The organism is Aeromicrobium sp. Root344 (genome assembly GCF_001425755.1).
Lineage (GTDB): Bacteria > Actinomycetota > Actinomycetes > Propionibacteriales > Nocardioidaceae > Aeromicrobium.
The window spans coordinates 1135377-1356693 of the sequence record NZ_LMDH01000001.1; the positions used below are offsets into that span (position 1 = coordinate 1135377).

Genomic DNA, 221317 nt, shown 5'->3' on the forward strand with positions numbered 1-221317 from the left:
CGTGGTTCCTCGACGAGCAGGCCGACCTGTCGCCCAAGGCACGGCCGCGCTACGTACGTCTTGTCGACGACCTCCCGCGCACGGCGACGCACAAGGTGCTGCACCGCGAGCTGACCGCGGCCGGCACCACCGACGTCACGTGGACGAGGGAAGAACGCGGCACGGCGTACGCCTAGCCCCACGATGTCGGCACTTGTGCACCGGAATCGGGTCGATTCACCTGCACAAGTGCCGACATCGCGGGGGTTCAGAGCGACGACAGGCGCTTGACGGTCTCTTCGTACTCGTTGATCAGGTCGGCCATGACCTCGGCGACGGGGCGGACCTCGTTCATCGAGCCGACGATCTGGCCCACCGGCATCGAGATGACGTCGGGGTTGCCGGCGGAGTTCATCCGGCTGTGCGCGTCGGCCACCAGCAGGTTCTGCAGCGGCATCGGCAGCGGTGACGGTGCCTCCTCCTCGTCCCACGCCTGCGTCCACTTGGTCTTGAGCAGGCGGGCGGGCTTGCCGGTGTAGATGCGCGTCCGCACGGTGTCGGCGCTCGACGCCCGCAGGAACGCCTCGGTCATGCCGGCGTTGGTGTTGAGGTTCTGGTACTCCTCGGTCGTCAGCCACACGGAGCCGGTCCACACACCCTGCGCGCCGAGCGCGAGCGACGCCGCGACCTGGCGGCCACGACCGATGCCGCCGGCGCCGAGGACCGCGACGTCGGGTCCCACCGCGTCGACGATCTCCGGGGTCAGCACCATGCTGGCGATCTCGCCGGTGTGCCCGCCGGCCTCGTAGCCCTGCGCGATGATGATGTCGACGCCGTTGGCGACGTGCGACAGCGCGTGCTTCGCCGCTCCGGCCAACGCGGCAACCTGCACGCCGGCCGCGTGCGCCTGGTCGATGACGTCCTTGGGCGGCGAGCCCAGCGCGTTGGCGATCAGCACGGGCCGGTGGTTGAGCGCCACGTCGACGTGTGAGCGGGCGACGGAGTGCAGCCAGCCGAGGACGCCGTCACGGCCCTCACCCTCGGGCAGCGGCGGCACGCCGAGCTGTTGCAAGGTGCGCTCGACGAAGCTGATGTGCTCGTCGGGGATCATCGCCTTGAGGTCGACGGCCTTGCCCTCGGTCGGCACCTTCATCGGCATCACGACGTCGACGCCGTACGGCTTGCCGTCCGTGTTGTCGTCGAGCCAGTCGAGGGTGCGGTCGAGCTCGTCAGCGTCGTTGAAGCGTACGGCGCCGAGCACGCCCAGACCACCGGCGCGTGAGACTGCCGCGGCGACGTGCTCGGAGGGGGTGAAGGCGAAGATCGGGTACTGGATCCCGAAGCGGTCGCAGAGCTCAGTGCGCATCGGCGACAGCTCCCTGTGCGGCCTCGGCGATGTCCTTGGCGGCCGGGTAGTTGGCCTTGCCCGTGGCGGTGCGCGGGATCTCCTCGACGTACGCGACGGACCGCGGCAGCTTGTAGCCGGACAGCAGCGTGCGGAGGTGGGTCTGCAGGTCCTCGAGCGTGGGCGGCTCGTCGGACCGGGACTGGATGACCGCCGAGACGTGGTGGCCCCACTTCTCGTCGGGCAGGCCGACCACGAGGGCGTCGTACACGTCGGGGTGGCTCTTGAGCGCCATCTCGACCTCTTCGGGGTAGACCTTCTCGCCGCCGGTGTTGATGCAGTTGGAGCCGCGGCCCAGCAGCGTCACCTTGTTGTCCTTCTCGATGCGGGCGTAGTCGCCGGGCACGGAGTAGCGCGTGCCGTCGACCTCGAGGAACGTACGCGCCGACTTCTCCTCGTCGCGGTAGTAGCCCAGCGGGACACTGCCGGAACGGGCGAGCCGGCCGATCGCGCCGATGTTGGCCGGGTCGATCGGCTGGTTGTGGTCGTTGAGCACGACGGTCTCGGCACCGAGGGCGACGACCGGGCCCTGGCCCTGGATGTTGTCGCTGTCCTGCAAGCCGGTGCCGGAGAACCCGGTCTCGGACGAGCCGATCGAGTCGGTGAAGAACGCGTTGGGGAACGCCTTCATCCAGACCTCCTTGACCGGGCGGCTGAAGATCGCGGCACTGCTGGCGATCGCGACGAGCGAGCTGCCGTCGTAGCTGCCGGCGCCGTACGCCTCGATCAGCGGACGTGCCATGGCGTCGCCGGTCATGAAGATCAGCTGCACCTTCTCGCGGTCGATGATTCGCCAGGTCTCGTCGGCTTTGAACGTCGGCTCGAGGATCGTGAGGTGCCCCGCGAACAGGTGCATCAGCATCGCGGCCTGGGCGCCGCCGTGCATCAGCGGACTGAGCGGGAACGTCACCATGGGATCGGTGGTCCTGGCGTTCTCGGACTGCGTGAACTCCTCGATCCGTTCGCCGGTCATGAAGTCGATGCCGCCACCGAGCACGCGCCAGAAGTCCTCGTGGCGCCACATGACGCCCTTGGGGAAGCCGGTCGTGCCGCCGGTGTAGACGATGTAGAGGTCGTCGCCGCTGCGCGCCTCGAAGTCACGATCGGCGCTCTGGCCGGCCAGCGCCTCGTCCCACGTGATGCCGCCGAACGGCGTCAGGTCGGCGTCGCTGTCAGGGTCCGTCGGGTCGGGCATCGCCACGATCGTCTTGACGGCCGGGTGGTTCGGGACCGTACGGGCGACCATGCCGGCGTACGGGCGCTCGTGCAGCAGCGCGACCATGTCGGAGTTGTCGATGAGGTAGCTGAGCTCATTCTCGACGTAGCGGTAGTTGACGTTGATCGCGACGGCGCGGATCTTGAAGATCGCCAGCAGCGACACCACGTGCTCGAGGCTGTTCTTGGCGTAGATCCCGACGTGGTCGCCCTTGCCGATGCCCTGGGACGCAAGGAAGTGCGCGAGCTGGTTGGCCTGCGACTCCAGCTCGGCGTAGGTCAGCTTGCGGGGCCCGACCTGGAGGATCGGACGGTCGGGTACGGCGTCGACGGCGTGCTCGAACAAGTCGGCAATGTTCAGTGGCATGAGCCCAAGACTAGAACACGTTCTCGTTTTTGACTACGCTCTCCTCCATGTCCACCAACGCTGCCCACTGCCTCGTCGAGCTCGAAGGCAACACCCTCGTCGTCACGATGAACCGCCCCGAGGCGCGCAACGCCCTCTCGGGCGAGATGCTCCAGATCATGGGCGAAGCCTGGGACCGGACCAACTCCGATCCCGACGTCAAGGTCGTGATCCTGACGGGTGCCGGTGGCTACTTCTGCGCCGGTGCGGACCTGAAGTCGATGTCGTCGTCCTCGCCGTCCGACAAGTTCGAGTCCGGCGAGTTCGACCCCACGATCATCAAGCCGCTCCTCAAGGGCTTCCGGCTGACCAAGCCGCTCATCGCCGCCGTCGAGGGGCCCGCGATCGCCGGCGGCACCGAGATCCTGCAGGCCACCGACATCCGCGTGGCGGGCGAGTCCGCCCGGTTCGGCGTGTCCGAGCCGAAGTGGGGCCTCTATCCCTTGGGCGGTTCGGCCGTACGCCTGCCGCGCCAGCTCCCCTACACGGTGGCCGCCGACCTGCTCCTGACCGGCCGGCACATCAAGGCACCGGAGGCCAAGGAGATCGGCCTGATCGGGCATGTCGTCCCCGACGGCGAGGCGCTCGCCAAGGCACACGAGATCGCCGACATGATCGCCGCGAACGGCCCCCTCGCGGTGCAGGCCGTGCTCAAGACGATCCGCGACTCCGAGGGCAAGCACGAGGACGACTGCTGGAAGGCCGACGCCGAGGTGGGTGCCGCGGTGTTCGCGTCCGAGGACGCCAAGGAGGGGCCCCGCGCGTTCGCCGAGCGCCGAGCCCCGCAGTTCCAGGGAAAGTAGAGACGGCACAGGTTTTCTCATGACACATTGAGGCCATCGGGGTCCACCGTCTCCCAGGAGCTCGGCATGAGCACTCCCGAAGTCACCACCGACGTGTCGGCCCTGCCGCTCGCGCCCGACGTACCGATGGGCCTGCGGGAACGGTTGAGAACCGTCCAGCAGTTCCACACCGGGCCGGCACGGTTTCGCGACGCCGGCGGACCCGTGACGATGGTCCGTCTCGGCCCGCGTCGGTTCGTCCCGGTGTTCGCCGTCGTGACGTCGCCGGAGGGCGCGCACGACGTGCTCGCCGCCTCCGACGGTGCGTTCGACAAGGAGATGATCGTCCACGTCCAGAACCGGACATTCGGCGACAACTTGTTCAACCTGCCCCACGAGCGCTGGAAGCCTCGACGACGCACGATCCAACCGGTGTTCACCAAGAAGCAGGTCGGCACGTACGCCGGGCACATGGCGGTGACCGCGGAGGCGACGGCGACGACGCTGGCCGCCCACGGCACGGTCGACCTCGACGCCGAGATGCGCCACATGACGCTGCAGGTCCTGGGTCGATCCGTGCTCGGCCTCGACCTCGGTGACCGCGCGGAGGAGCTCGGCCCGCCGGTCAACCGGATGCTGCGCTGGAACACGGGCCGAGCCCTGCGTCCGGTGCGTGCCCCGATCTGGCTCCCGACGCCGGCCCGCCGCCGGTTCCACCAGGCACTGAAGGCGGTGCACGCCGTGGTCGACGACGCGATCGATCACGCTGCGGAGTCCGAGGACAGCGGACTGATCCGTCTGCTGCAGGACGCGGTCGACCCGGTCACGGGCGAGCCGTTGACCAGGGCCCAGATCCGCGACGAGCTCATCGTCTTCATCATCGCCGGCCACGACACCACCGCGACGACCCTGAGCTACACGCTTTGGGCACTCGGCCGCGACCAGGTTCTCCAGGACCGGGTGGCGAGCGAGATCAGGGCGCTGGGCGACCGGCCGTTGACGATCGAGGACGTACCGGACCTGCCGCTGACCGTGCAGGTGCTGCACGAGTCCCTCCGGTTGTGCCCGCCCGCACCGGCGTTCGGCCGGCTCGCCATGCGCGAGGTCGTCGTCGGCGGCTTCCGGATCCCGGCCGGCACCAACGTCGTCGTCGGGGCATACGCCCTGCACCACGATCCGGCGCTGTGGGACGAGCCCGAGCGGTTCGACCCCGACCGGTTCAGCCCAGAGCGCAGCGAAGGCCGCAGCCGCTGGCAGTTCCTGCCGTTCGGCGCAGGTCCGCGGTCGTGCGTCGGCGACCACTTCGCGATGCTCGAGGCCACGCTGGGACTCGCCACGATCGTGCGCGCTGTCCGTGTCGAGGCGCTCGGCGACGACTTCCCGCTCGCGCTCCCGTTCACGATGACCGCAGGAGGCCCGATCCCCGCCAAGGTCGCCGCCCGCCAGCCGCGCTGATCCCCCGAGATTTGGATTCGGGTGCACCACGCCACGCGAGATCGTGGTGCACCGGCATCCAAATCTCGGTTGGTCTAGCCGACGGCTCTTTCGCCGGTCCAGAACTTCGCGCGCAGGGCCTTCTTGTCGGGCTTGCCGAGCGGGGTCAGCGGCAGCGAGTCCGCGACGATGACCTCCTTGGGCGCCTGGACGGCGCCCTTGCGCTCCTTGACCAGCGCCTGGATCTCGGCCTTGAGGTCGGCGAGCGACCGGCCATCACGCTTCGCATCCTCGCGCAGCACGACGATCGCCGTGACGGCCTCGCCGAACTTCTCGTGCGGGGTGCCGATCACGCCGACCTGGGCCACCGCAGGGTGCTCGGCGACGACGTCCTCGACCTCGCGCGGGAAGACGTTGAAGCCGCCACTGACGATCATGTCCTTGATGCGGTCGACGATGTACCAGAACCCGTCCTCGTCCTCACGCGCCACGTCACCCGTGTGCAGCCACCCGTCGTGGAACGCCTCGGCGGTCTCCTCGGGCTTGTTCCAGTAGCCGCCCGCGAGCACCGGACCGGCGACGCAGATCTCGCCAGGTTGACCCGGCTCGACGGGCTGGCCGTCCTCACCGAGCAGCGCGGTGCGCAGGAACGCGCTGGGACGTCCGCAGCTCGCGAGCCGCTCTGGCGTGTGGTCGGCCTTGGCGAGGTAGGAGATGACCATGGGGCACTCGGACTGCCCGAAGTACTGGGCGAAGATCTTGCCGAACCGGTCGATCGCCTCGGCCAGCCGCGTGGGGTTGATCGCCGCGGCACCGTAGTAGACCGTCTCGAGGCTCGACAGGTCGCGCGTGTGCGAGTCCGGGTGGTCCATCAGGGCGTACAGCATGCTCGGCACGAGCATCGTCGCGGTGATCCGCTCCTCCTCGATCGTGCGCAGCACCGTCGCGGGGTCGAAGCCGGGCAGCACCACGAGCCGGCCACCCTTGGCGACCGTCGGTGCGAAGAACGCAGCGCCGGCGTGGGACAGCGGCGTGCAGATGAGGAACGTCGGCGCCTCGGGCCACTCCCACTCGGCGAGCTGCACCTGGGTCATCGCGGCGATGCTCGACGCCGTGCCGATGACGCCCTTGGGCTTGCCGGTCGTGCCTCCGGTGTACGTGATCCCGACGACGTGATCGGGGGGCAGGTCCTTCGCGACGAGCGGCTGGACGTCATATGTCGCGGCCTTGGCGGCGAGGTCGTCGATCGTGATGACGGTGCTCAGCGACGGCACCTTCTCCTGCAGCGCCGCCGCCCGCTCGAGGAACGTCGGGATGTTGTCGACGATCAGGGCGGTCGCACCGGCGTCGTCGAGGACGTACGCGTGGTCGTCGAGCGAGCCGAGGGGATGCAGCGCCGTTCGGCGGTAGCCCTGCGTCTGGCCCGCGCCGATCAGGAACAGCACCTCGGGCCGGTTGGCGGCGAGCAGGCCGACAGCCGCACCCGTGCCGGCACCGAGGTCCTCGAGCGCACGCACGTACCGGCTCATCTCGTCGGCCATCTCCTGGCCGGTGATGTTGCGGTCGCCGAGCTGGAGGACCGAGGCCTCGCGGTGTCGCTTGAGCGAGTCGAGGAGCATCTGCCCCGAGTGCGGTCCGCGGTGGATGTCCGGATCGAGTGTCATCTAGCGTGCTCCCTTGCCCGGGCCCTTGACCCGTGGATCGTCCTTGAAGTTGATCGCGTCGCGCTCCGAGGCGCCGACGGTGTTGATCGTGATGCCGCCGTCGACGTCGAGGATCGTGCCGGTGACGTACGACGACGCGTCCGACGCGAGGAACAGCGCCGCGTCGGCGATGTCGGCGTGCGTGCCCCAACGGCGCAGCGGCGTCGAGGCGGTGATGGTCTCCTTGATGCCCGGCATCGTCGCGATGACGTTGTCCATGCCCCAGGTGTCCTCGATCGGGCCCGGGCTGATGCCGTTGACGCGTACGCCAGCAGGTCCCCACTCGAGCGCGAGGCACTTGGTCAGCATGTTGACCGCGGCCTTGGACGCGCACACGTGGCTCTGGAACGCGAGTGGCTTGACCGCCTCGGGCGCCGTGATCGCGATCAGCGAGGCGCCCGGGGCGCGAAGGTGCTCGAAGCTCGCGCGGTAGAGGTTGAACGTGCCCATGAGGTCGATGTCGACGACGGACTGGAACGCCTTGGACGACATGCCGAGAGCCGGCGCGTAGAAGTTGCCGGCCTGACCGGCGACCACGATGTCGATGCCGCCGAACGTGTCGGCGGTCTCCTGCATCGTCTCGGCGATCCGGTCGTAGTCGCGGGCGTCTGCCGGCAGACCCAAGGCCTCGCCGCCGGCCTCGCGGATCTCCTTGGCCGCCGAGGCGCAGCGCTCGACGTCGCGGCTCATCACCACGACCTTGGCGCCCTGCTCGGCGTAGCGCTTGGCGATCGCGAGGTTGAACCCGCGCGTGCCACCGGCGACGTACGCGACCTTGCCCTCGAGGACGTTCTCTCCGAACACCGTCATGACTGCTCCCCCTTCGTGAACGACGCCATCGCGCGCTCGGGCTCCCAGTAGGCCTTCATCGACGCCACCCGTCCGTCGTCGTGCACGACGTAGACCATGATCAGGTCGGTCGTGCTGTAGCTCCCGTCGGGAAACGTCGTCGTGATGCGGCCGACGTTGGCGCACGTGTTGCTGCCGGGGTTGGCGAACGAGTCGGTGATCTCGAACGCGAATCGGTCGATCGGGGCGATCGCGGCGTTCCAGAACGCGCGGATGCCGTCGTGCCCCCGGTGTCCCTTGCCGTCGGGGTCGAACATCGACGGCCCGACGGGGTCCTCGATGACAGCGTCCTCGGCGTACACCGTCAGCCACTCGTCGAGGTCGCCCTTGGCGACGGCGGAGTACGAGCGTTGTGAAGCAGAGCGGGCGGGGTGCGGATCGTTGGGCGCGTTCCACGTGATGGCGTCGGACGAGATCATGCTCGTCATACTAGAACACGTTCCAGTTTTGAGGAATGTCCACTTGCCGCCAAAACTAGAACATGTTTCACTTTGGTCCATGACGGAAGCCGGGACCCTGCACGCGCCCATGAAGGTCGAGTTCGACTACACCCGGTCCCTCGGACCCACGCTCTCTGAGTTCATGACCGGCCTCAAGCGCCGGCAGATCCTCGGGGGCGTGCTGTCCGACGGGACCATCGCCGTACCTCCCCCGGAGTTCGACGCCGAGACGTACGAGCCGATCACCGAGATGGTGCCGGTGCAGGACGAGGGCGTCGTGCAGACCTGGGCCTGGGTGCCCGAGCCCGTGCCTGGGCAGCCCCTCGACCGGCCGTTCGCGTTCGCCCACATCCTGCTCGACGGCGCCGACCGCCCGCTGCTCCACGCGGTCGCCGTCGACTCGGCGGACCAGATCGAGACCGGCCTGCGCGTGCGTGCCGTGTGGGCCGACGAGCCGGTCGGCGCGATCACCGATGTTCGCTGGTTCGAGCCCGCGGGCGATGCCGCAGCGACGACGCCCGGCCAGGAGGGTGGCGAGGCGGTCACCGGCATCATCTCGCCGGTGCACCTCGCGTACGACTTCGCCGCGTCGCCTGAGGAGTCGAAGTTCTTCCGCGGCCTCGCCGAGGGCAAGATCCTCGGTCAGCGGTGCCCGACGTGCGGCAAGGTGTACGTCCCGCCGCGCGGTGCGTGCCCCGTCGACGGGGTGCCGACGACGACCGAGGTCGAGGTGCCGGACACCGGCATCGTCACGACGTTCTGCATCGTCAACGTGCCGTTCCTCGGCCAGAAGATCACGCCGCCGTACGTCTCGGCCTACATGCTGCTCGACGGCGCGGACATCGCGTTCCTCCACCTCCTGCTCGGCGTCGATCCTGCGGACGTGCGCATGGGCATGCGGGTCAAGGCGGTCTGGAAGCCGCGCGACGAGTGGGGCACGACGATCGAGAACATCAGCCACTTCGAGCCGACCGGGGAACCGGACGCCGACTTCGAGACATACAAGGTGCACCTGTGAGAGAGCGTCAGCGAACGAACCATGAGGCAGGGTTCCTGCCGACACGTCCGTACCGTGCCCTTCCCACGGAGGTGTCGGCAGGATGAGGGACGTTGCAGTCGTAGGTTTTGCCCAGCGGCAGATGAAGGAGTTCGACGGGTCTCCCACCTGCGTCGAGCTGCTCGTGCCGATCTTCGCCGAGCTGTTCGAGCAGACCGGCTGGACCAAGTCCGACATCGGGTTCTGGTGCTCGGGGTCGAGCGACTACCTCGCCGGGCGGTCGTTCTCGTTCGTCTCGGCCGTCGACGCGATCGGCGCGCTGCCTCCGGTCATGGAGTCACACGTCGAGATGGACGCCGCGTGGGCGCTCTACGAGGCCTGGGTCAAGATCCAGACCGGCCTCGTCGACACTGCCCTGGTCTACGGCTTCGGCAAGTCCAGCGCCGGCCAGCTGCGGCGCATCATGTCGCTGCAGATGGACCCCTACACGGTCACGCCACTCTGGGCCGACGCCGTCTCGATCGCCGCGATGCAGGCGCGGTCAGGGCTCCAAGGTGGAGCTTGGGACGAGGAGCAGATGGCCGCGGTCGTCGCGCGATCGATGAGCGACGCCACTGACAATGAGCACGCCATACGAGCCAAGGCCACGTCGGTCGAGGACGTGCTGGCCCAGCCCGTGTACGCCGATCCGCTCCGCCGCTGGGACTGCGCGCCAGTCTCCGACGGTGCTGCGGCGATCGTCATCTCGGCTGCGGACGCTCCCGCATTCGACCGGCTCAAGAGCCCAGCCGCCTGGATCACCGGAATCGAGCACCGCATCGAGCCCGGCGCACTGAGCAACCGTGACCTCACGGTGTCGACGAGCACCGCATCGGCTGGAGCCGCCGTCGGTGTCGACGGCGTCGACCTCGCTGAGCTGCACGCTCCGTTCTCGCACCAGGAGCTGATCCTCGGCTCGGCCCTCGGCCTCGGCGACGACGTACGGATCAACCCGTCCGGCGGCGCCCTGACCGCCAACCCGATGTTCACCGCCGGGCTCAACCGGATCGGCGAGGCCGCTCGACAGATCTGGGCCGGCTCGTCGCAGCGTGCCCTCGCACACGCCACCTCAGGACCCGCCCTGCAACAGAATCTCGTGATGACGATGGAGGCACGATGAGCACGCTCGCCGCAGTGGTCGGTGTCGGCCAGACCCACCACCGGGCCAAGCGCGGTGACGTGTCGATGGCCGGCCTCCTGCGAGAGGCGGTCGACCGCGCCCTCGCCGACGCCGAGCTGACGTTCGCCGACATCGACGCGATCGTCATCGGCAAGGCGCCCGACCTGTTCGAGGGCGTCATGATGCCCGAGCTCTATCTCGCCGAGGCTCTCGGCGCGGCCGGCAAGCCTTTGCTCCGCGTGCACACCGCCGGCTCGGTCGGCGGGTCGACCGCGATCGTCGCGGCATCGCTCGTCGAGGCCGGCATCCACGAACGCGTGCTCACGGTCGCGTTCGAGAAGCAGTCGGAGTCCAACGCCATGTGGGCGCTGTCGATCGCGGTGCCGTTCATCATGCCGGTGCACGCCGGCGCCGGCGGCTACTTCGCGCCCCACGTGCGGTCGTACATCCGACGGTCCGGCGCACCCACGCACATCGGTGCGATCGTCGCGGCCAAGGATCGGCAGAACGCACTCAAGAACCCCTTCGCCCACCTGCAGAACCCCGACACCACCGTCGAGTCCGTCATGGCGTCGCAGATGCTGTGGGACCCGATCCGCTACGACGAGACGTGCCCGTCGTCCGACGGCGCGTGCGCGCTGGTGATCGCGTCTGAGTCGGCTGTGGAGCGTTCTGGCATCAAGAACCCGGCGTGGATCCACGGCACCCAGATGCGCAGCGAGCCCACGACCGCGGCCGAGCGCGACCAGGTCAACCCGCACGCCGGCCGCGAAGCTGCCGCTGCGTTGTGGAAGCAGGCCGGCATCACCTCACCGATCGACGAGATCGACTGCGCCGAGATCTATGTGCCGTTCTCGTGGTTCGAGCCGATGTGGCTGGAGAACCTCGGCTTCACCGAGCAGGGCGGCGGGTGGAAGCTCACCGAGGCGGGAGAGACCGCCATCGGCGGTCGCATCCCGGTCAACATGAGCGGCGGCGTGCTGTCGTCCAACCCGATCGGCGCCAGCGGCATGCTGCGCTTCGGCGAGGCAGCGCTGCAGGTCATGGGCGAGGCCGGCGAGCATCAGGTCGACGGCGCCCGCAAGGCCCTCGGCCACGCGTACGGCGGTGGCTCCCAGTTCTTCGCGATGTGGGTCGTCGGAGCCGACAAGCCGAGTCATTAGGGGCGCCACGCCGCGATTTGGCCCGGGATCCACCACCTGACACTGGTCTGGTGGTGGTTCTCGGGCCAAATCGTGGGGGTCAGACGTACTGGACCGGGAGCTCCTTGATGCCGTTGATCCAGCCGTGGCGGAGGCGCTTGGCCTCGCCGAGCTGCTTGATGTCGGGCAGCCGGTCGGCGAGCGTGTTGAACATGATCTCGACCTCGAGGCGGGCCAGGTTGGCGCCGATGCAGTAGTGCGCGCCGTGGCCGCCGAACGACAGGTGCGGGTTGGGGCTGCGGGTGATGTCGAACGTGTTGGGGTCGGTGAAGACCTCTTCGTCGTGGTTGGCGCTGGCGTAGTAGAGGCCGACACGCTCGCCCTTCTTGACCTCGACGTCGCCGACCATCACGTCGTTGATCGCGGTGCGCTGGAACGTCGTCACCGGGGTGGCCCAGCGGATGACCTCGTCGACCATGGTCGAGGGGCGCTCCGCCTTCCACAGCTCCCACTGGTCGGGGTGCTGGAAGAACGCGTTCATGCCGTGCGTGATCGCGTTGCGGGTGGTCTCGTTGCCGGCGACCGCCAGCATGATGACGAAGTAGCCGAACTCGTCCTCGCCGAGCTGGCCGTGGCCGTCGACGTCGGCGGTGATGAGCTTGGTGATGATGTCGTCCTGAGGGTTCTTGCGACGCTCCTCGGCGAGGCCCATGGCGTAGACCAGGATCTCGGCAGCGGCCTCGTCCGGGTTGCCCACGAAGTCCGGGTCGTCGAACGACATCATCGTGTTGGACCAGTCGAAGAGCTTGCCGCGATCCTCCTGCGGTACGCCCATCAGGTCGGCGATCGCCTGGAGCGGCAGCTCCGAGGCGACCTCGTTGACGAAGTCGCCGGAACCCTTGGCGATGGCCTCGTCGACGATGTTGTTGGCGCGCTGCACGAGGACGTCGTGCTGCGCGTTGATCGAGCGGGGCGTGAAGCCGCGGCTGATGATCTGGCGGATCTTGGTGTGGTCCGGCGGATCCTGGTTGATCAGCATGATGCCCTGCAGCTCGACCTGCTCGCGGGTCATGTCCGGCGCGAACCGGATGATCGCGCCGTTCTCCTGGCTCGAGAAGTCCTTGCTGTTCTTGGAGACGGCAGCGACGTCAGCGTGCTTGCTGATCGCCCAGAAGCCCTCGCCGTTGAACCCGGCGCGGGACTCCGGGGTCTGCTCGACCCACCACACCGGGGCCGTACGCCTCAGCTCCGCGAACTCGTCGAGCGGCACACCCGTCTGGCACAGGTCAGGGTCGGTGGGGTCGAAACCGGCGGGAATGGCGGGGGCAGCGGGCGACGCGGTCACATGGGCTCCTAGATTTCTATAACACGTTCTAGTTCATCCTGACATGACTTGCGGCGATTCGGAAGGCTTGTGCAAGACGAGAACGTGTTCTAGTTTTACCCCATGGGTACCCCCGTGATCGTCGATGCTGTCCGCACGCCCTTGGGCAAGAAGAACGGTGTGCTGGCCGGCGTCCACCCCGCCGTGCTGCTGGGCATGACGCAGTCCGAGGTCATCTCGCGCGCCGGCATCGACGCCGAGCTCGTCGAGCAGGTCATCGGTGGCTGCGTGACGCAGGCCGGGGAACAGTCCAACAACATGGTGCGCCGCGCATGGATGCACGCCGGCCTCCCCAACGCCACCGCCTCCACCGCGATCGACGCCCAGTGCTCGTCGGCGCAGCAGGCGACGCACCTCGTCCACGCCATGATCGGTGCCGGGCTGATCAAGGCCGGCATCGCGTGCGGCGTCGAGTCGATGTCGCGCGTACCCCTCGGTGCCAACGTCCCGGAAGGCACGGGCTCACCCCGCCCCGACGGCTGGTCGATCGACCTGCCCAACCAGTTCGAGGGCGCCGACCGCATCGTCCGCGATCGTGGGTTCTCCCGGGCCGAGGTAGACGCGTTCGGGCTCTGGTCGCAGGAGAAGGCCGCCGCGGCGCGCGACGAGGGCCGGTTCGCCCGCGAGATCTTCGCGATCAAGGCACCGGTGCTCGGCGAGGACGGCCAGGACACCGGCGACACCCAGCTCGTCGACACTGACCAGGGCATCCGCGAGACCTCGCTCGAACGCCTTGCCGGCCTGAGGCCCGTGCTGCCGGACGGCACGCACACGGCCGGCACCTCCTCGCAGATCTCCGACGGCGCCTCGGCGCTGCTCCTCATGGACTCCGACCTCGCCGCATCGCTCGGCCTCAAGCCCCGCGCCCGCATCGTGACCTCGTGCCTCGTCGGCGCCGACCCCTACTACCACCTCGACGGACCCGTGCAGGCGACCGAGAAGCTCCTCGCCGACACCGGTATGTCGATCGGTGACATCGACCTCTGCGAGGTCAACGAGGCGTTCGCCGGCGTCGTGATGTCGTGGGCCAAGGTGCACGCCGTGCCCGAGGACAAGATCAACGTCAACGGCGGCGCCATCGCGCTCGGCCACCCCGTCGGCTCGACCGGCACTCGCCTGCTGACCACCGCGCTGCACGAGCTCGAGCGCCGCGACGCCACCACCGCCCTGATCTCGATGTGCGCCGGCGGCGCACAGGCGTCAGGCACCATCATCGAACGCATCTGACCAGAAGGACTGCCATGACCGACAAGAACATCCTGCGCGACGAGGCCGACTACGTCGTCGTGGGCGCCGGCAGCGCAGGCTCCGCCGTCGCGTCCCGACTCGCCGCCTCAGGCGCCTCGGTCATCCTCCTCGAGGCGGGCAAGAAGGACTCGGCGTTCCTCGTCACGAAGCCCGGCATGATCGGACCGATGCACGCGGTCCCCCAGCTCAAGAAGACCGTCGACTGGGGCTACTACACGACGCCGCAGGAGCACCTCAACGGCCGCAAGCTGCCGCAGCCGCGCGGCAAGGTCGTCGGCGGTTCCAGCTCGATCAACGGCCTCCTCTGGGTGCGCGGGCACCGCGCCAACTACGACTCCTGGGCAGCCGAGGGCAACACCGGCTGGGACGCCGACTCGGTCAACGCGGCATACAAGCGCGTCGAGGACTTCGAGGACGGTGCCAACGACTACCGCGGCGCCGGCGGACCGATCAAGGTCTCGCGGCACACCCAGCCGACCGAGGCGTCGCTGCAGTTCCAGCAGGCGGCCGCGGACACGCTGGGCGTCAAGATCCTCAAGGACTACAACGCCGCCGAGCAGGAGGGCGTGAGCACGTTCCAGCAGAGCGCCGGGGGTGGCAAGCGCTACTCCTCTTCGCGCGGCTACATCACCGAGGCGGACCGTCCGACCCTCAGCGTGCAGCCTGAGATCACGGTGCAGCGCGTCGTGATCGAGAACGGGCGGGCCACGGGCGTCGAGGTCGTGGACAAGCGCGGCAGGACCCGCACGGTGCGCGCCGGCAAGGAGGTCATCCTCTCGGCCGGCGTGTTCGGCTCGGCACAGCTGCTGATGCTCTCGGGCGTCGGCCCGGCGGGCCACCTCGCCGAGCACGGCATCGAGGTCAAGGCCGACCTGCCCGTCGGCGACAACCTCCACGACCACATGTTCGTGCCGACGACCTGGGTCATGCCCAACGCGCTCCACCGCGGCAAGGCGTCCTACTTCGCACGCGGTCTCGCCAAGGAGCTCACCCGCGGCGGCTCGTTCCTCGAGAACTCCGTGTTCGAGACGGTGGCGTTCGTCCGTACGTCCTTGGCGACCGACGTGCCCGACCTGCAGATCCACGTGCTCCCGTGGGCGTACCCGTCGCCGAACCAGGACGCACCGATCCGTCACCAGGTCGACACCCGTGCCGCGCTGACCGTGATGTCGACGCTCATCTATCCGCGCAGTCGCGGCACGGTGCGGCTCGCGTCGAACGACCCGAGCGCAGCTCCGCTCATCGACATGAACTACCTTGCCGAGGCCGGCGACCGGCAGGTGCTCCTCGAGGGCGTCGAGATGATCCGCGAGATCATGAAGTCGGCGGCCTTCGGCGACAACGTGAAGTCCGAGCTGCACCCGGGCGTCAAGCTCGACGCCGCCGCGATGAAGACCGAGGTGCTCAACCGCGCCACCAGCGTCTATCACGGCGTGGGCACGTGCCGCATGGGCGTCGACGAGCGCGCTGTCGTCGGTCCGGACCTCAAGGTCCGCGGCATCGACGGCCTGCGCGTCGCCGACGCCTCGATCATGCCGTCGATCATCGGCGGCAACACCAACGCACCGTCGATCATGATCGGCGACCAGGCTGCGGAGCTGATCCTGCGATGACCACGCGACCTGCCAGCCTGACTCCGGAGTTCCTCGACGGCCTCGTCCAGCGCGTACCCGGCACGACCGGCAACACGTGGAAGCTGACCGAGGTCTACACCGGCGACCTGCTCGTCGAGCTGCCGCAGTCGTCGCCGGCCGACATCGAGCAGGCCTTCGACGCCGCCCGTGCGGCCCAGCAGGTCTGGGGCTCGTGGTCGCTGCGCAAGCGCCTCAAGGTGCTCAAGAAGTTCCACGCGCTCGTGCTCGACAACCAGTACCTCATCACCGACCTCATCCAGGCCGAGAGCGGCAAGAACCGGCGCATGGCGTTCGAGGAGTCCTGCGACGTGCCGATGGGCACGAGCCACTACATCAAGCGTGCGCCGTCGGTGCTCAAGGACCGCAAGCACGCCGGTCCGATCCCGGTGCTGTCGCACTCGACCGAGGTGCGGCGGCCCAAGGGCGTCGTCGCGATCATCGCGCCGTGGAACTTCCCGTTCGCCACCGGCATCTCCGACACGATCCCGGCCCTGATCGCCGGCAACGGTGTCGTGGTCAAGCCCGACAACAAGACCGCGCTGTCGCCCCTGCTCGGCGTACGACTCCTGGAGCAGGCCGGCATGCCCAAGGGCCTCGTCCAGGTCATCTGCGGCGAAGGCCCCGACGTCGGTGGGCCCATGCTGTCGAACGCCGACTACGTCATGTTCACCGGCTCGACCGCCACCGGCCGGATCATCGGTGAGCTCGCCGGCAAGCACCTCATCGGCGCGTGCCTCGAGCTCGGCGGCAAGAACCCCATGCTGGTCCTCGAGGACGCCAACGTCGACGAGGCCGTGCACGCAGCACTGTTCGGCGGGTTCGGCAACTCCGGCCAGATCTGCATGCACATCGAGCGGTTGTATGTGCACGACTCGATCTACGACGAGTTCCGCGACAAGTTCGTCGCCGCCACCGAGGCGATGCAGATCGGCGCCACGTACGACTTCGGCCCCGACATCGGCTCGCTCGTCTCGGTCGACCATCGCGACCGCGTCGCCTCCCACGTCGACGACGCCCGCGCCAAGGGCGCGACAGTGCTGACCGGCGGCAAGGCGCGACCCGACCTCGGCCCGGCGTTCTACGAGCCGACGATCCTCGAAGGCGTCACCAAGGCCATGCTGGCCGGCTCGACCGAGACGTTCGGCCCGGTCGTCGGGCTCTACCGCTTCTCGACCGAGGACGAGGCGATCGCCCTCGCCAACGACACCGACTACGGCCTCAACGCCAGCGTCTGGAGCAAGGACGTCAAGCGCGGCCTCGCGGTCGCCCGTCGCATCGACTCGGGCAACGTCAACGTCAACGACATCCTCGCCACGGCGTACGCCTCGAAGGGCTCACCGTCGGGTGGTCTCAAGCAGTCCGGCGTCGGCGCCCGTCATGGCGACCAGGGACTGCTCAAGTACACCGACGCGCAGAACATCGCGCTGCTCAAGAAGCAGGTCATGGAGCCGAAGGCCGGCCAGTCGTACGAGGCGTATGCGAAGCAGACCCAGTCCGGCCTGCGGTGGATGCGCAAGACGCGCCTCCGCTAGGTCGTACGGAGCAGCGCCTCGGCTCGGGCCTTCAGGGCGTACGCGACGGAGTCGAAGCCGGCGCGGACCCACTCGCCGTTGAGCTCCATGACCAGGCCCGCGTGCTCGCCGCTCAGGGTGTCGGTCGTCCAGTAGGAGCAGCGATCGTCGCCGAGGGCGTTGATCCACTGGTCGCGGATGGCGTGGATGCCCTCCATCTCGTCGCCAGTGTCATAGCGCAGGTGGTGCGGCGGGTCGACGATGCGGATGAACTCGCGGTTGACGAACGTCCCCTCGGACCCGTCGGGGTTGTTGAGCGTCAGGTCGATCCGGTCGTCGAGCTCGAGGCTCGTCTCGACCGCGATCGTGTACGGATTCCACTCCGGATAACGCGGATAGTCGACCAGCACGTCCCAGACGAACGCCGCCGGTGCCTCGATCTCGACGGTCACCGACGTGATCACGAACGGGGCTGTCATGCCGGCATGTACTCGCCGCCGTTGACGTCGAGCACCGCACCGGTGACCTCCGAGGCCAGGTCGGAGAGCAGGTAGAGGATCGCTCCGGCACACGCCTCGTCGGTCGGGATCCGGCCCAGGGGGTTGCGCGACGCGATGTCGTCGTAGACCTCCTGCTCCGTGATGCCCTTCTCCTCCGCGGTCATCGTCAGGTAGAACCGCACGCCGGGACCGTCGAGCCAGCCCATGATCGCCTGGTTGACCCGGATGCCCTTCTCACCGAGCTCCAGCGCCATGTACTGGGACGCGCAGCCCATCGCTGCCTTCGCCATCGCGTACCCGCCCTCGCCACGCATCGGGACACGTGTGGACATCGTGCCCACGTTGACGATCGAGCCTCCGCCCGTCATGTGCGGGACGACAGCGCGGCTCATGCCCAGCGATCCGTAGAGGATGATGTCCATCGCCCGGCGCAGCGCCTTGTCGGGGGTGTCCAGCAGGTCGGTGAAGCCGGGGTGCCCGTACGCGCTGTTGACCAGGCCGGTGACCTTGCCGTAGCGCTCGACAGCGGTCGCCACGACGCGTTCGACGTCCTCCTCCTTGCGCACGTCGCACTGCACGGCGACGGCGTCGCCGCCTGCGGCGATGATCTCCTTGACGACCTGGCCGGTGACCCCGTCGGACCGCGCGGCGAGCACGACCTTGGCACCCTCGGCCGCGGCACGGGCCGACAGCTTGGCCCCCAACCCGGCGCCGACACCGGACACGATGACGACCTCGTCCTTGAGGATCATGACGCCAGCTCCTTCTCATAGAACGCGAAGTCCTGCTCGAGCCCGGCCTCGGTGAGTCCGAAGTCCTCGGCGGTGTACGTGTGCGAGCCGTGCCGCTGCTCCTGGTTGCGCTCCATGTACGCCTCCAGCGCCTCGCGGTCCGCCGGCAGCCCGAGCTCGCCCATGACCTTGGTCGCGGTGCCCACCGGGTCCGAGACGGTGTCCTGGAACGTGACGTCGACGAACCGATCAGGCCGGGCGGCGCGCACCACGGCGTACTCCTGCAGCGCCGTGACGAATCGGTCGCGCCAGTAGGGTCCGACCGCCTTCGGGTCGACGTCGTTGCTGTACTGCGACGAGATCGCGCCGACCATCGAGGCGTACGAGGGCACGGCCTTGGTCGGCGAGCGGTGCGTCATGACTATCTTGCAGCCGGGGAACGTGTCGAGCACCGTGTCGACCGCGGTGAGGTGGTGCGGCGACTTGAGGATCCACGGCTTGCCATCGCGGTGGGGGCTCTGCCACTGGAGGACCTGCAGCCATTCCTTGAGGTCGCGATAGGCCGGCGCCTGGTCGAACTCGCGCAGCCAGAGGCCGTACGTCGGGACCCAGTAGAACGAGTCGTAGCTCATCGACGTGAACGTGCGGTCGAGCAGGATGACGTCCTCCTCTGGGCCGTCCCACTCGATCGTGTGGATGTCACCGAAGTCGGGTGCCATCTCCAGGAACATCTCGTAGCGGTCACGCGCCTTCTTCTTGCGCAGCTCCGCATCGGGGCTCTCGCCGGGAAACGGCAGCGGGTACGACGTCTCCCACGACAGCGTCGAGGTGACCTCCGGCGACGAGGCGAGCAGACGGTGTAGCAGCGTCGATCCCGTGCGCGGCAGGCCGCAGATCTCCGCAGCGACCACGACCTCCTCGTCGAGGATCTCGGGGTGCTCGGCCTGCAGCTGCTTGAGCCGCAGGCGGTCGGCCAACGACGCGACGAGGCGGCGGCGGGTCAGGTCGAGGCCGAGCTCCGACAGCTTGGCCTCGTCGGCGAGCGCGTGCGTCAGCACCGAGAGCGGCTCGACGAACCAGTCGTCGCCGTAGTCGCTGAGGCCGGTCTTGTCGCGGGCCGCGGCGAGCAGCCCGTCGATGTCGAGCGCGCGGGCGGTCTCGGCGGTCGTCATGGTGCCTCCAGGTCGATGACCTTGCATTCAGGCAAGGGGTGGTGGTCAGCGCCCAGCCAGCGCAGCAACGCCGTGCCACTCGTGTGGCCGCAGGTGTCGATCCAGTTGCCCCAGCCCGGGTCCTTGTCGGCGACGACGATCGTCAGGCGGCCGTCGTCGAGCACCGCGGTGTGCTTGTTGATCGTGATCTTGCGCTCGTGGTCGAGCGACTCCATCCACCAGTTGTCGAGCTGGAAGTTCCAGTAGGGGCAGTCCGGCACCTCGGTCTCGATGACCCAGGCCTGTCCAGGCTGGAGCGTCCAGTAGCCGTGCAGGTAGAAGATCTCGGGATCGCCGCCGGCCTTCTGGAACATCTCCTGGCCGAAGTCCGGCATCTCGTTGGGCCGGGTCATGAACATCTCGGTCCAGCTCGCGAACAGTGCGGCGGTGCCGTGCAGCGAGAACGCGGCCGTGGCGAGCGCCTTGGCCAGGTGCGCCGGGTCGAGCTCCTTGCGCTCGATCGGGTCACCGATCCGTTCGATGTGCCACTGGCCGGGGACCTCGGTCCTACGGTCGAGGTACGTCTGCCGCACCACGAGCCCCGTCGAGTCCGGTGCGAGCGGCAGCCAGTTCTTGTCGTGCGGTGTGGCGCTGGCGATGATCTCGACGGTGCCGTCGGACTCCACCACGAGGTCGCGGTCGGAGATCTCTCCGGTCGAGGCCATCGTGCCGTCGATCGCGTAGCGGTTGGCCTTGGAGCCGATGCTGAAGTAGGCGATCGAGCCGCGGGTGCCGGTGATCCGGTACGTCCGGTCGCCGCGGATGTTGGCCGACAGGTAGACGTTGTCGGGGTTGTCAGCGCCGAGCTTGACCCGGTCGAGCTCGTGCAGCCTCGGGAAGTCGGGGTCGGCGTTCTCGACGGTCGTGTAGAGCATCTCCCGCAGCAGGCGGGTCAGGTAGCGATAGCCCTCGGCCCGGTCGAGGGGTGTGTCAGGCGCGGTGTCGCGCAGGATGACCTCGCCCGCCTGCTCCAGCGCACGGCAGAAGTCGGTCCATGCCTGCCCAGAGGACACGTCTGCAGCCCCGTCCGTCATGCCACCTCCCGGTGAAATCTAGAACACGTTCTACCAGTTTCGCACACATCGGACAACCGGTCGGTAGAGTTCGGCACCTCATGAGTGACGACCTTTCGACCGACTTCGCCGGGCTGACCGGTGCCGCGCTCGTGGTCGGCGGCAGTGGCGGCCTGGGCGCCGAGATCGCACGGCTGCTGGCCGCTCGTGGCAGCGATGTCGCGGTGACCTACCGCGGCAATGCCGGGGCCGGCAGCGCGGTCGCCGACGCCGCGGCCGCCCTCGGCGTACGGTCGTCGGCACACGCGCTCGACGTCACGTCAGCCGAGGACTCAGCAGCACTGCTGGCCGAGATCGCTCGGACGTACGGCGGGCTGCACACGCTCGTGCACGCTGCGGGCCCGCACGTGCCGATGGTGCACCTGTCGCGGGTGTCGCCGGCGGACCTCGCCGAGCAGCTGCGGCAGGACACCGTCGGCTTCTTCAACCTCGCCCACCCGGCGCTGCCGCTCCTGCGGGAGACGAAGGGCTCGATCGTCGCCGTCACGACGGCGGCGACCGCACGGTTCCCCGTACGCGACGGGCTCTCGTCCGCTCCCAAGGGCGCCGTCGAGCAGCTCGTACGCGGACTCGCCGCCGAGGAGGGCCGCTTCGGGGTCCGGGTCAACGCCGTGGGCCCGGGCATGCTCACCGACGGCATGGCCGCCCGGCTCATCGAGTCCGGCGAGCTCGACGACGAGGCCCTCGAGATCACCCGCGGCAACATCCCGCTGCGACGCTTCGGCAACGCCGCCGACATCGCCGAGACGGTGTGCTTCCTGGCTTCGGCCCGGGCCGGGTTCATCACCGGGCAGAAGCTCGACGTCGACGGCGGCTACACCGTCTGAGGGCGTCAGCCGTTCACTGACGGCTTCTCAAAAACTGGAACACGTTCTAGATTGACCCCATGACCGTACCGATTCGCACCGCCGTGTGGGGCACCGGCAACGTCGGCCGCGCAGCGATCCGCGCCGTCGACGCCCACCCCGGTCTCGAGCTGGCCGCCGTGATCGTCCACGATCCCGCCAAGGTGGGCCGCGACGCGGGCGACCTGTCGGACCTCGACCGTACGCTCGGCGTCGCCGCGACCGACGACATCGAGGGCACGCTCGGCGCCATCGACGCCCTCGTCTATGCCGCCTCCGGCGAGATCCGGCCCGACGAGGCGCTCGCCGACATCACCCGCGCGATCGGACTCGGCATCGTCGTGGTGACGCCGTCGCTCTATGGCATGTACGACCCCGACTCGGCGCCTCCGGAGCTCCGCGACCCGGTGCACGCCGCGATCGCCGCCGGCGGTGGCTCGCTGTTCGTGTCCGGCATCGACCCGGGCTGGGGCAACGACATCCTCCCGGTGCTGATCAGCGGTCTCGCGTCGACGATCGACCAGATCCGCTGCCAGGAGATCTTCGACTACACGACGTACGACCAGCAGGACTCCGTGCGCTACCTCATCGGCATGGGCCAGCCGATGGAGGAAGAGCCGCCGATGGTGGCGCCGACGATCCCGACCATGGTGTGGGGCGGCCAGGTGCGGCTCATCGCCAGGGCGCTCGGGGTCGAGATCGACGAGATCACCGAGCACGTCGAGCGCCGTGAGCTCGACGAGACCGTCGAGAACGCCGCGATGGGGACGTTCGAGAAGGGCACCCAGGGCGCGCTGCGCTTCGAGGTGCAGGGCATCGTCGACGGCGAGGCACGCATCGTCGTCGAGCACGTCACCCGCATCCACCCCTCATGCGCGCCGGACTGGCCGTCGCCGCCCGACGGAGGCGACGGCGTGCACCGCGTCGTCATCGAGGGGCGCCCGCGTATCGAGGTCAACATCGAGGCGACCGACGAGGGCGGCAACCGCGCCGCCGGCGGCAACGCCACCGCGGTGGGTCGCCTCGTCAACGCGATCCCGTGGCTCGTCGCCGCCGAACCCGGACTCTACGACGCCCTCCAGGTCCCCCTGACGCCCGGCGTCGGCAAGCTCTCGAGATTGGCCATCGCATGATCATCGACGTGCCCGAGGGCAAGGACCCGATCAACTACGTCTGGGGCGAGATCGTCCCCGGGATCGGCGGTGCCGCGGCGACGCTGGCGCTCAAGGTCTACTCCGACTCGACGCTCGGGCTCCGCGAGTTCGAGGCCGCCCGGCTGCGCATCGCGCAGATCAACGGCTGCCTGTTCTGCCAGGACTGGCGCACCGAGCGCGACGGCGAGAAGGTCGAGGACTCCTTCGACGAGGCGGTGCAGAACTGGCGCACGACCGACGCGTTCGACGCACGTACGCGCTTGGCGGCGGAGTACGCCGAGCTCTACGCCTCCGACCACCACAGCATCGACGACGCGTTCTGGAAGCGGATGCTGACCGAGTACGACCAGCGCGAGATCGTCGAGCTCAGCATGTGCCTCGGCTCCTGGCTGTCGTTCGGCCGGCTCAACCGCGTGCTCGGGCTCGACACCGCCTGCGTCCTGCCGTCGCACGTCGTATGACGACCCGCGTCGCGGTCTGGTCGACCGGCACCCTCGGGCGGCACGCGATCGCCGGCATCGATCGCAACCCCGACCTCGAGCTGGTCGGCGTCTGGGTCAGCGACCCGGCCAAGGACGGTCGCGATGCCGGTGACCTCGCGGGTTTCGGCCGCGACCTCGGGGTCGTCGCCAGCACGGACCGCGACGTCGTCCTGGCGGCGAAGCCCGACTGCATCGTCCATTGCGCCATGACCGACGACCGGGTGGTCGAGGCGTACGAGGACCTGGTCGGCTTCCTCGAGGCGGGCGTCAACGTGGTCAGCAGCGGGCCGGTGATCCTGCTGTTCCCGAGCCCCGCGCTGCCCGAGTCGTTCTGGCAGCGGATCGAGGACGCCGGTCGTCGCGGCGGGGCCAGCCTGCACGTCAACGGCATCGACCCCGGCTGGGCCAACGACGTCTTGCCGCTGCAGTTCCTCTCGTTGAGCCAGCGCATCGACCAGGTGCGCGTCATGGAGATCGCGGACTACTCGACGTACGACCAGGCAGTGTCGATGGGCGACATCTTCGGCTTCGGTGCCCCGCTCGACGAGGTGGCGCCGCTGTGGCAGCCCGGCATCCTGTCGATGGCGTGGGGGCCGGTCGTGCGCCAGATGGCTGCCGCACTCGGTGTCACCCTCGACGAGCCGCTCGTCGAGACCGTGGACCGGCGGCCGGCCGAGAGCGACCTGTCGACGGTGTGCGTCGACATCAAGGCGGGGACCATGGCGGCGGTGCGGTTCGAGGTGATCGGCATGGTCGACGGCGAGCCGCGGATCGTGCTGGAGCACGTGACACGTACGCACCCCGACCAGCTGCCCGAGTGGCCCACGCCGTCGAGCGGCGACGGCTCCTACCGCCTCGAGATCACGGGAGAGCCGATGATGACCGTCGAGTTCACGCACCACGGAGAGCACGGGGACCACAACGTCAGCGGCATGATCATCACGGCGCAGCGCCTCGTGAACGCCGTGCCCGCTGTCGTGGCGGCGGCGCCCGGCCTCGTCACCGCGCTCGATCTGCCGCTCGTCACCGGCCGAGGGTTGGTCACCTCATGACCGGCGCGTTCGACGGGCGGAGCGTCCTCGTCACCGGGGCGTCCTCCGGGCTCGGCGCCGCAGCCGTACGGCGGTTCGCGGCCGGCGGCGGTCTCGTCCACGCCGCGTCGCGGGACCAGGCGAAGCTCGCCGAGGTCGCCGAGTCCTGCGCCCACCTGCCCGGCGAGGTCCGGTTCATTCACCTCGACGTCGCCTCCCCGAGCTCGTGCCGGGACGCCGTCACTGCGGCTGTCGACGCGTACGGACGGCTGGACGTGCTGGTCAACAACGCCGGCCGTCACGACTTCCGCCGAACCGCGGACGTCACCGAGGACGAGTGGGACCACGACATCGCGCTCAACCTGAGCGGCGCGTTCCACCTCAGCCAGGCCGCGATCCCGCACCTGCTGGAGACCGGCGGCAACATCGTCAACGTCGCCTCGGTGGCCGGCGTCATGGGCGAGGCGTACTCCGCCGCGTATACGGCAGCCAAGCACGGCATCGTCGGGCTCACGAAGGCACTCGCCGTCGAGTACCTCGACTCTCCGCTGCGGGTCAACTGCGTCTGTCCCGGGGGCATGGACACCCCGCAGGCACAGACCATCAGCGTCCCCGACGGCGCGGACTGGGACCTGATCATGCGCGTCGCCGCCAAGCGCGGGCTGATGAGCGCCGACAGCGTCGCGGCCGTCGTCGTGTTCCTGGCCTCAGACGACGCGGCGTCGGTGCACGGCAGCATCCAGATGGTCGACCACGGCCATCTCGCCGGCTGACCTCACCCTGAGCGGTGACCTGCTCGCCCATCAGCCCGCGGAGCGGTGACCTGCTCGCCCATCAGGCACCGTGAAAGGCGACCCATCCACCGCCCCAGGGGCTGTCAGGTGCAGAGCGAGCCGCTGGCGGTGCGGGTCGTCGCCTTGATCGCGTCGGGGGTGACCGGGTCGAAGCCGGCCGAGACCCGGTCGGCCCCCACGATCAGCCAGACGCCGGTCATGCCGCTCGGCTGCTCGACGATCTCGGCCTTGAAGCCGAACTTCTTGTCGAGCGCCTTGGCGGTCTTGAGCGCCTCGGGGGTGGTGTCGACGAAGATGCGCGTCGTGGCCGAGGTCTTCTGCGCCGTCTCGACGCCGGAGACCACATAGCCCTCCTTGACCAGAGCGGCCTGTGCCGACGAGGCAAGGCCCTGGGTGCCGGCGGCGTTGAGAACCTTGACCGGAGTCTTCGGCGTCGTGCTCTGGGCGTCCTCGCTCTCGACGGGGACCTCACGATCCTTGGCGATCGACGCGAAGATCACGTCGGCGTCAGCAGTCTTGACGACGCGATTGGGGTCGCTCGGCGCCGTGCCGTTGGGCATCGTGACGAACCGGATCTTGGAGTTCGGCACGGCCCTGGCGCGCTTGGCGAGCCCCGTGAGCTTGGAGATCGACGAGATGCCCTTGTCGACCGTGATCGACGAGGTGAGGGCGTTGAGGAACTTGAACAGCCGGTCGGGGCGGGTCAGCACCCCCGCGCTCCGGGCGCGGCTGATGATCGACGACATGACGACCTGCTGGTGACCGAGCCGGCCGATGTCGCTGCCGTCGCCGACGGCGTGGCGCGTACGGGCCAGGGCCAGGGAGTTCTTGCCGTTGATGTGCTGCTTGCCGGCCGGGAGGTTGAGCTTGGCATCGGGGTCGACCATGGGCTTGTCGAGACACACGTCGATGCCGCCGAGGGCATTGACCATCGAGGCGAAGCCGTCGAAGTCCAGCTGCACGAAGTGGTCGATGTGGACGTTGCTGAGGGCCTCGACCGCGCGCACGGAGCACGCCGGGCCGCCGGCCAGCGCTGAGTTGATCATCAGGTTGGCGCCGCCGGGGAAGGCTCCGCTGCCGGTGTCCTTGCAGGCGGGCAGCGTCGTGAGGGTGTCGCGCGGGATCTGGACCGCCTCGACTCGCTTGTTGTCCTTGGCGAAGTGCACCAGCATCAGCGCGTCGCTGCGCTGCCCGGCTTCATTGCCGTAGCCCTTCGACTTGAGCTGGCGGGAGTCCGAGCCGATGAACAGGATGTTGGTCGCACCCTTGGGGGTGTCGTCCTTGACCACGTGGTCGTTCTTGTCCAGCGCCGCCGACGCGATGTTGCCGTTGAGCTTCCAGAACGCCGCGGCCCCGCCGATGCCGATCACCAGCGCGAACACGCCGACGCCGATCACGAGCCGTCGCCAGATCCGCTTCGGGCGGCGTACGTCGCGCCGGGGCGTGGGTGGCGTGGCAGTGCTCGTCACGGACGGATCTCCTGCAGGTCGGGGGCCGATCGCGGATCGGCAGAACTACCTAGAATAGGAGGCAGACCTGAGAGAACCGTGTGAAACCGGCGTGACGCTCCCCACCTCGTACGTCAACGTCTGGGTGTGAGGCGGAACAGCTTGATCTGCCGGTCGGTCCGCTTCTCGTACATCAGGAAGTTGGGCCACGTCTCGACCATGAGCGACCAGGCCGCGGCACGCTCGTCACCCTCGAGCCGGCGTACGAGCATGGGCGTCTCTCGCCTGCGGAACAAGACCGTGACCTCGGGCGTCGCCTCGACGTTCTTGACCCAGATGGGCTCCTTGGCGCCGCCGAAGTTGGAGCCGGCGATCAGGATGTCCTGGCCGTCGGGCACGCACAGCAACGGCATGCTGCGTGGGATCCCGCTCTTGCGGCCGCGCACCGTCAGCACGAGGTTGGGCAGTCCGGCGAGGTCGAGCAGCGTCAGCCGTCCACGGGTCACCCGCCGGATCAGGTTGTCCACCCACATGATCTGCCGGAGGTAGCGCGGCAGCCACGGGATGGAGCCGATCTTGACCGCGAGCGGAGTGAGCAGTCCCATGCCCGAAGACTACGGCGCAACTCCGTAGACCGGCTCGGGAACGGCACCCTCCGCGATGAGCTCGCGCAGCGCGGAACCGACTTCTGCGGTCTCCCAGCGGCGGCCGGCATCGCGGCGGGGGCCATGCGTCCAGCCCTCCTCCAGGCAGATCTGGCCGCCCTCGATCTCGATGACCCGGCCCGTCACATCGCCGGCCTCGACCGACGCGAGCCAGGCCACGACCGGTGAGTTGTCCTCGGGCTCGGGCATCGCCGAGGTGTCGAACGCACCCTCGGTCATCCGGGTCCGGGCGACCGGAGCGATCGCGTTGACCGTCACGCCGTAGCGGCCCATCTCGGCGGCGGCGACCAGCGTCATGCCGGCGATGCCGGCCTTGGCCGCGGAGTACGTCGTCTGGCCGATCGAGCCCTGCAGGCCTGCGCCGGACGACGTGTTGATGACACGGGCTGCCCGCGTACGCCCTTCCTTGGACTCGCTCCGCCAGTACGCACCTGCGTGCCGGAGTGGCGCGAAGTGGCCCTTGAGGTGCACCCGGATGACGGCGTCCCACTCCTCCTCCGAGGTGTTGACGAGCATGCGGTCGCGGACGAAGCCGGCGTTGTTGACGAGGATGTCGAGGCCGCCGAACGTGTCGATCGCCTGCTGCACCATGGCCTCGGCCTGGCCGAAGTCGGCGACATCGGCACCGTTCGCCACGGCCTCCCCGCCGAGCGCCTTGATCTCGGACACGACGGCCTCGGCGGGCGACTCGGCGTCGGTCTCCCCTGCCAGCGAGACGCCGAAGTCGTTGACGACGACCTTGGCGCCCTGCCGCGCCAGCTCGAGCGCGTGCGCCCGGCCGATGCCGCGGCCGGCGCCGGTGACGATCGCAATGCGGCCTTCGAGAAGGGTCATGAGTGCTGCTCCTTGGTGACGACGTGCAGGAAGACGGGTGGCTCTCCGCCGCCGTGACAGGCGAGGGTGGCTCCGGAGACGTACGACGCGAGGTCGGAGGCGAGGAACGCGACGACGCGCCCCACCTCCTCCGGCTCGGCCATGCGCCCGAGCGGGATCGTCGCCTCGACCGCGGCAACCGTCGCGTCGTCGCCGTAGTGGTCGCTGGTCTGCTCGGTGCGGCACAGGCCGACGTCGATGCTGTTGACCCGCACGCGGGGACCCCACTCGACGGCGAGCGTCCTGGTCAGCGAGTCGACTCCGGCCTTGGCTGCGCCGTACGACGCCGTGCCGGGCGAGGGCCGCAGCGCCGAGACCGACGAGATGTTGACGATGGCGCCGCCGTCGGGCTGCTGCTGCATCACGGCGTTGGCCGCCTTGGACACCGTCAGGACCGCTGACAGGTTGAGGCCGAGGATCTTGTCGTCGAGCCGCGAGCTCGAGTCAGCCGCGAGGGCGTACGGCGCCCCGCCGGCGTTGTTGACGAGCACATCGAGGCGACCGTGACTCTCGACGATGCCGGCGACCATGGCCTCGACCGCCTCGGGATCGCGTACGTCGCAGGTCAGGTGCTCGGTGCCGGAGGCCGGATCGTCGACCGGTGACCGGCCGCAGGTGACCACCGTGGCGCCCGCCTCGACCAGCACGGCAGCGATGCCGCGACCGATCCCACGCGAGCCGCCGGTGACCAGCGCCACGCGTCCGGAGAGGTCCAGGGCCAGAGTCATGCTGACAGGCTACCAAGCAAATGTTAGGTTGGCAGCCATGACCATACGTTCTGAGCTCCGCGACGACGGGATCCGCGTCGTCACGATGGACCAACCTCCGGTCAACGCGCTCACGGTCCAAGGCTGGTTCGACCTGGCCAAGGCTCTCGACGAGGCCGGCACGGACCGCGCCACGAAGGTCGTCGTGCTCCGTGCCGACGGCAAGGGGTTCAACGCCGGCGTCGACATCAAGGAGATGCAGAACACCACAGGCTTCGATGCCCTGATCGGCGCCAACAAGGGCTGCTTCGCGGCGTTCAAGGCCGTGTACGAGTGCGCCGTGCCGGTCATCGCCGCGGTGCACGGGTTCTGCCTCGGCGGCGGCGTCGGCTTGGTCGGCAACTCCGACGTCGTGGTCGCCAGCGACGACGCGTACCTCGGCGTGCCCGAGGTCAACCAGGGCGCCCTCGGCGCGGCCACGCATCTCGCCCGGCTCGTGCCGCAGCACCTGATGCGCACCCTCTACTTCACCGCTCGCACGATCCCGGCGGCCGACCTGGTGCAGCACGGGTCGGTGTACGCCGTCGTGCCGCGCGGCGAGCTCGACGACCTGGCGCTCAGCCTCGCCGCCGAGATCGCCGCCAAGGACACCCGCGTCATCCGCGCCGCCAAGGAGGCGCTCAACGGCATCGACCCGGTCGACGTCAACACCAGCTATCGCTTCGAGCAAGGATTCACGATGGAGCTCAACCTGATGGGCGTGAGCGACGAGCTCCGCGACGACTTCGCCGGGACGGCGAAAAGTCAGCAGAGTGCCGGGACCGACAAGGCCCAGAAGTGAGAGCGCCCTCGAAGGAGCTGACGATCGACGAGGTCCTCGGCCGCATCGAGAGCGGCATGACCGTCGGGATCGGCGGCTGGGGCTCGCGCCGCAAGCCCATGGCGCTGGTCCGTGCGATCCTGCGCAGCGACCTCACCGACCTGCACATCGTGTCGTACGCCGGGCCGGACGTCGGGCTGCTGCTCGCGGGCGGCAAGGCCAGCAAGGTGACATACGCGTTCGCGACCCTCGACTCGATCCCGCTCGAGCCGCTGTTCAGCCAGGCTCGGGTCGAGCGTGCCGCCGAGTTCCGCGAGTGGGACGAGGGGATGTTCCAGACCGGCCTGCGCGCTGCCGCCCAGCGGGTGTCGTTCCTGCCGATGCGCGCCGGGCTCGGCTCCGCCGTGCTCGAGAACGACCCCGACCTGCACACGGTGCGCTCGCCGTACGACGACCAGGAGGAGCTCGTCGCCGTACCGGCGCTCAACCTCGACGTCGCGCTGGTGCACATGAACCGCGCCGACGAGCTCGGCAACGGGCAGTACCTCGGCCCGGACCCCTACTTCGACGACCTGTTCTGCATGGCCGCCCGCGAGGCGTACGTGTCGACGGAGCAGATCATCGACACCGCGGGCCTGACCGTCGACGCGTCCCTGCAGAGCCTGCTGCTCAACCGCACGATGGTGACCGGTGTCGTCGAGACACCGAACGGCGCACACTTCACCGACTGCACCCCGACGTACGGGCGCGACGAGAAGTTCCAGAAGGCGTACGCCACGGCGGCGAAGACGCCCGAGGACTGGGCCGCCTTCCACGAACGATTCCTGTCCGGCGACGAGGCGGCCTATCAAGCCGCCGTCACCGCGTTCCGAGAGGAGGCCCAGGCATGAGCGATGTGACCCGCTCGGAGTACTGCGCCGTCGCGATCGCCGACTGCTTCGCCGACGACGGCGAGATCATGGGCAGCCCGATGGGGCTGCTGCCGACCCTGGGCGCACGGCTCGCGAAGAACACGACGAACCCGGCGCTGATGCTGACCGACGGCGAGGCCCGGATCCTGCGGGGCACGCCGCCCCTCGGCCAGTCCGGCGACGTCACCGAGGGCTGGATGCCGTTCCGCCTCGTGCTCGAGTCCGTCGTCCCGTACGGCAAGCGGCACGTCATGATGGGCGCGACCCAGATCGACCGCCACGGCAACCAGAACATCTCGGCGATCGGTCCGTGGGAGCAGCCGACGCGGCAGCTGCTGGGCGTACGCGGCGCACCGGGCAACACCGTCAACAACCGCACGTCCTACTGGGTGCCCAAGCACTCCGCCCGCGTCGTCGTCGAGCAGGTCGACATCGTGTCGGGCATCGGCCGCGCACGGGCCGAGGCGGCAGGCCCTGCGGCGACGAAGTTCCACGACGTGCACCGCCTCGTCACCAACCTCGGCGTGTTCGACTTCGGCGGTCCGGGGCACACGATGCGGTTCGTCTCGGTGCACCCGGGCGTGACCGTCGACGAGGTACGCGAGGCCAGTGGCTGCGAGATCCACGCCGACGGTGACGTACCGGAGACGCGTACGCCGACCGACGGCGAGCTGGTGCTGATCCGCGAGCTGCTCGACCCCACGAAGCTCCGCGAGCGGGAAGTGCCGTCCTCGTGATCGACCAGCTCCTGTCGACGCCGCTCACCCAGCTGACGGGCGTACGCCATCCGGTCGTGCAGACCGGGATGGGCTGGGTCGCCGGTCCGAGCCTGGTCAGCGGCACCGCCAACGCCGGCGGGCTCGGCATCCTCGCGTCGGCCACGATGACGCTGCCCGAGCTCGAGCAGGCGATCATCGAGGTCAAGGAGCGCACCGACCAGCCGTTCGGCGTCAACCTGCGCGCCGACGCCGCCGATGCGCCGGCGCGGTGCGAGCTGCTCATCGCCCACGGCGTCAAGGTCGCGTCGTTCGCACTCGCGCCCAAGCCCGAGCTGATCGCCACGCTCAAGGAGCACGACATCGTCGTCATCCCCAGCGTCGGGCTGCCCAAACACGCGGTCAAGGTCGCCTCGTGGGGCGCCGACGCGGTGATGATCCAGGGCGGCGAGGGCGGCGGGCACACGGGCTCGGTGCCGACCACGCTGCTGCTGCCGACCGTGCTCGACGCCGTCGACATCCCCGTCATCGCCGCCGGTGGCTTCTTCGACGGCCGTGGGCTCGCGGCCGCCTTGTCGTACGGCGCCGCCGGCGTCGGCATGGGCACCAGGTTTCTCCTGACCGCCGACAGCCGGGTGCCGGATGCGGTCAAGCAGCGCTACCTCGCAGCGGGACTCGACGACACCGTCGTCACCAAGAAGGTCGACGGCATGCCGCACCGCATGCTCCGCACCGACCTCGTCGAGCAGGTCGAGGGCGGGGCCGGCATCCGCCGCCTCGTGCCGACCGCTCGACGCACGCTGGAGTTCAAGCGCATGGCGGGGATGACCTGGAAGCAGCTCGCGGTCGACGGTCGCGCGATGCGCAAGGAGCAGGGCCGTACGCTCGGCCAGCTCGCCCTCGCCGTGAACACCCCGATGATGCTCAAGGCCGGACTCGTCGAGGGCGATGCGACCGCCGGCGTCCTCGCCTCCGGTCAGGTCGTCGGCGTCATCGACGACCTGCCGACCTGTGAGGAGCTCGTCGACCGGATCGTCACCGAGGCCGCGGCCGCCCTGAAGCGGGCCGGCTCGTACCTCTGAGCCAGCAGATTCGTTGATCCCGTCACCACGCGCTCTCATTGGAGTTCACATGCGCCGCATCCTCGTCATGGCCGCCGTCCTCGTCGCCCTGCTGGCCGGAGGGTCCCCGGCGTCCGCTGAGACCAAGCCGCTCCCGGTGCCTTACAACTTCCTGCCGGCGGCGATCCTCGGCGGGTCGCCGGGCGCGAGCGCCCCGGGCACGAACGACTGGGCCTGCAAGCCTTCGGCCGCACATCCCCGGCCCGTCGTGCTCGTGCACGGCACGTTCGGCAACCAGGCCACGAACTGGCAGACGTACGGGCCGCTGCTCAAGAACAACGGCTACTGCGTGTTCGCGTTGACGTACGGCGCCCTGCCGGCGCCCTACCCGGTCAACGCGCTCGGCGGACTCGGCAGCATGCGGACGAGCGCCAAGGAGCTGCGTGCGTTCGTCGACCGGGTCCTCACGACGACCGGCGCCGGGCAGGTGGACCTCGTCGGCCACTCGCAGGGCACGCTGATGCCCGCGTACTACCTGAAGTTCCTCGGCGGGGCTCCGAAGGTGCACTCCTACATCTCGCTCGCCTCGCTGTGGCACGGCACCGAGGTCCTCCCGGCCCAGCTGACCAAGCCCCTCGGCATCGACGCCTCCGTCGTCCCCGTGTGCGTGGCGTGCGGCGAGTTCAACCCCGACTCGACGTTCATGAAGGAGCTGCGCGCCGGTGGCGTGGCCGTGCCCGGCGTCCACTACGTCAACATCGTGACGAAGTACGACGAGCTGGTGCGGCCCTACACGAGCGGCATCGAGCCGGGCATGACGAACATCGTGCTCCAGAACCGCTGCGCCCTGGACTACACGGAGCACTTCGAGATCGCGGCCGACCGCAACGCGACGCTGTACGTGCTCAACGCCCTCGACCCGGCGCATCCCCGCCCGATCACCTGCACGCTGACGCTGCCGTTCGTCGGAGGGCTCTAGGTCGCTGCGGCGATCGCCGTGAGGATCTTGTCGGCGAGGTCGGCGCGGCAGATCACCAGGTCCGGCAGGTAGGGGTGCGCCGCGTTGTAGGTCAAGGTCGAGCCGTCGACGCGCGACGCGTGCAGGCCCGCAGCGAGGGCGACGCCGACAGGCGCTGCCGAGTCCCACTCCCACTGACCGCCGGCGTGCAGGTAGGCGTCGGCATCGCCGCGCAGCACCGCCATCGCCTTGGCGCCGGCTGAGCCCATGGGCTGCAGGTCGGCATCGAGGTCCTGCGCGACGGCGGCCGCGAACTCCGGCGGGCGGCTGTCGCTGACGAGGAAGATCGGCCGCTCGTGGGGGCCGCGCACGACCGTCGACCGCGCCGACGAGTAGACCGTCGACAACGCCGGCTGGGCCACCGCTGCTGCGGTGATCGCCGAGCCGGGGGCACCCCGCTCCCACAGAGCGACGTGGACCGCCCAGTCAGGACGACCCGGCATGCCGTACTCGCGGGTGCCGTCGAGCGGGTCGATGATCCACACCCGGTCGGCCGAGAGGCGTGCGGGCGAGTCGGCCGACTCCTCCGAGAGCACCGCGTCGCCGGGCCGGCGTTCGGCGAGCAGGGCGAGCAGCAGCTCGTTGGCCTTGGCGTCGCCGGCCTTGCCGAGCTCCTTGCCGGTCAGCCCGGAGGTGCGCTGCAGGTCGAGCAGCAATGCCCCGGCCCGTTCGGCGATCTCGGCCGCAAAGGCCGCATCCCGCTCGATCATGTCTGCTCCACTCGGTCGATCACGATTCCGGCGAGCGTACCCGCGTCGCCGTCGCTGGGCCGCAACAGCAAGTCGGGACGCATCGGCGCCTCGTACGGGGCGTTGATGCCGGTGAAGTCCTTGATCTCGCCGGCGCGCGCCTTGGCGTACAGCCCCTTGGTGTCGCGGGCCTCGGCCACCTCGAGCGGCGTGTCCATGAAGATCTCGAGGAACGGCAGGTTGTCGTCCTCGTGGGCAGCACGGGCGGCGTCGCGGTCCGCGCGATAGGGGCTGACGAGCGACACGATCGCGACGACGCCGGCATCGGCCAGCAGCCGCGCCACCTCGGTCACGCGGCGGACGTTCTCCTTGCGGTCCTCGGGGCTGAATCCGAGATCGGCATTGAGGCCGTGCCGCAGGTTGTCGCCGTCGAGGATGTACGCCGGCCGGCCCGACGCGACGAGGCGCCGCTCGATCTCGACGGCCACGCTCGACTTGCCGGAGCCGGAGAGCCCGGTCAGCCACAGCGTCATGCCCTTGGTCTTGCGGTGCTCGCGCGTCACGGCGCCGCTGTGCCACACGATGTTGGGCTCGTTCTGGCTCGCACCCAGCAGCATTCCGGCAGCGACGGTGTTGTTGGTCGCCTCGTCGATCAGGATGAAGCTGCCGGTGTCGCGGTTGCGGCGATAGGGATCGAGGTGCAACGGCTTCTGCGTGCGCAGCCGCACCCGGCCGATCTCGTTGAGCGCCAGCGTCGGCGCGTCCTCGACGCGGTGCAGCGTGTTGATGTCGAGGCGGTACTCGAGCTCCTTGACCGAGACGCGGGTGTCGCGCGTCGTGTGCAGCATCGCGTACGTCGTGTCGGTGTCGAGCGTCAGGTCGCCGTCCATCCAGCAGATCATCGCGTCGACGTCCTGCGTGCTGGTCGGCCGGTTGTTGGGCCGGCACAGCATGTCGCCGCGGCTGATGTCGAGGTTGTCGGCGAGCTCGATCGTCACGGCCTGGCCGGTGAACGCCTCGTCGAGCTTCGTGCCACCCGGGCCCCAGACGTTCGTCACCATCGTCGAGAAACCCGACGGCAGGACCACGACCTCGTCGCCCGGCCGGAACACGCCACCGGCGACCGTACCGGCGTAACCGCGGAAGTCGTGGAAGTCCGCCTGCTGCGGCCGGATGACGTACTGCACCGGCATACGGGCGTCGATGAGGTTGCGGTCGGACGCGACGTGCAGGTCCTCGAGGTAGCCCAGCAGGGCCGGCCCCTCGTACCAAGGCATGGCCGCACTCTGGGTGACGACGTTGTCGCCCGTGAGCGCCGAGACCGGGATGAACGTCAGGTCCGGGACCTCGAGCTTGGACGCGAACGCCTCGAACTCGGTGCGGATCTCGTTGAACCGCTCCTGGGAGTAGTCGACGAGGTCCATCTTGTTGACGCAGAGCACGAGGTGCGGGATGCCGAGCAACGACGCGAGGAAGGCATGGCGCCGTGACTGTTCGAGGACGCCGTTGCGGGCATCGATCAGGATCAGCGCGACGTCTGCCGTCGAGGCACCCGTGACCATGTTGCGCGTGTACTGGATGTGGCCCGGGGTGTCGGCGATGATGAACTTGCGCTTGGGCGTCGCGAAGTAGCGGTACGCCACGTCGATCGTGATGCCCTGCTCCCGCTCGGCGCGCAGGCCGTCCGTGAACAGCGCAAGGTCCGGGCCGTCGAAGCCGCGGGCCGCGCTCGCCGTCTCGATCGCGCCGAGCTGGTCCTCGAAGATCGCCTTGCCGTCGAACAGCAGCCGGCCGATGAGGGTGGACTTGCCGTCGTCGACGCTGCCGGCCGTCGCGATGCGGAGAAGCTGCGACATCAGAAGTAGCCCTCTTTCTTGCGGTCTTCCATGCCGGCCTCGGAGATCGCGTCGTCCGCCCGCGTCGCACCCCGCTCGGTGATGCGGGCGGCGGCGACCTCGGTCACCACGTCCGCCGGGGTCGCGGCATGTGACTCGACGCAGCCCGTGCAGGTCGCGTCGCCGATCGTGCGGAAGCGGACCATGGCGTCGAACGGCTCCTCCTCGCCCCGGGGCTGGATGAACCGGTTGACCGCGAGCAGCATGCCGTCGCGTGCGACGACCGTCCGCTCGTGCGCGTAGTAGAGCTCGGGGAGCTCGATCTCCTCGCGAAGGATGTAGTTCCAGATGTCGAGCTCGGTCCAGTTGGACAGCGGGAAGACCCGCATGTTCTCGCCCTTGTGGTGCCGCCCGTTGTAGAGGCTCCACAGCTCGGGTCGCTGGTTCTTGGGGTCCCACTGGCCGAACTCGTCGCGGAAGCTGAAGACGCGCTCCTTGGCTCGGGCCTTCTCCTCGTCGCGGCGCGCACCGCCGAACACGGCGCCGAACTGGTTCTCCTTGATGCCGCGCAGCAGCGACACGGTCTGCAGCTTGTTGCGCGGACCCAGGGGCCCGCCGATCTCCTTGGCGCGCCCGGCGTCGATGTCGTCCTGGACGCTCGCGACGATGAGCCGCAGCCCGAAGCGCTCGACCGTACGGTCCCGGAACTCGATGACCTCGTCGAAGTTCTGTCCCGTGTCGACGTGCATCACCGGGAACGGGACGGGCGCCGGCCAGAACGCCTTGGCCGCCACGTGCAGCATGACGACGGAGTCCTTGCCGCCGGAGAACAGCAATCCGGGGCGCTCGATCGTCGCGGCGACCTCGCGGAAAATGTGGACGGCCTCGGCCTCGAGCTTGTCGAGGTCGGTCAGCACGTACGTCTGGGTCATGCCGAGCTCGCCGACTGAGAATAGAACATGTTCTAGTTTTGCAGTCGGACGGCGCAAAGGCAACCTCCGGCTACCGGGCGGCGACGAGCCCCGCGACCTGCTCGGCGATCGCCTGACGGACGTCCTCGTGCGAGGCGCCTGTCGCGTCGGCCATGAACCGGCCGAAGATCAGCCAGCCCAGGACTGTCGACCCGGCGACCGAGGTGGCCACCGCCCGGTCGGGGTCGCCGCCCTCCCACAGCCCGGAGAACAGCTCGGTCGTCGAGGCCGTGCCGGGCAGCGCCGCCTCCGGACTGTCGAGCACGGCGTGCACCAGCGTCCGCCAGTACGACGGTCGCTGGGCCAGCAGGTCGAGCAGCTCGGCCACCACGTCGGGCGCGGCAGTGCCGCTGGTCGGCAGCCCGGAGGCGAGGACGGCCGAGGTCACCATCTCGGCGTCAGCGGCGAGCATCTGCTCGAGCACGTCGGCCTTGGTGCCGAAGTGGCGGTGCACCAAGGCGTGGTTGACGCCAGCGCGCGTCGCGATGTCGCGCACGGAGAAGCCGTCGGGGCCCCGCTCGGCGACGAGCTCGCTCGTCGCGGCAAGCACCGCGGAACGTACCTGCTCACGGCCTCGGGGCCTGGCGTCGATCGGGAAGCTCGTCATGCCGCGAAGTCTATACAACGCTGTAACCATACGGTTACAGTCGGCGGATGCTTCGCCTCCCGCTCCTCGTCGTCGGTGCCGTGCTGGTCGCCGGCAACGCGCTCGCCGGGCCGTCCGCGTCCGCCGAGCCGGAGATCACGCTGCCGCCCATCCCGGCCGTCTCCGGCCTGCCGATCCCGTCGCTGCCGACGGACCTGCTCGCACCGCGTTTCACCGGTGCGCCGACTCCCGAGCAGCCGATCGCCCACCCGGCGATCCCGCAGAACCCCTGGCTGGCGTCCGACGGCAGCAACTCGATGCACAACGACGCGTACGCCTCGGACGCCTATCGCGTCAGCGGACCACTGGGCGAACACCTCAAGGTGAGCTCGGCGTCGTACGGCGTCCGCGAGTGCGCCACGATCGCGTTCGACTCCCACGGCCGGATCGTCGGCCTGTGCGGCGGTCTCGAGGGCTTCGGGATGATGGTGATCGATCCCGTCACGCTGAAGCCGATCTCGGAGCTGCGCACCTCGGCGCGCAACCTGCTCGCGAGCGCCAACCCGTTCACCGACATCTGCGGAGGGACGTACTTCTTCCTCGACGGCAACGACGTCGCCTATCCGACCACGGCCAAGAAGACCGTGCTCAAGATCGCCGTCAGGGCCGACGGCACGCTCGTCAAGCAGGCCGAGTGGTCGCTCGCCGCGTACGTCGGGGCTGACGACTGCCTGATCGCGACGATGCCGGACTGGTCCGGCCGCCTGTGGTTCTTCACCCAGCAGGGCACGATCGGGACGCTCGACCGCCAGACCGGAACGGTTCACGTCGCGCAGCTGCCGGACGGCGAGGAGGTCACCAACTCGGTCGCGACCGACGAGACCGGCGGCATGTACGTCGTCTCGACCCACGCGCTCTACCGTCTCGACGCCGCGACGGACGGGACGCCGGCGGTGACGTGGCGCGAGGCGTACGACCGGGGCAGCCGTCTGAAGCCCGGCAACCTCTCGCAGGGCTCCGGCACGACTCCCACGCTGCTCGGTGATCGCTGGGTCGCGATCAACGACAACGCCGATCCGCAGACCAACGTGCTCGTCTACGACCGCCGCAAGGGCGCGACCGACCGGCTGCACTGCACGCAGCCGGTGCTCGCCAACAACGCCGGCACGACCGACAACAGCCTCGTCGCGGCGGGCAACTCGTTCATCATCGAGAACAACTACGGCTATGGCGGGCCGGCCTCGACGATCCTCGGCAAGACCACGACGCCCGGCCTCGCCCGCGTCATCGTCGACGCTGGTGGCTGCCACGTGGCGTGGACCAGCAACGAGATCGCGCCCAGCTCGGTCGCCAAGGCGTCACTCGGCAACGGGCTCCTCTACGCGTACACGAAGCCGAAGGCCGGGCTGCTCGGCAACGTCGTGGACGCCTGGTACTTCACGGCGATCGACATCCGCACCGGCAAGACCGTCTGGAGCCGGCTGACCGGCACCGGCGTCCAGTGGAACAACCACTACGCAGCGATCTACCTGGGGCCTGACGGGACGGCGTACATCGCGACCCTGGCCGGGCTGGTCAGGATCCAGGACTCGTGAGGACGTACGTCGTCAGTGGGGCGGCCAGTGGAATCGGCGCCGCCACGACGGCCCTCCTGCGCGACCGGGGTGACCGCGTGATCACGGTCGACCTGCACGATGCGGATGTGGACGCGGACGTGTCGGCGCCTGCTGGTCGGGCCGACGCGGTCGCCGGCGTCCAGCGGCTGGCCGACGTGGTCCACGGTGTCGTGCCGTGCGCGGGGATCGCCGGCTCATCAGGGGTCGCGTCGTCGCTCGTCGTCTCGGTCAACTTCTTCGGCGCGGTGGGGCTGGTCGAAGGTCTCCGCCCCCAGCTCGCCGCTGCTGAGGGCGCCAGCGTCGTGTTGTTGGCCTCGAACTCGATCACGGGCATGCCCGGTTGGCGCGCATCGGTCGCCGACCACTGCTTGGCCGGCGACGAAGCAGCGGCACGCGCTGACGCCGACCAGGCCGAGTCGGTGATGGTCTATCCGGCGACCAAGGCGGCGCTGGCGTGGTGGGCCCGTCGCGAGGGCATCACCCCCGACTGGATCGGTGCAGGCATCCGGCTCAACGCCGTGGCGCCCGGCATGATCGCCAGCCCCATGACGGACCGGCTGCTGGCCGACCCGGAGATCGGCCCGCTCGTCGAGGCGTACCCGACCGCGATCGGACGCCTCGGACAGCCGTCGGAGGTGGCAGCCCTGATCGCGTTCCTGCTCTCGGACGCGAGCAGCCTGATGGTGGGGTCGGTCGTGTATGCCGACGGTGGCACCGACGCCATGCTGCACCCGCAGTCCCCCGAGGGCTGGGACGTCTGAGTCACTCCGCTCGCCCCGTCCACCGCCGTCGGGGCGTAGCCTCCGTACATGGCCGTCCCGGTGGCGTACGCGCGATCGTCGGCACGCGTCGCCAGGATCTGTGAGGCCGCCGCCGATGCGCGGACGTTGCGGCTCCAACTGGTCGAGGAGATCCGTCAGGTGGTCGGCTTCTACGCGTACGCCTGGCTGCTGACGGACCCCGGTACGTCGGTGGGGTCCGCGCCGTTGGCCGACGTCCCCTGCCTGCCCGAGCTGCCCCGCCTGATCCGCCTCAAGTACGTCACCGACGTCAACCGGTGGACCGCGATGACCGGCTCACCGGCCGCCTCGCTGCACGACGCGACGGAGGGCGACCCGACCCGGAGCCTGCTGTGGCGGGAGCTGCTCTGCCGCTACGACATCCAGGACGTGGCGTCGCTGGTCCATCGGGACCGGTTCGGCTGCTGGGGATTCCTCGACCTGTGGCGGTCCCAACAGCTGCCGCCGTTCACGGAGGTCGAGATCGACTACCTCGCCGACATCGCCGCACCGGTGACGACGGCACTGCGGCGATGCCAGGCCAACACGTTCGCGGCCACGTCGGCAGGCGATGCCGGCCGTATCGGCCCGGTGGTGCTGCTGCTGTCGCCGGACCTCCAGGTGCTCCGGCAGACCCCAGAGGCACAGGAGTACCTGCGAGCGCTGGTACCCCCGACCGAAGGACAGGCGCCGATCCCGGCGAGCGCCTACAACGTCGCGGCCCAGCTGCTGGCCGTCGAGCAGGGCATCGACGACAACCCGCCATCGGCCCGCGTGCATGTCTCGGGCGGTCGCTGGGTGAACCTGCGCGCCGCGCGCATCGGAGACGCGGCGAGCGCCGGTGACCGCGAGATCGCCGTCACCATCGAGGAGACCTCACCGGCCGAACGCGCTGATGTCTTCGCCAGCGCGTTCGGGTTCAGCACCCGGGAGCGCGAGCTGCTCGGTCACCTCATGACCGGCACGGACACCCGCCAGGTCGCCGGGTTGATGTTCCTCTCCGAGCACACCGTGCAGGACCATCTCAAGTCGATCTTCGCCAAGACCGCGACGCACAACCGGCCCGCACTGCTGGCGCGTGCTCTCGGCACCTGACGCTGCTCACGGTCGACTCATGCCCGCGCACTCTCCAGGATCTTGGTCTGAGGCGTTCCGACGAGTGCCGGGGAGTTGTCCGGGGAGGACCAGACCTTCTCCCGCAGGAACGCCAGGAACCTCTCGGCTTCCTCGACGGTGTCGAAGTCGAGGTCGATGACCACGTACTGGCGATCGTCGACCGGTTGCTGGACGCGCTGGCCGCGAACCCCGGCTTTCGTGCGGAACTCCGCGAACCTGTCGTATGCCGAGCTCCAGAGCTCGAAGTCGACGATCGCATGCTCGATGTGAAGGGTGGTCATGGCTGCTCCTGCGTCGTGAAGGTGGTTTCCATCGACGCTAGGCAGCGAAGCGGCGCACGCCCATCCCAGAATCCTGGGGTCTTCGTCGCACTCGCGGCGGCGTACGGACGGTCGAGTGCGAGGATCGTCGTATGAGCTTCTTCGACAAACGACGGACCGCTCCCGCGGCCACCTCGGACGGCGTGCCCGGCACGGCCGAAGTCGTCACTGTCTCGGTGAATCGCGGCGACACGGTCAATCAGATCTGCGAGATGAACCTCGTGATCAGTGCTCCCGGCGTGACGCCGCTCGCGGTCGAGTTCTCCGGCCCCGTGAAGCGGAAGGTCTGGCCTGCGCCGGGCGCGGTGCTGCCGATCCTGGTCGACCCCGCCGACCCCACCAACTACCGGATCTTGTGGGACCAGGTCACGCCGGCCAAGGACGCTGCACGGGCCAAGGCGGAGAGCGTCGCCGCCCTGCAACGGGAGGAGCCGGCCGACGCCCCGGCGGACGACGTCATCAGCCGACTGGAGCGCCTCGCCGCGCTGCGCCAGAGCGGCGCACTCACCGAAGAGGAGTTCGCCGCGCAGAAGGCGAAGGTCCTCGGCTAGCGACCTTCGACGTACGCCTTGAAGCTCTTGCTGCCGGTGTCGAGGGCGCTCTTGAGGACGCGCTTCAGCACGAAGCCGGGCATCGGCACCTTGACGCCGATCTCGAGGTCGAGCTTGACGTGGGTGCCGCTGCCGGTGGGCGTCAGCGTGTAGGTAGCGACCTGCTTGGACTGCACCGAGCTCTCGGCCAGCGTCCAGGTCACGGAGTGCGGCTCGTCCCACGTGTAGTCGGTGACCTCTTCGTCGGTGAACCCTGCAGCCGAGACCTTGGCGCGTACGCGTTTGGGTCGTCCATCGTCGTGTCGGCTCTCGACGGTGGCCGACTTGTGCGCGCTTGAGCGCTTCGGCAGGTCCTCGATCGCAGCGACGGCGTCGAAGACCTGCTCGGGCGTAGCATCGACGTCGAACTCAGTGGTGCCGGAAACTGCCATGCGCGGAACAGTAGTGGCTCAGGCCCGGCGCCACGGCAGGTTTTCGACGATCGAGGGGAACGCAGGCATGAGGGCACCGGTCACCGATGAGCAGGTCCAGGAGCTGGCGGCGACGGCCAGGCCGCTCGCACTGACGCTCCTGTGGTGGGGTCCGGAACGGCATCGGGACGGAGCTGCGGCGATCGAGCTGGAGCACCAGCGACGCATGGTGTCCCTGCATGCCGACGGCACGATCGCGGTGCTCTGCCCCGGGGGCGACGACGCGCTGGCCGGGGTGGCGGTGATGACGGTGCCACCGGAGCAAGCCGAGGAGATCATGTCCTCCGACCCGTGCGTCCAGGCCGGGATGATTCGTGTCGAGGTGCACCCCGGGGCAGGGTTCCCCGGAGACTCGATCCCTGCCTAGAGCCTCTCGATGATCGTGACGTTGGCCTGGCCGCCACCCTCGCACATGACCTGCAGGCCGTAGCGGCCATCGGTGCGCTCGAGCTCGTTCAGCAGCGTGGTCATCAAGCGGGTGCCTGTCGCCCCGATCGGGTGGCCGAGCGCGATGCCGCCGCCGTTCACGTTCACCTTGTCGTGCGGCACGTCGAGCTCCTGCATCCACGCCAGCACGACCGAGGCGAACGCCTCATTGCACTCGAACAGATCGATGTCCGCCACCGTCATGCCTGTCTTGCTCAGCGCGTGCCGGGTCGCGGCGATCGGCCCGGTCAGCATCCAGATCGGGTCGTCGGCGCGTACGGACAGGTGGTGCACCCGGGCCCGGGGCGTGAGCTGGTGGTCCTTGACCGCCTGCTCGGACGCGATCAGCATCGCGCTCGCGGCGTCACTGATCTGTGACGCGACGGCGGCGGTGATCCGGCCCCCAGGTGCCAGCGGCTGCAGCGCCGCCATCTTCACCAGCGAGGTCTCGCGCGGGCACTCGTCGACCGCGAACTCGCCCACCGTCACGACCTGGCTGTCGAACCGGCCCTCGGCGATCGCCGTGCGCGCCCGCTCGTGCGAGGCGAGCGCGAACTCCTCCATCGCCTCGCGGCTGAGGTCCCACTTCTCGGCGATCATCTCGGCCGACTTGAACTGGCTGACCTCTTGGTCGCCGTAGCGCTTGAGCCAGCCGGGCGACTCCGCGAACGGCGTCGTGAACCCGTACTGGTCGGCCACCAGCATCGCCGCCGAGATCGGGATCGCGCTCATGTTCTGCAGCCCGCCGGCGACGACGAGGTCCTGCGTCCCGGACATCACTCCCTGCGCGGCGAAGTGCACCGCCTGCTGGGACGAGCCGCACTGCCGGTCGATCGTCACTCCGGGCACGTGGTCAGGAAGGCCGGCAACGAGCCACGCCGTACGCGCGACGTCTCCGGCCTGGGAGCCGATCGTGTCGCAGCAGCCCATGATGACGTCGTCGACCGCGCCCGGATCGATGCCCGTGCGGTCCATGAGCGCGGACAGCACGTGGCCGCCGAGGTCGGCCGAGTGCACGCCGGCGAGCGATCCGCCGCGCCGGCCGACGGGCGTCCGGACGGCGTCGATGATGTACGCGCTGGCAGTCATGTCGTGATCCCGTCGAGGAGGATGGTGAGGTACTGGTCGGCGACATCGTGGTGGCTCAGCTTGCCGCCGGGCTGGTACCACCGCACCGCGACCCAGACGGTGTCGCGGATGAAGCGATAGACGAGCTCGACGTCGAGATCCTTGCGGAGAGCGCCGGAGGCCACGCCCTCGCGGAGCAGCGTCAGCCACACGTCGCGCGACTGCTGGTTGCGGTCGGCGAGGTAGGCGAAGCGGTCGAACGTACCGAGGTAGTCCGCCTCGTTCTGGAAGATCGCCACCTCGTCGCGGTGGTGGTCGATCGCCTCGAACGACACCCGCACGGCGGCCTCGAGCTTGGCCCGCGGATCGTCGGTGCCGGCGAGGATGCCCGCGTACGCACCGAACAGCTCCTCCTGGAACGACGACAGGATCTCGTCGACCATCGACTCCTTGGAGTCGAAGTGGTGATAGAGCGAGCCGCTCAGGATGCCGGCCGCGTCGGCGATGTCGCGGACCGTGGTGTTCTTGAAGCCCTTGGTGGCGAACAGCTCGGCTGCGATCTGCAGCAGCTCCTCCCGCCGCGTCTGTGTCGTCTCAGCCATCTCAGGCTCGCTGACTCGACACGGAGATGACCTCGCCGGTCAGGTAGGTCGAGTAGTCCGACGCCAGGAACACCATCACGTTCGCCACTTCCCACGGCTCGGCTGCGCGGCCGAACGCTTCTCGTTGCTTGAGCTCGGCCAGCAGCTCGTCGCTGGTGACCTTGGCGAGGAACGGGTGCATCGCCAGCGACGGGGCGACCGCGTTCACCCGGATACCGTACGGCGCGACGTCGAGCGCGGCGCAGCGGGTCAGCGCCATCACGCCGGCCTTCGCCGCGGCGTAGTGCGCCTGCCCTTCCTGTGCGCGCCACCCGATCACCGAGGCGTTGTTGACGATGACGCCGCGCTTGCCGGCTGTACGCATGCGGTTGCCCGCCGCGCGAACGCACCGGAACGTCCCGGTCAGGGTGATGTCGAGGACCCGCGACCACTCGTCGTCGGTCATCTCGAGCACGTCGGCCGTCCCACCGAGGCCCGCGTTGTTGACCATGACGTCGGCCCCACCGTGCTCGTCGGCGATGTCGAGGAGAGCCTGGACCTGAGCCTCGGCGGTGACGTCGACGACGAGCGAACGTACGCGATCGGCGCCGAACTCCGCCCCCAGCGCCTCCTGCGCCTCGGCCAGTCGCCGCTCGTGCGTGTCGCTGATGATCACGACGCCGGCGGACTCCTCCAGGGCCCGCCGCGCGACGGCCGCGCCGATGCCCGCGCCGGCGGCCGCGGTCACCACGACGACCTTGTCGGTGAGCAGTCCATGACCCGGGACGTAGTCCGGCGTCGGCTGCTCGGGTCGCATCGTTGTCATCCGCGGGCCTCTTTCGGAAGGCCGAGCACGCGCTCGGCGAGGATGTTGCGTTGGATCTCGTCACTGCCGCCGTAGAGCGTGTCCGCACGAGAGAACAGGAAGAGCCGCTGCCAGCGGTCGAGGTCGTACGCGTCGCCGTCGGCGGTGAGCGAGCCTGCGCCGCAGACGTCCATCGCCAGCTCGCCGAGACGTCGGTGCCAGCCCGCCCACACGAGCTTGGCGACGTTGTCGGCGCCCGGCGTGGCCTCGGTCAACGACCGGACGGCGTTGATGCGCATGACCTCGAACTCCACACTCTGCGCCGCGAGCCGGTCACGGAGCACCGCGTCGTCGAGGGCGCCGTTGGCGCGGGCCAGGTCGATCAGGTCGTTGAGCTCGCTCTCGAAGCCGACCTGCTGACCCAGCACGGAGACACCGCGCTCGAAGCCGAGCAGCGCCATCGCGACCCGCCACCCGTCGCCGGGCGCACCGACGATCATCGAGGCGGGCGCACGAGCACCGGTGAAGAACACCTCGTTGAACTCCGAGTCGCCGGTGATCTGCTCGATCGGCCGGACCTCGACGCCCTCCTGGTCGAGCGGGACCAGCAGGAACGACAGGCCACTGTGACGTGCCGATCCCGGTTCGGTGCGGGCGATGACGAAGATCCAGTCGGCCTCGTGCGCCCACGAGGTCCAGACCTTCTGACCGTCGACGACCCACTCGTCAGCGGTCTCGTCGAGCACGGCTCGGGTCTTGACGGCGGCCAGGTCGGAGCCGGCCCCCGGCTCGGAGTAGCCCTGGCACCACAGCTCGTCGACCGTACGGATCGCCGGCAGGAATCGCGCCTTCTGCTCGTCGGTGCCGAACTCGATCAGCGTCGGGCCGAGCAGCTGCTCGCCGAGGTGGTTGACCGTCTCCGGAGCGCCGGCGCGGGCGTACTCCTCGTGGAAGATCGCCTGCTGGGTGAGGCTGAGTGCGCGACCGCCGTGCTCCTTCGGCCAGCCGAGGCAGGTCCACCCGTGCTCGGCGAGGTGCCGGTTCCACGCGCGCCGCTCCTCGTACGCCTCAGAGCCGCCGACACCCTTGAGGTCGGCCCACTCGCCGACAAGATGCTCGCCGAGCCAGGCATGCACCTGCTCGCGGAAGGCATCGTCGTCGGAGGTCATATGAGGTAGCCTACCAAGCACTTGCTTGGCTAGCGACGAAGGAGGAATTTCGTGACCCACACCGTCCCGGGGCTCGTGCGCCGCGCCGCCGCAGAGTTCGGCGATGCTCCTGCGTACGTGATGGACGGTCGGACCGTGACGTTCGCCGAGCTGCACGATCTCGTACGCGGCGCTGCCGCGGCCTACCACCACCGAGGGCTCGAGCCTGGCGGCCGCGTGGTGCTCTGGGCGCCCAACAGCATCGACTGGGTCGTCGCGGGACTCGCCGTGACGTACGCCGGGGGCACGCTGGTGCCGGCCAACTCGCGCTACACCGCGCACGAGGTCGCCGACCTGGTCGACCGTACGCACGCGACGCTCGTGGTCATCGCCGACGGGTTCCTCGGGCGTACCCAGATCGCCGACCTGCGGGCACTGGCACCTGAGGCTCCGATCCTCGACCTCGCAGACCTGGCCTCCCTCGCCGCCGACGACGCAGACCTGGCCGCGGTCGAAGCCGCCGCCGGAGCGGTGTCACCCGACGACGTCGCCGACATCCTCTTCACCTCCGGCACGAGCGGCCGCCCCAAGGGCGTGCTCAGTGCTCATCGGCAGACCGTCGCCGCTGCGACGGCCTGGAGTGCCGTCGGAGAGGTCACCGCCGACGACCGCTACCTCGTCATCAGCCCGTTCTTCCACTCGTACGGCTACAAGGTCGGTGTCCTCGTCGGGCTGCTCCATGGGTGCACCCTCTACCCCATGGCGACGTTCGAGCCCGATGCCGCACTCGCGCTGATCGCCTCGGAGCGGATCACGATGGTGCCGGGTGCGCCGGCGATCTTCCTCGGCCTGCTCGAGTCGCCGGCCTTCGCGTCGACCGACACGTCATCGCTCCGGTTCGCCAACACGGGTGCCGCGAACGTACCCGTTGCCCTCGTCGAGCGGCTGCAGAGCGAGCTGAGCTTCGACCTCGTCATCACCGCGTTCGGCATGACCGAGTGCGTCGTCGCGACGATGTGCCGGCGCGGCGACAGCAACGAGACCGTCGCCACGACGTGCGGCCGCGCCATCGACGGCATGGAGACCGCGGTCGCCGACCCCGAGACCGGCAAGCACCTCCCGGCAGGCAGCGAGGGTGAGCTGTTGCTGCGTGGCTCACAGGTCATGCTCGGCTATCTCGACGACCCGGCCGCCACCGCCGACGCGATCGACGCCGACGGCTGGCTGCACACCGGCGACGTCGGGGTGCTCGACGACGACGGCTACCTGCGGATCACCGACCGGCTCAAGGACATGTACATCTGCGGTGGGTTCAACGTCTACCCCGCCGAGGTCGAGCAGGCGCTGGCCCGCCTCGACGGCGTCGTCGAGTCGGCCGTGATCGGCGTGCCCGACGAGCGGCTCGGCGAGGTGGGCAAGGCCTTCGTCGTACGTCGTGAGGGCGGGCCCGGCGCCGACGCGGTCATCGCCTTCGCCCGCGAGCGGCTGGCCAACTTCAAGGTGCCGCGCGAGGTCGTCTTCGTCGACGCCCTGCCGCGCAACCTGGGCGGAAAAGTCTTGAAAACCGAGCTGAGGAGCACATCGTGAGCGACGAAGACGTAGTCACGTACGAGGTGGTCGACCAGGTCGCGCGGGTCACGCTCAACCGGCCGGAGTACCGCAACGCACAGAACTCCAAGATGACGTACGCGCTGGACGCCGCGTTCCAGCGCGCGACCGACGACGACGCGGTCAAGGTCATCGTGCTGGCCGGCAACGGCAAGCACTTCTGCGCGGGCCACGACATCGGGACGCCCGGGCGCGACGTGGACCAGACGTTCGAGCGCAAGGCCGTGATCTGGTGGGACCACACCGACAAGGAGGGCGGCGACCAGCGCTTCGCCCGCGAGTCGGAGGTCTATCTCGGCATGTGCCGGCGCTGGCGCGAGATCCCGAAGCCGGTCATCGCGCAGGTGCACGGCGCCTGCATCGCCGGCGGGCTGATGCTCGCCTGGGCGTGCGACTTCATCATCGCGTCGGACGACGCGTTCTTCTCCGATCCCGTCGTACGCATGGGGATCCCGGGGGTCGAGTACTTCGCGCACCCGTGGGTCATGAACCCCCGGGCGGCCAAGGAGTTCCTCTACTCCGGCGACCGGTTCACCGCCGATCGCGCGCTGGCTCTCGGCATGGTCAACCAGGTCGTACCGGCCGAGGAGCTCGAGTCGACGGTGTCGGCGCTGGCCGGCCGCATCGCGCAGATGCCGCGCTTCGGCCTCGCGCTGACCAAGAAGGCGGTCAACCAGGCCGAGGACCTGCAGGGCATGCGCGCCGGCATGGACTCGGTGTTCGGCCTGCACCACTTCGCGCACGCGCACAACGCCGAGACCTCCGAGAACGCGCTCGGCGGGCTCGATGCCAAGTCGATGGCTGCCAAGGCCCGTGAGAACGAAGGCAAGGAGCAGGGGTGAACCTCGACTTCTCCCCTGACGAGCTCGCCTTCCGCGACGAGGCTCGGGCGTGGCTGTCGGCGAACGTACCGGCTGAGCCGCTGCCGTCGATGGACACCGCCGACGGGTTCGTCGCCCACCAGCAGTGGGAGCGCCGGCTCGCCGACGCGCGGTGGTCGGTCGTCTCCTGGCCCGAGGAGTTCGGCGGCCGTGGAGCCTCGCTCGTCGAGTGGGTCATCTTCGAGGAGGAGTACTACCGCGCCGGCGCTCCCGGCCGGGTCTCGCAGAACGGGATCTTCCTGCTCGCGCCGATCATCTTCGACCACGGCACCGGCGACCAGCAGCAGCGCTGGCTGCCGTCGATGGCGACCGGCGAGACGATCTGGGCGCAGGCGTGGTCCGAGCCCGAGGCGGGATCCGACCTCGCGTCGCTGCGGTCGACCGCCACGCAGGTGGACGGTGGCTGGCTGCTCAACGGGCAGAAGACCTGGTCGTCCCGGGCGGCGTACGCGCACCAGGGCTTCGGCCTGTTCCGCTCCGACCCTTCGACCGAGCGGCATCGCGGGCTGACGTACTTCTGCTTCCCGCTCGACGCGGACGGCGTCACCGTACGTCCGATCGCCCAGCTCGACGGTGAGGCCGGCTTCGCCGAGCTGTTCCTCGACGACGTCTTCGTGCCCGACGCCGACGTGCTCGGTGAGCCCGGTGACGGCTGGCGGGTCGCGATGAGCACCGCCGGCAACGAGCGCGGGCTGTCCTTGCGGTCGCCGGGTCGCTTCTGCGCGACGGCCGACCGCCTCCTCGACCTGTACGCCTCACAGCCCGACCCTGCGCTTGCCCCGCCCGTCGTCGACGCCTGGCTGCGCGCCGAGGCGTACCGGCTCTACACGTGGGGCACCGTCACGCAGCTCGCCGGTGGTGGTGACATCGGCGCGGCCGGCTCGGTCAACAAGGTGTGGTGGAGCGAGCTCGACGTCGCGCTCCACGAGACCGCGCTCGACCTGCTCGGCGCCGAGGCGGAGGTCACCTCGAGCTGGACCGACGGCTATCTCTTCTCGCTGTCCGGCCCGATCTATGCCGGCACCAACGAGATCCAGCGCAACATCGTCGCCGAGCGAATCCTCGGCCTCCCCCGCGAGGCCAGAGGATGAAGTTCACCTTGACGGACGAGCAGTCCGGCTTCGCCCGGTCCGTCGACGACCTGCTGTCCCGGGCCGACCCCGTTGCGGCGAACCGGGCCTGGGCCGCCGGCGACCACGAGCCCGGCCTCAAGCTCTGGTCGCGGCTCGCCGACCTGGGCGTGACGTCCCTGGCCACCGAGGCCACGCCCGTCGAGGTCTGCATCGCGTTCGAGGCGATCGGCCGTCACGCAGTACCCGGACCGTGGATCGAGTCGGCCGCCTACCTGCCACTCGCGCTGCCCGACGTCGACCTCACCCAGTCCCGGGCGACGGTCGCCACGCCGTACGCCGTGGACGCCGACACCGCCGACACCGTGTATGCACTCGTCGACGGCGAGCTGCATGAAGCCGTTCGGGGCGATCCGGTGACGTCCGTCGACCCGAGCCGGCGACTCTTCACCGTCACGGCGGGCGACCGGGTGGACCACGGAGACCTCGACGCCGCGTTCAACCTCGCCGTGCTCGCCGCCGCTGCGGAGCTGCTGGGTGCCGGCGAGCGGGTGCTGGCGGACTCCGTGGCGTACGTGAAGCAGCGCACCCAGTTCGGCCGAGCCATCGGGTCGTACCAGGCGATCAAGCACCAGCTGGCGAACGTACGCATCGCCCTCGACTTCGCCCGCCCGCTCGTCCTCGGTGCCGCCCTCGAGGTGACACCCCGGTCCGTGTCGGCGGCGAAGCTCCAGGCTGCCGATGCGGCGAACCTCGCCGCTCGCGTCGGACTGCAGGTGCATGGCGCGATCGGCTACACCGAGGAGCACGACCTGAGCCGTTGGCTGCTGCGTGTCCGCGCGTTGCAGTCGGCCTGGGGCACGTCGACGTTCCACCGCGAGCGCCTGCTCGCCGATCTCCTGGCGGCCCGATGACCGATCTCGTGCCCACGCGGGAGCACACCGAGCTGGCCGATGCCGTGCGCAACCTGCTCGACCGGCGCTCCGACAGCCAGGCCGTGCGCCGTGCGATCGAGCAGCCGGGCGGCTTCGATGCCGGCCTTTGGGCAACGCTGTGCGACCAGGTCGGTGTGGCGGCGCTTGCCATCCCTGAGGAGCAGGGCGGCGCGGGATTCAGCCTCGCCGAGACGTACGTCGTGCTCGAGGAGCTCGGCCGCTCCCTGACTCCCTCTCCGCTGCTGGCCTCCGTGATCGCGACCTCCGCTCTTGGACCCAGGGATTATGAGTCCTCGGCTCGTATCGCCGGCGGCACTGTCGCCACCCTCGCGTGGTCCGGGGTCACCGGAGAGCTTGCAGCACCCGTCGACGTGCGGTGGGACGGTGCGCTGCACGGCACGGTCTCCCCCGTCCTGCACGGTGACACCGCCGAGATCCTGCTCGTCGTCGCCGAGCACGAGGCCGGCACCGGACTGTTCCTCGTCGACACCGAAGCCGACGGCCTACGCCGCACGCGGCTCGCCGGCATGGACCCGACGACCAGCTTCGCCCGCCTCGAGCTCGACGGGGTGTCCGCCGAGCCGATCAGCCTCGATGCCGCCGAGATCCTCGCGACGACTCACCGCATCGGTACCCTCGCGGCAGCCGCCCTGCAGGTCGGCTGCGCCCAACGTGCGCTCGACATGACCGTGGCGTACACCAAGCAGCGTGAGCAGTTCGGCCGGCCGATCGGCTCGTTCCAGGCGCTCAAGCACCGCATGGCCGACATGCTGGTACGGGTGCAGATGTCGCGTGCGGGCGCGTGGGCCGCAGTCCAGGCGCACGTCCACGACGCCCCTGAGGCCGGCCGCCTCGCCGCGGCCGCCGGGTCGTACTGCTCCGAGGCAGTCATGGCGGTCGCGGCCGAGACGGTCCAGCTGCACGGCGGCATCGCGATCACCTGGGAGCACGACGCCCACCTCGTCCTCAAGCGCGCCCAGGCCCTGCACCAGCTCTTCGGCCAGCCCCACCAGCAACGCGCTTCGCTGCTCGCCTGAACGGGACATCAGGGCACGATGACGATCTTGCCGTGGAGGGAGCCTGCCGCTGCGTCGGCGTGAACGGCGGGCAGCTCGCTGAGCGGGACTCGACGAGCGACGTCGACTGACAGCTCGCCCTTGTCGATCCGCTCGACGAGCTCGGCCAGCTGCTCACGATCGTTGTTGACATAGAGATCGACGCCCCTGACGCCACGGTCGGCATCACTGGGTGCCGGCATCCACACGGTCGTGCTGACGACGACGCCGCCGTCGCGCACACGGCCGGCCAGAGCCGTGAACGTCTCCGGATCGATCGGCGCCAGGTTGAGCAGGACGTCGACCGGCTCGGTCACTGCGGCAGTCACGTCTGTGGCGGTGTGATCGATGAGCTCGTCGGCGCCTTGTGCCTTCACCTGCTCGGCGGTGCGCGGGCTGGCGGTGGCGATCACGTGGGCCCCGGCCGCCTTGGCGAGCTGCACCGCATATCCGCCGACTGCTCCCCCGGCACCGTTGATCAGGACGCGCTCGCCAGCCTTGAGGCCAGCGTGGTCGAACAGTGCCTGCCGGGCCGTCAGCGCCACCAGCGGGAACGCCGCGGCGTCGGCGAGCGGGATGCTCGTCGGCGCGAGTGCCAGGCCGCCGGCGGACGCCAGCACGTACTCGGCGGAGGCGCCGTCCTCCACGAACGGCAGGAACCCGACGACCGCGTCGCCGACCTTCACGCCCGACACGCCTTCGCCGAGCTCGTCCACGGTCCCGGCGACGTCGAGGCCCGGGATGTGGGGCAGCGTCAGGGGCATCGGTCCCTGCATGAACCCGGCGCGGATGTTGCCGTCCACGCCGTTGAACGAGGTGCCTGCGACGCGGATCCTGACCTGTCCGGACGCCGGGACCGGGAGGTCGACGTCCTCATAGCGCAGGACGTTCGCATCGCCGTACTCGTGGAATCGGATTGCCTTCATGTCGGTGCCTTCTCTCGATGTAGGTGCTTCGAACTTGAAGCACATCACTGACGGTAGCAGTGCTTCGAATACGAAGCAAGTGCTTCGAACACGAAACAACCAATACACTCGAGGCATGACCGCCGACTCACCCCTGGATGCCACCCAGCTCCGCGCGTACTTCGCCCTCATGGAGGTGGCCGGGCTGTTGAAACACGCGGTCGAGCAGCAGCTGCGCGAGGCCGGCGACCTGAGCTTCGTCCAGTTCCAGCTCCTGGCCCGCCTCGGGCTCAACTCGGCGACCGGCAGCGAACGCATGACCGATCTCGCCGACGGCGTCGTCTACAGCCGCAGTGGACTGACCTATCAGGCCGGCCTGCTCGAGAAGGCCGGCCTCGTCACGCGCAGCCCGTCAGCGGACGATGACCGCGGCGTCACGGTCACCATCACGGATGCTGGTCGCACACGACTCGAGACGGTGCTGCCGGGGCACACCGAGGTGATCAGCCATCAGCTGTTCGAGCCGCTGACGTCCGCAGACGCGTCGGCCCTCGCGGACCTGCTCGCACCGGTGCGCGACCACATGCGCGCCGCCCCGCCCCGCTCGGCAGCGCCTCGTCGACGACGCGCGGGCGCCGAGTGAGGCTGGCTAGAAGCTGAGCCGGGGCTGGTCGTAGAACGTCGGCGGCCCGGCACCGAACTCCAGTCCGAAGAACGTACCGGCCGGTCCGGTGTGCGAACCGGCCACGAAGCGCATGACGGTGCCGTCCGGATCCGGCACGTCCATCGCGACACCGAACTCGCCACGGTCCTGGATGTCACTGTGCGCGATCCCCAGCTCGTCGCACCGATCGGCCACGGTCGACATCTGGCCGATCGTGCTGACCTCGAACGCGCAGACATCGAAACCGTCCAGCACGGGGGTGCTCGCACAGTGCTCCCGCTCGCGCAGGCCGATCACGAATCCTGCAGCGTGGTCAGCCAGCACGACTCCTCGGACAGCCGCGTCCTCGGTGAACTCGGCGGCCAGCTCGAGGTCGAACAGGTCGGAGTACCAACGGGCGCTGCGGGCCAGGTCGGTGACCGGAAGCTTGATCTGGCGTACGCCGACCAGCGGAAGACTCATGCCCTGCAGTGTCTCGCAGCACTCAGTCCAGCGCATCGACATCCCGAGAATTCGGCTTCACGCCGTGACGGACGCCTCCACCGATCGGCGATCCGCCAGTGCATCGAGCCTTCGCACCAGGGTCGGGATCATCACCGCCGCGGCGATGAGGTGCAGGCCGACGAGGGTCCACGACGTCCCGGTGTCCGCGTCGGCGATCAACGGAGGCACCAGCGAGATCGCGGTCAGCGACACGGAGATCCAGGCAAACCGTTCCGCGGGGCGAGCGCTCCAACGATGCAGCGCCACAGCTAGCCCGACGCCGATGAGCGAGAAGAAGCCGGTGACCACCGCCACGCCTGACAGTGGGATCGCCTCACCGCTGATCTCGAGATCGACACCGGCAGCCCGGAGGACAGCGGCAACGACGGTGGTGGCCGCCATAGCCGCGACGGCACCACCGAGGCCGGTGACCACGAGCCGACGCGTGCTCATGACTCGGCCGCCAGACGCTCCGGCAGGCCGAGCCGCGGGAACTGGTCGGCGTGGAAGATGAAGATCTCGGTGACCTTCCCGTCGCTGATGCGCAGGACGTCGATCGTCAGCGGCAGGTACGCGCCCTCGTGCTCCTGCCAGAGGTAGAACGCGATCGCCGGCTGCCGGTTGACCGAGGTCAGCACCGTGCGCAGGTCGCCCAAGCTCTCGAACCCGTCGGCGACCCAGTCCCCGATGACGACGTCACGCCCGACGTAGAGGCCGGGCGTGGGCGGCATCGCGTAGCGGACATCGTCGCGCAGCATCGTGGTGATCGCACCGATGTCCTTGGCCACGCTGGCGTCGGTGAAGCGCCGCACGAGCTCGCGCGTCTTGGCGTCCTCGTCGCGCCCGGTCCAGTCCTGCCGCTCAGCCGGCAGGTGCTCCCGCAGCCCGGCGCGGGCCCTTTGCAGCGCACTGTTGACCGAGTTGACCGAGTCGCCGAGCAGCTCCGCGACATCCTTCGCCGGCCAGCCCAGCACGTCCCGCAGGATCAGCACGGCCCGAGGGCGGGGCGCGAGGTGCTGGACTGCCACGACGTACGCCAGCTCGATCGTCTCCCGCGCGACCGCCAGCGCCTCCGGGTCGTCCGCCTCATCCGCCGCCAGCTCGTCGAGCAGCCGGTCCGGATAGGGCTGCAGCCACAGCACCTCGCCACCGGTCGCGGGCCCGGGGCGGCGCTTGGCGAGCAGGTCCAGGCAGGCGTTCGTGGCGATCTTGTAGAGCCAGGCCCGGAACGTCGCCCGCCCCTCGTACGTCTCCCGTCGCCGCCAGGCGCGCAGGAACGTCTCCTGGACCGTGTCCTCGGCATCCTCGAACGAGCCGAGCATCCGGTAGCAGTGCACGTGGAGCTCCCGGCGGTGCGGCTCGGCCAGGTCGGAGAACCCCGCCTCGTCGATCTCACCCAGTCCACTCACGCCCGGCTCCTCCAGTCGCATGTCCACACTCATCACATCAGCCTTCCCGTCTCGTCATGTCCTTTCGTACGTATGACGGGTGCGCCCGGAAAAACTCATCACCGCGATCGTCGAGAACCCGGAGCCGGCTCCGTTCCAGCATCACACCGACCACGTGACAGAGGATGGATCACATGACTCACATTCAGCGCTTCGACCACATCGGCATCACCGTCGCGGACCTGGACACGGCGACCGCGTTCTTCGTCAAGCTCGGTCTGGAGGTCGAGGGCACCGGCTCGGTGCAGGGCGAGTTCGCCGAGCTGGTCTGCGGCATCCCCGGCACACACTGCGAGATCGTGATGTTGAAGTCGCCCGACGGCGCCCGCTTCGAGCTCGCCCGCTTCGTCACGCCGGACCACGTGCCCGGATCGCCGAACGCGATGGCCAACGAGCTGGGGCTGCGCAACGTGTCGTTCGAGGTCGACGACCTCCAGGCAGCGATCGACGAGCTGGCCGCTGACGGCTACGGACTCGTCGGCGGCATGGGCGAGTACGAGGGCACGGTGCGCATGGCGTACGTCCGCGGGCCCGAGGGGATCGTCGTGTCGCTGTTCGAGTACTTCGGCTGAGAACACCGAGATGTACGCCGCTCAGCCGGCGACGCTCAGGACCACCTTGCCGCGCTTGCCCCGCTGGGTGAGCCGGTCGAACGCCGCCTCGAAGTCCGCGAGCGCGAACACGCTGTCGACCTGGGGGCGCAGCTCCGGCAACGCCGCGAGCTGTGCCCCGTCAGGCTCGACGATGAAGTAGTGCGCACCGGGCGCCTCGGCCGCGATCGTCACGATCGACCCGGCACCGGCGGCATTCCGGGAGAGCGCCTCGCCGCCGACGGTGTCGAACAGCAGGTCGCAGCTCTCGCCGTCTCCGACCACCACAGCGCCGAGCTTCTCGGCGAGCTGCACAGCGAGGTGCCCCACGCCTCCCCCCGCACCGGTCACCATGACCCGCTGACCCGCGGTGAGACCGCCATGGATGACGAGGCCCTGCCAGGCACTCAGCCCCGGCATCGGCAGCGCCGCCGCCTCTTCGTGGCTCAGTCCGGCGGGCTTGGGCGCCAACACCGAACGCGGCACACTCGCCCACTCCGCGGCCACGCCATCGCGGTCGAACGGGGTCAGCGCCATGACCTCTTCACCCGTGCCCTCGACCACACCGGACAGCTCGTACGACGGGGTGGCCGGCAGCCGGTCGGTCGGCCAGGTGAGCTCGTCGCGCGTGATCGCCGCGGCATGGACGCGAACGAGGACGTCGTCACCCTCCGGCTCGGGTCGCGGGATCTCCTCGAGCCGCAGTCCGTCGTCGTGCAGGCGTAGTGACTTCATGAGTCCTCCTCGGTGGGGCCGGGCGGGAGGGTTCCCGCCAGCCAATCGGTGATGGCAGCCCGGATCGCGGGCGCGTCCTTCTTGAGCGAGTGGTCGCCGGACACCACGGCGAGCGTCACCGTGCGCGGCAGCGTCTGGGGATCCGGTACGCCGAACGGGTCGCGTTCGCCCTGCACGACCAGCGTCGGCACGGCGACCGCCGTGAGCTCGGGGAGCCGGGACTTCTCGGGACGCCCCGGTGGGTGCAGCGGGAACGCGAGGCACAGCACCCCGACGGCACCGACATCCGCGGACGTACGACAGGCGACCCGACCGCCGAACGATCGCCCGCCAGCGATGAGCGGCGTCTCGACGTGCTCGTCGATCCGCAGGTGCTCGGCGACGGCGCACCACGCCGCATCGACCTGCGTGGCCGGCGCGGGTGCTCGGCGACCCGCGACGCGGTACGGCTGCTCGACGAGCGCGACCGCCAGACCCGCTCCGAGGGCGACGTCAGCCGCAAGGCGCAGGTCGACGGCGTTGACGCCACCACCGGCGCCATGGCCGAGCATCAGCAGTCCGCGGACCGCGACCTCAGGCCGGGCGAGGTGCACTCGCGCATCACCATGCGGGGTCGCGACGAGTGACTCCCCGAACTCGGCCATGCGAGAACCGTACGGCCATCAACCCGGTTCAGCGATAGGCGACCGGGAGCTCCTTGATGCCGTTGAGCCAGCCCGAACGCAGCCGGGACGCCTCGCCGGTGCGGCGGATGTCCGGGGCGAGGTCGGCGAGAGCCTCGAAGATCAGCTTGATCTCCATGCGGGCCAGGTTGGCGCCGATGCAGTAGTGGACGCCGTGGCCGCCGAACGACAGGTGGGGGTTGGGGTCGCGGGTGATGTCGAACGTGAACGGGTCGGTGAAGACGTCCTCGTCGTGGTTGGCACTGGCATAGAACAGGGCGACCCGCTGGCCGGCCTTGATCTGCACACCGCTGAGCTCCACGTCCTCGAGGGCCGTGCGCTGGAACGAGGTCACCGGCGTGGCCCAGCGGATGACCTCGTCGACCATCGTGCTCGGGCGCTCGCGCACCCAGAGGTCCCACTGCTCGGGATGGTCGAAGAACGCATTCATGCCGTGCGACGTCGCGTTGCGGGTGGTCTCGTTGCCGGCGACGGCCAGGGCGATCACGAAGAACCCGAACTCGTCGTCGGTCAGGCCGCGGCCGCCGTCCTCGCCGGACTGCACGAGCTTGGTGACGATGTCGTCGCGCGGATTGGCCTTGCGCTCGGCGGCGAGACCCATCGAGTACATCAGCACCTCGGCCGCAGCGGCCTCCGGATCGTTGTCCTCGCGGGCGAGATCGGCATCCTCGGCGCCGGTCATCTGGTTGGTCCAGTCGAAGATCTTCTTGCGGTCCTCGGCCGGGATGCCGAGCATGTCGCCGATGACCTCGAGCGGGTACTGCGAGGCGACCTGGTCGACGAAGTTGCCGCTGCCGACCTCGACCGCCTCCGCCACGATGCGGCGGGCCCGCTCCTCGAGCACCTCGTCGAGGGCCCCGATCGCCCGTGGGGTGAAACCGCGGCTGATGATCTTGCGCAGCTGGGTGTGATCGGGCGCGTCCTGGTTGATGATCACGACCTGCGTCATCTCGAGGGACTCACGCGTCGCGGTCTCCGGCAACCGGATGATCGCGCCGTTCTCCTTGCTGGAGAACACTCTGTTGTTCTTGGACACCTCGGAGATGTCGGCGTGCTTGGTCACCGCCCAGTAGCCCGTGCCCGCAGCCACGGACATCCCCGCGCGCGCCGAGTCCACCTGTTCGACCCAGTGGATCGGCGACGCCGTACGCAAGGCGGTGAACTCGTCGTGCGGCACGCCCGCGAGGTTGAGGTCCGGGTCGGTGAAGTCGAAGCCGTCGGGAAGCAGCTGTGCGGTCATGGGATCTCCTCGTCATACACTCTTTGAAGTCTGTATGAACAGAAACACAGATGTGTATGATCGTCAAGGAATCGAGCGAGGAGGCGCGATGCGGTCACACGGGTGGAGCGGGCAGCCGCCGGCCGATGCGTCAGAGGCGCGCCGCCGCATCCTCGACGCCACGCGTACGCGCTTGAGCTCGACCGGCACGACGAGCATCTCGGAGATCGCCGACCTCCTCGGCGTCACCCGGCAGACGGTCTATCGCCACTTCCCCACGACCGAGGACCTGCTCAACGCCGCCTCGCTGGACGCCGCCGGCGACCTGGAGAGGCAGCTCATCGCGCACGTCGTCAAGCACCTCGATGGTTCGGGCGACGGCGCCGAGGCGGCCGTCGAAGCCGTCGCGTACGTCTACGAGCACCTCCGCGACGACCCCGCGCTCAACCGGCTGCTGGCACCGGGCCAGATCAGCACGACGCTCGCCGGGCTGACAGCGCCCTCGTCGATCGCCCTCGGCGGCAAGCTGCTCGCCGGCCTCGGGGTCGACTGGTCGACGGGAGGCCTCGCCGAGGACGACCAGCTCGAGCTCGTCGAGCACCTGCTGCGCACGTTGCAGTCGCTCGTGCTCGACCCAGGCGACCCAGAACGTACTGGCGAGGAGCTCCGCGCCTATCTGCGACGCTGGGTCGCCCCAGCCCTGCGCGGCGGGACCGCCTAGCCGGCAGCGCTGCGGACTCGCCGAGTGAAGCTCAGCCCGGCTGTCGCCAGGAGCCCGGCCAGCACGATCTCGGCAACCACCAGGCCCGCATAGCCCGCCGCATCGTCGAGCTGACCGTCGTTCCCCGATGAGTTCGGGCTGGGAGCCCATTGGGTGGGACCGAAGAAGCTCGCGGTCGCATACCCCACGCCTGCGAGGACGACCAACCAGAAGACGACCCGGCCGGCCCCGAACCCGAGCTGCACCGCAAGCACCACCACCAGGGCGACCACCAGGACCGACGTCAACCGCATGAGTGGCAGGTGGTCGTTGAAGAATCGGCGCGGGTACGCCCCATGGCTGTTTCGCCGCGACCGCTCCAGGTCGGAGCAGAGGATGGCCAACCGGAGGATCAGCAGCACGCCAAGCCCCGCCACGGTGCCTCGCATCGCGGTACGTGAGCTGGTCATGCGGGTGGATCCTCCTTCGTGGGCGGGTGCGGTGGCCGCGTCAGCCACCTGTCCAGGGCATCGACGACCCATCCGAGAAGAAGTCCGAAGATCACCGGCTCAGCCTTCCAGCCCGCGAACGACTGACGTTGCGATCCGCAACTATCTCAGCAGATTCTTTTTTCCGGTCAAGCCCGTCGCATGTGATTGGGTGTCGGCATGACCCGGAACGAGAACGTGTTGCAGGCGGCGTTCGACCGCTACGCCGCGACGGTCGAGCAGATCGCAGCGAGCGGTGACTGGTCGGCGTTCGCGGACATGTTCACCGAGGACGCGACCTATTGCGAGCACGCATACGGCGACTTCACCTGTCGCGAGGAGATCCGGGCGTGGGTCGTTCGCACCATGACGGCATTCCCGGCCACCGAGATGATCGGCTTCCCAGCAGCGTGGGCCGTCGTCGACGCCCCGACCAACCGGGTCATCTGCGAGATCCGCAACATCATGCGCGACCCGGGCGACGGCTCGGTCCACGAGGCGTCCAACCTCACGATCCTGACGTTCGACGACGCAGGCAACCTGATCCGCGAGGAGGACGTCTACAACCCGCAGAAGTTCGCCGACATGACCCGCGAGTGGTGCCGGGTGGCCGCCACGCACGGCACCCTGAGCGATGCCGGGCACACGATGCTCGCCGCGCTCGGCGGCTGACTCAGTCCAGCGAGCCGGACACCGATCCGTCGCGGGCCCAACGCGGGACGATGAACAGGCCGGTCGCCTCGACCGCCGGCTCACCGTCGGCGGCTCCGAGGTGCGCGGTGACCGTGACCTTGCGATCGTCCTCGTTCGTCACTTGCGCCTGCATGCGTACGCGTCCGAGTGGCAGCGGCTTCAGGTAGCGAAGCGTCAGTGTGCCGGTGACGATGAGCCGGGTGTGGGCGGCGCTGGCGGTCTCGCCCATGAGGTGGTCGAGCAGCAGCGCCGACACCCCACCGTGCACACAGCCGGGTGGCCCTTCGTACGCCACGCCGAGGTCGACATCGGAGCGTACGGAGCCGTCGTCGGCCCACCGCAGGATCACCGGCGGGGCGATCGCATTGCGGACGCCGACGACGGCGTTGCCCCAGTTCCACGACCTGCCCTCGGTGTTGAACTGGATGCCGGCCGGCCCGGTCGAGGCATCCTCCGCGAGGACCTGCTCGGCCTGCCGGACCAGCTCACGAGCGGCGGCGACGCGATCGGCGCCCACGTTGGTACGGATCGCGACGTCGACCAGGTGGCGTACGTCCTGGGCCAGTCCGCCGTAGAGCGCCTCGGACGCCTCGACCTCGGCCGTGCTCATCTCGGACGGCACGAACGACATCGACGACAGCGTCATGCGCTGAGCCCCATCCGCGACGCGAGCTTGTCGAGATAGCCGAGCACCGCATCCTCCTCGAGGTCGGGCACACCCCAGATCAGCTCCGAGGCGCCAGCGGCGGCCCAGTCGGCGAAGTCCTCGCCGGTCGGCTTCTTGGCGACCAGGATCCGTACGTCGGGCTCGCCCTCGCGGCCGGCGTCGGTCCACTCCTTGCGGAGCAGATCGGCCTTGGCCGCCGTGTCGGTCTCGATCGGCGTGGTCATCCAGCCCTCGGCGTGCCGGGCGATCCACTTCATGGTCTTGGGGCCGCCGCCGGCACCGATGATCACCGGGATGCGACCCTGCGGCGGTTTCGGGTAGGCCCAGCTCGGCCCGAATGACACGAACTCCCCGTCGTACGACGCCTCCTCCTCGGTCCACAGCGCACGCATCGCCTCGAGGTACTCCTTGAGCACGGTGCGTCGCTTGTTGGCCGGGACGTGGTGGTCGGTGAGCTCGTCGGTGTTCCAGCCGAACCCGGCGCCGATCGTCAGCCGGCCGCCGGACAGGTGGTCGAGCGTCGCCAGCGTCTTGGCCAGCGTGATGGGGTCGGACTCGACCGGCAGGCACACCGCCGTCGACAGGCCGATCCGCTCGGTCACCGCGGCACATGTGGCCAGCGTCGTCCACGGATCCAGCGTGCGCATGTAGCGGTCGTCCGGCAGCTCCTCGCCGCCGGTCGGGTGCAGCGCCTCCCGCTTGACCGGGATGTGGGTGTGCTCGGGCACGTAGATCGTGTCGAACCCGCGCTCCTCCGCAGCCTGGGCGAGGGCGGCCGGCTTGATGCCGCGGTCAGACGTGAAGAGCACGATTCCGTTACGCATACCACCAATGTAGAACGTGTTCTACCATCATGTGGACGCTACTCCCGAGGAGCCTGCATGCCGGACGCCGAGCACGACGTACACGCCGAGACGAAGATGACCGTGCACGAGCGCGACATCGACGCACTCGCGGCGCCGATCGCGGAGTGGCTCGGGACGCTCCAGCTGACCGACAGCCCGGTGACCATCTCGAACCTGCACGCCCCGCAGGGCGCGGGGATGTCGAGCGTGACGCTGCTGTTCGACGCCGGCTCGCGGCCCCTCGTCGCACGCCTGCCACCCGACGACACCTCGTTCCCGGTGTTCCCGTCGTACGACATCGTGCAGCAGTTCGAGGTGATGGCCCTCGTCGCCGAGCACAGCGACGTGCCGGTGCCGCCGATCGTCGGCGTGGAGTCGACGGGCGACGTGATCGGCGCACCGTTCGGCGTCATGGAGGCGGTTGCGGGCCGCACGCCGACCGACAACCCGCCGTACGTCTTCGGTGGCTGGCTGTACGACGCGACGCCGGCAGAGCGCCGCGACCTGCAGGACGGGACCGTCACCGTGCTGGCCGGCATCCACGGCATCGCCGACGCGCCCACGGTGTTCTCGACTCTTGCGAAGAACGGCGACTCGCTCCGGGCACACGTCGACGCGCAACGTGCGTACTACGAGTGGACTCGGTCGACCGACGGACTGCGGATCCCGGTCATCGAGCAGGCGTTTGAGTGGCTCGAAGCCCACTGGCCGGATGACACCGAGCCGTGCGTCCTGAGCTGGGGCGACTCCCGGCCGGGCAACATCATCTACGACGAGTTCACGCCGGTCGCGGTGCTCGACTGGGAGATGGCCGCGATCGCACCGCGCGAGGTCGACCTCGCGTGGGTCGTGTTCCTGCACCGCTTCTTCCAGGACATCGCGACGGTCTTCGAGATGCCGGGCATCCCGGACTTCTGCCGTCGCGACGACGTCGTGGCCACGTACGAGGCACTCAGCGGCCACACGGTGCGCGACTTCGACTGGTATCTCGTCTATGCGGCACTACGCCATGCCGTCGTGATGAGCCAGGTCAAGCGCCGGATGATCCACTTCGGCGAGGAGCAGCAGCCCGACGACCCTGACGACTACGTCATGCACTCGTCGGCGCTCAAGCAGCTCCTGGACGGGACGTACTCGTGGGACTGACACCCGGCGAGCTCGACGAGTTCCCGATCCACCAGGCGCCGCTGCCCATGGCCCGCGCGGCCAGCAGCGACCGCAACTTCTACGACCGCTGCTACCTCAACGCGCACGACAACGCCGGCGAAGTGTTCGTGATCGCCGGTCTCGGCACGTACCCCAACCTCGGCGTGCGCGACGCGTTCGCGACCGTGCGCGTGAAGGATCGGCAGTTCTCCCTGCGGCTGTCGGACGCTCTCGACGCGAGGTCGCTGGAGCAGCAGGTCGGTCCGATGCGCATCGAGGTGGTCGACCCGCTCAAGGAGCTGCGGCTGACCTGCGACCACGAGCACGTGGGCCTCGATCTGACCTGGACCGGGGCGTTCCCGGCCGTGCTGGAGCAGCGCCACCTCATGCTCGACGCCAACGACCGGCCGACCCTCGACGCCCAGCGCTTCGCCCAGCTCGGCACCTGGTCCGGCACCCTGCAGGTCGACGGCACGACGTACGAGGTGACGGACTGGTCCGGCACGCGCGACCGGTCCTGGGGGATCCGGCCGGTGGGCGACGCGGAGCCGCCGGGGCGCTCCGCCGACCAGCCGCTTGACGGGTTCTGGTGGCTCTACGCTCCCCTGCGCTTCGACGACTTCGCCGTGATCGTCATCGTCCAGGAGTCGCCCGACGGCTTCCGTACGCTCAACGACGCCGTGCGGGTGTTCCCCGACGGCCGGGTCGAGCAGCTGGGCTGGCCCCGCATCGAGATCGACTACGAGTCCGGGACGCGCATGCCCGTCGGTGCCCGCCTGCACCTGACGACGCCGCAGGGCGACCCGCTGTTGATCGAGGTCGAGCCGCTGTCGTTCGTCGCACTCCACGTCGGCTGCGGCTACGGCGGCGACCCCGACTGGACCCATGGCGTCTGGAAGGGCAAGGACTGGGCGGACACCTCGACGTACGACCTCACCGATCCGGACATCGTCGGGCGCGTCCCGTGGGGCGTGATCGACCACTCTGCCCGCGCGACGTGCAACGGGCAGGTCGGCTGGGGGCTCTTCGAGCACGCCAGCCTCGGCCGCCACGACCCGACCGGGTTCGCCGACTGGATGGCGGTGGCGCCGTGAAGGACCTGACCGGCAAGGTCGTCGTCATCACCGGCGGCGGACGCGGGATCGGCGCAGCAGCGGCGAAGCTGATCGCCGGCGTCGGCGCGATCGTGGCGATCTGCGACCTCGACGAGGCCACCGTGAAGCAGACCGGCGAGGCGCTCGGCGTGTTCGCCCGGGTGGTCGACGTGACGGATCGCGCGGCGTTCAAGCGGTTCCTCGACGAGGTCGAGGCCGAGCTCGGCCCGATCGACGTGCTGGTCAACAACGCGGGCATCATGCCGCTCAACCGGATCGAGGACGAGACGGACCGGGCGACCCACGACATCATCGGGCTCAACCTCATGGCGGTGATCTATGCCACCAAGGAGATGGTGACGCGCATGAAGGCGCGCGGCACCGGCGGCCAGATCGTCAACGTCTCGAGTGCGGCCGGCCGCATCCCGATCGCGGGCGCGTCGACGTACGTCGCGAGCAAGCACGGCGTCAGCGGGTTCTCCAACTCCCTGCACATCGAGTTCAAGGCCGATCGCACGCCGATCGCCATCAGCGTCGTCCATCCGGCGATGGTGCACACCGAGCTCGCAGCTGGCTTCAAGGCCAACAAGGGCCCGGCCAAGCCGGTCACGCCCGAGGCCGTCGCCGAGGGGATCCTGTCGGCGATCCGCAAGCCACGCCCCAACATCTACGTGCCCAAGAGCCTCGGCACCTCCGTGCGTACCGGCGGACTCATCCCGAGGCGTACCGGCGAGTGGCTCAACAAGGTGCTCGGCGGCGAGCGTGCCGCGCTCGACGCGCTCGACGACCCAGACCGCAAGACGTACGAAGCACGCGCCGCCCGGAGCACTCCGGCCGCCGACAAGGAGTTCCACGAATGACCCTGCCCGCATCCATCACCAAGGACCTGCTGACGACGCTGACCGGGCTCGTCACCGCCACCGGCGGGACGTACGACCTGGTCGAGGTCTACACCGGCGAGGTCATCACGGCGCTGCCGCAGTCGACGCCCGACGACGTGGCGCGCGCGTTCGCCGAGTCGCGCGAGGCTCAGCGAGCCTGGGCCGCCCTGCCGCTCGCCCAGCGGCTCGACGTCATGAAGCGGTTCCACGCGTTGCTCCTCGACGGCTACGAGACCGTCGTCGACCTGATGCAGGCCGAGACCGGCAAGGCCCGCCGCATGTCGTTCGAGGAGGTCTGCGACGTCTGGATGACGACGAGCCACTACCTCAAGGTCGCCAAGCGGGTGCTTGGCGAGAAGAAGCGCGGCGGCGTTGTGCCCGTCGCGTCGGTCTCGAAGGAGGTGCGGGTGCCCAAGGGCGTCGTCGGGATCATCTCGCCGTGGAACTTCCCGCTCGCCACGAGCCTCTCCGACGCCATGCCCGCGCTCATCGCCGGCAACGGCGTCGTGCTCAAGCCGGACAACAAGAGCACCCTGTGCGTCGCCGAGTGCGTACGGCTGCTCCATGAAGCGGGGCTGCCGAAGGGGCTGTTCCAGATCGTCTGCGGCGACGGGCCCGACGTCGGCCCGGTCCTGATCGACCACGCCGACTTCGTGATGTTCACCGGCAGCACCGCGACCGGCCGGTTCGTCGGAGCACGTGCCGGCCAGAACCTCATCGACTGCACCCTGGAGCTCGGCGGCAAGAACCCCCTGATCGTCCTCGAGGACGCCAACCTCGACGACACCGTGGCCGGCGCCGCGTTCGGCACGTTCCTCAACGCGGGCCAGGCGTGCATGCACATCGAGCGGATCTACGTGCCGCGCGCGATGCAGGCGGAGTTCACCCGTCGGTTCGTCGAGGCAGCGGCCGCGATCACGGTCGGAGCGTCGTACGACTTCGGGCCGACGATGGGCTCGCTGGTGTCGGTCGACCAGATGAACCGGGTGTCGGCGCACGTCGAGGACGCCCGCGCGAAGGGCGCCACCGTGCTGACCGGCGGCAAGGCCCGCCCCGACCTCGGCCCCGCGTTCTACGAGCCCACGGTCCTCACGGACGTCACGCCCGACATGCTGCACGCCCGCGAGGAGACGTTCGGCCCCGTCGTGACGATCCACGGCTACGACACCGTCGACGAGGTCGTCGCGCTGGCCAACGACACCGACTACGGGCTCAACGCGAGCATCTGGGGCGGCGACCTCAAGGCCGCCGAGCGCATCGGCCGACGCATCGAGTCGGGCAACATCAACGTCAACGACCCGCTCGCCTGCTCGTACGCCAGCAAGGCGACACCGTCCGGTGGGTTCAAGAACTCCGGGGTCGGAGCGCGTCACGGCGACGCCGGACTGCTGAAGTACACCGACGTGCAGCACGTCGCGGTGCTCAAGAAGCAGGTACTCGGCGCCCCGGCCGACAAGCCGTACGAGGACCACGTGTCGACCGCGCTCAAGACGATGCGGTTCATGCGCAGGACCCGGCTGCGCTGATGGTCAACGACGTCTTCGAGCCGGCGCAGCTCGGACCGGTGCAGCTGCGCAACCGTACGGTCAAGGCGGCGACGTTCGAGGGGCGAACGCCCGACGGTCTGGTCACCGACGAGCTGATCGAGTATCACCTGGCCCCGGCTCGCGGCGGCGTCGGACTGACGACGGTCGCCTATCTCGCGATCGCGCCCGAGGGGCGTACGCAGAAGGAGGTCATCGTCGTCAACGCCGAGTCGGCGCCCGGCCTGGCGCGGCTCACCGAGGCGATCCACGAGACCGGGGCCAAGGTCGCCGGTCAGCTCGGTCACGCTGGGCCGGTCGCCAACGGCCGCTCGAACGGCGTGCACGCGCTCGCCGCCTCGCGAATGCCGTCACCGCTCAGCATGCAGATGATCCACTCCGCGACCGCTACTGACATCGCCCGCATCACCCGCGACTACGTGCGTACGGCGCGGATCATGGTCGACGCCGGGTTCGACGTGCTCGAGATCCACATGGCGCACGGCTACCTGCTCAGCTCGTTCCTCGCGCCCGGGCAGAATCGTCGCAAGGACGGCTGGGGTGGCTCGCTGGAGCAGCGTTCGCGCTTCGCCCGCGACGTGGCGCGAGTCGTGCGCGAGGAGGTCGGCGATGCCGTCGCGGTCACGGCCAAGATCGGCATGACCGAGGGATCGCCCAAGGGCCTCTCGATGCCGGAGAGCCTGGAGTTCGCGCAGATGCTGGAGGCCGACGGCCACCTCGACGCGCTCGAGCTCAGCGCCGGCAGCTCGCTGCTCAACCCGATGTACCTGTTCCGTGGCGACGTCCCGCTCAAGGAGTTCGCCGCCAACATGCCGCCGCTCGTACGTCTGGGGCTCCGGACACCGGTCGGCAAGGCGTTCTTCAAGGCGTACCCGTTCGAGGAGGCCTACCTGCGCGACAAGGCATTGGCCTTCCGCGCCGGCCTCTCGATGCCGCTCATCATGCTCGGCGGCATCAACGACAAGGCCACGATGGACCGCGCGATGGCCGAGGGCTTCGAGTTCGTCGCGATGGGTCGCGCGCTGCTCCGTGAGCCCGACCTGGTCAACCGCATGCAGGCCGGTGAGACGACTCAGGGCATATGCATCCACTGCAACCAGTGCATGCCGACGATCTACAGCGGCACCCGCTGCACGGTCGTGGAGCAGCTCCAACCGTCCTGACCTGCGACGATCAGAACAGTGCGGACAACACGGACTGACCGGCCTTGCCGAACAGCAGGCCACCGGTGCCACCCGTGCCACCAGCCCCGGTCGAGCCGCCGGAGCCGATCAGCCAGCCGGCCGCGCCGCCCTTGCCCGGACCGCTGACGGATCCGCCGTTGCCGATCAGACCGGCGTTGCCACCCGTGCCACCCGTGCCGGCTGTGCCTCCGGCACCGATCAGTCCGGCGTTGCCGCCCGTGCCACCCACGCCGCCAGCGCCTCCCGAGCCACCGGTGCCTGCGATGATCCCTCCGGAGCCGCCAGTGCCGCCCTTGCCTGCTGTGCCGCCGTTGCCGATCAGACCGGCGTTGCCACCCGTGCCACCAGCACCCGCCGACCCACCGTTGCCGATCAACAGGCCGCCGTTGCCGCCCGTGCCACCAGCACCCGACGACCCACCGTTGCCGATCAGCAGGCCGCCGTTGCCGCCCGTGCCTCCGGCACCAGCCGGGGTGGCGGGTCCGACCAGCAGCTTGAGCAGCCCGGCGAGCGGGTTCGGCTTCGCCGGTTTCGCGGTGGGGGTGACCACCGGCTCAGCGGACGCGGGGACGGAGGTCACCCAGCCCGTCGCCAGCATCAGGACCACCACGGACAGAACTCTCGCCAGCACCTTCATCGCACGTCCCATCGACTCATGCGGAGCATCCCCTGCTCACACCTCGCCGAAAATAGCCGGGAGCCGGACAGCCTGTCAATGACCGATTGACGTACGCGCTCGGTGTCCGGCCGGTCGAGCCAAGCGCGCGTTGAGTCGCCGCGAGGAGGTCGCGGTCCGCAAGGCTCGCCACACCGGGCTCAGCTGGGCCGAGATCGGAACCCTCCTCGGAGTGACCCGACAGACGATCCACCGCAAGTACCGCGAGGTGGTGGGCTGACCTGCTCCGCACTGAGCTTTGACTTCAAGTACTTGAAGTTCCTACCGTTGCAGGAGTGAGTCATCAAACCGCCCGCCGGACGTACACGATCAAGGAAGCAGCCGCGCTGACCGGACTGCCGGCGAGCACGCTGCGCTACTACGAGACCATCGGCGTGATCGCGCCGATCAGCCGCGGGGCGAGCAGCAAGCACCGCGTGTACGCCGAGGACGACCTCGACCAGCTGATGTGGATCGCGTGCCTCGCGGCGACCGGGATGTCGGTCAGCGACATGCGCCAGTACATCGCCAACGGTCACCAAGGTCCGGACGCCGCGGCCGGCCAGATCGAGCTGTTGTCGAACCAGGCAGAACGGCTCGCAGCAGAGGCCGAGCACCTCGCCGTACGGCAACGCTACGTCGGTCTCAAGATCGACTACTGGCGCGCGGTCGAGGCCGGCGACACCGAGCGTGCCGCGCTCATCAGCGACGAGGCCGGCAAGCTCGCCGACGCCCTCCGGCGCGCCAAGAACTGACCCACACCCAGCACGTCGCCCAATCGGCGCGCTGAAAACCCACGAGTTCCATCACCCCAAGGAGATCCATCCATGCAGGTCAACGCCTACGCCGCCCCCGAGGCCGGCGCCCCCCTCGCCCTCACCACGATCGACCGGCGAGCCGTCGGAGAGAACGACGTCCTCATCGCCATCGAGTACGCCGGAATCTGCCACTCCGACATCCACACCGTCAACGGCGACTGGGGCCCGCAGCCCTTCCCCGTCGTCCCGGGCCACGAGATCGTCGGCACCGTCGCAGAGGTCGGCTCCGGGGTGACCAACCACCAGGTCGGCGACCGCGTCGGCGTCGGCTGCATGGTCAACGCGTGCCGCGAGTGCGTCAACTGCCTGCGGGGCGACGAGCAGTACTGCACCAACGGGATGGTCGGCACGTACGCCATGACCGACCGTGACGGCACCACGACGCAGGGCGGCTACTCCACCCACGTCGTCGTGGACGCCAACTTCGTGCTCTCGATCCCCGAGGGCCTCGACCCGGCCGCAGCAGCGCCGCTACTCTGCGCGGGCATCACGACGTACACCCCGCTCAAGCACTGGAACGCGGGCCCCGGCACCAAGGTCGCAGTCGTCGGGCTCGGCGGGCTCGGCCACATGGCGGTCAAGATCGCGCACGCCCTCGGGGCTGAGGTCACCGTGCTCTCGCAGTCGTTGAAGAAGCAGGAGGACGGCCTCCGTCTGGGCGCCGACCACTACTACGCCACGTCCGACCCCGACACGTTCGCCGTCCTCGCCAGCCGGTTCGACCTGATCGTCAACACCGTCAGCGCGGCGATCGACGTCAACGCCTACCTCGGCCTGCTCGCCGTCGACGGCACGCTGGTCAACGTCGGCGCTCCCCCGACGCCGTTCCAGGTCGATGCCATGTCACTCATCGGCGCCCGCCGTTCGTTCGCCGGCTCCATGATCGGCGGCATCGCGGCGACCCAGGAGATGCTGGACTTCTGCGCAGAGCACGGCATCGCGTCCGAGATCGAGGTCATCGCCGCGGAGCAGATCAACGAGGCGTACGAGCGAGTGCTCGCCTCCGACGTGCGCTACCGCTTCGTCATCGACGCCAGCACCCTGAGCTGATCGTCAGCGCCCTGGCCGGGTGCCCAGCTCGGCCAGGGTCGCGTTCAAATCGAGCGGTGCACAATGGCGGCCATGAGAGCCTGGGGAACGGCGATCTTCTACGACGACATCGCTGCGGACATCGCCCATGCCGTCGCCCCTGCTCCTGTTTACTGATCCCGTGGCTTTGCAACGCTTCGGCATGGCGCCCGTGGCCAGTGGCGGACGCGTGGCGTACGCCCTGACCGGCAGCGGCCCCCACCTCCTGGTGGCACCAGGATGGCTCAGCCACCTCGAGCTGGGGTGGGCAATCCCCGCCGAGCGGATGTTCCACGAGGCGCTGTCATCGGGACGCACGCTGGTCCGCTACGACCGCCCCGGCTGCGGGCTCTCGGACGCGTACGACGGTCCCCGCACGATGGAACTCGAGCTCGAGACGATCGCCGCCGTGACAGAGGCGATCGGCGCCACGACGTTCGACTTCCTGGGGTTCTCGCTGGGCGCTCCCGTCGCTGCACAATGGGCCGCCGACCGACCGGAGACCGTTTCCAAGCTCGTGCTGTACGGCGGTTGGGCGGCCGGGGAGTCGATCGGCGACGAGGACAGCAAGCGGCTCATCCTCGACCTGTTGGCAACCCATTGGGGCCTCGGATCCGACCTCCTGACCAACCTGTTCGCACCCGACGCGGACGCCGGCACCCGCGAGGGCACCGCCAGCTATCAACGCGCTGCCTCCTCGGCCGGGACCGCCGTCGAGTTGTTGACGCTGGCGTACGAGCTCGACGTACGTCCGGCCCTCTCCCACGTCGAAGCGCCCACGTTGGTGCTGCACCGGACCGGCGACCGGGCCGCGCCGATCGCGGGCGGACGCGAGCTGGCCGCCGCCATACCGAACGCCGAGTTCGTGGAGCTCGAGGGACGTTCGCACCTCCCCGCGATCGGCGACTCGCAAGCCGTGGTCGACGAAGTGCGGCGGTTCCTCGGTCTCTCCGCGTTGCGCCGGAGTGTGCCGACGGGGCTCACCGCGCGACAGTCCGAGGTCGCGGCGCTCGTCGCCGAGGGGCTCACGAACCGCGAGCTGGCCGACCGCCTCCACATCACCGAGCGGTCGGCGGAGTCCCACCTGGAGCGCATACGGCTGCGACTCGGATTCCGGTCGCGTGCTCAGGTCGCCGCCTGGTACGTGGCAACCAACCCGACCAAGTGAGGTAGTTCCACGGCTGTGCCCGGCCCGGATCGTCGAAAGCATGGACGTCATGAGCCACCGCACACTGATCCCTGCCCGCACGCTGACGGCCCTCGCCGCCGCCCTCCTCTCCCTCATCGTCCTGACCGGATGTAGCGGCAGCAGCGGCGGCAGCGATGGCGGAAGCAAGCACGAAGCCGCCGCGAAGGGATACACCTCCGCGAAGGATGTCGGGGACGCCCTGAACTGCAAACACACGCTCGACAACATGAAGGTCTCCGGCGCCACCGACTCTCTCCTGTGCCCGTACGCGGGCGACAACGTGGTCGTGTCGTGGTTCAGCTCGGCCGCCCTGGCGAAGTCGTTCCAGCACCGCGCACCACAACCGACGGTCTATGTCTACGGCTCGAACTGGGCCGTGGGGTGCTTCAACAATTCCGCGTGCGAGTCGGCGCACCAGGTGCTCGGCGGGAAGCTGGGCACCGCATGACGCGCCGCCCCGCGTACCTGCTGTTCTCTGCCGTCGGCTGGCTCGGATTCAACGCGATCACGGTGTGGACCATCGCGTTCCTGGCCGACGTGGCGCTTCCGCGCACCGTTGACGGCCCGTCCCGTATGACGACCGCCTGGGCGATCATCGTGGACGGCGCGCTGCTCGCCCTGTTCGCAGTGCAGCACTCCGTGATGGCGCGCCGCTCGGTCAAGGCGCGGCTGAGCCGCTGGATCCCGGCCGAGCTCGAGCGCACAACGTACGTGCTGGCCACGAACGCCTGCCTGGCGCTGCAGCTCGCGCTGTGGCAGCCGTGGGGCGGGGAGATCTGGCACGCCGATGGCCCGGTCGCCGCCGCGCTCTGGGTGCTGTGCGGCGCAGGCTGGCTCCTCGCGATCGCATCGACGTTCGCGGTCGATCACCTCGAGCTCGTGGGCCTGCGGCAGACCGGCTGGGCCAAGCCTCGCGTCTCGGCTGACGGACTCCAGATCAGCGGCCTGCACGCCGTAGTCCGTCACCCGTTGATGACCGGGCTGCTGCTCGCGTTCTGGGCCACACCCCACATGGGTGCATCGCACCTGATGTTCGCCATCGCCACGACCGGCTACATCGCCATCGGGATCCGGTTCGAGGAGCGCGACCTCCGGCGCACGTTCGGCACGTCGTACGAGGAGTACGCCTCCCACGTGCCCTCCCTCGTCCCTGGCTTGCGGTCATGACGATCTGGCACACCGAGCCCTCATTGGAGCTCGCGAACACGTACAGCGCCGACAGCGTGATCGGACATCTCGGGATCGAGCTCACCGAGGTGGGCCCGGAGCACGTGACGGCGTGGATGCCGGTCGACGCGCGCACGCTGCAGCCCGCCGGGGTTCTGCACGGCGGCGCTTCTGTCGTGCTCGCCGAGACGCTCGCGAGCTGGGCAGCCACGTTCGTTGTCGACCCGGACCTGGCCTATTGCGTCGGCATGGAGATCAATGCCAACCACCTGCGACCCGTCATGGCTGGAACGGTGACCGGAGTTGCCCGCCCGGTCGCCCTCGGCCGCCGGTCGCAGGTCTGGGAGATCAGAATCACCGATGAGGCCGGCAAGCTGGTGTGCATCTCCCGCTGCACGATGGCGGTCATCCAGCGCTGACGCGCTCCGCGGGTGTCGTGCGGCGCCTGGAGGCGACGAGTGCCGCGAACACGGCGGCCGCGCCGAGGAAACAGCCGATCGTGTAGAGGCCGCTGCCGATCGGGGTGCCGTCGCTGGTGATGCCGTTCTCGGCGTCGAGGAACTCCGGGAGCGCCGTCAGCCAGAGCACCGCCATGACGACCAGGTAGAGCGCCGGATAGATCCGGGCGAACGGCGTCATCGACTCCGCACCTGCCCCGCTGCGGAGATGGCTGACGATGATCCACACGCCGGCGAGCCAGATCAACCCGAGCTCGATGCCGAGGACCCAGGCCTGGGCGGTGACGTTGGGGGTGTCGCCGCCGAAGATGCTGGACGGGATGCCGAACAGGCTCATCGCTGGTGGCGCCAGGACACCGGCGAGCACGATGCGCCAGGTCAGCGACCAGCCGCGGCGTGGCTCGCCACCCTCGCGCGCACCGCAGAGGCGTACGACGAGCCAGGTCATCACGCCGAACGAGACCGACGCGAACAGCACCATGCTGTTCATCGGCACCGACGCGAGCGCAGGGTGGTTGACGTCCTGGTTGGCGTCGTTCCACGCCCACCACTTCAGCTGCGGCCCGAGCTGGTCGAAGACTTCGTAGAACACCTGGCAGACGAACGCCACGGCGACGGACCCGACAAGCGCGCCGCGACGGAAGACTCCGAGCACCCGCACCAGCTCGTACGAGAGCTGGGTCAGCGCCGGGTAGATCGCGATGATGTAGAGCGGCAGGCGGTCCCACATGAACTGCACCGTGAAGATGTTGTGGGCGAAGATGAATCCGAACTGCTTGTCGAGGCCGAACCACTCGGGGAAGTAGAGCGGCGGCTCGGTGACGAACAGATAGACCAGCGGCGCGAACCACAGCGCGAGGTTGATCGGGTCGCCCTCACGGAACCGACGCACGGCGTGCACGAGCGCGAAGACCGCACCTCCGATGATCAGCAGCTCGAGGACCGGCATCGTCCAGCTGGCCAGGTCGAACGGGTTGTGCACCGAGACGACCGGACTGCCGTCGTGGCAGTCGAAGCCCAGCTGCCGGGTGACCTGCTCGGCGGCGTCGTCGCACGTGGCGCTCATGCCACGACGCCTTCACGCTGCTCCGCGCCGGGCGTCCAGTCGGTGCCCGGAGGCTCGAGCTGGGAGTCGAAGCCGTACGGGAAGGTGAGCCGGCCGAGCTTGGCCCGAACCTTGAAGCGCAGCATCGCCCACAGCACCTTGGGGTTGCGCATCATCGCGCCGATCGACTCGTCGAGGTTGAACACGCGGGCGAAGTGCTCGTCGACGACGGGATACTCCCGCGAGGCACCCGTGATGAGGTTGAACATCGGCCAGGTCATCGCCGCGAGGAGCTTGCGCTGCCACGCCGGTACGGTCTCGGTGCCTGTGGCGCACTCGTAGCCCCGGTCGCGAGCCATCGCCATGCCCCAGGCGACCTTGAGGTTCTTGCGCTGCGCAGCCAGCAGCCGCTTCGCGAAGGTCTGGTCCACCGCGCTCGCCGACGCCAAGGCATCACGCAGGAGCACTGCGGACATCGCGGCGGCACTCATGCCCTGGCCGTAGAACGGGTTGAAGCCGCAGATCGCGTCGCCGACGAACGCGATGCCCTCGGGTGGACTCGGGAGCAGGTCGTAGCGCCGCCACTTGTTGCCCGTCGACCGGGTCAGGTGCACCTCGGAGGTCGGCGTCGAAGCAGCCATTGCGGCGGCGAACTGGGGGGTCCGCAGACGCTCGGCCGACGCGGTGAAGTCCTCGACCGTGCGCGGCATGTCGATGCCCCACGACCCCATGCAGGCGATCGAGCGGTTGCCCTCCATCGGGAAGAAGTTGACGAGGAACTCGTGCTCGGGCGGGTGCTCACCCTTGTCCTGCGTCGGCATGATCACCATGTGCTGCCACCACCAGCTCGGCGAACGCTCCTCCGCCGACGGCAGGTCGTACCACCGCGACACGTACGTCACCTTGGCGTCCAGCGTCTTGACCGGCACCTCCGGCCATCCCGCGGCGACGAGCCAGTCGGCGACCGACGAGCCGCGGCCCATGGCATCGACGACGAGGTCGGCGGCGACCTGCTCGTCGCCGTCGGCCGCGCTGAACCGTACGCCCGTGACGCGGCCCTCGGCGGTGTCGATGCCGTTGACCGACGTGCCCTCGCGGATCGTGACGTTGGGCAGCTGCCGCACGTGGTCGCGCAGCACCCGCTCGATCAGGATGCGCGAGCCGTAGACCATGTTGAGCGCGCCCTGCTTGCGTGGCGTCCAGCCGGGTCCTTCGAGGTATGCGGTGTCCATCGACGCCGTCAGGTGCAGACCGCCGGCGGCGACGAGATCCTCCTCGAAACCCGGGAACAGCGCGTTGACCGCACGACGCCCGGAGTTGAGCAGGAAGTGCGGGTGCTTGCTCTGCGGCACACCGCGGCGATGCTGGGCATCGGCGGGCAGGTCATCGCGCTCGAGGACGACGACGCGGTCGAAGTACGGTGCCACGGCTCCCGCAGCGCACAGGCCGGCGACGCTGCCGCCCATCACGACGGCCGTACGTCCGAGGGTCACTCCGGTCCCTCACCTGCGGTGCGGTAACGGCCGCGGTGGAAGAGCAGCGGCTTCTCGCCGTCGCCGTGACCGAGGTCCTCGACCCGGCCGATGACGAGGTAGTGGTCGCCGGCTTCGTGCACGTCCTGCACGACGCAGTCGACCCAGCCGACGATGCCGCCGAGTCGCGGCATGCCGGAGTCGGTGGGCGCCCAGTCGACACCGGCGAACTTGTCGTCGGCCTGCGACGCGAAGGCGTTCGAGACCTCGGCCTGCTCGGCGGCGAGGAAGTTGACGCAGAACCGCCGGGTCTTGCGGATCGCGGCGAACGCCCGCGAGGTCTTCATCGGCAGGAACGCGACGAGCGGCGGATCGAGCGAGACGCTCGTGAACGACTGGCAGGTCATGCCGACGGGAGCATCACCCATCAGCGTCGTCACGACCGTGACACCGCTGGCGTACTGGCCGAGCACGTCGCGATACGTACGAGCAGCAGCCTGCGCCGCCTCACCGTCGATGTGGACGACCTCGCCGGGCCGCCACGCGAACATCTCGTCGTGGCCGCCGAGGTAGGAGTCGATCAGCTCCCGGGACGGCCAGGACACCGCGGCGTCCGGGCTCATGCCCTCAGGCAGGTCCGCGTCCGTCATCGAGTCCACCGCCGTTCCACCTAGCCGGACTGACCGAAGGCGTGGCCCCAGTAGGACACCGCGGTCGACTCGCGAGCGACCCAGCGCTCGTCGTTGACCGTCAGGCCCTCGCAGCCGAACTCGATGTCGAAGCCGGCGGGCGACTTGACGTAGAACGACACCATCTCGTCGTTCATGTGCCGGCCGAGCGTCGCCGAGAGCGGCGCCTTGTGCTTGCGTACGCGCTCGAGGGCACGGCCGACGTCGTCGAGCTTCTCGACCTCGAGCATGAGGTGGACGCAGCGACTGGGATTGGGCATGGGCAGGAACGCCAGGGAGTGGTGCCGCGGGTTGACGCCAAGGAAGCGCAGCCAGACTTTGGAGCCCGGCTCCTTGCCGACGAACTCGCCGGGCATCGACATCGAGTCGCGCAGCCGGAAGCCCAGCACGTCGCGATAGAAGCGCAGTGCCTCGACGTCGTCGTCGACGGGGATCACGACGTGGCCCATGCCCTGCTCGCCGGTGACGAACTTCGCCGCGTACGGGGTGACGACGGGTCGCGACTCGTAGGTGATGCCGTGGAACAGCTCGAAGACGTTGTCGAACGGGTCGGCGAAGCGGATCAGCTCCTGGACCCGGCGCTCGGCCAGCTCCTCGGCGGTGCCTTCGGTGAAGTCGACGCCGGCCTTGGTCAGGTGCTCACGGGCACCCTGCAGCGCGTCATGGTCGGCGAGCTCCCAGCCGACACAGTCGAGCCGGTCCTCGTCGGACGGGAAGACCACGAGCCGGGCGGAGACCTCGTCGATGCGGAAGTAGAGGTTGCCGTCGGTCGTCCCGCGGCCCTCGGCGAGGCCCAGCACCTTGGAGCCGAAGTGCCGCCACGCATCGAGGTCGGTGGATGCGACCCGGGCATAGCCCATCGAGCGGATGTCGATCATGGCGCCTCCTGCCTATAAGACCCACGATGTGCAGAAGGCGCCATCGGGTGCTGATTGTTCGCTCGCTGGCGCTCGCTCATGTGCGGTTCCTTTCGACGTGCTGGGCGAGGTAGGCCGTGCAGACCTGGCGGAACTCCTCGGCCACCTCGATCTGTGCCCAGTGCCCGCAGTTGGGAAACACGTGCAGCGACGCCTTGGGGATCATCTTGAGCGCGACGAACGCCCCGTCGAGCGGGTTGACCCGGTCCTCGCGGCCCCAGGTCAGCAGCGTCGGCCGCTTCATCAGGTGGGCGTCACGCCAGATGAGCCCGTCCTCGTACGAGTCGGGGTTCCAGAACGACATGCCCATCGACAGCATCGCCTCCTGGGCACCCGGCGCCGTGGCGTCGGCGAGCCGCTCGGCGACCAGCTCGTCGGTGACGAGGTCCTGGTTGACGACCATGGTGGAGATGAACGCGCGCATCGACTCGGCGGTGGGCGCGGCGCCGAACTCCATGAGCCGTTTGACCCCCTCGGTCGGATCCGCGTGGAACAGGCTGAGGTTGAGCCCGCCAGGGCCCATGAGCACGAGCCGGCCGACGCGCTCGGGATAAAGCAGCGCGAACCGTGCCGCGGTGCCACCGCCCAGGCTGTTGCCGAGCAGGTGGATGCGCTCGATGCCGAGCTCGTCGAGGAGGTCCTTGACCGCCTCGGCCGCGAACCGGAAGTAGTTGCCGACGACCGGGGGCTTGTCGCTCTGGCCGAAGCCGGGCTGGTCGATCAGCAGCGTACGGAAGTCAGTGGCGAAGCCGGGCAGCGCCGAGCCGAAGTTGGACCACGCCGAGGCGCCGGGACCGCCGCCGTGCAGCATGACGAGCGGCAGCCCGCCACCAAGGTCGGTGGGCTCACCGGCCTCGTAGTAGTTGAGGGTCAGGTCGCCGGCCTTGGCGGACCGCCGAGTCGACTCGCGATCAAGGCCAGCCATCAGTACATTCCCGGGTCGACCTTGTGACCGAACTCCGCCATGCCGTACATCTGCAGCGCGCGCTCGGGATCGTTCGCGGCGTGGACGCGGCCGGCGTGCGCATCGCGCCAGGCCCGCTGGAGGTACGTACCCTGGGCCAGCGCGCGGCCGCCCGAGGCCTCGAAGAGGTCGTCGATCGCGTCGATCGCGCGCTGGGTGCCGAGCACCTGGTCGCGGCGAACCTTGAGGCGCAGCGAGATCGGGATCTTCTCGCCCTTGGCGACCAGCGCCTGCTCCTCGCGGATGTTGGACATGCACAGCGCCCACGCGGCGTCGATCTCGCTGGACGCACGCGCCACGCGTACGGCGGCGAACGGATCCGACGACGCCTTCTCACCCGCGTACGCGGCGCGCACGCGGTTCTGCTGCATCTCGACGTGCTCCGCGTACGCTCCGCGAGCGATGCCGACGATCGGCGCCGTGATGGTCGTGGTGAACAGGGAGTGGAACGGCAGCTTGTAGAGGTCGCCGGGGTTCTGCTCCTGGCCGGGGCCGAGGCAGCGGCCGGTGTCGCCCATCGACAACGTGAACTCGTCGGGGACGAACGTCTCCTCGACCACGATGTCGTTGGAGCCCGTGCCGGAGAGGCCGACGACGTTCCAGACGTCGACGACCTCGTACTTCTCGCGGGGCACGAGGAATGTCTTGAAGTCGATGATCTGGCCCTCGGCGTTGGAGACCAGGCCTCCGAGCAGCACCCAGGTGGCGTGCGCCGAGCCCGAGGAGAAGCTCCAGCGACCCTGCAACAGGTAGCCGCCGTCGGTGACGGTCGCCTTGCCGGTCGGGGCGTACGACGAGCTCAGGCGTGTCGAGGTGTCCTCGCCCCAGACCGCCTGCTGCGCGTCGTCGTGGAACAACGCGATCTGCCACGGGTGGACGCCGAGCACCGAGGAGATCCAGCCGGTCGAGCCGCACGCCGAGGCGATGAGGCTGACCGCGGTGTAGAAGTCGATGGGATCGCTCTCGAGACCGTCGAAGCGCTTGGGCTGCAGCAGCCGGAAGAACCCGGTCTCCTCCAGCTCCTTGACCGATGCGTCGGGCACTTGCCGCAAGCGCTCGGTCTCGTCCGCGCGCTCGCGGAACGCCGGGAGAAGGTCGCGTACGGCGTCCAGCACAGCCTGGGTCATCACAGCTCCTTGGGAGTTCGATCTGGTCCCAATACTAGAACACGTTCTAGTGCTACGTCCATCGCAGCGCGCACGGACCGGATGTCTGGAACGCTGGCGAACTGGAACGTGTTCTAGGTACGGTCTCCGGCATGACCACAACGCAAGCCAGCAGGACCGAGTCGATGGTGCGCGTCACCGTGGCGTACGTCGTGGCGATCGGCGCCGGCGCGGCTTGGTTCGCCTGGGGTCCGGAGACCGACTGGTTGTGGCTCGACGGGCTGATCGCCGACCTCATCGCGACGCTCGTGATCTTCGGTGCGAGCCGGATGCACCACAACTCCAGCTTCTACGACGCGTACTGGAGCGTCATCCCGCCGCTCCTGATGCTCGCGTGGTGGATCGAGTCCGGCACGCCGGCCGACGACGCACGGAGCTGGGTCGTGATGGCGGTGATCCTGCTCTGGGCGGTGCGGCTCACGGTCAACTGGGTCCAGACGTTCCCCGGCCTGCACCACGAGGACTGGCGCTATCCCATGGTGCGCGAACGTGCGGGCAGGGCCGAGGCCGTGGTCGACCTCATGGGCATCCACGTGTTCCCCACGCTGCAGGTGTTCCTCGGGACGCTGCCGGCGTACGTCGTGGTCACGCGTCCGGGTCGCGACCTCGGCTGGGTCGATGCGATCGCGGTCGTCGTGGGGGTGGGCGCTGTGCTCATCGAGCTCACGGCGGACATCCAAATGCACCGGTTCATCCGCACGCGCGAGCCAGGTCAGGTGATGGACCAAGGTCTCTGGGCGTGGTCGCGGCATCCCAACTACTTCGGCGAGGTGAGCTTCTGGGTCTCGCTGGCCATCTTCGGCATGGCCGCTGACCCGGATGCGTGGTGGGTGTTCGCCGGCGCTGCGTGCATGTATGCGATGTTCCAGCTCGCCAGCATCCCGATGATGGAGCAGCGCAGCCTGGAGCGCCGTCCGGCGTACGCCTCGGTGGTCGCGCGGGTCCCGCGCTTCGTGCCGCGTCCTCCGCGCCGCGTCCGTGGCGACGCATGACGCGACCACGGGTCGTCATCGCCGGGCTCGGCGACAGCGGGCTCCTCACCGCGATCCACCTCTCGCGCCATGCCGACGTGGTCGGCATCTCGACGCGGCCTGGTCTGGTCAGCGGCAAGGAGCTCGGCACCCGGCTGACCCAGCCGGACGAGTGGGCGCGGGACAACTGGATCGCGTTCGACCGCTATCGCCGTCTCGATCGCGTACGTACCGCTCACGGCACGCTGACCGGAGTCGACCTGTCCGGCCGCTGCGTCCAGGGTGTGGGCGCTGACGGATCAGCGTTCGAGGAGTCGTACGACGTGCTGGTGATCTCGACCGGGGTGACGAACGGGTTCTGGCGGCCTCCGGGTCTGCTGTCCGCCGACGCGGTCGCCGGCGCCTTGGCGGCGGACCACGCGAGGCTCGCAGGTGCTGCGTCGATCGCCGTGGTCGGCGGCGGGCCGGCGGCGGTCAGCAGTGCGCTCAACGCGGCGGTGACCTGGCCAGACGCGCAGGTCGATCTGTTCTTCCCGGGCGATCGCCCCCTTCCCCGCTACCACCCGAGGGCGGCCCGTACGTTGCTGCGGCGGCTCATCGAGCTCGGCGTCGGCGTGCACCCGGGACACCGCGCGGTCGTGCCGGACGGGTTCGACTGCGACCAGATCACCGACGAGCCCGTCACCTGGAGCACCGGCCAGTCGCCGCACACGGCCGACGCGGTCCTGTGGACGATCGGCCGGGTGCGGCCGAACACGTCGTGGCTGCCTGCTGAGCTGCTCGACGAGGACGGCTTCGTGGTCGTCGAGCCGAGCTTGCGCGTCCCAGGGCATGCCGGGGTGTTCGCGGTCGGCGACGTCGCGGCCACCGATCCGCTGCGCACCTCGGCCCGCAACCGCGCCGACAAGCTGCTCGCGCGCAACATCCGGGCCTCGCTCAAGGGCGGGCGCCTGCGCGACTACAAACCTCGTCGCGAGCAGTGGGGGTCGGTCGTCGGGGTCCAGCCGAACGGCCTCGAGGTGTTCGCGCCCAACGGTCGGGCGTACCGGTTCCCGGCCTGGACGATCCGCGGGCTGCTGCAAGGCCTGATCGTCCGTCGCGGCATGTACCGCGGAGTACGGGACTGAGGCTCAGTCGCAGCGGCCCCGTCAGAGGCGGTGACCTAGGTCGAACCCGAGCCCTCCAGGTTCGACCAGACTCACCGCCGCAACCCGGGACATGCCCGAACCCTGCGAGACTGACGCGTATGTCCGCCACCGATGACCGTGCCACTGCCTTCCTTGCCCTGCATCAGCCCGGCGCCGGCTTCGTGCTGCCGAATGCGTGGGACGGCGGGTCGGCCCGGATCCTCGAGCAGGTCGGGTTCGAGGCGATCGCCACCACCAGCGCCGGCATCGCGTTCAGCCTCGGCCGCGCCGACGCGCACATGGAGGGCGCCGAGATGCTCGACTGCATCGCCGCGATCGTCGAGGCCGTCGACTGCCCCGTGACCGCGGATCTGGAGTCCGGCTACGGCGACACCGCCGAGGACGTCGCCGACACCGTCGCCCAAGCCGTCGGCGTGGGCGTGGTCGGCTGCAACCTCGAGGACGCGATCCAGCCCGGCGAGCTCATCCCAGTCGCAGCCGGCCGCGAACGCGTCGAGGCGGCACGCAGCAGCGCCCCGCACGGCACGTTCGTGCTCAACGCGCGCACCGACACCTACATGGCCGGTCACCCCGATGCGTTCGCCGAGACGATCCGGCGCGCTGAGCAGTACGTGGCTGCCGGCGCCGACTGCATCTTCGTGCCCGGCGTCAGCGACGCCGACGAGATCCGCCGGCTGACCGCTGAGATCGACGCGCCCGTGAACGTCGTGGCGGGCCTGGTCGAGCCGGTTCTCGACGCGACGACCCTCCGCGAGCTCGGCGTCGCCAGGATCAGCATCGGCGGCACGCTGACCCGCGCCGCGCTGACCCTCGTCGAGAAGGCCGGCCGGGAGATGCTCGAGCACGGGACGTTCAGCTTCGCCGACGGCGCCATCTCGTACGGCGAGTTCCAGCAGCGCTTCAGCTGAACCGCTCACGCCCGTTCGATCTTGGTCCAGCCCGTCCAGCCGCGTTCGGCGAGGAGCTCCTGGAGCTCGACGACCATCGGATGCGCCTCCGCCATCGAGTCGAGCAGCTGCACGAACGCCGAGTCGTCCATGTTGAGGGCCTGCTGCTCGAGCTGGCCGTTGGCGGCCGCCTCCTCGAACAGCTCGACGAGCAGGTCGGCCATCTCCTGGACGACCTGCCCGTGGTCCTCGTCGCCGGTGATGATCCGGCTGATGAGCTGGTAGAAGCGGACCACCCTCGGGTCCTCGAGCTGGCGGACCTTCTCGTCCATGAAGGCGGCGATCTGGTCCGGGTAACGGGCCGCGATCAGGATCCACGCGTCCCGCTCGGCCTCGATCATCGCCTCCGGCGTCCCGATCGCGCGCACCCGGTCGAGATAGTCGGCCACCTCGTCGGGCACCGCCAGCGAGTCGCCCGAGGCCAGCTGGGCGATGCGCCGACGGTGCTCCTGCAGCTCGCGGATCTTGGCGCGCAGGTCGCGGTCGATCACCTCCGTCGCCTCCGTGAACGTCGGCGCATCGGCGGCCAGGAGCTCCTGCACCTTGGCCAGCGGCACGCCCGCCTCGGCCAGCGTCCGGATCCGGATGAGCCGGACGACCTCGTCGGCGCCGTACGTCCGGTAGCCCGAGACGTCCCGCTCGGGCTCCGGCAGCAGGCCGACCTGGTGGTAGTGCCGCACGGTGCGGATGGTCACCCCGGCGTACGCCGCCAGTTGCCCGATCGTCAGCATGACTCCACCCTGCCCGGTCGCCCCACCGGCGTCACGCGATCTTGCTGCGATAGACCGACATCGCGAACGTGTACGCGACCACCACGAGGCCCAGGCACCAGGCGAGGGCGACCCACAGGTCGTCGCCGAGCGGCTGGTTCTCGAGCAGGCCACGGATCGTGTTGACGACCGACGTCACGGGCTGGTGCTCCGCGAATGCCCGGACAGGTCCCGGCATCGAGTCGGTCGGCACGAAAGCCGAGCTGATGAACGGCAGGAAGATCAGCGGGTACGAGAACGCACTCGCGCCTTCGACCGATGTCGCGGTCAGTCCCGGGATCACGGCGAGCCAGGTCAGGCCCAGGGTGAAGAGGAACAGGATGCCGGCGACCGCCAGCCAGTCCAGCAGGTTGGCGCCCGAGCGGAACCCCATGATCAGGGCGACCACGATCACCACGACCAGCGAGATCAGGTTGGCGACGACCGAGGTCAGGACGTGCGCCCACAGCACCGCCGAACGGGCGATCGGCATCGACTGGAACCGCTCGAAGATGCCGCCCTTCATGTCGAGGAAGATGCGGTACGCCGTGTAGGCGATGCCCGACGCGATCGTGATGAGCAGGATGCCCGGCAGCAGGTAGTCGACGTACTTGCCCTGTCCGCCGGTCTCGATCGCGCCACCCAGGACGTACACGAACAGCAGCATCATGGCGATCGGCGTGACGGCCGTCGTGATGATCGTGTCGGGGCTGCGGCCGATGTGGCGCAGCGACCGGCCGAGCAGGGTGGCGACGTCGGTGAAGAAGTATCTGGTCATGGGGTCCTCAGCTCTCTGCGCCGCTGGCGGCGGTCGGCTTGCCGGTGATGGCAAGGAAGATGTCCTCGAGGGACGGCTGCTTCTCGATGTACTCGACCTCGGCGGGCGGGTGCAGCGCCTTGAGCTCGGCGAGCGTGCCGTCGACGATGATCGTGCCCTCGTGGAGGATCGCGATCCGGTCGGCGAGGTGCTCGGCCTCGTCGAGGTACTGGGTCGTGAGCAGCACCGTCGCGCCGTGGTCGGCGAGGTCCTTGATCGTGCTCCAGACCTCGAGGCGTGACTGGGGATCGAGGCCCGTGGTCGGCTCGTCGAGGAAGATCACCGGCGGGTCGCCGATCAGGCTCATCGCGATGTCGAGCCTTCGCCGCATGCCTCCGGAGAAGGTCGCGACCTTGCGGCCGCCGGCGTCGGTCAGCGAGAAGCGCTCGAGCAGGTCGTCGGCGATCCGGCCGGGCTCCTGCTGGTGCCGGAGCCTGGCGATCAGGACGAGGTTCTCCCGGCCGGTCAGGATCTCGTCGACGGCCGCGAACTGGCCGGTCAGGCTGATCGACTCGCGCACCTCGGCGGCCTGGGTCGCCAGGTCGTACCCGTTGATCGTCGCCGTCCCGGCGTCAGCCTTCAGGAGCGTCGACAGGATCCTCACGGTCGTGGTCTTGCCCGACCCGTTGGCGCCCAGCAACGCGAAGATGCTGCCGCGAGCGATCTCGAGGTCGACGCCGCGCAGGACCTGGACGTCCTTGAACGACTTCTCGAGTCCCTGCACCCGGATCGTGGGCGATTGCCCATGGTCGGTCATGTCATGCCTCTCGTCAGGTGGCCGAGCGTGGCCACCACGAGAGTGTGCAGGGTTGACGTTGCGTCAGGGTCAAGCCCGATTCAGCGGGACCTAGTCAGCGACCGCCAAGTCGCCTCGCCGAGCGGCCGAACGAGCCTTCGCACGATCCACCGGCGACTCCACGATGCCGTCACAGGTCGAGCTGATCGACGGGCACGTGGCTGACGCGTTGGCGTCTGGCGGGCGGATCCTCGCCGGCGGCGGCGCGACTGTCGGGCACGTCGTCCAGCCCACGCTGCTGGTGGACGTCCCGGAACAGTCCAAGGCGGTCACCGACGAGACCTTCGGTCCCGTGATCGTGATGCGTCCGGTGAAGGACATGGACGAGGCAGTCGCGTTGACGAATGCCTCGCGATACCACCTCGCGGCCTCCGTGTTCAGCAAGCGGCACGGTCACCAGATCGCGGGCCGGCTCCGCACCGGCATGGTGTCGGTCAACTCGGTCTTCAGCTTCGCGGTGGTGCCGTCCGTGCCGTTCGGAGGAATCGGCGACTCCGGTTTCGGGCGCATCCACGGAGCCGACGGGTTGCGGGAGTTCTGCTATGCCCAGGCGGTCGTCCGGCAGCGCTTCAGGCCCCTGCTCCCGTTGATGTCATTCAGCCGTACGGCCGAGACCGAGACGCGACTGGGCAAGATCATCGGCCTGGTGCACGGTCGTTCCTGAGCCGGTGCCGGCGTCCATCCCTGCGCAGGGCGCCGGCACCTCCTTTCAGTCGCAGCCGGTGCCGTCGTGGTCGCGGTCCAGCCGGTAAGGGTCGGACCCGGTGACCTGCACCGGATGTCCGATGTCCGGGCAGTTGAGGTCAGCGACGATCGGCAGGCACGGGCTGTAGCCCGCCATGCACGCCTTCGCGGGCTTGGCCTTGGGCTTCGGCTTGGGCTTGCTGACGAGCGGAACCGGTGCGGCGGCCTTGCGGCACCCAGGCTTCGCCGCCGAGGCGAGGGCCCGGTCGAGGCGGCGGCCGAGGTCGGGGTTCTCGCTCCGGAACTGCTCGAGATAGCGGCCGTCGCCGAGACCGCTCTTGGCGAGCGCGACGTTGAGCGACTTCCCGGTCTCGTCGAAGACCTCCGCGACCGTACGACCGTAGGTGTCCGTCGAGTAGGCGTCGACGGTGAAGCCGCCGTCGAGGAACGTACGGGTGAACGCCGCCGCTTCGGACGCGCACGGCTCGTTCCGCTCAGGAGTGTTGACGAGTCCCAGGCGGTACTCCGTGCCGTCCGAGGCGACCCACGAGTCGCCGTCCTTCTGGTCGACGACGAAGAGGAGGGCGACGGTCTCCGCCGTCGGTTCCTCGCTCGGGGCAGCCGATCCAGTCGTACGAGCGGGAGTGGGCTTGCCGGCCGCGCTGACCTTGGCGTCGTCCTTCGGGGTCGTGGCGTTGCTGACCGCGTTGATGCCGAACGTCGCCGCGACGACGCAGGCCAGCCAGAACTGCCACCGCCGGGTCCACGGCCTGCTCGATCCGCTCATCCGTCGAGAGTCGCACGGTGTCAGGGCCCGCGGGGACCATTCAGGAACTGTCAGGCAGGCTCCGTGACGAAATGGCTCGGACGAGTCACGCCGCCTGGTTCGGGTGAGGTCCGCTCCACAAGCTCAAGGACCAGTGGTGACCCTCAGGCGTTGGCGTCGGCCTTCGCCTTGAGCATCAGCGCGATGTCGATGAGCTGGTCCTCCTGGCCGCCGATCAGCTTGCGGCGGCCGGCCTCGAGCAGGATCTTCGCGCCCGAGACGTCGTAGCGCTCGGCGGCGTTGCCCGCGTGCTTGAGGAACGAGGAGTAGACCCCGGCGTAGCCCATCATCAGCGTCATCCGGTTGAGCGTGCACTCCTCGGGCATCGCCGGGCGTACGACGTCTTCGGCGGCGTCGACGATCTGGAGGAAGTCGACACCGGTCTTCCAGCCGAGCTTGTCGGCGACGCCGATGAACGCCTCGAGCGGCGTGTTGCCGGCACCGGCGCCGAAGCGGCGTACGGACCCGTCGATCTGGGTCGCACCGGCGCGGGCGGCGATGACGGTGTTGGCGACCCCGAGGCCGAGGTTCTCGTGACCGTGGAAGCCGATCGTCGCCTCGTTGCCGATCTCGGCGACGAGGGCTGACACGCGGTCGGCGACGCCCTCCATGACCAGCGCGCCGGCGGAGTCGACGACGTACACGCACTGGCAGCCGGCGTCGACCATGATGCGGGCCTGCTTCGCCAGCACCTCGGGTGACTGCGTGTGGCTCATCATGAGGAAGCCGACGGTCTCCAGCCCGAGCTCGCGGGCGAGTCCGAAGTGCTGGCCCGACGTGTCGGCCTCGGTGCAGTGCGTGGCGATGCGGCAGATCTGGCCGCCGTTGTCCTGGGCGGCGCGGATGTCGTCCTTGGTGCCGACGCCGGGGAGCATGAGGAACGCGATGCGGGCGCGCTTGGCGGTCTCGGCACCGAGCTTGATCAGCTCCTGCTCAGGCGTCGCGGAGAAGCCGTAGTTGAACGACGAGCCGCCCAGGCCGTCGCCGTGCGTCACCTCGATCACCGGGATGCCGGCCTCGTCGAGGGCGCCGACGATGTCGCGCACCTCCTGCGGCACGAACTGGTGGCGCTTGTGGTGCGAGCCGTCGCGCAGGCACGTGTCGGTCAGGCGGAGGTCGAGGTCGCTCGACGGGTCGGTCTGCGACCACGTACGGGCGAGCGCGTCGACGGAGGTGTCGACGCCGGAGACGGGAGCCGCAGTCATCGAAGGATCTCCTTGGCGATGGATTCGCCGACGCGAGTCGCCGCGGCGGTCATGATGTCGAGGTTGCCGGCGTACGGCGGAAGGTAGTCGCCGGCGCCCTCGACCTCGACGAAGATGCTGACCTTGGTCATGCCCTTGGTCGCCGGTGAGGCGTCGTCGAACTGCGGGTCCTGGAGCAAGCGATAGCCGGGTACGTACTCCTGCACCTGACGCGCCATGCGGACGACGGACTCGGAGATCGCGTCGCGGTCGGCGTCGGCGCTGACGCCGCAGAAGATCGTGTCGCGCATGATCATCGGCGGCTCGGCGGGGTTGAGGATGATGATCGCCTTGCCGCGCTCGGCACCGCCGATCGTCTCGACGCCGGCGCTGGTCGTGCGGGTGAACTCGTCGATGTTGGCGCGCGTGCCCGGACCCGCCGACGCGCTGGAGACCGAGGCGACGATCTCGGCGTACGGCACAGAGGTCACGCGCGAGACGGCGTGGACCATGGGGATCGTGGCCTGCCCGCCGCACGTGATCATGTTGACGTTGTCGGCGTCGAGGTGCTCCTCGCCGTTGACCGGCGGGATGACTGCGGGCCCGACGGCGGCCGGGGTGAGGTCGATCGCCCGGATGCCGGCCTCGGCGTAGCGCGGGGCGTACTCCCGGTGCACGTACGCCGAGGTGGCCTCGAAGATCAGCTCGGGCAGCTCGTCCTGCTTGAGCAGCCAGTCGACGCCCTCGTGCGAGGCCTCGACGCCGCGATCGCTCGCGAGCTTCAGGCCCTCGGACGCCGGGTCGACGCCGATCATCCAGCGAGGCTCGATCGTGTCGCTGCGCAGCAGCTTGTAGAGCAGGTCGGTGCCGATGTTGCCCGGCCCGACGATCGCCGCGGTGACCTTCTTGCTCATTGTCTTACTCCTCGAAGGAGACGGTCAGGGGTGCGAACCCGCTGATGGAAGCCGTGACGCGGTCACCCGCGGCGAACGGCACGAACGGGCCAAGGGCCCCGGACAGGATCAGGTTGCCCGCGCGGAGCGGGTCGCCGAAGCGTGCGGCCTGCACGGCGAGCCAGCGCAACGCCTCCAACGGGTCGCCGAGGCACGCGGCGCCGTTGCCGGACGAGCGCTCCTCGCCGTTGATCGTCAGGCTCATCTCGACGTCGCGCGGCTCGATGTCGCTCAGCGTGAGCCCCGCGTCGCCCACGACGTACAGGCCGCTGGACGCGTTGTCGGCGACCGTGTCGGTGAACGTGATGTCCCAGCCCTCGATGCGCGAGTCGACGATCTCCAGAGCCGGGATCGCGACGTCGACGGCCTCGCGCACGAGGTCGATCGTGATCTGCTCCTCGGGCACGTCGATGTCACGGCTCAGCCGGAACGCGACCTCCGCCTCGACCCTGGGCTGCAGGAGCGTGCGCATCGAGATCGGTGTGCCGCCCGTGCCGTGGCTGACGTCCATGTCGCTGAGCAGGTAGCCGAAGTCGGGCTGGTCGACGCCGAGCTGGTTCTGCACCGCCTCGGACGTGGCGCCGATCTTGCGGCCGACGACCGTGACACCGCCGTCGAGTCGCCTCTGGACGAGTCCCTGCTGCACGGCGTACGCGGCCGGCAGGTCGTCGGTGCCGATCAGGTCCCGGACGGCTGCGCACGGCACCCGCGTCTCCAGCGCCTGCGCGAGCCGGTCGGTCGCTGCGGCGATGGCGGCGGGATCAGCCTTGGTCGAGGTCACCTCGCCATACTAGAACCTGTTACAGTTTTGCGGTAGTCAGCCCGACCGGAGGTCCGATGGAACAGACGTGTGACGTCATCGTCGTGGGTGCCGGAGGCGCCGGAATGACGGCGGCTCTTGCCGCTGCGAAGCGCGGTTTGGACACCGTGGTGATCGAGAAGAGCGCCTACTTCGGCGGCTCGACGGCCCGCTCCGGCGGCGGCGTGTGGATCCCCGGCAACCGGGCGCTCCGCAAGGCCGGACAGGTCGAGGCGGACGACGCCGAGCAGGCGCGGACGTACCTCGACTCCATCGTCGGCGACGCCGTGCCCAAGGAGCGCCGCGACACGTTCCTCGAGCGCGGCCCCGAGGTCATCGACTTCCTGCTCGACAACACCCCCGTGCAGCTGAAGTGGGTCCCGGAGTACGCCGACTACCTGCCCGAGCAGCCCGGCGGCCGGCCCCGTGGTCGCAGCGTCGAGCCGGTCCCGATGGACGGCCGCATCCTCGGCGCCGAGCTCGAGCGGCTGCACCCGCCGTACGCCAAGGCGCCGGCCAACCTCATCGTCACGCAGGCCGACTTCCGCAAGATCAGCCTCGGCATCCGTACGCTCCGCGGGCCGCTCACGATGATGCGCGTGATGCTCAAGCGCGTGCTGAGCTCGCTGCGCGGCCGCCGCATGTACGCCATGGGCAACGCGCTCACTATCAGCCTGCGCAAGGGCTTGATGGACGCCGGGGTACCGGTGCACTACGAGACGCCGCTGACCGGACTCGTCATCGAGGGCGGCCGGGTCGTCGGCATACGCGCCGAGCACGAGGGCGCCGAGGTCGTCATCCGCGCCCGCCGCGGCGTGATCCTCGGCTCCGGCGGCTTCGAGAAGAACGACGCCCTGCGCGAGAAGTACCTGCCGAGCCCCACCGAGGCGGGCTGGAGCACCGGCGCGGCGACGAACACCGGCGCGGGCATCGAGGCCGGTGTCGCGGTCGGCGCCGCCACCGACCTGATGGACGACGCGTGGTGGGGGCCGACGATCCCGCTGCCGTCGGGACCGTGGTTCTGCCTCGCCGAGCGCAACCTGCCGGGCTCAATCATCGTCAACTCCGCAGGTCAGCGGTTCATGAACGAGGCACTGCCGTACGTCGAGGCGACGCACGCGATCTACGAGGGCGAGGCCACGGGCGTCCCGCACGTGCCCGCGTGGCTCGTGATGGACCAGCGCTATCGCAACCGCTACCTGTTCGCCGGCCTCTCGCCGCGGCAGCCGTTCCCAGGCCGCTGGTACAAGTTCGGCACGGTGCGCAAGGCCGACTCGCTCGCCAGGCTCGCCGCCGAGATCGAGGTGCCGGCCGAGGCGTTGGAGGAGACGATCCGCCGGTTCAACGGCTTCGCCGAGTCCGGCATCGACGAGGACTTCCACCGCGGCGAGAGCGCGTACGACCGCTACTACGCCGATCCTCGCGTGAAGCCCAACCCGTCGCTGCACTCGATCGACCGGGGCCCGTTCTACGCCGTCAAGATCGTGCCGGGCGACCTCGGCACCAAGGGCGGGATCGTCACCGACGAGCGCGCCCGCGCACTGCGGGCCGACGGCTCGGTCATCGAGGGACTCTACGCCGCCGGCAACTGCTCGTCGGCTGTCATGGGTCGTACGTACGCCGGCCCCGGCGCGACGATCGGCCCGGCGATGACGTTCGGCTACCTCGCTGCCGAGGACATCGCGCGCACGGTGGGCACCGACTGATGCCGATCGACCCCAGCGTCGCCATCGGCGCGGAGACCGGCACGCAGGAGTTCTCCTGGACCGCCAGCGACGTGCTGCTCTATCACCTCGCAGTCGGCGCCGGTTCCCGTCCGGGCGACAACGTCTCGGCCGAAGCCCTGCGCTGGACCCTCGACGGCGACCGCCTGCAGGTGCTACCGAGCTTCGGCGTCGTGGCGCCGTCGTTCCACGAGACGAACCCGCCCTCGCTCGACCTGCCCGGCTGCGACATCAACCTGGCGCAGGTCGTGCACGGCGCCCAGGAGGTACGCGTCAACGGTCCGTTGCCGTCGTCGGGTTCCGCCCGGTTGACGACGCGCATCACCGACATCTGGGACAAGGGCAAGGCCGCTGTGATCTGGCAGGAAGGCGTCGCCACGGCTCCCGGCGGCACCGAGCTGTGGCGCGTACGCTCGTCGATCTTCGTCAAGGGCGAGGGTGGCTGGGGCGGCAACCGCGGCGAGAGCACGGCAGTGGCGGTCCCCGACCGGGCACCGGACGGCTCGACGACGTACACCGTGACACCGCAGCAGGCGCTGCTCTACCGGCTCTGCGGCGATCGCAACCCCCTGCACTCCGACCCCGAGTTCGCGAAGGCCGCCGGCTTCCCGGCGCCGATCCTGCACGGCCTCTGCACGTACGGCATCGTGCTCCGCGAGGTCATCGACCTGATGCTCGGCGGCGACGCGCATGCGGTCAGCGCGTACGCCGCACGGTTCGCCGGCGTGGTGTTCCCTGGCGAGACCTTGACGATCGACGCATGGGACGAGCCCGCGGGCATCGTGGTGTCCGCGACGGTCGGCGACCGGCCGGCGCTGGCGGACTGCCTCGTGACCCGCCGCTAGGTCCCCGTTCAGGGGAGCGACTGCAGCCCGCGTGTTGTCACACGTCGGCCAGGGTGATCTCGTCGACGGCGAGCAGCTCACCCTCGTGCTCGATCCACCAACGTTCGCCGCTGCGGTCGAGGATCGACGCCTTCGATCGACCTCGCGGAAACCGCGGCGCAAGAAGCTGTCCATCGCTGAGTCGGAGCACGCGCTGCTGTCCTTTCCAGGCGCCCGTCCCGAAATTCGGTGTGAGGATGGCGTGCTCTCCGTCCGCCGTGAACCTGCCGTGGATTCCGTGCTTGCCCGGCTGGCGCTTCCAACCAGACTCCTCCCACCGACGTTCGGCCACGGCGCCATCGGGCGCGACGGAGGCGACGGTGAAGAAGTCGGAGCCGTAGCGGTTCATCGACCCGAGGTCGGAGCCTTCGGAGCAGATCATCAGCCGCCCGCCGGTTCGCAGCGACGCCGTCAGGCTGACGGCGAGCTCCCCGTCATCGTCGAATGCGTCCTCGCCGAACCGGTCACGAGGAAAGTCGTCCGGCCGCAGCGCTCGGGGCTCGCTCGTCCAGGTCGCCGAGAGTCGCTCGGTGTCGATGGCGAGGTCGGCGACAAAGCGGCGCTCCTGCGTGAGCACACCATGACTGAGGACGACAGCGAACGTCGAGTCGTCCGAGACCGCACAACCGCCCTGGAGTCGTGGGTGAGGCGCCACGGTGGCGAGGAGCTCGGCGTCGCCGATCGGTACCCGCACCGGGTCCGAGCCTGCATCGCGGTGCACCCAGAGCTCGCTGGGACCGGCGATGATCGCGCAGGCGCCGTCGGGCAACGCGATGAGAAACGGCTCGTCGTCGGCGAACGCCTCGACCGGCAGGTGTGCCACGGGGTCGACGATCGCATCACCTTCGCTCAGCCAGACGAGCTCCCGGACGTATCCTCCCGAGTCGTCCGGGTGCACCCCGAGGGTGACGAACCGTCCATCCGACAGCCCAGACCAAGCCTCGTGCCACCATTGCGTTGGGAGTCGCCACATGCGACCCACTATTCCAGCGGGGAAGATCGCCGCCGACCACCCCCGGCGCTGCTGGGCTCCTCGCCGAGGCAGTGCCCGGCGACGTCGCTCCGTGACGTCAGCGCCCGAGGACCAGGCCTGAGGTCGGGACGCCGGTGCCGGCGGTGACCAGGACGTGCTCGACACCGTCGACCTGGTTGACCGACGCGCCGCGCAGCTGACGCACGGCCTCGGCGATGCCGTTCATGCCGTGGATGTACGCCTCGCCGAGCTGGCCCCCGTGCGTGTTGAGCGGCAGCCGGCCGCCGAGCTCGATCGCGCCGTCGGCGATGAAGTCCTTCGCCTCGCCGCGGCCGCAGAAGCCCAGCTCCTCGAGCTGCATCAGCACGTACGGCGTGAAGTGGTCGTACAGCACGGCGGTCTGGATGTCCGCGGGCGTGAGCCCCGACTGCCGCCACAGGTCGCGGCCGACGACGCCGATCTCGGGGATGCCGAGGTCGTCGCGGAAGTACGACGTCATGACGAACTGGTCGGCGCCGCTGCCCTGCGCGGCCGCGACGATCGGTACGGCACCGGCGCGCAGGTCGCGGGCCCGCTCGGTCGACGTGACCACGATCGCCACCGCCCCGTCGCTCTCCTGGCAGCAGTCCAGCAGCCGCAGCGGATCGGCGATCATCCGGCTGTTCTGGTGGTCCTCGAGCGTGATCGGCTTGTCGTGGAAGAACGCCGCCGGGTTGGTGGCCGCGTGCTTGCGGTCCGCCACGGCGACCGCCCCGAAGTCGGCCGACGTCGCGCCGTACTCGTGCATGTAGCGCCGCGCCTGCATCGCCACCGTGGCTGCCGGCGTCGACAGCCCGTGCGGGTACGTCCAGGCGTTGTCGAGTCCGTTGGTGTTGACCTGCGTGGCCGCACCCAGCGACACCTGCCCGAAGCGCTGGCCGGAGCGCTCGTTGAACCCGCGGTAGGCCACCACGACGTCGGCCATTCCTGTGGCCACCGCCATCGCCGCCTGCTGCACCGTCGCGCAGGCCGCACCGCCGCCGTAGTTGATGCGGCTGAAGAAGCGCAGCTCGCCCATCCCGAGCTCACGAGCCAGCGCGATCTCGGAGCTCGTGTCCATCGTGAACGTCACCAGGCCGTCGACGTCGGACGCGGACAGACCGGCGTCGGCCAGCGCGGAGAGCGTCGCCTCGGCCGACAGCTGCAGCTCGGAGCGACCGGACTCCTTGGAGAACTCGGTCGCACCGATCCCGGCGATCGACGCAGCGCCTGAGAAGGTCATCGGCGGATCTCCAGTCGGGCGTTGGCGTGCGTGCCGATCGAGACGTCGGCCCGTACGTCGAGTGTCGTCACCCCGTCGGCCTCCGACACGATCGTGCCGGTGAACCGCAGCGTGTCGTACGGATGAGCGGGCGCACCGAGGCGCAAGGCGCACGACAGGATCTGCGTCTGCGGACCGGCCCAGTCGGTGACATACCGCTGCACCAGGCCCGTCGTGCTCAGGATGTTGATGAAGATGTCCTTGCTGCCGTGGCCGATCGACCGGTCGCGGTCGTGGTGCACGTCCTGGAAGTCGCGGGTCGCGAGCGCCGTCGACACGACGAGCGTCGGCGTGATCGGCAGCTCCCAGACCGGGAGGTCGGACTCGACCTCCGGCTCGGCTTCTGGCGCCGGAGCACCGGCCGGGCGCCACTTCACGAGCGTGAGGTCGTCGTCGATGCGGTCGAACCACACCTCCACGGCGTCGCCGATCGCGACGTCCCCGTCGACTTCGCCGACCATGCGGACTCCCTCGGCGAGCTCGACCAGCGCCAACGTGAGCGGCAACCGCTTGCCCGGCACAGCGGGTGCATGGTGCACGAGGAACGAGTGCACGACGCCACGGCCGGACGCCACGACGTACCCGCGATCCATGGCGTGGCAGACCGGGCACACGGGGCCCGGCGGGTGTCGCAGCTCGCCGCACGCGTTGCAGCTCTGGATGCGCAGCTCGCCTGCAGCGGTGCCCGCCCAGAAGAACTCGGTGTCGCGGTTGACCACGGGGCGCAACGTCTTGGTGCGGTCGACCGCGGGACGGCCGGTGCCGGGCTTGAACTTGAGCACCCGGAACGTCATCGTCGCGACCTGTTCGTCGCCGACGGTCCACACGCTCTTGGTCGTGATGAACCAGCCCTCGCCGACTCCGGTCTTCTTGGGCCCGACGACGTCCGCGAGGTAGGTGCTGATGCTCGGCGCCTCGCCGGGCCGCAACGTACGCGCATAGGTCTGGTCGCAGTTGGTGCCCAGCACCGACGTGAAGCCGGCATCGTCGAGCACCTGCATCGTGTCGGGCAACGGGTCGCCGGGCATCCGCTCGGGGTTGAGGCCGTACATCGTCCACACCTGGGCCATCGCCGGCGGAGCCTCGGTGTCGGGGCCGGGCGCCCAACGGGGGTTGGTGTCGCCGATCGCCTCGGCCCAGTGCCGGATCATCGGCACGTTCACGGGGTCCGGCGCCACGCGGGCCGGGCTCTTGCCCCGCGCCTTGATCTCGTCGGTGCGGGCGATGATCTCCTCGTCCGTCGTCATCGCGGCACCGCCGTGATGAAGGGCAAAGAGTACGGCGGCGCCTCGATGGTGTGCCGATTGTTCGCTCGCTGGCGCTCGCTCATCGCGGCACCCTCGGCAGGTCGAGGCCGAACATCGCGATCAGCTCACGCTGCACCTCGTTGACGCCGCCACCGAAGCTCAGCACGAGGTTGCGCTTGCTCGTCGCGTCCAGATACTCCACGAGTCGCCCGGTCGCCGGGTCGCCCGGATCGCCGTACGTCGTGACGACGTCCATCAGCGCGAGACCGAGCCGCTGCACCTCGTCGCTGGCGAACACCTTGGACGTCGACGCGTCCGCCACCCCTGCACGGTCCGACGACGCACCGCGTGCGACAGCCCAGTTGATCAGCTCGTTGACCCGGAACGACGCCGTCGCCCGCGCCAGCACGTCGCGCACCTGGGGCACCTCGAGCAGCGGTACGCCGCCCGGGCCCGTACGCCCGTCGGCCCACGTCCGCACCAGGTCACGGAGGCCCTCGATGCGCCCAGCGGGGCCCAGCATGACGCGCTCGTGGTTGAGCTGCGTCGTGATGAGCTGCCAGCCACGGTTCTCCTCGCCGACCAGCATGTCGACCGGCACGCGTACATCGTTGTAGTACGTCGCGTTGGTGTGGTGCGAGCCGTCACTCGTCGTGATCGGCGTCCACGAGAAGCCGGGGTCGCGGGTGTCGACGATGAGCACCGAGATGCCGCGGTGCGGTGGCGCGTCCGGATCGGTGCGCACGGCCAGCCACACGTAATCCGCAGCGTGGCCGCCGGTCGTCCACATCTTCTGCCCGTTGACCACGTAGTGGTCGCCGTCGCGGCGCGCGCTCGTACGCATCGACGCGAGATCGGTGCCGGCGTCGGGCTCGCTGTAGCCGATCGCGAAGTGCACGTCGCCGGTCACGATGTCGGCAAGGAACATGTCCTTCTGCTTCTGCGTCCCGTACGCCTGCAGGGTCGGCCCGACGGTCTGCAGGGTCACCGACGGCAGGTGCACGTCCGCATGCGCCGCCTCGTTGACGAACACCTGCTGCTCGATGACGCCGCGGCCCTGTCCGCCGTACTCCTTGGGCCAGCCGACGCCCATCCATCCGTCGGCGCCCATCTGCTTGATGATGCGGTGGTACGCCGGACCGTGCCGGTCGTGGCGCATCTCGTCGCGATCCGCGTCGGTCGCCAAGCCGCTGAGGTAGGCGCGCGCCTCCTCCTTGAACGCGCGCTCGGCCGCGGTCAGCTCGGCGTTCTTGCCAGCGGTCTCGACGACCGGAACCTCGGCCAGCGCAGCCGGGCCACCGAGGTGACGGGCCACATCGCGGACGCCGGAGAAGTAGCCGTTGAGCGGATAGGTCACGTCGACGCCCATGCCGCCGTGCAGGTGCTGACAGGTCTGCAGCACGGTCGACGCCCGGTCGGCGAACCAGTGCGCAGCCACCGCCAGGTCGTCGTCGGCGGGGTCGCCGGCATCGAGGCGGCGTACGGCCTCGGCCGCCGTCAGCGTGAACGTCCGCGACGCGACGTAGACGTCGGCGATCTGCTGCGCCACCGCCTGGAACTCCGCGAGCGAGCGTCCGAACTGTCGACGGTCGCGGACATAGCCAGCGGTCAGGTCACGGGCGCCCTCGACGAGTCCCGCGCCGAGGGCGGCGAGGCCGGCGATCGCGTGGTGGCGCACGACCTCGGCGTCAAGCAGCCCGAGCGCAGGCGCCGAGGTGAACGTGTAGGTCGCCTCGGTGGTGCCTCGCGACGTCGCGGTCTCGACCCGCGTGACCCCTGCGCCCTCGGGATCGACGAGCGCCGCGGTCGTTGAGCCTGTCGACGCGACACCGCACGACACGACCAGCAGGGTCTTGCCACCGAGCACCGGCACGCCGATCTTGGTGCCGGTCACGCCGTGCCCGTCGTACGTCGTGGCGGGTTCGCGAGGCAGGGCAGAGCCGAGCTCACCGAGTGCCGGCGTGAGGAGCAGGTCACCAGCGAGCACCCGGGGGACGAGGTCGGCCCGCAACGCCTCGTCGCCCGTACGGACGAGGGGCAGGAGCCCGCACGCGAGCGTGTCCCAGACCGGCAGGTCCGCCGCCCGGCGCCCGACTTCGTGCAGCAGCACGGCGACCTCGGTCAGGCCGAGACCCTCGCCGCCGAGCTCCTTGGGAGCGGCCAGCGCGAGCAGCCCCGACTCCTGCAGCGCACCCCACGAACCGTCGCCGCGGTCCAGCACATCGGCGATGACCGAGCGCACCTCGTCGAGCAGCGAGTCCACGCAGATCGTCTCCTTCGGTGGGTGTCGTCCCGCTAAAACTATAACGTGTTCTATTCTCGTGGGAGGTCGACCTACAGGAGGAACCGTGCGGAACCCGGTCAAGCTGCTGCCCCTCGGGGCGTTGCGGCACCTCCTGCCCGACCCGTCGACGTGGGACCTGTTCGACCTGCCGCCCGTCGACCTGCCCGAGGGGCGCTGGCTGGACCTCCCCCGACGTGGCCGTACGTGGCTGACGGACGTACCCGGTCCGACCCCCGACGCGCCCGCGATCGTCCTGCTCCACGCCGTCGGCTGCACGGGCCAGCTGACCTGGTTCCCGGCGATCCCGGTGCTGGCCCAGCACTACCGCGTCATCACGTTCGACCAGCGGTGGCACGGCCGAGGCATCACCTCGGAGCGATTCCTGATCTCCGACTGCGCCGACGACGTCGCCGCCGTGATCGACGCCCTCGAGCTCGACCGGCCGATCATCGCCGGCTACTCGATGGGTTCGGTCATCGCCCAGCGCGTGTGGCGCCAGCACCCGGACGTCGTCGGCGGGCTCGTCCTGGCCGCCACCACGGCACACTTCCGTACGAACGGCCGGGAGCGCGTGTTCCACACCGGGATGGCCCTGGGCATGGGCCTGACCGCGACGCTGTCCCGCTCCCGCGTCGTACGCCGGGCCAGCGCGGCGGCCGCTGAGGAGATCGAGACCGGCAGCTCCGACACTGCCGGCTGGGCCCTGAAGCAGTGGCGGTCGAGCAGCCCGTGGGCCGTCGGCCAGGCCGTGGCGTCTCTGGGCCGACACCACTCGACGCTCTGGCTGGAGCGCGTGGACGTACCGGCCGCCGTCGTCGTGACCACCAATGACCACGTGATCCCGCCCGACCGGCAGCGCGACCTCGCCGCACGCATCCCCGGCGCGACGATCCACGAGGCGGCGTGCGGCCACGCCGGCTGCGTGCTGGAGCACAAGGAGTTCGTCCCGGCGCTGCTCGACGCCGCCCTCACCACCTCAGCGCGCATGAAGCAGCACCAACCCGCCTGAGAGTGTCGCCGAGATTTGGATTCCGGTGCACCACGGCGAGCCGTCCCGTGGTGCAGCTCGATCCACATCTCGGGGAGTCAGCCGAGGACTGACTTCTTCATCGCCTCGAGCTCGACCGGGAACTGCTCGACCAGGTCCCACACGCCCGGCATCAGCTCGCTGCACGCGATGGCGCCGATGTGCATCTCGCCGTTGTTGCTCATGACCGTGATGTTGAGCCCGGCGCCGTGGAAGATCGGACCGAGCGGATAGAGCGCGTCGATCCGCGAGCCGACGAAGTAGAGCGGCACCGGCGGCCCGGGCACGTTCGAGATGACGAGGTTGTGGATCACCGGAGCGCGCTCGGCGAGCCGCAGGTCCGAGACCATGCGGACCGCGAGCCCGAACGTCCTCGGCGCGGCGAACTCGGCCCATTCCTGCAAGGTGTCAGCGGGTACGGCCGAGTGGTGGTCCTTGGCGTGCGCGTTGGCCACCGCCATCTCGGTGATGCGTTCGAGCGGGTCCTCGACGTCGGTGCCGAGCTTGCAGAAGATCGACGAGACCTTGTTGCGGCCGCCGGTGCGCGTCGACTCGTTGCGCACCGACACCGGCACGCTCGCGAGCAGCGATGAGTCGGGCAGCTCGCCGCGATCCAGCAGGTAGCGCCGCAACGCCCCACCGCTGAGCGCGAGCACGACGTCGTTGACGGTCGCACCGGGCACGGCCTTCTTGATCGCCTTGATGTCGTCGAGCGCAACGTCGGTGTACGCGATCGACCGATGCCCCGTGATCGTGCCGTTGAAGGACGTACGCGGCGCGGTCAGGGGCGCGGCCATCGCGGTCCCCTTGCGCGCACGACTCGCGGTCTCCACCAGCGTGCGTACGGTCGGCGCCGCCAGCCGGGCGAGCTGCCACGGCTTCGCGACCGTCGAGACGACGCCGCGCCCGAAGAGCTCGAGGTCCGACGGGGCCCGAAGGTGCTCCCCGGCGCTGGTGTCCAGGGGCGGCGCGTCGGCCTCGAGGCTGCACAGGTAGGAGATCATGTTGGAGCCCGAGACGCCGTCGACCGAGGCGTGATGCATCTTGGAGAACACCGCGATCTTGCCGTTGGCCAGCCCCTCGAGCACGTGCATCTCCCACAACGGCCGCGCACGATCGAGGGGTATGCCGGCGAGGTGGCCCGCGACCTCCGACACCTCGCGCTCACTGCCGGGCGACGGCACGGCGAGCCGGTGCACGTGCCGGTCGATGTCGAACTCGTCGTCCGTCACCCAGACCGGGAAGTCGATCTGTCCCGGCACGAACTTGAGCTTGCGGTTGAACATCGCGACGTCGGAGACGCGCTCGAACAGCTGCTCCTTGAACGTGGCGAAGTCGTAGCCGCCGGGCATCGTCGCGGGATCGACGACGATCAACCCGCAGACGTGCATGAGCTGCGCGCCGCTCTCGAGGTAGAGGAAGCTCGCATCCAGTCCGCTGAGTCGGTCCATGGCCCGTATCCTAGTCCTGCATAGAACCTGTTCTACCGGTCTGAGGGAGCTCATCCAGATGTCAGTGGGGTATGCCCGACGCCAGCTCGCGCTGGCGGCACTCGCCCTCAACGCCGTACGTCCACTGACCCGCGGCTGGTCGGCGCTGCCGAGCTTCGCCCTCGGCTGGCCCACGAGCGAGCTCGCTCCGCACCTGCTGGGCGCTGCGGCGATCGACACCGCAGCCGAGCTCACGGCGCGCCGGTCGAAGCCGTCCCGGGTCGGGCTGCTCGCCGCCGCGGTGGCCGCCGGGCTCCTCGCACACACGATCGCCGGTGCACGACGCACGGGCACCCAGCTCGAGGAGGCGCTGCGCGAGGGCATCGGCGACGGCTACCTCGACGAGATCGACCTGCCCGGACCTCTCGACCTGCGGCTTCCCCGCGGCTCGGTCGCCCGGCCCTTCAACTTCAAGGCGCGTGACATCGAGGTGCTGCGCAACGTGCCCTACACCGAGGGCGGTCGCAAGGCGCACCTCGACATCCGCCGGCCCAAGGACCGCGACCTGAGCAAGGCGCCCGTGCTGATCCAGATCCACGGTGGCGGCTGGACGATCGGCAACAAGGAGCAGCAGGGCCTGCTGCTGATGAACCGCATGGCGCGGGAGGGCTGGGTGTGCGTCTCGGCCAACTACCGCCTCGCGCCGCGCTATCGCTTCCCCACCCAGATCGTCGACGTCAAGCGGGCGATCGCGTGGGTTCACGAGAACATCGCCGACTACGGCGGCGACCCGTCGTACGTCGTCATCACGGGTGGCTCGGCCGGCGGACACCTCGCCTCGCTGGCGACGCTGACACCGGACCTCGCCGCGTACCAACCCGGGTTCGAGAGCTCGGACACCTCGGTGTCGGGGTGCGTCTCCTTCTACGGCGTCTACGACCTCGGCGGCATCACCGAGCACCGGTCGGCGATCGACATGCGCGACAGGTTCCTCGGCCCACGGGTGTTTGGCAAGAACCCCAGCCACCACCTCGACGAGTTCGTGCAGGCGTCTCCGCTCGCGCAGGTGTCGGAGCACACGCCGGACTTCTTCGTGATCCACGGCAGCAACGACACCGTCGTCTCGGTCAAGCAGGCCCGAGCGTTCGTCGCCGCGCTCCGGGAGAAGTCGGACGCCTCCGTCACGTACGCCGAGCTGCCCGGAGCGCAGCATGCGTTCGAGGTGTTCTCGTCGATCCGCAGCCAGCACACGATCGCCGCCGTCCAGCGCTGGCTCCAGTGGCACCGAGCGAGGAACCAGAAGCCCGCAAGCTAGCTTCGGGGCAGGCCGAGGACGCGTTCGGCGACGACGTTGCGCAGGATCTGCGTGGTGCCGCCCGCGATCGACAGGCAGCGCGTCAGCAGCATCTCGTGCACGTCAGGATCGTCAGCCACGAACAGCGCAGCCGGGCCCAGCAGGTCGACGACGAGCTCCGAGGCCTCCTGCCGGTTGCGTACGCCCAGCAGCTTCGCGACGCTCGACTCCGGGCCGGGACCACGCCCGGCGATCGACCGCAGCGTCGAACGTACGCCCAGCAGCTGGCACACCGAGGCCAGCGCGACCTGGTGCCCGACCCGCGCCGCGTCGGTCTCCGACGCGAGCCCGGCCAACAGCTCGACAGCACGTTCGGTGCTCATGCCGAGCTTGCTGCCCGCCATCGCCACGCGCTCGTTGGCCAGGGTCGTACGGGCGAGCTTCCACCCCTCGTTGACCTCGCCCACGACGCACTCGTCGGGCACGAAGACATCGTCGAGGAACACCTCGTTGAACATCGCGTCGCCGGTCAGCTCGCGCAGCGGACGGATGTCGATGCCCGCCGACGTCATGTCGACGAGGAAGTAGGTGATGCCGCGATGACGGGCGTCGCGGTCGGTGCGGGCCAGGCAGATCCCCCAGTGCGCCTCGCGGGCCCTTGAGGTCCACACCTTCTGCCCGGTCAGCAGCCAGCCACCCTCGGCGCGTACGGCGCGGGTCGTCAGCGAGGCCAGGTCGGAGCCCGCACCGGGCTCGCTGAACAGCTGGCACCACGTGAGCTCGCCGAGCAGCGTCGGCATCACGAAGCGCTCGGCCTGCTCCGCGGTGCCGTGGTCGATGATCGTCGGCACGGCCCAGCCGCCGATCGCGATGTCGGGGCGTACGAGCGAGGCACGGGCCAGCTCCTCATCGACCACGAGCTGCTCGACCGGGCCGGCGTCGAGCCCGTGCGGCCGGGGCCAGTGCGGCATCAGGAAGCCGGACTCGACCAGCGCGGCCCGCTGCTTGTCCTCGGGCAGCGCGGCGATCGCCTCGATCGCAGTGCGCGTGGCGGCGCGGAACTCCTCGTCCGTGCCGCCGAAGTCGATCTCGGGCACGCGGCGCTGCCCGGTGCCGGCGCGGCGGGCCAGACGAGCCGCCGACTGCTGCGCGCTGCCGGCGAAAGCCGCCACAACGGTTCGCAACGCGATCGCGCGCCGAAGGTAGAGGTGCGCGTCGTGCTCGAACGTGAAGCCGATGCCGCCGAGCACCTGGATGCAGTCCTGGGCGACCGACACCGCACCGTCGAACGCCACGGTCGCGGCGACGTCGGCGGCATACTGCGCCTCCCCCGCCGGTACGCCCGACCGTGCGGTCGACGCGGCGTCCCAGGCCACGGCTGCCACCGACTCCGTCGTCTCCAGCATCTGCGAGCACAGCTGCTTGATCGCCTGGAACGAGCCGATCGGTGCGCCGAACTGCTCGCGCACCTTCGCATACTCGACGGCGGTGTCGAGGCACCACTGCGCGACACCGGAAGCCTCCGCGGCAGCCAGGGCGACGAGCACCCGCAGGACCGCGTCGTCGTCGACGCCCGGCAGCAGCAGCACCTGGTCGGCGGTGGCATCGACGCGTACGCGCCCGCCCCGTCGCGACAGGTCGAGCCCCACCTCGGGCTCGGCGCGCCAGCCGTCGGCACCGATCAGGACCCACGCACCATCGGTCGTACGGGCGAGCAGCCAGCGCGCCTCGACCACGTCGAGGACGGCGTCGAGCTCCCCCCTCGCGCCGGCGTCGTCGACCGTGACCGCGCCCGAGAGCGCCACCGCCGCGCTCGCACCCTCGACGATCCCCGCCAGCACCTCGCCGTCGTCGGTGAGCTGCGCGACGAGCACCGTGCCCAGCAGCGGACCGGGCACCAGCGCGTACGCCGCAGCCTCCAACGCGATCGCCTGGTGGACCAGGGAGCCGTCGCCGCCACCGTGCGGCCCGCCGATCGCGATCGCCGGCAGGCCGGCCTCGACGACCGCCTGCCACGTCTTCGCGAACGCCGCCGTCGGATCGGTCTCGACGTCTCGGAGGGCGACCGGGCCGCCCAGCCCAGAGGCCCAGGCCCGTAAACTGGTACTCAGTTCTAGATCGTCACGTGTCACGCCGATGGGCATCTGTCGCCTCCGAATCTAGAACGTGTTTCAATCATAGCGACGGTCGGCGAGGTCACCTCGAGCAACGGACCGCGGACAGGAGACGATGCCGGATGACCAGCACGACCGAGACTCCCGGCTCCAACGCCCAGCGGGAGCGCCGCCGTCGCATCCTCGACGCCACGATCGCCCTTGCGGACTCCGGCGGCTACGACGCCGTGCAGATGCGTGCGGTCGCCGACAACGCCGATGTCGCCCTCGGCACGCTCTACCGCTACTTCCCGTCCAAGATCCATCTCCTGGTCACCGCCCTCGGTCGTGAGTTCGAGCGCGCCGAGGCCCAGTCGCGAACGCGCGTGGTGCCCGGCGACACCGCGCACCAGCGCGTCATGCACGTGCTCGGCGTGACCACGACGGCGCTGCAGAAGCAGCCCGAGCTCACCGAGGCGTTGACGCGCGCGTTCATGTTCGCCGACGCGTCGGTCGCCGAGGAGATCCACGTCGTCGGCGTCAAGCTCACGGCGATGATCACGCACGCGATCGACGGCACCGACGAGGCCCGCGAGCCCACTGACGAGGACATGGCGATCGTCCGGGTCATCGGCGACGTGTGGCTGTCGGCGCTCATGGGCTGGGTCACCGGCCGTACGTCCGCGGACGACGTCACCAAGTCGATGGATGTCGCGGTCAAGCTGCTGCTGCGCTGAACCGCTCACGCCACGTCCCCGTACGTCTTGAGGCTGCGGAACGCCCGCGATCGCGGCGCGAAGTCGGCGATCAGCGCGACGGGCGCACCGTCGAGCGTCCCTGACGCCGTGACGCTGTGGCCGGCGACGATGACCTTCGACACGTCACGGATGCCGTCGACGGCGAGCTTGGCGAGCAACGCACGACGCCGATGCCGGCCGACGTAGCGGGCCGCGCCGACGAACCGCAGCGCCGACCCGGCGCCGAGGGTGCGGAACATGTGCGCGAACTGCTTGAGCGCCGCCACGACGTACGCCCGCCTCGGGCGCATGAGCTGGAGGTAGACCGGCCGGGGCTCCCAGTAGGCCGCCATGCGCCGGACCTTGAGCACACCGTCCTCGTAGCCGGTTTGATAGATCAGGTGGGCCGGCGTGCGCACCACGACACCGGGCGCCAGCGTCGTCACGATCGTCGCGTCGCGGACGACGTCGAAGCCGTCGACCCAGTCCTGCGCCACGTCGAAGACGATCTCGTTCGGCGCGATGAACGTGTCCCAGAACCGCTCGAGCGCGCACGGGACCTGCGAACGTACGGGCCGCGCGCCGACCGGGTCCTCGACCACGTGCTCCTGCCCGAAGAGGCCGACCCAGCCGACCTTGTCGTGCACCGCGACGTACGCGGGCGACGAACGCACGAGGGCCAGCACCTCGGCCCGGTCCGGCGTCACGAGCCCACCCGCAACGGCACGCGCGTCGGCCGTCGCACGTACGGACCGGGGGCGTGCTCGACGCCGTCGAAGTCGACCTCGAACCGCGGGAACCTGGTCAGCAGCTCCTCGAGCGCGACCCGCGCCTGCATGCGCGCGGCAGCGGCGCCGAGGCAGTGGTGGTTGCCGTGACTGAACATGAGGATCTGGCTGGGCCGGCGGGTCACGTCGAGCTCGTCGGCGTCCGGCCCGTACGCGCACGGGTCGCGGTTGGCCGACCCGTAGAGCAGCAGCACCTTGCGACCGGCCGGGATCGTCGTCCCGTCGACCTCGACGTCGCGGGTGGTCGTACGACACAGGCCCTGCACCGGCGAGGTCAGCCGCAGCAGCTCCTCGACCGCGTCGGGGACGAGGCCGAGGTCGGCGGTCAGGAGATCGCGCTGGTCGGGCCGGCTGCTCAGCAGCTGCACGGCCCCGCCGAGCATCCCGGTCGTGGTGTCGTTGCCGCCGGTGACCATCGTGAAGGCGAAGCCAAGGATCGACAGCAGGCCGTGCATGTCGTCAGCCATGCCCGCGGCGACGAGGTGCGAGATCGTGTCGTCGCCGGGCTCGCGGCGACGCCGTTCGGCGAGCTCGGTGAAGTACGTCATCAGCTCGCTCACCGCCGCGGCCGCCTCCAGCGGGTGACCGGCCGAGCTGGCCGCCACGATGTCGTGGGTCCACACGTCGAAGCGGTCGCGGTCCTCGGCCGGCACGCCGAGGTAGTGCGCCACGACCATCGTCGGCAGCGGCTTGAACAGCTCCGCGACGATGTCGACCTCGCCGGCCCCGGCCACCCGGTCGAGCCGCTCGCGGACGTACGCCCGGACGACGGGCTCGACGCTGGAGACCTGGCGAGGCGTGAACCCGCGGGACACCGTGCGGCGGAAGTCGGTGTGGCTCGGCGGGTCCTGCATGACGAACGGCGGGTTGTCCCGGAGGCCGATCTTGTCGAGCTCGTCGTACTCGGTCGTCAGACCCTGCGCCGACGAGAACGTGTCGACGTCGCGGGCGGCCTCGAGCACGTCGGCGTGGCGCGAGAGCACCCAGTAGTCAGAGGCTGGGTTGTCCTCCGGCACGACGTGATGGACCGGATCGTGGTCCCGCAGGGCCGCGTACATCGGCCACGGATCGCGCCAGGACGGCCCGGACCGCGGTACGTACACGGCGGGCTCGGTCAAGCCGCCGGTTCGATCGTGAACGTCGCGTCGATCCGCTTGATCGTGCAGGCGGCCGTCAGCGTGAAGTCCTCGTCGACGGTCGAGCTCGCGAGTGACACCCCGGCGAGTCCGACCGGGATGTCGTAGTGCGCGTTGATGACGCCGGCACGACCGTCGGGCTGCCACGTCCACACGACGTTCTCGATCGAGGTGAACACCGAGTACTGGACGTGCAGGAAGAGCTGCAGCTTGAGGTCGACTGCCGACACCGAGGTCGGCAGCCCGTTCTCGATGCGCAGGACGAACGGGGCGAGCGGGATCGACCAGGCGGCGTTGCGGTCGACGAGGGCGTCGAGGTACTTCTGCGCCGCTGCCTGCGAGCCGGCCTGCGAGCAACCGGTCGCCGCGTGGGCCGTCGCCGGGGCCGCGACCAGTGTCGTGGCCAGAGCGGCAGCTGCGAGCAGCCGACCGAGCCCGGCCTTCACGTGACCACCAGCCCTCGGCCGGTGACCAAAGGCAGGTCGAGCGCGGTGACGAGTCCCGGCTTGGCGCCGACGACCGCCGGCACGGCGTTGACGAGGCGCATCGCGGTGGCCTTGAGACCGGCGGTGTTGTGGTCGCCATCGGTGCCGAGCAGCTGCAGGTCGAGCGTGTAGTTGGGCTCGCCCTTGATCTCGACGCGATAGCAGCCGTGGCCTGCCGGTTGCGGCCAGTCCGGACCGATGTCGTCGTGGACGCGGGTCACGTGCTCCAGCACGACGACTGCCTTGTCGCCGACCTTGCCGCGTACCTCGAAGTGCAGGCCCGCGACGGTGCCCTCCTCGATGCGGCCGCTGTCGATGTCGAACGACTCGGTCGCCGGCAGGCGTTCGTAGAACTCCTCGACGTCGTCGAGCTCGACCCCGAGGCCCGCGGCGATCTGGTGCACGACGCTGCCCCACGCCATCGTCAGGATGCCGGGCTGGAGCAGCATCGGGACGTGGTCCATCGGCTTGCCGAAGCCCATGACGTCGAAGACGATCATCCCTTGGTCGTACGTGTTGTAGTTGAGCACCTCCGAGCAGCGCACCTGGTCGATGCGCTCGCTGATGCTCGTCAGCGACAGCGGCAGCCAGTCGTTGGCGAAGCCGGGGTCGATGCCGTTGACGTACAGCGAGACGCCGCCCTCCGCGGCCGCCTGCTTGACGCCTTCGGCCATGTCGACGACGGGGCCCGACGGGAACTGCAGGAACACCGGACCGCTGGAGACGACGTTGATGCCGGCACGCAGCAGGTGCTCGAGGTCGGCCATCGCCTCGAACAGCCGGTCGTCGGCCATCGCCGAGTGCACGACGCAGTCGGGCTTGAGCGCGAGGATCTCGTCGACGTCGTTGGTGGCGAGGATGCCGAGGTCACGGTCGAGCCCGGCGAGCTGCCCGGCGTCCTTGCCGACCTTGTCGGGGTTGGAGACCCAGAGGCCGACGAGCTCGAGATCCGGCCTGGCGTCGATGCCGGCCAGCACGTGCCGGCCGACGTTGCCCGTGCTCCACGCGACGACTCTGATCATTCGGGGACTCCCAGGTCTGGCAGGGCCATGTCGAGGTTGGGCTGGTCGATGCCGCCGTCGACCTCGAGCACCTTGCCGGTGAGGTATCCGCCGGCGGGACTGGCGAGGAACAGGACGGTGGCGGCGATGTCGTCGGGGTCGCCGATCCGGCGCAACGGGGTGTTGGCCTCCATCTGGGCGGTGAGTCCTTCGTCGCCCGTGACGATCTCCAGCGCGGAGGTCGCCACGGAGCCGACGGCGATCGCGTTCACCCGTACGCGTGGCGCGAGGTCGCGGGCGGCAAGGCGGGTCCAGTGCGCGAGCGCCGCCTTGGCCGTGCCGTATGCGAGGTAGCCCCGGCCACTGACCCGGCCCATGACCGACGAGATGTTGACGACCGCTCCGCCCTCGCTCTTGAGCAGGTGCGGCAGGGCGGCACGGGTCAGCGCATGAGCCGTCGACACGTTGAAGTGGAACGCGCCCTCGAGCGCGGCCACGTTCGTGCGTACGAACTCCTTGGGCATAGACCCGCCGACGTTGTTGACCACGACGTCGAGCCGGCCGAACGCGTCGACCGCGGTCTGCGCGAGCGCGGCGACCTGGTCGAGATCGGACAGGTCGGCCGGCACGATGAGCGCCTTGCGGCCCAGCGCCTCCACCTGGGCGGCGACCTCCTTGAGCTGTTCCTCCGTACGGGCAGCGAGGACGACATCGGCACCGGCTTCGGCGAGCGCGAGGGCGCTGGCAGCGCCGATCCCGCGGCCGGCCCCGGTGACGACCGCAACCCGGTCGTCGAGGCGGAATCTTTCGAGCACCATGGCCGGGACAGTAGCGCAAAACTGGAACACGTTCTAGTCTTTGGGTACCAGGCGGATCGGTTGCCTGACGCACCTGACAGGCTTAACTCATGTCCCTGGCCATGTTCACCCTCGACGGCGACCGGCTCGTACCCGCCGAGATCGCCCGCAGCATGTGGAAGCACGACCAGATCCACGGCGTCGCGGTGAGCGGTGCGCTCGCCCGCGGCCTCGAGCTGCGGCTCGCCGAGCTCGGCCGCACCGACCTGCACCCTGCCCGCTACACCGTCGACCTGTTCCAGCCCGCCACGATGGCGCCGTGCACGGTCGAGACCGAGGTCGTGCGCGAGGGCAAGCGCCTCTGCCTGATCGACGCGTCGCTGATGCAGGAGGGCGTACGCGTCGCCCGTGCGAGCTGCATCTTCCTGCTCGCGACCGAGACGCCCAAGGGTGATGTGTGGTCGCCGGTCGACCGGCCGCAGCCGCCGCCGGAGGACCTCGTCCCCGTGAGCGACGAGCCACGGGTTCCGCACTTCATCAGCGACTCGCCGTGGTCGCAGTCGTTCCCCGACCACCAGAACTCCGGCCGCAAGCAGACCTGGCAGGCCGGACTGCCGGTCGTCGCGGGTGAGGAAGGTACGCCGTTCCAGTCGGTCGCCAGCATCGCCGACGGCACGAGCATGGTCGTCAACTGGGGCACCGAGGGCGTGAAGTTCATCAACACCGACATCACGCTCGCCCTCGCCCGCCCTCCCGTGAGCCGCGAGATCGGCCTGTCGGTGACCGACCGGGTCGAGCACGACGGCATCGCCGTGGGCACCGTCGAGGTCTTCGACCGCGCGGGACCGCTGGGCACCGCCATGGTCACCGCACTGGCCAACGCCGCTCGCCCGATCGACTTCGGCGACGTCGAGTTCGAGGACGACGGCAGCCGCAAACCGGCTGAGTGAGCGGTTCAGGTGGGGTGCATCCTGAGCGCGCCGCCTACGAAACGGCGAAAACCCCCGATATCGCTGGAATTCCAGTGAAAATCGGGGGTCTTCATCGTGCGGTGGCGGTGGGATTTGAACCCACGGTGGGTTTGAGCCCACACATCATTTCGAGTGATGCACCTTCGGCCGCTCGGACACGCCACCGCGGACGAGGTTACCGGAAGCCGTGACGCCAGCCGAATCCGGCCCTCAGGCCCCGACGTGCGTACGGATGGCGCCGCCGATCGCTGCCATCTCGGCGAGGACGCGGTCGCGGGGATCGTCGGCTGCGTCGTCGCGCCAGCTCGCCAGCACCGCGTACGCCACGGAGCCAGCAGGCCCGCTGACGACGCCGACGTCACCGCGGACGGTGCTGATCGTGCCGGTCTTGTTGACCAACGCGACGCCACGATCGGGCTCGGCGTGCGCGAGCGGGTCGAGGCCGAACGCGGCGGCGACCATCGAGAGGTCGGCGTTGGCGGCGACCCAGCGGAGCACACGCGAGCTCACCGACGCGGAGACGATGTCGCCTCGGTGCAGGCGCGCCATGAGGCCGGAGAGCTCGTCGGCGTTGCCGGCCGACAGGGTCCAGGGATCCTCCGGCGAACGGTCGTCCCGGACCCGGTCGAGCAGCGCGGAGCCTACGAAGCCCAACGACGACGAGGTCGCCGAAACAGCACCAATGCCGATCCGCCGGACGAGGACGTTGGTGGCGAGGTTGTCGCTGAACCCCCCGACGAGCCAGCAGAGGTCGTCGATCGTGAACGCGTCGCGGCTCATCAGGTGCCAGAGGCCGGAGTCGGCGACGAGATCCTCGTCGGTACGGGCGATCTCCTCGGCGAGGTCGAGCTCACCGGCCTCAGCAGCACGGGCGATCTCGATCAGCAGGAACAGCTTGCCGATGCTGGCCGTACGCAGCACGCGATCAGCGGTCACCGCAGCCAACACGCGTGACGACGCCGCATCCCGTACGCACACCGACCACTCGACGTCGTCGGACAACGGTGGCAGGCGCACGCGTCACACCGTAGCGAGGAAGTGCGCCAGGATCTCCAGGCCACCGCGCAGCGACGACACCGGCACCCGCTCGTCGACCCCGTGTATGCCCGACCGTCGGCGGCCTTCGGGGTCGACGGTCGCCGGCGCGAAGCCGTAGCACGCGATGCCGAGCAGGCTGAACGCCTTGGCGTCCGTGCCACCGCCGAGGCAGCCCGGGACGACGACGGCCGACGGGTCGACGTGCTTGATCGAGGCGACCATCGCGTCGAACCACGGCCCGTCGATCGGCGCCTGCACCGACGGCTCGCGCACCGAGTGCTCGAACGCGACACCGTCGCCGACCAACGCCGGCAGCGCAGCGAGCAGCTCGTCCTCGAACCCCGGCGGACACCGCACGTCGATCTCCGCCTCGGCGAGACCGGGGATGACGTTGACCTTGTAGCCGGCGCGCACGACCGTCGGCGTCGTCGAGGCGCGCACCGTGAAGAGCGCGACATCGGCGGCATCGCCGAGCGCGTCGATCGTGCGCAACACACCGTCGTCGTCATCGAGGTCCGCGGAGACACCCAACGCGGCAGCCGTCCGCTCGAGCTGCGCACGCACCAGGGGCGACATGTGCAGCGGCCAGTCGTGGTGCCCGATGCGATGCAGCGCGTCGACGAGGGCCAGCACCGCACTGCCCTCGGCAGGCCGCGAGGCGTGCCCCGAGCTGCCGGTCGCGGTGAGCTTGAGGTGCAGCGTGCCGCGCTCACCGGCCGCGATCCGGGCCAGCCGCACCGGCCCGTCGACGCCGTCGTACGACTCGACGACCCCGCCGGACTCGCCGATCGCGGCGGCCACCCCGGCGAACAGCTCGGGGTGCGCCGCGACGAGCCACTGCGCGCCGTACGCCCCGTCGGTCTCCTCGTCCGCGACGAACGCGACGACGACATCGCGCCGCGGCCGCTCCCCCGACGCAGCCCAGTCGAGCAGCACCGCCAGGGTCATCGCGGCCATGTCCTTCATGTCCATCGCGCCACGGCCGGTGACATAGCCATCGATGAGGTCGCCGCCGAACGGGTCGAAGCTCCACTGCTCGGGCTCAGCCGGTACGACGTCGAGGTGAGCGTGCACCAGCAGCCCCTCGAGCGACGGGTCGGTGCCCGGCACGCGGACGACCACGTTGGCCCGCTCCGGGGCGTCCTCGCGCGCCAGCAGGACGGGCTCGAGGCCGGCGTCCCGCAGGAGGTCGTGGATCCACACCGCGACGGCGAGCTCGCCCTCGGCGTCGCCAGGCGCACGGTTCGTCGTGTCGAACCGCAGCAGCGTCTTCAGCAGGGAGACGACATCGGCGCGTGCAACCACGGCAGTCTCCCTCCCACGCGATGCCCGCAGATTTGCGGAACACATCAGGCTGCCTACTGTGCACCACGCTGGCGGATCGGTCCAGTTTCCCGCTCAGCCAAGCCAAGCATGTGAAAGTTGTGTTACGTATCTCCCGAAAATCATTGACATCGAGACAGGGCTGCTGAACAGTGCGAAGGGTGCCGCGACGACTCGGCACCCAGGCACACCAGGATCGGGGACCCATGATCACCACGTCTCGCCCACGCCTCCTCCGGGCACTCACCGGGGTCGCGGCGGCCGCACTCCTCACCCTCGCCGGGCTCGCCGTGACGACACCGGCGCACGCAGCCGATGGCTCGAAGCCCATCAAGGTCGCGATGTTCAACGACATCGACACGTTCAACCCGTTCACCGCGGTCCTGCTGCAGAGCACCGGCATCAACCGCTACCAGTACGAGGCGCTGGTCGGCTACGGCCGCAACAGCGAGCCCGACGCCGGCATCGCCGACACCTGGGACACCAGCGACGACGGCATCACCTGGACGTTCCACATCCCCAAGGACCGCAAGTGGTCGGACGACACACCCATCACGGCCGATGACGTCGTCTACACCTACACGTCGATCATGAAGACCTCCGCGCTGCAGGCGGCCAACGGCGGCCTGGTGACCAACATCGCCGACGTCAAGGCCACCGACCCGCAGACCGTCGTCATGACGCTCAAGTCCGCGCAGGCGCCCAACCCCGGCCAGGAGATCCCGATCGTCCCCAAGCACGTCTGGGAGAAGCAGGACCCGGCGAAGTTCGCCGCCGACAAGGACGTCGTCGGCTCCGGCCCGTTCACGATCACGACCTACAAGACCGGCCAGTCCGTCGAGCTCAAGGCCAACCCGCACTTCTGGCGCGGCGAGCCCAAGGTCTCCGGCGTGACGTACGTGGCCTACAAGAACTCCGACGCCGCGGTGCAGGGCCTCAAGTCCGGTGAGGTCGACATCGCGGATGGCCTGACACCGGCGCAGTACGACTCGCTCAAGGGCGCCAAGAACATCACCCGCCACGCCGGCATCGGCCGCCGCTACCAGGCGCTGGCGATCAACCCCGGCGCGATCGACATCGACGGCAAGCCCATGGGCGACGGCAACCCCGCGCTCAAGGACCCGGTCGTGCGCAAGGCGATCTTCATGGCGGTCGACAAGAAGACCCTCCTCGATCGCGTGCTGCAGGGACTCGGCGACGAGGGCCAGACCGAGGTGCCCAAGTCGTACGAGAACTACTTCGGCTTCGCCGAGGGCCACGAGGCGGTGCCCTTCGACCTCGACGCCGCCAACAAGCTGCTCGAGGACGCCGGCTACAAGAAGGGCCCCGACGGCATCCGCAAGAAGGCGGACGGCAAGCCGCTGAAGTTCCGTCTCATGGGCCGCAACACCGAGCCGGCTCATGCGCAGATGGCCGACTTCCTGACGAGCTGGTTCAAGGACATCGGCATCGGCCTCGACGTCTCCATGGTCACGCCCGACAAGGTCAACGAGGACTCGACGCTCGGCAAGTACGACCTCTACTTCACCGGCTGGAGCCTCGGCCCCGACCCGGACAACCAGCTGGCGATGAACACCTGTGCCTCGCGGCCCAACGCCGACGGCTCGGGCAACACCAGCGAGAACAACTGGTGCTCGCCGGAGTTCGACGCTGCGTTCAAGGCGCAGCACGCCGAGCTCGACGAGGGCAAGCGGCAGGAGCTGGTCAAGAAGGCGTTCAGCATCCTCTACGAGGCGTACGTCAGCGACCCGATCTGGTACATCAAGCCGCTCGAGGCCTACCGCAGCGACCACTTCACCGGCTTCGGCCTGCAGCCCGAGAAGGGCGGCGTGATCCTCAATCAGAACGGCTACTGGGGTCTCTACGAAGCCAAGCCCGTCAGCTCCGACAGCGCGTCGTCCGACGACGACGGCGGTCTGCCCGGGTGGGTCATCCCGGTGGGTGCCATCGTGGTGCTCGCGGCGGCCGGAGGCGCCATCGTGGCGTCGCGCCGGCGCAGCACGGGTGAAGACAGGGAGTGAGACATGACCGTCATCGAGACGGTCCCCGCGGACAGCGAGGACACGAGGGGGTCCTCGCTGCCGCGGTACCTCGCGCTCAAGGCGGGCGGCTCCCTCATCAGCCTCGCGCTCGTCGTGGTGCTCGGGTTCTTCATGTTCCGGATCATCCCCGGCGATCCGGCGATCAACATGACGCGCGGCCGCCAGGTCAGTCCCGGCGAGGTCGAGCGGCTGCGCCAGGAGATGGGCCTCGACAAGCCCCTGCTCGTCCAGTTCTGGCGCTTCGTCCGCGATCTCTTCACGGGTGACCTCGGCACCTCGTACGTCTATCGGCGCCCCGTCACCGACCTGATCGGCGACTACATCGGTCCGACGCTTCTGCTCACCGGCACGGCGGCGCTCATCTCGGTCGCCCTCGGCCTCTGGCTCGGCCAGAAGGCGGCCTGGCGACGCGGCAGCTGGTTCGACAAGATCCACACCGGCGTCGCACTGGTCTTCTGGTCCGTGCCCACGTTCTGGCTCGGTCTCCTGCTGCTGCTCGTGTTCGGCGGCGGACTCGGTTGGTTCCCCACCGGCGGCATGAGCACGGCCGCGTCGACCGACACCGGCATGGCGCACGTCCTCGACGTGGCGCACCACCTCGTGCTGCCGGTCGTCACGATGGTTGCCGTGATCTATGCGCAGTACCTCATGGTCATGCGCGCCTCGGTGCTCGAGGAGATGTCCGCCGACTACCTCACGACGGCTCGCGCCAAGGGCCTGCGCGAGGACCTCGTACGTACGCGGCACGCCGTGCCCAACGCGCTGCTGCCGACCGTGACGCTGATCTTCCTGACCCTCGGCCTGCTGATCGCCGGCACCGTGACGGTCGAGACGGTGTTCTCCTGGCCCGGCCTGGGCTACCTGACCTACAAGGGGCTCAGCGCTCCGGACTTCCCGCTGGTGCAGGGCACGTTCGTGGTGTTCTCCGCCGCGGTGATCGTCATGAACTTCATCGCCGACCTGCTCTACCGCGTCCTCGACCCGCGATTGAAGTCCTCATGACCACGTCCGGACAGGCGGCGATCCGCGCCCGCCGTCGAGCACGGTTCGCCGAGGTCGTACGCGAGATCGCCTCGCACCCGTCGGCGGTGATCGGCGCGGCCCTGCTGCTCGTCATCATCGTGCTCGCGTTGCTGGCGCCCGTGCTCATGCCGATGGACCGGCTCGACGTCACCCAGGTGACGGCCCGGGGCAACGAGTCGCCCAGCGGCGGACACTGGCTCGGCACCGATCCGTCAGGCCGCGACGTGCTCGGGCTGTTGCTCTGGGGGTCCCGCGCCTCGTTGCTCGTCGGGTTCTCGGCCACGGCCATCGCGATGGTCATCGGTACGACGTTCGGCATGGCCGCCGGGCACTTCACCGGACTGACCCGCGCCGTCGTGCTGCGGATCATCGACTTCTTCCTCGTCGTGCCGAGCCTCGTGCTGGCGATCGTCCTGTCGACCGTGCTCTCGCGGGGCCTGTCCACGATCGTCATCGCGATCGGGGTGACGTCGTGGGCGCAGACCGCCAGGGTCGTACGAGCGCAGACCCTGACGATCGAGACCCGCCCCTACATCGAGCGGTCGCGAGCCCTCGGCGCCGGCGACCGGCACATCATCGGCAAGCACGTCCTGCCCGCCGTGATGCCCCTCGTCATGGCCAACACGACCCTGACGGTCGGCTCGGCGATCATCCTGGAGTCGACGCTGGCGTTCCTCGGCCTCGGCGACCCGACGACGTTCTCCTGGGGCTCGATGCTCAAGACCGCGCTCGACACGGGCGCGGCGACGGCGGGCTACTGGTGGTTCGTGCTCGCCCCCGGCGTCGCGATCGTCATCGTCGTGCTGTGCTTCACGCTCGTCGGCCGCGCCCTCGAAGCCGTGCTCAACCCGACGTTGAGGGCCCGCTGATGACCGAGCCGACACTCCTCTGGGACGACGTCCGCATCACGTACGCCGGCGGCAACGTCGCGGTCGACGGTGTCAGCCTCGAGGTCGAACGCGGGGGCACCGTGGGTCTCGCCGGCGAGTCCGGCTGCGGCAAGTCGACGCTCGCGATGTCGGTGCTGCGCCTGCTGCCGCGCTCGGCCCGCATCGAGGGGCGCATCGTCCTGCAGGGCGAGGACGTCGCCGGCATGACCTGGGGCCGGTTGCGCGCCGTGCGGTGGACCGAGGCGGCGATCGTGTTCCAGGGCGCGATGCACTCGCTCAACCCGGTCCGACAGGTACGCCACCAGGTCGCCGAGGCGCTCGCGCTGCACAGCACCAAGGAGTTCCCCGACTCCGCGGCGCGGCTGCGCCGGGTCGACGAGCTGCTGGCGCTGGTCGACCTGAGTCCCGCCAAGGGCCGCGCCTATCCGCACGAGCTCTCCGGTGGCCAACGCCAGCGCGTCATGATCGCCATGGCGCTGGCCTGCGACCCCGAGCTGATCATCGCCGACGAGCCGACGACCGCCCTCGACGTCGTCGTGCAGGCCCAGGTGCTCGACGTGCTCAACGGTCTCGTCCGCGACCGCGAGCTGACCCTCGTGATGATCAGCCACGACCTCGCGGTGCTGGCGGCGGTGTGCGACCGGATCGTCGTGATGCAGCACGGTCGCATCGTCGAGCAGGGCAAGGCGCAGCAGATCCTCACCGCCCCGACGCACGAGCACACCCAGGAGCTCGCCGCGGCGTTCCCGATCATCGGCGATCCGTCGTCCCGCCTCGTCGTGGGCCGGAACGCTTCGCCGGGCTCACCGGGCGAGGCGGGCGTTTCGACAGGCTCAACGGCCGAGGCGGGCCGGGCGGTGCTCGAGGTCCGCGACCTCACGGTCGACTTCCGGTCGCGCGGCCAGCACGTACGCGCCGTGGACCACGTCGACCTGACCTGCGGCGCCGGGGAGATCGTGGCTCTCGTCGGCCAGTCAGGTTCGGGCAAGACGACCCTCGCACGTACGATCCTCGGCCTGCAGAAGCCGACCAGCGGCCAGGTGCTGCACGAGGGCAAGCCGTTGCCGCACCGCCGCGGGGCCCTCAAGGCATACCGGCGTCAGGTCCAGTACGTGCTGCAGGACCCGGCGGCTTCGCTCAACCCGAAGCACACGGTCTACGAGGCGGTCGCCGAAGGCATCCGCATCCACGGGCTCGACGACGAGCGCGAACGGGTCATCCGCGCGCTGACCCGGGCCGAGCTGACCCCGCCCGAGAAGTTCTTCGCCGCGATCCCGCAGGAGCTGTCCGGAGGGCAGCGCCAGCGCGTCGTCATCGCCGGGGCCCTGGCGCTCGACCCGACCTATCTCGTCGCCGACGAACCGGTCGCCAGCCTCGACGCCTCCGTACGCGGCGAGATCCTCGCGCTCCTCCTGCAGCTGCGCCGCGACCTGGGACTCGGCGCGCTCGTCATCACGCACGACCTCGGCCTGGCGTGGAACATCGCCGATCGCGTCGTCGTGATGCACCGAGGTCGCATCGTCGAGAATGGGGCCGTGGAACAGGTCCTGCTCGACCCCCAGCACGACTACACCAAGTCGCTGCTCGCCGTGGTGCCGTCCAAGCTGGGACTGCGATGAGGATCCGGCCCGGCGACCGGGTCGCACTCGTCGCTCCCGCGGGCCCGATCCCGCCCGAGCTGCTGACCACCGCGATCGAACTCGTCGAGTCGTGGGGCCTGCGACCCGTGACCTACCCCAGTGCCACTGCGGCCCACGCCCGCGCCTCCTATCTCTCCGGCGACGACCGCGTACGCGCCGACGACGTGCAGCAGGCCTGGTGCGACCCTGACATCGCCGGCGTCTTCTGCATCCGCGGTGGCTACGGCGCCGTACGCGTCCTCGACCTGCTCGACCGCGACGCCATGGCTGCCGCCGAGCCCAAGCCGCTCTATGGCAGCTCGGACATCACGGCCCTGCACGAGTGGTTCCGCGAGCAGCTCGGCGTACCGACCTGGTTCACCCCGATGCTGAGCACTCGCGTCATGGTCGAGGACGACGCGGCCCGCGACGCCCTGCGCACCGCCGTGCTCGAGCCTGACTCCGTCCGCGCATGGACCTCGGACCACGCGGTCACGCTCGTGGAGGGACGCGCCGAAGGTCGGCTCATCGGCGGCAACCTCTCGCTGCTGTCGATGACCACCGGTGCCCGCGGCCGCCCACGGCTCGACAACTCAGGCTGCATCGCGCTGCTCGAGGACTTCACCGAGCAGACCTACCGGATCGACGGCTACCTGCACACCCTGCTGCGCTCGGGCTGGTTCGACGGCGTCAGCGGCGTCGCCCTCGGCAGCTGGGCCAGGTGCTCTCCGGTCGACGAGATCCACGCCCTGTGCGTCGAGGTGCTCGGTCCGCTCGGCATCCCCCTCGTCGGCGAGCTCGGCTTCGGCCACGGCCCGGCGGCTCACAGCATCCCGCTCGGCGTGCCCGGCGTGCTGCTCGCCGAAGACTCCCCGTCGTTGCAGCTCGTCCCAGTCGAGGACCCGCTCTCGCACTCCCTCTCATCGTCAGGAAGGCTGGACAGATGACCGTACGCCCAGACACGAGCCGAGCGCCTCGCTCCGCCACGATCCTCAAGTCGCGACTGATCGACGCCCACCGCCAGGAGTTCGAAGCCGGCCTCGAGTGGGCGCTCACCGACCCCATGGTCGAGGCCGCCGCGGCTCGGATCACCGGCGCGCGACGCCGGTTCGTGCTGGGCGCAGCCACCTCGTTCACGTACGCCTCACTGCTCGCGGCCAAGCTCAGCAACTCGCTGGCCCAGGTGACCCTGGTCGACGGCACGATCGTCCGCCCGCTCGACATCCTCTCGGACGTACGCGCGAGCGACGTCATGATCGTGCTGTCGTTCCGGCGATTCCGCGGCTACACGATCGACACGGCGTTGCCGTTCGTCGACGCGGGTGGATCGCTCGTCCTCATCACCGACTCCGACACCAACCCGCTGGCCTCGCGGGCGACCGAGGTCATCGTCATCGGCCCCGACGACACCGCCGGCTACGCTCACGTCGACGAGGACCTGAGCATGCACCCCGAGACCCCCGAGGTCTCGCCACCCGTCGTGGCGATGGTCATCGACCTGCTCGCGACGCTGTCGACCGCGAGCGCCAAGGGCGCCAACCGGCGGTTCGCCGAGCGCCAGCGCCTCGCGTCGGAGCTCGGGCTCTACCGTGACTGACCATTCCTCGGTGCTCGTCGGCCAGCCTGCCGCGATCGAGGCGCTCAGTCTCGCGCCGCTCGTCGACGGGCACAACGACCTCGCCTGGGAGGCCCGCGACCAGCGCGCGTACTCCGTCGAGGAGCTCGACACCGACCTCACCGGCGTCTATCAGACCGACCTCCCGCGCCTACGACGCGGCGGAGTCGGCGCACAGTTCTGGTCGGTCTACGCGCCGTGCGAGCAGCAGGGCGCCGACGCCGTCACGTACACGTTGGAGCAGATCGACTTCGTGCACCGCCTGATCGCCCGCTATCCCGACGATCTCGCGTACGCCTGGAGCGGCGACGACGTGCGCCGCGCGTGGCGCTCGGGCCGCATCGCCTCGCTGCTCGGCGCCGAGGGCGGGCACAGCATCGACGGGTCTCTCGCGCTGCTGCGCGACTTCGCTCGGCTGGGCGTGCGCTACATGACGCTGACACACAACGACAACACGCCATGGGCCGACTCGGCGACCGACGATCCCGTCCACGGTGGGCTGACCGACTTCGGCCGTGAGGTCGTGGCGGAGATGAACCGGCTGGGCATGCTGGTCGACCTCTCGCACGTCGCGGCGACGACCATGCGCGACGCGCTCGACGTGACGACCTCGCCGGTGATCTTCAGCCACTCGTCGTGCCGGGCGGTCACCGACCATCCGCGCAACGTGCCGGACGACGTCCTCGCCCGACTCTCCGTCAACGGCGGCGTCGTCATGGTGGCGTACGTGCCGTACTTCGTGAACCAGGACTCGGCCGACTGGTCGTTCGGCGACCGCTCGGCACCCGCACCACGTACGACCGTCGACGACGTCGTCGCACACGTCGAGCACGCGCGCGAGGTCGCCGGTGTCGACCACATCGGGCTCGGCAGCGACTACGACGGCGTCGCGGCGTTCCCCGAGGGGATGGGCGACGTCACGGGGCACGCATTGCTGATCGACCGTCTCGCCGAGCGCGGCTGGTCGAGCCTCGACCTCGCCAAGCTCATGGGCGACAACATCCTGCGCGTCCTCGACGCCACGGCCGAAGGCGCACGATGAGCACCGGCGATCCCGACGCCCGCACCCGCGAGCTCGCCTCGGCGGGCGAGCCGACGGCGTGGTTCGAGGAGCTGTACGCCGAGGCTGCCGACGGGCGCGCCACCGTCCCGTGGGACCGCGAGGCGCCGACACAGCTCGTCCAGGAGTGGATCGCCGCTCGTCCCACCGACGACGAGGGCCGATCGGCGATCGTCGTGGGGTGCGGCTACGGCCGGGACGCCGAGCTGGTCGCACGGCACGGCTATCGCACGACGGGCTTCGACATCTCACCGACAGCGATCGGTGACGCCCGGCAGCGCCACACCGGATCGCCGGTCGACTATCGCGTCGCCGATCTGTTGGACCTGCCTGCCGAGTGGCACCGTGCGTTCGACCTGGTGGTCGAGAGCATGAACGTGCAGGCCCTGCCGGTCGACCTCCGCCCCGCCGCGATCGACGGGGTGCGCAGTCTGGTCGCGCCGGGCGGCACGCTGTTCGTCGTGGCAGTCGCGCGCGACGACGGCGTGGAGACCGACGGGCCACCGTGGCCGCTCGACCGCGCCGAGATCGAGGCGTTCGGCACCGGGCTGGTCGTACGTTCGATCGAGCGCATCGTTGACGCCAACGATCCCGGCATCAGCCGCTGGACGGCTGAGCTCACCCGCGACGACGCCTGATGGACTCCGCGATTCTCGATGAGCTCACCGAGCGGGCGCGAGGGCTGGTCACCGACGGCCGCCGCGCACTGCTCGGCATCACCGGTGCGCCAGGCGCCGGCAAGACGACCCTTGCGGTCGCGCTCGTCGAGCGGTTGCGACGCGATGGGCTTGAGGTCGCGAACGTGCCGATGGACGGCTTCCATCTCGCCGACGCCGCGCTGACCGAGCGCGGCACCCTTGATCGCAAGGGTGCGATCGAGACCTTCGACGTGTACGGCTATCTCGCGCTGCTCCGGCGACTGCGCAACGAGCTGGAGCACGACGTGCTCGCGCCCGACTTCGAACGTACGTTGGAGCAGCCGATCGCGGGCGCCATCACCGTACGTCCGGAGGGCCGGCTCGTCGTGAGCGAGGGCAACTACCTGCTCGACGACGAGGGCGGGTGGGCCGACGTGCGCGCTGCGCTCGACGAGGTGTGGTTCGTCGACGTGCCCGACGACATACGCGTCGAGCGCCTCGTGCGGCGCCACGTCGAGTTCGGCAAGCCCGAGGCCGAGGCACGTGCCTGGGTCGCGCAGGTCGACGAGCCCAACGCCCGCCGGGTCATCGCACGACAAAGTGCCGCCGACCTCACGGTCGACGGCACCCTGATCTGACTCGTGTCGAGGCTCAGCGCGGCTGCGAGATCGACAGGAACGTGTCGCTGAACAGGTCGATGTCGTCTGACGGCCCGCGGCCGGTGCCGGCGCCCTTGAGCAGGCTCACCAGCTCGCCCGCAGCGCGGTCGATGCGCTGGCCGAGCGCGTTCGTGCCGTCCGTGCCCCAGTCGTGGGGCGAGGCGAAGACACCTGTCGGCACGACCAGTGCCTGCAGGTAGGCGAACAGCGGACGCAGCGCGTGGTCGATCGCCAAGGAGTGCCGAGCGGTGCCACCGGTCGCGGCGAGCACCACGGGCTTGCCGATCAGCGCGTCGGCCTCGAGCACGTCGACGAACGACTTGAACAGCCCGGGATAGGACGCCTTGAAGATCGGCGTGACCGCGATCAGACCGTCGGCCGCGACGACCTTGTCGATCGCATCCTGCAGCCTCGGCGGTGCGAACCCGGTCAGCGTCGCGTCGGTGATCTCGTGCGCCAGCTCGCGCAAGGACACGACCTCCACCGACACGTCGCCGGACTGCCGCTCGACGGACTCGACCAGCCGGTCGGCGAGCATACGCGTCGTCGACGGGTCGCTCAGCCCGGCGGAGATTGCCACGATCCTGGTCATACGCTCACCCCTTCGTCGGTCTCAACAGCCGCCTCGGCCGCGGCATTCCGGGCCGCGACGCGAGCCGCGTGCGTCGGGGCATCCGGTACGTTCGCCGGCCGGCGCGCGTCGAACTCGGCGCGCAGGGTCGGCAGCACCTCACCGAGCAGGTCGAGCTGCTCCAGGACGATCTTGAGCGGCAGACCCGCGTGGTCGACGAGGAACAGCTGGCGCTGGTAGTCACCGAAGTAGTCGGCGAACGTCAACGTCTTCTCGACGAACTCCTGCGGGCTGCCCACCGTCAGCGGCGTCTGCGCCGTGAAGTCCTCGAGCGAGGGCCCGTGGCCGTACACCGGAGCGTTGTCGAAGTACGGGCGGAACTCGTTGACCGCGTCCTGGCTGCTCTTGCGGATGAAGAACTGGCCGCCGAGACCGACGATCGCCTGCTCCGGCTCACCGTGGCCGTAGTGCTGGTAGCGCTGCCGATAGAAGTTGATCAACCGGATGTAGTGCTCCTTGGGCCAGAAGATGTTGTTGGCGAAGTAGCCGTCGCCGTAGAACGCGGCGAGCTCGGCGACCTCGGGGGTGCGGATGCTGCCGTGCCACACGAACGGCGGCACGCCGTCGAGCGGCCGCGGCGTCGCGGTGAAGCCCTGCAGCGGCGTGCGGAACTGGCCCTCCCAGCCGACGACGTCCTCGTCCCACAGGCGGCGCAGCAGCTGGTAGTGCTCGATCGTCAGCTCGACGGCCTTGCTGCCGTCGTAGCCGAACCACGGATAGACCGGTGCGGTGTTGCCGCGACCCAGCATGAGGTCCATGCGGCCGTCGGAGAGGTGCTGCAGCGTCGCGTAGTCCTCGGCGAGCTTGACCGGGTCGTTGGTCGTGATCAGCGTCGTCGACGTCGAGAGGATGAGCTTCTCGGTCTGCGCAGCGATGTAGGCCAACGTGGTCGTCGGTGACGACGGCACGAACGGCGGGTTGTGGTGCTCGCCGGTCGCGAACACGTCGAGGCCGATCTCCTCGGCCTTCTTGGCGATCGTGATCGTGTTCGTGATGCGCTCGTGCTCGGTCTGGATCGTCTTGTTCACAGGGTCGGGAGTGACGTCACCGACCGTGAAGAGGCCGAACTGCATGCTGGTCATCTGCTTCTCCTTCGCCAAGACCGTCCCATGGCCTTGTTGAATGTTCAACTAGATTAGCACAGCCGCTATTCCCCCTCGTTCCTTGAGTCCGTCGAAAGGACCCGCTTCTGCCAGCCACCCTCGTAGCCGATCGCGCGGAAGCCCATCGCCTCGTTGACGTCGAGCATCGGCCGATTCTCCTCGGCGTTCCACGTGACGATCGCCTCGCGCCCCGGCGCGCGCTCGAGCAACAGGTCGGCCGCCGCGATCTTGACCAGCATGCCGAGCCGGTGACCGCGGTGGTCACGCAACACCAGCGTGTCCTCCTGGGTCGCGAGCGGCTTGCCGTCGGACAGGATGAGCTCGGAGAACGCGACGAGTGTGCCGGAAGGCACGTGCTCCGCCGCTGAGGTCAGGATCGCGCGCCCGCTCTCCGCGACCCGGGCGTCGTGCTCGCGCACACGGTCGGCATCCCACTCGTCGACCGTCATCACCAGTCCGGCGGACGGCGCGTCGGTGCTCATCCGCGTACGGAGCTCGGCGAGGTCGCGAGTCCAGCGTTCCGGTGTCGGGCCGGTCCAGCTGACGACCCGATAGTCGGCACCAGCAGCCTGGGCAGCTGCCTCACGCAGCGGGCGCATGCGCTCGGCCAGGCCGGCTGTGTCGAGCAGGCTGATGCGGTTGATCTGCTCGAGCGCATAGCCGCGGGCGATCAGGAACCGTACGCCGTCGTCGTCCGCCCACAGGTCACCGAAACCCGTCGGCGACGCGACCCGCGCTCCGCCGGCCGTGGCGACGTGAGGCACGTTGACCTTGAGGACCGGCGCTCCGGCCTCGAGCGCGACCCGCTCGACCACCTCGTAAAGTGCAGAGCCGACGCCCTTGCGGCGATGCTCCGGCAGGATGTCGGCCATCAGGTGCGATCCCGTCTCCGACTGGAACGGCCGCAGCGTCACGATGCCCCGCCCGATGATCGCTCCGTCCTGCCAGACCGCGAAGTGCCGGCGGGTGCGGTGCGGGTTGTCGCGGTACTCCGACCAGATGTCGGCCAACGACATGTCCAGCAGATCGGTGCCCATCGTGTGGGACTCGACCGCGTTGCGCACGGTGACGTACTCCTCGAACACCTCCCAACCCGCGCCCTCGATCGTTTCCGGGACCTGGATCTCCTCGATCGTGAAGCTGATGCTGCTCAGTCCTTTCGATGGTGGGCGAAGAACGCCTGGAGCATCGCCGCGGACTGCTCGGCGAGCACTCCGCTGACGACTTGCGGGCGGTGGTTGAGGCGCCGATCGCGCACGACGTCCCACAGCGAGCCCACTGCTCCGGCCTTGTCGTCGAACGCGCCGAACACCAGTCTTTCAAGACGGGCCGACACGATCGCGCCCGCACACATCGTGCAGGGTTCGAGGGTCACGACGAGCGTGCACCCCTCGAGCCGCCACTCGCCGCGGACCGCGGCGGCCTCGCGGATCGCCACGATCTCGGCGTGCCCCGTCGGGTCGCCGTCGCGCTCGCGGGTGTTGCGCCCCCGGCCGATGACGACACCGTCCGGATCGATGACGATCGCGCCGACGGGCACGTCATCGTCGGCGAGCGCCGACTCGGCGAGGAGCAGAGCCTGCGCCATCTCGTGTTCGTACGTCACCCGATGACGGCCTCGAACGCTTCGCCGAACCCGAGACGGTCGGCGACGTCGCGCAGGACGTCCTCGGGATAGAGGTCGTCGTCCTCGCACAGCACGCCCAGGTCCATCGCCGGCATGCCGAGGTCGCTCAGGAGCTCGAGGTCACCGCCGGCCTGCGGCTCGTCGTCGTCATCAGGGTTGGGCAGGTCCAGCAGGTCGGCGACCCCCACCGCGAGCGGCCAGTCCGTCACGGCCGTGATGTCGGAGAGCATCGCCCGCACCTGGGTGCCCGATCGGCGCAGGATGACGAAGAAGTCGTCGTCCATCGACACCAACCCGAGGACGCCCACGTCGGACGGGAATCGAGCCAGGGCGAGGCTGAGCTCCTCGACGTCCTCGCCGAGGCTCCGCTTGAGCTCGACCACCTGCCACTCACCCTCGTCGCGATAGGCGGCGACAGCGAAGTCGACGTCGTCTTCAGCCATGCGCGCACCTCCTGTCGGATGGGCTCCACTGCGATGGTGACAGACGTCCCACGTGCACCGCTACTCTCGTGACATGCAGGTACACGTCGCCGACCACCCGTTGATCTCGCACAAGCTGACGGTGCTTCGCGACGAACGGACCGACTCACCGACGTTCCGCCGGCTCGCCGACGAGCTCGTGACGCTGCTGGCGTACGAGGCGACGCGCGACGTCCGCGTCGAGGCGGTCGACGTCACGACGCCCGTGGCGGTGGCCCGGGGCGTACGCCTGTCGGACCCGCCGCCGCTCGTGGTGCCGATCCTCCGCGCCGGTCTCGGCATGCTCGAGGGCATGCAGCGGCTGCTGCCGACGGCCGAGGTCGGGTTCCTCGGCATGGTCCGCAACGAGGAGACGCTCGAGGCCGTCACGTACGCCGAGCGGCTCCCGGACGACCTGACAGGTCGCCAGTGCTACGTGCTCGACCCGATGCTGGCGACCGGCGGCACGCTCGCCGCGGCGATCGACTTCCTGGTCAAGCGCGGCGCCGACCACATCACGGCGATCACCTTGTTGGCGGCACCCGAGGGCATCGCGCGCCTGGAGTCCGAGCTCGCCGCGATCAACGTGCCGGTGACGCTCGTGACGGCCGGGCTCGACGAGAAGCTCAACGACCTCGGCTACATCGTGCCGGGCCTGGGCGACGCAGGCGATCGCCTGTACGGCGTCGTGGGCTGAGCGGACCTTTCGGCTCACGACGCTTCGCTCGCGTTTTCAGCGAGCGGTTTCCCGGCTCTTAGCGGTAGATGCCGAAGTAGAAGATCGCGACGACGACGATCGCCAGGACCAGGAACACGACGGCTTTGCTGCCTGCCGATTCCTTGTCGTCCGGCCGGTCGTACTCGGGCTTGTCCACGGGTCCTCCAAAGGATTCGGGTCACTGGGTACAACGACTGGCGCAGGTGGGCGTCACGTCAGGACGGGTGTGCTCCGGCGTACGTCGGTGGTGTGACGGTTGACACATTCGAATCCTCCATGCGATTCTTGAAGGGCAATTGAATCGTTTTAATGAATCGTCCTATCGGGGGTCGAACGAATGACGGCACTGCCAAGGAAGCGGATCGCGCTGGTCGCGTCCGCCATGCTCACCACGTTGCTGCCCACCTGGGCAGCGGCTGCCACCGACGATGCGCCCGCCCTGCCGGGGTCGGCGCCGGCGAGCCGGCCGTGGGAGGCCTACAACTACTCACCGTCGTCACGAACCGTGCTGCCGGACTCGATCGAGACCACGGTCGGCGACGTGTCCGCCGTGCTCGCCAAGAAGGCGACCCGGCTGACCGGAGCCGGCGCAGCCGTCACGCTCGACTTCGGCAAGGAGGTCGGCGGGATCGCCAGCCTGCACTTCGCCGACACCTCCGGCACCGCGCGGGTCGGTCTGGCGTTCAGCGAGTCGTCGATGTACATCGGGAACTCCTCCGACGCCTCGACGGGTGGACCGCGGAGCCGCGACGGATCGCTCCTCGTGGACGTCGACGGCGAGACGAGCTACACGATGCCGACGGCATACCAGCGGGGCGGCTTCCGCTACCTCACGGTCTACCTCGACTCCGGCGGCTCGGTCGACCTCGACAAGGTCTCGGTGCACATGACCGCCGCTCCGGCGATGAAGAAGCTCGACGACTATGCCAACTACTTCTACTCGAGCGATGCCCTGCTCAACCGGATCTGGTACGCCGGCGCCTACACGATCCAGCTCAACACGATCGACCCGAAGCAGGGCCGGGTCTGGGAGCCTCCGGCTGCGCTCTGGGACAACAGCGGTGACGTCGGCGTCGGCCGGACGATCCTGGTCGACGGGGCCAAGCGCGACCGAACCGTCTGGCCCGGCGACCTCGGCATCCAGATCCCCGCGGCGTACGCGGCGTTCGACGACACCGAGTCGGCGCGCAACGCGCTGACCACGATCTACCAGCACCAGAAGGCGACCGGCGAGCTGCCGTACGCGGGTCCGGAGCTCAACAAGTACGGCTCGGACACCTACCACCTGTGGACGCTGGCCGCGACGTACGACTACCTGCTCTACAGCGACGACACCGACTGGCTGCGCGGCATCTGGTCGCAGTACGAGTCCGCGCTCGACTACAGCCTGGCGAAGGTCGACGCGAACGGCCTGCTGTCGATCACGGGCACGTCGGACAGCGTGCGCATCCTCGCCAAGGGCGAGAACCTCATCGCCAACGTGCTGCTGTGGCGTTCACTCGACAAGGGTGCCGAGCTTGCCGACATGGCTGGCGAGCACGGCAAGGCCGATGACTACCGTGCGCGGGCGAAGGCCCTGCACGCCGCGATCGACGCCCGGCTGTGGGACCCGGCGGTCGGTGCCTACCGGTTCTATCCGGACTCCGCGATCCATCCGCAGGACGGCAACGCGCTCGCGGTCTGGTACGGCCTCACGAGCGCCGAGCAGGCACGCACGATCAGCGAGGAGCTCAAGGGCAACTGGAGCCCCATCGCAGCCACCGCACCGGAGAACAAGGGCAACCCGGGTGTCTTCTCCGGGTCCATGGAGGTCAACGCCCACTTCGCCGCCGGCAACTCCGAAGCGGACCAGGCCGGGGTCGACATCATCCGTCGCGCCTGGGGCTACATGCTCGACCACCCCGCCGGCACGGGCAGCACCTTCTGGGAGTCTTACCGCAACGGCGAGGACTGCGTCTTCTGCAGCACGTACGTCAGCCTCGCCCACGGCTGGGCGGCCGGGCCCACGCCGGCGCTGACGAACTACGTCCTGGGCCTGTCGCCCGAGACGCCCGGCGGTGACACGTACGCCTTCGTGCCGCACCCCGCGGACCTCCGGTTCGCCAAGGGGCGCATCACCACGACGCACGGTGCGATCGACGCCTCGTGGTCGGTCCGCGACGGCGCCTACTCAGCGACGCTCGACGCACCGAAGGGCACGACGGGGCGTGTCGGCGTGCCGACGCTCGGCAAGCAGGTCTCGGTACGCGTCGACGGACGCCTGGTCTGGGACGGCTCACGTGCCCTCGTCGACGGCGTCACCGCCGAAGGGGGGTACGTCCACGTCACCGGAATCGGACGCGGCAAGCATTCCATCGAGAGCCGCGTCGCGCGCTGATCCCGACTCCTGCCAGGGTCCCCCGCTGGGTGGGTCCTGGCAGGTCCGTCGTCAGAGCTCCTTGAGGATGTCCTCGACGCGTTCCTTGGCATCACCGAACAGCATCTGGGCGTTGTCGCGGAAGAACAGCGGGTTCTGCACGCCGGCGTAGCCCGCCGCCATCGACCGCTTGAACACCACGACGCTGTCGGCCTCCCAGACCCGCAGCACCGGCATCCCGGCGATGGGGCTGGACGGGTCCTCGGTCGCGGCCGGGTTGACGGTGTCGTTGGCGCCGATCACCAGCACGACCGACGTGCCGTCGAAGTCGTCGTTGATCTCGTCCATCTCCAGCGCGATGTCGTACGGGACCTTGGCCTCGGCGAGCAGCACGTTCATGTGGCCCGGCAGGCGACCCGCGACGGGGTGGATGCCGAAGCGCACCTCGATGTCCCGCTCGCGGAGCTTCTTGACGAGGTCGGCGACCGGATACTGCGCCTGCGCGACGGCCATGCCGTAGCCCGGCGTGATGATGACCGACGAGGCGTTCTTGAGCAGCTCGGCGGTGTCGGCGGCGTTGATCTCGCGATAGTCGCCGTAGTCCGTGTCATCGGCCACCGAGGCCTCCATGCCGAACCCGCCGGCGATGACCGAGATGAACGACCGGTTCATGGCCTGGCACATGATGTAGGACAGGTAGGCGCCCGACGAGCCGACGAGCGCGCCGGTCACGATCAGGGCGTTGTTGTCGAGCAGGAAGCCCGAGGCCGCGGCGGCCCAGCCGGAGTACGAGTTGAGCATCGAGACCACGACGGGCATGTCGCCGCCGCCGATCGACGCGACGAGGTGCCAGCCCAGAGCCAGCGCGACGACCGTGACCGCGATCAGCAGGGCGAGGTTCGGGGTGATGACGAACCAGATCGTCAGCGCCGCGAACGCGACGAGCGCGCCGATGTTGAGGTAGTTCTTGCCTGGCAGCATCAACGGCGCCGACTTGATCCGCGCCGAGAGCTTGAGGAACGCGACGATCGAGCCGGTGAACGTCACCGCACCGATGAAGACCCCGACGAACACCTCGGCGTTGTGGATGTCCTCCAGCGAACCCGTGAGCTGGTTGTCCTCGAGATGCCCGTTCCAGCCGACCAGCACGGCGGCGAGGCCGACGAACGAGTGCAGCAGCGCGATGAGCTCGGGCATCCCGGTCATCTCGACGACGCGGGCGCGCCACAGGCCGATCGCCGCACCGATCGCGACGGCGGTAAGGAGCAGGACGACACCCAGCCCATCCGACACGTCCGCGACGACGATGAACGTCGCGACGAGCGCGATCGCCATGCCGACGATGCCGTAGAGCACCCCTTGGCGGGACGACTCGTGCTTGGACAGTCCGGCGAGGCTGAGGATGAACAGCAACGCCGCGACGAGGTATGCCGCGGTGGCGACGCTTTGCGAGGTCATCCGGGATCAGCCTTTCGAGAACATGCTGAGCATGCGTCGGGTCACGGCGAAGCCGCCGAAGACGTTGATGCTGGCGAGCAGGATCGCGATGAACGAGAGCGTGCGGATCGCGCCGTCATCGACGGCGACCTGCTGCATCGCGCCGACGACGATGATGCCGGAGATCGCGTTGGTCACCGACATCAGCGGCGTGTGCAGCGCGTGATGCACCTTGCCGATGACGTAGTAGCCGATCACGATCGCCAGGACCAGGACCGTGAAGTGCTCCGGGAGGGGCTCCGGTGCGTACGCGTTGACGAGGAACAGCGCGAGGACGCCGATGCCGATCAGCGTCAGCTTGCGCGTCGCCGACATCGGCTGCTTCTCGGGCTTGGGCTCCGGCTTCTCGACCGGAGCCGCGGCGGGGGCCGCCGAGACCTGCACGGGCGGTGGCGGCCAGAGCGTCTCGCGGTCGCGTACGACCGTGATGGTCCGCTGCACGACGTCGTCGAGGTCGAGGACGAGCTGGCCGTCCTTGCCCGGAGTCAGCAGCTTCATGAGGTTGACCAGGTTGGTGCCGTAGAGCTGCGACGCCTGCGTCGGCAGCCGGCCGGCCAGGTCGGTGTAGCCGATGATCGTCACGCCGTTGTCGGTCACGATGGCCTCGCCGGCGACCGAGCCCTCGACGTTGCCGCCGTTGGACGCGGCCATGTCGACGATGACGCTGCCGGCCTTCATGCTCGCGACGTCCGCGGCGGTGATCAGCACGGGAGCGGCACGCCCGGGGATCAGCGCCGTCGTGATGATGATGTCGACGTCGGCGGCCTGCTCCGAATAGATCTCGGCGGCGCGTCGGTCGTAGTCCTCCGACGTCGCCTTGGCGTAGCCGTCGGTGCTCTGCTCGGTCTCGACGTCCACGGCGAGGTACTCACCGCCGAGCGAGGCGACCTGGTCGGCGACCTCGGCCCGCGGGTCTGTCGCACGGACGATCGCACCCATGCTGTTGGCCGTGCCGATCGCCGCCAGGCCGGCGACACCGACACCGGCGACCAGGACCTTGGCCGGCGGGACCTTGCCCGCAGCGGTGATCTGGCCGGTGAAGAACCGGCCGAACACGTGCGCCGCCTCGATCACGGCGCGGTAGCCAGCGATGTTGGCCATCGAGCTCAGCACGTCCATCGACTGGGCGCGGGAGATGCGGGGCACGGCGTCCATCGCCAGCACCGTGATCGGACGCTGCGCCAGGGCCTCGACGAGGTCAGGGTTGAGTGCCGGACTGATGATGCTGATCAGCGTCGCGCCGTCGGCGAGCCTGTCGATCTCGTCCGTCGAGGGCGCATTGACCTTGAACACCACACCGCTGCGCCAGACATCGGCGGCCGGGGCGATCACCGCGCCGGCCTCCGCGTACGCCTCGTCGGTGAAGCTCGCCTTCTCGCCGGCCCCCGGCTCGACCGCCACGACATAGCCGAGGTCGACCAGCTGGCGTACGGTCGCGGGTGTCGCCGCGACCCGGTTCTCACCTGGACTCGACTCGGCCACGACACCGATCACCGCAGCCGGCGGGCTCTCCTGCTGTCCGTCGCTCATTCGGCGAACGTTATCTGTTCGCAACATGCGCGACCACCCCGTGAGACTCGCGTCTCATTCCTCGAGTACGACCTGAGCGTGGGCGGGACCAGCGGGTGGACAATCGCCTCAGTCAGCATGCCGGGCATTCCGCGAGAGGACCATCGATGAGCGAAGAAGAGTCCCCGACGGAGACCAGAGGCGTCTCGACCGAGCTGCTGGCTACCGTCGACCTCGGCCCGGAGCTCGAGGGCATGGCCGGTCGCCAGCTGAGGATGCGTCTCGTGACGATCGAGCCGGGCGGCGTCCTCGGGCCGGTGCACGACCACACGGGCAGGCCGGGCACGGTCTACGTCCTCCAGGGCACCATCACGGATCATCGGGACGGCGTCGCCACCGTGTACGGGCCGGGGGTCGGCTGGCCCGAGGACCACACCACGCTTCACTGGCTAGAGAACGCCGGGACCGTCCCGGCCGTGGAGATCTCGGTCGACATCGTCTCGACCTGAAAGCTCCGCGGACCTCGAGCGCCCAACCGCATCTCCGGGTAGGTTCGCGGGATGAGTGACGACATGTCTTCGCGCTCGCTCGGGCTGCCGCCGATTCCGCAGGCGTCCCCGCCCAAGCGCCGCCGGTGGCTCCTGCCGGTCATCGCGTTCGCGGTGCTCGTCGCCGCAGTGGGAGCCGGTGCGTTCGTCGTGCTCCGCGATGACGACACGTCCTACCCGAAGGAGTGGGACTCCCGCATCAAGCCGTACGTCGACATCGTCGAGAAGGAACGCGGGCTGACGTTCAAGCATCCGGTCTCGGTGCGGTTCCTCGACGCCAAGGCGTTCGAGAAGACCGTGCGGACCGACGAGAAGGAGCTCGACAAGGACGACCGCCGGGAGATCAAGGAGACGACGTCGCTGTTCCGCGCGTTCGGCCTGATCTCGGGCGACGTCGACCTGTTCAAGGCGTTCAACGACGCCAGTGGGACGGGCACCCTCGCCTACTACTCGTTCGACGACAAGAGCATCACGGTTCGCGGCAGGACGCTCGCCCTCGCGTCGCACGCCACCTTGGTGCACGAGCTGACCCACGCGCTCCAGGACCAGCGGTTCGACATCTCCAGCCGCAGCAAGAAGCTCAGCGAGAAGGCGTCCGACGGCGAGCCCAGCACCGAGGGCGATGCCTTCAAAGCCATCGTGGAGGGCGATGCCGAACGCGTCGCCGATCTCTATCGTGCGTCGTTGACCGAGCAGGAGCGCACCGCCCTCGAGAAGGCGGAGAAGGGCGACTCGGACGAGGCCACCGAAGGCCTCAAGGGCGTCCCCAAGGTCGTCGTGACGCTGATCAGCTCGCCGTACGCGCTGGGGCAGGCCCTCACCGAGGCGGTCGCGTCCGGCGGCAACGACGACATCGACGAGCTGTTCGACAACCCGCCCCCCGACGACTCGGTCCTGCTCGACCCGCTCAAGGCCCTCGGCGACCTGGGCGGCGGCACGGATGTGACGATCCCGAAAGCAGGGGACGGCGAGAAGAAGTTCGACTCCGGCCAGGTCGGCGCCCTCGTCACCTATCTGATGCTCGCCGAACGCATCCCTCTGCGTGAGGCGCTGGCGGCCGCGGACACCTGGAACGGCGACGCGTACCTCGGCTTCAAGCGCAAGGACGCCCTGTGCGCCCGCGTCGACTACCGGACCCGCTCGGCCGCAGGTGCGACGCGGTTGGCTGCGGCGTTCGAGGACTGGATCGCCGCGGCGCCAGGCTCCACGGCGACGATCTCCCACGACGGCGCGCGGGTCCGGTTCGAGTCGTGCGACCCCGGCAAGAAGGCGAAGCTCACGAACGATGCGTCCGAGAAGGCGCTGCAGCTCGTGGCGACCCGCGGCTACGCCGGTGCCAGCGTGGTCAAGGCGGGCGCGTCCCCCAACGTTGCGCGCTGCTTCGCCGATCGGCTCGTCAAGGAGTTCTCGATCGCCGACCTGAGCAATCCGAAGTTCGGGGCGGACGATCCCGGGGTCGTACGACAGGTCCAGGGTTACGCCGCGAAGTGCCGCGCGGCGGGCTGACTCGGCCGGCTGGCAGTCGGTTCCGGCAGCCCTGATCACGGGCTGCTGAGGGCGGTTTCGCGTTAGCCTCGTGGCTGTGCGACCCCTGCGTTACTCCATCAACGTCACACTCGACGGATGCGTCGACCACCGCGCCGGCGTCCCCGACGAGTACGTCCATCAGGTGGCCACCGAAGCGCTCCAGCGGGCCGACGCGCTCATCTTCGGCCGGGTCACCTACGAGATGATGGAGTCCGCCTGGCGGCCGGAGAATCTGTCCCCGGACCTGCCCGACTGGACCGCGCCGTTCGCCCGTACGGTCGACGCCGCCAAGAAGTACGTCGTCTCGAGCACCCTCGACGACGTCGGCTGGAACTCCGAGCTCATACGCGGCGACGTCGGCGGCGCCGTCGAGGATCTCAAGCGCCAACCCGGCAACGGTCTGTACGTCGGCGGGGTCCAGCTCCCGCTCGCCCTGGCGGACCTCGGGCTGATCGACGAGTTCACGTTCGTGGTGCTGCCCTTCGTCGTCGGCCACGGACCCTCGTTGTTCGCCGGGTTGTCGCAGCGACTCGACCTCACCCTCGTCGACCGCCAGGAGTTCCCCTCCGGCGCGATCGCCCTGACGTACCAGCCGAAGAGCTAGTCAGCTGGCATCGGCGTAGGCCAGGTGCGCGCCGCAGTGGCGGCACCGAAAGAGGTATGCGACGAGGTCGCCGTCCACGCTGAGGCGGGGAAGGGCGTCCTCCCGCCACCCCTCGGCGACGAGCGTCGGCACCAGCTCCGGGTGCGAGGCCACGGTGTCCCACCCTGCACGACCCAGGAACTCCGCGCCGTCACCGCAGTGGAACAACCAACGCTCCTGCTGCCAGCCGGCGAAACCGGGAGTCCGACGAACGATCTCCTCGACCACCCGTGCCGGAACGTTGTCGGGTGCCTCGTCGGCCGTGGCGAACTCCGCGTCGAACTCTTCGGCCGCGCTCCCGGCCGCGATGCACCACGGGCAGAGCGATTCCACCTCGTCCACGGCGTACGAGGGACCCCTGTACACATACCCGGGAGCCTCGCCACATCGCTCACACTCTTCGTCCGAGGTGACGACGGATCCTGTCCCGAGGGGGTCCGGGTGATATCGGAAGTGCGGGAGCTCCTGACTCATGCCACCAGTCTGAGGGACGATCCGGCTCCCGGTCAGTAGTACCAGGGATAGGGCGTGAAGTCGGGGTCGCGCTTCTCGAGGAACGCGTCGCGGCCCTCCTGGGCCTCGTCCGTCATGTACGCCAGCCGGGTCGTCTCGCCGAGCAGCACCTGCTGGCCGACGAGGCCGTCGTCGATCAGGTTGAACGAGTACTTCAGCATCCGCTGAGCCGTCGGCGACTTGGCGTTGATCTTGCGGCCCCAGTCAAGGGCCTCTGCCTCCAGGTCGGCGTGCGGGACGACCTTGTTGACCATGCCCATGCGGTGCGCGTCGGCGGCGGAGTACTCGTCGCCGAGCAGGAAGATCTCGCGGGCGAACTTCTGGCCCACCTGACGCGCGAGGTACGCCGAGCCGTAACCGCCGTCGAACGAGCCGACATCGGCGTCGGTCTGCTTGAACTTCGCATGCTCCGCCGACGCCAGCGTGAGGTCGGCGACGACGTGCAGGCTGTGCCCGCCGCCTGCGGCCCAGCCGGGCACGACGGCGATGACGATCTTGGGCATGAAACGGATCAGCCGCTGCACCTCGAGGATGTGGAGGCGGGCGAGCTTGGCCCGGTCGACCGTCTCGGCCGAGTCACCCTCGGCGTACTGGTAGCCGGCCTTGCCGCGGATGCGCTGGTCGCCGCCGGAGCAGAACGCCCAGCCGCCGTCCTTGGGCGACGGACCGTTTCCGGTCAACAGCACGCAGCCGACGTCGGAGGACTGACGCGCGTGCTCCAGCACCGTCAGCAGCTCGTCGACCGTGCCGGGGCGGAACGCGTTGCGGACCTCGGGGCGGTCGAACGCGATGCGTACCGTGCCGTGGTCGACGGCGCGGTGATAGGTGATGTCCTCGAGCTGCTCGAAGCCGGGCACGTCGCGCCAGGCGCTGGGGTCGAAGATCTCGGAGACGGTCATGACGGCGAGGGTATCGCGCGCGCCGCCGTCGATATCGTCGTGCCATGGCGGACCGCGAGCTGACCACGATCCACGGCACACCGGCACTCGTCCTGTCCGGGGACGGGCCACCCCTCGACACGATCGACGCCGCCACCGAGATGATCGGCGACGCGGCATGGGGTGAGGTCGAGCTCGTGGTCATCCCGGCCGTACGCCTGACCGACGACTTCTTCGAGCTGCGGACCGGGTTCGCCGGCGAGGTCACGCAGAAGTACGTGAACTACCGTCTGCGGCTCGCGATCGTGGGCGACATCTCGACGCGCGTGGCCGACAGCGTCTCGCTGGCCGCGTGGGTCGCCGAGTCCAACCGCGGCAGCCAGCTCTGGTTCGAGCCGAGCCTCGAGGCGCTGGAGGAACGGCTGCGCATGTGACCCTCGTCGTATGTGACATTGGGAGTGGCTTATTCCAGATACCGGCGGTATCTTGATCTGATGACTGACAACTTCACCGGCAAGGTCGCGCTCGTCACCGGCGCTGCACGCGGCATCGGCGCAGGCGTGGCCCGCGGCTTCGTCGAGCGGGGCGGCCGGGTGGCTCTCGTGGGCCTGGAGCCCGAGCTCCTCACCGAGCTGTCCGACGAGCTCGGCGACGCCGCTGCATGGTGGGAGGCCGACGTACGCGACTCCGCCGCCGTCGCCGCTGCGGTTGACGCCGCAGCCGCGCACTTCGGCCGTATCGACTTCGTGCTCGCCAACGCCGGCATCGCGTCGTACGGCACCGTGCGCCAGATCGACGACGCGGCGTTCGAGCGGGTCGTCGACATCAACATCAACGGCGTCTTCCGCACGCTGAAGCACGCGACGCCGCACCTGGCGGCGACCAACGGCTACGCGCTCGTGGTGGCGTCGCTGGCCTCGTTCACCGCGCTCGCGGGTCTGGCGTCCTACAACGCCAGCAAGGCCGGCGCCGAGTCGCTCGCCCTCGCGTACAAGCAGGAGGTCGCACACCTCGGCATCGGGGTCGGCATCTGCCACCCCTCGTGGATCGACACCGACATCGTGCGCAATGCCGAGCACGACCTGCCGTCGTTCCGGGCGATCCGCAAGAAGTTGCCCTATCCCGCCAACAGCACGACCAGCGTCGAGGAGTGCGTCGAGCTGATCCTGCAGGGCTTCGCGAAGCGCAAGAGCCGGGTGTACGTGCCCAAGGGCGTGCTGCTCGCCAACTGGACCAAGGCGCTGACCAACTCGCCGCTGGCGTGGCCCGTGCTCAAGCGGCTCGCCCGCAAGACCGTCCCGCAGATGGAGAAGGAGGTCGACGCGCTCGGCCGCTTCCACCACGCCCACGTCCCGGAGACCAAGCCGAAGGACTAGTCGGGGGGTTGGCGGTTTACCAAGAGGTCAGGGCAAACCGCCACTCACCAAGGCGCGCGCACCCTGCGAAGTGGCAGCTTGCCGTGCGGAGTGCAGATTGCCCTGACCTCTTGGTAAACCGTCAACGGCTTTGGACCGACGCGGCGAGCGAGACCATGTGGCCGAGCCGGGCGAGCTCTGAGGCGAGGAACTCCGGGCCGCCGTGCCGGCCCACGACGACGACGAAGCCGTCACCGCGGCGATCGCGTGCGGGCGAGGCGGCGAGCACCGTCGAGTCCCACTCAGGCACCTCGCGCAGCACCTTGGACTTGCGGATGCCGAGCCACCCCGACGCCTCCGCGACGAGCTTGGGGGCGGTCGAGGACTTGGCCATGATCGCCGCGTCGCCGTCGACGCGGTGCAGCGCCATCGCCCAGTCCGTGCGGAACGTCGCCGGGATGACCTCGACGAGGTTGTCGATCGCCTGCGTCGGATCCTCGGTGAACCGCTCGACCGCCTCGAGGTCCATGCTGAGGTTGGCGCCGGCGTTGTAGCGGGAGATCCAGGCAACCTTGACGCCCTCGAGCTGGTGGCACGCCGTGATCAGAGCGTCCGGCATGACCCGCGCCGGCAGCTCCAGCAGCACGTCGTCGACGACCCGGCCATCGGGACGCCGCTCGACGATCTCGATCGCCTCGATGTCCGCCCCGGCCCCACCGAGAGCCGTCGCGAGTGCACCCAGCGAACCGGGCACATCGGGCAGCTCGACGCGCAGCAGGAAGGCCATATGACCATTGTCACTGGCCCACATTGCCTTGGCGTTACGCGGGTAGCGTGGGGGCGTGAATCCCTCAACCGTCCGCACCGCCTTTCGTACGATCGCCGTCGCCGAGGCCGTGTCCTGGGCCTTGCTGCTGTCGGCCATGTTCTGCAAGTACGTCACCGAGTCCGAACCCTTCGGCCTGCGCGAGGGCGGCGTCCCGGTCGCCGGCATGATCCACGGCGTCATCTTCATCCTGTTCGTGATCACTACGTTCGTCGCACGCAAGGCATTCGGCTGGACCACCAAGACCTTCTTGCTCGCGCTCGGCTCGAGCATCCCGCCGTTCTTCACAGCCCTCTTCGAGGTCGTCGCCGACCGCAAGGGGCTGCTCAGCGAGCCTCAGTCCGCTGGCGCGACGTCCGCTCCGTAGCGCTCGACGCAGAAGTCCCGCAGCCGAGCCGCGAGCTCGTCGAGCGTCGTCGCGGCGTGATGGCCCGGCTCCCACGCCGCGAACAGCTCGATGCGCAGCGGTCCGTCACGCCCGAGAATCTCCAGCGGGTGCAGTCCGAAACGCGGATCGTCCGAGACGACCGCAACACCCCGCCCCGCCGCGGCGAGCGCCTGCGCGACCTGCGGATTGCTGCAGTCCACGACCGATGGCGCTGACACCCGCGCACGTTCCAGCGCCCGGTCCAGGATCTGTCGCGGCTTGAACGCCGGGGTCAGAGCCAGCACCGTCTCGGCCGCCAGCTCCTTGAGGCGTACCGAGCCTTGCTCGTGCCACCGGTGGTCCGCCCGTACGTACGCCCAGACCGGCAGCACCGCGAGGGCCGCGCTCGCGAGCCGGGCCGGCGGAGGCTCCGTCGCGATCGCCAGGTCGGCGCCGTGCCGCAACGCGTCGTACGCCTCGCGGGGGTCCGACTCGATCACCGTCGGCATCGGGTCGTCCGGCCCGAGCGTGGCCAGGAACGGCGCGATGACGTCGGTCAACGTCGTCGTCGGCGCGGCGATCGTGATGCGCTCGAGCCGCCCTGCGGCGTACGACCTCGCGGCGTTGCGCGCGCCGTCAGCTCGCCGCAGGACGTCCTGTGCGTGGGGCAGGAACTGACGCCCCGCAGCGCTGAGCTGCAATCGTCCGGCCGACCGGACGAACAGCTCGACCCCCAGCTCGGTCTCGAGCTGGCGGATCTGCCGCGAGATCGCCGGCTGCGTCACGTGAACCGCGTCGGCAGCCGCGCTGACCGTGCCGGACTCGGCCACCGCGACGAAATAGCCGAGCGTCCGCAACTCCATGCCTCAAGAGCATAGCCTCGATGAGAACTGAGTATTGGACGGCATAGCCAGCGGCGACGAGAATCGGAGCATGTCTGCCTCGCTCGAGCAACGCCGCAACCTTGTCACCGCGATCCCCGGGCCCCGCTCGCGGGAGCTGATGACCCGCAAGAAGTCGGCGGTCGCCCAAGGCGTCGGCACGACGATGCCGGTGTTCGCCGTCGAGGCAGGCGGCGGCGTCGTCAAGGACGTCGACGGCAACTCGTTCATCGACCTCGGCTCCGGCATCGCCGTCACGACGGTCGGCAACAGCGCTCCGCGGGTCGTCGATGCCGTCCGCGAGCAGGTCGAGGCGTTCACCCACACCTGCTTCATGATCACGCCGTACGAGGGCTACGTCGCCGTGGCCGAGGCGCTCAACCGGCTCACCCCGGGCGACCACGACAAGCGCTCGGCACTGTTCAACTCCGGCGCCGAGGCGGTGGAGAACGCCGTCAAGATCGCGCGCGCACACACCAAGAAGCAGGCCGTCGTGGCGTTCGACCACGCCTACCACGGGCGTACCAACCTGACGATGGCGATGACCGCCAAGTCGATGCCTTACAAGAGCGGCTTCGGACCGTTCTCCCCCGAGGTCTACCGGGCGCCGCTGTCCTACCCGTACCGCGACGAGAAGAACGTCGACGGTGCCGCCGCCGCACGGCGAGCCATCACCTACATCGAGAAGCAGGTCGGCGCCGCCAACCTCGCCGCCGTCGTGATCGAGCCGATCCAGGGCGAGGGCGGCTTCATCGTCCCCGCTGAAGGGTTCCTGCCGGCGATCGCCGAGTGGTGCACCGCCAACAACGTCGTGTTCATCGCCGACGAGGTGCAGAGCGGCTTCGCGCGTACGGGCGAGATGTTCGCCTGCGAGCACGACGGCGTGGTGCCCGACCTGATCGTCACCGCCAAGGGCATCGCCGGCGGTCTGCCGCTGTCGGCGGTCACCGGCCGCGCCGAGATGATGGACGCCGCGCACGTGTCGGGCCTCGGCGGCACGTACGGCGGCAACCCCATCGCCTGCGCCGCTGCCCTCGCCACGATCGAGACGATCGAGGCTGACGGACTCGTCGAGCGCGCGCGCCAGATCGAGCGCCTCATGCTCGACCGGCTGCACCGCCTGCAGGCCGACGACGACCGCCTCGGTGACGTACGCGGGCGCGGCGCGATGATCGCCGTCGAGATCGTCAAGAGCGGCACCGACGAGCCCGACCCGCTGCTGACCAACGCCATCGCGGCCGCCTCGCACCTCGCGGGCGTGATCGTGCTGACCTGCGGCACGTACGGCAACGTGCTCCGCTTCCTGCCGCCGCTGGCCATCAGCGACGAGCTGCTCAACGAAGGGCTCGACGTCGTCGCGGCTGCCTTCAAGGACAACGCATGAACGGGGTGTTCATCGGCGGTGAGTGGCTGCCCGGCTCCGCTGGGGAGTTCGACGTCGAGAACCCGGCCGATCGCACGGTCATCGGCCAGGTCTCCGACGGCGGTCCCGCCGACGCGACCGCCGCGGTCGACGCCGCATCGGCAGCGCTGCCTGCCTGGTCCGCGACGCCGCCGCGCCAGCGGTCGGAGATCCTGCGCCGCACGTACGAGCTGATGATCCGCGACATCGACGAGCTCTCCGCGCTGATCAGCGCGGAGAACGGCAAGTCGCTGTCCGATGCCCGCGGCGAGGTCACGTACGCCGCGGAGTTCTTCCGCTGGTTCGCCGAGGAGGGCGTGCGCACGGGGGGCGACTACGGCGTCTCCCCGGCCGGCGGCACCCGCACGGTCGTGACGCACAAGCCCGTCGGCGTCGCCGCACTCGTGACGCCGTGGAACTTCCCGGCCGCGATGGCGACCCGCAAGATCGCTCCGGCCCTCGCCGCCGGCTGCACCGTCGTGCTCAAGCCCGCCTCCGAGACCCCCTTGACCGCGCTCGCGGTGACCCGCCTGCTCGTCGAGGCCGGAGTGCCGGACGGCGTCGTCAACCTCGTGCCGACCACCGACGCCTCCACGGTCGTGTCGACGTGGATGGCCGATGCCCGGGTCCGCAAGATCTCGTTCACCGGCTCGACCGGGATCGGCCGCGTGCTGCTCAAGCAGGCCGCCGACCGGGTCGTGAACTCGTCGATGGAGCTCGGCGGCAACGCGCCCCTCGTGGTCACGGAGGACGCCGACCTCGATGCCGCCGTCGCCGGCGCCATGATCGCGAAGTTCCGCGGCGGCGGCCAGGCCTGCACGGCGGCCAACCGGTTCTACGTGCACGCCGATGTAGCGGACGCGTTCACGGCCAAGCTCGGCGCCGAGGTTGAGAATCTCACGGTCGGCCCCGCGGCCGAGGGCTCCCATATCGGGCCGCTGATCTCCGCCAAGGCCGTCGACGGCGTCACCGCGCTGGTCGACTCGGCGATCGCCGCCGGCGCCCGCATCAGCCACCGCGCCGACGTGCCCGACAGCAGGGGCTACTACTACCCGCCGACCGTGCTCGTCGACGTACCGGCCGATGCCGACATCGTCACCACCGAGATCTTCGGCCCGGTCGCCCCGATCGTGACCTGGACCGACGAGATCGAGATGCTGCGCCTCGTCAACGCCTCCGAGTTCGGCCTCGCCGCGTACGTCTTCGCGGGCGAGCTCCAGCGCGCGATGCGGATCGGTGAGGCGATCGACGCCGGCATGATCGGCATCAACCGCGGGCTAGTCTCGGATCCATCGGCACCGTTCGGCGGCATGAAGCAGAGCGGCCTCGGACGCGAAGGCGCCCGCGCCGGACTCGACGAGTTCACCGAGACGCAGTACCTCAGCATCGACTGGCCCTAGGTCCACCACCCGAGGAGAAGCACATGACCACGACATCCGGACCCGCCTACCAGGTCGTCAACCCCGCGACGGGTGACGTCGTCGAGACGTTCGACACCGCGACCGACGCCGACATCGAGGCGGCGATCTCGGGAGCCACGCAGGCGTACGCCTCGTGGAAGGACGTGCCGATCACCGAGCGCGGCGAGGTCGTCAAGAAGGTCGCCGCCCTGTTCGCCGAGCGCGCCGACGAGCTCGCCGCGATCGCGAACGAGGAGATGGGCAAGCCGGTGAGTGAGGGCGTCGAGGAGGCTGAGTTCTGCCAGGCGATCTTCGACTACTTCGCCACCGAGGGTCCGACGCTGGCCGCCGACCAGCCGATCAAGACGTTCTCCGGCGGCAAGGCCGTCGTGCAGAAGCTACCGGTGGGCCCCCTGCTGGGCATCATGCCGTGGAACTTCCCGTACTACCAGATCGCCCGGTTCGCGGCGCCCAACCTGATGCTGGGCAACACCATCATCCTGAAGCACGCCGAGTCGGTGCCGAAGTCGGCGCTCGCGGTCGAGCAGATCATGAAGGACGCCGGCGTCCCCGAGGGCGCGTACGTCAACGTGTTCGCGTCGCACGAGCAGATCGAGACGATCATCAGCGACCCGCGCATCCAGGGCGTCTCGCTGACCGGGTCCGAGCGCGCCGGCGCGATCGTCGCCAGCATCGCCGGCAAGAACCTCAAGAAGTGCGTGCTCGAGCTCGGCGGGTCCGATCCGATGATCGTGCTCGACAGCGACAAGCTCGACGAGGTCGTCGACAACGCTTGGGACTTCCGGATGTACAACACCGGCCAGGCCTGCAACTCCAACAAGCGCATGATCGTCATGGACGACCTGTTCGACGACTTCGTCGGCAAGCTCACCGAGAAGGCGCTCGCGATCGACTCGTTCTCGCCGCTGTCCTCCCGCCGCGCCGCCGAGACGCTCGCCGAGCAGGTCGACGACGCCGTCAGCAAGGGTGCGACCCTGCACGCCGGCGGCGTCCTGAGCGACGGACCTGACGCGCACTACACCCCCGCCGTCCTGACCGGCATCACCAAGGACATGCGGGCCTACTCCGAGGAGCTCTTCGGCCCGGTCGCCGTCGTCTACAAGGTCGGCAGCGACGAGGAAGCCCTGGAGCTCGCCAACGACACGACGTACGGCTTGGGTGGTGCGGTGTTCTCCAAGGACCCGGCCCGCGCGGAGAAGATCGCGCAGCGGCTCGAGGTCGGCATGGCCAACGTCAACACGACAGCCGGCGAGGGTGCCGAGATCCCGTTCGGCGGCGTCAAGCGCTCCGGCTTCGGCCGCGAGCTCGGCCCGCTCGGCATGGACGAGTTCGTCAACAAGCGGATGTTCTTCATCGCCGACTGACGACTAGGCCAGCAGGTCGGTGAGCGCGTCCTCGAACACCGCGTGGTGGCGCTCCACGTCGGCCAGTGTCGTCGTCGGCGCCATCAGCGCCATGTTGTGAAACGGCGTCAGCAGGATGCCGCGGTTGACGAGGAAGACGTGCAGGTAGTCCTCGAGGTCCTCGTCGGCGGCCGCGGCCGACTCCGTGCCGTTGCGCGGCGCCGGCGAGGCGAAGCGATACTCCGCTCTGGCACCGAGCTGGCTGATCGACCACGGCAGGCCGTGCCGGGCGATCGCTGCCTCGACACCAGTCGTGAACGCCGACGCGGTCGCGACCATGTGCGCGAACGCGTCGTCGGTCAGCACGTGCTCGAGCGTCGCGCGCATCGCTGCCACCGACACCGGGTTGCCGGCGAGCGTGCCGCCAACGCCGCCCATGTCGACGAGGTCGAGGTCCGTACGTCCTTCAGCGGACACGGCGAGCTCCTCCGACAACCCGTACGCGCCACAGGGCACGCCGCCGCCGATCGCCTTGCCGATCGCGAGCACGTCGGGCTCGAGGCCCCACAGCGCCGTGGCCCCACCGGGGCCGGCCGAGAACGTGTGCGTCTCGTCGATGATCAGCAGCGTGCCGTGGCGACGGGTGATCTCGCGTACGCCGGCGAGGTAGCCGTCGTCGGGCAGCACGATGCCGATGTTGGTCAGCGCGGGCTCCATCAGCACGGCGGCGACGTCGCCGTGGGCGAGCTGGCGCTCGAGCCCGTCGAGGTCGTTGAACTCCGCGACCCGGCTCGTCTCGGTCACGTCGACCGGTGCGCCGACATTGCCCGGTCGCATCATCCCCTCACCATCGGGGCCCACCACGATGAGCGACTCGTCGACGCTCCCGTGATAGCAGTAGGCGTTGACCAGGATCTTGGGCCGACCGGTCAGGGCGCGGACGAGCCGGATGGCCCACCGGTTAGCGTCGGTGGCGGTCAGCGCGAAGCTCCACCGCGAGAGCCCGAACCGCCGGGTCAGCTCGGCACCGACCCACTCGGCGTCAGGCGTCGGCAGCATCGTCGTGAGGCCGCCGAGGTCGGACATGCGGCGTGCGACCGCGTCGAGCGTCGGCTGCGGGGAGTGGCCCGCCATCGCTCCGGTGTCGCCGAGGGCGAAGTCGACGTACTCGTGCCCGTCGACGTCCCAGACCCGGCTGCCCCGAGCGCGATCGACGTAGAGCGGGAAGCCGGCGGCGTTCTTGTTCATCCACGTCATCGGCACGCGGCCGAACAGGTGCGTGGCCTCGGCGTAGTGCCGCGCCGACGTCGGGTTGCGGTCGGCGAAGACCGCTCGCTCGCGCTCCAGCAGCGCTGTCAATCGGCCCCTGTCGATCATGCGTCCACCTCTCGTCGGCTCAGCGTGAGGTAGCCCCACGCGAGGCCCAGCGCCAGGATCAGCACGACGGCGCACGCGACCGCGACGGCCCCACCGCCGTGCCGGTCGACGTCCAGGAAGTCGTACGGCACCGGCGCCCGGCGCTCGCTCGTGACGGCATAGGAGGGGTCAGACACCCCGGCTCGGATGAGCGTGTAGGCCAGCCAGGCGAGCGGCCAGACGAGGAACCACAAGGCACCGCGGTCGAGCCGTGTCCGCGGACGGAACAGCAGGAAGCCGAGCACGGAGAGCGCCGGGACGGCGTAGTGGAAGATCTTGTCGTACCACCACTCGACGCCGGTGAACGCGCCGTTGCCGGCCAGGACCGTGGCATAGACGATGCCCGTGATCGTGATCGCCACGAGGCTGCCGAGGCGCAGGATCCCGAACGCCGAGCCGCCCCGGTCGGGCCGCACGGCGATCAGCGCAGCGGCGACCATCACGAGGATGTTGGACTCCACCGTGAAGTAGCTGAACAGGTTGACCAGCGACCGGTCGCGATCGAGTGTGAGGACCGTCTGGCCGACGAGGGCGAAGGCAGCCAGGGCGGCGATCGCGCCGTGCCAGAGTCGGGTCACGCCCCGACGATAGCGTCGTCCGACGTCAGCGAGCCTGCAACGCGTCGAGCGCGACGCCCATCGCGGCCGCGACGCGCCAGTCGAGCTGCCAGCCGTTGGCGAGCACCGGGACCGTCAGCTCATAGCGGTCGCGCAACGAGCGCTGACGCTGGGACGACAGGATGACCTGGCCGTCGGACGCGGTGAAGTCGAAGTGGAACAGCAGGAACGGGATGTCGACGAACCGGCGGATGATCGCGATCGCCGCGTTGCGCTCCTGGCCCATCGAGGTGAGACCGTCGGGCGTCGAGAGATGCCAGGTCGAGCGCAGCAGCGACTTCTTGAAGTCCTTGCGGAACTCCCCGATCGGGTTGCCCTGGGCATCCGTCACGTCGTACGTCGCCCCGAGGTCGAGGCGTTGACGAGCCTTGAAGCCGAAGACCGGCTGGGTCTTGGTTTCGTCGGTGAAGAACGTGACCTGCTCCTTGAAGGCCATCCGCTTCTGCTCCGCGAACGCGACCAGCGCGCCCTCGGTGCCGTCGGGCCCGATCGGGCGCAGCTCGTAGCGGTTGACCATCAGGGTGATCTTCTGTCGCAGGGCAAACCGCTGCGTGGCGTCAGTCATGGCTACATCCTGTCAGCGCAGGGGGTCGAAGCTCGACAGCAGGCTCGACGTTTCGCCGCGAACCATCTGGGCGGCGAGCAGCTTGCCGCTGAGGGGACCCAGCGCGATGCCCCACATGCCGTGCCCGCCCGACACGAACACGCGAGACGACTTCGTGCGCCCGATGAGCGGCAGGCCGTCGGCCGTGCACGGTCGCGAGCCGACCCATTCGTCGGTGCGGGCCGCCCAGTCGACGCCGGTCAGCATCGGTGAGGCCGCGTCGATGATCGCCTTGACGCGCCGCGGGTCCAGCGGTGCTCCGGGCTTGCGGAACTCCATCATCCCGGCGACCCTCAGGCCGTCGCCGAGCGGCGTGCAGGCGACGCGCTGCGCCGGGAAGTACATCGGGGCGACCGGCATCTGCTCGGGCTGCACCGTGAAGCTGTAGCCGCGACCGGCCTGCACGATCGTCCTGACGCCGACGTCACGCGCCAGCGAGCCGAGCCATGTCCCGGTCGCGATCACGACGGCGTCCGCAGTCAGCGGCTCGCCACCGGCGACCTCCAGGCGTACGCCCGACGGCGACTCCCTGACGTCACGGACGTCGACGTCGGTCCGGATCTCGGCCCCGCGCTGCCGCACCGCGTCGGCCAGCGCGTTGACGTAGCGGCCCGGGTTGATGAATCGCTGGTCCCTCAGGCGTACGCCACAGGTCACCGCGTCGCCGAGTGCGGGCACCAGGGCGTGCATGGCCTCGCGATCGAGCAGCTCTGCCGGAGTCTCGACGCCGAGCTCACGTACGTGGTCGAACTCGTCGAGCAGGGTCTGCCGGTCCTCCTCGGACGCGAACGCGGCGAGGAACGGCTCGGCGGCCTTGGTCGGCTCGGCGAGCCCGCCGGCGGCGATCTCGTCGAACGCGTCGAACGCCTGCCGGTTCGCCTCCGCGAACACCGTCATGGCGGCACGCCATCGTGGAGTCGTGCAGTGCCGGGCGAAGTCGACGAGGAACTTCAGCAGCCGCGGGTTCGTGCTGACGGGCACGTAGACCGGGGACGACGGCTTGAGCGTCGCCTTGATGCCGCCGGCCAGGATCGCCGGGTCCGGCAGTGGCAGGGTCAGGGCCGGAGCGAGCCAGCCGGCGTTGCCCCACGACGAACCGGCCGCCACACCGGCCCGGTCGACGACTGTCACCCGTACGCCCTCGGCCTGCAGGAACCACGCCGCCGACAGCCCGACCATGCCGGCGCCCACGACGACGACGTGCTCCGGAGACTCCATCCGTCCATTGTGCGGGTGCGGCGCCGCCGTGAGGCAGTCGATACCCTGAGCCGGACCGGAGGAGGACACGTGGACGAGCACACCCGCGGCGCAGGGCATGTGCAGCACATCGGCTCATCACGGCTGTTCGTCGAGCCGCCCGTACGCTTCCTCGGCCCATTCGTCATCCGCTCCAAGACCCACATCGGCGCGTTCACCGAGCTCGGCCGCGAGGTCGAGGCGCAGGCCGCGTCGATCGGCCGCTACTGCGAGATCGGCCCCGGCAGCCTGCTCGGCGCGACGGGCCACCCGACGACGTGGCTCAGCGTCTCGGCGTTCCAGTACCGCACGTCGACCTGGGGCTGGCACCCGTCCGCCGACGCCACCGAGGTCATCGATCCCGAGGCCGGAGGGCGGCAGTCGTTCCGCAGCGTCGCAGGCGACCAGGCGGTCATCGGCAACGACGTGTGGATCGGCGCCAACGTCGTGGTGCTCCGCGGAGTCAAGATCGGGGACGGCGCGATCATCGCCGCCAACGCGGTCGTGACCAAGGACGTCCCGGCCTACTCGATCGCCGGTGGCATCCCCGCCAAGGTCATCCGTCCCCGCGTCGCCGACGACCTGCGCGACGAGCTGCAGGCGCTGGCGTGGTGGCGCTTCTCGCCCAACCAGCTCAGCGGCATCCCGTACGACGACCCGGCCGAGGCGGTCCGGCAGCTGCGCCCCAAGGTCGACGCCGGCCTCGAACCGTACGAGCCGGGCTTCGTCGAGGTCCGCAAGCCGGTGCCCCAGAAGCGCAAGCGGCGCTGGTACGTCCGCTAGGAGTCCACGCGGTCGCGTGCCGACTCACCCGCGAGCACGTCGAGATAGACACGAGCGTGCGCCGCGGCGAGCTGCTGGCGCTGCTCGATCCGATCCTCGACCGGCACCGGCTCGACGGGCCACTGCTCGTACGCCCTGCGGATGGCGTCGACCAGTGAGTCCTCGTCGAGACCACGGTCGTCCATGCCGAACCGGAAGACCGGGGCCTGGTCGGCGAAGTAGCCGCAGCTCGGCGCCACGACCGCGGTCCCGACGTCGCGGCACGCCTCGAGCCACGACGAGTGCGTCCCGAACCGGTAGGGCAGGACCGACGCGTCGAGACCGGCGAGGTAGTCCCACAGCTGGGCGTCGCTGAAGAACTCCCGCACCCTCACCCGTACGCGATGGTCCGAGCGCTGCATCTGCCGGGCGAGGTCGGCGTCGAGCCGCCCGCCCGACGGCCCCAGGACGTCAGGATGGGCATCGACCTGCAGGATCGCGCCGGGCAGGGCCCGCACCGCGCGGATGAGCGCGGGCAGCAGCGTGAACGGGTCATCGCCCGGCCGCGGCTTCGAGACCCGGAGGCCGACCGTGAACGGGCGATGGCTGTGGTCCGGGGTCTGCCGGCGCCGGTGCATCCGCTCCATCGTGGTCAGGTTGACGACGTGCGGGTGCGGCAGCACCAGGGCCTGACGACCCCACCGTTCCTCGATCTCGGCGGCGGCGCCCGGTGTGAGGGTGATCAACGCGTCAGCTGCCGGGATCAACACGTCGAGGCGGGCGTCGTGCTCCTCCCGCTCGGCCTGGCGCGGGCTGCGCAGGTCGTGCACCGTGTGGACCAACGGCTTGCCCACGTGTCGCAGCGTCTCGACGAGATCGGCAAGCTGATCGGGCGCGTGACCGTCGAAGCCGAAGTGCAGGTGGAAGACGTCGAACTCGGCCTGGTGCCGGCGCACCCACGACGGCTCGAGCATGACCGGCGGCCACCACTTCGAGAGCGTGACCCGGCTGGGGTTGCGCGGATCGGGATCCTTGAGCCGCAGGACCCGCGGGGTGCCGCTGTCCTCGTGGACCGGTGACAGATGGCGGACGTACGGGTGCGCGGCCGGCACCGAGGCGACCTTGATCCGGTCAGGCCGTCGAGGGCGCGCAAGTCGCTCCGTGCGAACGGGGCGGCGGGCGGTCGGCATCGGGGCCCTTCTTCTCAGTGAGTCCGGGGTGGCGACCTGCTGCACCACCGGCCGACGTACCCCGAAACCGGCCCGACATGCGTCCGGCGATCGGTCAGCGCATGGCGTACGGCCAACCGGGTAGCAGTCACCCGAGGCTCAAGACTGAGGGAGAGAGACATGGAGCGTGAAGACGAAGGAGCGGGCGGCAGGCCATTGGGGTTGGTGACCGGGGCGTCCAGTGGAATCGGCGAGGAGCTCGCACGGGAGATGGTGCGCAACGGCTTCGACCTGATGGTGGTGGCCGAGGACGAGGGTGTCCTCGACATCGCCGCAGAGCTCAGCGACCAGGCGGACGTCCAGCCGGTGCGTGCGGACCTCGCGACGCGGTCGGGCAACGAGATGGTCATCGACCTGCTCGCGCAGCAGGGCCGGTCCCTCGAGGCTGCTGCGATCAATGCCGGCATCGGCGTGCACGGTCGGCTGATCGACACCGACCTCGAGGAGCACCTGCGGCTCATCGCACTCAACATCGTGTCAGCAGTGCACCTCGGCCGGTCGATCGCCAAGGACATGGTCGGCCGCGGCACGGGCCGGCTCCTGTTCACCTCGTCCGTCGCCTCGCAGATGCCCGGGCCGTTCTACACGACGTACGCCGCGTCGAAGTCGTTCATCCAGTCGTTCGCGCTGGGTCTGCGCGAGGAGCTCAAGGACACCGGCGTCACCGTGACAGCGCTGATGCCGGGCCCGACCGACACCGAGTTCTTCGACCGCGCCGGGATGGATGGCACGAAGGTCGCCGAAGGGCCCAAGGACGATCCCGCCGACGTCGCCAAGGCGGGATTCGCCGCGATGATGTCCGGCGACGACCACGTGGTGACCGGCTGGCGCAACAAGATGCAGGCCGCTGCCGCCGGCGTGCTGCCCGACGCGGTGGCGGCCAAGGTGCACCGGTCGATGACCGAGCCGCCCGACGACGCCTGAGCGTAGAGTCAGACGAACCGAACCCACCTGAGAGGCCGAGGATGTCCGAGACCGACGACCAGCGGGCTCTCGCGAGGTTCGCGACGGTGCTGGCCTCGCTCAACCGCGAGGAGTCGCTGACCGCCAGGCTCTGCGAGGCCGGCCGCCAGCTGCTCGAGGCCGAGGGCGCTGCGATGACGCTGGACTACGCCGGCAACGGGCGCCTCATGGTGCATGCCACCGACGAGCTCTCGGCCCAGCTCGACGACCTCCAGGACGTCGTCGGCGAGGGGCCGTCGTTCGACGCCGCCCACTCCGGGGAGGTCGTGGTCGCTCGGCTCGGCGACGGCAACGAGGACCGCTGGGCGCTGTTCTCCGACCGGCTCATCGACCTCGGGTTCCGCGGCACCCTGGTCGCCGTGCCGCTGCGCGCCGAGCTCTCGGTGCTCGGCGTCCTGTCGTTGCATCGCCGCGGGCCCGACCAGGAGGAGGACCTGGTGTCGGCGCGCTTCCTCGGGGCAACGGTCGGCACGGCCCTGCTGCAGGACCCACGCGTGGGACGAAGCGACCAGGTCTCGCACGAGGCGTGGGCGACCCGGTCGAAGATCCACCAGGCCACCGGCATGATCGTGGCGCAGGTGGGCGTACGCACGGAGGACGCGATGGCCCTGCTGCGCGCTCAGGCGTTCGCGCGCAACACCTCGCTGGCGGAGATCGCCCAGGACATCGTCGGCCGCCGCATCAACTTCCGCGACTTCACGATCGAGGGGGACTGACCATGGAGGCATCGCGCGCCGCCGACGCACTGGCCAAGGCCTCAGCGGCCTTGGTCGGCGAGACCGACATCGCCGGGTTCCTGGCTGCCCTCCTCGCCAGCGGCGCCGACGTCCTGAAGGTCGACGCGAGCGGCATCCTCGTCGAGGATGACGACCAGCTCGACCTGCTCGCGGCATCGAGCCACGCTGCGGTCGAGCTCGAGATGCACCAGGCGCAGCTCGACGAGGGCCCGTGTGTCGAGGCCCACGAGTCCGGGGTCCCCGTCAACGCCCACGGCGCCGAGCTCACGGACCGGTGGCCGGTGTTCGGCCGGCGGATGCAGGACTCCGGGTTCCAGGCGGTGCATGCCTCACCGTTGCGCTGGCACGGCGTGGCGCTCGGCGCGATGGGGCTGTTCCGCCGCAGCGACGTCCCGTTGACCGCCGAGGAGGAGACCGTCGCCCAGGCGTTCGCCGACCTCGCGACCCTCCTGATCGTGCAGACCGACAAGGTCGATCTCGACACCGTCAGGCGCCGGGTCCAGGACGTGCTCACCACGCGCATCGTCATCGATCAGGCCAAGGGTGTCCTCGCCGAGCTGCGCGGCACCGACATGGCCGAGGCCTACGAAGAGCTGTTGCGGCGCGCGTCCGACGACGACAAGACGCTCACGGCGACCGCGCAGTCGGTCATCGAGCAGGCCCAGCGCGACCGGCTCACCTGACGAGAAGCACCAGCACGCCACGGTCCTCGTACGCGCGGTGCTCCGCCAGTCGCAGGCCGAGCTCCGGGTGATCCGTGAGGTGGTCGCTGACCGCGGCGACCTGGTCGAGCCCGCCGAGCTGCAGGACCGCCGATCCGTCATCCGCGAGATGCCCGCCGACGATCTCCAGGCACGTACGCACGAGGTCGAGGCCGTCCGCGCCGCCGTCGATCGCGTGGAGCGGGTCGTCGACATGCTCGCCCGTCTCCCCGCTCGGCACCCAGGGCGGGTCGGCGATGATCAGGGCGAACCGTTCCTCGTCGGCGATCAGGTCGTCCATCTGCCCGCACCGGATGTCGACCGGACCTGGCAGGCTGGCCCGCTCGACGTTCGCCGCCGCGTGCTCGCAGGCGACGTCCGAGGAGTCGACGAGCACGAGCGGACGATCCTGACCGACCATCGCCAACAGGCCGATGTGCCCCACGCCGGCACACAGCTCGAGCACGGGACCGTCAGGGGCGGTGCGCAGCAGCGCTGATGCCCACGCGGACTGGGCGGTGGTCCACCGTCGGGGCCGAAGAACCCGTTCGTCGTACTGGATCGACAGCGATCCGAACTCGATCAGCTCGGTGCGCACCTGCTCGACGTCAACGGTCACCGCCGCCGGATACCCCGGCACCACGCCCGGCAAACCGGTTCAGTCCATCTTGACCTCGCGGGCCGGCACCAGGACCCACGTCACGAGGACGAACAGCGCGATCAACGCCGCGACGAGCCAAGCCACCCAGCCCGTCGCCACCACGTCGAGAATCAGCCACACCGCTCCGACGTTCGCGAGAGCGAGGGTGCCAAGACCCCACCGCGATGACTGGTGGGCGGCCTCGACGAGCCAAGGCCGGGCATGGCGGTGGAAGAGCGCGCGGTGCAGGGCGACCGGCGTCATCAGCAGGAACGTCGCGGCGACGGCACAACACAGCACCGCGGCATACACGGCGTGCCGCGACTCCTCGAGGTCCTCGAAGCGAGGGGTGAACGGCAACGTCAGCAGGAAGCCGGTCAGGATCTGCACACCGGTCTGCGCGACCCGCAGCTCCTGCAGGAGCTCCTGCCAGTTGCGGTCGAGCTTGCCCTGCTGCGAGGACGCGGCCACCTCAGTGGTTGCGGAGGGCCTTGACCAGCTCCGACTTGTTCTTGCCCGAGTAGTTCTTCAGCCCGAGCTCCTTGGCCCGCTTCTTGAGGTCATCGACCTTCCAGTCCTCGTACGACCCGGACTTCCCGCCCTTGCGGCCGACCGACGACTCGGACCTGCCCTTCTGGGCCGTGGCGTTCGAGATCCGAGCCGCCTTCTCCTTGGAGGCGCCGTCCTCGCGCAGGTCCTCGTACATGTCAGGGTTCTTGAGGCTCGAGTTCTTCTTGCCCGGCATGACTGCTCCTTTCCTTCGAGTGATTCAGAAGACGGCCTTGCCGCCCGTGACGCCCAGCACCGTGCCGGACACGTAGCTCGCGTCGCGCTCGGACGCGAGGAACACGAATGCCGGCGCGACCTCGGCCGGCTGCCCGGCCCGCCCCAGAGGGGTGTCCTTGCCGAACTTCTCGACCTTCTCGACGGGCTGGGTCGCGGGCTGCAGAGGCGTCCAGATCGGCCCCGGCGCCACGGCGTTCACGCGTATGCCCTTGGGCCCGAGCTGGGCCGCAAGGTTGACCGTGGCGTTGTTGATGGCCGCCTTGGTCGCGGCATAGTCGAGCAGTGTGCTCGACGGGTCGTAGGCCTGGATCGAGGAGTTGTTGATGATCGACGACCCCGGCTGCAGATGGGCCACGGCGGCGCGGGTCAGCCAGAACAACGCGTAGAGGTTCGTCGTGAAGACCCGGTCCATCCGCTCGTCCGTGATCTCCTCGATGCCCTCCTCGCGGGCCATCTGGAACCCCGCGTTGTTGACCAGCACGTCGAGCCCACCGAGCTGCTGCACCGTGTCCGCGACGACCCGGTCGCACGTCTCGCGGTCTCGCAGGTCTGCCTCGATCGCGACGTGCTGGCGACCTGCCTGGTCGAGCAGAGCGGACGTCTCGTCGGCGTCCGCCTTTTCCTCGGGCAGGTACGTGAACGCCACATCGGCGCCCTCCCGCGCATACGCGATCGCGACGGCCCGGCCGATGCCGGAGTCACCGCCCGTGATCAGCGCCTTGCGCCCCTCGAGGCGGCCATGGCCTTGGTAAGACTCCTCGCCGTGGTCCGGCACCGGCTGCATGTCGTTCGTCAGTCCCGGGGGCTCCTGCTGCTGAGGTGGGAATGCCTGTGCTTCGTCGTCGTGACTCATGCTCGGGACGTGCCCACCGCTCGAGGCATTAAACGCGATGACTGGCATCTGACGAGGCAACGCGATTCACTTAGGCATGCGATCCATCTGGAAGGGCGCCATCAGCTTCGGTCTGGTCAACGTGCCCGTCAAGGTCTACAGCGCGACCCAGAGCCACGACGTCTCGCTGCACCAGGTCCACAACAAGGACGGCGGCCGGATCCGCTACCAACGCAAGTGCGAGGTGTGCAACAAGGTCGTCGCCTACGAGGACATCGACAAGGCCTACGACGACGGTGAGAAGACCGTCGTGCTCACGGACGAGGACTTCGCCTCCCTGCCGGCCGAGCGCAGCCACGAGATCGAGGTCGTCGAGTTCGTGCCCGCCGACCAGGTCGACGTCCTGATGCTCGACAAGGCCTATTTCCTCGAGCCCGAGGAGCGGGCGCTCAAGCCCTACACGTTGCTGCGGCGGGCACTCGAGGACTCCGACCGCACCGCGATCGTGCAGTTCGCCTTGCGCCAGAAGACCCGGCTCGCGGCCCTGCGCGTCCGCGACAACGTCCTGGTCCTCCAGACGATGCTGTGGGACGACGAGGTTCGCAAGCCCGAGTTCGACGTGCTCGACTCGACGCCGCGCATCAGCCAGAAGGAACGCGACATGGCAGCACAGCTCGTCGACTCGCTGTCGGAGGACTTCGACCCCTCGGCGTTCACCGACGACTACCAGGAGCAGCTGCGTACGTTGATCGAGGCCAAGATCGAGCAGGGCGCCTCGCTCGACACCGAGGCCACGTTCGGCGAGCAGCCCGAGGACGAGAGCGCCGACGTCGTCGACCTGATGGAGGCGCTCAAGCGCAGCGTCGACCGCAAGAAGGCGTCCAAGAAGGCCCCGGCCAAGAAGAGCGCCGCCAAGAAGAAGCCGGCGGCCAAGAAGAAGGCCGGCTAGGTCGCCGGGGTCTGCTCGGGCGACAGCTGCGGCGTCTCGAACGTCGCGTCCGGTGAGTTGCGGTGCTCGACGACCCACTCGGCGACGTAGCGCAGCTTGACGTTGTGGGCCTGCGACTGGCGGCGCAGGAAGTCGAAGGCCCGGTCGGGCTCGAGGTCGAAGCGTTCCATGAGGATGCCCTGCGCCTGTCCGATCAGCTTGCGGGCGTCGATCGCGACCTGCAGGCCCTCCTCGTTGTGGGCGTTGGCCAGCGCGACAGCGGCATGGCGTACGAAGATCGTCGCCACCGCGACGTCGTCGTCGTCGAAGGCATTGACGTGGTCGGCGTAGAGATTGAGCGAGCCGTAACGACGCGTCCGTGTCTCGAGCCGGACGCTCAGCACGCTCCGGATGCCGAGCTCGGCGACGGCGGGGCCCCACTTGAGCCAGCGGGGATCGTTGCCGACGTCGCCGGACTGATAGATCGCCTCACCCTCGATCGCGTCGAGGCACGGCCCTTCGTCGTGCACGATCTGCAGGTTGTGGGACTCACCGACGCGCTGCGAGGTGGCGGCCGCCGTCTCGATCTGGTTGCGGGCGTGGACGAGCATGATGCCGGCGTCCTCGCAGCTCGTCGCGACCCGCGCGTACTCGGCGATCAGCTCGACCGTGCGTTCAGCAGTGGGCTCGTCGTGGAGGTCGAGGGCCATCTGTGAGAAGAAGGTCGAACTGTCCACCGGGGTACTCCTAACCGGGCCCTTCACGAGGAACGCCCTCTGACAGAAATATATAGCGCTTGGGGTGCGGTGTTTGCTGCCAGTTGCGCTGGGTACGAGGGCCGCAGCACGCGGACGCACTGAGGCGGCAACACCGTGCCGCTCCACGATTCTCGGGAAGGGGATGCCCGATGATCCTGGGACCGGGCTCCACCGGAACCACCGTCACCCTCTTCGGCGGGAGCGATCCGCTCGATCACGCCCTCAGCAACCACCTCGACCAGCGTGGCTGCAAGACGCATTCGGTCACCGTCGCGACCGGATGGTTGCAGTCGGTGACACACGCGATCATGCGGCTCGACACCGTGGCCGGCGCCGAGGCGTTCAAGCAGCTGGCCGACACCCCGGCGCCTCGCTCGCACGTCGTCGCCGTCTGCCCCGAGACCGACGACGACGCGGAGTCCGAGCGAGTCCGCGACCTGTGCCGAGCGTGCGGCGTGCACCACGACGTCGCCCTGATCTTGCACCCTCCGCTCGGCGCCGACGGCATCGCAGCCTCGACGGCGAGCACGACTGCGGCGCTGGCCGCCACCGTCGCGGACGAGATGGCCGACCACCTCACCGTGGGCGCACCCGCGTTCGTCACCCGCCCGTTCACGCTCGACTCCGGTGGTCATTGAGCCTCGAGCTCCACGGCACCGTCGTCGAACATGCCGACGGTCGCGCGTACGTCCCACAGTGCCGCGGGTGAGCTGATCGTCTGCACGGCGATCTTGGCGGTGCCGTCGCCGTCGAGCGCCGACGCGACCACGTCGTGGTGGAGGGCGAACTCGTGAAGCAGATCGCGCTGGATGTGGGGGCCGCTCAGGCGAAACGTCAAGGTGGTGCGCTGCACTAAACCGTTCCTCGGGTCAGCAAGATGGAGCGGCTGCTGCTGAACCGGCGACTGCACTCTACCCAAGACATGAAGATGGGCGGCCACCGGATCGGTGACCGCCCATCGTCAGGCGGCGTCGGCTGCGAGCGCGGATTCTCGAAGCCTGGCCAGCAGCTTGGCGAGCCGTCGGGAGATCTGCATCTGGCTCACCCCGACGATCTCCGCGATCTCCTGCTGGGTCTTGTCCTCCACGAACCTGAGCCGGAGCAGGAGTCGCTCGTCGTCGTCGAGCTCGCGGCACAGCGGCTCGATCGTGACCCAGTCGTCAATGAACTCGTAGTCGGACGTGTCCCCGGCGATCGTCTCGCCCAGTGGCCGGCCGCTCTCGCGTACGGGCTGGTCGAGCGACGTCGGCGAGAAGCAGCTGCGTGCCGCCATCGCCTCCCGGACGTCGTCGATGCCGGCGTCGATCTCGTCGGCGATCGTCTCGATGTCCGGCTGCCGGGAGTCCGACTGCAGGCACCGTTCGGTCGCGCTGGAGATGTCCGCCTGCATCTGCTGGATCCGGCGCGGGGGCCGGATGCCCCAGCAGTAGTCGCGGAAGTACTTCTTGATCTCGCCGAGGATGGTGACCGTGGCGAAGGGTACGAACTCACCACGGTCGTGGTCGAAGCCACGAATGGCCTTGACCAAGGCGAAGCAGGCGACCTGGGCCAGGTCGTCGCGGTCGGCTCCCCGGCCGGCATAACGCCCGGCCAGATGGTGCGCGAGCCCGAGGTGGCGACGAACCACCTCGTCCTCGAGGAGCTCTCGTTCGGCATCGTCGGCGTGACGTGCCGCTTCGATCAAATCGTGCGTGTCATCGTGCTGCGCCAATGCGGGAGCAGTGTTCACGGTAAAACCCCCAGGGGTCTCGATCCGTCAACCGGCTTCTGCTCAACCGGTCCCCCCACCATGGCACTGTGGAGTCTGAAGTGCAAGAGGCTCGTGGTCGCAACTGACTAGTCGATATGGTTCGAACTAACCATCAGCGTCTCGGTGCGGCGCGTTCCCTCGCGTTTCGCCCGGTTTCCCCCGGGTACGAGCCGGTGAGCGAGAGGAGGCCCGATGGCGCGCAAAAGCGACACCCAGACCGTGTCGGTCGCCGGCCACCGCCTCCGCCTCACCCATCCCGACAAGGTCGTCTATCCGTCGACCGGCACGACCAAGGCCGAGGTCATCTCCTACTACATGGAGATCGCGCCGTTTCTCCTGCCGCACCTCGCCGGTCGCATCGTGACGCGCAAGCGCTGGGTCGACGGCGTCGGCACGGCCGAGCAGCCGGGCGAGGTGTTCTTCGAGAAGAACCTGCCGTCGTCGGCGCCGGACTGGATCAGGCGTGTGGAGATCCAGCACAGTGACCACGTCAACACCTACCCGGTGTTCGACAGCGCGGCTGCGCTCGCGTGGGCCGGGCAGGTCGGCGCGCTCGAGCTGCACGTGCCGCAGTGGAAGGTCGACAGCCGCGGCAAGAAGCTCAACCCGGACCACCTCGTGCTCGACCTCGATCCCGGACCGGGCGCAGGCCTGCCCGAGTGTGTCGAGGTCGCCAAGCGGGCTCGCGCGCTGCTGCGCGAGCTCGACCTCGACGCGTACCCCGTGACGAGCGGCAGCAAGGGCATCCACCTGTATGCCGGGCTCGACGGCGAGCACGACGCCGACTACGTCAACCAGTTCGCCAAGCAGTTCGCCCAGGTGCTCGAGGCCGACCTGCCGGACCTCGTGGTCAGCTCCATGAAGAAGAGCCTGCGCGGCGGCAAGGTGCTGGTCGACTGGAGCCAGAACAACGCCAACAAGACGACGATCGCGCCCTATTCGTTGCGCGGGCGGACCGAGCCGTACGTCGCGGTGCCCCGCACGTGGCGCGAGCTCAACGACGACCTGCAGCACCTCACGATGGACGAGGTGCTGCAACGCATGAAGCGCCGCAAGGACCCCATGGCGGAGCTCGCCGGCCCGAAGCCCGCAAGCGACAAGCTCGCGACCTACCGGTCGAAGCGCGATGCCAAGAAGACGCCCGAGCCGGTGCCGGATGAGATGCCCGGAGCCGGCGACGGAAAGTCCTTCGTGATCCAGGAACACCACGCGAGCAGCCTGCACTGGGACTTCCGGCTCGAGCACGACGGCGTGCTGGTGTCGTGGGCGCTGCCCAAGGGGCCGCCGACGGACCCCAAGAAGAATCACCTGGCGGTGCAGACCGAGGACCACCCGCTCGAGTACGGCACGTTCGAGGGCACGATTCCCAAGGGCGAGTACGGCGGCGGCGAGGTCACGATCTGGGACATCGGGACGTTCGAGCTCGAGAAGTGGCGCGACGGCAAGGAGGTCATCGCGACGCTCACGGGCCGCAAGGGCGGTGGACTGGGCGGCACCCGCAAGTTCGCGCTGATCAAGACCGGCAAGAACTGGCTGATCCACCTCATGGACACGCCGAAGCCCACCCGCAAGAAGGCCCCCGCGAAGTCGATGAAGAAGGGCTTCGTCGCGCCGATGCTCGCCAAGCTCGGGTCGGCGGGCGACATCCACGACGAGGACGACTGGGCGTTCGAGATGAAGTGGGACGGCATCCGGGCCGTCGCCGTGATCGACGGCAAGGACGTCGGCCTGTTCACGCGCAACGAGAACGATGTCACCGCGGGCTACCCCGAGGTCGTCAGCGCGCTGGCCGAGCTGGGGCTCGACGACACGGTGCTCGACGGCGAGATCGTCGCGCTCAACGCCGCGGGGGTTCCCGACTTCGGCCGGCTGCAGCAGCGCATGGGACTGACCAAGGAGGCCGACGTCGAGGCGGCCCGCCGCGACGTGCCGGTCAAGTACCTCGTGTTCGACGTGATGCGTTCCGCCGGCGAATCACTTGTCGACCGGACGTACGTCGACCGGCGCGAGGCGCTGCACCAGCTCGCGATCGCGGCCGACGTCGTCGAGGTGCCCAAGGCCTACGACGGGTCGCTCGAGGACGCTGTCGAGTCGAGCAAGACGCTCGGGCTCGAAGGCGTGCTGGCCAAGCGGCGCGACAGCCGTTATCTCGGGGGCAAGCGCGCGACGGCGTGGACCAAGGTCAAGCACCAGCGCATGCAGGAGGTCGTCGTCGGCGGCTGGCGCACGGGCCAAGGAGCGCGCAGCGGCAAGATCGGCGCGTTGCTGCTCGGCATCCCCACCGAGGACGGGCTCCGCTACGTCGGCAAGGTCGGCACGGGGTTCGACGAGCGTACGTTGGCCGACCTCCAGAAGCGGCTGTCGAAGCTGTCCCGCAAGACCAGCCCGTTCGGCGACATCCCCCGCGAGATCTCCCGCGACGCGCAGTGGGTGACGCCCAGCCTGGTCGGTGAGGTCTCGTTCGCGGAGTGGACGGCCGGTGGCCATCTCCGCCAGCCCAGCTGGCGCGGCATACGCACGGACAAGAAGCCCCAGGAGGTCGCCTTGGAGTGAGGCTGCGACCGATCGAAACCCAAACCCGACACGAGGAGAACCCATGCCGTTCAAGAAGAAGAAGTTCCGCAACCGACTCGAAGCACGCCTGGACGACCTGGCGAGCCAGACCGAGGAGCTCCGCCAGCAAGTCGTCGACCGGGCGCCGGGCGTACGCGACTCACTGGTCGACATGCTGCCCGACAAGGACCAGCTGCGTGACCTGCGCGACGACCTGTTCGACCGCCTCCCTGACGGTGTCGCGGACAAGGTGCCCGACAAGGTCAAGCCCAAGAAGCGCTCGAAGCTCAAGCGCGTCGCGTTCCTCGGCGTGCTGACCGGCGCCGGCGCGGCAGCGTTCGCCGCGGTGAAGGGCAAGGGTCAGACTCCGCCGCGGCCCGAGCCGTTCCCGGCGCCACCCACGCCGCCGGCCCCGGCGGACGTCACGGCACCGAAGCCGGCCAAGAAGGCACCTGCCAAGAAGCCGTGAGCACCGACACGAGATCCCCGGGCGGCGCCTGGGGATCTCGTGCGTTCGCAGACGAATGGGCTCGGTCTTTCGGGGTATGCCGGTCGGAACCACTCGTGCCCGGAGGGACTCCCATGACGACTGACATCGACCCGGCCTGGACGACGGAGGAACTGAGCTCCATCCGCGACGGGCTGGTGCTGGCCGCCGAGCGGCTCCGGGCAGAGCTCGCGATCCTCGACAGCGCATCGGCGCAAGCCGTCTCAGCCTCGACCCTCGAGGTGCTGCATGACGAGATCGACGTGGCCAGCCACCGCTCCGAGCTGATGCAGGACGCCGTGCAGGCAGAGAACGCCGCGGCGATCCTCGAGCAGACCGAGCACGTCCTGGCCAGGTTGGACCTCGGGCTCTACGGCGTGTGCGAGCGGTGCTCCGCGGCGATCGGCCGGCCGCGGCTCGAAGCGTTCCCGCGCGCCACGCTCTGCATGACCTGCGTCGCGTGACTCCGCGGAATCGCCGGGAGGAATCCTGAGCCCGGGCATTTGGCAGGGTCCGGCTAGGCTCTGTGCGTGACGGATCAGAAGAAGACGCGCAAGCAGCTGCCGGTATGGCAGGAATCGATCCTTCTGGTCGCCACCGCCATGGTCATGGCCGTGGTCGTCAAGACGTTCTTCCTCCAGGCGTTCTACATCCCGTCGGAGTCGATGGAACCGACGATGCTCGTCAACGACAAGATCCTGGTGCAGAAGGTCTCCTACTGGGGCGGTGACGTGAAGCGCGGCGACATCGTCGTGTTCGACGACCCGGGAGGCTGGCTGAGCGCCGAGGACTCCAAGCACGCGTCCAACCCGATCCAGAAGGCGCTCGAGACCGTCGGCCTGTTCCCCACCGGCGGCCACCTGATCAAGCGCGTGATCGGCGTCGGTGGCGACACCGTCGCGTGCTGCACCGACGGCAAGCTGACGGTCAACGGCAAGGAGCTCACCGAGCCCTACGTGCTCGACGAGACCGCCACCAAGGACAAGACGTTCGAGGTCAAGGTGCCCAAGGGTCACCTCTGGGTCATGGGCGACAATCGCGGCAACTCCAGCGACTCGCGCGCCCACATGGGTGACCCGGGCGGCGGATTCATCTCCGAGAGCAGCGTCGTCGGCAAGGCTTGGCTGCGGGTGTGGCCGCTCGGCCGGGCCGGGTTCATCCACAAGCCCGACACGTTCGACGCCAACCTCAGCCCCTGACGAGTCGCACCAGCGACGAAGTCCCGCCCGAGCATCAGCTCCGGCGGGACTTCTTGTGTCAGCCAGCGAACAGAACCTTCGGCCGGATGCCGCGACGATGAGGCGCACACGCGGCGAAGACCCCGCCGCTAGCCGAAGGGACACACTCATGAGTCACCACAAGCACAAGCTGGACCGTCAGGTCGAGAACGACCTGCTCCGCATGACCACGTTCGATGCCGCCCTCGTCAGGGTGCTCGCCACGGTCGGCACCTCGGTGCACGTCCCGAAGGGCTGGGCGATCATGATGGAGATGACGCCCGCAGACTCGGCCTACATCCTGCTCCAGGGCAACGTGGAGATTCGCAAGTCGGGTGAGGTCCGCAGGACCCTGGGTCCCGGCGAGGTGTTCGGGGAGATCGCCGTGGTCGACCACCGTCTGCGAAGCGCCTCGGTCGTCGCGTCCACCGACGTCACGGCTCTGCGTGTCGAGGGTGCGGCCCTCGAAGCCTTGGTCGACATGAACCCCGCGTTCGCCGACGCGCTGCATTCCTCGGCGGCGAGTCGCCTGGCAGCGTTCTAACGGCGCCGGACGCAGTGGGTCATCGACCCGCTTCGCGTACCAGTGCCTGCTCGTCGAGGACGGTCACCCTGCCGCGCGCGACCTGGACGACCCCTTCGCGCACGAGCTGCTGAAGGGCCTGGTTGATCGACGGCCGGGTGCCGCCGACCAGGTCGGCCAGCTGCTCCTGCGTCAAGGGGATCGTGAGTCCCGAGTCCTGCCCGCCGAACACCTCGGCCAGGTCGAGGAGAGCGCGACACAGTCGCTGGTCCAGGTCGACGTACCTCGCCTCCAACAGATCCGCGCTGAGCTTCCTGATGCGAGCGGCCATCAGACCCCCCACCAGCCGCTCGACTCGGGGATGGCTCTCGCACAGGCGGTGAAATGCCGGTTGCGTGAGCACCAGGGTCTCGGCTGCGTCGAGCGACACGATCGTTGCCGACCGCGGCGCCGGCTCCCGCTCACCCAGCATCGAGAGCTCGCCGAACCAGTCACCCGAGCCGAGCACGTTGAGCGTCGCCAGGTCGCCGTCGGGTGTCGAGACCATCACGGAGAAGTGCCCCGAGGTGATCAGGTGCACTGAGTCCGAGCGGTCACCCGCGTGGAAGACGATCTCCCCCTTGACGAACGAGCGACGTCTCGCTGCTCCCAGGACGGCCTCCTGCTCGCCATCGTCCAGCGATGCCAGCGGCGACCAGTGCATGCCGAAGTCCTATCACAGGTTCCGCCTGGAACGGCGGGCTCAAGCCATGCGCGGCTCGTACATCGCGATGGGGAAGTGGACGCCTTTGACCTCGACCTCGCCGCGTGGCTCGCAGACGACGCCGTCCGGCACGAGGTGCCAGCTCGTCTTCGAGAGCAGCACGGATCCAGGTGGGCACTCTGCCTGGATGCGGGCCGCGATGTTGGTCTGCAGCCCGATGCCCGTGTACGTCGCGCGCACGGCGGAACCGAACGTGCCGATCGACAGGACGCCCGTGTTGATGCCGATCCTTGCCCGCAGATCCTGGTCGATCCCCAGCGCGTACCAGCTCTGGCTCCACACGGGCAACGAACCTTGGAGCTCCTGAGCGGCGTCGAGGGCTGACTTGACCTGGTCCCGCGGCTCCATCTCGTCGGGTGCACCGAAGATCGCCATCACCCCGTCGCCGGCGAACTCGTTCAGCGTGCCGCCGTGGCTCTCCACGATCTGGGCGACCGAGCCCAGGTACTCATTGACGATCTCGGCCAGGGCTTCCGGGTCGAGCCGGTCGGCCAAGGTCGTGAATCCCACGACGTCGGCGAAGAACACCGTGACCCGGCGCCGCTGAGGGGAGTCGACCGTCGTGTCGCCGTGCTCGAGCCGGTCAGCGACCGCGGGCGGGGCATAACGACGTATGAGTGCGCGGGAGCCCAGCAGCTCGTCCTGCTGACGGGCGATGACCTGCTCATCGACGAATCGGCCGCGCAACGTGTTCTCGATGACCACGCTGATTCCGAGCACGATCAGCGACGCCGAGCTCAGCAGCCACAGCTGGTAGTTGAGCGTGCCGTCCCACGTGCCGTCACGATCGGCATTGACGACCGCGACCGCGATCGTCACGGGCAAGGTCACCAGGAGGACGACCCCTGTGCTCCTGAAGGAAAATTGCAGGATCGGCGCGATGAACATGAAGAACACGACGGTCGACACCATCAAGTTCGGCATGTCGGCTGCCTCGGTCCAGTAGAGACCCAGCTGTGCGCACAGGGTCGTCACCGTCAGGACCGTGGGCTGCAACCACAGCCGCATATGGCGCTGGCCGAGAAGCGCTGGAATGAGCACCGCGGGGAGACCGACACCCCAGCACAAGGTCGTGATCTTGAACGGCAGGATCGCACCGTCGAGATCCAGGACGCGCGGCAGGACGAACGGAGTGGTGGCCCAGACCACGACCGAGATCCACAGGATGCCGCGGCTGGTGGGCCACGTGCGGCTGAGGAACCACTCGTCGTACTGGGCCTCGGTCGAGCCGCTGAACCTGCCGAGCGTGCTCGCTCGTCCCAGGTCCGCCGGCACGATCCGCTCGATGTCCATGACCGGACGATACGGGTCGCCGGCAGCCGTTCGGCGCACAACGAAGAAACCCGCCACCCCAGCTTCTGGCTGGAACGACGGGAATGTCTGGCGCGCCCGAAGGGATTCGAACCCCTAACCTTCTGATCCGTAGTCAGATGCTCTATCCGTTGAGCTACGGGCGCATGCCCCGAAGGGCCTCGCTGAGTCTAGCGTGGCCCTTCGCCGAGGGAAAATCTGGCCAGTTGCCCGGACTCGACCCACCTGCGCCGCACGTCCCCTAGGGTGAGGCACAACAACCTGTCACCGATCGGGGAGGACCCGTCATGTCGGCACGTCCGCTGCGCAGAATTGCCAGCGTCACCTCAACCTTTGCGCTGGTCGCGGCCGGCATCGCCGTGTCCACCAGCGCTGCCACCGCAGCGCCACCGGCCCCGGGCTCCGACCCGTGTCCGGCCGCGCTGCCGATCGGCGACCTTGTCGCCGGCGTCACGACCGTGACCGGTCTCACGACGGTCAAGGGCACGACGCCCGAGGAGTTCCACGGCACGTACGTCGGAACCATCGAGAACGGCATCGCACCCGGCCTCGACCTTCCGGTCTTCGACATGGAAGGCAGCCGCATCACCCACGCCGACGGCAGCGTCGACGCCGGCATCTGGGCCGGCATGTCCGGCTCGCCGGTGTACGACGACGCCACAGGCGCCCTGGTGGGCGCCGTCTCGTACGGCTTCAGCTCGGTCGCCAGCCCGCGCGCCGGCGTCACCCCCGCCACCTACATGTACGACCTCGCCAACCCGAAGTACGCGACGCTGTCGGCGGCACGCGGCACGGTGCGCGCCACGGCCAAGGAAGCCGACGCCATCGCGAAGGCCAGCGACGTGCCAGGTGCTCTCGGCACCGGGCACATCATCACGCCCAGCAAGCAGGTCAGCGGCATCGCCGCTGCCGCGGCCAACAAGATCGCGGCCAAGTCCCCGATGCTGCAGGCCAAGGCCCCCAACAAGTCCGGCGGCTTCCGCTCCGGCGGAGCGTCCCTGGGCGCCGACGCCGACTACCCGATCCAGGTGGGCGGCAACATCGCGACGACATTCTCCACCGGAGACGTCACGACCGCGGCCGTCGGCACCGTCACCGCGATCTGCGGCAACAAGGTGTTCGCCTACGGCCACCCGGACGAGTTCACCGGCAAGTCCACCGAGACGTTCAACGGCGCCAGCGCGGTCGACGTCCAGGAGGACGGCGGTCTCGACTCGTCCTACAAGATCGCGAACGTCGGCGCCGTCAAGGGCGTCATCAACCAGGACCGGCTCGCCGGCATCCTCGGCACACTCGGCCAGCAGCCCACCAACATCGAGGTCGTCACGCACGCGACCGGCCTCGGTGACACCCGCGACGCGACGACCAACGTCGCGGTTCCCGCGGCGCTGTCGTACGTCGTGTCGGCCCAGGTCTACAACGACGCGGTCTCGCTGCTCAACCAGTTCTCGTCGGGCGACGCGACCATGACCTGGAAGATCCACTACACCCGCACGATCGACGGCGTCCCGACGCCTGAGGTGTTCCAGCGGTCGCAGCGCGTGTCGGCGTTCGAGTTCTTCCCGGAGGAGGCGTCCTACCTGGCGGCCAGCGACGTCGAGGCGTTGGTCACGAACGGTTTCGAGAAGGTCACCGTCTCCAAGGTCGAGGTCAACTCGGCCTTCCTGCCGGACTATCGCGCGTTCCGCACCGTGGGTGCGCAGGTGCTGAGCAAGGGCGTGTGGAAGAACATCAGCTCGGCGACGCCGATCAAGGCCAAGCCGGGCGCCACGCTGAGCCTGCGGGTCAAGCTCGCCGCGGCGAACTACCTGTCCGAGGTGGCGCCGACGACCGTCCCGTTCCAGATCAGGACGTCGGCGGGCGCCAAGGGCACCGGCTCGATCCGACTGACCGGCCAGTCCTACAGCTGGGACGACGAGGAGGAGTTCGGCTTCGACGAGGGGGACGAGGAGATCGACGAGCCTCAGAGCCTCGACGAGCTGCTCGACCTGATCAAGCAGGAGCCGCGCGCGGACAACATCCTGCGTCGCTACCACCGCCCGAACACCTACTCCGAGCAGGACCTGTACGCCAACCTGCGGGGCCCGGGAATCGTCACCGGGTCCTTCGGCTTCAAGGTGTCGTTCGGCAGCTAGACCGTACGGACGAGGGAGGGGCGGTGCCGCGAGGCGCCGCCCCTCCCTGTCATACGTGTGACTATGTTCACCCCTTCCGACCAGCCCATACGCCGGATATGACACGTAAAGTCGGCTGAATCGTCATCGCCCGTCGGTGCCGATTCATCACACATCAGCTACCCGAGGCCCGCATGCCGAGGGAGTGCGAATCAATGCGCTTGGTTCGCGATGCGCGAGAAGGAAACGTTCATACATGTCCGCAGACACCGTCATATCCACCTACCGGACGACGCACCCCAGGCTCCAGGCCTGGGTCGACGACGTCGCCGCCCTGACCAAGCCGGCCGCCATCCACTGGGTCGAAGGCACTCCCGAGGAATGGGTCACGCTGACCGATGACCTCGTCGCCTCCGGCACCTTCGTACGACTCGACGAGTCCAAGAAGCCCAACTCGTTCTGGTGCGCGTCCGACCCGAGCGACGTCGCTCGCGTCGAGGACCGCACCTACATCTGCAGCGTTGACGAGGCCGACTGCGGCCCGACCAACAACTGGATGGAGCCTTCGGACATGAAGGCGATCATGACGGACCTCTATGACGGCTGCATGCAGGGCCGCACGATGTACGTCATCCCGTTCGTCATGGGCCACCTCGAGTCCAACAGCCCGATGTTCGGCGTCGAGATCACCGACTCCGCCTACGTCGTCGCGTCGATGACCGTCATGGCCCGCGTCGGCAAGACCGTGCTCGACAAGATCGAGGAGCTCGACGCGGACTACGTGCCGGCGCTGCACTCGATCGGGGCTCCGCTCGCCGACGGCCAGCAGGACGTCCCGTGGCCGTGCAACGACACCAAGTACATCGTCCAGTTCCCCGAGGAGCGGATGATCTGGTCGTTCGGCTCCGGCTACGGCGGAAACGCCCTGCTGGGCAAGAAGTGCTATTCGCTCCGCATCGCTTCGGTGATGGGCCGCGACGAGGGCTGGATGGCCGAGCACATGCTGATCCTCAAGCTCACGTCGCCCGAGAACGTCGTCAAGTACGTCGCCGCGGCGTTCCCGAGCGCGTGCGGCAAGACCAACCTCGCGATGGTCGAGCCGACCGTGCCGGGCTGGAAGGTCGAGACCATCGGCGACGACATCGCCTGGATCCGCGTCGGAGCCGACGGCCGCCTGTATGCCGTCAATCCCGAGTTCGGCCTGTTCGGCGTCGCCCCCGGCACCGGGTGGGACACCAACGCCAACGCGATGCGCACGATCGACCAGGGCAACTCGGTGTTCACCAACGTCGCGCTGACCGACGACGGCGACGTGTGGTGGGAGGGCATGACCGACGAGCCGCCTGCGCACCTCACCGACTGGAAGGGCCGCGACTGGACTCCTGAGTCCGACGAGGTCTCGTCGCACCCCAACAGCCGGTTCTGCACGCCGATCAAGCAGTGCCCGACCCTCGCGGCCGAGTACGACGACCCCAACGGCGTACCGCTCGACGCGATTCTGTTCGGCGGCCGTCGCAAGACGACGATCCCGCTCGTCACCGAGGCCCGCGACTGGACCCACGGCACGTTCATGGGCGCGACGCTGTCGTCGGAGACCACGGCTGCCGCGACCGGCGCGGTCGGCGTCGTCCGCCGCGACCCGATGGCGATGCTGCCGTTCATCGGCTACGACGCCGGTGACTACTTCAGCCACTGGATCAACATGGCCAAGAACAACGACGAGTCGAAGTTCCCCAAGATCTTCTACGTCAACTGGTTCCGGCGCGACGAGGACGGCGGGTTCCTGTGGCCCGGCTTCGGCGAGAACAGCCGCATCCTCAAGTACGTCATCGAGCGCGTCGAGGGCAAGGTCGAGGCGGTCGAGACGCCGATCGGCCTCGTGCCGGTCGCCGGCGCGATCGACACGGACGGCCTCGACGTCACTGAGGAGCAGCTCGAGAAGGCCTTGCGCGTCGACGTCGACGAGTGGAAGGCCGAGATCCCGCAGATCAACGAGTGGTTCGAGAAGTTCGGCGACAAGCTGCCGACCGTGCTCTGGACCGAGCTCGACGGCCTGAAAGCCCGCCTCGAGGGCTGACCGTTTCCCGCTGAGCCTGACGTTTCTGCTGCGACACACCGTGTCATACCAGCAGAAACGTCAGGCTCAGCGCGTTCAGGTGCGGGGTTTCCAGCCGATGGCGGGAAGCACGTGGTCGGCGAGGGCGCCCAGGAGCCGGGCGTTGTAGTCGACGCCGAGCTGGTTGGGCACCGTGAGCAGCAGGGAGTCAGCCTCGCGCACGGCGACATCGGCGGCGAGCTCCTCGGCCAGCGCGTCCGGCTCGCCGACGTACGACTTGCCGAACCTCGCGATCCCGCCGTCGAGGTGACCGATCTGGTCCTCGCCGCTGCGCTCACCGAAGTAGGCGCGGTCCTGGGCGTCGAGGATCGGGATGACGCTGCGGCTGACCGAGATCCGCGGCTCGCGCTCCCAGCCTGCGTCAGCCCACGTGGCCCGATAACGCTGGATCTGCTCGAGCTGCAGCTCGTCGAACGGCACGCCCGTGTCCTCCGTGAGCAGCGTCGAGCTCATGAGGTTCATGCCCTGCTGGGCGGTCCACTCAGCCGTCGCGCGGGTACCGGAACCCCACCAGATCCGATCGGGAAGCCCCGGCGACTGGGGCATGATCGGCAGCGGCGCCGACTGACCCGTCATCCTGGGGTCGGACATCACGACACCGGCGCCGGCGATCGCGTGCCGGAACAGCTCGGTGTGCGCCCGTGCCATGTCGGCATCGCTCTGGCCCTCCTCGGGCACGTGGCCGAACGACTCATAGCCGCGGATCGCGGTCTCGGGTGATCCTCGACTGATGCCGAGCTGGAGCCGGCCACCGCTGATCAGGTCGGCCGCTGCAGCGTCCTCGGCCATGTAGAGCGGGTTCTCGTAGCGCATGTCGATCACGCCGGTGCCGATCTCGATGCGGCTCGTACGGGCACCGACGGCGGCGAGCAGCGGGAACGGTGATGCCAGCTGGCGGGCGAAGTGGTGCACGCGGAAGAAGGCGCCGTCCAGCCCGAGCTCCTCGGCTGCGACCGCAAGGTCGATCGACTGCAGCAGGACGTCGCCGGCCGTACGCGTCTGCGAGCCGGGCACGGCCTGGTAGTGGCCGAAGGACAGGAAGCCGACGTTCTTCATACCCGGGTCAACGTCGAAGGAGCGTGGGCTGTTCCTACTAGGCCGTGCCGACCGATTCGCGGTCGATCAGGGTGCGTGGCATCCGCGCCCGACTGACAAGGCAGAGGAGGGAGGCGCACCGGGGTTGTGCGGCGACCGACGATAACGCAGTCAGACGGGATGCGGGGCCGCGGGCCCCGAGCGGGAATCGGTCGGCACGGCCTAGAGTGCTGGCGTGATCGTCGCCGCCCTCCTCGTGCTCGTCCTGGGCCTCGCGACCGGCGTCGTCGCCCGCCGCAGCGCGTCCGCCCGCCCCCTACGCGCGGCCCACTTCCCCGGCCAACCGTCACATCTCGCCGACCGGCCACCGCTCCGGTTCCGGGTGTGGGCGTCGGTCGCCGCGTTGCTGACGGTCGTCGTGGTCATCGATGTGATGTTCCAGCCCGGCACGGCCCTGGTGATCGCCGTCGTCGGAGGGGTCGGGCTCGCAGCCATCGCCGGCACGATGCACCGGTACGCCCGGGAGTGCGACGAGGCTCGCCGCGCTGTAGAGGCGTACGCGCCGACGATCGCGATCCCCTATGCCGGCAAGGTCGGTGTGCACATCGGCATGTGGTCGCCGTGGGTCGAGCGCACCGGCGTGCTGTGGTGCATCGTCGCGCGTACGCCCGCGCTGTTCGGCCAGCTCGCCGAGATGTATCCGGACGTCCCGATCGTGCAGGGGCGGATTCCCGCGAGCGTACGCGGCGCGCTCTATCCCCATGGCGCAGCGGCCAACGCCGACTTCATCGCCGGCTCGTCGGCGACCCACGTCTTCCTCGGTCACGGCGACAGCGACAAGCCGCTGAGCGCGTCGGAGCGGGTGCTGCAGTACGACCTCGTCACCGTCGCGGGCCAGGCTGCGATCGAGCGGTTCGAAGCCGCCGGGCTGTCGATCCCGGCCGACAGGGTGCGCATCATCGGCCGCCCGCAGACCGAGGGCATTGAGCCTGCGCACGGGCCGGTCCCGAAGCCGGCGACCGTCCTCTATGCACCGACCTGGCGGCACGCCGACGACACCCTCAACGTCTCGTCGCTCGCGGTCGCCGACCAGGTCGTGCAGGCGCTGCTCGATCGTGGTTGCACCGTGGTGTTCCGCCGCCACTTCGCGGGGCAGAACCACGCGGGGGCCGAGGCCATGATCGTACGGGTCAACCAGCTGCTGGAGGCCGACGCGGCAGCGACCGGGCGACCGCATCGCGGCGGCCCGTTCGCGATGGAGGAGCCGCTCATCGACGCGTTCAACTCGGTCGACGCGATGGTCTCGGACGTGTCGGGCATCGTCGTGGACTTCATGGCAAGCGGCAAGCCATTGGTCATGTACGCCGCGCAGTACGCCGATCCCGAGGCGTTCCGCGCGGCGCACCCGTCGGCCGCGGCGGCGTACGTCATCGACCGCGACCTCGTACGCCTGGACGACGCACTCGACGCGGCGCTCGGGAACGATCCGTTGGCGGGTGCGCGGGGCGAGCGCGCCGATCACTACCTCGGCGGGCCGAATCGCACCGACCCCGCACGGCGCTTCATGGACCTGGTCCGCGAGCTGTCGAGCTCCTAGAAGACGTTCGCCAGCTGCCAGGCCAGCACCACGGCGCCGAGCAGCCGTCGAAACGGTGAAGCCCCACGCACCAGCTCGTCCAGACCCCACACGATCAGAGCGCCGGTCCCGATCCAGCGGAGCTCGGTGTCCCGCGAGTCGTAGGCGCTCGCGCGCAGGGCTGTCGCCGCCAGCCAGACCCACAGCGCCGGGTTGGGGAGCTGGATCACCACGAGTCGGCCGGAGCTGTCCCTGAAGAACCGACCCATCACCGGCACCAGACCTCGGCGACGGCGACGAAGGCGGAGGACGACGGCCGCCGGGGTTCGCCGCCGACCTGCGGCGCACCCGTGACCGCGTCACCGTCGATCGTCAACGACGCCTGTCGACACGGCGCAAGCACGAGGCTCAGGCTGTGGTCGACCCCGCCGAGGAGGAAGCTGTCGGTCGCGAACGTACGCCGGTCGAGCACGTCGGACATCCGGATCTCGAGTCCCTCCGCACGGGCGTTCAGTCCGGTCGTCAGGTCGATGTCGACGTCGACGGCCTGGCGCTCCGCCACCGGCTCGGGCCACGCGAGTCCGTCGGCCTCGGGGAAGTGCCGGACGAAGTCGCGCTCCAGCCAGGTCGCCAGCTCGACGTCCTCGCCCAGCACGCGAACGACACCGTCGCGCCACAGCACGATCGCGGTCCCCCTGCCGTGGATCGACCAGTCGACGCGCCACACCGAGACGTACGCCGTGAGGGTCTCGCCGTCGTACAGGCGCAGGCCGGGATTCGCGCCGACGAGCACCGGCGAGCGTGTGGCACCTGTGGACATACCGAAGCCTTCCCCTCGAGCCACAACGTAGCGGGAGGGGAAGGCTCAGTGGTGGTCAGGCGGTGGCGGGTTCCATGACCGACTCCGGGGACGGGTCCTGCACGAGCTGCTCCTCGAGCTTCTTGGCCGAGATCGTCGGGATCGCCAGTCCGGCGATCGCCGCGAGCAGCAGCGCACCGCCGAGGACTGCGAAGCCGGCGGTGTAGCCGATCTCCTTGGGGAACCCGCTGGGCAGGAAGTGCGCCGTGACGATGCTGGCCATGACCGCCGTGCCGACCGAGCCGCCGATGGTCCGGATGTTGGCGTTCATGCCACTCGCGACACCGGTCTGCTCGGGCGGGACCGCGCCGACGATGAGCCCGGCGAGGCACGCGAATGCCAGGCCGATGCCAACGCCGGTGATGCCGTTGGCGACCGCGATCTGCGTCTTGGTGTCGTGCATGTAGGCCAGCATGAACATGCCGACCGCACCGAGGGCCGAGCCGAACACGACGACGGTCTTGGGGCCGATCCGGCGTGCGATCGATGCGGCGACGAGGCCAGTCAGGAACGTCGCGACCGCCGACGGCAGCATCAGCATGCCCGACTCGGTGACGCTGGACCCGAAGCCGTACCCGTTGGCGCTCGGCGTCTGGTTGAACTGCGGGATGAAGCCGAACGACGCGTACATGCCGATGCCGACGAGCAGTGCCACGAGGTTGGTGGTCCAGACGCCCGGCAGACGCATCATGCGCATGTCGATCAACGGCACGGTGGCACGCTGCTCGACCTGGATCCACGCCACCATCAGCACCACCGCGAGCACGAGGAGGCCGATCGTACGACCGGAGCCCCAGCCCCACTTCGGCGCTTCGCTGAGGGCGAGCAGGAGCGCGACGAGCCAGCTCGACAGCAGGATCGCCGGCAGCACCGAGATGCGGCCGGGGGTGCGGACCGGCGACTCGGGGACGAAGAGGATCGAGGCCACGGCCGCGATCGAGGTGACGATGAACGGCAGCCAGAACAGCCAGTGGTAGCCGAGGCCAGACACGATCGGGCCGGCCAGCACGATGCCGGCACCGAAGCCGACCGCGAGCAGCGACGAGACGACGCTGACCGCGCCACCGACCTTGTGGGTGGGGAACTCGTCGCGAATGATGCCGAAGGCCAACGGGAGGACACCACCGCCGACGCCCTGGATGATGCGGGCGATGATCAGGACGCCGATGCTGCCGGCCAGCGCCGCGAGCAGCGAACCGGCGGCGAGGGCCACGAGCGACAGGACGAGGAGGCGCTCCTTGCCGAAGGCGTCGCCCAGCCGGCCCATGATGGGCGTGAAGACCGAGGCCGACAGGAGGTAGGCCGTCAGGACCCAGGTCACGGTGTTCTGGTCGGTGTTGAGCTCGTGCTCGATCTCGGACAGCACCGGGATCGTGAGCGACTGCATGAGCGAGTAGGACGACACCGCCACCGCGAGCACGGCGAAGGTCAGCCAGTAGTGAGTGCGTCGGGTCGACGAAGGCACAGGAGAATCCTTGGGAAGAGCGTGGCGGGTTCGAAGCAGGTGATTGCTCCGCGCAACCAACTATACGGAGGTCTTCTCCGGATGGCTACGTGCGCCTCGTCACCCTCAGGCGTCGGTCTGCCTGGCTTCGAGGGCGCCCCTCAGGCGTCTGACTTCATCGCGCAGCGCGAGAATGTCCTGCCGCTGTAAGGCATCGGACTCTTCCTCGATCTCCCGCACCTGCTCGATCAGCCACGTCGCCAGCGAAGCCGTGACGACGCCGAGCAGTGCGACGCCGACGACCATCAGGGCGACAGCGATGCAGCGGCCCTCGGTCGTGACCGGGTAGTGGTCGCCGTAGCCAACCGTCGACAGGGTCGTCATGACCCACCAGATGGAGTCGCCGTACGTACGGATGTTGCCTTCCGGATGTGCCCTCTCGGCCTCGAGAACCGCGAGCGAGGCCACGAACGACGTCAGGCTGATCGCCCCTCCGACGTAGACGCCGACCCGCCCGATCAACGAGTGACCGACGTGCCTCTGCAGGAAGCTGACCAGCAGGACCAGCCGGAGCAACCTCAGGGGACGCAGGACCGGCAGCACCACGGCAGCGAGGTCCAGCCAATGCTGTCGGAAGAACGTCCTCTTGTTGTCGGCGAGCACGAATCGGGCGGCGACCTCGACCGCGAGCAGGGCCCACGTCACCCACACGGTTGTCCGGCACGCCGTACGCACCGACTCGGACGCATCCGGCTGCAGGATCGGGATCGCGTACGCGGCGAGGAAGACCAGCGCAAGGAGCATGGCGAGGAGCTCGAGCCGCGCCCCCCACGTGGTGCCCCGCGCCTGACCCGTGCCTCCCACGGTTCAGCTCCCGACGAGGTCGTCGAGCATGCGCTTGTCGTGCGCGGTGAAGACCGTCACGCCGGCCTCGTCGTGGAGCCGGCGGAGCGTCACGTGGTTCTCGGCGACCTGCTTGCGGTCGACCGCGGCGAACGTCTCGATGGCTCGCAGGCGCCGCGACCCCGACACGGGCGCACCTGACGGCAGCGTCGACGTGTACGAGCTGACGTCGAACGCGGCGTCCCCGGCGTGGACCAGCAGTCCGCGATCCGGAGTCTCGACGGCGACCGCGGCATGCCCCCTGGTGTGTCCCGGCATCGGGAGGTACGTGATGCCCGGCAGCACCTCGGTGCCGCGCAGGCCGAACTTCCACAGGTCACCGGGTCCGCCGTGCGTCTGGACCCGAGGCTCGTGCGCCCACTGGCGGGGCGAATAGCGCTGCCGCGACGCGAAGCCGGGATTGAGCACCGCGGCGTCGTACTCATCGGCCGTCGTGTGGACCGTCGCCGCGGGGAAATCGGCGAGGCCACCGATGTGGTCGAAGTCCATGTGGGTCAGGACGACGTGCTGCACGTCGGCGGTCGAGAAACCTCGCGCCTCGACCTGTGCGGCCGCCGTCCTGGCGTCGTCGCGGTCCGCGCGCATGACGAACCGGGACGGCCCCATCCTGCGGGGATCGGCGAAGTCCTGCCGGCCGAGCCCGCTGTCGACGAGCACGAGGCCGTCGGGGGTCTCGCACAGCAGGACGTGGCAGACGATCTCGGGCATGGCCCGCGGGCGGAGCGAGCCGCAGTTGAGGTGGTGAACACGCATGGGCTCGATCCTGTCGGAGTTGCCGGTGGCCTGTCACCCAAACGCCGATGTGCGGCGGCGGTCAGCGGGGCGGGTTGCCGTCCAGGTGCGCCTTGACCAGCTCGCGGATCGCCTCGACGAACACCGCTTCGTTGTAGCGCTCGGCATGCTCCTTGATGCGGTCGACGTCCCAGTCGTGCACGTCGAGCTGCGCCAGTGCGTCACGCAGCGCCGTGGTTGACGGCTCTTCGACGAACAGCGCCGTGACGTGCTCGATCATCGTCTCGATGTAGCCGCCCCATCGCAGCACGATGCTGGGCTTGCCGAACGACGCCGCCTCGAGCGGGGTCAGCCCGAAGTCCTCGTGACTGATCGCGATGAGTGCACGGGACTGGCGGTAGAGCCAGGCGATCTCTCCGTCGGTGATGTCCTCCATCAGGCGTACGTTGTCGGGCGCGGCAGCCCGGAGATCGGGGCCCATCGGTCCGCGGCCCACGACGACCAGACGGCGGTGTGGCTCCTTGGCGTACGCCTCGATGATGGTGCCGACGTTCTTGTAGGGCAGCAGCCTCGAGATGCACAGCTCGAACGGGTGGCCGTCGAGCCACTCGACGATCTCCGGCATCGGCACCGACGGGCGGTCGACGGTGTTGGGCCGCGGAGCCGGCAGCACGGCGGACGTGCGCCCGTACTCGCTGAGCACCCGGTCCTGCACGATCGACGAGATCGCGACGTACGCATCGGCTGATCGCGCCGCCCGGCGGTCCCACCAGACGAGGAACGGGCGAAGCAGCCTCAGGGCCACCCGCTCGGTCCAGGTCGCGTTGTCGCCGAGGTAGCGGCGGGACTGGTAGAGCCACCGCGCGGGCGAGTAGCAGTAGACGACCTTGTGGCCCGTCGACCGGAAGCCGTGCGCCCACCCGCTGCTGCTGACCAGCACGAGATCGGCGTCGATCTTCATCGTCGAGGCGGCCAACGGCAGCAGCGGGAGTGCGAAGCGGTGATGCCGCCGGAAGAACCCGATGCGATCGAGCCACGAGGTGGCGATCGGCAGGTCGCGGAACTCAGGGAACGTGGCCTCCGGGTCGTAGACCGTCGTGTGGATCGTGGCTTCGGGGAACGCCGCCGCCATGGCCAGGACGACGCGCTCGGCACCTCCGCGTTGGGTGAGGTAGTCGTGCGCGATGGCGACCGTCGGCCGCCGCAGCTCTGATTCGCTCACCCCACCATCGAACCACGCGCCGGGTTGAGCCACCCCGGTGTGGGGCCCCGCGCGCGTCGCTCAGGCGATCACGCGGGGCCGACCGACCACCCGTCGGAGGCCTCGGCGGGCCGGTTCCTCGACGAGATGGAAGACCAGGGCGGTCACCGCGATCACGGCGACGTACACGAGGATCGGCGTGGCTCCGCGCATGAAGTCACCCGGGGGATGGCGTGCCCACAGCCAGCCGAGGAACAGGGTCGCCAGCGTGAGCGTCAAGGTGTGGGTCATGTAGAGCGAGTACGACGCGCGGCCGAGCCACACGACGGCGCGGGTGCTGAAGACGTACCGGAGCGGACCCGTCGCACCGGCACACGCGACGACCACCAGCCCCAGGCAGGGCACTGCGGCGTACGGGTAGAAGCCGACGTGCTGGACGTCCTCTGCGGAGCACGCCACGACGATGACGACCGCGGCCAGGAATCCGGCGACGTCCCAGTGGAGCCCCGTGCGCCAGCGCCCGCTGTGCTTCCACGCGACACACAACAGGCAGCCGGTGACGAACTGCATCGCGAGACGAGTCCAGCCGGCCTGGTAGGAGAAGAACCCGAAACCGTGGATGTCGAGCTGGTCGAGGCGCATCATGCCGGCCACCGTGACGGCGATCGCGAGCAACCACGCGAGCGGCGCCGACCGCAGCCTGATCAGGAGCAGGGCCAGGACCGGGAACGCCAGATAGGCACCGGCCTCGAGGCACACCGACCACGACACCGAGGCGATCGACGAACCGGGCGGTACGTGGTTGAGCAGCAGGACGTTCATGAGGACGTTGCGCGGGCTGAGGACCGAGTCGGTCAGGATCGACACGTCCGGCGTGCGAACCAGAAAGAACACTGACCACGCCACCGCCATCAGCAGGAACACCGGATAGACGCGCGCGAACCTGAGCCACAGGAATCCCCCCGTGCCCCGCCAGGACCAGCGGTCGAGGACATCGAGGTAGTTGAGCGTGATGATGAAGCCGCTCAGCACGAAGAACAGATCCACGCCGAGGTTGCCGCCAAGGGCGAAGCTGCGGAAGTGTGCCGCCGGGGGCCACAGCGTGATCATCAGGTTGAGCGAGTGGCACGCCAGGACCCAGATCGCGCCGACCGCCCTCAAACCGGTCAGCTGAGGGACGTCCGCGACCCGGCTCATACGTGGCAGCTGACGGCGGGCGCCCGGCGAGGCCGGGAGATCGCGCGCCGCGCGGGCTCCTCGACCAGGTGGTAGAACGCCGCACCGAGGGCCACGACGGCGGTGACCGTGAGCGCGAGGCCCACGGCTCGGACGGCGACGGACGCAGTGGCGAGGTCCTGACGCCGGACGACCTCGACATACGTCAGCACCACGACGTAATGCGTGAGATAGATCGAGTACGAGATGCGGCCGCCCCAGACCACGAGGCGACCCGAGAGCGCGCGAGCGACCCAGCCGGTGGCACCGGCACAGCCCACGACGACCAGGCAGAGGAACGGCAGGCCGGCCGGCGGGAGGTAGAACGTCGGGCTCGGGTCACCTGCCAGGAGTGCGACGACAACCCCCGCGGCGCCGAGTCCCGCGATCACGTCCCAGACCGGCGACCGGCCGCGCGGGCCCATCAGCGTCCACCCTCTGGCTAGCAGGCAGCCGGCCGGGAACGCCCACCCGGCCCGCATCCACGAGAGCTCGTAGAGCGAGTAGCCGAAGTCGTCGGTGTAGGTCGCGGCGATCAGGCTCGCCCCGGCGATCGCGAGGAGTGCCGCGAGCGCGAACGCGATCCAGGCCCTGGGGATGCGCACCACGGCGAGGACAAGCACGGGAAACAGGGCGTACGCCACGACCTCGCCGGGCAGCGACCACGCCGGAGGGTTGATGACCATGCCGTCGGGCAACGAGTGCAGGAACAACGCGTTGCGGATGACGCTGCCGGGCTCGATCACGGCCGACGGGACCGGCGGGTCCGACAGCCGCTGCGTGACGGCGACGAACGCGATGAACAGCGCGAGCGAAAGTGCGTACACGGGATAGATGCGGGCAAACCGGTGCCGCCAGAAGTCTCGGGCGCGTGCCCAGGAGAACGAAGCCATCCGCTCGCCGTGGACGACGGTGATGATGAACCCGCTGAGCACGAAGAACGTGTCGACCACCAAGCTGCCGCCCAGCGCCGGGCGCGCGAGCTCAACGAGACGGGGGAACTGCGGCACGGCTGGCGCCCAGAGGTGACCGAGGACGACCCAGGCGGCCAGGACTCCGCGGAGCCCGGTCAGCGGGCGGATCTCCCTCACGGCACGCCGGCGCTCTCGACGCTCGCCCGGCTCGGGTTGCTGCGCATCGCAGGCGCCTCGACGAGGTAGAACGTGACGCAGGCCAACACGGTCGTGATGACCCCGACGACTGCCACGCTGCCGACCATGCCGACAGCCGAGTCCGAGCCCGCCCAGCCATGGCGGGCGACGAGCAGGATCACGGGGTAGTGCCAGAGGTAGACGCTGAGTGAGATCTTGCCTACGAACCGCAAAGGCTTCAGGTCGGCCAGCTGCGCGAACGACGACGCCCGTCCGCGAGCAGCGGGCTCGGTGACGACGAGCAGGAAGATGCCGGCCGCGACAGCGAACGCGGTGCCCGCGAACCGCGAGCCGGTCGAGGTCAGCGCCAATGCCAGGCCGAACGCGAGGAACCAGGCCGGGGCGCCGAACAGCCACAGGTGGCGGGCCGTGAGGCGACGCAGGCCGCCGCGCTCCATCCACACGAACAGGACCACGGCGACCATGCCGTACGCGAAGTTGTCGGCCAGCACGAACAGGCTGCGGGCCAGGACGGCGATGCCGTTGGAGCCGAAATCGGCGTCGGCCACCGACATCGGGGCTCGGTCGGCCTGCAGCGCGGCGGTCACGATCTTGCCGACGACCCCGAGGATCGCGAGCGCCACCGCGGGCATGAGCGCCCGCCAGAGGCGCGGCTCGCTCGCACGGGATCGCAGGAACGCCACCGCCAGCAGGGGCAGGACGACGTAGAAGCACAGCTCGGTCGTCAGCGACCAGGACGGCGCGATGCCGGTCTGCAGCCCATCGGGCGAGAAGTTCTGGACGAGCGCGAGGTGGGCGATGATCTCGGGCAGCGACGTGATGCGGCCGGAGCCGGCGTCGGTGCCGGCGCGAGCGACGTCGGTCGTGTTGTGCAGGTAGACCGCCGCCAAGGCGAGATCGGCGAGCAGGAAGATCACGATGTAGCCGGGATAGACCCGGCGGAGGCGCTGGGCGGTGTAGCGGCGCAGGCTGGGACGCGGCCGTCCGGCGGCGTACGCGCGTACGAACGGCAGGTAGATCAAGAAGCCCGACATCGCGAAGAAGTAGACGATGGCCTCGCTGAGGTACGTGAGGTGGAACCGGTCGAGCTGCACCGGCGCGAAGAACGCGATCGTGTGCACGGCCAGGACGCAGAGGCAGGCGATGCCACGCGGCCCGTCGAGCCCGACGAGCCGGGTGCGTCCGGTCACGGCGGGTCACCGCCGGGCTCGCCGGTCCAGCGATCGTGCGAGACGAAGGCCAGCAGCACCGCGAACGACATCGTCGCCGGTGGCAGGAGCGCGACCGGGAAGTCGAGCTGGAGCGCCACAAGGGCGACCGCGACGAAGCCCGACGCGACAACCGCCTGCGGGAAGGTGCCGCGGTGCAGCAGGCCGGCCGACCGGAACATCCCGGCGATCAGCAGCACGACGAAGAGCGCGCCCACGAACACCCCCGCACGATAGACCGTCAGGAGGGGCGCGTTGGCGACGTAGTTGGTCAGCTGCCCGGCAGTCGGGTCACGGAACTCCTCGATGCCCCATCCCTTGCCGAACCACCAGTGGTGCCGCATCGCGTCGGTGTAGTCGTTGAACGCCGCCCGCCGTGCCGCCGTGCCCGCGTCGGTCGGGCCGAACGAGTCGAACAGGCGGTAGCGCACGGCGGGGATCGCGAGGGCACTGACGGCCGAGGCCGCGACGGCAATGATCATGCCGAGCCGGGCCCGCGCGCCGACGTTGCCGAGGACAGCGATCACGATGAACGCCGCGGCGGCCGTGGCGATCGACGTACGACTGAGGGTCAGCAGCACCGCCGCGCCGATGATGCCGGCGGTCACGACTCGGGGGACGCCGCGCAGCAGCGCGATCGCGAGGATCAGTCCGACGACGAGGACGAAGCCGCCCATGTTGGGATCGACGTACGTCCCGGTGAGCCGCAGCGACGTCTCCTCCGAGCCCTCGACGATGCGCAGGTTGCCGCCGCGCACGTCATAGCCGAACGCCGTGAGCTGATCCAGCAGATAGCCCTTGCGGTCGACCGCGACGAGCAGCATGCCAACGGCCGAGCCGAAACACGCGCCAGAGACGAACGCGCGGCCGAACGACGCCAGGTCCTCGGCGCTCAACATCCGCAGCGGGACGACCAGCACGAACGCGATGACCCAGCGGCCGTACTCGACGATCGAGGTCGGGTCGGGTGATGTCATCAGCACCGAGATGCCCGAGGCGATGACCGAGAGCGCGATCATGGCCTCGACCCAGCCGAGGCGGACCGACGGTCGTACGGCCATCGCGAGAGCGACCCACACGGCGATGCCGAGGATGAGGATCAGCGGTGCGCCGAGGCCAGGTGCTGGCAGCAGGGGGGCGCCGGCGAGGACGAACCCGGTGAAGCGGAACACCGACTGTGGATGCGCGACGACGACATAGGCCGCGACCGCGGCGAACATCGCCATCACGACGAGACCACCGATGCCGCCGGGGCCGATCAGCGCGAACACGACGACTGCCGCCGCGATGCCGGCGAGCGCCGTCCAGGCGACCGGTTCCTTGCGCAGGCGCATCTCGGTCATGACTGGATCCAGTCCAGGACGGTGCGCTGGGGCACCCCGGCCGCCCAACGGCTGGCGTTGATCGTGTGGATGCGAGCTCCCTCGGCGGCGGCCGCACCACGATCCAGCAACATCGCGCGAGCGGCCTCGACGAAACCTCCGCGGTCGTCGTGCGGCGGGATCTCGAAGACCGCCGACAACGAGCCGACGGCGGCCGAGGTCGCCACGACGGGCAGTCCTCGGCTGGCCGCGTCGAGGATCTTGACGCGTACGCCGCCACCCGTGCTCACGGGCGCGAGCACCGCGCGGCACGTCCCGAGGAACGCGTCGAGATCCGGCACGAACCCGAGGTCCTGCACGCCCGGCGGCAGCGCGAGCGTACGTTCGCGGTTGCCGACGACGCACAGCTCGGCCCCGTCGATGCCCCGCGAGATGTCGGGCCACCACTGCAGCAACGTCTCGAACGCCTGCTGGTTGGGCGGCCAGGCGCGCTCGCCGACGAACACCAGGCGCCGGCCGCTGGCTGCGACGTCGACGGCGGGCTTGGGCGCCAGCGTGACGTCGAGCCACCGCGCGCGAGGGACGCCATGCGACCGATAGTAGGCCGCTTCGTCGGCGTCGTACGTGCCCACGCCGTGCGCCGCGCGGGCCACCCGCAGCTCGTCACGACGGATGCGGACGCTGTCGATTCGCCCCACGATGCCACGGGTCTCGGACCACACGAGGGACTCGGAGATGACGGTGTTGACCAGCAGCGGCTTCGAGCCGGCCCAGCGCGAGCGCAGGAACGGCTCGGCCATGTAGCTGTGGTCGGCGACGTAGACGTCGGCGTCGATGGCGTCGAGCGCGTCGACGTAGGCGTCGTCGTCGAAGCGCGTGTGCACGAGGCTGCGGCGCCGCCGCAGGCTGCGCAGCGCGATGGCGGCAGGGGCGACGGCCTGCTTGGGGACCTTCCACAGGTCACCGTCGAGCCGTGCCGCGGTGACGTCCGGCGAGAGGCAGAGTCCGACTGTGTCGTGGACCGTGCGGCTGATCGCCATCAGCTCGCGCGAGATCGTCAGGTCCCCGCCATGCGTCGTCGTGGGGTCCTTGGAGAGCAGGAACGCCACCTTCATGGCGCCCGCCCCTCGTCGACGGCCGACGGCCGATGGACCGCGCGCCCATAGGCGTACGTCATGACGAGGTCGGAGACGAGGAACGCTGCGGCGGCCGCCGGCCCGCCGTAGTGGCCGACGGCCAGCAGCAGCGGGAACTTCACCGCGACCGAGATCCACGTGACGACGGTGCGGAAGCGGTCGCGCTTCTGCACCGCCAGGACCGTCGTGAAGATGCTGCTCAACGTGCGGGGCACCGTGACCACAGCGAGGATCGCGAAGGTCCAGACGAGCTCGGCCGGCGCATCGGCGAACGGCATCACGACGGCGACGGCTGCGACCACGCCACCCAGCCCCAACGACAACCTCACAGACGGACCGATTGCGGGACCGGCCGAGGCGTGACCGCCGACCTCGCGGAGGCGTTCGGTGAACGTGTAGCTGTAGTTCTGGCCCACGGCGGCCAGCGACCAGATCAGCAGGCTTCCGTACGCGTAGTAGCCCGCCGACTTGTCCGATGCGAGGGCGCCCAGCATGACGATGTCGGCCTGCGCATAGACCGCGCCGCCGACGGCCTCGCCGATGATCGCGGCTGTCCGGGCAGTGATCTCCGGCCGCAGCGGACGGTGACCCCACGAGATCCACGCGGCCCAGGCGAGGAACGGCACGAAGCTGACCAGCGTCCATGCCGCGATGCCGAGCAGCGTCGGGTTGTCGACGCCCAGGAAGTAGGCAGCGGTGGCGCCGAAGCCGATCAGCTGCCGCGCCGTGTCGAGTCCCATGGCTCGCGCGGGGTGCCCGCCGCGGATGAACTCGCTCTTGGCGGCGTTGAAGGCCATCTCGCCGCCGGCCTTGCCGATCGCGAAGCCACTGAGATAGTGATCGCCCTGCAGCAGGATCGCGCCGACGGCGAGCAGGACCAGGCCACCGATGAGGCGCGTCGACCGGTCGCCGAGGAACGTGTGGGTGTTCACCCGCAGGATGCGGACGACGTAGTAGTGGTCCAGCGGCACCGTGATGAGCACCGAGATCGCGATGGCGATGGCGTACGCGCCGTAGGTCGCGATGCCCATCTCGTGGGTCAGCAGCACGGCCCAGAAGAGCCCGATGAAGCGCCCGAGATACATCCAGCCCGACGCCAGCACGGTCTCGGCGACCTGGCGGGAGACGCGCCGGATCACCGGGACCACGCCTGCAGGTAGGGCGCGATCGCGGACTCGACCGTCTGCGTCGCGGCGAAGGCAACGAGGTCGTCGGTCGCCGCGCGCAGGCGGTCCGGGTCGTCGACGAGGTCGGCCGCCGCGGCCGCGACCGCAGGTCCGTCGCCCTCCAGCGCGATCGTCGCGCCATCGCGAGCGGCGCTCTTCAGGGAGCCGACGGCGGTGCTGAGCGATGGTGTGCGGAACGCGATCGCCCGCGTCAGGACGCTCGAGGCCGGCAGCACCTCGGTGCCGTAGACGTACCGCCGCTCGTACGGGAGGAGCAGCGCGCGCACGGAGGCGAAGAAGTCGACCTCGGCGCTGCCTTGGACCTCACCGAGGATCTCGACGCCCGGCGTCCGCGGCAGGTCGGCGGTGCCGCGGCCGGCCACGCGAAGAGCGATCCCGGGGTCGAGCGCCTCGCGGATCGCAACGAGCTGCTCGAAGCCCTTGCCGCGGTAGACGTGGCCGAACAGGCCGACCGCACGGGGCCGCTCGCTTGCCGGTGGCAACGTCGGGCGCTCGGGGACGAGCAGGTGACTTGCCGTCTGCGAAGCGCCGATGCGCGCGCCGGTCATCGCCTCGACGCCCTCGGCGCTGAGCGCGAACGCGTCGACGTGTCGCATCAAGCGTCGCTCCACGCGAGCGGTGAGGCGGTTGAGCGGGAGGTGCGCACCATGCACGGCGTAGCGGCTGTGGGCGAGGCCCGCGGTGAGGTAGGGATACCAGACCGGCCGAGGCGGGTCGTGCAGCGTCGCGGTGCGTATCGTCGCGTCGACACCGGCGGCCGCCCACAGGCCGGCAAGCGAGCCTCCGCTGAGCTCTGCGTGCAGGATCACCGGACGGTCACGCCGCTCGTCACGTGCCGCGCGGAGCGCGCGCCGGATCCGCATGACGTCCTTGACGGAGTCCTCGCGGGGTGGTCCATGGCGCAGCTCGACCACCTCGCCGAGGTGCGGCGCGACGGCTGCGACGAAATCGTCCGCGTGGTCGCCGACGCCCGACGTCCCGCCGCGGGGCGCAAGGTAGAGGAGCGTGGCGCTCGCCAGGTCGGGCACGCGGCGACTCAGAAGAACAGCGGCCGGAAGACCGGACGGTAGTCGAGGGTCGACCGACGGGTGCCGACCGAGACCGCAGGAACACCCGCGACGATGTCCATCGCCGGCACGTCCTCGCGCACGAGCGAACATGCCGACACGACGGCGCCACGACCGATCGTGACGCCGCACAGGACGGTCGAGCGTACGGCCAGCCACGCGAACTCCTCGACCACGATCGGCTCGAGGATCGCCGGGAAGTCCGGAGCGTGCACGTCATGGAAGGCACCGACGAAGTGGGTGTCGCTCGCGATCACGGTGTTGGAGCCGATCGTCAGCCCGCCCCTGGCGTCGAGCACGCAGCGGAAGCCGATCGACACCGCCTCGCCGATCTCGAGGTGCGCGATGCCGAGCACCGTCGTACCGCGGAGCAGCGAGCAGTCACGGCCGATTCGGGCACCCCAGAGCCGCAAGGTCGCGATGCGCACGGTGTGCGAGGGCACGTACGTCATGACGGCGTTGTAGAACGCCTCGCCGACGTGTGCCCAGATGCGCGCTGGCCGCGACATCGGTCAGGCTCCGGTCGTGCCGTGAGCCCGGGCCCGGGCGGCGAGGTCGCGTGCGACGACCACGGCGGAGCCGATCACCACGCCGACGACCAGGCCGACGATCAGGTTGACCGGCCAGTTGGGCGAGCTCGGACTGCCCGGCACCCGTGCCGCGCTCACGACGGTGCCGGTCATCGCCGACGGGCCGTCCTTGTCGGGTCGCTCCAGCGCGCTGACCTGGTTGATGAGCGAGCCGCTGACGGCGTCGGCGGTCTTGGCGGCGCGCTTGGCCGACGTGTCCTGCACCGAGACGTCGACGAGCGTCGTGGTCAGGCTCGTGTCGACCGACACGCGGTCGGCCAGCTCCTGGGCGTCGACGCCGTCGCCCACCGCCGCGGCGGCCGGCTCCAGGACACTTGTCGAGCGCGCCAACGAGTCGAAGCCCTGGACCCTCGCCTGGGTGTAGGTCGCGGCGTACGCCAGGTCCTCGCCCCTCGGCCCACCGGCGGCGGCGAAGTAGATCGTGGTGGTCGCGGTGTACTGAGTCGTTGCCAGTGCCGACACCACGCCGGCGGCGACGAGTCCAAGGATCGCAGCGCCCAGCATGATCGGCCACCCTCGGAGGATGGCCCTGACATAGTCGTACGGGTGCACCTGTGACTCCTGTTGCTCAGCGTCGCTCCGGGCGTGACGGACTACCTCACTCTATGAGGCTTGGCCGTACGACGAGCAATAACCCGCTGGAGGCGTGCTTGCGGGCTGTCCGTCCGCGGGTCGTTGACCGTGTCGCACACCGGTCATTGAGCTCGTCGTACACCGGTCATTGAGCCTGTCGAAATGACCTCCACGTCCGAGCCTGGGTTCTCGCCCGCGGAGCAAGCTCCTCAATTGGTCACCACGCGAAGAGACCAGCCACGTTGCGTGGCTGGTCCCTTCGATTCGTGCTTGTCACGTTGCGGCGGAGGTGGCGAGATTTGAACTCGCGAGAGGTTTAAACCTCAACCCGCTTAGCAGGCGGGCGCACTAGGCCACTATGCGACACCTCCCCGCCGCCGATCGAGACCGGCAACCGGAACAGGATACCGACCGCGCCGCCCGTCCGACGAATCGGGCATTCTCCCTCGCGCTCCGCGACAGATCTATAGAGTTTCTCGGAGCCCGGACAGCCAGTCTCGGCCTCGGTCTCGGAAGGCCCTGCTGTCGTGCTCACCCCTCTCTTTCGTCGCGCCCTCGCGGCGATCGCTTCACTCCTGCTCGTCCTGGGTCTGGTCGTCCTGACCTCGTCGCCCTCTGAGGCCGAGGATCCCGCGGGCAAGTACCGGGTGACCGGGACCGTCAACGTCGCAAGCATCGCCGTGCGCTTCTATCGGTCGACCACCGGGGATGAGGCCGGCCCCTGGGAGCTCAGCGAAACCACGACGACGAACGCCACCCAATCGCCGACAGCCTCCATCGGCGACTACTCGGCATGGCTGGAGCCGGGCACGTACCGCATCACCTTCAACGAGTTCGACGACGGAACCCTCAACTGGAAGGTCTACGCCCCTTACGACTGGGTCGACTCCAGCGACTACTACAGCTCAGACACGACGTTCACGATCACGGACAGTGGCCGCTACTTCGGCGCCAATTATCTCCCCAAGCGTGCGGGCTACATTCACGGCTCCTACAGCGACATCTGCTCCAACTACTTCGAACCCGTGACGATCGAGGCGTACGCCGCGGACGATCCTGATCCTGCGCATGCCTCGATCTGGCGCTCGTACTGGGGGAACGAGTACTCCGGTTGGGCGTTCGAGGGACCGACCAAGTTCAAGATCGTGTGGCCGGTCCACGCGAGCCAATGGCTGGGCGGCGACAGCTTCGATACAGCAACGGCCTTCACCATCCCCAAGGGAGACAACACTTTCGGACCGGACATCTTCCTCCAACAGGACTTCGACGCCACGGCCAACGGGGAGATTCGCGGCGGCGTCGGCCCCGAGTCAGGCGCCGAGGACATCGCCGGACTCGTCGTACGGTTCTATCGCTCCGAGTCAGGAGGCAACGACGGCCCGTGGGTTCCGGCCGGGCAGACGACAACCTCTGACGGCGCCAACTGGGCGAACGACGGGCTGTCGAAGGGCGACTACCAGAAGTCCCTGCCCAGTGGTGTCTATCGCGTCACGGTCAACGACAGCCCCGACACCTCGTTGGTATCGAGGTCATACACCTCTGGCACCTATCGCGGCACCGACCTGGCTTCTGGCGGCAACGTCTGTGTCGATAGCCGTATCGACGGACGCATCGACGAGATGCGCGTGCGACCCGCCGGTGGCACCATCACCGGCCAGGTGACTGACGGACGGGGCAACCCAATCGCCGACACGACGGTCGACCTCGTCGACGGGTCCGACAGCGCAAGTGACAACGACCCCGTCATCAGGAGCGTGAACACACGGTCTGACGGAACGTATTCGATCCGCTCGGTCGAAGGTCCGGTCAAGCTTCGCTTCACGCCTGAGAACGTGACCGTTGCGGGCAACGAAGTACCCCAATTCGTCGGGGAGTGGTCAGGTGACGCTCCCGACTTCGCGCACGCCATCGCCACCGAGGCAACGCTCGGCCAGACCACGTCTGGCGTCGACGCCACCCTCACCGACGCACCCTTGGTCGCCGGCCTGGGGCCGTACATCCACGGCAAACCGCTGGTCGGCACCCGCATGACCGCGACGGGCATCGCCACGAATCACTCCGACATCCCGCCGTCGTACCAGTGGCTGCGCACCAAGAGCGGCAAGACCGTCTCCATCACTGGAGCGACCAAGTACTCGTATCTCCTCACCGCGAAGGATGCGGGGGCGCGTGTCTCCGTACGCGTGACGATCAATCCACCCGCCACGTTCCCGGGCCTGACCCCGGTCTCCAACATCTCGGCGCGGTCCGACGTCGTCAAGAGCAAGTCCCATGTCGTGGCTCGGGCGAGGGCTCTCGGCGGCCGCCGGTTCAAGATCACCTTCTCGGTTTCCGTCGTCGGAGTCAGCAAGCCCGACGGCCGGGTGTACGTCAGCTGGGTGCGCCTCAGGCAGAAGGGGAGCTATCTCTACCCGACCGGGACGACCACCTCACGATGGGTCAGCTACCGGGACGGCCACGGCTCGTACACCGTCAAGGTCAGCAGGAAGGCCTATTGGGCGTACCGCGTCTACCAACCCACGACGTCGACGATCATCAGCCACCAGGCGTCGCACGCTCTCTACGTCAAGTAGTCAGCTCGGGTCGAAGCGGCGGTAGCCGTTGGCGGCGTTGAGCCGGTCGTAGATGTCACGGAGCAGCTCCGTGGCTCGACCGCCGACGTACGCCAGCGGCACCCCGAGCACCTCGCCGTTGCCGCGATCGACGAACACACGCCCACCATCGATCGTGACGTCCTCGACGTCGAGCCATGGCAGGTCGACCGGCTTCACCGTGAGCGGGCCGCCGACGCGGAGGGCCGTGGCATCCGTACGCGCGACGACCGGCGGCAGGGCGAACACCCTCGCGGCGTTCAGGAGCGCGGCGACGGCCAGGACGCCGAAGATCCAGGCCAGCGCGGTGACCGAGGACAGGAAGAACGCCAGCGCCGCGGCGACGCCGGCGACGATCACGTTGATGCCGACGGCGGGCAGCACGAATCTGCGGTCGAGTCGATAGTTCGTCAAGCAGAGGGGGCGGGATTCGAACCCGCGGCTGACATCGCTGCCAGCGAGCGCTTTCAAGGCGCTTCCGATCGGCCGCTCCGGCACCCCTCCTGGGTGGCAGCACCGAGGCGCTGCGCCGCGTCGATTATCGCACTACTTGAGCGCGGCGAAACGGGGAGGTTCGACGCGTACGACCGGGGCGATCGCTCGCGCCGCCCGTGACGACGGCTCCTTGAGGAACTGGCGCCGCAGCACGAGGCCCACGATCAGCCCGAGCACACCGGAGTAGAGCGTGGAGAGGCCGATGTATTTCGGGTACGCCCCCGGCGACACGAGCGAGGTCGTCAGGACCGCCGTGCCGATCACGGCGAACACCAGGATCCACCAGCCCTCGCGCCGCTTCGAACGCAGCGCGACCCCGACGATCAACGCCGGGAAACCGATGAGGACCTCGATCGGGCGGGGCGCTCCGTGGAACGTCTGCCGGGTCCACAGGACGACCTCGGTGAAGGCGTGCACGAGTGACTGCGAGCCGTGGCTGCGGACGAAGCTGCTGTAGGCGATCACCACGAGCACGAGGGCGGCGACGCCGAGGAGGATCGCGAGGTTCTGCCGGCCGAGGCCGTGGAGGCCGGCGCCGAGGTTCCAGACGAGCGTGATCGCCAGGCCCAACGACACCGTGAGCACGATGAGGTTGAAACGCTGGTAGTTGACCGGAGCGTTCCAGGCGGCCACCCCGACCGTGCCGCTCAGCGCGACGAGCAGCGCCAACGAGTACTCGCGGACCGCCCCGAACACCGTGGCAACCGGTCGCGTGACGAGCACGGCCCACACCGACGCCAGCACCGCGGTGACCGCAGCGGCGGAGGCGAGCAAGACATTGGTCTCGAGGGTCACCGCGAGCACGCCGAGCAGCGCCGTCATCGGCAGCCAGATGCGCATGTGGCCGCCGCCGCGGTGGGTGAGCCCGATCGCGAACACCACCATCAGCAGTGCAGCCGATGGACGTACGATCCACGACGGCGTGTCCACGGCGATGATCGACGTGCCCGCACCGGCGGTCCCGGCGATCCAGCCGAGGAACACCAGCACCATGACGAACCGGGCGGTCCGCGGCGAGTCGATGCGCGGTTCGCGGGTCGGGAGGTCGTACTCCGGGGGGACTGAGGCGTCGAGGCGACGACGTCCACCCTTGGGGGCACGGCTCATGAGCTGGTACGGATCCTTCGATTGGCCAGGGACGGGTTGATCTCCCGTGCACGCACCACGACCTCGGGCTCGAGGGTGGCGCGGATGATCTCGGGGGTCGAAACCGCCTCGCCCACGATAGAGCCCCACGGATCGACAACCAAGGAGTGGCCGGTGTAGCGGTCGCCACCCTGGGCGGCAGCGACGACGTAGACCGTGTTCTCGATCGCCCTAGCCGCCAGGAGCGTGCGCCAGTGGTCGAGCTTGCGCTCGCCGGCGACCCACGCGGCCGGGAGCACGATCGCCTCGGCGCCGGCGCCGACCAGGGCGCGGGCATGCTCGGGGAACCGCAGGTCGTAGCAGGTCATCAGGCCCACCGATGTGCCCGCGATGTCGAGCACGACGGGCTCGATGTCACCGGCGCGCAGCCGGTCGGACTCCTTGTAGCCGAACGAGTCGTAGAGGTGGATCTTCCGGTACGTCTGACGCAGCGCGCCGTCGGGTCCGACCACCACAAGGGTGTTGAACGGCAGGTCGTCCGTACGCTCGAACATGCCGGCCACGAACGTCGCGCTGAGGCGCTGAGCCTCCTCGGCGAGGAACCCTACGAAGGGTCCGTCGAGCGGCTCGGCGACGGCGGCGAGGTCATGGTCGGCGGACCCGAAGTCGTGCATCGACGCCTCGGGGAGCACCACGAGGTCGAGCCCGTCGGCGGGACTGAGCGCTGCGATCTGAGACCGGATGTCTTCTATGTTGGCCGCCGAGTCGGTCGCCGAAGCGAGCTGGACCAGTGCGACACGCATGGTTTCCATCTTCGCAGGTGGGGCCTGAGCATGGTGCCACGTCACGATTTGTGATGTTGCAGGCGCTTCAACGCGCCCGAAGCGCCTCCAACTTCACGAATCGCGGGGGTCCCGCTCAGACGGGGACGGTCTCGCGCAGGAACTCGATCTGATCGGTGACGGCCTGGTCGAACCACGGCTCGAGGTAGAGGTCGAAGTGACCCGTGCGGTAGCGCTTGATCCGGCCGTGCCGGGCCTTGCGGACGTGCCAGATCGTCGAGCGCGAGGGCGCGACGCTGTCCTTCATCGCGACGCAGAACAGGGCCGGGCACTCCAGCGAGGCAGCGGCACGTCCGGGGTAGTACAGCGGGATCCGCAGGGCGACGCGGGCCGCCACGCGATCCGGCGGACGCGGACCCGGCGGGCTCAGCGCCAGATAGCCCGGCACGACATCGGGGGCCGTCATCAGCGCCGCTTCACCACGCCGCCCCGCCACGGCGACGCGCACGGGAGGCTTGCCGCGCAACCCGCGCACGGCATCGCGCAGCCCGAGCACCGTCAGCTTGAGGAGGCTACGCAGACCGACCGTGCGCGACGAGGCGAACCCGTCGGTGAAGGGGCACTGCGAGATGACCGCTGCGACATCGCCGTCGCGGCTCGCGGCCTCGATGACGTGCCCGCCGCCGAACGACGTGCCCCACAGCACGATGCGCCGGCGATCGACCTGGGGCACCGACCGCACGTGATGCACCGCGGCGGCCCAGTCGTCGAGCTGGCGCTGGATGTCGAGCAGCTCCCGCGGCTCGCCGTCGCTGGCACCGAAGTGGCGGTAGTCGAACACCAGGACCCGGTAGCCCTCGGCGACGAACCGTTCGGCGTACGCATCGAGGCGCATCTCCTTCACCCCGCCGAGTCCGTGCGCCATGATCACGACGGGTCCGGGGGCGTCGGCGCCGTCGGGCTCGTACCACCAGGCACCGCACCATCCGGGGCCTGAAGGGAATCGCACGTCCACCCGGCTCATGGGAGAAATGCTAGGGCGTGGCTCGGCAGCAGCGGGGGAGGGCGGCTAGCCTGCGGACATGCGTGCCGTCATTGCTCCCAACCCCGGAGGCGTCGAAGCCCTCGAGGTGGTCGACCTCCCGAAGCCCGAGCCCGGCCCCGGCGAGGTCCTCATCCGCGTCGCCGCAGCCGGCCTCAACCGGTCGGACCTCCTGCAGCGGCAGGGCCTCTACCCACCACCGGCGGGCGTCACCGACGTCCTCGGGCTCGAGTGCTCCGGTGACATCGTCGCCGTCGGCGAAGGCGTGACGGACCTGCCGCCCGGTACGCACGTGTGTGCGCTGCTGGCCGGCGGTGGCTATGCCGAGTACGTCGCGGTGCCCGCGGGCCAGGTGGCCACGGTCCCGCTGGGCATCTCGTTGGTCGATGCCGGTGGGCTCATGGAGGTCGCGGCGACCGTGTGGTCGAACGTCTTCATGATGGGCAAGCTGCAGCACGGCGAGACATTGCTCGTCCACGGCGGCGGCAGCGGGATCGGCACGATGGCGATCCAGCTGGCCAAGGCGTTCGGCGCTCGCGTGATCGTCACGGTCGGCTCGAAGCAGAAGGGGGACTTCTGCCGAGAGCTCGGCGCCGACGTGGTGATCGACTACAAGCAGCAGGACTTCGCCGCGGAGATGAAGTCCGCCGGCGTGACCGCTGACGTCATCCTCGACATCATCGGCGCCAAGTACCTCGAGGCCAACGTCTCGGTGCTGTCGACCGCCGGTCGCCTCGTGGTGATCGGGATGCAGGGCGGCGTCAAGGCCGAGCTCAACCTCGGGGCGCTGATGTCCAAGCGCGCCGCCGTCATGGCAACGACGCTCCGGGCCCGGCCGACGAGTGAGAAGGCCGCGATCGTGTCAGCGATGGTCGCCCAGGTGTGGCCGCTGATCTCCGACGGCACGGTGCGGCCGATCATCCACGCGACCTACGCGCTCGATGACGTACGACAGGCGCACCAGGTGCTCGAGGAGTCGAGCCACATCGGCAAGGTGCTGCTCACGCCCTGACGGGCTCGAGCTCCCGCGCGTCGTGCACGAGCGGCGGCGGCACCGCGACCTGGGCCATGGTCGATGCCGTGCGCCGAACGGCCCGGTCGAAGAACGGGTGCACCAGCACACGCAGCACGACAACGGTGACCGCGGTGGCCAGCAGCGATGCCTCGACCTGGCCCACGCCGGCGCCCTGGAAGGTGTCCTGCAGCACGAAGACGACCGGGATGTGCAGCGCGTAGACCGCGAGGCTGCGACGACCCAGCCCTTCGAGCTGCCGCAGGCGCGACGGCACGATGACGAGCACGCAGGCGCCGCAGAGCGCGGCGAGGGCGAGGCACAGCACGCGGTGGGTCACGGCGTCCACGCCCGTCACCCCCATCGACGCAGCGGTGTCGGCGCCCCGGATCCAGCGCGGGTCGAGGCCGGACCTCACCACCACAGCCGTCACCGTCACCAGCGTCGCCGCAGCCGTCGCCATCGCGGCGGACGAGGTCTCGGCCGTACGCCTGAGGGCACCGCTGCCGTACAGGTGACCCGCGACGAAGAACGGGAGGTAGCAGAGCGCGCGGGACCACGAGACGAGGTCGCCGTCGGGGTAGGGCAGCAGCACCGCGACGACCGCGACCGCCGTCGCGGCCGGCAGGGCGTACGCGCCGAGGCGGACGACGAACGGCAGCGCGACGAGCCACCAGGCCATCGCGAGCAGGAACCACAACGCGTACGTCGGATGAAGCAGGCGTTCCGCGCTGAGGTCGCCGACGCCGAACCGCAGGACGACGTACGTCGTCTGCAGCAGGACGTAGAGGCCGACCATCTCGGCGATGCGGTGCGCCAGGTGGCGCGGACGCGCGGTGATGCCGGCGAGGAACACGAACAGCGGCATGTGGAACAGGTAGAGGAACGTGAGGATCCAACGCTGCGGGTCGTGGTGCCAACCGGAGTAGAGCACGCCGGGGGCCTGCCCGCCCGACGTCTCCAGGAAGTGGCCCAGCACGACGCCGGCGATGAGGAGTCCCTTGAGCAGGTCGAGGCGACGATCGCGAGTTCGGGGCATCGCTTCCACCCTTGCAGCCCCGTTCAAGAGACGCGGATCACGCTGCTCGAGCCTGCTGGATAGTCTGGACGAATGACTGAGCAATCCCCCGAGATCATCGGTCCCGACGGCAACGCCATCGCGCCGCCCGCTCCCGGCACGTCCCTCGGCGACCTCGTCGAGCAGCCGGCCAAGGTCATGCGGATCGGCGGCATGATCCGTCAGCTCCTCGACGAGGTCAAGGCAGCGCCACTCGACGAAGCCAGCCGGGCGCGACTGAGGGACATCCACCTCCAGTCGATCAAGGAGCTCGAGGACGGCCTCGCCCCCGAGCTGGTCGAGGAGCTCGAGCGGCTCAGCCTGCCGTTCGACGGCGAGACCCCGAGCGAGGGTGAGCTCCGGATCGCCCAGGCACAGCTCGTCGGCTGGCTCGAGGGCCTCTTCCACGGCATCCAGGCCGCGCTCTACGCGCAGCAGGTGCAGGCCCAAGCGCAGTTCCAGAACATGAGGTTGGCTCTACCGGGTCCAAACGACACCAAAGGTGAAGATTCGGAAACGTCTGGCGAAAACGGTGGCAGCGGGGGCATGTACCTCTAAAGTTGCCTGCAACGCGAGCCAAGGACGACGCAGGAGTGTCGTCGTCCGGGGCCTCGTGGGGAAGAGGGAGCCCATGACCATCATGGACGAAAAGACGACACCTCCGTGCGCCTTCGAGCCGGAGGTCTACATGGATGAGCTGTTGGACTCGCCGCCGGCGCGGACCGACATCACCGCGGCCGAGTGGGAGAGGTTGACCGTCAGGCGCGCCACCGCACACCGGCAGTGCGCAGGCTGTCCGCTGATGGTCGAGTGCCTCTATCGGGCGGTCGTCCAGATCGACGTCTCCGGCTATGTCGCGTGCACGACCGAGCACGACCGTTCGGTCATCCGCCGCCGCCTCGGCATCGAGGTCCAGCAGCAGGCCACCACGGCGTACGGCGCGGCTCGCGTCGGCGGCGGACCGGTGAGTCACGATGCGGTCATGACCGCCCGTCAGGCGTACCCCAAGGACACGTGTCATCAGCTCGCCGAGCGGCTCGACTGCTCGACCTCGACGATCAAGCGCCACCTGCGCCGGGCGCGCGAGCAGAAGCGTGACGAGGCGCTCACCCCGCAGGCGGGCCCGTGCCTGCCGACGGTCGATGCCGTCCTCGACGTGTTCGACGAGCTGGAGACCAGCAAGGTCGCCTGACCGGTTGGTCGTCCTTTCGACAAGCTCGATGACCGGTGGAACGATCGTCGGTATGCGTAGTGAGCTGGTGTCGGTACGGACGGGTGGGCGTGCGGTCGTCCACGACCTCACGTCGGAGTGCGAGCGGTTCGTCCGCGGCGAGCAGGACGGGCTGCTGCACGTCTTCGTCCCGCACGCGACCGCCGGCGTGGCCATCATCGAGACCGGTGCCGGCAGCGACGGCGACCTGCTGACCGCGCTCGACGACCTGCTGCCGCGCGACGACAGGTGGGTGCACCAGCACGGCACTCCCGGACACGGCCGCGATCATGTCGTCCCGGCATTCCTCGCACCGTCGATGACCGTGCCGGTGCTGGGCGGCCGGCTGCAGCTCGGCACGTGGCAGTCGGTGTGCCTCGTCGACACCAACGTCGACAACCCCGACCGCGAGGTGCGGTTCAGCTTCCTCAACGGCTAAGCGCCAAGATGCCGGCACTTTTGTGTGCGGTTCCAGCCGAATCACGTACACAAGTGCCGACATCGTGAGGGATCGGTGCGTCCACAGGCCGGCACCATGAACCCGTCGGTCCACAGTGTTGCCATCCGTCACACCCGTGAGCGTGGGCATCGGCCCACCATCTGGCATGACGTTTGTCGAACCGTTCACCCGCGCCGAGGCGCAGCAGGCGGGGATCACCGACGCGATGCTGCGTCATCAGAGGTTCAGGCCGCTGTTCCGCGGCGTCTACGTCCTTGCCTCGACCGAGCTCAGCCTCAGGATCTGGTGCCTTGCGGCGCTGCGAGTCGCGCCGGTCGATGCGGTCATCAGTCACCAGACGGCCTTGCGCCTCTATGGTCTGGAGATCGGCAATCCGTGGCCTCTGCACGTGTCAACGCGGACCACGACCCACTCGCGGCAGCGAGGCATCAGGACGCACCAACGCAAGCATCGAGTGGAGTCCGTGCGCCTCGGCGGCATCCCGGTGACGAGCCCGGATCGGACCCTCGTCGACATCGCCACCAAGGTGGGTCTGGTCCAGCTGGTCCAAGCGTGTGACTGGATGATCCACCGCGGTCATACGACAGCCGAGCGCCTGGCGGCCTTCGCCGTGACCTCCCACTTCGACGGTGTTCGCCGGCTCCGCCGGGTCATCGGACATGTACGCAGCGGCGCCGAGTCACCGATGGAGACGCTCGTACGACTGATGATCGTGTTCGCACGGCTGCCCGAGCCGGCGTGCAACGTCCCCATAGTCGACTCAGTGGGACGATTCCTGGCGCGCGGCGACCTCGTCTACTCCGAGCTCAAGGTGCTCATCGAGTACGACGGTTGGCACCACGAGCGGGATGCGCGGCAACGCCAGCGTGACCTTGTACGGCGCGAACAGCTCGAATCGGCGGGATGGCGGGTCATCGTCGTCACGATCGCCGACCTGGCGGACAAGCGTACGGTCATCCACCGAGTCCATCGCGCACTCGTCGACCGCGGCTACGCCGGTCGTCCTCCGCAGTTCTCCATCATGTGGGACCGCTGGTTCACCTGACCGGCGCCAAGATGTCGGCACTTTTGTATGCGGTTCCAGCCGAATCACGTACACACGTGCCGACATCGTGAGGCAAGGGCTAGGCGAAGCGGCGGAGCTCGGCGACGAGCCCGTCCTCGTCGATCGTGCCGACGACCTCGTCGGCAGCGGCCTTGACGTCATCGGGCGCCTGGCCCATCGCCACCCCGCGACCGGCCCACTGGATCATCTCGAGGTCGTTGTTGCCGTCACCGACCGCCAGCACCTCGGACCGGTCGATGCCGAGCTTGGTGCAGAGGAACTCCAGCCCCGACGCCTTGGAGACACCTTCGGGTGCGAGGTCGAGCCATGCGGAGTAGCCGATGTAGTAGTTGGTGCCGGAGAGGCCGAGGTCCTTGACGATCGCGGTGAACTCGTCGCGACTGTGCTCGGCCGAGCGGATCACGACGCGGGCGACCGGTTCGGCGATCAACGACTCGACGTCCTCGACGACGAACTGGCCGGAGATCTCGTTGTCCGGGAACGGCTTGTTGAGCCGGAACCCGACGCCGACCTCCTCAACCGCGACGAGTGCCTCCGGCATGTGCTCCAGCACGCGACGGACCGCCTCGCTGGCGTCGAACGTGACGACGTCGAGCAGCTCGACCTCGGGGTCGTAGCGGAAGGTCACCGCACCGTTGCTCGCCACGCCATAGCCCTCGGTGAACCGCAGGTTGTCCACCGCGTCCATGACGCCAGGCACGCCGCGGCCCGTGGCGATGACGGTCTCGATGCCGGCGTCCCGGACCGCGTGGACCGCCGAGCGTACGGCCGCGGTCATCACGTTCTCGCCGTCGACGAGCGTGCCGTCGACGTCCAGCGCGATCAACCGGGGACGCCAGGTCACTGAAGAGGCCTCAGGACCTCGCCGAGCAGCGGGTGCAGCGCAGCGGGCAGGCGTACGGAGCCGTCGGCCTGCTGACCGTTCTCCAGCAGCGCGATGATCGTGCGGGTCATGGCGCACAAGGTCCCGTTGAGCGTCGCCGCGGACGTCGTGCCCTCGGCGCCGCGGACGCGGATGTCGAGTCGTCGGGCCTGGAACTCGGTCGTGTTGGACGTCGACGAGACCTCGCGGTACTTGCCCTGCGTGGGGATCCACGCCTCGCAGTCGAACTTGCGGATCGCCGACAGGCCCAGGTCGCCCGAAGCCACGTCGATGACGCGGTAGGGCAGCTCCAGGGCCTCCAACCAGTCCTTCTCCCAGCCGAGGATGCGCTGATGCTCGGCGTAGGACTCCTCGAGCGTCGTGTAGACGAACATCTCGACCTTGTCGAACCAGTGCACGCGGAAGATCCCGCGAGTGTCCTTGCCGTACGAGCCGGCCTCGCGGCGGTAGCACGGGCTGAACGCCGCGTAGCGCCGCGGCAGGGAGTCGGCCTCGAGGATCTCGTCGGAGTGATAGGCCGCGAGCGCAACCTCGGACGTACCGACGAGGTAGAGGTCGTCCTTCTCGAGGTAGTAGACGTCGTCCGACGCGCCCTGCCCGAGATATCCGGTGCCCTCCATGGCGCTCGGCTTGACGAGCGCCGGCGGGATCATCGGCGTGAATCCCCACTCCGCGGCCTTGCTCATCGCGAGCTGCGTCAGGGCGAGCTCGAGCTGCGCACCGACACCGGTGAGGAAGTAGAAGCGCGACCCGCTGACCTTGACGCCCCGCTCGCTGTCGATCGCACCGAGCAGCTGCCCGAGCTCGAGGTGGTCGCGGGGCTCGAAGCCCTCGGCCGCGAAGTCACGCGGCGTGCCAACGGTGTCGATCACCACGAAGTCGTCCTCGCCACCTTCAGGGGCGTCGGGCGAGGCGAGGTTGGGCAGCGTCTTCATGAGCCGCTCGAACGTCTCGGCGGCCTCGACCTGAGCGGCCTCGGCGTCCTTGACCTGCTGGCTGAGCTCCTTGGCGCGAGCCAGCAGCTCCTGCTTCTCGTCGCCCTGGGCCTTGGGGATCAGCTTGCCGAGACTCTTCTGCTCGCCGCGGACGGCCTCGTACGCCGAGATCGTGGAGCGCCGCTGCTCGTCAGCATTGATGAGCTCGTCGACCAGCTCAGTGGGCTCGCCCCGACGCCTCTGGGCAGCGCGTACGGCGTCAGGGTCTTCTCGCAGGATCCGGGCTTCAATCACTGCCTCAGCCTATCGTCCGGGTCGCGCTCCCAAATCAGTCCATTAGGCTGGGTCGACCCCTGAGGAGGAAGCTTGTCGTTCGATCTGCGCCGTGCCGCGCCTGCACGCCGTGCCATCCTCTGGTGGACCCTCGCCGTCCCGACCGCGCTGTTCGCCGTCCTGGCCATCTGCGTCGGTGCCGGGACCGACGCGATCATCGACCTCGATCACGACGTCGCGCAGAACGCGTACGACTACGCATCGCGTCACGGCGGCCTGGTGGACTTCCTCGACGTCGTCGCCGTCGTCTTCAGCAACCTCGGCGCCGGGATCGTCCTGGTGCTCCTCGCGGCGTACGCCCTGTGGCGCCACGAGCGCCGCGTCGCGATCTGGATCGCCGTCAGCGGCATCGTCGCGATCGCCGGCAACGCCCTGATCAAGCTGGCGTACGAGCGCGAGCGGCCGGTGTTCGACAAGCCCCTGCACGAGATCGGCGGCTACTCGTTCCCGAGCGGGCACTCCGCCGGCGCGGGCATGCTGTTCACCGTCGCGATCCTCATGACGATCGTGCTGACGGGCCGCGGCTGGAAACGCCGCATCATCATCACCGTGCTCGTCCTCATGGGCCTCGGCGTCGGCGCGAGCCGCATCCTCCTCGGCGTGCACTACCTCAGCGACGTGGTCGCCGGCCTGAGCTTCGGCACGGCCGTCGCCCTCGGCCTCTGGATCGTCCTGGTCAGCGACGCGACCCGCGTGCCGCACGAGCTGGCCGCCCTCACCGGCAGCGGACGCAAGCGCGCCGCCGTGGTGCTCAACCCGTCGAAGATTGCCGACGTCGAGGCGTTCAAGGAACGCGTACGCCTCGTCGCCCATCGTGACGGGTGGAAGGAACCGCTCTGGTTCGAGACCACGATCGAGGACCCCGGACACGGCCAGGCCAGCGCTGCGCTCCGCGCTGACGTCGACCTGATCGTCGCGGCCGGCGGTGACGGCACCGTGCGAGCGGTCTGCGAGGAGGTCGCCCGCACCGGTGTCGCCGTCGGCATCCTCCCGCACGGCACCGGCAACCTGTTGGCCCGCAACCTGTCGATCCCGCTCAACACCCGCGACGCCCTCGACGTCGTGTTCGGCGGGCAGGACCGGGCGATCGACCTGTCGACCCTCAAGACCGACTCCGGCACCAACACGACGTTCCTCGTCATGGCCGGCCTCGGCATGGACGCCGCGATCATGACCGGCGTCAACGACCAGCTCAAGGCCAAGGTCGGCTGGCTGGCCTACTTCGTCAGTGGGGTGAAGGCGGCGCGCTTCCCGGCCATGAAGGTCCAGATCTCGGTCGACGACGGCGAGTTCAAGAAGTTCCGCGCCCGTACGGTCGTGGTCGGCAACGTCGGGTTCCTCCAGGGCGGCATCCCGCTGCTGCCCGACGCCCAGATCGACGACGGCAGGCTCGACGTCGTGGTGCTCGCGCCCAAACGGTTCATCGGCTGGCTCGCGATCATCGTGCGCGTCATCGGCCGCCAGAAGCGTACGAACGAGCGGCTCGACCGGCTCACGGGCCACAAGGTGCACATCAAGGCCGAGAAGAAGATGCCGATGCAGCTCGACGGCGACCCTGTCGGCGAGGGCCAGGAGATCACTGCCGAGGTCCAGCCCGGCGTCCTGCTCGTACGCGTGCCGCTCGCGCCGGCCCCGGCCACCGCGATCTAGCTCAGGGCAGCCAGGGCCGCGTCGAGCTTGTCGTAGCCGTCGCGAACACCCTGCTCCATGGAGCTGACCATCGCGTCGCGCACGTCGACGGAGGGCGCGACCGACACGCCGCGCAGGAGCGTACGGCCGTTGCCGAGGTCTTCGAACGTGAAGGTCTCGTAGAACACCTCTCCCGGCGCACCCATGAACTCGAACGTCTGGCTGAATCCTTCGACGCTCGGGTCGCCGTGGAAGACGCCGCGGAAGCGGAACTCGTCACCCTCAGGGTTGCGGTGCTCGAACGCGTAGGCCCCGCCGTGGTGCGCTTCGAACTGGGTGATGACCATCTGGTACCCGTGCGGCCCGACCCACTGGGCGAAGAGCTCCGGATCCGTGTGAGCCTGCAGGAGCTGCTCGCGGGTGGCGTTGAACTCCCGAGTCGTCTCGATGTTCTGCGTCCCGGGTACCGCGGTGATCGTCAAGGTGTCCGTCGTGTTCATGGTCCTACTCCTTGTTGTCGTTGAGCGACTCGAAGAGCCGGTCGAGGCGGTCGTAGCTCTCGCCCCAGTACGTCCGGTAGTCCGCGAGCCATCCGGTGGCGTCCCTCAAGGGCTCGGCCTCGAGGTGGCTGAGGCGCATCGTCCCCTGCCGGTTGCGCGAGATCAGTCCGGCCTGCTCGAGCACCTTGAGGTGCTTGGAGATGGCCGGCTGGGACATCGTGAACAGCGCCGTGAGGTCACCCACGTTGGCGTCCTCCTGCGCGAGCCGGGCCAGGATGGCGCGGCGCGTGCGGTCGGCCAGTGCGCCGAACACGAGGTCGAGCTGATCTTCACTCATAACCATTCCTTTATGTAACTTGATGGTTATAGATAACCACGCGGCGATGCACTCGTCAACCCGTGGTGCGCCCCGGTTCCTGGGAACGCCCGAGGGTCAGGCGGTTGCGGCGTAGGCGTCGATCTCGGTCAGGATGGCGGCCTTCGTGACGTCGTCGGCGAACGACGCGCGTACGGAGGCCCTGGCGAGATCGGCGATCCCGGAGTTGTCGAGGCCGAGCAGCTCGGCGGCGACCTCGTACTCGTGGTTGAGCGTCGTGGAGAACATCGGCGGGTCGTCGGAGTTGATCGTGACGGGGACGCCCGCAGCGACCAGGGCGGGGAGCGGGTGCTCGGCCATCGAGGGCACCGACCGCGTGCAGACGTTGGACGTCGGGCACACCTCGAGGGTGATGCCGTGCTCGGCGAGGTGGGCCATGAGAGCAGGGTCCTGTGCGGCGGCGATGCCGTGACCGATGCGCTCGGCGCCGAGGTGGTTGATCGAGTCCCAGATCGTCTCCGGCCCGGTCGACTCGCCGGCATGGGGGACGCTGTGCAGACCAGCGGCGATGGCCTGCTGGAAGTAGGGGCCGAACTGCTCGCGGGTCACGCCGATCTCGGGACCGCCGAGGCCGAAGCTCACCAGGCCCGCCGGCTGGAGTCGAAGGGCGGTGTCGAGGGTGACCTCCGCCGACGGCAGGCCGGACTCGCCGGGGATGTCGAAGCACCAGCGCATCGTGAGGTCGAAGTCCGCCTCGGCCCTGCGGCGGGCATCCTCCAGCGCCTCGCAGTAGGCCTCCGCGCTGATGCCGACCTCGATCGACGTGTAGGGCGTGCAGGTCAGCTCGACGTAGCGGACGTTCTGCGCGGCGAGGTCACGCGCGACGTCGTAGGTCAGCGTCCAGAGGTCCTCGGGTGTGCGCAGCAGGTCGACGACCGACAGATAGACCTCGATGAAGTGGGCGAAGTCGGTGAACGTGAAGAACTCCGCCAGCGCCTCGGGATCCGTCGGCACCTTCGTGGTGCCGGCATGGCGCTCGGCCAGCTCGGCGACGGTGCGCATCGATGCGGAACCGACGTGGTGGACGTGGAGCTCTGCCTTGGGCAGCCCGGAGACGAACGACATGCGCATGAGCGTAGCGAGCGTCCTTTCGACAAGCTCAAGGACCGCGTGTCGAACTCGAAGACCTGGGGTCAGGCGTCGGTGGACTGCTGTCGCTCGACGACGCTGCCGCGCTGCTCGAACTCGACGTCGATCGTCAGGAGAACCTCGTCGTTGATCGAGAACTCGACGCGGTTCTCCTCGGCGGTCAGGTTGCCGGCGGTGCCCTCGTCGAGCCAGGTGATCGAGCCGATGACGCTCACGAGCGCGACCTTGGCGCCGTTGTCGATCTGGCCCCGGAACACGACGGGACCCGGACCCGCGTCGCGGATGACCAGAGCCGTACGGCTGACCGCGGGGTTGTCGACCGCAACGGTCAGGTCCTCGACCCCGCCCGTACGCCCGAAGGTCCACTTGGCGTCGCCGTCGAGCATGACCTCGCCGGTCTCGCCCTCGGCGGTCTTCCACATCACGGTGATCACTGCGTCTGCCTCTCGATACGCCTCGACTCCCAATTTCAGGGTAGGTCGTTTGCACTCATGAGACGTTCGAACAGCGGATTTATGACTCGAAAGGACCAGACAACCTGATCCTGGTCGTCAGGTTCCGGGGACGATCGCGGAGATGATCGTGCCGTCGGCGCGCCGGCGGCCGGGGACCGGGGACGGCTCGCCCTCGATGCGCGGACCCTGACCGTCGAGCGGCACCGTCACCGGATCGCCCGGCAGCACCGTGACCTCGTGGCCGCGGACCGCGATCGTGGCCTCCTTGCCCTCCTCGACGCAGAGCTCCACGCGGTCGGGCAGCACCGTGACACGCACGCGCGTGCCGTGCAGCGTGACGCGGAAGATCAGCGAGTCCCACGACTCGGGGAGCCGCGGGTCGAGGGTGAACACGCCCTGGTAGTCGCGGAAGCCGCCGAAGCCGTTGACCAGCGCGCTCCACACGCCACCCGTCGACGCGACGTGCACGCCGTCGGAGGTGTTGTGGTGCCGGTCGGCGAGGTCGACGAACAGGGCCGAGAGGAAGTAGCGCAGGGCCAGGTCGTGATAGCCGACCTCGGCCGCGATGATCGACTGCACGACTGCGGACAGCGTCGAGTCGCCTGTCGTGATCGGGTCGTAGTACTCGAAGTCGGCGCGCTTCTCCTCGGGATCGAACTGGTCGCCCTGGAGGAACAGCGCCAGCACGACGTCGGCCTGCTTGAGCACCTGGAACCGGTAGATCACGAGCGGGTGGTAGTGCAGCAGCAGCGGCCGCTTGTCCATCGGCGTGTTCGCCAGGTCCCACACCTCGCGCTCGAGGAAGTGCTGGTCCTGCGGGTGCACGCCGAGGTGCTCGTCATAGGGGATCGCCATGTCGCTGGCGGCCCGCTCCCAGTCGGCGACCTCACGCTCGTCGAGCTCGAGGCGCTTGACGACGCGGTCGTACTCGCGACCGTCGCGGATCGCCAGCTCACGAACGGCCTCGGCGGCTCGGCGCAGGTTGAAGCGCGCCATGACGTTGGTGAAGAGGTTGTCGTTGACGACCGTCGTGTACTCGTCGGGACCGGTCACGCCGTGGATGTGGAACGTGCCGTCCTCCTCGTTGCGCCAGAAGCCGAGGTCGACCCACATCCGGGCGGTCTCGACCAGCACGTCGATGCCCTCGCGGGTCAGGAAGTCGATGTCGCCGGTCGCCGCGAGGTACTGGCTCAACGCGTACGAGATGTCGGCGTCGATGTGATACTGCGCCGTGCCGGCGGCGTAGTAGGCCGAGGCCTCCTCGCCGTTGATCGTCCGCCACGGGAACAGCGCACCGTGCTGGGCCAGCTGCTTCGCCCGGTTGCGGGCCGCGTCGAGCAACGTGTAACGGAAGCGCAACGCGTTGCGGGCCGCGCGCGGCGTCGTGTAGGTCAGGAACGGCAGGACGTAGACCTCGGTGTCCCAGAAGTAGTGACCGCCGTAGCCCGAACCCGTCACGCCCTTTGCGGGGATGCCGGTGCCCTCGGCGCGCGCCGAGGCCTGCGCGATCTGGAAGAGGTTCCACCGCACGGCCTGCTGCACCTCGGGCTGGCCCGGGACCTCGACGTCCGAGCGCTCCCAGAAGTCGTCGAGCCACTGGCGCTGGTCGGCCAGCTGCTGGTCAAGACCCTCGGTCTGGGCGCGGTCGAGCGTACGCGTGCAGCGGTCGAGCAGCTCGCGCGACGGCACCCCGCGGGATGTGTGATAGCTGACCATCTTGGTCAACGTGATCGGCTGCCCCGGCTCGGCGTCGATCCGATAGGTCATCTTGGCCAGGTCGTCGTCGGTCTGGATGCGCTTGGTGTAGTTGTTGGCGGTCTCGAGGCGGTGATCCGCCGCGACGGCGATCGTCATGCCGCTCTCGGCGCACTGGTAGCCCAGTCCCACGCGGCCGTCGGCCACGTTGCCCGAGTTGCTCTGCGGCAGCAGCACGCGGTGCCGCATGCTGCTGGCCTTGCGGGGGTCGACGCCTTCGCCCATCGCCTTGGCGCGGACGTGGTACTCGTCCTCCCCGTCCTGGCGGTTGAGGATCTGCGACGAGATCGCCACGGGGGCGTAGTCGTCGAGCATCGTGACCTCGAACGTCATGATCGCGAGGTGCCGCTGCGTGAACGACACCATGCGGCGCGAGCGGATCTGGACCCGCTTGCCGCCGGGCGTACGCCACAGGATCTCGCGGGACATCACGCCGGCGCGGAAGTCGAGGCGGCGCTCGTACTCCATGAGGTCGGCGATCTGCAGCAGCAACGGCTCGTCGTCGACGTAGAGGCGGATGACCTTGGCGTCGGGCGCGTTGACGATCGTCTGGCCCACGCGCGCGAAGCCGAAGGCCTCCTCGGCGTGCTGGATCGGCCAGGTCTCGTGGAAGCCGTTGATGTAGGTGCCGTGCGAGTAGGAGTCACGGCCCTCGTCGACGTTGCCCCGCAGGCCGAGGTAGCCGTTGCCGACCGAGAACAGCGTCTCGGTCGTGCCGAGGTCCTCGCTGTTGATGTTGTTCTCGATCAGCGCCCATTCGTCGACCGGGTAGCGGGTGCGGTCGAGGAAGTCGTGGATCTGGGGCGCGACGTGCGAGGGCCCGGTCATGGTCATACGAGCTCCCCGAGGTCTTGGACCACGACGTCGGCGCCGTGGTCCAGCAGCTTGTCGGGACCCACGCCGCGGTCGACGCCCACCACGAGGCCGAAGTCACCGGCGTGCCCGGCGGCGACACCCGACAGCGCGTCCTCGAACACGACGGCCCGCTCCTTGGGGACGCCGAGCTGCTCGGCGGCGTCGAGGAAGGTGTCGGGCTGCGGCTTGCCGGCGAGCCCGCGCTCGGCCGCCACGGAACCGTCGACGATGACGGGGAAGAAGTCGATCATCATGGCGGCGCGCAGGACGGGCTTGGCGTTGCGCGAGCTCGACACGATCGCCATCTTGGTGCCGCGCTCGACGAGAGCGTTGACCAGCGCCACCGAGCCGGGATAGGGGTCGACGCCGTCGGTCTCCAGGATCTGCTCGAAGTCGGCGTTCTTGCGGTTGCCGAGACCGGCGACAGACGCGGACGACGGAGGATCGTTGGGATCGCCCTCGGGCAGCTCGATCTCGCGACTCGCAAGGAACGACCTGACACCCTCGTAGCGCGGCTTGCCGTCGACGTACGTGTAGTAGTCGTCGTCGGTGTACGGCTCGGCGATGCCCCGCTCCTTGAGGAAGTCGCCGAACATCTGGGCCCAGGCGCGCATGTGCACCTCGGCCGTCGGCGTGATCACGCCGTCGAGGTCGAAGAGCGCAGCGTCGTAGTCGTTCCAATCCACACGGACGAGCGTATGCCCGAGAGGGCCACGACCGTTAAAAAACGGGGTGCGTCGCTCGACACAGAATTGGCCCGACGTCAGCCCGCCGCGACGACTCTCACGGTCGGCGCACTCGTGACGAACGTCGTGAGGTAGCCCGTCTTGGCTCCGGTGACCCGGACCTGGATCCGCTTGTTCAGGTCAGCCGCAGTGGGCACGTACGTCTTCGACGTGGCTCCGGCAACGAGAACGCCCTCGGAGTACCACTGGTAGGTGAACGTGATGCCGTCCGGCGTCCAGGTGCCCTCGTTGGCGGTCAGCGTCTGACCGACCTTGGCCGTGCCGGTGATCGTCGGCGTGGCGTACCCCAGCTGGTCGAGCTGGGCGAGCGGGGCGGTCTGCGCAGTGGTGACCGTCGCGGACGTGTAGCCGGTCTTGGATCCGGTCACCGCGACCGAGAGCTTCGTGCCCGCGCGCGAGGTGCCCGGGGTGAAGGACGTGCCGTTGGCACCCGTGATGGCAACTCCGTCGGCGAGCCACTGATAGGTGAACGTCACGCCGGTCGGCGTCCACGTGCCGGGGCTGACGGTCAGCTTCTCGCCGACCTTGGGAGTGCCGCTGATCGTGGGAGCCACCGTGTTGGCGACCGGCACCGCCGTGGCCGGCGTGACGGCTGCCGTGGCCTGGCTGGTGGAGAACGTCGTGAGGTAGCCGGCCTTGCTGCCCGTGACGGTCACCTGGAGGCGCTTGCCGACGTCAGCCGCCGTCGGGACGTACGTCTTGGCGGTCGCCCCGGTGATGGCCGTGCCGTCGGCGAGCCACTTGTAGGTGAAGGCGATGCCGTCAGGAGTCCAGGCGCCTTCGTTGGCGGTCAGCGTCTGACCGACCTTGGCCGTGCCTGTGATCGTCGGAACGGCGTAGCCGAGGTTCGTCAGCGCGGGCACGGCGGCGGTCTGCGCGCTCGTGGCGGTGCCGGGGTTCTTCATGCACTTCAACGCCGTGACCTTGACCGAGAGCTTCTTGCCGACAGCGCCACCCGGGACCACGTACGTCGGCGAGGCCGTGGCCTCCGTGACGGGCGCCCCGTCAGCCAGCCACTGGTAGGTGAACGTCGCACCCGTCGGGGACCAGGTGCCAGGGCTCGCGGTCAGCGTCGAGGCGACCTTGACGGTGCCGGAGATCGTCGGCGGCGCGGTGTTGACCATCGAGCCGAGCCCGATGCGGCAGAGGAGGCTGCCCAGGTCGATGCCGGTCGGATCCGGGTCAGCCGCGCTCGCCCTCGACGGTGCGACGCCGACCACGCACACGGCGGTCAAGAGCAGCGCAGCGGCGCGACGGAGTGAACGGGTGTGGAGGATGTTCATGGGAGTGTCTCCAGGTGTCGTAAGTCCCTCGACGTCGACACTAGAACAGGCTTTCCGTCAAAGCAGCAGAATCGGCAGACTTCCCTGCTGCCGACGTCATCTAGGGTGACTGCATGGGTCTCGGAGCGGACAGCGAAGTCGGTCGCCTGCGTACGGTCATGCTGCACCGGCCCGGCCCCGAGCTCGGCCGCCTGACGCCCCGCAACAACGACCAGCTCCTGTTCGACGGCATCCCGTGGCTCGGCCGCGCGCAGGACGAGCACGATGCCTTCGCCCAGGCGCTGCGCGACCGCGACGTGGAGGTGCTCTACCTCGTCGAGCTCCTGATCGAGGCCCTGGCTGTCGAGGAGGCGCGCGCGACGATCATCGAGAGCACGACCGCAAGCCTCCAGCTCGGCGACGGGCTGCGCCGGCACATCGCCCGGGTCATGACGGACCTCGCGCCCGAGGAGCTCGCGCTGACGCTGACGGCCGGCCTACGCAACGACGAGGTCACCAGCTTCCGCAGCATCGTCACGAGCCTGCTGCCGCCCGAGGACTTCCTCATCGAGCCACTGCCCAACCTGCTGTTCACCCGCGACTCGTCGGTATGGCTGCCAGGTCACGTCGCGGTGACGAGCCTGGCGATGCCGGCACGCGTGCGGGAGACCCAGCTGACCGGGCTGATCTACGAGCACCATCCGCGGTTCTCCGGGGTGCCCCGTGTCCACGGCCCGCATCTCGAGCACGTCGAGGGTGGCGACGTGCTGCTCCTGGCACCCGGCGTGATCGCGGTCGGCGTCGGCGAGCGGACGACTCCGGCCGGTTTCGAGCGGTTCGCCCGACAGGTGCTGACCGGCGGGCTCGCCCGCACTGTGCTGGCCGTGCCGATCGCGCAGGAGCGGGCCACGATGCACCTCGACACGATCGTCACGATGGTCGACGTCGACACCGTGGTGATCTATCCCAACATGGCCGACAACCTCCGCGCCCATGCCGTGACCTTCGCGGGAGACGAGCTGGTCGTGGCCGACGAGCAGTCGTTCTTCACCGCCGCGGCGCGGGCCATGGGCATCGAGACGCTGCACCAGATCGACACCGGGCTCGACCCGGTCACCGCCGAGCGCGAGCAGTGGGACGACGGCAACAACACGTTGGCGATCGGTCCGCGGCTCGCCGTCGCGTACGAGCGCAACGAGCAGACCAACGCGCGGCTCGAGGAGCACGGCATCGAGGTCGTGGCGATCAGCGGCTCAGAGCTCGGCTCGGGTCGGGGTGGTCCACGCTGCATGTCCTGTCCGATGGAGCGCGACTGAGCCATGACCCTTGTCGACACGTTCGAGGCTGAACGCCCGCGCCTGATCAACGTCGCCTACCGGCTGACCGGTAGCGTCGCGGACGCCGAGGACGCGGTCCAGGAGGCCTGGCTCCGGCTCGACCGCGCCTCGACACGCACGTCGATCGACAACCTGCAGGCGTGGCTCACGACGGTCGTCAGCCGCCTGTGCCTCGATCGGCTGACCTCGGCCGCCGCGCGGCGCGAGACGTACGTCGGACAGTGGCTGCCCGAGCCGATCGTCACGCCGATCACCTCGTCGACGAGCTCCGGTGACATCGCACGGGATCCGCTCGAGACGGTCGTCAGCGACGAGGACAACCGCTTCGCGGCCCTCGTCGTGCTCGACGTCCTACCGCCCGACCAGCGCGTCGCGTTCGTGCTGCACGATGCGTTCGGCGTCCCGTTCGACGAGATCGCCGAGGTGCTCGGCATCCAGGCGGCCAACGCGCGCCAGCTCGCCTCTCGCGCCCGCCGGACAGTGGCGGACCCGCCGCCTCCGGTTCCTGACGAGGAGCACAACGCCGCCGTCAGCCGGTTCCTCGAGGCGATGGCGACCGGCGACCTCAACGCCGTGCTGGCGACCCTGCATCCCGACGCCTTGGTCATGGGCGACGCCAACGGCACCACCAACACCGCGGTCAACGTGATCCACGGTGCCGAGAAGTTCGCCCGGTTCTACCTCGGCCTGCTCAAGCGCTACGGCCCCGATGCGCTCACCAGCATGGAGCTCGTCCGGGTCAACGGCCAGCTGGGCGTCGCCACCTTCGGGTGGCAGGGCGACACAGCGCGCAACAGCTCGCCCCCACGCGTCGCGGGGTTCGCGGTGCGCGACGGCCTGGTCTGCGCGACGTACGACATCGCGAACCCCGAGAAGTGGTCGGGCGTCAGGCTCCCTGACTGGCCGGCTCGGCCGGTTCAGTAGCCCACGGCACCCGGCAGGCGTCGCCGGAGCTGAAGCCCTGGTCGGTGATCCCGAGCGCGTGGTTCATCCGGGCGCGCTGGTTCTCGTGCGTGATCTGGTACGTCAGCTCGAGCACGCCGGCGTGGCCGTACTTCTCGACCAGCGAGGCGACCTGCTCGTCGGTCACCTCGGTCGGCGTCGCGGTGATCGCGTCGGAGTAGCGGATGACCTCCCGCTCGGCCTCGGTGAACTTGTCGGACGTCTCGAACTCGCCGATCTCCTTGAGCCGGTCGATGTCGAGGCCCTCGAGGCGCTGCAGCATCGCGCCGAAGTCGACGCACCACGAGCAACCGACGGTCCACGCCGTGCGATAGACCGCGAGCTCGATGAGCGGTGCCGGCACGACGCGCATGGCCTTCTGCAGCGCGAGCTCGTGCCGTGCGGCGAGCATGAAGATCTTGCGGTGGTGCGCCATGATCGCGAACGGTTCGGGCACCTCGCCGACCTGCTTGCGCGCCATGCGGTAGCCGATCCTGACGATCGCGCCGGCGTCCTTGGGGGCGAGAGCGGGGATGCGAGGCATGGGATTCTCCTGTCCTGCGGCGCCCCTTGCGCCGCTCACCCCCCAGACGGCGCACCCCGCAGGGATGTGACAGCTACAGGTTGATCATGTGGCCGGCAAGGCCGTGGAAGCCCTCCTGCAGCGCCTCGCTGAGCGTCGGGTGCGTGTGCACGTTGCGGGCCAGCTCGAGCGCGCCGAGGTCCCACTTCTGCGCCAGAGTCAGCTCGGGCAACAGCTCGGCGACGTCGGCGCCGATCAGGTGACCGCCCAGCAGCTCGAGGTGCTCACCATCGGCGATGAGCTTGATGAACCCGCCGGGCTCGCCGAGTCCCTGCGCCTTGCCGTTGGCGGTGAACGGGAACTTGGCGACCTTGACGTCGTAGCCCTCGTCGCGTGCCTGCTGCTCGGTGAGCCCGAAGCTCGCGACCTGAGGCTGGCTGAACGTCGCGCGCGGCATCATCCGGTAGTCGCCGAGCTCCTGCGTCTCTGCGTTGCCGATCGTCTCGGCGGCGACGACACCCTGCGCCTCCGCCACGTGCGCGAGCTGGAGCTTGGCCGTGACGTCGCCGATCGCGTAGATGTGCGGGACGTTCGTCCGCATACGTCCGTCGATCGCGATGGCGCCTCGCTCGGTCAGCTCGACCCCTGTGGTCTCGAGCCCGAAGCCCTCGACACGAGGCGCGAAGCCCACCGACACCAGGACCCGGTCGGTCTCGATCGTGGTGCTGGTGCCGTCCTTGCCCGTGTAGGTCACGGTCACGCCGTCGTGGTGGTCGGTCACGTACTCGACCTTGGTCGACGTCAGGATCGGGATGCCGAGCTTGCGGTAGGCCTTGGTGATCTCCTTGGAGACCTCGACGTCCTCGTAGGGCAGGGCCCGGTCGAGGAACTCCACGATCGTCACGTCCACGCCGTAGCTCTTGAGCACGTACGCGAACTCCATGCCGATCGCACCCGCGCCGACGACCAGCATCGTGCGGGGCAGGTCGCGGTCGAGGATCTGCTCCTCGTACGTCACGACGTTGGTGCTGGGCTTGACACCGGGCAGCATGCGCACGGTCGAGCCCGTCGCGATGATCGCGTTGGCGAACTCGACGGTCTCGGTGCCGCCGGCCGTCAGGGCGACCTCGAGGGAGTGGGGACCGGTGAACGTCCCGCGGCCGTCGAGCTCGGTGATCCCGTTCTTCTTCATGAGGAAGTGGACGCCCTTGACCCGCCCGTCGGCGACCTCACGGCTGCGGTCGAACGCAACGCCGTAGTCGAAGCTGACGTCGCCGCGGATGCCGAACGTGTCGGCGTGATGCGTGAAGATCTGCGCGAGCTCGGCGTTGCGGAGCAGCGCCTTCGACGGGATGCACCCGACATTGAGGCACACACCGCCCCAGTACTTCTCCTCCACCACGGCCACGCTCAGGCCGAGCTGGGCGGCGCGAACCGCGGCCACATATCCACCGGGGCCGGCGCCGAGCACGACCACGTCAAAGGAACTCGTCATGCCTCATTCAACCGCTAGGCCGACCATGAGATTCCCCCGGGACCTTCAGCGAATCTGGACCTGGCCGCTCAGCAGGGCGGCGCGAGCCGAGCGCTGCTCGGAGGTCAGCGGCGCGTCCTCGGCGAGAGCAGCCTCGAGGCGCCCGCGGAACTCCAGGGCGGGCTTCTCCAGGTCAGCGGCAGATGCGTCAAACTCCCAGACCGGTACGAGCCGGCCGTGCGCGCGGAAGTGGCCGATCAGCTTGGTGCCCTCGCCCAGCGTCTCCTCGCCGCGCACCTTGAGGCGGGCGAGGGCGTCGAGCAGCGGGGTCTCGTCGTCGGTCATGACCCAACGCAGGAAGCGCTGCGGCCCCATCTCGGTCCAGTAGGCCGAGTCGACCGACTCCAGCCTGACCGTGGGGGCGATCGTCTGGTTGGCCTCGGCGAGCAGCTCTGCCGTCTCCGGCCGCTCGTCGGTGCCCTCGACCCAGTAGTCGAAGCCCTCGTGCACCGCGACGTCGAAGCTGCTCGACGGATCGATGAGGTCCTGGAGCCGCGAACCGACGCCGGGCTCCGTCATGCGCACAGGCTGGCCCGGCTCCATCTCGAGCGCGGTCTCCACGACGTACGCGAGGTCGCGGCTGATGTCGCCGAAGTTGTGCGCGACCTGCAGACCCACCCAGATCTCACCGTCGGGGCGCACGATGCCGGCGCCGTTGCCCGGCAGCAGCGAGCAGATGCGGACGGTCCGGCCGGAGGCCAACGTGATGGTCGCCGACGCCGAGGGGACGAACTCGCGCAGGGCGATCCAGTCGCCCTCGTTGGGGAGTCCCTCGAAGGTGCGCGCCACGAACGGCATGCGTTCCTTCTTGGCGGCCTTGTTCTTGAGTCGCGACTTCTTGCCCATGACGGGCGAGTCTAGGCGACCGGGTCGAGCCGATCAGTGGGGGCTGAGGCCGAGCTCGGCGTTGACCCGGGTGCCGGTCGACATGTCGACCCACCAGCGGTCGGCGACCCGGTTGATGATCGACAGCCCACGCCCACTGAGCGAGTCCTCGTCGAAGTCGATCGGCTTGAGGGAGCCACCCTTGCCGGCGTCGTAGACGCTCAGCTCGAGCAGCGTGCCATTGATCGCCCACGAGATCTCGATCGTGCCGTCGGACGTGGGTACGCCGTGACAGACCGCGTTGGCGATCATCTCGCTGATCACGATGAGGGCGTTGTCGATGACCTCGGCGGACGCCCGGTTGACCGTGAGGAACGCGGCGAGCCGGGTGCGCGCGACGCCCGGCGTCGAGGCGACGAAGGGTAGGCGGATGGTGTCATGAACCTTCATGACCACCACCCATCTGCCGCGGAACAGGAGGCGTCGCTGGATTCGCAAGGGCGAATGGCGACACCTGTATAGCCCAAAGTAACTACTCGGAGGGGTTCATCGCTACTCCCCGGGCAAAGAACACCCCCGTACGTGTCGCATCACACGGTGCGAGAGACCATGGAGACATGAGCGAATCCGGCATTCCCAGCACCGACATCAACGGCGTTCCGGAGGTGATCCCCGCCGATCTCGTCGTCCTCGATGTCCGCGAGCCGCACGAGTGGGCGGCCGGTCACATCGACGGCGCGATCCACATCCCGCTCCGCGAGCTGCCCAACCGCGTCGGCGAGCTCGACCCGTCGGCACGGGCGCTCGTGGTCTGCCATGTCGGCGGCCGCTCCGCCCAGGCGACCGCGTGGCTGCACGCCCAGGGGCACGACGTGGTCAACCTCGAGGGCGGCATGGACGCCTGGGAGCGGGCCGGGCGACCGATCGCGGGCTAGCGAGAGCTCGGGGTCCAGCCCGGCGGCAGCTCTCCCGGATAGTCAGGCGTGGCGGGATGGACCGTCGGCGTCCGCGGAGGGACCGGTGCGGGCCAGGCTTGCTGCGGTGGCGGCTGGACCGGCGGCCACGCCTGCTGGACCCGCGGCCACCAATAGGCGTAGGGCGGCGGCGGCCACATCGGCGCCTGCGGTGGCGGTGGCGGCGGGATCGGTGCACGAGTCCGTTGAAGGTCGTGGCGGCGGGCCGCCCACTCGACCAGCACCAGCAGGGCCACGCTCGAGATGATCGTCGGGATGAGGTCGGTGGGACCGGCGTCGGTGTCGTCGGTCGCCGAGATCATGCCCAGGGCGTCGAGCACGAACAGCACGACGTTGTTGGCGGTGTGCGCTGCGATGCCTGCTTCGAGCCCACCCGTGCGGATCGTCAGCACGGCAGCCGTGAGGCCGAAGATCCCGACGTCGACGAGGCCCCACAGCTCGTACTCGTGCCCGGCGACGAACAGCGGCACCGAGACGATCACCGGGATGGCCGCGAACCGCGTCCACGAGCCGACGAGCTGCAGGACGTAGCCACGGAAGACGTACTCCTCCGCCGCTGCCTGGAACGGGGTCAGCAGCAGGACCAGGCCGATCGCGACGATCGCCCGGGTGCTGACGTGTGGCGCGCTGACCTCGGCCGGGTCGGTCAGCTCCCCGATCGCGACGGATCCACCGATCGTCACGAGGAACACCGCGAACGAGATCAGCGCCGTGCGGGCCAGCCACCCCGTGCGGAGGCGGCCGGCGACCGACGAGAGGTAGCCGATCGGCCGTGGACCCGTGATGAGCACGGCCAACAGCACCGCCGGGATCATGATCACGAGCGAGAGCATGTCGAGGGCGAAGAAGTCGAGGTGCTGCAGGTCCAGGTCACCCGCGGCCTCGGTCCAGGCATCGAACGTGTCAGTCCCCGACCCGGCCGCGAACACGATCAACGCCACCAGGATCAGGACGATCCCCGCGCCGATCCAGATCACGACCGCGAGGAGACCGGCCACCGGCAGCTTCCACCACGCGTACGCGGGAGTCTCACGAGCGAGCCGGTGATAGCGCGTGGACATGGCGGTCATCCTCACACCAGACATGGAACAGCGCCACCGGGATGTCCCGATGGCGCTGCGATGTCGTGCTGGGTTACTTGGCGGCGGCCTTGAGGCGCGAGCCGACGCTCACCTTGACGCCGAAGCCGGCGGGGATGTCGATCGTCTCGCCGGTCGAGGGGTTGCGACCCGTGCGTGCGGCACGCGGGACGCGCTCGACGGACAGGATGCCGGGGATCGAGACCTTCTCGCCATTGCTGACGGAGTCGAGCAGGATCTCGCTGAAGGACGAGAGGACGGCGTCGGCCTCGGCCTTGCTGGTGCCGGCCTTCGAAGCGAGGGCAGCGACGAGGTCGTTGCGTGAGATAGCCACAAAAGCTCCTTGTGAGTGAATGGGTGTATCGACAGTCTATGAACCCGCGGCGACGATTCAATCGCGCCCCCACGGGAGTCTCGCCCCTCGACCCCTGCTACTGGCGCCAGAGCGCCGGCGGCTCGGCGTCGACGAGGGGGGCGATCGCTCGCAGATAGCGTTGCCGCGACCACTCCGTCACGCCCAGAGAGCCGAGGTGGTCGGTGCGCCACTGCGTGTCGATCAGGCCCTCGTCGCCGACCACCTCGACGAGTCCCATCAACGCGACCTTGGAGGCGTCGGTCGCACGGTGGAACATCGACTCGCCGGCGAACAAGGCGCCGATGCTCAGTCCGTACAGTCCGCCGACGAGCCGCCCGTCGGCATCCCGGGTCTCGATCGAGTGCGCCCAGCCGAGCCGGTGCATGCGCACGTACGCCTCCCGGATCGCCGAGTCGATCCAGGCCCCGGTGCGCGACGGGTCGGCACACGCGTCGATGACCTCCTCGAACGACTCGTCGATCGTCACCTCGTAGCGCCTCCGCGACCTGGCGAGCGAGCGGCTGACGCGCAGGTCGGACGGCACGAGGACTCCCCGACGCATCGGCGACCACCACAGCAGCATCCCGTCGTGCGGCATCGGGAAGGCGCCCCGGCGGTACGCCTCAAGGAGCGTGCCGGGCTCGAGGTCGGCGCCCGCGGCGACGCAGTCCTCCGGCGGCCACTCGGCGGGGTCGAAGACCCACGGCGTCGGCTCCAGCGGCTGACGCACTCTCATGAGTCCAGCACGCGCGACAGGTGGCGGATCGGCCCCTCGCCCCAGTCCTGCCACTCGGCGGCGCTGGCCTCGTCGAGGAACGCCGACCAGCTCGCCGCGCGGTTGACGGCCTGGGTCAGCTCCACAGTCGTGAACATGTCGTCGACGTCGCGCGGGTCGAGGTGCCACGTGCCGGCGTACGCCTCGAGCACGGGCTCCCACGGGATCGACGCCAGCGAGGTGATCCACCCGTAGGGCACGCACAGCGCCTCGACTGCGTGGGCCCACTGTCCGTCACCGAAGTCGAACACCCGCATCGACCCGTCGTCGAGCGCGAACACGTTGTTCGGGTGCACGTCGCCGTGCTGCCACGTCGCCGGGAGCGCGCTGTGGCTCAGTGTCTCGACAGCGTCCGCGATCGCCGGGCGAGCACCGAGCAGTCGAAGCCTGAGGTCGGCGTCGACGTGCGCGGGGTGATCGGCGGGATGCTGCGAGAAGATCTCGACGACGCGGTCGAACCGGTCCAGCACGGTCGCGGGGGAGTAGTCCGGCAGACCCGCGGCCAGGAGGCGCTCGCGGTGCGGTGCGGCGGCCTGCTGGATCCGCGCGACCTCGACGACGACCCGCTGCCAGTCCTCGACGGTCGGCTCCCGTGTCTCCCGCAGCGTGACGCCCCGGTCCCGCGTCAGCATCCAGCCGCGACCCGCGTCGATCGCGTACGGGGCGTCGACCGAGTCGGGCGCCAGGCGTGCCAGCTCGAGCTGCAGCGCCGGCTCGAACGCCAGCGCTGTCGCGTTGGCCTTGAACCACAGCCGACCCGACCCGGTCGGGACCGTGAGCTGGGTCGACCACGGGCGTACGCGGGGCTGGTCGATCGGTCCGGTGACGGCGTCGCCGTGCCGCTCCAGCTGCTCACGGATCCACGACTCGGCGTCCCGCCGCCAGTCGTCACCGACGACGCGCTCGGAGAAGGGGCGAGCCATGCCCACAGCGTAGGGCCATCGCGCGCGGAGATGCCGCCGCTCGTACCGCACCTATGCTGGACGGATGGGAGTACGCCGCACCGTCGCCCTGTCCGCGGGGGCCAAGCTCGCGCCAGCCGTCGCGTCCGGCTACGTCCGTACGGTCCTCGACCACGCGATCGACGGCATCGGTCCGTTGCGGTCGGCTGCGGCGTCGGCAGACACCAAGCTGGTCGACCACGGCGGTGACGTCGAGAAGGCCATTCGCCTACTGATCCGGATGCACGCGAGCCTGGCAGGGGTGCAGGGGTTCGTCACGAACCTCGGCGGCTTCTCGACGCTCGCGGTGTCGGTGCCGGCCAACGTCGTCGGCGTGACCGTCGTGCAGTGCCACCTCGTCGCGGGCATCGCGCATCTGCGCGGCTACGACCTCGAGGATCCGCGCGTGCGCAACGCGATCCTCGCCTGCATGCTCGGCGAGGATGCCGTGTCGGGGCTGGTCAAGCGGCACAAGCTGCCCTCGTCGCCGATGGCGCTCGCCACCTCCCCGGTGCACGACCCGGTCCTCGACGAGACGCTGTCGCGTGAGGTGACCGCCGAGCTCGTCGCGCGTACGGCCGGGCGGCGAGCGGTGACGCTGATCGGCCGCCGCATCCCGCTGCTCGGCGGCGCCGTCGGCGGGTCGAGCGATGCCCTGGCGACGTGGCACGTGGGTCAGTTCGCCGCCGACGAGCTCCGCGACCGCCGCCTTCGCTGAGGCCGCCTGCCCGGCGACTGTCACACCTCGCACCTACCGTCGTACGCATGACGCTCGAAGCCGTGATCCTCGCGCTGCGCGAGTCGTGGGGCCCCGACACCTGCGCGCCCGAGGACGTCGCCGACTGGACACCCGACAACCCGGCCCGTGGCCAGTGCGCGACGACGGCGCTGGTGCTGCACGACTTCTTCGGTGGCTCGCTGGTGACCGGCGAGGTCTTCGTCGAGCCCTTGACAGGCTCAGGGGCCATGGAGCGGGTCGACTTCCACTGGTGGAACCGCCTGCCGGACGGCGAGCAGGTCGACCTCACCCTTGAGCAGTTCGGCCCGCGCGAGCACGTCGTCGGCGGCATCGACGTCCTGCGACCGACGGGCCCGACGCGGCTCGACCGGCAGTACGCGCTGCTGTCCGCGCGCGTGTCGGCGCGCCTCGCCCAGTCGTGGGGGTCCCCCCAACACACCAGGGCGTAGCCGTTGGGGGCCTAGCGCAGGGCCCGCACCACGGCGCTGGCCGGTTCCTTGCCCAGCACCTTCGACATCCACACGCTCGTGCGCACCAACGCCTCGAGGTCGACGCCGTGCTCGATCCCGAGGCCGGTCAGCAGCCACACGAGGTCCTCGGTCGCCAGGTTGCCCGTGGCGCTCTCGGCGTACGGGCAACCCCCGAGCCCTCCGGCCGAGGCGTCGAACGTCGTGATGCCGTGGCGCAGCGCGGCGTGGGCGTTGGCGAGCGCCTGGCCGTAGGTGTCGTGGAAGTGCATCGCCAGCCGGTCGACGCCGACGCCCGCCGCGTCGAACGCCTCGATCAGTGCCCCGACGTGCCCGGCCGTGCCGACGCCGATCGTGTCGCCGATCGACAGCTGCGTCGCACCGAGGTCGAGCAGCTGCGTGCCGGTGGTGACGACCTGCTCGATCGGCACGTCGCCCTCCCACGGGTCGCCGAAGCACATCGACACGTACGCCCGGACGTCCAGCCCGGCGTCGCGCGCCCGCCTGACGACCGGCTCGAACATCGCGAACTGCGAGTCGAGCGTGGAGTTGAGGTTCTTCTGGGCGAACGTCTCGGTCGCGCTGCCGAAGATCGCGATGTGGCTGCAACCGGCCTCGAGCGCCCGGTCCAGGCCACGCTCGTTCGGCACCAGCACCGGCAGCGGCGTCGGCCCGTCGAGCGGCAGCCGGGCGACGAGGTCGGCGGCATCGGCGAGCTGCGGGACCCACTTCGGGTGGACGAAGCTCGTGGCCTCGACGACCGGCAGCCCCGCTGCGATGAGGCGGGTGATGAACTCCGCCTTGTCGTCGAGCGACACGATCGCCGACTCGTTCTGCAGCCCGTCGCGCGGCCCGACCTCGTAGATCGTGACGGCTGCCGGCAGTGCCGGGTCGCGCACGACGCTCATGCCGGATCCACCGTGAAGAGCAGGTGCTTGATCGGCACCTGGTCGCCGACGGCGACGCCGACGTGGGACACCACGCCGTCGTAGGGCGCCTGCAGGGCGAGCTCCATCTTCATCGCCTCGACGACGCCCAGCTGCTGGCCGAGCGTGACGGTGTCTCCCTCGGCGACATCGACCTTGAGCACGGTGCCGGGCATCGGCGAGACCAGGTCGGCGTCGGTGGAGGCACCGAGATGGTGGCCGCCGCGCATCGGGTCAGGAGTGTCGAGCCGCCAGTTGTGGCCCTGCCAGGCGATCGTCAGCCCCTCCCGATCGGCGATCGCCAGCAAACCCGGGGCGGCCCCCTCATCGTTCGTGAACGTGAACTCCCAGGACCTGCCCGCCTCGTCGACCAGCACGACGCGGGTCGGCGCCGGGTCGGCGCCGGCGCGCCAGCCGTCGTTGGCCGACCACGGCGAGCCGCCCTCGGGATGCGTGAAGCTCGCCCACAGTCGCGCCGCCGCCTTGGCTGCGTCGGCCGCCAGCTCGGGCGGGGTCAGCAGGTCGATCGACGCGTCGCTGTCGAGCCACGCGGTGTGCACCTCACCGACGGCGAAGTCGCGGCTCGCGACCAGTCGGCGTACGAAGCCCAGGTTCGTCGTCACCCCGAAGATCCCGGTGTCGTCGAGGGCCGAGACCATGCGGTGCCGGGCGTCCTCGCGGTCGGTGCCGGCGACGACGATCTTGCCGAGCATGGGGTCGTACGCCGTGGACACCTCCTGGTCCGCGCCCAGGTCGGTCTCGACCCGCGCGTCCTCCGGCCAGGCGGCGTCGAGCACGTGACCGGCCTGGGGCAGGAACCCGGCGTAGGGGTCCTCGGCGTACACGCGGACCTCCATCGCGTGACCCGTCGCCGTGATCTGGTCCTGGGCGAGCGGCAGCGGCTGTCCCGCAGCGACGAGCAGCTGCCACTGGACGAGGTCGAGCCCGGTGATCTCCTCGGTGACCGGGTGCTCGACCTGCAGGCGCGTGTTCATCTCCAAGAAGTAGGATCGGCCGTCGGCGACGAGGAACTCGACGGTGCCGGCGCCGGTGTAGCCGACCTCGCGGCACAGCGCGACGGACGAGTCGTGGAGCGTACGGCGGAGCTCGTCGGTCAGCCCGTAGGCCGGCGCTTCCTCGACGACCTTCTGATGACGCCGCTGCACCGAGCAGTCGCGCTCGAACAGGTGCACGACGTTGCCGGCGGTGTCGCCGAAGACCTGCACCTCGACGTGCCGACCGGCCTCCACGTACTTCTCGACCAGCAGCGTGTCGTCGCCGAACGCCGATGCGGCCTCGCGCCGGGCAGCATCGATCGCCGCAGCCAGGCCGGAGGCCTCACGGACGATGCGCATGCCCTTGCCACCGCCGCCGGCGGCAGCCTTGACGAGCACGGGGTAGGCGTCAGCCGGCACGGCGTCGGCGTCGAACTGCGGCGTGACCGGTACGCCCGCCCGCTCGGCGATCGCCCGCGCCCGGTCCTTGCGGCCCATCGCGTCCATGACGTCGGCGGTCGGTCCGATGAACACCAGGCCTGCATTGACCACGGCCCGGGCGAACTCGGCGCGCTCGGACAGGAAGCCATAGCCGGGGTGGATCGCCTCGGCGCCGGACTCCTTGGCTGCCGCCAGGACACGCTCGATCGACAGGTAGGACTCGGTCGCCGGCGTCGGACCGAGGTGGACCGCGTCGTCGGCGAAGCGTACGTAGGGGGCGTCGGCATCGGCGTCGGAGTAGACCGCGATGCTCCGCAGCCCGGCCTCACGGCAGGCCCGAATCACCCGCCGGGCGATCTCGCCGCGGTTGGCAACCAGGACACTCGTGAAGGTCATCGGCTCGCCTTACATGCGGAACAGGCCGAAGTTCGGCTCTGGGGTCGGGGTTGCGGCAGCGAGCTGGAGGCCCATGCCGAGCACGCGGCGGGTGTCGACCGGGTCGATGATCCCGTCGTCCCACAGCCGCGCGGTGGAGTAGTAAGGAGAGCCCTTGCGCTCGAACTGCTCGCGGATCGGCTCACGGAACGCGGCCTCGTCCTCGGCCGACCACTCCTCGCCGCGCGCCTCGAGTCCGTCGCGCTTGACCGTCGCGAGCACCGCCGCGGCCTGCTCGCCGCCCATGACCGAGATGCGCGCGTTGGGCCACATCCAGAGGAACCGCGGGTCGTACGCGCGGCCGCACATGCCGTAGTTGCCGGCACCGTAGGAGCCACCGATCACCACCGTGAACTTCGGCACGACCGACGACGCGACGGCGGTGACGAGCTTGGCGCCGTCCTTGGCGATGCCGCGGTTCTCGTACTCCTGGCCGACCATGAATCCGGTGATGTTCTGCAGGAACACCAGGGGGATGCCGCGCTGGTTGGCGAGCTGGACGAAGTGCGCGCCCTTGAGCGCCGACTCGCTGAACAGGATGCCGTTGTTGGCCACGATCGCGACGGGATAGCCCCAGATGCGGGCGAAGCCGCACACCAGCGTCTCGCCGTAGAGCGGCTTGAACTCGTGGAGGCGGGACGCGTCGACGATCCGGCGGATGACCTCACGAACGTCGTACGGTGCGCGGTTGTCGACCGGCACGACGTCGTAGAGCGTCTCGGGATCCTCGGCCGGCGGCACCGGCTCGTGGGGCGGCTCGGGGCTCGGCGGTCGCTCGAGCGTCCCGACGATCGAACGTACGATCTGCAGCGCGTGCTCGTCGTCGTCGGCCAGGTGGTCCACGACGCCGGAGACCCGGGCATGCACCTCGCCGCCGCCCAGGTCCTCAGCCGTCACGACCTCACCGGTCGCGGCCTTCACGAGTGGCGGGCCGGCGAGGAAGATCGTGCCCTGGTCCTTGACGATGACGGTCTCGTCGCTCATCGCCGGGACGTACGCTCCGCCGGCCGTGCACGAGCCCATCACGGCGGCGATCTGCGGGATCTGCTGCGCCGACATGCGTGCCTGGTTGAAGAAGATCCGGCCGAAGTGCTCGCGGTCGGGGAACACCTCGTCCTGCATCGGGATGAACGCACCGCCGGACTCGACGAGGTAGACGCACGGGAGGTTGTTCTGCTCCGCGATCGTCTGCGCCCTCAGGTGCTTCTTGACCGTCAGCGGGAAGTAGGTGCCG

228 protein-coding genes and 4 tRNA genes (2 of these 232 only partly in view) are annotated in these 221317 nt (G+C 69.3%); 101 read left to right on the top strand and 131 right to left on the bottom strand.

The window, feature by feature from the left end:
* Nucleotides 1-176: the end of an AMP-binding protein gene (locus ASC61_RS05570; RefSeq protein WP_056210301.1), read on the top strand. It extends 1369 nt beyond the left edge of the window; only the last 176 of its 1545 coding nucleotides appear in the window; its start codon lies off the left edge, out of view; its stop codon occupies nucleotides 174-176.
* 71 nt (nucleotides 177-247) lie between these two features.
* Here ASC61_RS05570 and ASC61_RS05575 read toward each other — a convergent pair whose 3' ends face one another.
* Nucleotides 248-1345, bottom strand: a complete 1098-nt coding sequence (locus ASC61_RS05575; RefSeq protein WP_056210304.1) for an NAD(P)H-dependent flavin oxidoreductase — start codon at nucleotides 1343-1345, stop codon at nucleotides 248-250.
* A complete protein-coding gene (locus tag ASC61_RS05580; RefSeq protein ID WP_056210305.1) occupies nucleotides 1335-2966 on the bottom strand; it encodes an acyl-CoA synthetase in 1632 nt (543 codons plus the stop codon). Before ASC61_RS05580 ends, ASC61_RS05575 begins: the two co-directional genes overlap by 11 nt.
* A 47-nt stretch (nucleotides 2967-3013) precedes the next feature.
* On the opposite strand from ASC61_RS05580, the gene ASC61_RS05585 reads away from it, so the two are divergent.
* Both ASC61_RS05585 and ASC61_RS05590 read left to right on the top strand, forming a co-directional pair.
* The gene (locus tag ASC61_RS05585) at nucleotides 3014-3808 is read left to right on the top strand and encodes a crotonase/enoyl-CoA hydratase family protein (protein ID WP_056210308.1); all 795 of its coding nucleotides are present in this window, start codon (nucleotides 3014-3016) and stop codon (nucleotides 3806-3808) included.
* A 66-nt stretch (nucleotides 3809-3874) separates the two neighbouring features.
* Complete coding sequence (locus ASC61_RS05590) at nucleotides 3875-5242, top strand: cytochrome P450 (protein ID WP_056210310.1); 1368 nt, start codon at nucleotides 3875-3877, stop codon at nucleotides 5240-5242.
* A 74-nt stretch (nucleotides 5243-5316) separates the two neighbouring features.
* On the opposite strand, the gene fadD8 is transcribed toward ASC61_RS05590, so the two are convergent.
* The 3 genes from fadD8 to ASC61_RS05605 are packed head-to-tail and all read right to left on the bottom strand — an operon-like array spanning nucleotide 5317 to nucleotide 8192.
* Entirely contained in the window at nucleotides 5317-6885 is a 1569-nt protein-coding gene (gene fadD8 / locus ASC61_RS05595) for a fatty-acid--CoA ligase FadD8 (RefSeq protein ID WP_056210312.1), read from the bottom strand.
* The gene (locus ASC61_RS05600) at nucleotides 6886-7734 is read right to left on the bottom strand and encodes an SDR family oxidoreductase (protein ID WP_056210314.1); all 849 of its coding nucleotides are present in this window, start codon (nucleotides 7732-7734) and stop codon (nucleotides 6886-6888) included.
* Nucleotides 7731-8192: a nuclear transport factor 2 family protein gene (locus ASC61_RS05605; protein ID WP_056215339.1), complete on the bottom strand. Its 462-nt coding sequence runs from the start codon at nucleotides 8190-8192 to the stop codon at nucleotides 7731-7733. Before ASC61_RS05605 ends, ASC61_RS05600 begins: the two co-directional genes overlap by 4 nt.
* A gap of 79 nt (nucleotides 8193-8271) precedes the next feature.
* Here ASC61_RS05605 and ASC61_RS05610 point away from each other — a divergent pair, with 79 nt between their 5' ends.
* From ASC61_RS05610 to ASC61_RS05620, 3 genes are all read left to right on the top strand, one after another.
* On the top strand, nucleotides 8272-9231 hold the full coding sequence (locus ASC61_RS05610; protein ID WP_056210317.1) for a Zn-ribbon domain-containing OB-fold protein: 960 nt from the start codon (nucleotides 8272-8274) through the stop codon (nucleotides 9229-9231).
* A gap of 82 nt (nucleotides 9232-9313) precedes the next feature.
* Nucleotides 9314-10369 carry a thiolase domain-containing protein gene (locus tag ASC61_RS05615; RefSeq protein ID WP_056210318.1) on the top strand — a complete coding sequence of 352 codons (1056 nt, stop codon included), beginning with the start codon at nucleotides 9314-9316 and terminating at the stop codon, nucleotides 10367-10369.
* On the top strand, nucleotides 10366-11532 hold the full coding sequence (locus ASC61_RS05620; protein WP_056210321.1) for a thiolase domain-containing protein: 1167 nt from the start codon (nucleotides 10366-10368) through the stop codon (nucleotides 11530-11532). Before ASC61_RS05615 ends, ASC61_RS05620 begins: the two co-directional genes overlap by 4 nt.
* Nucleotides 11533-11611: 79 nt before the next feature.
* Here ASC61_RS05620 and ASC61_RS05625 read toward each other — a convergent pair whose 3' ends face one another.
* The gene (locus ASC61_RS05625) at nucleotides 11612-12856 is read right to left on the bottom strand and encodes a cytochrome P450 (RefSeq protein WP_056210323.1); all 1245 of its coding nucleotides are present in this window, start codon (nucleotides 12854-12856) and stop codon (nucleotides 11612-11614) included.
* Nucleotides 12857-12958: 102 nt separating this feature from the next.
* Between ASC61_RS05625 and ASC61_RS05630 the strand changes: the two genes are divergently transcribed.
* The 3 genes from ASC61_RS05630 to ASC61_RS05640 are packed head-to-tail and all read left to right on the top strand — an operon-like array spanning nucleotide 12959 to nucleotide 17309.
* On the top strand, nucleotides 12959-14122 hold the full coding sequence (locus ASC61_RS05630; protein WP_056210324.1) for a steroid 3-ketoacyl-CoA thiolase: 1164 nt from the start codon (nucleotides 12959-12961) through the stop codon (nucleotides 14120-14122).
* A 14-nt stretch (nucleotides 14123-14136) separates the two neighbouring features.
* The gene (locus tag ASC61_RS05635; protein ID WP_056210327.1) at nucleotides 14137-15756 is read left to right on the top strand and encodes a GMC family oxidoreductase; all 1620 of its coding nucleotides are present in this window, start codon (nucleotides 14137-14139) and stop codon (nucleotides 15754-15756) included.
* Nucleotides 15753-17309: a succinic semialdehyde dehydrogenase gene (locus ASC61_RS05640; protein ID WP_056210330.1), complete on the top strand. Its 1557-nt coding sequence runs from the start codon at nucleotides 15753-15755 to the stop codon at nucleotides 17307-17309. The genes ASC61_RS05635 and ASC61_RS05640 overlap by 4 nt, the downstream gene beginning before the upstream one ends.
* On the opposite strand, the gene ASC61_RS05645 is transcribed toward ASC61_RS05640, so the two are convergent.
* Genes ASC61_RS05645 through ASC61_RS05660 form a run of 4 tightly spaced genes read right to left on the bottom strand, consistent with a single transcriptional unit; the run spans nucleotide 17306 to nucleotide 20764 of the window.
* Nucleotides 17306-17767, bottom strand: coding sequence for an SRPBCC domain-containing protein (locus tag ASC61_RS05645; protein ID WP_056210332.1), 462 nt, complete (start codon nucleotides 17765-17767; stop codon nucleotides 17306-17308). The genes ASC61_RS05640 and ASC61_RS05645 overlap by 4 nt on opposite strands.
* Nucleotides 17764-18540 carry an SDR family oxidoreductase gene (locus ASC61_RS05650; RefSeq protein ID WP_056210334.1) on the bottom strand — a complete coding sequence of 259 codons (777 nt, stop codon included), beginning with the start codon at nucleotides 18538-18540 and terminating at the stop codon, nucleotides 17764-17766. Before ASC61_RS05650 ends, ASC61_RS05645 begins: the two co-directional genes overlap by 4 nt.
* Nucleotides 18537-19691 (bottom strand): sulfotransferase family protein, encoded by a 1155-nt coding sequence (locus tag ASC61_RS05655; RefSeq protein WP_056210335.1) that lies wholly within the window; start codon nucleotides 19689-19691, stop codon nucleotides 18537-18539. Before ASC61_RS05655 ends, ASC61_RS05650 begins: the two co-directional genes overlap by 4 nt.
* Nucleotides 19688-20764 (bottom strand): DUF1214 domain-containing protein, encoded by a 1077-nt coding sequence (locus ASC61_RS05660; RefSeq protein WP_056210337.1) that lies wholly within the window; start codon nucleotides 20762-20764, stop codon nucleotides 19688-19690. The genes ASC61_RS05655 and ASC61_RS05660 overlap by 4 nt, the downstream gene beginning before the upstream one ends.
* Nucleotides 20765-20844: 80 nt before the next feature.
* On the opposite strand from ASC61_RS05660, the gene ASC61_RS05665 reads away from it, so the two are divergent.
* The 5 genes from ASC61_RS05665 to ASC61_RS05685 are packed head-to-tail and all read left to right on the top strand — an operon-like array spanning nucleotide 20845 to nucleotide 25088.
* The gene (locus ASC61_RS05665) at nucleotides 20845-21630 is read left to right on the top strand and encodes an SDR family NAD(P)-dependent oxidoreductase (RefSeq protein ID WP_200935397.1); all 786 of its coding nucleotides are present in this window, start codon (nucleotides 20845-20847) and stop codon (nucleotides 21628-21630) included.
* A 59-nt stretch (nucleotides 21631-21689) separates the two neighbouring features.
* Nucleotides 21690-22781 carry an NAD(P)H-dependent amine dehydrogenase family protein gene (locus tag ASC61_RS05670; RefSeq protein ID WP_056210339.1) on the top strand — a complete coding sequence of 364 codons (1092 nt, stop codon included), beginning with the start codon at nucleotides 21690-21692 and terminating at the stop codon, nucleotides 22779-22781.
* Nucleotides 22778-23263 (top strand): carboxymuconolactone decarboxylase family protein, encoded by a 486-nt coding sequence (locus ASC61_RS05675; protein WP_056210341.1) that lies wholly within the window; start codon nucleotides 22778-22780, stop codon nucleotides 23261-23263. Before ASC61_RS05670 ends, ASC61_RS05675 begins: the two co-directional genes overlap by 4 nt.
* Complete coding sequence (locus ASC61_RS05680) at nucleotides 23260-24336, top strand: NAD(P)H-dependent amine dehydrogenase family protein (RefSeq protein ID WP_056210343.1); 1077 nt, start codon at nucleotides 23260-23262, stop codon at nucleotides 24334-24336. The genes ASC61_RS05675 and ASC61_RS05680 overlap by 4 nt, the downstream gene beginning before the upstream one ends.
* On the top strand, nucleotides 24333-25088 hold the full coding sequence (locus ASC61_RS05685; protein ID WP_056210345.1) for an SDR family NAD(P)-dependent oxidoreductase: 756 nt from the start codon (nucleotides 24333-24335) through the stop codon (nucleotides 25086-25088). Before ASC61_RS05680 ends, ASC61_RS05685 begins: the two co-directional genes overlap by 4 nt.
* A 104-nt stretch (nucleotides 25089-25192) precedes the next feature.
* Here the strand turns inward: ASC61_RS05685 and ASC61_RS05690 are convergent, their stop codons facing one another.
* The 4 genes from ASC61_RS05690 to ASC61_RS05705 all read right to left on the bottom strand — a co-directional run bounded on the left by ASC61_RS05690 (nucleotide 25193) and on the right by ASC61_RS05705 (nucleotide 28823).
* Nucleotides 25193-26578 carry an LCP family protein gene (locus ASC61_RS05690; protein WP_056210347.1) on the bottom strand — a complete coding sequence of 462 codons (1386 nt, stop codon included), beginning with the start codon at nucleotides 26576-26578 and terminating at the stop codon, nucleotides 25193-25195.
* Between the two features lie 113 nt (nucleotides 26579-26691).
* The gene (locus ASC61_RS05695; RefSeq protein ID WP_056210349.1) at nucleotides 26692-27162 is read right to left on the bottom strand and encodes a nitroreductase family deazaflavin-dependent oxidoreductase; all 471 of its coding nucleotides are present in this window, start codon (nucleotides 27160-27162) and stop codon (nucleotides 26692-26694) included.
* Nucleotides 27163-27171: 9 nt separating this feature from the next.
* Complete coding sequence (locus tag ASC61_RS05700; RefSeq protein ID WP_056210351.1) at nucleotides 27172-28056, bottom strand: SDR family oxidoreductase; 885 nt, start codon at nucleotides 28054-28056, stop codon at nucleotides 27172-27174.
* Nucleotides 28053-28823, bottom strand: coding sequence for an SDR family oxidoreductase (locus ASC61_RS05705; RefSeq protein ID WP_056210353.1), 771 nt, complete (start codon nucleotides 28821-28823; stop codon nucleotides 28053-28055). Before ASC61_RS05705 ends, ASC61_RS05700 begins: the two co-directional genes overlap by 4 nt.
* A gap of 37 nt (nucleotides 28824-28860) precedes the next feature.
* Between ASC61_RS05705 and ASC61_RS05710 the strand changes: the two genes are divergently transcribed.
* The 5 genes from ASC61_RS05710 to ASC61_RS05730 are packed head-to-tail and all read left to right on the top strand — an operon-like array spanning nucleotide 28861 to nucleotide 33289.
* Nucleotides 28861-29643 (top strand): enoyl-CoA hydratase family protein, encoded by a 783-nt coding sequence (locus ASC61_RS05710; RefSeq protein WP_056210354.1) that lies wholly within the window; start codon nucleotides 28861-28863, stop codon nucleotides 29641-29643.
* Nucleotides 29640-30512 (top strand): CoA transferase subunit A, encoded by an 873-nt coding sequence (locus ASC61_RS05715; protein WP_082530487.1) that lies wholly within the window; start codon nucleotides 29640-29642, stop codon nucleotides 30510-30512. The genes ASC61_RS05710 and ASC61_RS05715 overlap by 4 nt, the downstream gene beginning before the upstream one ends.
* Nucleotides 30509-31270: a CoA-transferase subunit beta gene (locus ASC61_RS05720; RefSeq protein WP_056210356.1), complete on the top strand. Its 762-nt coding sequence runs from the start codon at nucleotides 30509-30511 to the stop codon at nucleotides 31268-31270. Before ASC61_RS05715 ends, ASC61_RS05720 begins: the two co-directional genes overlap by 4 nt.
* Nucleotides 31267-32331, top strand: coding sequence for an NAD(P)H-dependent flavin oxidoreductase (locus tag ASC61_RS05725; RefSeq protein WP_056210358.1), 1065 nt, complete (start codon nucleotides 31267-31269; stop codon nucleotides 32329-32331). Before ASC61_RS05720 ends, ASC61_RS05725 begins: the two co-directional genes overlap by 4 nt.
* Nucleotides 32332-32380: 49 nt before the next feature.
* A complete protein-coding gene (locus ASC61_RS05730; protein WP_056210360.1) occupies nucleotides 32381-33289 on the top strand; it encodes an esterase/lipase family protein in 909 nt (302 codons plus the stop codon).
* On the opposite strand, the gene ASC61_RS05735 is transcribed toward ASC61_RS05730, so the two are convergent.
* The 4 genes from ASC61_RS05735 to ASC61_RS05750 all read right to left on the bottom strand — a co-directional run bounded on the left by ASC61_RS05735 (nucleotide 33286) and on the right by ASC61_RS05750 (nucleotide 37430).
* On the bottom strand, nucleotides 33286-34038 hold the full coding sequence (locus ASC61_RS05735; RefSeq protein ID WP_056210362.1) for a 3'(2'),5'-bisphosphate nucleotidase CysQ: 753 nt from the start codon (nucleotides 34036-34038) through the stop codon (nucleotides 33286-33288). The genes ASC61_RS05730 and ASC61_RS05735 overlap by 4 nt on opposite strands.
* Nucleotides 34035-35873, bottom strand: coding sequence for an adenylyl-sulfate kinase (gene cysC, locus ASC61_RS05740; protein WP_056210363.1), 1839 nt, complete (start codon nucleotides 35871-35873; stop codon nucleotides 34035-34037). The genes ASC61_RS05735 and cysC overlap by 4 nt, the downstream gene beginning before the upstream one ends.
* A complete protein-coding gene (gene cysD / locus ASC61_RS05745) occupies nucleotides 35873-36784 on the bottom strand; it encodes a sulfate adenylyltransferase subunit CysD (RefSeq protein ID WP_056210364.1) in 912 nt (303 codons plus the stop codon). Before cysD ends, cysC begins: the two co-directional genes overlap by 1 nt.
* A 70-nt stretch (nucleotides 36785-36854) precedes the next feature.
* Nucleotides 36855-37430 (bottom strand): TetR/AcrR family transcriptional regulator, encoded by a 576-nt coding sequence (locus ASC61_RS05750; RefSeq protein ID WP_056210367.1) that lies wholly within the window; start codon nucleotides 37428-37430, stop codon nucleotides 36855-36857.
* A gap of 47 nt (nucleotides 37431-37477) precedes the next feature.
* Between ASC61_RS05750 and ASC61_RS05755 the strand changes: the two genes are divergently transcribed.
* From ASC61_RS05755 to ASC61_RS05765, 3 genes are read left to right on the top strand one after another with little or no spacing between them, the layout of a single operon-like run.
* Nucleotides 37478-39004, top strand: coding sequence for a hypothetical protein (locus tag ASC61_RS05755; RefSeq protein WP_056210371.1), 1527 nt, complete (start codon nucleotides 37478-37480; stop codon nucleotides 39002-39004).
* Nucleotides 39001-39786: an SDR family oxidoreductase gene (locus tag ASC61_RS05760; protein ID WP_056210374.1), complete on the top strand. Its 786-nt coding sequence runs from the start codon at nucleotides 39001-39003 to the stop codon at nucleotides 39784-39786. The genes ASC61_RS05755 and ASC61_RS05760 overlap by 4 nt, the downstream gene beginning before the upstream one ends.
* Nucleotides 39787-39834: 48 nt before the next feature.
* Entirely contained in the window at nucleotides 39835-40899 is a 1065-nt protein-coding gene (locus tag ASC61_RS05765; protein ID WP_056210376.1) for a helix-turn-helix transcriptional regulator, read from the top strand.
* A gap of 17 nt (nucleotides 40900-40916) precedes the next feature.
* Here the strand turns inward: ASC61_RS05765 and ASC61_RS05770 are convergent, their stop codons facing one another.
* Nucleotides 40917-41201, bottom strand: a complete 285-nt coding sequence (locus ASC61_RS05770) for a hypothetical protein (protein WP_056210384.1) — start codon at nucleotides 41199-41201, stop codon at nucleotides 40917-40919.
* 131 nt (nucleotides 41202-41332) lie between these two features.
* Here ASC61_RS05770 and ASC61_RS05775 point away from each other — a divergent pair, with 131 nt between their 5' ends.
* Complete coding sequence (locus tag ASC61_RS05775) at nucleotides 41333-41791, top strand: SHOCT domain-containing protein (protein WP_056210386.1); 459 nt, start codon at nucleotides 41333-41335, stop codon at nucleotides 41789-41791.
* On the opposite strand, the gene ASC61_RS05780 is transcribed toward ASC61_RS05775, so the two are convergent.
* Nucleotides 41788-42222: an SRPBCC family protein gene (locus ASC61_RS05780; RefSeq protein WP_056210388.1), complete on the bottom strand. Its 435-nt coding sequence runs from the start codon at nucleotides 42220-42222 to the stop codon at nucleotides 41788-41790. The genes ASC61_RS05775 and ASC61_RS05780 overlap by 4 nt on opposite strands.
* A 67-nt stretch (nucleotides 42223-42289) precedes the next feature.
* Here ASC61_RS05780 and ASC61_RS05785 point away from each other — a divergent pair, with 67 nt between their 5' ends.
* Nucleotides 42290-42628: a hypothetical protein gene (locus tag ASC61_RS05785; protein WP_056210391.1), complete on the top strand. Its 339-nt coding sequence runs from the start codon at nucleotides 42290-42292 to the stop codon at nucleotides 42626-42628.
* Here ASC61_RS05785 and ASC61_RS05790 read toward each other — a convergent pair.
* Genes ASC61_RS05790 through ASC61_RS05805 form a run of 4 tightly spaced genes read right to left on the bottom strand, consistent with a single transcriptional unit; the run spans nucleotide 42625 to nucleotide 46310 of the window.
* Nucleotides 42625-43776, bottom strand: a complete 1152-nt coding sequence (locus tag ASC61_RS05790; RefSeq protein WP_056210394.1) for an acetyl-CoA C-acetyltransferase — start codon at nucleotides 43774-43776, stop codon at nucleotides 42625-42627. The two genes, ASC61_RS05785 and ASC61_RS05790, sit on opposite strands and share 4 nt — an antisense overlap.
* A complete protein-coding gene (locus ASC61_RS05795; protein ID WP_056210396.1) occupies nucleotides 43773-44357 on the bottom strand; it encodes a TetR/AcrR family transcriptional regulator in 585 nt (194 codons plus the stop codon). The genes ASC61_RS05790 and ASC61_RS05795 overlap by 4 nt, the downstream gene beginning before the upstream one ends.
* Nucleotide 44358: 1 nt before the next feature.
* Nucleotides 44359-45162: an SDR family oxidoreductase gene (locus ASC61_RS05800; protein ID WP_056210398.1), complete on the bottom strand. Its 804-nt coding sequence runs from the start codon at nucleotides 45160-45162 to the stop codon at nucleotides 44359-44361.
* Nucleotides 45159-46310 (bottom strand): acyl-CoA dehydrogenase family protein, encoded by a 1152-nt coding sequence (locus ASC61_RS05805; protein WP_056210401.1) that lies wholly within the window; start codon nucleotides 46308-46310, stop codon nucleotides 45159-45161. Before ASC61_RS05805 ends, ASC61_RS05800 begins: the two co-directional genes overlap by 4 nt.
* Nucleotides 46311-46361: 51 nt before the next feature.
* Here ASC61_RS05805 and ASC61_RS05810 point away from each other — a divergent pair, with 51 nt between their 5' ends.
* Genes ASC61_RS05810 through ASC61_RS05830 form a run of 5 tightly spaced genes read left to right on the top strand, consistent with a single transcriptional unit; the run spans nucleotide 46362 to nucleotide 51820 of the window.
* Nucleotides 46362-47876 carry a FadD3 family acyl-CoA ligase gene (locus ASC61_RS05810; RefSeq protein WP_056210402.1) on the top strand — a complete coding sequence of 505 codons (1515 nt, stop codon included), beginning with the start codon at nucleotides 46362-46364 and terminating at the stop codon, nucleotides 47874-47876.
* The gene (locus ASC61_RS05815; protein ID WP_235503493.1) at nucleotides 47873-48739 is read left to right on the top strand and encodes an enoyl-CoA hydratase; all 867 of its coding nucleotides are present in this window, start codon (nucleotides 47873-47875) and stop codon (nucleotides 48737-48739) included. Before ASC61_RS05810 ends, ASC61_RS05815 begins: the two co-directional genes overlap by 4 nt.
* Entirely contained in the window at nucleotides 48736-49869 is a 1134-nt protein-coding gene (locus tag ASC61_RS05820; protein ID WP_056210405.1) for an acyl-CoA dehydrogenase family protein, read from the top strand. The genes ASC61_RS05815 and ASC61_RS05820 overlap by 4 nt, the downstream gene beginning before the upstream one ends.
* On the top strand, nucleotides 49866-50762 hold the full coding sequence (locus ASC61_RS05825; RefSeq protein WP_056210406.1) for an acyl-CoA dehydrogenase family protein: 897 nt from the start codon (nucleotides 49866-49868) through the stop codon (nucleotides 50760-50762). The genes ASC61_RS05820 and ASC61_RS05825 overlap by 4 nt, the downstream gene beginning before the upstream one ends.
* Nucleotides 50759-51820 carry an acyl-CoA dehydrogenase family protein gene (locus ASC61_RS05830; protein ID WP_056210407.1) on the top strand — a complete coding sequence of 354 codons (1062 nt, stop codon included), beginning with the start codon at nucleotides 50759-50761 and terminating at the stop codon, nucleotides 51818-51820. Before ASC61_RS05825 ends, ASC61_RS05830 begins: the two co-directional genes overlap by 4 nt.
* 8 nt (nucleotides 51821-51828) lie before the next feature.
* On the opposite strand, the gene ASC61_RS05835 is transcribed toward ASC61_RS05830, so the two are convergent.
* Nucleotides 51829-52764 (bottom strand): NADP-dependent oxidoreductase, encoded by a 936-nt coding sequence (locus ASC61_RS05835; protein ID WP_056210408.1) that lies wholly within the window; start codon nucleotides 52762-52764, stop codon nucleotides 51829-51831.
* A 115-nt stretch (nucleotides 52765-52879) separates the two neighbouring features.
* Here ASC61_RS05835 and ASC61_RS05840 point away from each other — a divergent pair, with 115 nt between their 5' ends.
* Nucleotides 52880-53386 (top strand): MarR family winged helix-turn-helix transcriptional regulator, encoded by a 507-nt coding sequence (locus ASC61_RS05840; protein ID WP_056210409.1) that lies wholly within the window; start codon nucleotides 52880-52882, stop codon nucleotides 53384-53386.
* Between the two features lie 6 nt (nucleotides 53387-53392).
* Here ASC61_RS05840 and ASC61_RS05845 read toward each other — a convergent pair whose 3' ends face one another.
* From ASC61_RS05845 to ASC61_RS05855, 3 genes are read right to left on the bottom strand one after another with little or no spacing between them, the layout of a single operon-like run.
* Entirely contained in the window at nucleotides 53393-53869 is a 477-nt protein-coding gene (locus tag ASC61_RS05845; RefSeq protein ID WP_082530809.1) for a VOC family protein, read from the bottom strand.
* 57 nt (nucleotides 53870-53926) lie between these two features.
* On the bottom strand, nucleotides 53927-54343 hold the full coding sequence (locus tag ASC61_RS05850) for a DUF6069 family protein (RefSeq protein WP_056210411.1): 417 nt from the start codon (nucleotides 54341-54343) through the stop codon (nucleotides 53927-53929).
* Complete coding sequence (locus tag ASC61_RS05855) at nucleotides 54340-55299, bottom strand: RNA polymerase subunit sigma-70 (RefSeq protein ID WP_235503494.1); 960 nt, start codon at nucleotides 55297-55299, stop codon at nucleotides 54340-54342. Before ASC61_RS05855 ends, ASC61_RS05850 begins: the two co-directional genes overlap by 4 nt.
* 173 nt (nucleotides 55300-55472) lie before the next feature.
* Here ASC61_RS05855 and ASC61_RS05860 point away from each other — a divergent pair, with 173 nt between their 5' ends.
* Nucleotides 55473-55910, top strand: coding sequence for a VOC family protein (locus ASC61_RS05860; RefSeq protein WP_056210413.1), 438 nt, complete (start codon nucleotides 55473-55475; stop codon nucleotides 55908-55910).
* 21 nt (nucleotides 55911-55931) lie between these two features.
* Here ASC61_RS05860 and ASC61_RS05865 read toward each other — a convergent pair whose 3' ends face one another.
* Genes ASC61_RS05865 through ASC61_RS05875 form a run of 3 tightly spaced genes read right to left on the bottom strand, consistent with a single transcriptional unit; the run spans nucleotide 55932 to nucleotide 58586 of the window.
* Nucleotides 55932-56663 (bottom strand): NADP-dependent oxidoreductase, encoded by a 732-nt coding sequence (locus ASC61_RS05865; protein WP_056210414.1) that lies wholly within the window; start codon nucleotides 56661-56663, stop codon nucleotides 55932-55934.
* Nucleotides 56660-57307, bottom strand: coding sequence for an alpha/beta hydrolase family protein (locus ASC61_RS05870; RefSeq protein WP_056210415.1), 648 nt, complete (start codon nucleotides 57305-57307; stop codon nucleotides 56660-56662). The genes ASC61_RS05865 and ASC61_RS05870 overlap by 4 nt, the downstream gene beginning before the upstream one ends.
* A 28-nt stretch (nucleotides 57308-57335) precedes the next feature.
* The gene (locus ASC61_RS05875; protein ID WP_056210416.1) at nucleotides 57336-58586 is read right to left on the bottom strand and encodes a cytochrome P450; all 1251 of its coding nucleotides are present in this window, start codon (nucleotides 58584-58586) and stop codon (nucleotides 57336-57338) included.
* Between the two features lie 88 nt (nucleotides 58587-58674).
* Here ASC61_RS05875 and ASC61_RS05880 point away from each other — a divergent pair, with 88 nt between their 5' ends.
* On the top strand, nucleotides 58675-59286 hold the full coding sequence (locus tag ASC61_RS05880) for a TetR/AcrR family transcriptional regulator (RefSeq protein ID WP_056210417.1): 612 nt from the start codon (nucleotides 58675-58677) through the stop codon (nucleotides 59284-59286).
* Here the strand turns inward: ASC61_RS05880 and ASC61_RS05885 are convergent.
* Nucleotides 59283-59735 carry a hypothetical protein gene (locus tag ASC61_RS05885; RefSeq protein WP_157439392.1) on the bottom strand — a complete coding sequence of 151 codons (453 nt, stop codon included), beginning with the start codon at nucleotides 59733-59735 and terminating at the stop codon, nucleotides 59283-59285. The genes ASC61_RS05880 and ASC61_RS05885 overlap by 4 nt on opposite strands.
* Before the next feature lie 198 nt (nucleotides 59736-59933).
* On the opposite strand from ASC61_RS05885, the gene ASC61_RS05890 reads away from it, so the two are divergent.
* Nucleotides 59934-60425, top strand: a complete 492-nt coding sequence (locus ASC61_RS05890; RefSeq protein WP_056210419.1) for a nuclear transport factor 2 family protein — start codon at nucleotides 59934-59936, stop codon at nucleotides 60423-60425.
* Nucleotide 60426: 1 nt separating this feature from the next.
* Here ASC61_RS05890 and ASC61_RS05895 read toward each other — a convergent pair whose 3' ends face one another.
* Both ASC61_RS05895 and ASC61_RS05900 read right to left on the bottom strand, forming a co-directional pair.
* Nucleotides 60427-61092, bottom strand: a complete 666-nt coding sequence (locus tag ASC61_RS05895) for a PaaI family thioesterase (RefSeq protein WP_056210420.1) — start codon at nucleotides 61090-61092, stop codon at nucleotides 60427-60429.
* A complete protein-coding gene (locus ASC61_RS05900; protein WP_056210421.1) occupies nucleotides 61089-61937 on the bottom strand; it encodes an LLM class F420-dependent oxidoreductase in 849 nt (282 codons plus the stop codon). The genes ASC61_RS05895 and ASC61_RS05900 overlap by 4 nt, the downstream gene beginning before the upstream one ends.
* Before the next feature lie 57 nt (nucleotides 61938-61994).
* Here ASC61_RS05900 and ASC61_RS05905 point away from each other — a divergent pair, with 57 nt between their 5' ends.
* From ASC61_RS05905 to ASC61_RS05925, 5 genes are read left to right on the top strand one after another with little or no spacing between them, the layout of a single operon-like run.
* Nucleotides 61995-63104, top strand: coding sequence for a phosphotransferase family protein (locus ASC61_RS05905; RefSeq protein ID WP_056210422.1), 1110 nt, complete (start codon nucleotides 61995-61997; stop codon nucleotides 63102-63104).
* Nucleotides 63095-64198, top strand: coding sequence for a DUF7064 domain-containing protein (locus tag ASC61_RS05910; protein WP_235503495.1), 1104 nt, complete (start codon nucleotides 63095-63097; stop codon nucleotides 64196-64198). Before ASC61_RS05905 ends, ASC61_RS05910 begins: the two co-directional genes overlap by 10 nt.
* Nucleotides 64195-65058: an SDR family NAD(P)-dependent oxidoreductase gene (locus ASC61_RS05915; protein ID WP_056210423.1), complete on the top strand. Its 864-nt coding sequence runs from the start codon at nucleotides 64195-64197 to the stop codon at nucleotides 65056-65058. The genes ASC61_RS05910 and ASC61_RS05915 overlap by 4 nt, the downstream gene beginning before the upstream one ends.
* On the top strand, nucleotides 65055-66605 hold the full coding sequence (locus tag ASC61_RS05920) for a succinic semialdehyde dehydrogenase (RefSeq protein WP_056210424.1): 1551 nt from the start codon (nucleotides 65055-65057) through the stop codon (nucleotides 66603-66605). Before ASC61_RS05915 ends, ASC61_RS05920 begins: the two co-directional genes overlap by 4 nt.
* A complete protein-coding gene (locus tag ASC61_RS05925; RefSeq protein WP_056210425.1) occupies nucleotides 66605-67786 on the top strand; it encodes an oxidoreductase in 1182 nt (393 codons plus the stop codon). Before ASC61_RS05920 ends, ASC61_RS05925 begins: the two co-directional genes overlap by 1 nt.
* Nucleotides 67787-67796: 10 nt before the next feature.
* On the opposite strand, the gene ASC61_RS19665 is transcribed toward ASC61_RS05925, so the two are convergent.
* Nucleotides 67797-68456 (bottom strand): hypothetical protein, encoded by a 660-nt coding sequence (locus ASC61_RS19665; RefSeq protein ID WP_157439393.1) that lies wholly within the window; start codon nucleotides 68454-68456, stop codon nucleotides 67797-67799.
* Between the two features lie 118 nt (nucleotides 68457-68574).
* Here ASC61_RS19665 and ASC61_RS20365 point away from each other — a divergent pair, with 118 nt between their 5' ends.
* The 7 genes from ASC61_RS20365 to ASC61_RS05965 all read left to right on the top strand — a co-directional run bounded on the left by ASC61_RS20365 (nucleotide 68575) and on the right by ASC61_RS05965 (nucleotide 73123).
* A complete protein-coding gene (locus ASC61_RS20365) occupies nucleotides 68575-68703 on the top strand; it encodes a helix-turn-helix domain-containing protein (RefSeq protein WP_268750606.1) in 129 nt (42 codons plus the stop codon).
* 55 nt (nucleotides 68704-68758) lie between these two features.
* Nucleotides 68759-69217 (top strand): MerR family transcriptional regulator, encoded by a 459-nt coding sequence (locus ASC61_RS05940; protein WP_056210427.1) that lies wholly within the window; start codon nucleotides 68759-68761, stop codon nucleotides 69215-69217.
* A 72-nt stretch (nucleotides 69218-69289) separates the two neighbouring features.
* Nucleotides 69290-70330 (top strand): NAD(P)-dependent alcohol dehydrogenase, encoded by a 1041-nt coding sequence (locus ASC61_RS05945; protein WP_056210428.1) that lies wholly within the window; start codon nucleotides 69290-69292, stop codon nucleotides 70328-70330.
* Between the two features lie 160 nt (nucleotides 70331-70490).
* Nucleotides 70491-71516, top strand: coding sequence for an alpha/beta fold hydrolase (locus ASC61_RS05950; RefSeq protein WP_235503496.1), 1026 nt, complete (start codon nucleotides 70491-70493; stop codon nucleotides 71514-71516).
* Between the two features lie 49 nt (nucleotides 71517-71565).
* Nucleotides 71566-71985 (top strand): hypothetical protein, encoded by a 420-nt coding sequence (locus ASC61_RS05955; RefSeq protein WP_157439394.1) that lies wholly within the window; start codon nucleotides 71566-71568, stop codon nucleotides 71983-71985.
* Complete coding sequence (locus ASC61_RS05960; protein ID WP_056210431.1) at nucleotides 71982-72704, top strand: methyltransferase family protein; 723 nt, start codon at nucleotides 71982-71984, stop codon at nucleotides 72702-72704. The genes ASC61_RS05955 and ASC61_RS05960 overlap by 4 nt, the downstream gene beginning before the upstream one ends.
* Nucleotides 72701-73123 (top strand): hotdog fold thioesterase, encoded by a 423-nt coding sequence (locus tag ASC61_RS05965; RefSeq protein WP_056210432.1) that lies wholly within the window; start codon nucleotides 72701-72703, stop codon nucleotides 73121-73123. The genes ASC61_RS05960 and ASC61_RS05965 overlap by 4 nt, the downstream gene beginning before the upstream one ends.
* On the opposite strand, the gene ASC61_RS05970 is transcribed toward ASC61_RS05965, so the two are convergent.
* The 6 genes from ASC61_RS05970 to hsaA form a co-directional block, all read right to left on the bottom strand.
* A complete protein-coding gene (locus tag ASC61_RS05970) occupies nucleotides 73110-74228 on the bottom strand; it encodes a hypothetical protein (protein ID WP_056210433.1) in 1119 nt (372 codons plus the stop codon). The genes ASC61_RS05965 and ASC61_RS05970 overlap by 14 nt on opposite strands.
* Entirely contained in the window at nucleotides 74225-75700 is a 1476-nt protein-coding gene (locus ASC61_RS05975) for an FAD-dependent oxidoreductase (RefSeq protein ID WP_056210434.1), read from the bottom strand. Before ASC61_RS05975 ends, ASC61_RS05970 begins: the two co-directional genes overlap by 4 nt.
* Entirely contained in the window at nucleotides 75697-76329 is a 633-nt protein-coding gene (locus ASC61_RS05980) for a flavin reductase family protein (RefSeq protein WP_235503497.1), read from the bottom strand. The genes ASC61_RS05975 and ASC61_RS05980 overlap by 4 nt, the downstream gene beginning before the upstream one ends.
* Before the next feature lie 20 nt (nucleotides 76330-76349).
* Nucleotides 76350-77246 (bottom strand): iron-dependent extradiol dioxygenase HsaC, encoded by an 897-nt coding sequence (hsaC, locus tag ASC61_RS05985; protein WP_056210435.1) that lies wholly within the window; start codon nucleotides 77244-77246, stop codon nucleotides 76350-76352.
* Nucleotides 77247-77322: 76 nt separating this feature from the next.
* Nucleotides 77323-78210, bottom strand: a complete 888-nt coding sequence (gene hsaD / locus ASC61_RS05990; protein WP_056210436.1) for a 4,5:9,10-diseco-3-hydroxy-5,9,17-trioxoandrosta-1(10),2-diene-4-oate hydrolase — start codon at nucleotides 78208-78210, stop codon at nucleotides 77323-77325.
* A complete protein-coding gene (gene hsaA, locus ASC61_RS05995; protein ID WP_056210437.1) occupies nucleotides 78210-79376 on the bottom strand; it encodes a 3-hydroxy-9,10-secoandrosta-1,3,5(10)-triene-9,17-dione monooxygenase oxygenase subunit in 1167 nt (388 codons plus the stop codon). Before hsaA ends, hsaD begins: the two co-directional genes overlap by 1 nt.
* 131 nt (nucleotides 79377-79507) lie before the next feature.
* On the opposite strand from hsaA, the gene ASC61_RS06000 reads away from it, so the two are divergent.
* From ASC61_RS06000 to ASC61_RS06010, 3 genes are all read left to right on the top strand, one after another.
* A complete protein-coding gene (locus tag ASC61_RS06000; protein WP_056210438.1) occupies nucleotides 79508-80407 on the top strand; it encodes a DUF1295 domain-containing protein in 900 nt (299 codons plus the stop codon).
* Nucleotides 80404-81513, top strand: a complete 1110-nt coding sequence (locus ASC61_RS06005; protein ID WP_056210439.1) for an NAD(P)/FAD-dependent oxidoreductase — start codon at nucleotides 80404-80406, stop codon at nucleotides 81511-81513. Before ASC61_RS06000 ends, ASC61_RS06005 begins: the two co-directional genes overlap by 4 nt.
* A 119-nt stretch (nucleotides 81514-81632) precedes the next feature.
* Nucleotides 81633-82442, top strand: a complete 810-nt coding sequence (locus ASC61_RS06010) for an isocitrate lyase/PEP mutase family protein (RefSeq protein ID WP_082530490.1) — start codon at nucleotides 81633-81635, stop codon at nucleotides 82440-82442.
* 5 nt (nucleotides 82443-82447) lie between these two features.
* On the opposite strand, the gene ASC61_RS06015 is transcribed toward ASC61_RS06010, so the two are convergent.
* Genes ASC61_RS06015 through ASC61_RS06025 form a run of 3 tightly spaced genes read right to left on the bottom strand, consistent with a single transcriptional unit; the run spans nucleotide 82448 to nucleotide 84804 of the window.
* Nucleotides 82448-83212: a MerR family transcriptional regulator gene (locus tag ASC61_RS06015; RefSeq protein ID WP_056210440.1), complete on the bottom strand. Its 765-nt coding sequence runs from the start codon at nucleotides 83210-83212 to the stop codon at nucleotides 82448-82450.
* Nucleotides 83213-83243: 31 nt separating this feature from the next.
* A complete protein-coding gene (locus ASC61_RS06020; protein ID WP_056210441.1) occupies nucleotides 83244-84008 on the bottom strand; it encodes an ABC transporter permease in 765 nt (254 codons plus the stop codon).
* Nucleotides 84009-84015: 7 nt separating this feature from the next.
* Complete coding sequence (locus ASC61_RS06025) at nucleotides 84016-84804, bottom strand: ABC transporter ATP-binding protein (protein ID WP_056210442.1); 789 nt, start codon at nucleotides 84802-84804, stop codon at nucleotides 84016-84018.
* A 163-nt stretch (nucleotides 84805-84967) separates the two neighbouring features.
* Here ASC61_RS06025 and ASC61_RS06030 point away from each other — a divergent pair, with 163 nt between their 5' ends.
* Nucleotides 84968-85507, top strand: a complete 540-nt coding sequence (locus tag ASC61_RS06030) for an aldehyde dehydrogenase family protein (RefSeq protein WP_056210443.1) — start codon at nucleotides 84968-84970, stop codon at nucleotides 85505-85507.
* Between the two features lie 45 nt (nucleotides 85508-85552).
* Here ASC61_RS06030 and ASC61_RS06035 read toward each other — a convergent pair whose 3' ends face one another.
* The 4 genes from ASC61_RS06035 to ASC61_RS06050 all read right to left on the bottom strand — a co-directional run bounded on the left by ASC61_RS06035 (nucleotide 85553) and on the right by ASC61_RS06050 (nucleotide 89271).
* Entirely contained in the window at nucleotides 85553-86314 is a 762-nt protein-coding gene (locus ASC61_RS06035) for a thermonuclease family protein (RefSeq protein WP_056210444.1), read from the bottom strand.
* A gap of 143 nt (nucleotides 86315-86457) precedes the next feature.
* Complete coding sequence (gene dmpG / locus ASC61_RS06040; protein WP_056210445.1) at nucleotides 86458-87558, bottom strand: 4-hydroxy-2-oxovalerate aldolase; 1101 nt, start codon at nucleotides 87556-87558, stop codon at nucleotides 86458-86460.
* Nucleotides 87555-88451 (bottom strand): acetaldehyde dehydrogenase (acetylating), encoded by an 897-nt coding sequence (locus tag ASC61_RS06045; RefSeq protein WP_056210446.1) that lies wholly within the window; start codon nucleotides 88449-88451, stop codon nucleotides 87555-87557. The genes dmpG and ASC61_RS06045 overlap by 4 nt, the downstream gene beginning before the upstream one ends.
* Before the next feature lie 4 nt (nucleotides 88452-88455).
* Nucleotides 88456-89271 (bottom strand): 2-keto-4-pentenoate hydratase, encoded by an 816-nt coding sequence (locus ASC61_RS06050; RefSeq protein ID WP_056210447.1) that lies wholly within the window; start codon nucleotides 89269-89271, stop codon nucleotides 88456-88458.
* A 56-nt stretch (nucleotides 89272-89327) separates the two neighbouring features.
* Here ASC61_RS06050 and kstD point away from each other — a divergent pair, with 56 nt between their 5' ends.
* Both kstD and ASC61_RS06060 read left to right on the top strand, forming a co-directional pair.
* Entirely contained in the window at nucleotides 89328-90995 is a 1668-nt protein-coding gene (gene kstD, locus ASC61_RS06055) for a 3-oxosteroid 1-dehydrogenase (RefSeq protein WP_056210448.1), read from the top strand.
* Nucleotides 90995-91858 (top strand): MaoC/PaaZ C-terminal domain-containing protein, encoded by an 864-nt coding sequence (locus tag ASC61_RS06060; RefSeq protein ID WP_056210449.1) that lies wholly within the window; start codon nucleotides 90995-90997, stop codon nucleotides 91856-91858. The genes kstD and ASC61_RS06060 overlap by 1 nt, the downstream gene beginning before the upstream one ends.
* 37 nt (nucleotides 91859-91895) lie before the next feature.
* On the opposite strand, the gene ASC61_RS06065 is transcribed toward ASC61_RS06060, so the two are convergent.
* The 4 genes from ASC61_RS06065 to ASC61_RS06080 form a co-directional block, all read right to left on the bottom strand.
* Entirely contained in the window at nucleotides 91896-92720 is an 825-nt protein-coding gene (locus ASC61_RS06065; RefSeq protein ID WP_157439395.1) for a hypothetical protein, read from the bottom strand.
* A 247-nt stretch (nucleotides 92721-92967) separates the two neighbouring features.
* Nucleotides 92968-94131, bottom strand: coding sequence for a lipid-transfer protein (locus ASC61_RS06070; protein WP_056210451.1), 1164 nt, complete (start codon nucleotides 94129-94131; stop codon nucleotides 92968-92970).
* On the bottom strand, nucleotides 94128-95417 hold the full coding sequence (locus ASC61_RS20415) for an OB-fold domain-containing protein (protein ID WP_056210452.1): 1290 nt from the start codon (nucleotides 95415-95417) through the stop codon (nucleotides 94128-94130). The genes ASC61_RS06070 and ASC61_RS20415 overlap by 4 nt, the downstream gene beginning before the upstream one ends.
* A 79-nt stretch (nucleotides 95418-95496) precedes the next feature.
* Complete coding sequence (locus tag ASC61_RS06080; RefSeq protein WP_235503498.1) at nucleotides 95497-97680, bottom strand: acyl-CoA dehydrogenase; 2184 nt, start codon at nucleotides 97678-97680, stop codon at nucleotides 95497-95499.
* 85 nt (nucleotides 97681-97765) lie between these two features.
* Between ASC61_RS06080 and ASC61_RS06085 the strand changes: the two genes are divergently transcribed.
* Nucleotides 97766-98710 (top strand): alpha/beta fold hydrolase, encoded by a 945-nt coding sequence (locus ASC61_RS06085; RefSeq protein WP_235503499.1) that lies wholly within the window; start codon nucleotides 97766-97768, stop codon nucleotides 98708-98710.
* Nucleotides 98711-98787: 77 nt separating this feature from the next.
* Here ASC61_RS06085 and ASC61_RS06090 read toward each other — a convergent pair whose 3' ends face one another.
* Entirely contained in the window at nucleotides 98788-100179 is a 1392-nt protein-coding gene (locus tag ASC61_RS06090) for a WS/DGAT/MGAT family O-acyltransferase (RefSeq protein WP_056210453.1), read from the bottom strand.
* 58 nt (nucleotides 100180-100237) lie between these two features.
* Here ASC61_RS06090 and ASC61_RS06095 point away from each other — a divergent pair, with 58 nt between their 5' ends.
* On the top strand, nucleotides 100238-101473 hold the full coding sequence (locus ASC61_RS06095) for an alpha/beta hydrolase (protein ID WP_056210454.1): 1236 nt from the start codon (nucleotides 100238-100240) through the stop codon (nucleotides 101471-101473).
* Here the strand turns inward: ASC61_RS06095 and ASC61_RS06100 are convergent.
* Nucleotides 101470-103596, bottom strand: coding sequence for an acyl-CoA dehydrogenase family protein (locus ASC61_RS06100; RefSeq protein ID WP_056210455.1), 2127 nt, complete (start codon nucleotides 103594-103596; stop codon nucleotides 101470-101472). The genes ASC61_RS06095 and ASC61_RS06100 overlap by 4 nt on opposite strands.
* Before the next feature lie 92 nt (nucleotides 103597-103688).
* Here ASC61_RS06100 and ASC61_RS06105 point away from each other — a divergent pair, with 92 nt between their 5' ends.
* Nucleotides 103689-104282: a TetR family transcriptional regulator gene (locus tag ASC61_RS06105; protein WP_056210456.1), complete on the top strand. Its 594-nt coding sequence runs from the start codon at nucleotides 103689-103691 to the stop codon at nucleotides 104280-104282.
* A gap of 5 nt (nucleotides 104283-104287) precedes the next feature.
* On the opposite strand, the gene ASC61_RS06110 is transcribed toward ASC61_RS06105, so the two are convergent.
* Genes ASC61_RS06110 through ASC61_RS06130 form a run of 5 tightly spaced genes read right to left on the bottom strand, consistent with a single transcriptional unit; the run spans nucleotide 104288 to nucleotide 108510 of the window.
* Complete coding sequence (locus ASC61_RS06110) at nucleotides 104288-104989, bottom strand: hypothetical protein (RefSeq protein ID WP_056210457.1); 702 nt, start codon at nucleotides 104987-104989, stop codon at nucleotides 104288-104290.
* The gene (locus tag ASC61_RS06115; RefSeq protein WP_056210458.1) at nucleotides 104986-106188 is read right to left on the bottom strand and encodes a cytochrome P450; all 1203 of its coding nucleotides are present in this window, start codon (nucleotides 106186-106188) and stop codon (nucleotides 104986-104988) included. Before ASC61_RS06115 ends, ASC61_RS06110 begins: the two co-directional genes overlap by 4 nt.
* On the bottom strand, nucleotides 106185-106652 hold the full coding sequence (locus ASC61_RS06120; RefSeq protein WP_056210459.1) for a hypothetical protein: 468 nt from the start codon (nucleotides 106650-106652) through the stop codon (nucleotides 106185-106187). The genes ASC61_RS06115 and ASC61_RS06120 overlap by 4 nt, the downstream gene beginning before the upstream one ends.
* Nucleotides 106649-107713: an NAD(P)H-dependent amine dehydrogenase family protein gene (locus ASC61_RS06125; RefSeq protein ID WP_056210460.1), complete on the bottom strand. Its 1065-nt coding sequence runs from the start codon at nucleotides 107711-107713 to the stop codon at nucleotides 106649-106651. Before ASC61_RS06125 ends, ASC61_RS06120 begins: the two co-directional genes overlap by 4 nt.
* Complete coding sequence (locus tag ASC61_RS06130) at nucleotides 107710-108510, bottom strand: SDR family oxidoreductase (RefSeq protein WP_056210461.1); 801 nt, start codon at nucleotides 108508-108510, stop codon at nucleotides 107710-107712. Before ASC61_RS06130 ends, ASC61_RS06125 begins: the two co-directional genes overlap by 4 nt.
* An 89-nt stretch (nucleotides 108511-108599) precedes the next feature.
* Between ASC61_RS06130 and ASC61_RS06135 the strand changes: the two genes are divergently transcribed.
* Nucleotides 108600-109439 carry a thioesterase family protein gene (locus tag ASC61_RS06135; RefSeq protein ID WP_056210462.1) on the top strand — a complete coding sequence of 280 codons (840 nt, stop codon included), beginning with the start codon at nucleotides 108600-108602 and terminating at the stop codon, nucleotides 109437-109439.
* Nucleotides 109440-109538: 99 nt separating this feature from the next.
* On the opposite strand, the gene ASC61_RS06140 is transcribed toward ASC61_RS06135, so the two are convergent.
* From ASC61_RS06140 to ASC61_RS06150, 3 genes are all read right to left on the bottom strand, one after another.
* Nucleotides 109539-109625, bottom strand: a tRNA-Ser gene (locus tag ASC61_RS06140).
* Between the two features lie 45 nt (nucleotides 109626-109670).
* The gene (locus ASC61_RS06145; RefSeq protein WP_056210463.1) at nucleotides 109671-110477 is read right to left on the bottom strand and encodes a serine hydrolase; all 807 of its coding nucleotides are present in this window, start codon (nucleotides 110475-110477) and stop codon (nucleotides 109671-109673) included.
* A gap of 3 nt (nucleotides 110478-110480) precedes the next feature.
* A complete protein-coding gene (locus ASC61_RS06150) occupies nucleotides 110481-111803 on the bottom strand; it encodes a M20/M25/M40 family metallo-hydrolase (protein ID WP_235503500.1) in 1323 nt (440 codons plus the stop codon).
* 224 nt (nucleotides 111804-112027) lie between these two features.
* On the opposite strand from ASC61_RS06150, the gene ASC61_RS06155 reads away from it, so the two are divergent.
* Genes ASC61_RS06155 through ASC61_RS06195 form a run of 9 tightly spaced genes read left to right on the top strand, consistent with a single transcriptional unit; the run spans nucleotide 112028 to nucleotide 121346 of the window.
* A complete protein-coding gene (locus ASC61_RS06155; RefSeq protein ID WP_056210465.1) occupies nucleotides 112028-113842 on the top strand; it encodes an ABC transporter substrate-binding protein in 1815 nt (604 codons plus the stop codon).
* 3 nt (nucleotides 113843-113845) lie between these two features.
* Nucleotides 113846-114865, top strand: coding sequence for an ABC transporter permease (locus tag ASC61_RS06160; protein WP_056210466.1), 1020 nt, complete (start codon nucleotides 113846-113848; stop codon nucleotides 114863-114865).
* Nucleotides 114862-115755, top strand: coding sequence for an ABC transporter permease (locus ASC61_RS06165; protein ID WP_056210467.1), 894 nt, complete (start codon nucleotides 114862-114864; stop codon nucleotides 115753-115755). The genes ASC61_RS06160 and ASC61_RS06165 overlap by 4 nt, the downstream gene beginning before the upstream one ends.
* Complete coding sequence (locus tag ASC61_RS06170; protein ID WP_056210468.1) at nucleotides 115755-117395, top strand: ABC transporter ATP-binding protein; 1641 nt, start codon at nucleotides 115755-115757, stop codon at nucleotides 117393-117395. Before ASC61_RS06165 ends, ASC61_RS06170 begins: the two co-directional genes overlap by 1 nt.
* Nucleotides 117392-118342, top strand: coding sequence for a S66 peptidase family protein (locus tag ASC61_RS06175; protein WP_056210469.1), 951 nt, complete (start codon nucleotides 117392-117394; stop codon nucleotides 118340-118342). Before ASC61_RS06170 ends, ASC61_RS06175 begins: the two co-directional genes overlap by 4 nt.
* Nucleotides 118339-118992: a MurR/RpiR family transcriptional regulator gene (locus ASC61_RS06180; protein ID WP_056210470.1), complete on the top strand. Its 654-nt coding sequence runs from the start codon at nucleotides 118339-118341 to the stop codon at nucleotides 118990-118992. The genes ASC61_RS06175 and ASC61_RS06180 overlap by 4 nt, the downstream gene beginning before the upstream one ends.
* Nucleotides 118985-120052, top strand: coding sequence for a dipeptidase (locus ASC61_RS06185; protein ID WP_157439396.1), 1068 nt, complete (start codon nucleotides 118985-118987; stop codon nucleotides 120050-120052). Before ASC61_RS06180 ends, ASC61_RS06185 begins: the two co-directional genes overlap by 8 nt.
* Nucleotides 120049-120708 carry a class I SAM-dependent methyltransferase gene (locus ASC61_RS06190; protein WP_056210472.1) on the top strand — a complete coding sequence of 220 codons (660 nt, stop codon included), beginning with the start codon at nucleotides 120049-120051 and terminating at the stop codon, nucleotides 120706-120708. The genes ASC61_RS06185 and ASC61_RS06190 overlap by 4 nt, the downstream gene beginning before the upstream one ends.
* The gene (locus ASC61_RS06195) at nucleotides 120708-121346 is read left to right on the top strand and encodes a nucleoside/nucleotide kinase family protein (protein ID WP_056210473.1); all 639 of its coding nucleotides are present in this window, start codon (nucleotides 120708-120710) and stop codon (nucleotides 121344-121346) included. Before ASC61_RS06190 ends, ASC61_RS06195 begins: the two co-directional genes overlap by 1 nt.
* A 13-nt stretch (nucleotides 121347-121359) precedes the next feature.
* Here ASC61_RS06195 and ASC61_RS06200 read toward each other — a convergent pair whose 3' ends face one another.
* From ASC61_RS06200 to ASC61_RS06220, 5 genes are all read right to left on the bottom strand, one after another.
* The gene (locus tag ASC61_RS06200; protein WP_056210474.1) at nucleotides 121360-121959 is read right to left on the bottom strand and encodes an FMN reductase; all 600 of its coding nucleotides are present in this window, start codon (nucleotides 121957-121959) and stop codon (nucleotides 121360-121362) included.
* Nucleotides 121956-123071, bottom strand: coding sequence for a CE1758 family FMN-dependent luciferase-like monooxygenase (locus tag ASC61_RS06205; RefSeq protein ID WP_056215362.1), 1116 nt, complete (start codon nucleotides 123069-123071; stop codon nucleotides 121956-121958). The genes ASC61_RS06200 and ASC61_RS06205 overlap by 4 nt, the downstream gene beginning before the upstream one ends.
* 74 nt (nucleotides 123072-123145) lie before the next feature.
* Nucleotides 123146-124186, bottom strand: coding sequence for a GNAT family N-acetyltransferase (locus tag ASC61_RS06210; protein ID WP_056210475.1), 1041 nt, complete (start codon nucleotides 124184-124186; stop codon nucleotides 123146-123148).
* A gap of 65 nt (nucleotides 124187-124251) precedes the next feature.
* Nucleotides 124252-124707, bottom strand: coding sequence for a tRNA adenosine(34) deaminase TadA (gene tadA, locus ASC61_RS06215; protein ID WP_268750607.1), 456 nt, complete (start codon nucleotides 124705-124707; stop codon nucleotides 124252-124254).
* The gene (locus tag ASC61_RS06220; protein WP_056210476.1) at nucleotides 124704-125171 is read right to left on the bottom strand and encodes a tRNA adenosine deaminase-associated protein; all 468 of its coding nucleotides are present in this window, start codon (nucleotides 125169-125171) and stop codon (nucleotides 124704-124706) included. The genes tadA and ASC61_RS06220 overlap by 4 nt, the downstream gene beginning before the upstream one ends.
* Nucleotides 125172-125244: 73 nt before the next feature.
* Between ASC61_RS06220 and upp the strand changes: the two genes are divergently transcribed.
* Both upp and ASC61_RS06230 read left to right on the top strand, forming a co-directional pair.
* Entirely contained in the window at nucleotides 125245-125886 is a 642-nt protein-coding gene (gene upp / locus ASC61_RS06225; RefSeq protein WP_056210477.1) for a uracil phosphoribosyltransferase, read from the top strand.
* 358 nt (nucleotides 125887-126244) lie between these two features.
* Complete coding sequence (locus ASC61_RS06230; RefSeq protein WP_056210478.1) at nucleotides 126245-128284, top strand: alpha-L-rhamnosidase-related protein; 2040 nt, start codon at nucleotides 126245-126247, stop codon at nucleotides 128282-128284.
* A 51-nt stretch (nucleotides 128285-128335) separates the two neighbouring features.
* Here ASC61_RS06230 and pntB read toward each other — a convergent pair whose 3' ends face one another.
* Nucleotides 128336-129721, bottom strand: a complete 1386-nt coding sequence (gene pntB, locus ASC61_RS06235) for a Re/Si-specific NAD(P)(+) transhydrogenase subunit beta (RefSeq protein WP_056210479.1) — start codon at nucleotides 129719-129721, stop codon at nucleotides 128336-128338.
* A 6-nt stretch (nucleotides 129722-129727) separates the two neighbouring features.
* Nucleotides 129728-131290 (bottom strand): Re/Si-specific NAD(P)(+) transhydrogenase subunit alpha, encoded by a 1563-nt coding sequence (locus tag ASC61_RS06240; RefSeq protein WP_056210480.1) that lies wholly within the window; start codon nucleotides 131288-131290, stop codon nucleotides 129728-129730.
* Between the two features lie 146 nt (nucleotides 131291-131436).
* On the opposite strand from ASC61_RS06240, the gene ASC61_RS06245 reads away from it, so the two are divergent.
* From ASC61_RS06245 to ASC61_RS06255, 3 genes are all read left to right on the top strand, one after another.
* Entirely contained in the window at nucleotides 131437-131778 is a 342-nt protein-coding gene (locus ASC61_RS06245) for a cupin domain-containing protein (RefSeq protein ID WP_056210481.1), read from the top strand.
* A 51-nt stretch (nucleotides 131779-131829) separates the two neighbouring features.
* Complete coding sequence (locus tag ASC61_RS06250; RefSeq protein WP_056210482.1) at nucleotides 131830-133323, top strand: hypothetical protein; 1494 nt, start codon at nucleotides 131830-131832, stop codon at nucleotides 133321-133323.
* A 76-nt stretch (nucleotides 133324-133399) separates the two neighbouring features.
* Entirely contained in the window at nucleotides 133400-133948 is a 549-nt protein-coding gene (locus ASC61_RS06255; RefSeq protein ID WP_056210483.1) for a dihydrofolate reductase family protein, read from the top strand.
* Here the strand turns inward: ASC61_RS06255 and ASC61_RS06260 are convergent, their stop codons facing one another.
* Both ASC61_RS06260 and ASC61_RS06265 read right to left on the bottom strand, forming a co-directional pair.
* Nucleotides 133949-134461 carry a CbrC family protein gene (locus ASC61_RS06260; RefSeq protein ID WP_056210484.1) on the bottom strand — a complete coding sequence of 171 codons (513 nt, stop codon included), beginning with the start codon at nucleotides 134459-134461 and terminating at the stop codon, nucleotides 133949-133951.
* 32 nt (nucleotides 134462-134493) lie between these two features.
* Complete coding sequence (locus ASC61_RS06265; protein ID WP_056210485.1) at nucleotides 134494-135399, bottom strand: 1,4-dihydroxy-2-naphthoyl-CoA synthase; 906 nt, start codon at nucleotides 135397-135399, stop codon at nucleotides 134494-134496.
* Nucleotides 135400-135443: 44 nt separating this feature from the next.
* Here ASC61_RS06265 and ASC61_RS06270 point away from each other — a divergent pair, with 44 nt between their 5' ends.
* Nucleotides 135444-135812 (top strand): DUF4180 domain-containing protein, encoded by a 369-nt coding sequence (locus ASC61_RS06270; protein ID WP_056210486.1) that lies wholly within the window; start codon nucleotides 135444-135446, stop codon nucleotides 135810-135812.
* Between the two features lie 60 nt (nucleotides 135813-135872).
* The gene (locus ASC61_RS06275; protein ID WP_056210487.1) at nucleotides 135873-136754 is read left to right on the top strand and encodes an SDR family oxidoreductase; all 882 of its coding nucleotides are present in this window, start codon (nucleotides 135873-135875) and stop codon (nucleotides 136752-136754) included.
* Nucleotides 136755-136875: 121 nt separating this feature from the next.
* Here ASC61_RS06275 and ASC61_RS06280 read toward each other — a convergent pair whose 3' ends face one another.
* Entirely contained in the window at nucleotides 136876-137520 is a 645-nt protein-coding gene (locus ASC61_RS06280) for a hypothetical protein (RefSeq protein ID WP_056210488.1), read from the bottom strand.
* A gap of 55 nt (nucleotides 137521-137575) precedes the next feature.
* Between ASC61_RS06280 and ASC61_RS06285 the strand changes: the two genes are divergently transcribed.
* On the top strand, nucleotides 137576-137926 hold the full coding sequence (locus ASC61_RS06285) for a DUF3817 domain-containing protein (protein WP_056210489.1): 351 nt from the start codon (nucleotides 137576-137578) through the stop codon (nucleotides 137924-137926).
* Here the strand turns inward: ASC61_RS06285 and ASC61_RS06290 are convergent.
* Nucleotides 137896-138789, bottom strand: a complete 894-nt coding sequence (locus ASC61_RS06290) for a LysR family transcriptional regulator (protein WP_056210490.1) — start codon at nucleotides 138787-138789, stop codon at nucleotides 137896-137898. The genes ASC61_RS06285 and ASC61_RS06290 overlap by 31 nt on opposite strands.
* A 70-nt stretch (nucleotides 138790-138859) precedes the next feature.
* On the opposite strand from ASC61_RS06290, the gene gabT reads away from it, so the two are divergent.
* Genes gabT through ASC61_RS06305 form a run of 3 tightly spaced genes read left to right on the top strand, consistent with a single transcriptional unit; the run spans nucleotide 138860 to nucleotide 142994 of the window.
* Nucleotides 138860-140191, top strand: a complete 1332-nt coding sequence (gabT, locus tag ASC61_RS06295) for a 4-aminobutyrate--2-oxoglutarate transaminase (RefSeq protein WP_056210491.1) — start codon at nucleotides 138860-138862, stop codon at nucleotides 140189-140191.
* Nucleotides 140188-141609, top strand: a complete 1422-nt coding sequence (locus ASC61_RS06300) for an NAD-dependent succinate-semialdehyde dehydrogenase (RefSeq protein ID WP_056210492.1) — start codon at nucleotides 140188-140190, stop codon at nucleotides 141607-141609. Before gabT ends, ASC61_RS06300 begins: the two co-directional genes overlap by 4 nt.
* A 23-nt stretch (nucleotides 141610-141632) precedes the next feature.
* The gene (locus tag ASC61_RS06305) at nucleotides 141633-142994 is read left to right on the top strand and encodes an NAD-dependent succinate-semialdehyde dehydrogenase (RefSeq protein ID WP_056210493.1); all 1362 of its coding nucleotides are present in this window, start codon (nucleotides 141633-141635) and stop codon (nucleotides 142992-142994) included.
* Between the two features lie 3 nt (nucleotides 142995-142997).
* On the opposite strand, the gene ASC61_RS06310 is transcribed toward ASC61_RS06305, so the two are convergent.
* From ASC61_RS06310 to ASC61_RS06325, 4 genes are read right to left on the bottom strand one after another with little or no spacing between them, the layout of a single operon-like run.
* Nucleotides 142998-144350 carry a transaminase gene (locus tag ASC61_RS06310; RefSeq protein WP_082530491.1) on the bottom strand — a complete coding sequence of 451 codons (1353 nt, stop codon included), beginning with the start codon at nucleotides 144348-144350 and terminating at the stop codon, nucleotides 142998-143000.
* On the bottom strand, nucleotides 144347-144967 hold the full coding sequence (locus ASC61_RS06315) for a Pr6Pr family membrane protein (protein WP_056210494.1): 621 nt from the start codon (nucleotides 144965-144967) through the stop codon (nucleotides 144347-144349). Before ASC61_RS06315 ends, ASC61_RS06310 begins: the two co-directional genes overlap by 4 nt.
* Before the next feature lie 25 nt (nucleotides 144968-144992).
* Nucleotides 144993-145571, bottom strand: coding sequence for a hypothetical protein (locus tag ASC61_RS06320; RefSeq protein WP_056210495.1), 579 nt, complete (start codon nucleotides 145569-145571; stop codon nucleotides 144993-144995).
* Nucleotides 145572-145583: 12 nt separating this feature from the next.
* Entirely contained in the window at nucleotides 145584-146828 is a 1245-nt protein-coding gene (locus tag ASC61_RS06325) for an NAD(P)/FAD-dependent oxidoreductase (protein ID WP_056210496.1), read from the bottom strand.
* A gap of 69 nt (nucleotides 146829-146897) precedes the next feature.
* On the opposite strand from ASC61_RS06325, the gene ASC61_RS06330 reads away from it, so the two are divergent.
* Nucleotides 146898-147629 (top strand): CatB-related O-acetyltransferase, encoded by a 732-nt coding sequence (locus ASC61_RS06330; protein WP_056210497.1) that lies wholly within the window; start codon nucleotides 146898-146900, stop codon nucleotides 147627-147629.
* On the opposite strand, the gene ASC61_RS06335 is transcribed toward ASC61_RS06330, so the two are convergent.
* A complete protein-coding gene (locus tag ASC61_RS06335; protein WP_235503501.1) occupies nucleotides 147626-148798 on the bottom strand; it encodes a glycosyltransferase family 1 protein in 1173 nt (390 codons plus the stop codon). The genes ASC61_RS06330 and ASC61_RS06335 overlap by 4 nt on opposite strands.
* Before the next feature lie 159 nt (nucleotides 148799-148957).
* Here ASC61_RS06335 and ASC61_RS06340 point away from each other — a divergent pair, with 159 nt between their 5' ends.
* The 3 genes from ASC61_RS06340 to ASC61_RS06350 are packed head-to-tail and all read left to right on the top strand — an operon-like array spanning nucleotide 148958 to nucleotide 151220.
* Complete coding sequence (locus ASC61_RS06340; protein WP_056210498.1) at nucleotides 148958-149761, top strand: SDR family NAD(P)-dependent oxidoreductase; 804 nt, start codon at nucleotides 148958-148960, stop codon at nucleotides 149759-149761.
* A gap of 41 nt (nucleotides 149762-149802) precedes the next feature.
* Nucleotides 149803-150516 (top strand): GAF and ANTAR domain-containing protein, encoded by a 714-nt coding sequence (locus tag ASC61_RS06345; protein WP_056210499.1) that lies wholly within the window; start codon nucleotides 149803-149805, stop codon nucleotides 150514-150516.
* A 2-nt stretch (nucleotides 150517-150518) separates the two neighbouring features.
* A complete protein-coding gene (locus tag ASC61_RS06350; protein ID WP_056210500.1) occupies nucleotides 150519-151220 on the top strand; it encodes a GAF and ANTAR domain-containing protein in 702 nt (233 codons plus the stop codon).
* Here the strand turns inward: ASC61_RS06350 and ASC61_RS06355 are convergent.
* Genes ASC61_RS06355 through ASC61_RS06370 form a run of 4 tightly spaced genes read right to left on the bottom strand, consistent with a single transcriptional unit; the run spans nucleotide 151213 to nucleotide 153517 of the window.
* Nucleotides 151213-151857, bottom strand: a complete 645-nt coding sequence (locus tag ASC61_RS06355) for a methyltransferase (RefSeq protein ID WP_056215372.1) — start codon at nucleotides 151855-151857, stop codon at nucleotides 151213-151215. The genes ASC61_RS06350 and ASC61_RS06355 overlap by 8 nt on opposite strands.
* Before the next feature lie 39 nt (nucleotides 151858-151896).
* Entirely contained in the window at nucleotides 151897-152349 is a 453-nt protein-coding gene (locus ASC61_RS06360; protein ID WP_056210501.1) for a DUF6328 family protein, read from the bottom strand.
* Between the two features lies 1 nt (nucleotide 152350).
* Nucleotides 152351-152623 carry a DUF7218 family protein gene (locus ASC61_RS06365; protein WP_056210502.1) on the bottom strand — a complete coding sequence of 91 codons (273 nt, stop codon included), beginning with the start codon at nucleotides 152621-152623 and terminating at the stop codon, nucleotides 152351-152353.
* Between the two features lie 24 nt (nucleotides 152624-152647).
* The gene (locus tag ASC61_RS06370; protein WP_056210503.1) at nucleotides 152648-153517 is read right to left on the bottom strand and encodes an SDR family oxidoreductase; all 870 of its coding nucleotides are present in this window, start codon (nucleotides 153515-153517) and stop codon (nucleotides 152648-152650) included.
* A 76-nt stretch (nucleotides 153518-153593) separates the two neighbouring features.
* On the opposite strand from ASC61_RS06370, the gene ku reads away from it, so the two are divergent.
* Nucleotides 153594-154445, top strand: a complete 852-nt coding sequence (gene ku / locus ASC61_RS06375; protein ID WP_056210504.1) for a non-homologous end joining protein Ku — start codon at nucleotides 153594-153596, stop codon at nucleotides 154443-154445.
* Here ku and ASC61_RS06380 read toward each other — a convergent pair.
* Nucleotides 154442-155161 carry a GAF and ANTAR domain-containing protein gene (locus ASC61_RS06380; protein WP_056210505.1) on the bottom strand — a complete coding sequence of 240 codons (720 nt, stop codon included), beginning with the start codon at nucleotides 155159-155161 and terminating at the stop codon, nucleotides 154442-154444. The two genes, ku and ASC61_RS06380, sit on opposite strands and share 4 nt — an antisense overlap.
* A 170-nt stretch (nucleotides 155162-155331) precedes the next feature.
* Between ASC61_RS06380 and ASC61_RS06385 the strand changes: the two genes are divergently transcribed.
* Nucleotides 155332-155820, top strand: coding sequence for a hypothetical protein (locus tag ASC61_RS06385; RefSeq protein WP_056210506.1), 489 nt, complete (start codon nucleotides 155332-155334; stop codon nucleotides 155818-155820).
* On the opposite strand, the gene ASC61_RS06390 is transcribed toward ASC61_RS06385, so the two are convergent.
* Nucleotides 155814-156035 (bottom strand): hypothetical protein, encoded by a 222-nt coding sequence (locus tag ASC61_RS06390; RefSeq protein ID WP_056210507.1) that lies wholly within the window; start codon nucleotides 156033-156035, stop codon nucleotides 155814-155816. The genes ASC61_RS06385 and ASC61_RS06390 overlap by 7 nt on opposite strands.
* A 108-nt stretch (nucleotides 156036-156143) precedes the next feature.
* Complete coding sequence (locus ASC61_RS06395) at nucleotides 156144-156911, bottom strand: sigma-70 family RNA polymerase sigma factor (protein WP_162243651.1); 768 nt, start codon at nucleotides 156909-156911, stop codon at nucleotides 156144-156146.
* A gap of 213 nt (nucleotides 156912-157124) precedes the next feature.
* Here ASC61_RS06395 and ASC61_RS06400 point away from each other — a divergent pair, with 213 nt between their 5' ends.
* The 5 genes from ASC61_RS06400 to ASC61_RS06420 all read left to right on the top strand — a co-directional run bounded on the left by ASC61_RS06400 (nucleotide 157125) and on the right by ASC61_RS06420 (nucleotide 161733).
* The gene (locus ASC61_RS06400) at nucleotides 157125-159485 is read left to right on the top strand and encodes an ATP-dependent DNA ligase (RefSeq protein ID WP_056210509.1); all 2361 of its coding nucleotides are present in this window, start codon (nucleotides 157125-157127) and stop codon (nucleotides 159483-159485) included.
* A 43-nt stretch (nucleotides 159486-159528) separates the two neighbouring features.
* Nucleotides 159529-159954, top strand: coding sequence for a hypothetical protein (locus tag ASC61_RS06405; protein ID WP_056210510.1), 426 nt, complete (start codon nucleotides 159529-159531; stop codon nucleotides 159952-159954).
* 113 nt (nucleotides 159955-160067) lie between these two features.
* Nucleotides 160068-160436, top strand: coding sequence for a TraR/DksA family transcriptional regulator (locus ASC61_RS06410; RefSeq protein WP_056210511.1), 369 nt, complete (start codon nucleotides 160068-160070; stop codon nucleotides 160434-160436).
* Between the two features lie 66 nt (nucleotides 160437-160502).
* A complete protein-coding gene (gene lepB, locus ASC61_RS06415; RefSeq protein ID WP_056210512.1) occupies nucleotides 160503-161171 on the top strand; it encodes a signal peptidase I in 669 nt (222 codons plus the stop codon).
* A gap of 148 nt (nucleotides 161172-161319) precedes the next feature.
* Nucleotides 161320-161733: a cyclic nucleotide-binding domain-containing protein gene (locus tag ASC61_RS06420; protein ID WP_235503502.1), complete on the top strand. Its 414-nt coding sequence runs from the start codon at nucleotides 161320-161322 to the stop codon at nucleotides 161731-161733.
* 19 nt (nucleotides 161734-161752) lie between these two features.
* Here ASC61_RS06420 and ASC61_RS06425 read toward each other — a convergent pair whose 3' ends face one another.
* From ASC61_RS06425 to ASC61_RS06435, 3 genes are all read right to left on the bottom strand, one after another.
* Nucleotides 161753-162415: a Crp/Fnr family transcriptional regulator gene (locus ASC61_RS06425; protein WP_056210513.1), complete on the bottom strand. Its 663-nt coding sequence runs from the start codon at nucleotides 162413-162415 to the stop codon at nucleotides 161753-161755.
* A 39-nt stretch (nucleotides 162416-162454) separates the two neighbouring features.
* Nucleotides 162455-163768 carry an adenylate/guanylate cyclase domain-containing protein gene (locus tag ASC61_RS06430; RefSeq protein WP_056210514.1) on the bottom strand — a complete coding sequence of 438 codons (1314 nt, stop codon included), beginning with the start codon at nucleotides 163766-163768 and terminating at the stop codon, nucleotides 162455-162457.
* Nucleotides 163769-163856: 88 nt separating this feature from the next.
* Nucleotides 163857-163932: transfer RNA gene (locus ASC61_RS06435), tRNA-Arg, on the bottom strand.
* 141 nt (nucleotides 163933-164073) lie between these two features.
* On the opposite strand from ASC61_RS06435, the gene ASC61_RS06440 reads away from it, so the two are divergent.
* Both ASC61_RS06440 and ASC61_RS06445 read left to right on the top strand, forming a co-directional pair.
* On the top strand, nucleotides 164074-165921 hold the full coding sequence (locus ASC61_RS06440; RefSeq protein ID WP_056210515.1) for a hypothetical protein: 1848 nt from the start codon (nucleotides 164074-164076) through the stop codon (nucleotides 165919-165921).
* A 235-nt stretch (nucleotides 165922-166156) separates the two neighbouring features.
* Nucleotides 166157-167977, top strand: coding sequence for a phosphoenolpyruvate carboxykinase (GTP) (locus ASC61_RS06445; protein ID WP_056210516.1), 1821 nt, complete (start codon nucleotides 166157-166159; stop codon nucleotides 167975-167977).
* A 75-nt stretch (nucleotides 167978-168052) separates the two neighbouring features.
* Here ASC61_RS06445 and ASC61_RS06450 read toward each other — a convergent pair whose 3' ends face one another.
* The gene (locus ASC61_RS06450; protein ID WP_056210517.1) at nucleotides 168053-169072 is read right to left on the bottom strand and encodes an LLM class flavin-dependent oxidoreductase; all 1020 of its coding nucleotides are present in this window, start codon (nucleotides 169070-169072) and stop codon (nucleotides 168053-168055) included.
* Nucleotides 169073-169286: 214 nt separating this feature from the next.
* Between ASC61_RS06450 and ASC61_RS06455 the strand changes: the two genes are divergently transcribed.
* A complete protein-coding gene (locus ASC61_RS06455; RefSeq protein WP_056210518.1) occupies nucleotides 169287-170648 on the top strand; it encodes a CDP-glycerol glycerophosphotransferase family protein in 1362 nt (453 codons plus the stop codon).
* Here the strand turns inward: ASC61_RS06455 and ASC61_RS06460 are convergent.
* The 16 genes from ASC61_RS06460 to ASC61_RS06535 all read right to left on the bottom strand — a co-directional run bounded on the left by ASC61_RS06460 (nucleotide 170645) and on the right by ASC61_RS06535 (nucleotide 185547).
* Nucleotides 170645-170896 (bottom strand): hypothetical protein, encoded by a 252-nt coding sequence (locus ASC61_RS06460; RefSeq protein WP_056210519.1) that lies wholly within the window; start codon nucleotides 170894-170896, stop codon nucleotides 170645-170647. The genes ASC61_RS06455 and ASC61_RS06460 overlap by 4 nt on opposite strands.
* Complete coding sequence (locus ASC61_RS06465; protein ID WP_056210520.1) at nucleotides 170896-171447, bottom strand: hypothetical protein; 552 nt, start codon at nucleotides 171445-171447, stop codon at nucleotides 170896-170898. Before ASC61_RS06465 ends, ASC61_RS06460 begins: the two co-directional genes overlap by 1 nt.
* Nucleotides 171448-171502: 55 nt before the next feature.
* Nucleotides 171503-172951, bottom strand: coding sequence for an MFS transporter (locus ASC61_RS06470; RefSeq protein WP_056210521.1), 1449 nt, complete (start codon nucleotides 172949-172951; stop codon nucleotides 171503-171505).
* A 105-nt stretch (nucleotides 172952-173056) separates the two neighbouring features.
* The gene (locus tag ASC61_RS06475; protein ID WP_235503503.1) at nucleotides 173057-173794 is read right to left on the bottom strand and encodes a potassium channel family protein; all 738 of its coding nucleotides are present in this window, start codon (nucleotides 173792-173794) and stop codon (nucleotides 173057-173059) included.
* Between the two features lie 3 nt (nucleotides 173795-173797).
* On the bottom strand, nucleotides 173798-174586 hold the full coding sequence (locus ASC61_RS06480; protein WP_056210522.1) for an MBL fold metallo-hydrolase: 789 nt from the start codon (nucleotides 174584-174586) through the stop codon (nucleotides 173798-173800).
* 61 nt (nucleotides 174587-174647) lie between these two features.
* Nucleotides 174648-175787 carry a glycosyltransferase gene (locus ASC61_RS06485; protein ID WP_056210523.1) on the bottom strand — a complete coding sequence of 380 codons (1140 nt, stop codon included), beginning with the start codon at nucleotides 175785-175787 and terminating at the stop codon, nucleotides 174648-174650.
* A gap of 60 nt (nucleotides 175788-175847) precedes the next feature.
* Complete coding sequence (locus ASC61_RS06490) at nucleotides 175848-176963, bottom strand: acyltransferase family protein (protein WP_082530495.1); 1116 nt, start codon at nucleotides 176961-176963, stop codon at nucleotides 175848-175850.
* Nucleotides 176960-178072, bottom strand: a complete 1113-nt coding sequence (locus ASC61_RS06495; RefSeq protein WP_056210525.1) for an acyltransferase family protein — start codon at nucleotides 178070-178072, stop codon at nucleotides 176960-176962. The genes ASC61_RS06490 and ASC61_RS06495 overlap by 4 nt, the downstream gene beginning before the upstream one ends.
* On the bottom strand, nucleotides 178069-179283 hold the full coding sequence (locus ASC61_RS06500; protein WP_056210526.1) for an acyltransferase family protein: 1215 nt from the start codon (nucleotides 179281-179283) through the stop codon (nucleotides 178069-178071). The genes ASC61_RS06495 and ASC61_RS06500 overlap by 4 nt, the downstream gene beginning before the upstream one ends.
* Nucleotides 179280-180644 carry an O-antigen ligase family protein gene (locus ASC61_RS06505; RefSeq protein ID WP_056210527.1) on the bottom strand — a complete coding sequence of 455 codons (1365 nt, stop codon included), beginning with the start codon at nucleotides 180642-180644 and terminating at the stop codon, nucleotides 179280-179282. Before ASC61_RS06505 ends, ASC61_RS06500 begins: the two co-directional genes overlap by 4 nt.
* Nucleotides 180641-181738 carry a glycosyltransferase family 4 protein gene (locus ASC61_RS06510; protein ID WP_056210528.1) on the bottom strand — a complete coding sequence of 366 codons (1098 nt, stop codon included), beginning with the start codon at nucleotides 181736-181738 and terminating at the stop codon, nucleotides 180641-180643. Before ASC61_RS06510 ends, ASC61_RS06505 begins: the two co-directional genes overlap by 4 nt.
* Complete coding sequence (locus ASC61_RS06515) at nucleotides 181735-182898, bottom strand: polysaccharide biosynthesis C-terminal domain-containing protein (RefSeq protein ID WP_157439397.1); 1164 nt, start codon at nucleotides 182896-182898, stop codon at nucleotides 181735-181737. The genes ASC61_RS06510 and ASC61_RS06515 overlap by 4 nt, the downstream gene beginning before the upstream one ends.
* The gene (locus tag ASC61_RS06520) at nucleotides 182895-183974 is read right to left on the bottom strand and encodes a glycosyltransferase family 1 protein (RefSeq protein ID WP_082530497.1); all 1080 of its coding nucleotides are present in this window, start codon (nucleotides 183972-183974) and stop codon (nucleotides 182895-182897) included. The genes ASC61_RS06515 and ASC61_RS06520 overlap by 4 nt, the downstream gene beginning before the upstream one ends.
* Before the next feature lie 8 nt (nucleotides 183975-183982).
* Entirely contained in the window at nucleotides 183983-184522 is a 540-nt protein-coding gene (locus ASC61_RS06525) for an acyltransferase (protein WP_056210530.1), read from the bottom strand.
* A gap of 3 nt (nucleotides 184523-184525) precedes the next feature.
* The gene (locus ASC61_RS06530) at nucleotides 184526-185155 is read right to left on the bottom strand and encodes a YveK family protein (RefSeq protein ID WP_056210531.1); all 630 of its coding nucleotides are present in this window, start codon (nucleotides 185153-185155) and stop codon (nucleotides 184526-184528) included.
* Nucleotides 185156-185460: 305 nt separating this feature from the next.
* Nucleotides 185461-185547, bottom strand: a tRNA-Ser gene (locus ASC61_RS06535).
* A 156-nt stretch (nucleotides 185548-185703) separates the two neighbouring features.
* On the opposite strand from ASC61_RS06535, the gene ASC61_RS06540 reads away from it, so the two are divergent.
* Nucleotides 185704-187749, top strand: coding sequence for a carboxypeptidase-like regulatory domain-containing protein (locus ASC61_RS06540; protein WP_056210532.1), 2046 nt, complete (start codon nucleotides 185704-185706; stop codon nucleotides 187747-187749).
* On the opposite strand, the gene ASC61_RS19330 is transcribed toward ASC61_RS06540, so the two are convergent.
* The 5 genes from ASC61_RS19330 to ASC61_RS06560 form a co-directional block, all read right to left on the bottom strand.
* Nucleotides 187750-188181 (bottom strand): hypothetical protein, encoded by a 432-nt coding sequence (locus ASC61_RS19330; protein ID WP_082530498.1) that lies wholly within the window; start codon nucleotides 188179-188181, stop codon nucleotides 187750-187752.
* 1 nt (nucleotide 188182) lies between these two features.
* Nucleotides 188183-188271: transfer RNA gene (locus ASC61_RS06545), tRNA-Ser, on the bottom strand.
* A 42-nt stretch (nucleotides 188272-188313) separates the two neighbouring features.
* Complete coding sequence (locus ASC61_RS06550; protein WP_056210533.1) at nucleotides 188314-189369, bottom strand: hypothetical protein; 1056 nt, start codon at nucleotides 189367-189369, stop codon at nucleotides 188314-188316.
* Complete coding sequence (locus tag ASC61_RS06555; protein WP_056210534.1) at nucleotides 189366-190151, bottom strand: carbon-nitrogen hydrolase family protein; 786 nt, start codon at nucleotides 190149-190151, stop codon at nucleotides 189366-189368. Before ASC61_RS06555 ends, ASC61_RS06550 begins: the two co-directional genes overlap by 4 nt.
* Nucleotides 190152-190266: 115 nt before the next feature.
* Complete coding sequence (locus ASC61_RS06560) at nucleotides 190267-191154, bottom strand: alpha/beta hydrolase (RefSeq protein ID WP_056210535.1); 888 nt, start codon at nucleotides 191152-191154, stop codon at nucleotides 190267-190269.
* Between the two features lie 58 nt (nucleotides 191155-191212).
* On the opposite strand from ASC61_RS06560, the gene ASC61_RS06565 reads away from it, so the two are divergent.
* A complete protein-coding gene (locus ASC61_RS06565; RefSeq protein ID WP_056210536.1) occupies nucleotides 191213-192184 on the top strand; it encodes an NAD(P)H-quinone oxidoreductase in 972 nt (323 codons plus the stop codon).
* Here the strand turns inward: ASC61_RS06565 and ASC61_RS06570 are convergent.
* Nucleotides 192174-193223 carry an acyltransferase family protein gene (locus ASC61_RS06570; RefSeq protein WP_157439398.1) on the bottom strand — a complete coding sequence of 350 codons (1050 nt, stop codon included), beginning with the start codon at nucleotides 193221-193223 and terminating at the stop codon, nucleotides 192174-192176. The genes ASC61_RS06565 and ASC61_RS06570 overlap by 11 nt on opposite strands.
* A 72-nt stretch (nucleotides 193224-193295) precedes the next feature.
* Between ASC61_RS06570 and ASC61_RS06575 the strand changes: the two genes are divergently transcribed.
* The 4 genes from ASC61_RS06575 (at nucleotide 193296) to ASC61_RS06590 (ending at nucleotide 195956) form a co-directional block, all read left to right on the top strand.
* The gene (locus ASC61_RS06575) at nucleotides 193296-193799 is read left to right on the top strand and encodes a bacterial proteasome activator family protein (protein WP_056210538.1); all 504 of its coding nucleotides are present in this window, start codon (nucleotides 193296-193298) and stop codon (nucleotides 193797-193799) included.
* Nucleotides 193800-193872: 73 nt separating this feature from the next.
* Nucleotides 193873-194433, top strand: coding sequence for a WhiB family transcriptional regulator (locus ASC61_RS06580; protein WP_056210539.1), 561 nt, complete (start codon nucleotides 193873-193875; stop codon nucleotides 194431-194433).
* A gap of 52 nt (nucleotides 194434-194485) precedes the next feature.
* The gene (locus tag ASC61_RS06585; RefSeq protein ID WP_056210540.1) at nucleotides 194486-194890 is read left to right on the top strand and encodes a secondary thiamine-phosphate synthase enzyme YjbQ; all 405 of its coding nucleotides are present in this window, start codon (nucleotides 194486-194488) and stop codon (nucleotides 194888-194890) included.
* 166 nt (nucleotides 194891-195056) lie between these two features.
* Nucleotides 195057-195956, top strand: a complete 900-nt coding sequence (locus ASC61_RS06590; protein WP_056210541.1) for a DUF559 domain-containing protein — start codon at nucleotides 195057-195059, stop codon at nucleotides 195954-195956.
* 79 nt (nucleotides 195957-196035) lie between these two features.
* Here the strand turns inward: ASC61_RS06590 and ASC61_RS06595 are convergent, their stop codons facing one another.
* Together ASC61_RS06595 and serS are read right to left on the bottom strand one after the other, a co-directional pair.
* Nucleotides 196036-196821, bottom strand: a complete 786-nt coding sequence (locus tag ASC61_RS06595; protein ID WP_056210542.1) for an HAD family hydrolase — start codon at nucleotides 196819-196821, stop codon at nucleotides 196036-196038.
* A complete protein-coding gene (serS, locus tag ASC61_RS06600) occupies nucleotides 196818-198089 on the bottom strand; it encodes a serine--tRNA ligase (RefSeq protein WP_056210543.1) in 1272 nt (423 codons plus the stop codon). The genes ASC61_RS06595 and serS overlap by 4 nt, the downstream gene beginning before the upstream one ends.
* 72 nt (nucleotides 198090-198161) lie before the next feature.
* On the opposite strand from serS, the gene ASC61_RS06605 reads away from it, so the two are divergent.
* Complete coding sequence (locus tag ASC61_RS06605; RefSeq protein WP_056210544.1) at nucleotides 198162-199778, top strand: YegS/Rv2252/BmrU family lipid kinase; 1617 nt, start codon at nucleotides 198162-198164, stop codon at nucleotides 199776-199778.
* Here ASC61_RS06605 and ASC61_RS06610 read toward each other — a convergent pair.
* From ASC61_RS06610 to ASC61_RS06640, 7 genes are all read right to left on the bottom strand, one after another.
* A complete protein-coding gene (locus ASC61_RS06610) occupies nucleotides 199775-200257 on the bottom strand; it encodes an SRPBCC domain-containing protein (protein WP_056210545.1) in 483 nt (160 codons plus the stop codon). The two genes, ASC61_RS06605 and ASC61_RS06610, sit on opposite strands and share 4 nt — an antisense overlap.
* A gap of 4 nt (nucleotides 200258-200261) precedes the next feature.
* Nucleotides 200262-200594: an ArsR/SmtB family transcription factor gene (locus ASC61_RS06615; protein ID WP_056210546.1), complete on the bottom strand. Its 333-nt coding sequence runs from the start codon at nucleotides 200592-200594 to the stop codon at nucleotides 200262-200264.
* Between the two features lie 96 nt (nucleotides 200595-200690).
* Nucleotides 200691-201698, bottom strand: coding sequence for an adenosine deaminase (locus ASC61_RS06620; protein ID WP_082530816.1), 1008 nt, complete (start codon nucleotides 201696-201698; stop codon nucleotides 200691-200693).
* A 68-nt stretch (nucleotides 201699-201766) separates the two neighbouring features.
* A complete protein-coding gene (locus tag ASC61_RS06625) occupies nucleotides 201767-202156 on the bottom strand; it encodes a hypothetical protein (RefSeq protein ID WP_056210548.1) in 390 nt (129 codons plus the stop codon).
* A gap of 117 nt (nucleotides 202157-202273) precedes the next feature.
* On the bottom strand, nucleotides 202274-204766 hold the full coding sequence (locus ASC61_RS06630; RefSeq protein WP_082530499.1) for a glycosyl hydrolase family 65 protein: 2493 nt from the start codon (nucleotides 204764-204766) through the stop codon (nucleotides 202274-202276).
* On the bottom strand, nucleotides 204763-205473 hold the full coding sequence (locus tag ASC61_RS06635) for an HAD family hydrolase (RefSeq protein WP_056210550.1): 711 nt from the start codon (nucleotides 205471-205473) through the stop codon (nucleotides 204763-204765). Before ASC61_RS06635 ends, ASC61_RS06630 begins: the two co-directional genes overlap by 4 nt.
* Before the next feature lie 77 nt (nucleotides 205474-205550).
* Nucleotides 205551-206816 carry a hypothetical protein gene (locus tag ASC61_RS06640; RefSeq protein WP_056210551.1) on the bottom strand — a complete coding sequence of 422 codons (1266 nt, stop codon included), beginning with the start codon at nucleotides 206814-206816 and terminating at the stop codon, nucleotides 205551-205553.
* A 113-nt stretch (nucleotides 206817-206929) separates the two neighbouring features.
* Here ASC61_RS06640 and ASC61_RS06645 point away from each other — a divergent pair, with 113 nt between their 5' ends.
* Both ASC61_RS06645 and ASC61_RS06650 read left to right on the top strand, forming a co-directional pair.
* Nucleotides 206930-208111, top strand: a complete 1182-nt coding sequence (locus ASC61_RS06645; RefSeq protein ID WP_056210552.1) for an arginine deiminase — start codon at nucleotides 206930-206932, stop codon at nucleotides 208109-208111.
* Between the two features lie 3 nt (nucleotides 208112-208114).
* Entirely contained in the window at nucleotides 208115-209056 is a 942-nt protein-coding gene (locus ASC61_RS06650; protein WP_056210553.1) for a sigma-70 family RNA polymerase sigma factor, read from the top strand.
* Here the strand turns inward: ASC61_RS06650 and ASC61_RS06655 are convergent.
* From ASC61_RS06655 to ASC61_RS06670, 4 genes are all read right to left on the bottom strand, one after another.
* The gene (locus ASC61_RS06655) at nucleotides 209019-209618 is read right to left on the bottom strand and encodes a carboxymuconolactone decarboxylase family protein (protein ID WP_056210554.1); all 600 of its coding nucleotides are present in this window, start codon (nucleotides 209616-209618) and stop codon (nucleotides 209019-209021) included. The two genes, ASC61_RS06650 and ASC61_RS06655, sit on opposite strands and share 38 nt — an antisense overlap.
* A 73-nt stretch (nucleotides 209619-209691) precedes the next feature.
* Nucleotides 209692-211092, bottom strand: a complete 1401-nt coding sequence (gene lpdA / locus ASC61_RS06660; protein ID WP_056210555.1) for a dihydrolipoyl dehydrogenase — start codon at nucleotides 211090-211092, stop codon at nucleotides 209692-209694.
* Between the two features lie 45 nt (nucleotides 211093-211137).
* Nucleotides 211138-211977: a DUF5926 family protein gene (locus tag ASC61_RS06665; protein WP_056210556.1), complete on the bottom strand. Its 840-nt coding sequence runs from the start codon at nucleotides 211975-211977 to the stop codon at nucleotides 211138-211140.
* Between the two features lie 33 nt (nucleotides 211978-212010).
* On the bottom strand, nucleotides 212011-212406 hold the full coding sequence (locus tag ASC61_RS06670) for an ATP-binding protein (RefSeq protein WP_056210557.1): 396 nt from the start codon (nucleotides 212404-212406) through the stop codon (nucleotides 212011-212013).
* Between the two features lie 167 nt (nucleotides 212407-212573).
* On the opposite strand from ASC61_RS06670, the gene ASC61_RS06675 reads away from it, so the two are divergent.
* Nucleotides 212574-212891, top strand: coding sequence for a rhodanese-like domain-containing protein (locus tag ASC61_RS06675; RefSeq protein WP_056210558.1), 318 nt, complete (start codon nucleotides 212574-212576; stop codon nucleotides 212889-212891).
* Here ASC61_RS06675 and ASC61_RS06680 read toward each other — a convergent pair.
* The 4 genes from ASC61_RS06680 to ASC61_RS06695 all read right to left on the bottom strand — a co-directional run bounded on the left by ASC61_RS06680 (nucleotide 212888) and on the right by ASC61_RS06695 (nucleotide 216062).
* Nucleotides 212888-213991, bottom strand: coding sequence for a CPBP family intramembrane glutamic endopeptidase (locus tag ASC61_RS06680; RefSeq protein WP_162243652.1), 1104 nt, complete (start codon nucleotides 213989-213991; stop codon nucleotides 212888-212890). The two genes, ASC61_RS06675 and ASC61_RS06680, sit on opposite strands and share 4 nt — an antisense overlap.
* A gap of 73 nt (nucleotides 213992-214064) precedes the next feature.
* Nucleotides 214065-214343: an HU family DNA-binding protein gene (locus ASC61_RS06685; protein ID WP_056210560.1), complete on the bottom strand. Its 279-nt coding sequence runs from the start codon at nucleotides 214341-214343 to the stop codon at nucleotides 214065-214067.
* A 97-nt stretch (nucleotides 214344-214440) separates the two neighbouring features.
* Nucleotides 214441-215100 (bottom strand): leucyl/phenylalanyl-tRNA--protein transferase, encoded by a 660-nt coding sequence (aat, locus tag ASC61_RS06690; protein WP_056210561.1) that lies wholly within the window; start codon nucleotides 215098-215100, stop codon nucleotides 214441-214443.
* A complete protein-coding gene (locus ASC61_RS06695) occupies nucleotides 215097-216062 on the bottom strand; it encodes a phosphotransferase (RefSeq protein ID WP_157439399.1) in 966 nt (321 codons plus the stop codon). Before ASC61_RS06695 ends, aat begins: the two co-directional genes overlap by 4 nt.
* 64 nt (nucleotides 216063-216126) lie before the next feature.
* On the opposite strand from ASC61_RS06695, the gene ASC61_RS06700 reads away from it, so the two are divergent.
* Together ASC61_RS06700 and ASC61_RS06705 are read left to right on the top strand one after the other, a co-directional pair.
* A complete protein-coding gene (locus tag ASC61_RS06700) occupies nucleotides 216127-216798 on the top strand; it encodes an EcsC family protein (protein ID WP_056210563.1) in 672 nt (223 codons plus the stop codon).
* 47 nt (nucleotides 216799-216845) lie between these two features.
* On the top strand, nucleotides 216846-217268 hold the full coding sequence (locus tag ASC61_RS06705; RefSeq protein WP_056210564.1) for a YunG family protein: 423 nt from the start codon (nucleotides 216846-216848) through the stop codon (nucleotides 217266-217268).
* Between the two features lie 11 nt (nucleotides 217269-217279).
* On the opposite strand, the gene ASC61_RS06710 is transcribed toward ASC61_RS06705, so the two are convergent.
* The 3 genes in view from ASC61_RS06710 to ASC61_RS06720 are tightly spaced (at most 9 nt apart) and all read right to left on the bottom strand, a layout consistent with a single transcriptional unit that may run on beyond the window.
* On the bottom strand, nucleotides 217280-218194 hold the full coding sequence (locus tag ASC61_RS06710) for a hydroxymethylglutaryl-CoA lyase (protein ID WP_056210565.1): 915 nt from the start codon (nucleotides 218192-218194) through the stop codon (nucleotides 217280-217282).
* Nucleotides 218191-220044, bottom strand: coding sequence for an acetyl/propionyl/methylcrotonyl-CoA carboxylase subunit alpha (locus ASC61_RS06715; protein WP_056210566.1), 1854 nt, complete (start codon nucleotides 220042-220044; stop codon nucleotides 218191-218193). Before ASC61_RS06715 ends, ASC61_RS06710 begins: the two co-directional genes overlap by 4 nt.
* Nucleotides 220045-220053: 9 nt before the next feature.
* Nucleotides 220054-221317: the 3' portion of a carboxyl transferase domain-containing protein gene (locus ASC61_RS06720; protein ID WP_082530501.1), read on the bottom strand. It continues 278 nt past the right edge of the window; the window shows 1264 of its 1542 coding nt (coding positions 279-1542); the start codon falls outside the window, past its right edge; the stop codon is at nucleotides 220054-220056.

Excerpts from the sequence above, each read along its gene's own strand:
- ASC61_RS06070 (WP_056210451.1), bottom strand. The coding sequence starts at position 94,131 with ATGACCTTCTCAGGCGCTGCGTCGATCGCCGGGATCGGTGCGACCGAG.
- ASC61_RS06510 (WP_056210528.1), bottom strand. The coding sequence starts at position 181,738 with ATGAAGGTGGCGTTCCTGCTCTCCAAGGACCCCACGACGACGCATGGC.
- ASC61_RS06345 (WP_056210499.1), top strand. The coding sequence starts at position 149,803 with ATGTCCGAGACCGACGACCAGCGGGCTCTCGCGAGGTTCGCGACGGTG.
- ASC61_RS06610 (WP_056210545.1), bottom strand. The coding sequence starts at position 200,257 with ATGAACACGACGGACACCTTGACGATCACCGCGGTACCCGGGACGCAG.
- ASC61_RS05980 (WP_235503497.1), bottom strand. The coding sequence starts at position 76,329 with ATGACGGACGCGGACCTGCCTGAGGGCATGAGCCCGGACGCCGCGGTG.
- ASC61_RS05895 (WP_056210420.1), bottom strand. The coding sequence starts at position 61,092 with ATGACGCTGTCGTCGATGTCGTTCGTGCCGTCCGAGATGAGCACGGCC.
- ASC61_RS05640 (WP_056210330.1), top strand. The coding sequence starts at position 15,753 with ATGACCACGCGACCTGCCAGCCTGACTCCGGAGTTCCTCGACGGCCTC.
- ASC61_RS06670 (WP_056210557.1), bottom strand. The coding sequence starts at position 212,406 with ATGAAGGTTCATGACACCATCCGCCTACCCTTCGTCGCCTCGACGCCG.
- ASC61_RS05635 (WP_056210327.1), top strand. The coding sequence starts at position 14,137 with ATGACCGACAAGAACATCCTGCGCGACGAGGCCGACTACGTCGTCGTG.
- ASC61_RS05660 (WP_056210337.1), bottom strand. The coding sequence starts at position 20,764 with ATGACGGACGGGGCTGCAGACGTGTCCTCTGGGCAGGCATGGACCGAC.
- ASC61_RS05705 (WP_056210353.1), bottom strand. The coding sequence starts at position 28,823 with ATGACTCTGGCCCTGGACCTCTCCGGACGCGTGGCGCTGGTCACCGGC.
- ASC61_RS06130 (WP_056210461.1), bottom strand. The coding sequence starts at position 108,510 with ATGGTGCTCGAAAGATTCCGCCTCGACGACCGGGTTGCGGTCGTCACC.
- ASC61_RS05780 (WP_056210388.1), bottom strand. The coding sequence starts at position 42,222 with ATGGCAGTTTCCGGCACCACTGAGTTCGACGTCGATGCTACGCCCGAG.
- ASC61_RS06325 (WP_056210496.1), bottom strand. The coding sequence starts at position 146,828 with ATGGAGTCTCCGGAGCACGTCGTCGTCGTGGGCGCCGGCATGGTCGGG.
- ASC61_RS06705 (WP_056210564.1), top strand. The coding sequence starts at position 216,846 with ATGACGCTCGAAGCCGTGATCCTCGCGCTGCGCGAGTCGTGGGGCCCC.
- ASC61_RS05605 (WP_056215339.1), bottom strand. The coding sequence starts at position 8,192 with ATGATCTCGTCCGACGCCATCACGTGGAACGCGCCCAACGATCCGCAC.
- ASC61_RS05825 (WP_056210406.1), top strand. The coding sequence starts at position 49,866 with ATGAAGTTCACCTTGACGGACGAGCAGTCCGGCTTCGCCCGGTCCGTC.
- ASC61_RS06400 (WP_056210509.1), top strand. The coding sequence starts at position 157,125 with ATGGCGCGCAAAAGCGACACCCAGACCGTGTCGGTCGCCGGCCACCGC.
- ASC61_RS05955 (WP_157439394.1), top strand. The coding sequence starts at position 71,566 with ATGAGCCACCGCACACTGATCCCTGCCCGCACGCTGACGGCCCTCGCC.
- ASC61_RS06410 (WP_056210511.1), top strand. The coding sequence starts at position 160,068 with ATGACGACTGACATCGACCCGGCCTGGACGACGGAGGAACTGAGCTCC.
- ASC61_RS06260 (WP_056210484.1), bottom strand. The coding sequence starts at position 134,461 with ATGAGTCAGGAGCTCCCGCACTTCCGATATCACCCGGACCCCCTCGGG.
- ASC61_RS06090 (WP_056210453.1), bottom strand. The coding sequence starts at position 100,179 with ATGGACCGACTCAGCGGACTGGATGCGAGCTTCCTCTACCTCGAGAGC.
- ASC61_RS19665 (WP_157439393.1), bottom strand. The coding sequence starts at position 68,456 with ATGGGACGTGCGATGAAGGTGCTGGCGAGAGTTCTGTCCGTGGTGGTC.
- ASC61_RS05610 (WP_056210317.1), top strand. The coding sequence starts at position 8,272 with ATGACGGAAGCCGGGACCCTGCACGCGCCCATGAAGGTCGAGTTCGAC.
- ASC61_RS06370 (WP_056210503.1), bottom strand. The coding sequence starts at position 153,517 with ATGAGTCACGACGACGAAGCACAGGCATTCCCACCTCAGCAGCAGGAG.
- ASC61_RS05845 (WP_082530809.1), bottom strand. The coding sequence starts at position 53,869 with ATGAGTCTTCCGCTGGTCGGCGTACGCCAGATCAAGCTTCCGGTCACC.
- ASC61_RS06590 (WP_056210541.1), top strand. The coding sequence starts at position 195,057 with ATGACGTTTGTCGAACCGTTCACCCGCGCCGAGGCGCAGCAGGCGGGG.
- ASC61_RS05630 (WP_056210324.1), top strand. The coding sequence starts at position 12,959 with ATGGGTACCCCCGTGATCGTCGATGCTGTCCGCACGCCCTTGGGCAAG.
- ASC61_RS06680 (WP_162243652.1), bottom strand. The coding sequence starts at position 213,991 with ATGTCCACGCGCTATCACCGGCTCGCTCGTGAGACTCCCGCGTACGCG.
- ASC61_RS06640 (WP_056210551.1), bottom strand. The coding sequence starts at position 206,816 with ATGAACATCCTCCACACCCGTTCACTCCGTCGCGCCGCTGCGCTGCTC.
- ASC61_RS06710 (WP_056210565.1), bottom strand. The coding sequence starts at position 218,194 with ATGAGCGTCGTGCGCGACCCGGCACTGCCGGCAGCCGTCACGATCTAC.
- ASC61_RS05620 (WP_056210321.1), top strand. The coding sequence starts at position 10,366 with ATGAGCACGCTCGCCGCAGTGGTCGGTGTCGGCCAGACCCACCACCGG.
- ASC61_RS05900 (WP_056210421.1), bottom strand. The coding sequence starts at position 61,937 with ATGCGTAACGGAATCGTGCTCTTCACGTCTGACCGCGGCATCAAGCCG.
- ASC61_RS06005 (WP_056210439.1), top strand. The coding sequence starts at position 80,404 with ATGACGCGACCACGGGTCGTCATCGCCGGGCTCGGCGACAGCGGGCTC.
- ASC61_RS05575 (WP_056210304.1), bottom strand. The coding sequence starts at position 1,345 with ATGCGCACTGAGCTCTGCGACCGCTTCGGGATCCAGTACCCGATCTTC.
- ASC61_RS06060 (WP_056210449.1), top strand. The coding sequence starts at position 90,995 with ATGCCGATCGACCCCAGCGTCGCCATCGGCGCGGAGACCGGCACGCAG.
- ASC61_RS06240 (WP_056210480.1), bottom strand. The coding sequence starts at position 131,290 with ATGAGCGACGGACAGCAGGAGAGCCCGCCGGCTGCGGTGATCGGTGTC.
- pntB (WP_056210479.1), bottom strand. The coding sequence starts at position 129,721 with ATGACCTCGCAAAGCGTCGCCACCGCGGCATACCTCGTCGCGGCGTTG.
- ASC61_RS05645 (WP_056210332.1), bottom strand. The coding sequence starts at position 17,767 with ATGACAGCCCCGTTCGTGATCACGTCGGTGACCGTCGAGATCGAGGCA.
- hsaA (WP_056210437.1), bottom strand. The coding sequence starts at position 79,376 with ATGACCCAGGCTGTGCTGGACGCCGTACGCGACCTTCTCCCGGCGTTC.
- ASC61_RS05925 (WP_056210425.1), top strand. The coding sequence starts at position 66,605 with ATGGTCAACGACGTCTTCGAGCCGGCGCAGCTCGGACCGGTGCAGCTG.
- ASC61_RS05735 (WP_056210362.1), bottom strand. The coding sequence starts at position 34,038 with ATGATCGAGCGGGATGCGGCCTTTGCGGCCGAGATCGCCGAACGGGCC.
- ASC61_RS05730 (WP_056210360.1), top strand. The coding sequence starts at position 32,381 with ATGCGCCGCATCCTCGTCATGGCCGCCGTCCTCGTCGCCCTGCTGGCC.
- ASC61_RS05675 (WP_056210341.1), top strand. The coding sequence starts at position 22,778 with ATGATCATCGACGTGCCCGAGGGCAAGGACCCGATCAACTACGTCTGG.
- ASC61_RS06525 (WP_056210530.1), bottom strand. The coding sequence starts at position 184,522 with ATGTCGCGGCCAGCGCGCATCTGGGCACACGTCGGCGAGGCGTTCTAC.
- ASC61_RS05875 (WP_056210416.1), bottom strand. The coding sequence starts at position 58,586 with ATGACCGCACAGCTGCTTCCCGACGGCTTCGACTTCACCGACCCGGAC.
- ASC61_RS06160 (WP_056210466.1), top strand. The coding sequence starts at position 113,846 with ATGACCGTCATCGAGACGGTCCCCGCGGACAGCGAGGACACGAGGGGG.
- ASC61_RS06445 (WP_056210516.1), top strand. The coding sequence starts at position 166,157 with ATGTCCGCAGACACCGTCATATCCACCTACCGGACGACGCACCCCAGG.
- ASC61_RS06020 (WP_056210441.1), bottom strand. The coding sequence starts at position 84,008 with ATGACCAGATACTTCTTCACCGACGTCGCCACCCTGCTCGGCCGGTCG.
- ASC61_RS06615 (WP_056210546.1), bottom strand. The coding sequence starts at position 200,594 with ATGAGTGAAGATCAGCTCGACCTCGTGTTCGGCGCACTGGCCGACCGC.
- ASC61_RS05800 (WP_056210398.1), bottom strand. The coding sequence starts at position 45,162 with ATGACAACGATGCGACCCGAGCAGCCGACGCCGGACTACGTCCCGGGT.
- ASC61_RS06450 (WP_056210517.1), bottom strand. The coding sequence starts at position 169,072 with ATGAAGAACGTCGGCTTCCTGTCCTTCGGCCACTACCAGGCCGTGCCC.
- ASC61_RS05890 (WP_056210419.1), top strand. The coding sequence starts at position 59,934 with ATGACCCGGAACGAGAACGTGTTGCAGGCGGCGTTCGACCGCTACGCC.
- ASC61_RS05775 (WP_056210386.1), top strand. The coding sequence starts at position 41,333 with ATGAGCTTCTTCGACAAACGACGGACCGCTCCCGCGGCCACCTCGGAC.
- ASC61_RS05870 (WP_056210415.1), bottom strand. The coding sequence starts at position 57,307 with ATGGCCGAGTTCGGGGAGTCACTCGTCGCGACCCCGCATGGTGATGCG.
- ASC61_RS05590 (WP_056210310.1), top strand. The coding sequence starts at position 3,875 with ATGAGCACTCCCGAAGTCACCACCGACGTGTCGGCCCTGCCGCTCGCG.
- ASC61_RS06585 (WP_056210540.1), top strand. The coding sequence starts at position 194,486 with ATGCGTAGTGAGCTGGTGTCGGTACGGACGGGTGGGCGTGCGGTCGTC.
- ASC61_RS05905 (WP_056210422.1), top strand. The coding sequence starts at position 61,995 with ATGCCGGACGCCGAGCACGACGTACACGCCGAGACGAAGATGACCGTG.
- ASC61_RS06335 (WP_235503501.1), bottom strand. The coding sequence starts at position 148,798 with ATGCCGACCGCCCGCCGCCCCGTTCGCACGGAGCGACTTGCGCGCCCT.
- ASC61_RS06175 (WP_056210469.1), top strand. The coding sequence starts at position 117,392 with ATGAGGATCCGGCCCGGCGACCGGGTCGCACTCGTCGCTCCCGCGGGC.
- ASC61_RS06230 (WP_056210478.1), top strand. The coding sequence starts at position 126,245 with ATGACGGCACTGCCAAGGAAGCGGATCGCGCTGGTCGCGTCCGCCATG.
- ASC61_RS06265 (WP_056210485.1), bottom strand. The coding sequence starts at position 135,399 with ATGACCGTCTCCGAGATCTTCGACCCCAGCGCCTGGCGCGACGTGCCC.
- ASC61_RS06665 (WP_056210556.1), bottom strand. The coding sequence starts at position 211,977 with ATGGGCAAGAAGTCGCGACTCAAGAACAAGGCCGCCAAGAAGGAACGC.
- ASC61_RS06555 (WP_056210534.1), bottom strand. The coding sequence starts at position 190,151 with ATGCGTGTCGCACTGGTCCAGCTCGCTTCGGCGACCGACTCGGCGGCC.
- ASC61_RS05795 (WP_056210396.1), bottom strand. The coding sequence starts at position 44,357 with ATGGCTGAGACGACACAGACGCGGCGGGAGGAGCTGCTGCAGATCGCA.
- cysD (WP_056210364.1), bottom strand. The coding sequence starts at position 36,784 with ATGACCCAGACGTACGTGCTGACCGACCTCGACAAGCTCGAGGCCGAG.
- hsaC (WP_056210435.1), bottom strand. The coding sequence starts at position 77,246 with ATGATCGACATCCGCTCGATGGGCTATGCCCGGGTCGCATCCACCGAC.
- ASC61_RS06155 (WP_056210465.1), top strand. The coding sequence starts at position 112,028 with ATGATCACCACGTCTCGCCCACGCCTCCTCCGGGCACTCACCGGGGTC.
- ASC61_RS05680 (WP_056210343.1), top strand. The coding sequence starts at position 23,260 with ATGACGACCCGCGTCGCGGTCTGGTCGACCGGCACCCTCGGGCGGCAC.
- ASC61_RS05700 (WP_056210351.1), bottom strand. The coding sequence starts at position 28,056 with ATGACCCTTCTCGAAGGCCGCATTGCGATCGTCACCGGCGCCGGCCGC.
- ASC61_RS06480 (WP_056210522.1), bottom strand. The coding sequence starts at position 174,586 with ATGCGTGTTCACCACCTCAACTGCGGCTCGCTCCGCCCGCGGGCCATG.
- ASC61_RS06460 (WP_056210519.1), bottom strand. The coding sequence starts at position 170,896 with ATGGGTCGGTTCTTCAGGGACAGCTCCGGCCGACTCGTGGTGATCCAG.
- ASC61_RS06620 (WP_082530816.1), bottom strand. The coding sequence starts at position 201,698 with ATGTCGTTCGTCTCCGGGCTGCCCAAGGCAGAGCTCCACGTCCACCAC.
- ASC61_RS05970 (WP_056210433.1), bottom strand. The coding sequence starts at position 74,228 with ATGAGCGCCACGTGCGACGACGCCGCCGAGCAGGTCACCCGGCAGCTG.
- ASC61_RS06645 (WP_056210552.1), top strand. The coding sequence starts at position 206,930 with ATGGGTCTCGGAGCGGACAGCGAAGTCGGTCGCCTGCGTACGGTCATG.
- ASC61_RS05585 (WP_056210308.1), top strand. The coding sequence starts at position 3,014 with ATGTCCACCAACGCTGCCCACTGCCTCGTCGAGCTCGAAGGCAACACC.
- ASC61_RS20415 (WP_056210452.1), bottom strand. The coding sequence starts at position 95,417 with ATGACGACGGACGAGGAGATCATCGCCCGCACCGACGAGATCAAGGCG.
- ASC61_RS05750 (WP_056210367.1), bottom strand. The coding sequence starts at position 37,430 with ATGACGAGCTTCCCGATCGACGCCAGGCCCCGAGGCCGTGAGCAGGTA.
- ASC61_RS05755 (WP_056210371.1), top strand. The coding sequence starts at position 37,478 with ATGCTTCGCCTCCCGCTCCTCGTCGTCGGTGCCGTGCTGGTCGCCGGC.
- ASC61_RS06715 (WP_056210566.1), bottom strand. The coding sequence starts at position 220,044 with ATGACCTTCACGAGTGTCCTGGTTGCCAACCGCGGCGAGATCGCCCGG.
- ASC61_RS06420 (WP_235503502.1), top strand. The coding sequence starts at position 161,320 with ATGAGTCACCACAAGCACAAGCTGGACCGTCAGGTCGAGAACGACCTG.
- ASC61_RS06650 (WP_056210553.1), top strand. The coding sequence starts at position 208,115 with ATGACCCTTGTCGACACGTTCGAGGCTGAACGCCCGCGCCTGATCAAC.
- ASC61_RS06490 (WP_082530495.1), bottom strand. The coding sequence starts at position 176,963 with ATGAGCCGGGTCGCGGACGTCCCTCAGCTGACCGGTTTGAGGGCGGTC.
- ASC61_RS05860 (WP_056210413.1), top strand. The coding sequence starts at position 55,473 with ATGACTCACATTCAGCGCTTCGACCACATCGGCATCACCGTCGCGGAC.
- ASC61_RS05685 (WP_056210345.1), top strand. The coding sequence starts at position 24,333 with ATGACCGGCGCGTTCGACGGGCGGAGCGTCCTCGTCACCGGGGCGTCC.
- ASC61_RS06100 (WP_056210455.1), bottom strand. The coding sequence starts at position 103,596 with ATGCCCATCGGCGTGACACGTGACGATCTAGAACTGAGTACCAGTTTA.
- ASC61_RS06025 (WP_056210442.1), bottom strand. The coding sequence starts at position 84,804 with ATGACCGACCATGGGCAATCGCCCACGATCCGGGTGCAGGGACTCGAG.
- upp (WP_056210477.1), top strand. The coding sequence starts at position 125,245 with ATGCAGGTACACGTCGCCGACCACCCGTTGATCTCGCACAAGCTGACG.
- ASC61_RS05805 (WP_056210401.1), bottom strand. The coding sequence starts at position 46,310 with ATGACCTCCGACGACGATGCCTTCCGCGAGCAGGTGCATGCCTGGCTC.
- ASC61_RS06565 (WP_056210536.1), top strand. The coding sequence starts at position 191,213 with ATGCGTGCCGTCATTGCTCCCAACCCCGGAGGCGTCGAAGCCCTCGAG.
- ASC61_RS05960 (WP_056210431.1), top strand. The coding sequence starts at position 71,982 with ATGACGCGCCGCCCCGCGTACCTGCTGTTCTCTGCCGTCGGCTGGCTC.
- ASC61_RS06695 (WP_157439399.1), bottom strand. The coding sequence starts at position 216,062 with ATGGCTCGCCCCTTCTCCGAGCGCGTCGTCGGTGACGACTGGCGGCGG.
- ASC61_RS05695 (WP_056210349.1), bottom strand. The coding sequence starts at position 27,162 with ATGGGACTGCTCACTCCGCTCGCGGTCAAGATCGGCTCCATCCCGTGG.
- ASC61_RS05785 (WP_056210391.1), top strand. The coding sequence starts at position 42,290 with ATGAGGGCACCGGTCACCGATGAGCAGGTCCAGGAGCTGGCGGCGACG.
- ASC61_RS05710 (WP_056210354.1), top strand. The coding sequence starts at position 28,861 with ATGACCATACGTTCTGAGCTCCGCGACGACGGGATCCGCGTCGTCACG.
- ASC61_RS06030 (WP_056210443.1), top strand. The coding sequence starts at position 84,968 with ATGCCGTCACAGGTCGAGCTGATCGACGGGCACGTGGCTGACGCGTTG.
- ASC61_RS06275 (WP_056210487.1), top strand. The coding sequence starts at position 135,873 with ATGACTGACAACTTCACCGGCAAGGTCGCGCTCGTCACCGGCGCTGCA.
- ASC61_RS06675 (WP_056210558.1), top strand. The coding sequence starts at position 212,574 with ATGAGCGAATCCGGCATTCCCAGCACCGACATCAACGGCGTTCCGGAG.
- ASC61_RS06165 (WP_056210467.1), top strand. The coding sequence starts at position 114,862 with ATGACCACGTCCGGACAGGCGGCGATCCGCGCCCGCCGTCGAGCACGG.
- ASC61_RS05865 (WP_056210414.1), bottom strand. The coding sequence starts at position 56,663 with ATGAAGTCACTACGCCTGCACGACGACGGACTGCGGCTCGAGGAGATC.
- ASC61_RS06190 (WP_056210472.1), top strand. The coding sequence starts at position 120,049 with ATGAGCACCGGCGATCCCGACGCCCGCACCCGCGAGCTCGCCTCGGCG.
- ASC61_RS05615 (WP_056210318.1), top strand. The coding sequence starts at position 9,314 with ATGAGGGACGTTGCAGTCGTAGGTTTTGCCCAGCGGCAGATGAAGGAG.
- ASC61_RS06700 (WP_056210563.1), top strand. The coding sequence starts at position 216,127 with ATGGGAGTACGCCGCACCGTCGCCCTGTCCGCGGGGGCCAAGCTCGCG.
- ASC61_RS06280 (WP_056210488.1), bottom strand. The coding sequence starts at position 137,520 with ATGGCCTTCCTGCTGCGCGTCGAGCTGCCCGATGTGCCCGGTTCGCTG.
- ASC61_RS06105 (WP_056210456.1), top strand. The coding sequence starts at position 103,689 with ATGACCAGCACGACCGAGACTCCCGGCTCCAACGCCCAGCGGGAGCGC.
- ASC61_RS05880 (WP_056210417.1), top strand. The coding sequence starts at position 58,675 with ATGCGGTCACACGGGTGGAGCGGGCAGCCGCCGGCCGATGCGTCAGAG.
- ASC61_RS05665 (WP_200935397.1), top strand. The coding sequence starts at position 20,845 with ATGAGTGACGACCTTTCGACCGACTTCGCCGGGCTGACCGGTGCCGCG.
- ASC61_RS06405 (WP_056210510.1), top strand. The coding sequence starts at position 159,529 with ATGCCGTTCAAGAAGAAGAAGTTCCGCAACCGACTCGAAGCACGCCTG.
- fadD8 (WP_056210312.1), bottom strand. The coding sequence starts at position 6,885 with ATGACACTCGATCCGGACATCCACCGCGGACCGCACTCGGGGCAGATG.
- ASC61_RS06125 (WP_056210460.1), bottom strand. The coding sequence starts at position 107,713 with ATGATCAGAGTCGTCGCGTGGAGCACGGGCAACGTCGGCCGGCACGTG.
- ASC61_RS05670 (WP_056210339.1), top strand. The coding sequence starts at position 21,690 with ATGACCGTACCGATTCGCACCGCCGTGTGGGGCACCGGCAACGTCGGC.
- ASC61_RS05965 (WP_056210432.1), top strand. The coding sequence starts at position 72,701 with ATGACGATCTGGCACACCGAGCCCTCATTGGAGCTCGCGAACACGTAC.
- ASC61_RS06320 (WP_056210495.1), bottom strand. The coding sequence starts at position 145,571 with ATGACTGACGCCACGCAGCGGTTTGCCCTGCGACAGAAGATCACCCTG.
- dmpG (WP_056210445.1), bottom strand. The coding sequence starts at position 87,558 with ATGACTGCGGCTCCCGTCTCCGGCGTCGACACCTCCGTCGACGCGCTC.
- ASC61_RS05580 (WP_056210305.1), bottom strand. The coding sequence starts at position 2,966 with ATGCCACTGAACATTGCCGACTTGTTCGAGCACGCCGTCGACGCCGTA.
- ASC61_RS06300 (WP_056210492.1), top strand. The coding sequence starts at position 140,188 with ATGAACGGGGTGTTCATCGGCGGTGAGTGGCTGCCCGGCTCCGCTGGG.
- ASC61_RS06350 (WP_056210500.1), top strand. The coding sequence starts at position 150,519 with ATGGAGGCATCGCGCGCCGCCGACGCACTGGCCAAGGCCTCAGCGGCC.
- ASC61_RS06135 (WP_056210462.1), top strand. The coding sequence starts at position 108,600 with ATGTCCCTGGCCATGTTCACCCTCGACGGCGACCGGCTCGTACCCGCC.
- ASC61_RS05770 (WP_056210384.1), bottom strand. The coding sequence starts at position 41,201 with ATGACCACCCTTCACATCGAGCATGCGATCGTCGACTTCGAGCTCTGG.
- gabT (WP_056210491.1), top strand. The coding sequence starts at position 138,860 with ATGTCTGCCTCGCTCGAGCAACGCCGCAACCTTGTCACCGCGATCCCC.
- ASC61_RS05720 (WP_056210356.1), top strand. The coding sequence starts at position 30,509 with ATGAGCGATGTGACCCGCTCGGAGTACTGCGCCGTCGCGATCGCCGAC.
- ASC61_RS06465 (WP_056210520.1), bottom strand. The coding sequence starts at position 171,447 with ATGTCCACAGGTGCCACACGCTCGCCGGTGCTCGTCGGCGCGAATCCC.
- ASC61_RS06575 (WP_056210538.1), top strand. The coding sequence starts at position 193,296 with ATGACTGAGCAATCCCCCGAGATCATCGGTCCCGACGGCAACGCCATC.
- ASC61_RS05885 (WP_157439392.1), bottom strand. The coding sequence starts at position 59,735 with ATGACCAGCTCACGTACCGCGATGCGAGGCACCGTGGCGGGGCTTGGC.
- cysC (WP_056210363.1), bottom strand. The coding sequence starts at position 35,873 with ATGTCGCAGCTTCTCCGCATCGCGACGGCCGGCAGCGTCGACGACGGC.
- ASC61_RS06655 (WP_056210554.1), bottom strand. The coding sequence starts at position 209,618 with ATGCCTCGCATCCCCGCTCTCGCCCCCAAGGACGCCGGCGCGATCGTC.
- ASC61_RS06570 (WP_157439398.1), bottom strand. The coding sequence starts at position 193,223 with ATGCCCCGAACTCGCGATCGTCGCCTCGACCTGCTCAAGGGACTCCTC.
- ASC61_RS06505 (WP_056210527.1), bottom strand. The coding sequence starts at position 180,644 with ATGACCGAGATGCGCCTGCGCAAGGAACCGGTCGCCTGGACGGCGCTC.
- ASC61_RS06560 (WP_056210535.1), bottom strand. The coding sequence starts at position 191,154 with ATGAGCCGGGTGGACGTGCGATTCCCTTCAGGCCCCGGATGGTGCGGT.
- ASC61_RS06385 (WP_056210506.1), top strand. The coding sequence starts at position 155,332 with ATGATCCTGGGACCGGGCTCCACCGGAACCACCGTCACCCTCTTCGGC.
- ASC61_RS06340 (WP_056210498.1), top strand. The coding sequence starts at position 148,958 with ATGGAGCGTGAAGACGAAGGAGCGGGCGGCAGGCCATTGGGGTTGGTG.
- ASC61_RS05600 (WP_056210314.1), bottom strand. The coding sequence starts at position 7,734 with ATGACGGTGTTCGGAGAGAACGTCCTCGAGGGCAAGGTCGCGTACGTC.
- ASC61_RS06365 (WP_056210502.1), bottom strand. The coding sequence starts at position 152,623 with ATGCCGGGCAAGAAGAACTCGAGCCTCAAGAACCCTGACATGTACGAG.
- ASC61_RS05830 (WP_056210407.1), top strand. The coding sequence starts at position 50,759 with ATGACCGATCTCGTGCCCACGCGGGAGCACACCGAGCTGGCCGATGCC.
- ASC61_RS06205 (WP_056215362.1), bottom strand. The coding sequence starts at position 123,071 with ATGCAGTTCGGCCTCTTCACGGTCGGTGACGTCACTCCCGACCCTGTG.
- ku (WP_056210504.1), top strand. The coding sequence starts at position 153,594 with ATGCGATCCATCTGGAAGGGCGCCATCAGCTTCGGTCTGGTCAACGTG.
- ASC61_RS06015 (WP_056210440.1), bottom strand. The coding sequence starts at position 83,212 with ATGCTGACGATCGGGCAACTGGCGGCGTACGCCGGGGTGACCATCCGC.
- ASC61_RS06035 (WP_056210444.1), bottom strand. The coding sequence starts at position 86,314 with ATGAGCGGATCGAGCAGGCCGTGGACCCGGCGGTGGCAGTTCTGGCTG.
- ASC61_RS06010 (WP_082530490.1), top strand. The coding sequence starts at position 81,633 with ATGTCCGCCACCGATGACCGTGCCACTGCCTTCCTTGCCCTGCATCAG.
- ASC61_RS06550 (WP_056210533.1), bottom strand. The coding sequence starts at position 189,369 with ATGAGCCGTGCCCCCAAGGGTGGACGTCGTCGCCTCGACGCCTCAGTC.
- ASC61_RS06045 (WP_056210446.1), bottom strand. The coding sequence starts at position 88,451 with ATGAGCAAGAAGGTCACCGCGGCGATCGTCGGGCCGGGCAACATCGGC.
- ASC61_RS06245 (WP_056210481.1), top strand. The coding sequence starts at position 131,437 with ATGAGCGAAGAAGAGTCCCCGACGGAGACCAGAGGCGTCTCGACCGAG.
- ASC61_RS06200 (WP_056210474.1), bottom strand. The coding sequence starts at position 121,959 with ATGACCAGGATCGTGGCAATCTCCGCCGGGCTGAGCGACCCGTCGACG.
- ASC61_RS06000 (WP_056210438.1), top strand. The coding sequence starts at position 79,508 with ATGACCACAACGCAAGCCAGCAGGACCGAGTCGATGGTGCGCGTCACC.
- ASC61_RS05790 (WP_056210394.1), bottom strand. The coding sequence starts at position 43,776 with ATGACTGCCAGCGCGTACATCATCGACGCCGTCCGGACGCCCGTCGGC.
- ASC61_RS06270 (WP_056210486.1), top strand. The coding sequence starts at position 135,444 with ATGGCGGACCGCGAGCTGACCACGATCCACGGCACACCGGCACTCGTC.
- ASC61_RS06580 (WP_056210539.1), top strand. The coding sequence starts at position 193,873 with ATGACCATCATGGACGAAAAGACGACACCTCCGTGCGCCTTCGAGCCG.
- lpdA (WP_056210555.1), bottom strand. The coding sequence starts at position 211,092 with ATGACGAGTTCCTTTGACGTGGTCGTGCTCGGCGCCGGCCCCGGTGGA.
- ASC61_RS05765 (WP_056210376.1), top strand. The coding sequence starts at position 39,835 with ATGGCCGTCCCGGTGGCGTACGCGCGATCGTCGGCACGCGTCGCCAGG.
- ASC61_RS06310 (WP_082530491.1), bottom strand. The coding sequence starts at position 144,350 with ATGATCGACAGGGGCCGATTGACAGCGCTGCTGGAGCGCGAGCGAGCG.
- ASC61_RS06290 (WP_056210490.1), bottom strand. The coding sequence starts at position 138,789 with ATGGAGTTGCGGACGCTCGGCTATTTCGTCGCGGTGGCCGAGTCCGGC.
- ASC61_RS05650 (WP_056210334.1), bottom strand. The coding sequence starts at position 18,540 with ATGATCCTCAAGGACGAGGTCGTCATCGTGTCCGGTGTCGGCGCCGGG.
- ASC61_RS05840 (WP_056210409.1), top strand. The coding sequence starts at position 52,880 with ATGACCGCCGACTCACCCCTGGATGCCACCCAGCTCCGCGCGTACTTC.
- ASC61_RS05945 (WP_056210428.1), top strand. The coding sequence starts at position 69,290 with ATGCAGGTCAACGCCTACGCCGCCCCCGAGGCCGGCGCCCCCCTCGCC.
- ASC61_RS06250 (WP_056210482.1), top strand. The coding sequence starts at position 131,830 with ATGAGTGACGACATGTCTTCGCGCTCGCTCGGGCTGCCGCCGATTCCG.
- ASC61_RS06425 (WP_056210513.1), bottom strand. The coding sequence starts at position 162,415 with ATGCACTGGTCGCCGCTGGCATCGCTGGACGATGGCGAGCAGGAGGCC.
- ASC61_RS06440 (WP_056210515.1), top strand. The coding sequence starts at position 164,074 with ATGTCGGCACGTCCGCTGCGCAGAATTGCCAGCGTCACCTCAACCTTT.
- ASC61_RS06170 (WP_056210468.1), top strand. The coding sequence starts at position 115,755 with ATGACCGAGCCGACACTCCTCTGGGACGACGTCCGCATCACGTACGCC.
- ASC61_RS06430 (WP_056210514.1), bottom strand. The coding sequence starts at position 163,768 with ATGGACATCGAGCGGATCGTGCCGGCGGACCTGGGACGAGCGAGCACG.
- aat (WP_056210561.1), bottom strand. The coding sequence starts at position 215,100 with ATGAGAGTGCGTCAGCCGCTGGAGCCGACGCCGTGGGTCTTCGACCCC.
- ASC61_RS06195 (WP_056210473.1), top strand. The coding sequence starts at position 120,708 with ATGGACTCCGCGATTCTCGATGAGCTCACCGAGCGGGCGCGAGGGCTG.
- kstD (WP_056210448.1), top strand. The coding sequence starts at position 89,328 with ATGGAACAGACGTGTGACGTCATCGTCGTGGGTGCCGGAGGCGCCGGA.
- ASC61_RS06220 (WP_056210476.1), bottom strand. The coding sequence starts at position 125,171 with ATGGCTGAAGACGACGTCGACTTCGCTGTCGCCGCCTATCGCGACGAG.
- ASC61_RS06180 (WP_056210470.1), top strand. The coding sequence starts at position 118,339 with ATGACCGTACGCCCAGACACGAGCCGAGCGCCTCGCTCCGCCACGATC.
- hsaD (WP_056210436.1), bottom strand. The coding sequence starts at position 78,210 with ATGGCTGGCCTTGATCGCGAGTCGACTCGGCGGTCCGCCAAGGCCGGC.
- ASC61_RS05835 (WP_056210408.1), bottom strand. The coding sequence starts at position 52,764 with ATGAAGGCAATCCGATTCCACGAGTACGGCGATGCGAACGTCCTGCGC.
- ASC61_RS05850 (WP_056210411.1), bottom strand. The coding sequence starts at position 54,343 with ATGAGCACGCGTCGGCTCGTGGTCACCGGCCTCGGTGGTGCCGTCGCG.
- ASC61_RS05655 (WP_056210335.1), bottom strand. The coding sequence starts at position 19,691 with ATGACGACCGCCGAGACCGCCCGCGCGCTCGACATCGACGGGCTGCTC.
- ASC61_RS05920 (WP_056210424.1), top strand. The coding sequence starts at position 65,055 with ATGACCCTGCCCGCATCCATCACCAAGGACCTGCTGACGACGCTGACC.
- ASC61_RS06305 (WP_056210493.1), top strand. The coding sequence starts at position 141,633 with ATGACCACGACATCCGGACCCGCCTACCAGGTCGTCAACCCCGCGACG.
- ASC61_RS06095 (WP_056210454.1), top strand. The coding sequence starts at position 100,238 with ATGTCAGTGGGGTATGCCCGACGCCAGCTCGCGCTGGCGGCACTCGCC.
- ASC61_RS06630 (WP_082530499.1), bottom strand. The coding sequence starts at position 204,766 with ATGACCATGACCGGGCCCTCGCACGTCGCGCCCCAGATCCACGACTTC.